Source organism: Pseudomonas putida (genome assembly GCF_002906855.1).
GTDB classification, from domain to species: domain Bacteria; phylum Pseudomonadota; class Gammaproteobacteria; order Pseudomonadales; family Pseudomonadaceae; genus Aquipseudomonas; species Aquipseudomonas putida_N.
Genome location: NZ_MINI01000048.1, coordinates 1 through 217,431, shown reverse-complemented (window position 1 = coordinate 217,431; position 217,431 = coordinate 1). Strand labels below are relative to the sequence as shown.

At 60.3% G+C, this 217,431-nt stretch carries 251 protein-coding genes, 4 tRNA genes and 5 pseudogenes (1 of these 260 only partly in view); 162 read left to right on the top strand and 98 right to left on the bottom strand.

The window, feature by feature from the left end:
• From BGP85_RS23735 to BGP85_RS23700, 7 genes are all read right to left on the bottom strand, one after another.
• Positions 1-288: the 5' portion of a phage protein NinX family protein gene (locus tag BGP85_RS23735; RefSeq protein WP_103445402.1), read on the bottom strand. Its footprint begins 111 nt before the window's first position; only the first 288 of its 399 coding nucleotides appear in the window; the start codon lies at positions 286-288; its stop codon lies off the left edge, out of view.
• A 274-nt stretch (positions 289-562) separates the two neighbouring features.
• Complete coding sequence (locus BGP85_RS23725) at positions 563-814, bottom strand: hypothetical protein (protein WP_103445400.1); 252 nt, start codon at positions 812-814, stop codon at positions 563-565.
• Positions 811-1,746, bottom strand: coding sequence for a hypothetical protein (locus BGP85_RS23720; protein ID WP_103445399.1), 936 nt, complete (start codon positions 1,744-1,746; stop codon positions 811-813). The genes BGP85_RS23725 and BGP85_RS23720 overlap by 4 nt, the downstream gene beginning before the upstream one ends.
• Positions 1,743-2,066 carry a hypothetical protein gene (locus BGP85_RS23715; RefSeq protein WP_103445398.1) on the bottom strand — a complete coding sequence of 108 codons (324 nt, stop codon included), beginning with the start codon at positions 2,064-2,066 and terminating at the stop codon, positions 1,743-1,745. The genes BGP85_RS23720 and BGP85_RS23715 overlap by 4 nt, the downstream gene beginning before the upstream one ends.
• Positions 2,067-2,150: 84 nt before the next feature.
• Positions 2,151-2,339, bottom strand: coding sequence for a hypothetical protein (locus BGP85_RS23710; RefSeq protein WP_103445397.1), 189 nt, complete (start codon positions 2,337-2,339; stop codon positions 2,151-2,153).
• Complete coding sequence (locus tag BGP85_RS23705) at positions 2,336-3,004, bottom strand: hypothetical protein (protein ID WP_146048999.1); 669 nt, start codon at positions 3,002-3,004, stop codon at positions 2,336-2,338. The genes BGP85_RS23710 and BGP85_RS23705 overlap by 4 nt, the downstream gene beginning before the upstream one ends.
• Before the next feature lie 105 nt (positions 3,005-3,109).
• Entirely contained in the window at positions 3,110-3,397 is a 288-nt protein-coding gene (locus tag BGP85_RS23700) for a hypothetical protein (RefSeq protein WP_258035826.1), read from the bottom strand.
• A 128-nt stretch (positions 3,398-3,525) separates the two neighbouring features.
• Here BGP85_RS23700 and BGP85_RS23695 point away from each other — a divergent pair, with 128 nt between their 5' ends.
• Positions 3,526-3,705 carry a hypothetical protein gene (locus BGP85_RS23695; protein WP_103445395.1) on the top strand — a complete coding sequence of 60 codons (180 nt, stop codon included), beginning with the start codon at positions 3,526-3,528 and terminating at the stop codon, positions 3,703-3,705.
• 258 nt (positions 3,706-3,963) lie between these two features.
• Here the strand turns inward: BGP85_RS23695 and BGP85_RS23690 are convergent, their stop codons facing one another.
• The 14 genes from BGP85_RS23690 to BGP85_RS29385 all read right to left on the bottom strand — a co-directional run bounded on the left by BGP85_RS23690 (position 3,964) and on the right by BGP85_RS29385 (position 10,887).
• Positions 3,964-4,509 (bottom strand): hypothetical protein, encoded by a 546-nt coding sequence (locus BGP85_RS23690; RefSeq protein WP_103445394.1) that lies wholly within the window; start codon positions 4,507-4,509, stop codon positions 3,964-3,966.
• A gap of 358 nt (positions 4,510-4,867) precedes the next feature.
• Complete coding sequence (locus BGP85_RS23685) at positions 4,868-5,437, bottom strand: hypothetical protein (RefSeq protein ID WP_103445393.1); 570 nt, start codon at positions 5,435-5,437, stop codon at positions 4,868-4,870.
• Positions 5,412-5,777, bottom strand: a complete 366-nt coding sequence (locus BGP85_RS23680) for a DUF7740 domain-containing protein (protein ID WP_103445392.1) — start codon at positions 5,775-5,777, stop codon at positions 5,412-5,414. Before BGP85_RS23680 ends, BGP85_RS23685 begins: the two co-directional genes overlap by 26 nt.
• A gap of 81 nt (positions 5,778-5,858) precedes the next feature.
• Complete coding sequence (locus BGP85_RS23675) at positions 5,859-6,047, bottom strand: hypothetical protein (protein WP_103445391.1); 189 nt, start codon at positions 6,045-6,047, stop codon at positions 5,859-5,861.
• Between the two features lie 2 nt (positions 6,048-6,049).
• Positions 6,050-6,550: a single-stranded DNA-binding protein gene (locus tag BGP85_RS23670; protein WP_103445390.1), complete on the bottom strand. Its 501-nt coding sequence runs from the start codon at positions 6,548-6,550 to the stop codon at positions 6,050-6,052.
• A complete protein-coding gene (locus BGP85_RS23665) occupies positions 6,547-7,407 on the bottom strand; it encodes an ATP-binding protein (RefSeq protein ID WP_103445389.1) in 861 nt (286 codons plus the stop codon). The genes BGP85_RS23670 and BGP85_RS23665 overlap by 4 nt, the downstream gene beginning before the upstream one ends.
• Positions 7,408-7,417: 10 nt before the next feature.
• Positions 7,418-7,564, bottom strand: coding sequence for a hypothetical protein (locus BGP85_RS29005; RefSeq protein ID WP_181004455.1), 147 nt, complete (start codon positions 7,562-7,564; stop codon positions 7,418-7,420).
• A gap of 299 nt (positions 7,565-7,863) precedes the next feature.
• Positions 7,864-8,079 (bottom strand): hypothetical protein, encoded by a 216-nt coding sequence (locus tag BGP85_RS23660; protein WP_103445388.1) that lies wholly within the window; start codon positions 8,077-8,079, stop codon positions 7,864-7,866.
• Positions 8,076-8,306: a hypothetical protein gene (locus BGP85_RS23655; RefSeq protein WP_103445387.1), complete on the bottom strand. Its 231-nt coding sequence runs from the start codon at positions 8,304-8,306 to the stop codon at positions 8,076-8,078. Before BGP85_RS23655 ends, BGP85_RS23660 begins: the two co-directional genes overlap by 4 nt.
• The gene (locus BGP85_RS23650) at positions 8,303-8,557 is read right to left on the bottom strand and encodes a hypothetical protein (RefSeq protein WP_103445386.1); all 255 of its coding nucleotides are present in this window, start codon (positions 8,555-8,557) and stop codon (positions 8,303-8,305) included. Before BGP85_RS23650 ends, BGP85_RS23655 begins: the two co-directional genes overlap by 4 nt.
• A gap of 20 nt (positions 8,558-8,577) precedes the next feature.
• Positions 8,578-8,835, bottom strand: a complete 258-nt coding sequence (locus BGP85_RS23645) for a DUF551 domain-containing protein (RefSeq protein ID WP_103445385.1) — start codon at positions 8,833-8,835, stop codon at positions 8,578-8,580.
• On the bottom strand, positions 8,832-9,200 hold the full coding sequence (locus tag BGP85_RS23640) for a hypothetical protein (RefSeq protein ID WP_146048998.1): 369 nt from the start codon (positions 9,198-9,200) through the stop codon (positions 8,832-8,834). The genes BGP85_RS23645 and BGP85_RS23640 overlap by 4 nt, the downstream gene beginning before the upstream one ends.
• Before the next feature lie 702 nt (positions 9,201-9,902).
• On the bottom strand, positions 9,903-10,685 hold the full coding sequence (locus tag BGP85_RS23635) for a hypothetical protein (protein WP_103445383.1): 783 nt from the start codon (positions 10,683-10,685) through the stop codon (positions 9,903-9,905).
• Between the two features lie 67 nt (positions 10,686-10,752).
• A complete protein-coding gene (locus BGP85_RS29385) occupies positions 10,753-10,887 on the bottom strand; it encodes a hypothetical protein (protein WP_258035825.1) in 135 nt (44 codons plus the stop codon).
• Positions 10,888-10,966: 79 nt separating this feature from the next.
• Between BGP85_RS29385 and BGP85_RS23630 the strand changes: the two genes are divergently transcribed.
• The gene (locus BGP85_RS23630; protein WP_103445382.1) at positions 10,967-11,323 is read left to right on the top strand and encodes a hypothetical protein; all 357 of its coding nucleotides are present in this window, start codon (positions 10,967-10,969) and stop codon (positions 11,321-11,323) included.
• Between the two features lie 527 nt (positions 11,324-11,850).
• Positions 11,851-12,174, top strand: a complete 324-nt coding sequence (locus BGP85_RS23625) for a DUF1654 domain-containing protein (RefSeq protein WP_103445381.1) — start codon at positions 11,851-11,853, stop codon at positions 12,172-12,174.
• A gap of 49 nt (positions 12,175-12,223) precedes the next feature.
• Here BGP85_RS23625 and BGP85_RS23620 read toward each other — a convergent pair whose 3' ends face one another.
• Positions 12,224-12,673, bottom strand: a complete 450-nt coding sequence (locus tag BGP85_RS23620; protein ID WP_103445380.1) for a hypothetical protein — start codon at positions 12,671-12,673, stop codon at positions 12,224-12,226.
• A gap of 447 nt (positions 12,674-13,120) precedes the next feature.
• Positions 13,121-13,963, bottom strand: coding sequence for a S24 family peptidase (locus BGP85_RS23610; RefSeq protein ID WP_103446223.1), 843 nt, complete (start codon positions 13,961-13,963; stop codon positions 13,121-13,123).
• A gap of 113 nt (positions 13,964-14,076) precedes the next feature.
• Here BGP85_RS23610 and BGP85_RS23605 point away from each other — a divergent pair, with 113 nt between their 5' ends.
• The 17 genes from BGP85_RS23605 (at position 14,077) to BGP85_RS23520 (ending at position 22,301) form a co-directional block, all read left to right on the top strand.
• Positions 14,077-14,313 (top strand): hypothetical protein, encoded by a 237-nt coding sequence (locus tag BGP85_RS23605; RefSeq protein WP_027919779.1) that lies wholly within the window; start codon positions 14,077-14,079, stop codon positions 14,311-14,313.
• Positions 14,314-14,344: 31 nt separating this feature from the next.
• Positions 14,345-14,545, top strand: coding sequence for a hypothetical protein (locus BGP85_RS23600; RefSeq protein ID WP_103445378.1), 201 nt, complete (start codon positions 14,345-14,347; stop codon positions 14,543-14,545).
• 289 nt (positions 14,546-14,834) lie between these two features.
• On the top strand, positions 14,835-15,041 hold the full coding sequence (locus tag BGP85_RS23590) for a hypothetical protein (RefSeq protein ID WP_103445376.1): 207 nt from the start codon (positions 14,835-14,837) through the stop codon (positions 15,039-15,041).
• A 20-nt stretch (positions 15,042-15,061) separates the two neighbouring features.
• Positions 15,062-15,274, top strand: coding sequence for a hypothetical protein (locus tag BGP85_RS23585; protein WP_103445375.1), 213 nt, complete (start codon positions 15,062-15,064; stop codon positions 15,272-15,274).
• 204 nt (positions 15,275-15,478) lie between these two features.
• On the top strand, positions 15,479-16,192 hold the full coding sequence (locus BGP85_RS23580) for a Rha family transcriptional regulator (protein ID WP_374755337.1): 714 nt from the start codon (positions 15,479-15,481) through the stop codon (positions 16,190-16,192).
• Positions 16,189-16,470, top strand: coding sequence for a hypothetical protein (locus BGP85_RS23575; protein ID WP_103445374.1), 282 nt, complete (start codon positions 16,189-16,191; stop codon positions 16,468-16,470). The genes BGP85_RS23580 and BGP85_RS23575 overlap by 4 nt, the downstream gene beginning before the upstream one ends.
• Positions 16,467-17,243, top strand: coding sequence for a hypothetical protein (locus BGP85_RS23570; RefSeq protein WP_103445373.1), 777 nt, complete (start codon positions 16,467-16,469; stop codon positions 17,241-17,243). The genes BGP85_RS23575 and BGP85_RS23570 overlap by 4 nt, the downstream gene beginning before the upstream one ends.
• On the top strand, positions 17,240-17,965 hold the full coding sequence (locus tag BGP85_RS23565) for a replication protein P (protein WP_103445372.1): 726 nt from the start codon (positions 17,240-17,242) through the stop codon (positions 17,963-17,965). Before BGP85_RS23570 ends, BGP85_RS23565 begins: the two co-directional genes overlap by 4 nt.
• A gap of 169 nt (positions 17,966-18,134) precedes the next feature.
• On the top strand, positions 18,135-18,353 hold the full coding sequence (locus tag BGP85_RS23560; RefSeq protein WP_103445371.1) for a hypothetical protein: 219 nt from the start codon (positions 18,135-18,137) through the stop codon (positions 18,351-18,353).
• Positions 18,350-18,820: a hypothetical protein gene (locus BGP85_RS23555; RefSeq protein WP_103445370.1), complete on the top strand. Its 471-nt coding sequence runs from the start codon at positions 18,350-18,352 to the stop codon at positions 18,818-18,820. The genes BGP85_RS23560 and BGP85_RS23555 overlap by 4 nt, the downstream gene beginning before the upstream one ends.
• Positions 18,817-19,422, top strand: a complete 606-nt coding sequence (locus BGP85_RS23550; protein WP_103445369.1) for a recombination protein NinG — start codon at positions 18,817-18,819, stop codon at positions 19,420-19,422. Before BGP85_RS23555 ends, BGP85_RS23550 begins: the two co-directional genes overlap by 4 nt.
• Complete coding sequence (locus tag BGP85_RS29380) at positions 19,419-19,550, top strand: hypothetical protein (RefSeq protein WP_258035824.1); 132 nt, start codon at positions 19,419-19,421, stop codon at positions 19,548-19,550. The genes BGP85_RS23550 and BGP85_RS29380 overlap by 4 nt, the downstream gene beginning before the upstream one ends.
• Entirely contained in the window at positions 19,541-20,131 is a 591-nt protein-coding gene (locus tag BGP85_RS23545; protein ID WP_103445368.1) for a hypothetical protein, read from the top strand. Before BGP85_RS29380 ends, BGP85_RS23545 begins: the two co-directional genes overlap by 10 nt.
• Before the next feature lie 1,087 nt (positions 20,132-21,218).
• The gene (locus BGP85_RS23535; RefSeq protein ID WP_054572369.1) at positions 21,219-21,530 is read left to right on the top strand and encodes a hypothetical protein; all 312 of its coding nucleotides are present in this window, start codon (positions 21,219-21,221) and stop codon (positions 21,528-21,530) included.
• Positions 21,530-21,799, top strand: a complete 270-nt coding sequence (locus BGP85_RS23530; protein WP_103445367.1) for a hypothetical protein — start codon at positions 21,530-21,532, stop codon at positions 21,797-21,799. Before BGP85_RS23535 ends, BGP85_RS23530 begins: the two co-directional genes overlap by 1 nt.
• 74 nt (positions 21,800-21,873) lie before the next feature.
• The gene (locus BGP85_RS23525; RefSeq protein WP_103445366.1) at positions 21,874-22,113 is read left to right on the top strand and encodes a hypothetical protein; all 240 of its coding nucleotides are present in this window, start codon (positions 21,874-21,876) and stop codon (positions 22,111-22,113) included.
• On the top strand, positions 22,110-22,301 hold the full coding sequence (locus BGP85_RS23520; RefSeq protein WP_103445365.1) for a hypothetical protein: 192 nt from the start codon (positions 22,110-22,112) through the stop codon (positions 22,299-22,301). The genes BGP85_RS23525 and BGP85_RS23520 overlap by 4 nt, the downstream gene beginning before the upstream one ends.
• Here the strand turns inward: BGP85_RS23520 and BGP85_RS23515 are convergent.
• Positions 22,291-22,575 carry a hypothetical protein gene (locus BGP85_RS23515; protein ID WP_103445364.1) on the bottom strand — a complete coding sequence of 95 codons (285 nt, stop codon included), beginning with the start codon at positions 22,573-22,575 and terminating at the stop codon, positions 22,291-22,293. The two genes, BGP85_RS23520 and BGP85_RS23515, sit on opposite strands and share 11 nt — an antisense overlap.
• An 80-nt stretch (positions 22,576-22,655) precedes the next feature.
• On the opposite strand from BGP85_RS23515, the gene BGP85_RS23510 reads away from it, so the two are divergent.
• The 19 genes from BGP85_RS23510 to BGP85_RS23420 all read left to right on the top strand — a co-directional run bounded on the left by BGP85_RS23510 (position 22,656) and on the right by BGP85_RS23420 (position 38,325).
• On the top strand, positions 22,656-23,264 hold the full coding sequence (locus tag BGP85_RS23510; protein ID WP_181004437.1) for a putative metallopeptidase: 609 nt from the start codon (positions 22,656-22,658) through the stop codon (positions 23,262-23,264).
• Positions 23,265-23,295: 31 nt separating this feature from the next.
• The gene (locus BGP85_RS23505) at positions 23,296-23,757 is read left to right on the top strand and encodes a DUF2280 domain-containing protein (protein ID WP_103445362.1); all 462 of its coding nucleotides are present in this window, start codon (positions 23,296-23,298) and stop codon (positions 23,755-23,757) included.
• Positions 23,744-25,042 (top strand): terminase large subunit domain-containing protein, encoded by a 1,299-nt coding sequence (locus tag BGP85_RS23500; RefSeq protein ID WP_103445361.1) that lies wholly within the window; start codon positions 23,744-23,746, stop codon positions 25,040-25,042. Before BGP85_RS23505 ends, BGP85_RS23500 begins: the two co-directional genes overlap by 14 nt.
• A gap of 2 nt (positions 25,043-25,044) precedes the next feature.
• Positions 25,045-26,424, top strand: coding sequence for a DUF4055 domain-containing protein (locus tag BGP85_RS23495; RefSeq protein WP_181004436.1), 1,380 nt, complete (start codon positions 25,045-25,047; stop codon positions 26,422-26,424).
• Complete coding sequence (locus BGP85_RS23490) at positions 26,424-27,500, top strand: hypothetical protein (protein ID WP_103445359.1); 1,077 nt, start codon at positions 26,424-26,426, stop codon at positions 27,498-27,500. The genes BGP85_RS23495 and BGP85_RS23490 overlap by 1 nt, the downstream gene beginning before the upstream one ends.
• Before the next feature lie 153 nt (positions 27,501-27,653).
• Positions 27,654-28,400 carry a DUF6651 domain-containing protein gene (locus BGP85_RS23485; protein WP_103445358.1) on the top strand — a complete coding sequence of 249 codons (747 nt, stop codon included), beginning with the start codon at positions 27,654-27,656 and terminating at the stop codon, positions 28,398-28,400.
• 9 nt (positions 28,401-28,409) lie between these two features.
• Positions 28,410-29,378 carry a major capsid protein gene (locus BGP85_RS23480; RefSeq protein ID WP_103445357.1) on the top strand — a complete coding sequence of 323 codons (969 nt, stop codon included), beginning with the start codon at positions 28,410-28,412 and terminating at the stop codon, positions 29,376-29,378.
• 42 nt (positions 29,379-29,420) lie between these two features.
• Positions 29,421-29,717, top strand: coding sequence for a hypothetical protein (locus BGP85_RS23475; protein ID WP_103445356.1), 297 nt, complete (start codon positions 29,421-29,423; stop codon positions 29,715-29,717).
• Positions 29,717-30,085 (top strand): hypothetical protein, encoded by a 369-nt coding sequence (locus tag BGP85_RS23470; protein ID WP_103445355.1) that lies wholly within the window; start codon positions 29,717-29,719, stop codon positions 30,083-30,085. The genes BGP85_RS23475 and BGP85_RS23470 overlap by 1 nt, the downstream gene beginning before the upstream one ends.
• Before the next feature lies 1 nt (position 30,086).
• On the top strand, positions 30,087-30,473 hold the full coding sequence (locus BGP85_RS23465; protein WP_103445354.1) for a hypothetical protein: 387 nt from the start codon (positions 30,087-30,089) through the stop codon (positions 30,471-30,473).
• A gap of 20 nt (positions 30,474-30,493) precedes the next feature.
• On the top strand, positions 30,494-31,147 hold the full coding sequence (locus BGP85_RS23460; RefSeq protein ID WP_258035823.1) for a hypothetical protein: 654 nt from the start codon (positions 30,494-30,496) through the stop codon (positions 31,145-31,147).
• The gene (locus tag BGP85_RS23455) at positions 31,144-31,572 is read left to right on the top strand and encodes a phage tail terminator-like protein (protein WP_103445352.1); all 429 of its coding nucleotides are present in this window, start codon (positions 31,144-31,146) and stop codon (positions 31,570-31,572) included. Before BGP85_RS23460 ends, BGP85_RS23455 begins: the two co-directional genes overlap by 4 nt.
• Positions 31,573-31,611: 39 nt before the next feature.
• On the top strand, positions 31,612-32,271 hold the full coding sequence (locus tag BGP85_RS23450; protein ID WP_103445351.1) for a phage tail protein: 660 nt from the start codon (positions 31,612-31,614) through the stop codon (positions 32,269-32,271).
• A gap of 9 nt (positions 32,272-32,280) precedes the next feature.
• On the top strand, positions 32,281-32,664 hold the full coding sequence (locus BGP85_RS23445; RefSeq protein WP_103445350.1) for a phage tail assembly chaperone: 384 nt from the start codon (positions 32,281-32,283) through the stop codon (positions 32,662-32,664).
• Positions 32,661-32,978 (top strand): DUF1799 domain-containing protein, encoded by a 318-nt coding sequence (locus BGP85_RS23440; protein ID WP_374755342.1) that lies wholly within the window; start codon positions 32,661-32,663, stop codon positions 32,976-32,978. The genes BGP85_RS23445 and BGP85_RS23440 overlap by 4 nt, the downstream gene beginning before the upstream one ends.
• A gap of 3 nt (positions 32,979-32,981) precedes the next feature.
• Positions 32,982-36,470 carry a phage tail tape measure protein gene (locus BGP85_RS23435; RefSeq protein WP_103445348.1) on the top strand — a complete coding sequence of 1,163 codons (3,489 nt, stop codon included), beginning with the start codon at positions 32,982-32,984 and terminating at the stop codon, positions 36,468-36,470.
• The gene (locus BGP85_RS23430) at positions 36,470-36,808 is read left to right on the top strand and encodes a phage tail protein (protein WP_103445347.1); all 339 of its coding nucleotides are present in this window, start codon (positions 36,470-36,472) and stop codon (positions 36,806-36,808) included. Before BGP85_RS23435 ends, BGP85_RS23430 begins: the two co-directional genes overlap by 1 nt.
• A 9-nt stretch (positions 36,809-36,817) precedes the next feature.
• Positions 36,818-37,567, top strand: a complete 750-nt coding sequence (locus BGP85_RS23425) for a phage minor tail protein L (RefSeq protein ID WP_103445346.1) — start codon at positions 36,818-36,820, stop codon at positions 37,565-37,567.
• 2 nt (positions 37,568-37,569) lie between these two features.
• Entirely contained in the window at positions 37,570-38,325 is a 756-nt protein-coding gene (locus BGP85_RS23420) for a C40 family peptidase (protein WP_103445345.1), read from the top strand.
• A gap of 186 nt (positions 38,326-38,511) precedes the next feature.
• Here BGP85_RS23420 and BGP85_RS23415 read toward each other — a convergent pair whose 3' ends face one another.
• Positions 38,512-39,009, bottom strand: a complete 498-nt coding sequence (locus BGP85_RS23415) for a retropepsin-like aspartic protease (protein ID WP_103445344.1) — start codon at positions 39,007-39,009, stop codon at positions 38,512-38,514.
• A gap of 171 nt (positions 39,010-39,180) precedes the next feature.
• On the bottom strand, positions 39,181-39,660 hold the full coding sequence (locus BGP85_RS23410) for a hypothetical protein (protein WP_146048997.1): 480 nt from the start codon (positions 39,658-39,660) through the stop codon (positions 39,181-39,183).
• 143 nt (positions 39,661-39,803) lie between these two features.
• Between BGP85_RS23410 and BGP85_RS23405 the strand changes: the two genes are divergently transcribed.
• The 6 genes from BGP85_RS23405 to BGP85_RS23380 all read left to right on the top strand — a co-directional run bounded on the left by BGP85_RS23405 (position 39,804) and on the right by BGP85_RS23380 (position 45,220).
• On the top strand, positions 39,804-40,151 hold the full coding sequence (locus BGP85_RS23405; RefSeq protein WP_103445342.1) for a hypothetical protein: 348 nt from the start codon (positions 39,804-39,806) through the stop codon (positions 40,149-40,151).
• 56 nt (positions 40,152-40,207) lie between these two features.
• Positions 40,208-40,786: a tail assembly protein gene (locus BGP85_RS23400; RefSeq protein ID WP_103445341.1), complete on the top strand. Its 579-nt coding sequence runs from the start codon at positions 40,208-40,210 to the stop codon at positions 40,784-40,786.
• A 56-nt stretch (positions 40,787-40,842) separates the two neighbouring features.
• Positions 40,843-43,959 carry a TipJ family phage tail tip protein gene (gpJ, locus tag BGP85_RS23395; RefSeq protein WP_258036121.1) on the top strand — a complete coding sequence of 1,039 codons (3,117 nt, stop codon included), beginning with the start codon at positions 40,843-40,845 and terminating at the stop codon, positions 43,957-43,959.
• A 63-nt stretch (positions 43,960-44,022) separates the two neighbouring features.
• The gene (locus BGP85_RS23390; RefSeq protein ID WP_103445340.1) at positions 44,023-44,253 is read left to right on the top strand and encodes a hypothetical protein; all 231 of its coding nucleotides are present in this window, start codon (positions 44,023-44,025) and stop codon (positions 44,251-44,253) included.
• The gene (locus BGP85_RS23385) at positions 44,250-44,696 is read left to right on the top strand and encodes a structural protein P5 (protein WP_103445339.1); all 447 of its coding nucleotides are present in this window, start codon (positions 44,250-44,252) and stop codon (positions 44,694-44,696) included. Before BGP85_RS23390 ends, BGP85_RS23385 begins: the two co-directional genes overlap by 4 nt.
• Complete coding sequence (locus BGP85_RS23380; RefSeq protein WP_103445338.1) at positions 44,693-45,220, top strand: DUF2514 domain-containing protein; 528 nt, start codon at positions 44,693-44,695, stop codon at positions 45,218-45,220. Before BGP85_RS23385 ends, BGP85_RS23380 begins: the two co-directional genes overlap by 4 nt.
• Here BGP85_RS23380 and BGP85_RS23375 read toward each other — a convergent pair.
• On the bottom strand, positions 45,198-45,479 hold the full coding sequence (locus BGP85_RS23375) for a hypothetical protein (protein WP_103445337.1): 282 nt from the start codon (positions 45,477-45,479) through the stop codon (positions 45,198-45,200). The two genes, BGP85_RS23380 and BGP85_RS23375, sit on opposite strands and share 23 nt — an antisense overlap.
• A 766-nt stretch (positions 45,480-46,245) precedes the next feature.
• On the opposite strand from BGP85_RS23375, the gene BGP85_RS23370 reads away from it, so the two are divergent.
• Entirely contained in the window at positions 46,246-47,892 is a 1,647-nt protein-coding gene (locus BGP85_RS23370) for a Na+/H+ antiporter (RefSeq protein ID WP_103445336.1), read from the top strand.
• Between the two features lie 105 nt (positions 47,893-47,997).
• Here the strand turns inward: BGP85_RS23370 and dapC are convergent, their stop codons facing one another.
• The 3 genes from dapC to map are packed head-to-tail and all read right to left on the bottom strand — an operon-like array spanning position 47,998 to position 52,749.
• A complete protein-coding gene (gene dapC, locus BGP85_RS23365; RefSeq protein ID WP_103445335.1) occupies positions 47,998-49,194 on the bottom strand; it encodes a succinyldiaminopimelate transaminase in 1,197 nt (398 codons plus the stop codon).
• A gap of 30 nt (positions 49,195-49,224) precedes the next feature.
• Positions 49,225-51,927, bottom strand: a complete 2,703-nt coding sequence (locus BGP85_RS23360) for a [protein-PII] uridylyltransferase (RefSeq protein WP_103445334.1) — start codon at positions 51,925-51,927, stop codon at positions 49,225-49,227.
• Positions 51,928-51,966: 39 nt separating this feature from the next.
• Complete coding sequence (map, locus tag BGP85_RS23355; RefSeq protein WP_025337973.1) at positions 51,967-52,749, bottom strand: type I methionyl aminopeptidase; 783 nt, start codon at positions 52,747-52,749, stop codon at positions 51,967-51,969.
• A gap of 346 nt (positions 52,750-53,095) precedes the next feature.
• Between map and rpsB the strand changes: the two genes are divergently transcribed.
• The 22 genes from rpsB to ispD all read left to right on the top strand — a co-directional run bounded on the left by rpsB (position 53,096) and on the right by ispD (position 78,266).
• Positions 53,096-53,833, top strand: a complete 738-nt coding sequence (rpsB, locus tag BGP85_RS23350; RefSeq protein WP_027920037.1) for a 30S ribosomal protein S2 — start codon at positions 53,096-53,098, stop codon at positions 53,831-53,833.
• Positions 53,834-54,017: 184 nt separating this feature from the next.
• Entirely contained in the window at positions 54,018-54,881 is an 864-nt protein-coding gene (gene tsf, locus BGP85_RS23345) for a translation elongation factor Ts (RefSeq protein WP_103445333.1), read from the top strand.
• 177 nt (positions 54,882-55,058) lie between these two features.
• Positions 55,059-55,802 (top strand): UMP kinase, encoded by a 744-nt coding sequence (pyrH, locus tag BGP85_RS23340; protein ID WP_027920035.1) that lies wholly within the window; start codon positions 55,059-55,061, stop codon positions 55,800-55,802.
• On the top strand, positions 55,799-56,356 hold the full coding sequence (frr, locus tag BGP85_RS23335) for a ribosome recycling factor (protein WP_103445332.1): 558 nt from the start codon (positions 55,799-55,801) through the stop codon (positions 56,354-56,356). The genes pyrH and frr overlap by 4 nt, the downstream gene beginning before the upstream one ends.
• A 15-nt stretch (positions 56,357-56,371) precedes the next feature.
• On the top strand, positions 56,372-57,127 hold the full coding sequence (gene uppS, locus BGP85_RS23330; RefSeq protein WP_027920033.1) for a polyprenyl diphosphate synthase: 756 nt from the start codon (positions 56,372-56,374) through the stop codon (positions 57,125-57,127).
• Complete coding sequence (locus tag BGP85_RS23325) at positions 57,127-57,942, top strand: phosphatidate cytidylyltransferase (protein ID WP_103445331.1); 816 nt, start codon at positions 57,127-57,129, stop codon at positions 57,940-57,942. Before uppS ends, BGP85_RS23325 begins: the two co-directional genes overlap by 1 nt.
• Positions 57,939-59,129, top strand: a complete 1,191-nt coding sequence (ispC, locus tag BGP85_RS23320) for a 1-deoxy-D-xylulose-5-phosphate reductoisomerase (RefSeq protein ID WP_103445330.1) — start codon at positions 57,939-57,941, stop codon at positions 59,127-59,129. Before BGP85_RS23325 ends, ispC begins: the two co-directional genes overlap by 4 nt.
• Before the next feature lie 48 nt (positions 59,130-59,177).
• Positions 59,178-60,530 (top strand): sigma E protease regulator RseP, encoded by a 1,353-nt coding sequence (gene rseP, locus BGP85_RS23315; protein ID WP_103445329.1) that lies wholly within the window; start codon positions 59,178-59,180, stop codon positions 60,528-60,530.
• 74 nt (positions 60,531-60,604) lie between these two features.
• Positions 60,605-62,965 (top strand): outer membrane protein assembly factor BamA, encoded by a 2,361-nt coding sequence (gene bamA, locus BGP85_RS23310; protein ID WP_103445328.1) that lies wholly within the window; start codon positions 60,605-60,607, stop codon positions 62,963-62,965.
• A 44-nt stretch (positions 62,966-63,009) separates the two neighbouring features.
• Entirely contained in the window at positions 63,010-63,513 is a 504-nt protein-coding gene (locus BGP85_RS23305) for an OmpH family outer membrane protein (RefSeq protein ID WP_003252311.1), read from the top strand.
• Between the two features lies 1 nt (position 63,514).
• Positions 63,515-64,570 (top strand): UDP-3-O-(3-hydroxymyristoyl)glucosamine N-acyltransferase, encoded by a 1,056-nt coding sequence (gene lpxD / locus BGP85_RS23300; RefSeq protein ID WP_103445327.1) that lies wholly within the window; start codon positions 63,515-63,517, stop codon positions 64,568-64,570.
• A gap of 113 nt (positions 64,571-64,683) precedes the next feature.
• Entirely contained in the window at positions 64,684-65,124 is a 441-nt protein-coding gene (gene fabZ / locus BGP85_RS23295; protein ID WP_003252314.1) for a 3-hydroxyacyl-ACP dehydratase FabZ, read from the top strand.
• Positions 65,121-65,897, top strand: coding sequence for an acyl-ACP--UDP-N-acetylglucosamine O-acyltransferase (lpxA, locus tag BGP85_RS23290; protein WP_085675614.1), 777 nt, complete (start codon positions 65,121-65,123; stop codon positions 65,895-65,897). Before fabZ ends, lpxA begins: the two co-directional genes overlap by 4 nt.
• A gap of 1 nt (position 65,898) precedes the next feature.
• Positions 65,899-67,026: a lipid-A-disaccharide synthase gene (gene lpxB / locus BGP85_RS23285; RefSeq protein ID WP_103445326.1), complete on the top strand. Its 1,128-nt coding sequence runs from the start codon at positions 65,899-65,901 to the stop codon at positions 67,024-67,026.
• 1 nt (position 67,027) lies between these two features.
• Positions 67,028-67,651: a ribonuclease HII gene (gene rnhB / locus BGP85_RS23280; RefSeq protein ID WP_103445325.1), complete on the top strand. Its 624-nt coding sequence runs from the start codon at positions 67,028-67,030 to the stop codon at positions 67,649-67,651.
• Between the two features lie 89 nt (positions 67,652-67,740).
• Positions 67,741-71,265 carry a DNA polymerase III subunit alpha gene (gene dnaE / locus BGP85_RS23275; protein WP_103445324.1) on the top strand — a complete coding sequence of 1,175 codons (3,525 nt, stop codon included), beginning with the start codon at positions 67,741-67,743 and terminating at the stop codon, positions 71,263-71,265.
• 105 nt (positions 71,266-71,370) lie between these two features.
• Complete coding sequence (gene accA, locus BGP85_RS23270) at positions 71,371-72,318, top strand: acetyl-CoA carboxylase carboxyl transferase subunit alpha (RefSeq protein ID WP_103445323.1); 948 nt, start codon at positions 71,371-71,373, stop codon at positions 72,316-72,318.
• Positions 72,319-72,453: 135 nt separating this feature from the next.
• Entirely contained in the window at positions 72,454-73,737 is a 1,284-nt protein-coding gene (tilS, locus tag BGP85_RS23265) for a tRNA lysidine(34) synthetase TilS (protein WP_103445322.1), read from the top strand.
• A 268-nt stretch (positions 73,738-74,005) separates the two neighbouring features.
• Positions 74,006-75,634: a CTP synthase gene (locus BGP85_RS23260; protein ID WP_079229451.1), complete on the top strand. Its 1,629-nt coding sequence runs from the start codon at positions 74,006-74,008 to the stop codon at positions 75,632-75,634.
• Between the two features lie 200 nt (positions 75,635-75,834).
• A complete protein-coding gene (gene eno / locus BGP85_RS23255) occupies positions 75,835-77,124 on the top strand; it encodes a phosphopyruvate hydratase (RefSeq protein WP_054885360.1) in 1,290 nt (429 codons plus the stop codon).
• 156 nt (positions 77,125-77,280) lie between these two features.
• Positions 77,281-77,562, top strand: coding sequence for a cell division protein FtsB (gene ftsB, locus BGP85_RS23250; protein ID WP_023534037.1), 282 nt, complete (start codon positions 77,281-77,283; stop codon positions 77,560-77,562).
• On the top strand, positions 77,559-78,266 hold the full coding sequence (gene ispD / locus BGP85_RS23245; RefSeq protein ID WP_103445321.1) for a 2-C-methyl-D-erythritol 4-phosphate cytidylyltransferase: 708 nt from the start codon (positions 77,559-77,561) through the stop codon (positions 78,264-78,266). Before ftsB ends, ispD begins: the two co-directional genes overlap by 4 nt.
• A 45-nt stretch (positions 78,267-78,311) precedes the next feature.
• Here the strand turns inward: ispD and BGP85_RS23240 are convergent, their stop codons facing one another.
• Positions 78,312-79,208 (bottom strand): LysR substrate-binding domain-containing protein, encoded by an 897-nt coding sequence (locus BGP85_RS23240; RefSeq protein WP_103445320.1) that lies wholly within the window; start codon positions 79,206-79,208, stop codon positions 78,312-78,314.
• Positions 79,209-79,316: 108 nt separating this feature from the next.
• Here BGP85_RS23240 and BGP85_RS23235 point away from each other — a divergent pair, with 108 nt between their 5' ends.
• The 8 genes from BGP85_RS23235 to rpoS all read left to right on the top strand — a co-directional run bounded on the left by BGP85_RS23235 (position 79,317) and on the right by rpoS (position 86,449).
• Positions 79,317-80,429, top strand: a complete 1,113-nt coding sequence (locus BGP85_RS23235; protein WP_103445319.1) for an S-(hydroxymethyl)glutathione dehydrogenase/class III alcohol dehydrogenase — start codon at positions 79,317-79,319, stop codon at positions 80,427-80,429.
• Between the two features lie 8 nt (positions 80,430-80,437).
• Complete coding sequence (fghA, locus tag BGP85_RS23230) at positions 80,438-81,292, top strand: S-formylglutathione hydrolase (RefSeq protein WP_103445318.1); 855 nt, start codon at positions 80,438-80,440, stop codon at positions 81,290-81,292.
• 76 nt (positions 81,293-81,368) lie between these two features.
• The gene (ispF, locus tag BGP85_RS23225; RefSeq protein WP_103445317.1) at positions 81,369-81,842 is read left to right on the top strand and encodes a 2-C-methyl-D-erythritol 2,4-cyclodiphosphate synthase; all 474 of its coding nucleotides are present in this window, start codon (positions 81,369-81,371) and stop codon (positions 81,840-81,842) included.
• Complete coding sequence (gene truD / locus BGP85_RS23220) at positions 81,839-82,897, top strand: tRNA pseudouridine(13) synthase TruD (RefSeq protein ID WP_103445316.1); 1,059 nt, start codon at positions 81,839-81,841, stop codon at positions 82,895-82,897. Before ispF ends, truD begins: the two co-directional genes overlap by 4 nt.
• On the top strand, positions 82,885-83,634 hold the full coding sequence (surE, locus tag BGP85_RS23215; protein WP_060510080.1) for a 5'/3'-nucleotidase SurE: 750 nt from the start codon (positions 82,885-82,887) through the stop codon (positions 83,632-83,634). Before truD ends, surE begins: the two co-directional genes overlap by 13 nt.
• Before the next feature lie 41 nt (positions 83,635-83,675).
• Complete coding sequence (locus tag BGP85_RS23210) at positions 83,676-84,314, top strand: protein-L-isoaspartate(D-aspartate) O-methyltransferase (RefSeq protein WP_181004448.1); 639 nt, start codon at positions 83,676-83,678, stop codon at positions 84,312-84,314.
• Between the two features lie 160 nt (positions 84,315-84,474).
• On the top strand, positions 84,475-85,332 hold the full coding sequence (locus BGP85_RS23205) for a peptidoglycan DD-metalloendopeptidase family protein (protein WP_103446220.1): 858 nt from the start codon (positions 84,475-84,477) through the stop codon (positions 85,330-85,332).
• A 109-nt stretch (positions 85,333-85,441) separates the two neighbouring features.
• The gene (gene rpoS / locus BGP85_RS23200; RefSeq protein WP_016392283.1) at positions 85,442-86,449 is read left to right on the top strand and encodes an RNA polymerase sigma factor RpoS; all 1,008 of its coding nucleotides are present in this window, start codon (positions 85,442-85,444) and stop codon (positions 86,447-86,449) included.
• A 562-nt stretch (positions 86,450-87,011) separates the two neighbouring features.
• Here rpoS and fdxA read toward each other — a convergent pair.
• Both fdxA and mutS read right to left on the bottom strand, forming a co-directional pair.
• Positions 87,012-87,335, bottom strand: a complete 324-nt coding sequence (gene fdxA, locus BGP85_RS23195; protein ID WP_051097441.1) for a ferredoxin FdxA — start codon at positions 87,333-87,335, stop codon at positions 87,012-87,014.
• A gap of 140 nt (positions 87,336-87,475) precedes the next feature.
• A complete protein-coding gene (gene mutS / locus BGP85_RS23190) occupies positions 87,476-90,049 on the bottom strand; it encodes a DNA mismatch repair protein MutS (RefSeq protein ID WP_181004447.1) in 2,574 nt (857 codons plus the stop codon).
• Positions 90,050-90,389: 340 nt separating this feature from the next.
• Here mutS and BGP85_RS23185 point away from each other — a divergent pair, with 340 nt between their 5' ends.
• Positions 90,390-91,049 carry a hypothetical protein gene (locus BGP85_RS23185; protein WP_139139512.1) on the top strand — a complete coding sequence of 220 codons (660 nt, stop codon included), beginning with the start codon at positions 90,390-90,392 and terminating at the stop codon, positions 91,047-91,049.
• Positions 91,046-91,228, top strand: a complete 183-nt coding sequence (locus tag BGP85_RS23180; protein ID WP_060495021.1) for a hypothetical protein — start codon at positions 91,046-91,048, stop codon at positions 91,226-91,228. The genes BGP85_RS23185 and BGP85_RS23180 overlap by 4 nt, the downstream gene beginning before the upstream one ends.
• Before the next feature lie 80 nt (positions 91,229-91,308).
• On the opposite strand, the gene BGP85_RS23175 is transcribed toward BGP85_RS23180, so the two are convergent.
• The gene (locus tag BGP85_RS23175; RefSeq protein ID WP_060495022.1) at positions 91,309-92,559 is read right to left on the bottom strand and encodes a site-specific integrase; all 1,251 of its coding nucleotides are present in this window, start codon (positions 92,557-92,559) and stop codon (positions 91,309-91,311) included.
• Between the two features lie 139 nt (positions 92,560-92,698).
• On the opposite strand from BGP85_RS23175, the gene BGP85_RS23170 reads away from it, so the two are divergent.
• The 5 genes from BGP85_RS23170 (at position 92,699) to BGP85_RS23150 (ending at position 99,347) form a co-directional block, all read left to right on the top strand.
• Positions 92,699-93,856 (top strand): tyrosine-type recombinase/integrase, encoded by a 1,158-nt coding sequence (locus BGP85_RS23170; protein ID WP_019818073.1) that lies wholly within the window; start codon positions 92,699-92,701, stop codon positions 93,854-93,856.
• 10 nt (positions 93,857-93,866) lie between these two features.
• Entirely contained in the window at positions 93,867-95,477 is a 1,611-nt protein-coding gene (locus tag BGP85_RS23165) for a tyrosine-type recombinase/integrase (protein WP_019818072.1), read from the top strand.
• A complete protein-coding gene (locus tag BGP85_RS29000) occupies positions 95,474-97,315 on the top strand; it encodes a tyrosine-type recombinase/integrase (RefSeq protein ID WP_227493198.1) in 1,842 nt (613 codons plus the stop codon). Before BGP85_RS23165 ends, BGP85_RS29000 begins: the two co-directional genes overlap by 4 nt.
• Complete coding sequence (locus BGP85_RS23155; protein ID WP_019818070.1) at positions 97,308-97,718, top strand: hypothetical protein; 411 nt, start codon at positions 97,308-97,310, stop codon at positions 97,716-97,718. The genes BGP85_RS29000 and BGP85_RS23155 overlap by 8 nt, the downstream gene beginning before the upstream one ends.
• A 342-nt stretch (positions 97,719-98,060) precedes the next feature.
• Complete coding sequence (locus BGP85_RS23150) at positions 98,061-99,347, top strand: OmpP1/FadL family transporter (protein WP_020302086.1); 1,287 nt, start codon at positions 98,061-98,063, stop codon at positions 99,345-99,347.
• Between the two features lie 60 nt (positions 99,348-99,407).
• Here BGP85_RS23150 and BGP85_RS23145 read toward each other — a convergent pair whose 3' ends face one another.
• Both BGP85_RS23145 and BGP85_RS23140 read right to left on the bottom strand, forming a co-directional pair.
• Positions 99,408-100,493 (bottom strand): hypothetical protein, encoded by a 1,086-nt coding sequence (locus BGP85_RS23145; protein ID WP_020302085.1) that lies wholly within the window; start codon positions 100,491-100,493, stop codon positions 99,408-99,410.
• Between the two features lie 442 nt (positions 100,494-100,935).
• On the bottom strand, positions 100,936-101,370 hold the full coding sequence (locus tag BGP85_RS23140; protein WP_020302084.1) for a MerR family transcriptional regulator: 435 nt from the start codon (positions 101,368-101,370) through the stop codon (positions 100,936-100,938).
• Positions 101,371-101,461: 91 nt separating this feature from the next.
• On the opposite strand from BGP85_RS23140, the gene BGP85_RS23135 reads away from it, so the two are divergent.
• Positions 101,462-102,424, top strand: a complete 963-nt coding sequence (locus tag BGP85_RS23135; RefSeq protein WP_020302083.1) for an arsenic resistance protein — start codon at positions 101,462-101,464, stop codon at positions 102,422-102,424.
• A 16-nt stretch (positions 102,425-102,440) separates the two neighbouring features.
• On the opposite strand, the pseudogene BGP85_RS23130 reads toward BGP85_RS23135, so the two are convergent.
• Positions 102,441-102,686 (bottom strand): annotated as a pseudogene (locus tag BGP85_RS23130) (DUF4113 domain-containing protein); the annotation flags it as partial.
• 44 nt (positions 102,687-102,730) lie between these two features.
• Between BGP85_RS23130 and BGP85_RS23125 the strand changes: the two are divergent.
• Positions 102,731-103,003, top strand: coding sequence for a hypothetical protein (locus BGP85_RS23125; protein WP_330219906.1), 273 nt, complete (start codon positions 102,731-102,733; stop codon positions 103,001-103,003).
• Positions 103,004-103,046: 43 nt separating this feature from the next.
• Here the strand turns inward: BGP85_RS23125 and BGP85_RS23120 are convergent, their stop codons facing one another.
• From BGP85_RS23120 to BGP85_RS23080, 8 genes are all read right to left on the bottom strand, one after another.
• Positions 103,047-103,205 carry an excisionase gene (locus BGP85_RS23120; protein ID WP_103445313.1) on the bottom strand — a complete coding sequence of 53 codons (159 nt, stop codon included), beginning with the start codon at positions 103,203-103,205 and terminating at the stop codon, positions 103,047-103,049.
• On the bottom strand, positions 103,202-103,774 hold the full coding sequence (locus BGP85_RS23115; protein WP_060495024.1) for a hypothetical protein: 573 nt from the start codon (positions 103,772-103,774) through the stop codon (positions 103,202-103,204). The genes BGP85_RS23120 and BGP85_RS23115 overlap by 4 nt, the downstream gene beginning before the upstream one ends.
• 178 nt (positions 103,775-103,952) lie before the next feature.
• The gene (locus BGP85_RS23105; protein WP_082412182.1) at positions 103,953-104,156 is read right to left on the bottom strand and encodes a hypothetical protein; all 204 of its coding nucleotides are present in this window, start codon (positions 104,154-104,156) and stop codon (positions 103,953-103,955) included.
• Positions 104,149-104,445, bottom strand: a complete 297-nt coding sequence (locus BGP85_RS29375; protein ID WP_256233501.1) for a hypothetical protein — start codon at positions 104,443-104,445, stop codon at positions 104,149-104,151. Before BGP85_RS29375 ends, BGP85_RS23105 begins: the two co-directional genes overlap by 8 nt.
• On the bottom strand, positions 104,442-104,942 hold the full coding sequence (locus tag BGP85_RS23095) for a hypothetical protein (RefSeq protein ID WP_060495027.1): 501 nt from the start codon (positions 104,940-104,942) through the stop codon (positions 104,442-104,444). Before BGP85_RS23095 ends, BGP85_RS29375 begins: the two co-directional genes overlap by 4 nt.
• Positions 104,943-105,026: 84 nt before the next feature.
• The gene (locus BGP85_RS23090; protein ID WP_060495028.1) at positions 105,027-105,272 is read right to left on the bottom strand and encodes a pyocin activator PrtN family protein; all 246 of its coding nucleotides are present in this window, start codon (positions 105,270-105,272) and stop codon (positions 105,027-105,029) included.
• Positions 105,269-105,778 carry a hypothetical protein gene (locus BGP85_RS23085; protein ID WP_060495029.1) on the bottom strand — a complete coding sequence of 170 codons (510 nt, stop codon included), beginning with the start codon at positions 105,776-105,778 and terminating at the stop codon, positions 105,269-105,271. The genes BGP85_RS23090 and BGP85_RS23085 overlap by 4 nt, the downstream gene beginning before the upstream one ends.
• A gap of 298 nt (positions 105,779-106,076) precedes the next feature.
• Entirely contained in the window at positions 106,077-106,778 is a 702-nt protein-coding gene (locus BGP85_RS23080; protein WP_060495030.1) for a LexA family transcriptional regulator, read from the bottom strand.
• Positions 106,779-106,875: 97 nt separating this feature from the next.
• Here BGP85_RS23080 and BGP85_RS23075 point away from each other — a divergent pair, with 97 nt between their 5' ends.
• The 36 genes and pseudogenes from BGP85_RS23075 (at position 106,876) to BGP85_RS22895 (ending at position 136,937) form a co-directional block, all read left to right on the top strand.
• Positions 106,876-107,100 (top strand): transcriptional regulator, encoded by a 225-nt coding sequence (locus tag BGP85_RS23075; protein WP_060495031.1) that lies wholly within the window; start codon positions 106,876-106,878, stop codon positions 107,098-107,100.
• 215 nt (positions 107,101-107,315) lie between these two features.
• Positions 107,316-107,804, top strand: a complete 489-nt coding sequence (locus BGP85_RS23070) for a phage regulatory CII family protein (RefSeq protein WP_060495032.1) — start codon at positions 107,316-107,318, stop codon at positions 107,802-107,804.
• Complete coding sequence (locus BGP85_RS23065) at positions 107,797-108,000, top strand: TraR/DksA C4-type zinc finger protein (protein ID WP_060495033.1); 204 nt, start codon at positions 107,797-107,799, stop codon at positions 107,998-108,000. Before BGP85_RS23070 ends, BGP85_RS23065 begins: the two co-directional genes overlap by 8 nt.
• Complete coding sequence (locus tag BGP85_RS23060; RefSeq protein ID WP_070094810.1) at positions 107,997-110,762, top strand: bifunctional DNA primase/polymerase; 2,766 nt, start codon at positions 107,997-107,999, stop codon at positions 110,760-110,762. The genes BGP85_RS23065 and BGP85_RS23060 overlap by 4 nt, the downstream gene beginning before the upstream one ends.
• A 325-nt stretch (positions 110,763-111,087) precedes the next feature.
• On the top strand, positions 111,088-111,630 hold the full coding sequence (locus tag BGP85_RS23055; protein ID WP_256233502.1) for a hypothetical protein: 543 nt from the start codon (positions 111,088-111,090) through the stop codon (positions 111,628-111,630).
• A 208-nt stretch (positions 111,631-111,838) separates the two neighbouring features.
• A complete protein-coding gene (locus BGP85_RS23050; protein ID WP_060495035.1) occupies positions 111,839-112,180 on the top strand; it encodes a phage holin family protein in 342 nt (113 codons plus the stop codon).
• On the top strand, positions 112,170-112,535 hold the full coding sequence (locus BGP85_RS23045) for an HNH endonuclease signature motif containing protein (protein WP_060495036.1): 366 nt from the start codon (positions 112,170-112,172) through the stop codon (positions 112,533-112,535). Before BGP85_RS23050 ends, BGP85_RS23045 begins: the two co-directional genes overlap by 11 nt.
• 255 nt (positions 112,536-112,790) lie before the next feature.
• On the top strand, positions 112,791-113,243 hold the full coding sequence (locus tag BGP85_RS23040) for a P27 family phage terminase small subunit (protein WP_181004435.1): 453 nt from the start codon (positions 112,791-112,793) through the stop codon (positions 113,241-113,243).
• Positions 113,206-115,038, top strand: a complete 1,833-nt coding sequence (locus BGP85_RS23035; RefSeq protein ID WP_060495038.1) for a terminase large subunit — start codon at positions 113,206-113,208, stop codon at positions 115,036-115,038. The genes BGP85_RS23040 and BGP85_RS23035 overlap by 38 nt, the downstream gene beginning before the upstream one ends.
• Complete coding sequence (locus tag BGP85_RS28995) at positions 115,035-115,208, top strand: hypothetical protein (protein ID WP_175442667.1); 174 nt, start codon at positions 115,035-115,037, stop codon at positions 115,206-115,208. The genes BGP85_RS23035 and BGP85_RS28995 overlap by 4 nt, the downstream gene beginning before the upstream one ends.
• Positions 115,209-115,210: 2 nt before the next feature.
• Positions 115,211-116,479, top strand: coding sequence for a phage portal protein (locus BGP85_RS23030; RefSeq protein ID WP_060495039.1), 1,269 nt, complete (start codon positions 115,211-115,213; stop codon positions 116,477-116,479).
• Entirely contained in the window at positions 116,476-117,423 is a 948-nt protein-coding gene (locus tag BGP85_RS23025; RefSeq protein ID WP_060495040.1) for a S49 family peptidase, read from the top strand. Before BGP85_RS23030 ends, BGP85_RS23025 begins: the two co-directional genes overlap by 4 nt.
• 60 nt (positions 117,424-117,483) lie before the next feature.
• Complete coding sequence (locus BGP85_RS23020) at positions 117,484-118,806, top strand: phage major capsid protein (protein ID WP_060495041.1); 1,323 nt, start codon at positions 117,484-117,486, stop codon at positions 118,804-118,806.
• A 46-nt stretch (positions 118,807-118,852) separates the two neighbouring features.
• Entirely contained in the window at positions 118,853-119,152 is a 300-nt protein-coding gene (locus BGP85_RS23015) for a hypothetical protein (RefSeq protein ID WP_060495042.1), read from the top strand.
• Positions 119,153-119,187: 35 nt separating this feature from the next.
• A complete protein-coding gene (locus BGP85_RS23010; RefSeq protein WP_175442666.1) occupies positions 119,188-119,706 on the top strand; it encodes a hypothetical protein in 519 nt (172 codons plus the stop codon).
• Between the two features lie 2 nt (positions 119,707-119,708).
• The gene (locus BGP85_RS23005) at positions 119,709-120,071 is read left to right on the top strand and encodes a head-tail adaptor protein (protein WP_060495044.1); all 363 of its coding nucleotides are present in this window, start codon (positions 119,709-119,711) and stop codon (positions 120,069-120,071) included.
• Positions 120,064-120,585 (top strand): hypothetical protein, encoded by a 522-nt coding sequence (locus BGP85_RS23000; protein WP_060495045.1) that lies wholly within the window; start codon positions 120,064-120,066, stop codon positions 120,583-120,585. Before BGP85_RS23005 ends, BGP85_RS23000 begins: the two co-directional genes overlap by 8 nt.
• A gap of 18 nt (positions 120,586-120,603) precedes the next feature.
• Positions 120,604-121,197, top strand: coding sequence for a phage tail terminator protein (locus tag BGP85_RS22995; RefSeq protein ID WP_060495046.1), 594 nt, complete (start codon positions 120,604-120,606; stop codon positions 121,195-121,197).
• Between the two features lie 5 nt (positions 121,198-121,202).
• A complete protein-coding gene (locus BGP85_RS22990) occupies positions 121,203-121,391 on the top strand; it encodes a DUF2635 domain-containing protein (protein WP_060495047.1) in 189 nt (62 codons plus the stop codon).
• The gene (locus tag BGP85_RS22985; protein ID WP_060495048.1) at positions 121,391-122,875 is read left to right on the top strand and encodes a phage tail sheath subtilisin-like domain-containing protein; all 1,485 of its coding nucleotides are present in this window, start codon (positions 121,391-121,393) and stop codon (positions 122,873-122,875) included. The genes BGP85_RS22990 and BGP85_RS22985 overlap by 1 nt, the downstream gene beginning before the upstream one ends.
• A 55-nt stretch (positions 122,876-122,930) precedes the next feature.
• Positions 122,931-123,278: a phage tail tube protein gene (locus BGP85_RS22980; protein WP_060495049.1), complete on the top strand. Its 348-nt coding sequence runs from the start codon at positions 122,931-122,933 to the stop codon at positions 123,276-123,278.
• Positions 123,275-123,571: a phage tail assembly protein gene (locus tag BGP85_RS22975; protein ID WP_060495050.1), complete on the top strand. Its 297-nt coding sequence runs from the start codon at positions 123,275-123,277 to the stop codon at positions 123,569-123,571. The genes BGP85_RS22980 and BGP85_RS22975 overlap by 4 nt, the downstream gene beginning before the upstream one ends.
• A 129-nt stretch (positions 123,572-123,700) precedes the next feature.
• Complete coding sequence (locus BGP85_RS22965) at positions 123,701-125,614, top strand: phage tail tape measure protein (RefSeq protein WP_060495051.1); 1,914 nt, start codon at positions 123,701-123,703, stop codon at positions 125,612-125,614.
• Positions 125,614-126,873 carry a DNA circularization protein gene (locus BGP85_RS22960; protein ID WP_070094809.1) on the top strand — a complete coding sequence of 420 codons (1,260 nt, stop codon included), beginning with the start codon at positions 125,614-125,616 and terminating at the stop codon, positions 126,871-126,873. The genes BGP85_RS22965 and BGP85_RS22960 overlap by 1 nt, the downstream gene beginning before the upstream one ends.
• A gap of 3 nt (positions 126,874-126,876) precedes the next feature.
• Positions 126,877-127,986, top strand: coding sequence for a phage baseplate assembly protein (locus BGP85_RS22955; protein WP_060495052.1), 1,110 nt, complete (start codon positions 126,877-126,879; stop codon positions 127,984-127,986).
• Positions 127,983-128,495 (top strand): phage baseplate assembly protein V, encoded by a 513-nt coding sequence (locus BGP85_RS22950; protein ID WP_060495053.1) that lies wholly within the window; start codon positions 127,983-127,985, stop codon positions 128,493-128,495. Before BGP85_RS22955 ends, BGP85_RS22950 begins: the two co-directional genes overlap by 4 nt.
• Positions 128,492-128,878 (top strand): phage GP46 family protein, encoded by a 387-nt coding sequence (locus BGP85_RS22945; protein WP_060495054.1) that lies wholly within the window; start codon positions 128,492-128,494, stop codon positions 128,876-128,878. Before BGP85_RS22950 ends, BGP85_RS22945 begins: the two co-directional genes overlap by 4 nt.
• Entirely contained in the window at positions 128,868-129,911 is a 1,044-nt protein-coding gene (locus tag BGP85_RS22940; protein ID WP_060495055.1) for a baseplate J/gp47 family protein, read from the top strand. Before BGP85_RS22945 ends, BGP85_RS22940 begins: the two co-directional genes overlap by 11 nt.
• Positions 129,902-130,543, top strand: a complete 642-nt coding sequence (locus tag BGP85_RS22935) for a putative phage tail protein (RefSeq protein WP_060495056.1) — start codon at positions 129,902-129,904, stop codon at positions 130,541-130,543. The genes BGP85_RS22940 and BGP85_RS22935 overlap by 10 nt, the downstream gene beginning before the upstream one ends.
• Before the next feature lie 2 nt (positions 130,544-130,545).
• Positions 130,546-131,466 carry a phage baseplate protein gene (locus BGP85_RS29370; RefSeq protein WP_060495057.1) on the top strand — a complete coding sequence of 307 codons (921 nt, stop codon included), beginning with the start codon at positions 130,546-130,548 and terminating at the stop codon, positions 131,464-131,466.
• A gap of 58 nt (positions 131,467-131,524) precedes the next feature.
• The gene (locus BGP85_RS22925; RefSeq protein ID WP_060495058.1) at positions 131,525-133,777 is read left to right on the top strand and encodes a hypothetical protein; all 2,253 of its coding nucleotides are present in this window, start codon (positions 131,525-131,527) and stop codon (positions 133,775-133,777) included.
• Between the two features lie 11 nt (positions 133,778-133,788).
• Positions 133,789-134,553 (top strand): LamG-like jellyroll fold domain-containing protein, encoded by a 765-nt coding sequence (locus tag BGP85_RS22920; protein WP_060495059.1) that lies wholly within the window; start codon positions 133,789-133,791, stop codon positions 134,551-134,553.
• A 60-nt stretch (positions 134,554-134,613) separates the two neighbouring features.
• A complete protein-coding gene (locus BGP85_RS22915; protein WP_060495060.1) occupies positions 134,614-135,165 on the top strand; it encodes a glycoside hydrolase family 19 protein in 552 nt (183 codons plus the stop codon).
• A complete protein-coding gene (locus BGP85_RS22910; protein ID WP_258035821.1) occupies positions 135,162-135,455 on the top strand; it encodes a hypothetical protein in 294 nt (97 codons plus the stop codon). The genes BGP85_RS22915 and BGP85_RS22910 overlap by 4 nt, the downstream gene beginning before the upstream one ends.
• A gap of 188 nt (positions 135,456-135,643) precedes the next feature.
• Positions 135,644-135,934, top strand: a pseudogene (locus tag BGP85_RS22900) (lysis protein); the annotation flags it as partial.
• Between the two features lie 148 nt (positions 135,935-136,082).
• Positions 136,083-136,937, top strand: a complete 855-nt coding sequence (locus BGP85_RS22895) for a DUF2971 domain-containing protein (RefSeq protein WP_083276563.1) — start codon at positions 136,083-136,085, stop codon at positions 136,935-136,937.
• Between the two features lie 206 nt (positions 136,938-137,143).
• Here the strand turns inward: BGP85_RS22895 and BGP85_RS22885 are convergent, their stop codons facing one another.
• A complete protein-coding gene (locus tag BGP85_RS22885; RefSeq protein ID WP_060495306.1) occupies positions 137,144-138,184 on the bottom strand; it encodes a DUF2806 domain-containing protein in 1,041 nt (346 codons plus the stop codon).
• A gap of 708 nt (positions 138,185-138,892) precedes the next feature.
• Here BGP85_RS22885 and BGP85_RS22880 point away from each other — a divergent pair.
• From BGP85_RS22880 to recX, 7 genes are all read left to right on the top strand, one after another.
• Positions 138,893-139,639 (top strand): LexA family transcriptional regulator, encoded by a 747-nt coding sequence (locus BGP85_RS22880; protein WP_103445309.1) that lies wholly within the window; start codon positions 138,893-138,895, stop codon positions 139,637-139,639.
• A 252-nt stretch (positions 139,640-139,891) separates the two neighbouring features.
• Positions 139,892-140,224 (top strand): phage holin family protein, encoded by a 333-nt coding sequence (locus BGP85_RS22875; RefSeq protein ID WP_103445308.1) that lies wholly within the window; start codon positions 139,892-139,894, stop codon positions 140,222-140,224.
• 50 nt (positions 140,225-140,274) lie between these two features.
• Complete coding sequence (locus BGP85_RS22870; protein WP_103445307.1) at positions 140,275-140,823, top strand: glycoside hydrolase family 19 protein; 549 nt, start codon at positions 140,275-140,277, stop codon at positions 140,821-140,823.
• A gap of 194 nt (positions 140,824-141,017) precedes the next feature.
• Positions 141,018-141,140 (top strand): hypothetical protein, encoded by a 123-nt coding sequence (locus BGP85_RS29365; protein WP_258035820.1) that lies wholly within the window; start codon positions 141,018-141,020, stop codon positions 141,138-141,140.
• A 54-nt stretch (positions 141,141-141,194) separates the two neighbouring features.
• Positions 141,195-141,677, top strand: a complete 483-nt coding sequence (locus tag BGP85_RS22865; RefSeq protein ID WP_103445306.1) for a CinA family protein — start codon at positions 141,195-141,197, stop codon at positions 141,675-141,677.
• 103 nt (positions 141,678-141,780) lie between these two features.
• Complete coding sequence (gene recA, locus BGP85_RS22860) at positions 141,781-142,854, top strand: recombinase RecA (protein WP_103445305.1); 1,074 nt, start codon at positions 141,781-141,783, stop codon at positions 142,852-142,854.
• 11 nt (positions 142,855-142,865) lie between these two features.
• Positions 142,866-143,336, top strand: coding sequence for a recombination regulator RecX (gene recX, locus BGP85_RS22855; protein ID WP_103445304.1), 471 nt, complete (start codon positions 142,866-142,868; stop codon positions 143,334-143,336).
• 64 nt (positions 143,337-143,400) lie between these two features.
• Here recX and BGP85_RS22850 read toward each other — a convergent pair whose 3' ends face one another.
• The gene (locus BGP85_RS22850) at positions 143,401-144,519 is read right to left on the bottom strand and encodes an LOG family protein (protein ID WP_103445303.1); all 1,119 of its coding nucleotides are present in this window, start codon (positions 144,517-144,519) and stop codon (positions 143,401-143,403) included.
• A gap of 302 nt (positions 144,520-144,821) precedes the next feature.
• Between BGP85_RS22850 and BGP85_RS22845 the strand changes: the two genes are divergently transcribed.
• A complete protein-coding gene (locus BGP85_RS22845; protein ID WP_103445302.1) occupies positions 144,822-145,025 on the top strand; it encodes a hypothetical protein in 204 nt (67 codons plus the stop codon).
• On the opposite strand, the gene BGP85_RS22840 is transcribed toward BGP85_RS22845, so the two are convergent.
• The gene (locus tag BGP85_RS22840) at positions 145,026-145,445 is read right to left on the bottom strand and encodes a quorum-sensing-regulated virulence factor family protein (RefSeq protein ID WP_085675646.1); all 420 of its coding nucleotides are present in this window, start codon (positions 145,443-145,445) and stop codon (positions 145,026-145,028) included.
• 225 nt (positions 145,446-145,670) lie between these two features.
• On the opposite strand from BGP85_RS22840, the gene BGP85_RS22835 reads away from it, so the two are divergent.
• The 3 genes from BGP85_RS22835 to BGP85_RS22825 all read left to right on the top strand — a co-directional run bounded on the left by BGP85_RS22835 (position 145,671) and on the right by BGP85_RS22825 (position 147,650).
• Positions 145,671-146,381: a tRNA-uridine aminocarboxypropyltransferase gene (locus BGP85_RS22835; RefSeq protein WP_103445301.1), complete on the top strand. Its 711-nt coding sequence runs from the start codon at positions 145,671-145,673 to the stop codon at positions 146,379-146,381.
• Between the two features lie 179 nt (positions 146,382-146,560).
• Positions 146,561-147,211, top strand: a complete 651-nt coding sequence (gene erdR / locus BGP85_RS22830; RefSeq protein ID WP_103445300.1) for a response regulator transcription factor ErdR — start codon at positions 146,561-146,563, stop codon at positions 147,209-147,211.
• 73 nt (positions 147,212-147,284) lie between these two features.
• Entirely contained in the window at positions 147,285-147,650 is a 366-nt protein-coding gene (locus BGP85_RS22825) for a diacylglycerol kinase (protein WP_010952700.1), read from the top strand.
• On the opposite strand, the gene finR is transcribed toward BGP85_RS22825, so the two are convergent.
• A complete protein-coding gene (finR, locus tag BGP85_RS22820) occupies positions 147,647-148,573 on the bottom strand; it encodes a LysR family transcriptional regulator FinR (RefSeq protein ID WP_103445299.1) in 927 nt (308 codons plus the stop codon). The two genes, BGP85_RS22825 and finR, sit on opposite strands and share 4 nt — an antisense overlap.
• Positions 148,574-148,690: 117 nt before the next feature.
• On the opposite strand from finR, the gene fpr reads away from it, so the two are divergent.
• Entirely contained in the window at positions 148,691-149,470 is a 780-nt protein-coding gene (gene fpr / locus BGP85_RS22815; RefSeq protein WP_060510139.1) for a ferredoxin-NADP reductase, read from the top strand.
• Positions 149,471-149,537: 67 nt separating this feature from the next.
• On the opposite strand, the gene tsaA is transcribed toward fpr, so the two are convergent.
• The 6 genes from tsaA to BGP85_RS29680 form a co-directional block, all read right to left on the bottom strand.
• Positions 149,538-150,233 carry a tRNA (N6-threonylcarbamoyladenosine(37)-N6)-methyltransferase TrmO gene (tsaA, locus tag BGP85_RS22810; RefSeq protein WP_103445298.1) on the bottom strand — a complete coding sequence of 232 codons (696 nt, stop codon included), beginning with the start codon at positions 150,231-150,233 and terminating at the stop codon, positions 149,538-149,540.
• Positions 150,234-150,239: 6 nt separating this feature from the next.
• Positions 150,240-150,701: a YehS family protein gene (locus BGP85_RS22805; protein ID WP_103445297.1), complete on the bottom strand. Its 462-nt coding sequence runs from the start codon at positions 150,699-150,701 to the stop codon at positions 150,240-150,242.
• A gap of 47 nt (positions 150,702-150,748) precedes the next feature.
• A complete protein-coding gene (locus tag BGP85_RS22800; protein ID WP_103445296.1) occupies positions 150,749-151,459 on the bottom strand; it encodes an rRNA pseudouridine synthase in 711 nt (236 codons plus the stop codon).
• Between the two features lie 119 nt (positions 151,460-151,578).
• Positions 151,579-152,034 carry a GNAT family N-acetyltransferase gene (locus BGP85_RS22795; protein WP_103445295.1) on the bottom strand — a complete coding sequence of 152 codons (456 nt, stop codon included), beginning with the start codon at positions 152,032-152,034 and terminating at the stop codon, positions 151,579-151,581.
• A 228-nt stretch (positions 152,035-152,262) separates the two neighbouring features.
• Positions 152,263-152,532 carry a hypothetical protein gene (locus BGP85_RS29685; RefSeq protein ID WP_181005073.1) on the bottom strand — a complete coding sequence of 90 codons (270 nt, stop codon included), beginning with the start codon at positions 152,530-152,532 and terminating at the stop codon, positions 152,263-152,265.
• Positions 152,533-152,541: 9 nt separating this feature from the next.
• Positions 152,542-152,742, bottom strand: a complete 201-nt coding sequence (locus tag BGP85_RS29680; RefSeq protein WP_103466600.1) for a hypothetical protein — start codon at positions 152,740-152,742, stop codon at positions 152,542-152,544.
• A 230-nt stretch (positions 152,743-152,972) separates the two neighbouring features.
• Here BGP85_RS29680 and BGP85_RS22780 point away from each other — a divergent pair, with 230 nt between their 5' ends.
• From BGP85_RS22780 to BGP85_RS22770, 3 genes are read left to right on the top strand one after another with little or no spacing between them, the layout of a single operon-like run.
• A complete protein-coding gene (locus BGP85_RS22780) occupies positions 152,973-153,818 on the top strand; it encodes a DUF6502 family protein (protein ID WP_103445294.1) in 846 nt (281 codons plus the stop codon).
• Complete coding sequence (locus BGP85_RS22775; protein WP_103445293.1) at positions 153,815-155,539, top strand: DUF5666 domain-containing protein; 1,725 nt, start codon at positions 153,815-153,817, stop codon at positions 155,537-155,539. The genes BGP85_RS22780 and BGP85_RS22775 overlap by 4 nt, the downstream gene beginning before the upstream one ends.
• Positions 155,540-155,592: 53 nt before the next feature.
• The gene (locus BGP85_RS22770) at positions 155,593-156,342 is read left to right on the top strand and encodes a hypothetical protein (RefSeq protein ID WP_103445292.1); all 750 of its coding nucleotides are present in this window, start codon (positions 155,593-155,595) and stop codon (positions 156,340-156,342) included.
• Positions 156,343-156,412: 70 nt separating this feature from the next.
• Here BGP85_RS22770 and rimO read toward each other — a convergent pair whose 3' ends face one another.
• Positions 156,413-157,744 carry a 30S ribosomal protein S12 methylthiotransferase RimO gene (gene rimO / locus BGP85_RS22765; protein ID WP_103445291.1) on the bottom strand — a complete coding sequence of 444 codons (1,332 nt, stop codon included), beginning with the start codon at positions 157,742-157,744 and terminating at the stop codon, positions 156,413-156,415.
• Between the two features lie 235 nt (positions 157,745-157,979).
• Here rimO and BGP85_RS22760 point away from each other — a divergent pair.
• Together BGP85_RS22760 and BGP85_RS22755 are read left to right on the top strand one after the other, a co-directional pair.
• Positions 157,980-159,311, top strand: a pseudogene (locus BGP85_RS22760) (KUP/HAK/KT family potassium transporter); the annotation flags it as partial.
• Between the two features lie 225 nt (positions 159,312-159,536).
• Positions 159,537-160,103: pseudogene (locus tag BGP85_RS22755) on the top strand (KUP/HAK/KT family potassium transporter); the annotation flags it as partial.
• A gap of 33 nt (positions 160,104-160,136) precedes the next feature.
• On the opposite strand, the gene BGP85_RS22750 reads toward BGP85_RS22755, so the two are convergent.
• The 5 genes from BGP85_RS22750 to BGP85_RS22730 form a co-directional block, all read right to left on the bottom strand.
• Positions 160,137-161,429, bottom strand: a complete 1,293-nt coding sequence (locus BGP85_RS22750; protein ID WP_103445290.1) for a virulence factor family protein — start codon at positions 161,427-161,429, stop codon at positions 160,137-160,139.
• Positions 161,429-163,987, bottom strand: coding sequence for a bifunctional lysylphosphatidylglycerol flippase/synthetase MprF (mprF, locus tag BGP85_RS22745; RefSeq protein WP_374755341.1), 2,559 nt, complete (start codon positions 163,985-163,987; stop codon positions 161,429-161,431). Before mprF ends, BGP85_RS22750 begins: the two co-directional genes overlap by 1 nt.
• 332 nt (positions 163,988-164,319) lie before the next feature.
• Positions 164,320-164,396: transfer RNA gene (locus BGP85_RS22740), tRNA-Met, on the bottom strand.
• A gap of 133 nt (positions 164,397-164,529) precedes the next feature.
• Positions 164,530-164,606: transfer RNA gene (locus BGP85_RS22735), tRNA-Met, on the bottom strand.
• A 136-nt stretch (positions 164,607-164,742) separates the two neighbouring features.
• Positions 164,743-164,819, bottom strand: a tRNA-Met gene (locus BGP85_RS22730).
• Positions 164,820-165,027: 208 nt separating this feature from the next.
• Between BGP85_RS22730 and dinB the strand changes: the two genes are divergently transcribed.
• The gene (gene dinB, locus BGP85_RS22725; protein ID WP_181004446.1) at positions 165,028-166,086 is read left to right on the top strand and encodes a DNA polymerase IV; all 1,059 of its coding nucleotides are present in this window, start codon (positions 165,028-165,030) and stop codon (positions 166,084-166,086) included.
• A 33-nt stretch (positions 166,087-166,119) separates the two neighbouring features.
• On the opposite strand, the gene BGP85_RS22720 is transcribed toward dinB, so the two are convergent.
• From BGP85_RS22720 to BGP85_RS22710, 3 genes are all read right to left on the bottom strand, one after another.
• Positions 166,120-167,073 carry a hypothetical protein gene (locus tag BGP85_RS22720; protein WP_103445287.1) on the bottom strand — a complete coding sequence of 318 codons (954 nt, stop codon included), beginning with the start codon at positions 167,071-167,073 and terminating at the stop codon, positions 166,120-166,122.
• Positions 167,074-167,093: 20 nt separating this feature from the next.
• Entirely contained in the window at positions 167,094-168,809 is a 1,716-nt protein-coding gene (locus BGP85_RS22715) for a proline--tRNA ligase (protein ID WP_103445286.1), read from the bottom strand.
• Positions 168,810-168,969: 160 nt separating this feature from the next.
• Positions 168,970-170,244 carry an OprD family porin gene (locus BGP85_RS22710; protein WP_103445285.1) on the bottom strand — a complete coding sequence of 425 codons (1,275 nt, stop codon included), beginning with the start codon at positions 170,242-170,244 and terminating at the stop codon, positions 168,970-168,972.
• A gap of 739 nt (positions 170,245-170,983) precedes the next feature.
• Here BGP85_RS22710 and BGP85_RS22705 point away from each other — a divergent pair.
• Together BGP85_RS22705 and BGP85_RS22700 are read left to right on the top strand one after the other, a co-directional pair.
• Entirely contained in the window at positions 170,984-171,403 is a 420-nt protein-coding gene (locus BGP85_RS22705) for an HIT family protein (protein ID WP_103445284.1), read from the top strand.
• A 1-nt stretch (position 171,404) separates the two neighbouring features.
• A complete protein-coding gene (locus BGP85_RS22700) occupies positions 171,405-171,611 on the top strand; it encodes a SlyX family protein (RefSeq protein WP_103445283.1) in 207 nt (68 codons plus the stop codon).
• A gap of 39 nt (positions 171,612-171,650) precedes the next feature.
• Here BGP85_RS22700 and BGP85_RS29470 read toward each other — a convergent pair whose 3' ends face one another.
• The gene (locus BGP85_RS29470; RefSeq protein WP_103445282.1) at positions 171,651-172,244 is read right to left on the bottom strand and encodes a cold-shock protein; all 594 of its coding nucleotides are present in this window, start codon (positions 172,242-172,244) and stop codon (positions 171,651-171,653) included.
• Positions 172,245-172,521: 277 nt separating this feature from the next.
• On the opposite strand from BGP85_RS29470, the gene BGP85_RS22690 reads away from it, so the two are divergent.
• The 18 genes from BGP85_RS22690 to BGP85_RS22605 all read left to right on the top strand — a co-directional run bounded on the left by BGP85_RS22690 (position 172,522) and on the right by BGP85_RS22605 (position 186,103).
• Positions 172,522-172,995, top strand: a complete 474-nt coding sequence (locus BGP85_RS22690; protein WP_103445281.1) for a Dps family protein — start codon at positions 172,522-172,524, stop codon at positions 172,993-172,995.
• 150 nt (positions 172,996-173,145) lie between these two features.
• Positions 173,146-173,472, top strand: a complete 327-nt coding sequence (locus tag BGP85_RS22685) for a ribbon-helix-helix domain-containing protein (RefSeq protein WP_103445280.1) — start codon at positions 173,146-173,148, stop codon at positions 173,470-173,472.
• Between the two features lie 92 nt (positions 173,473-173,564).
• The gene (locus BGP85_RS22680; protein ID WP_027919960.1) at positions 173,565-173,786 is read left to right on the top strand and encodes an FmdB family zinc ribbon protein; all 222 of its coding nucleotides are present in this window, start codon (positions 173,565-173,567) and stop codon (positions 173,784-173,786) included.
• A gap of 94 nt (positions 173,787-173,880) precedes the next feature.
• On the top strand, positions 173,881-175,656 hold the full coding sequence (aspS, locus tag BGP85_RS22675; RefSeq protein ID WP_027919959.1) for an aspartate--tRNA ligase: 1,776 nt from the start codon (positions 173,881-173,883) through the stop codon (positions 175,654-175,656).
• Between the two features lie 109 nt (positions 175,657-175,765).
• Positions 175,766-176,512 (top strand): YebC/PmpR family DNA-binding transcriptional regulator, encoded by a 747-nt coding sequence (locus tag BGP85_RS22670; RefSeq protein WP_103445279.1) that lies wholly within the window; start codon positions 175,766-175,768, stop codon positions 176,510-176,512.
• Positions 176,513-176,681: 169 nt separating this feature from the next.
• Positions 176,682-177,206, top strand: a complete 525-nt coding sequence (ruvC, locus tag BGP85_RS22665) for a crossover junction endodeoxyribonuclease RuvC (protein ID WP_060510186.1) — start codon at positions 176,682-176,684, stop codon at positions 177,204-177,206.
• Positions 177,207-177,315: 109 nt separating this feature from the next.
• Positions 177,316-177,933 (top strand): Holliday junction branch migration protein RuvA, encoded by a 618-nt coding sequence (ruvA, locus tag BGP85_RS22660; RefSeq protein ID WP_027919956.1) that lies wholly within the window; start codon positions 177,316-177,318, stop codon positions 177,931-177,933.
• Positions 177,930-178,976 (top strand): Holliday junction branch migration DNA helicase RuvB, encoded by a 1,047-nt coding sequence (ruvB, locus tag BGP85_RS22655; protein WP_103445278.1) that lies wholly within the window; start codon positions 177,930-177,932, stop codon positions 178,974-178,976. Before ruvA ends, ruvB begins: the two co-directional genes overlap by 4 nt.
• Positions 178,977-179,101: 125 nt before the next feature.
• Positions 179,102-179,554 (top strand): tol-pal system-associated acyl-CoA thioesterase, encoded by a 453-nt coding sequence (gene ybgC, locus BGP85_RS22650; protein WP_103445277.1) that lies wholly within the window; start codon positions 179,102-179,104, stop codon positions 179,552-179,554.
• A 2-nt stretch (positions 179,555-179,556) separates the two neighbouring features.
• Entirely contained in the window at positions 179,557-180,252 is a 696-nt protein-coding gene (gene tolQ / locus BGP85_RS22645; RefSeq protein ID WP_103445276.1) for a protein TolQ, read from the top strand.
• A 14-nt stretch (positions 180,253-180,266) separates the two neighbouring features.
• Positions 180,267-180,719 carry a protein TolR gene (gene tolR / locus BGP85_RS22640; protein ID WP_008090221.1) on the top strand — a complete coding sequence of 151 codons (453 nt, stop codon included), beginning with the start codon at positions 180,267-180,269 and terminating at the stop codon, positions 180,717-180,719.
• The gene (gene tolA / locus BGP85_RS22635; protein WP_103445275.1) at positions 180,719-181,795 is read left to right on the top strand and encodes a cell envelope integrity protein TolA; all 1,077 of its coding nucleotides are present in this window, start codon (positions 180,719-180,721) and stop codon (positions 181,793-181,795) included. Before tolR ends, tolA begins: the two co-directional genes overlap by 1 nt.
• A 17-nt stretch (positions 181,796-181,812) precedes the next feature.
• Entirely contained in the window at positions 181,813-183,093 is a 1,281-nt protein-coding gene (gene tolB / locus BGP85_RS22630) for a Tol-Pal system beta propeller repeat protein TolB (RefSeq protein WP_181004445.1), read from the top strand.
• A 55-nt stretch (positions 183,094-183,148) separates the two neighbouring features.
• Complete coding sequence (gene pal / locus BGP85_RS22625; RefSeq protein WP_023381906.1) at positions 183,149-183,646, top strand: peptidoglycan-associated lipoprotein Pal; 498 nt, start codon at positions 183,149-183,151, stop codon at positions 183,644-183,646.
• 6 nt (positions 183,647-183,652) lie between these two features.
• Entirely contained in the window at positions 183,653-184,468 is an 816-nt protein-coding gene (gene ybgF / locus BGP85_RS22620; protein WP_103445273.1) for a tol-pal system protein YbgF, read from the top strand.
• A gap of 159 nt (positions 184,469-184,627) precedes the next feature.
• Positions 184,628-185,275, top strand: coding sequence for a 7-carboxy-7-deazaguanine synthase QueE (gene queE, locus BGP85_RS22615; protein ID WP_079229347.1), 648 nt, complete (start codon positions 184,628-184,630; stop codon positions 185,273-185,275).
• A 16-nt stretch (positions 185,276-185,291) separates the two neighbouring features.
• A complete protein-coding gene (queC, locus tag BGP85_RS22610; RefSeq protein ID WP_103445272.1) occupies positions 185,292-185,966 on the top strand; it encodes a 7-cyano-7-deazaguanine synthase QueC in 675 nt (224 codons plus the stop codon).
• A 61-nt stretch (positions 185,967-186,027) separates the two neighbouring features.
• Positions 186,028-186,103, top strand: a tRNA-Lys gene (locus BGP85_RS22605).
• Between the two features lie 338 nt (positions 186,104-186,441).
• On the opposite strand, the gene BGP85_RS22600 is transcribed toward BGP85_RS22605, so the two are convergent.
• From BGP85_RS22600 to BGP85_RS22580, 5 genes are all read right to left on the bottom strand, one after another.
• Positions 186,442-187,695 (bottom strand): site-specific integrase, encoded by a 1,254-nt coding sequence (locus BGP85_RS22600; protein ID WP_023628688.1) that lies wholly within the window; start codon positions 187,693-187,695, stop codon positions 186,442-186,444.
• Positions 187,692-189,587 (bottom strand): MobH family relaxase, encoded by a 1,896-nt coding sequence (mobH, locus tag BGP85_RS22595; RefSeq protein ID WP_028690576.1) that lies wholly within the window; start codon positions 189,585-189,587, stop codon positions 187,692-187,694. Before mobH ends, BGP85_RS22600 begins: the two co-directional genes overlap by 4 nt.
• A gap of 94 nt (positions 189,588-189,681) precedes the next feature.
• A complete protein-coding gene (locus BGP85_RS22590) occupies positions 189,682-190,629 on the bottom strand; it encodes a hypothetical protein (RefSeq protein WP_023628686.1) in 948 nt (315 codons plus the stop codon).
• A 113-nt stretch (positions 190,630-190,742) separates the two neighbouring features.
• Entirely contained in the window at positions 190,743-191,087 is a 345-nt protein-coding gene (locus tag BGP85_RS22585) for a type II toxin-antitoxin system RelE/ParE family toxin (protein WP_232244444.1), read from the bottom strand.
• A 13-nt stretch (positions 191,088-191,100) separates the two neighbouring features.
• Positions 191,101-191,382 (bottom strand): type II toxin-antitoxin system ParD family antitoxin, encoded by a 282-nt coding sequence (locus tag BGP85_RS22580; RefSeq protein ID WP_070086529.1) that lies wholly within the window; start codon positions 191,380-191,382, stop codon positions 191,101-191,103.
• Between the two features lie 113 nt (positions 191,383-191,495).
• On the opposite strand from BGP85_RS22580, the gene BGP85_RS22575 reads away from it, so the two are divergent.
• Positions 191,496-191,846, top strand: a complete 351-nt coding sequence (locus tag BGP85_RS22575) for a hypothetical protein (RefSeq protein WP_023628683.1) — start codon at positions 191,496-191,498, stop codon at positions 191,844-191,846.
• A 39-nt stretch (positions 191,847-191,885) separates the two neighbouring features.
• Here BGP85_RS22575 and BGP85_RS22570 read toward each other — a convergent pair whose 3' ends face one another.
• The 5 genes from BGP85_RS22570 to BGP85_RS22550 are packed head-to-tail and all read right to left on the bottom strand — an operon-like array spanning position 191,886 to position 196,507.
• Positions 191,886-193,415 (bottom strand): conjugal transfer protein TraG N-terminal domain-containing protein, encoded by a 1,530-nt coding sequence (locus tag BGP85_RS22570; protein ID WP_023628682.1) that lies wholly within the window; start codon positions 193,413-193,415, stop codon positions 191,886-191,888.
• Positions 193,412-193,768 carry a hypothetical protein gene (locus BGP85_RS22565; protein WP_023628681.1) on the bottom strand — a complete coding sequence of 119 codons (357 nt, stop codon included), beginning with the start codon at positions 193,766-193,768 and terminating at the stop codon, positions 193,412-193,414. The genes BGP85_RS22570 and BGP85_RS22565 overlap by 4 nt, the downstream gene beginning before the upstream one ends.
• Before the next feature lie 2 nt (positions 193,769-193,770).
• Positions 193,771-195,132: an integrating conjugative element protein gene (locus BGP85_RS22560; RefSeq protein WP_023628680.1), complete on the bottom strand. Its 1,362-nt coding sequence runs from the start codon at positions 195,130-195,132 to the stop codon at positions 193,771-193,773.
• Positions 195,133-195,152: 20 nt separating this feature from the next.
• Positions 195,153-196,088, bottom strand: coding sequence for a TIGR03756 family integrating conjugative element protein (locus tag BGP85_RS22555; RefSeq protein WP_038707443.1), 936 nt, complete (start codon positions 196,086-196,088; stop codon positions 195,153-195,155).
• Entirely contained in the window at positions 196,088-196,507 is a 420-nt protein-coding gene (locus BGP85_RS22550; RefSeq protein WP_023628678.1) for a TIGR03757 family integrating conjugative element protein, read from the bottom strand. The genes BGP85_RS22555 and BGP85_RS22550 overlap by 1 nt, the downstream gene beginning before the upstream one ends.
• Before the next feature lie 192 nt (positions 196,508-196,699).
• Here BGP85_RS22550 and BGP85_RS22545 point away from each other — a divergent pair, with 192 nt between their 5' ends.
• Both BGP85_RS22545 and BGP85_RS22540 read left to right on the top strand, forming a co-directional pair.
• Positions 196,700-196,981, top strand: coding sequence for a hypothetical protein (locus tag BGP85_RS22545; RefSeq protein ID WP_023628677.1), 282 nt, complete (start codon positions 196,700-196,702; stop codon positions 196,979-196,981).
• Between the two features lie 67 nt (positions 196,982-197,048).
• The gene (locus BGP85_RS22540) at positions 197,049-197,273 is read left to right on the top strand and encodes a hypothetical protein (protein ID WP_038705586.1); all 225 of its coding nucleotides are present in this window, start codon (positions 197,049-197,051) and stop codon (positions 197,271-197,273) included.
• Between the two features lie 316 nt (positions 197,274-197,589).
• Here BGP85_RS22540 and BGP85_RS22535 read toward each other — a convergent pair whose 3' ends face one another.
• The 23 genes and pseudogenes from BGP85_RS22535 to umuC form a co-directional block, all read right to left on the bottom strand.
• Positions 197,590-197,913, bottom strand: a complete 324-nt coding sequence (locus BGP85_RS22535) for a hypothetical protein (RefSeq protein ID WP_023628675.1) — start codon at positions 197,911-197,913, stop codon at positions 197,590-197,592.
• 8 nt (positions 197,914-197,921) lie between these two features.
• Entirely contained in the window at positions 197,922-198,566 is a 645-nt protein-coding gene (locus tag BGP85_RS22530; protein ID WP_052062247.1) for a DsbA family protein, read from the bottom strand.
• Complete coding sequence (locus BGP85_RS22525) at positions 198,559-198,864, bottom strand: hypothetical protein (protein WP_023628673.1); 306 nt, start codon at positions 198,862-198,864, stop codon at positions 198,559-198,561. Before BGP85_RS22525 ends, BGP85_RS22530 begins: the two co-directional genes overlap by 8 nt.
• A complete protein-coding gene (locus BGP85_RS22520; RefSeq protein ID WP_371858383.1) occupies positions 198,861-201,854 on the bottom strand; it encodes a conjugative transfer ATPase in 2,994 nt (997 codons plus the stop codon). Before BGP85_RS22520 ends, BGP85_RS22525 begins: the two co-directional genes overlap by 4 nt.
• Positions 201,854-202,303, bottom strand: a complete 450-nt coding sequence (locus BGP85_RS22515) for a TIGR03751 family conjugal transfer lipoprotein (RefSeq protein ID WP_103445271.1) — start codon at positions 202,301-202,303, stop codon at positions 201,854-201,856. Before BGP85_RS22515 ends, BGP85_RS22520 begins: the two co-directional genes overlap by 1 nt.
• A complete protein-coding gene (locus BGP85_RS22510; protein ID WP_023628671.1) occupies positions 202,281-203,780 on the bottom strand; it encodes a TIGR03752 family integrating conjugative element protein in 1,500 nt (499 codons plus the stop codon). Before BGP85_RS22510 ends, BGP85_RS22515 begins: the two co-directional genes overlap by 23 nt.
• The gene (locus BGP85_RS22505) at positions 203,761-204,657 is read right to left on the bottom strand and encodes a TIGR03749 family integrating conjugative element protein (RefSeq protein ID WP_023628670.1); all 897 of its coding nucleotides are present in this window, start codon (positions 204,655-204,657) and stop codon (positions 203,761-203,763) included. Before BGP85_RS22505 ends, BGP85_RS22510 begins: the two co-directional genes overlap by 20 nt.
• The gene (locus BGP85_RS22500) at positions 204,654-205,304 is read right to left on the bottom strand and encodes a PFL_4703 family integrating conjugative element protein (RefSeq protein ID WP_023628669.1); all 651 of its coding nucleotides are present in this window, start codon (positions 205,302-205,304) and stop codon (positions 204,654-204,656) included. Before BGP85_RS22500 ends, BGP85_RS22505 begins: the two co-directional genes overlap by 4 nt.
• Before the next feature lie 8 nt (positions 205,305-205,312).
• Positions 205,313-205,696, bottom strand: a complete 384-nt coding sequence (locus tag BGP85_RS22495; protein WP_023628668.1) for a TIGR03750 family conjugal transfer protein — start codon at positions 205,694-205,696, stop codon at positions 205,313-205,315.
• Between the two features lie 13 nt (positions 205,697-205,709).
• Positions 205,710-206,009 carry a TIGR03745 family integrating conjugative element membrane protein gene (locus BGP85_RS22490; protein WP_230852930.1) on the bottom strand — a complete coding sequence of 100 codons (300 nt, stop codon included), beginning with the start codon at positions 206,007-206,009 and terminating at the stop codon, positions 205,710-205,712.
• A gap of 66 nt (positions 206,010-206,075) precedes the next feature.
• On the bottom strand, positions 206,076-206,309 hold the full coding sequence (locus BGP85_RS22485; protein WP_371040110.1) for a TIGR03758 family integrating conjugative element protein: 234 nt from the start codon (positions 206,307-206,309) through the stop codon (positions 206,076-206,078).
• A 2-nt stretch (positions 206,310-206,311) separates the two neighbouring features.
• Positions 206,312-206,629 carry an integrative conjugative element protein, RAQPRD family gene (locus BGP85_RS22480; RefSeq protein WP_028690570.1) on the bottom strand — a complete coding sequence of 106 codons (318 nt, stop codon included), beginning with the start codon at positions 206,627-206,629 and terminating at the stop codon, positions 206,312-206,314.
• 503 nt (positions 206,630-207,132) lie between these two features.
• Positions 207,133-207,441, bottom strand: coding sequence for a hypothetical protein (locus BGP85_RS22470; RefSeq protein ID WP_023628663.1), 309 nt, complete (start codon positions 207,439-207,441; stop codon positions 207,133-207,135).
• A gap of 18 nt (positions 207,442-207,459) precedes the next feature.
• Complete coding sequence (locus BGP85_RS22465; protein ID WP_023628662.1) at positions 207,460-208,929, bottom strand: UvrD-helicase domain-containing protein; 1,470 nt, start codon at positions 208,927-208,929, stop codon at positions 207,460-207,462.
• 11 nt (positions 208,930-208,940) lie between these two features.
• Positions 208,941-209,690, bottom strand: coding sequence for a TIGR03747 family integrating conjugative element membrane protein (locus tag BGP85_RS22460; protein WP_023628661.1), 750 nt, complete (start codon positions 209,688-209,690; stop codon positions 208,941-208,943).
• A 10-nt stretch (positions 209,691-209,700) separates the two neighbouring features.
• Positions 209,701-211,917, bottom strand: coding sequence for a type IV conjugative transfer system coupling protein TraD (gene traD / locus BGP85_RS22455; RefSeq protein WP_028690567.1), 2,217 nt, complete (start codon positions 211,915-211,917; stop codon positions 209,701-209,703).
• Between the two features lies 1 nt (position 211,918).
• Positions 211,919-212,089, bottom strand: coding sequence for a hypothetical protein (locus BGP85_RS28980; protein ID WP_152955717.1), 171 nt, complete (start codon positions 212,087-212,089; stop codon positions 211,919-211,921).
• A gap of 83 nt (positions 212,090-212,172) precedes the next feature.
• Entirely contained in the window at positions 212,173-212,703 is a 531-nt protein-coding gene (locus tag BGP85_RS22450; protein WP_051555665.1) for an integrating conjugative element protein, read from the bottom strand.
• Positions 212,700-213,260 carry a hypothetical protein gene (locus BGP85_RS22445; RefSeq protein WP_023628658.1) on the bottom strand — a complete coding sequence of 187 codons (561 nt, stop codon included), beginning with the start codon at positions 213,258-213,260 and terminating at the stop codon, positions 212,700-212,702. Before BGP85_RS22445 ends, BGP85_RS22450 begins: the two co-directional genes overlap by 4 nt.
• On the bottom strand, positions 213,245-214,003 hold the full coding sequence (locus BGP85_RS22440; protein ID WP_023628657.1) for a TIGR03759 family integrating conjugative element protein: 759 nt from the start codon (positions 214,001-214,003) through the stop codon (positions 213,245-213,247). Before BGP85_RS22440 ends, BGP85_RS22445 begins: the two co-directional genes overlap by 16 nt.
• Positions 214,004-214,013: 10 nt before the next feature.
• Positions 214,014-214,709, bottom strand: coding sequence for a hypothetical protein (locus BGP85_RS28975; RefSeq protein WP_028690565.1), 696 nt, complete (start codon positions 214,707-214,709; stop codon positions 214,014-214,016).
• 263 nt (positions 214,710-214,972) lie between these two features.
• Positions 214,973-216,079, bottom strand: a complete 1,107-nt coding sequence (locus BGP85_RS29845; RefSeq protein ID WP_023628656.1) for an SEC-C domain-containing protein — start codon at positions 216,077-216,079, stop codon at positions 214,973-214,975.
• A 133-nt stretch (positions 216,080-216,212) separates the two neighbouring features.
• Positions 216,213-217,380, bottom strand: a pseudogene (umuC, locus tag BGP85_RS22425) (translesion error-prone DNA polymerase V subunit UmuC); the annotation flags it as partial.
• Positions 217,381-217,431: the final 51 nt, after the last annotated feature.

Sequence of the window (217,431 nt, the reverse complement as noted above, 5' to 3'; positions counted from 1 at the left end):
GCTGATACGGACTCGTGCGATAGCCAGGGTTTGGTACATCTGGTTCGGAAAACCACGGACCATGGCGGCATACTTCTCGATCAGCTCGCCGCCCAGCGCCCAGTCTTCGTGCGGGTTGTAGAGCACATCCCACTCAAGTGCCTGGCCGCGCTTCTTCCAGAACACGCGCCTCGGCACGTTGTACTGAGGGCCTACCAGGAAAACCTCAAGGCCTTCAGCCTGGGCGACGGCCCAGTCGAGGGCGTGACCGACCAGGTCCGCCGTCTTCACTTCGATCAGGTCGGTCATGGCGTCACCTGCTTCGGGTAGGGCGGCTGGGTTGAGATGGAGAACGAGCCGATCAGCGGGAGTCGTGCCCAGGCCCCGAAGTGGCCTTGGCCAACTACGTACCGAGTGCCTGCAGCCATGGACGGTCCGAAGGCCGGGAGGCACAGCGCCTTCTTTGGCTTTCTCCACCAGACCGCCCAGCGCCAGTAGCCACATTTCAGCGCCCAGCTGGCGACAACGGCTTCCTCTTTGCCGCCGTAGCACCACCTCAGTCCAAGGAACAGCTTTCCAATCTTCACAGTTGATACCTCTCATCAATCCAGCGCCCAGGCGCCAGTGCGGGTGTAGGTTCGGGTTGTGTTTCGTGCGGGGAGAGCTGGCGCTGGTTGCCGGCCTGCAGCTGGCTGTCGGGGATGCAGCTGATGCCGACCCCGTTGAGCAGGTAGCAGGTGACGCCGCGCTGGATGTCGTGCTGCACGTCGATGACGTTATCGGTTGCGCTGGCGCCGGTGGCCAGCAGCAGGAGGCAGAGGGCTAGGCGGGTCATTGGTTGGCCTCGCGCAGGTGTTCGGTGTAGGCCTCTGCGTTGCACTTCGGGCAGGGGATGTCGCCGCCGCTCAGCAGTGGTCCGCCCGGCACATCGCAGCTGTCCTCATCCCACAGGAAGCCATCGACACACTGGGCGTCGGGATACGGCGCGCCGAAGTGACTGCCGTGGTAATCGCATCCCGCAGCATCCGGATCTATCGCCTTGAACTCGACGACCCAGACCCATGGGTTAGCGTCCCATGCGGATTCGCCGTTGATGGCCTTCCACAAGCTTGCGAAGGCATACTCCGCGCAGCCGTACCCGTCGCACTCGTTTTCCTGCGGCTCCCAGTGCCAGTTGGTGGTTGTGTGAGGATGACCACCCAGACGCGGGTCACCGTCGCATTCCTCGAAGGTCCAAGAGAGCATCCCCTCGGACCGCGCCTGCTCTTCGGTGATCTCCTGCAGGCGCTCGACGCGCACTGCTGTGATTTCCAGCAGGATTCGGCTGGCCCAGCGGGGCATGTGGATCGAGGGGCGGCCTCGGCCCTGCGAGACCATTGCGCATCCTGTCTGCCGTACGCTTCCGTCTGCCGGGTACATGATCGGCTCGCCCTGGCTGAGATCGCGAGGTGCAATCCCATCGAGCTGGGCGTCAGCTGCCCAGGCTTCGCGCACCCACAGGCGGTCACCCGGCTCGCCAAATGGGCAGGCACCAATTTCACCCACCTTTACAGCGCACTCCTGCTCAGTTCTGCCGTAGACGACAAAGCCGTAACGCGGGTGATGCTGGCCTACGGCAACCCAAGGTTCCGGGCTGTCCGGATACTCCAGGCGTGGGATCTGACCGCCTTTCACTGGCCGGCGTGTGACCGTCTTCCGGCCCTCCAGGATGGCGCGCACCATCGGCGCACTGAACAGGATTGGGCGCTCCTTCACTTGATTGGTCATGCTCGAACTTCTCCGGTAGCTGCGAAGCGCTGAAGGACAGGGAGGAGGGCGGCGACCTGCTCCCTACTCAAGTGCATGCGGGTGGTCAGCAACACCTGGTCGGGGATTGGGTAGGGCACCCAGCCCACGGTTTCCTTGGTTTGCACACCGAGGGCAGCGGCCTGGCTGGCCATGATCTGTGGTTCAGCGTTCTCGACGCCGAGCCAGATGGCAGCGCGCTCTGCCAAGCTGCTCAACTGGACGTTGCAGCGCGCGCCGTAAAGGTCAGAAAACTCAAGCAGGGCAAAGCCCCGCTCCGTCGTGCTCGGAACGATTTCCATGGGTTGGCCTTGGCCGCCATATCGCGGCAGTGAATAGAGGGGAGAGGGGTTACAGATGGCAGGAGTACATTTGTACTCATTGGGTCAGGATGGCTTGAGCGCTTGCTTTGCGATGACCTTCAGGCAGGTCTTGCAGGTGACTTCGGACTTGAACCGCGCTGATTCCCATTCCTCGCCATCACGGCGGCCACGGCCTACGCCGCAGGCCGAGAAGTGTTCGTGATCGTTGCCGTCGTGGTCGTAGTCGATGTGGGCGGCCCAGTGGATTTTCATGGCCGGACCTCCTGCTCGGCGCGAGCTTGCCAGCCCTCCCAAGAGTCCTGAACGCTTTGGTTCCGGTAGTAATCGGGGCAGTCTTCGTCGCGTACCAGGTCGCAGACCCGGTGGTGATGCTCGAAGGCAGCCCGCTCATCGAGATCAACAGGTGCACTCGGCTTTGTGTTTCCCTTGAGTTCATCCAGGATGTCGCGCAGGTAGCCCGTGGCCACGCTGGGCTGGGTGCCCGAGCAATCGACCAGCCTTTGGACGAAAGCGGTGGCTTTGTTCATCCGCTCGACCTCACTGGTATTGGTCATCGGCCCCAGGCCAACAATCGGCAGCCCAGTCGCTTCCGCATCCCGCTCAGCTTCTTCTTTGGTCCACCAGAAGGCAGTACCAACCATCCACGCTATCGGCTCGGCGTGGGGCTGCGGGGCTGCCATGGCCTGGATGATGTTCAGCAGATCATGGCGCTCAAGTTCGTCGCAGTCGCCCAGGCACAGGCGGTCGCCAATGTCGCGCGTGCACTGCGCATCGTCCTCGGTCAACTCTTCGGAGCTGCCAAGCCAGCCGCAGCGGCGGCATTGGGCGGGGTAATAACGACCAACCAGCGGCTCCAGGCCAATGTATGGCGGCACGCTGACCATCTCTGTGTTGCTGGATCGGTTTTCTGTGGGCATGGGATACCTCGAGTCATGCGGCTTTCGATTCAGGCTGCCAGTCGGACCAACCGATCCTTGGCATCTTGGTCTTGGGGTTCATGATGGGATTGCCCTTCGCGTCGGTCATGGCGCAGCGGGCCCGAATTCGCAGGTCGCGGCACTCGCCCGAGCGCTTGGCCAGGTCGATGAACTGCTGGGCGTACTGGGGGCGTCGAACATGTTGCTGAGCTGCTTCACCTTCTCGCCGCTCATGAGCTTGTCGACGTACTTGGCCACTGCCTCTTCCCACTGGGCTGGCGTCAGCTGAATCGATGGTCCGCCCGGCTTGCCAGGCTTGCTGGTTTTGACGCGCTTCTTGGCCTCGGCCAGGGCTACATCACGGGTCATGCCGAACACTGCGAATGTGCTCATGGTGATCTCCAGGCAGGCGCCGCCCTCGCCGGGGAGGCGTTATCGTTGAATAGGGGAAGGCGCCGCGTGGCGCTCGTGGTTCTGGTGCGCTATCACTTCTTGGTCGACTCGACCTGGTGGAGGTCGCCATGACACTGAAAAGCGATACCGAGGCCCTTGCCTCGATCGAGGAAGAAGCCCAGGCGATGCTGAAAAAGATAGGGCTGCCCGACGACCACCTGAAGAAGGACATGGTCATCTGCCTGCGCCAGATCATTGCGATTGCCCGCTACCGGAAAGGCCTGGGCGCCGACCCTGTCGTTGAATAGGGGAAGGCGTTGGCGGTCAGCACCGAGTTTTTGATGAACTTCTGAGAAGCGATTCTGCTCTGAGCTCTGTACCGCGAAACGCAATGCTTCGCGGCAGACAAGATCAACAATTGCTCGCGGAAGCTCAGGAATGTTCTCGGAAGACTTTTACGGCGTGTACCTCGTGGCTGAGGTCGTCCTGGTTGTTGCTGTTCTGGCCGTCGCTCTGCATTTCAGCCAAGACACGTAGTTCGATCGCTGGCGGGCAGCGCCGCAGGATCAGTCGGCGATCGGGAACTGCTTGGCCAGGGCCTGCTGCACTGTCGCGATGATGCGGCAGAGGTAGTCCCAGTCGGGGTTGCGCTCCATGGCATCAGCCGGCAGGTTCCACCAGTCGTCACCGAAAACGCGGTGCATGAACTCGCGGTGGGCGCCGCCGCACTCATCGAGCGAGCTGGTGTGGCGAACATCCTCGGCCTCGTCGAGCAGGCTCCGGGCGTCTTCTGCATCCAGATCCCGGTCACGCCTCATCTGCACGATGACCTTCCGTGCCTTGTCCGCCAGCGCCTCAGCACTGAACCGGCGAGAGCTCAGCGACCGATCGAAGTAGCCGATGATGTAGGCGTCGTGCAGCTTGCAGAAAAACTGGCCGATAGTCAGTCCATCCCACATGCCGCCCCAGTAGGCGTGCCAGCTTTTGTCGTAGCAGCTGACGGTGATCTTGCCTTTGCAGGGCGCGAAGTCTTCCAGGTACACGCTGATCGGGTCCAGGCCTTCGGCGCCGGTGATCAGCAGCTTGGTGACGGTCGATGTCTCGACTTTCATGTTGTGCTCCGGGCATGCGCCGCCCCCGTGCTGGCGGCGGCATGGTGGCAATTTGGTTTGGGATGGGGTATTACGAGAGGCTCTAGGTAGCCAACTGCTGAGGAAGAAGGAATGCGGGAATCCACCGTATCGGAAGACGCACTAACCGCTCACGGCATTGAGATCTGTACGAGACACGGCAAAGCATATGAGCTTGCTGAAATGTTGAATTTCTGCGTTGCGATAGCCAAAAAAGGGCTTCAATCGCGCGTCATTCGACTGTTTTATGATTCCAACAGTTGCTGCTGTACCTTTGAGCTATGCCCAAGCGTCGAGCAGCACGACGAAGTTGGCCGCGAAATCCTCGCAACAGCACTAGCTACGATTGGCCAATTCGATTGGTTCGGTTACATAGAGCATGGGGCGCCTCTGGAAGCCGACTTGGAGGAATGACTTCGTCGCCTGGGTCTTGCTGAATCATCAGCATGCTCTTCCTATCGAAGGCCAGGGCCAGGCGCGGCGATATGCTGATCTGGTGCCGCGGCGGGGTGAGGAACTTCGCCGCGTGCAGCCTGCCCAGGGCGTGGATGCCGTGAATCAGCGATTCGATCATCTGGCTGTATGTGGCATCTGCCCAGCCGCATATCGCCCGCAGGTGCTGGCCCGTTCGCTTCCTGGCTGATAGCCGCAGTGGCTCGGTCCGCGCCACGTTTCGATGAGCTTCGATTTCGTGGCGCGCGATCCTGAAAAGTGCGTGATGCCCAAGCGCCTCGATGTGATGAATCATCAGCGTCATCGCCTCGCCCTGTTCCTCGATCCCGGCCCACTCCATCAGCTCCAGAAGGGTTCGCTTTGTGCCTGAGCGAACCTTTAAATGCAGGTTTTCTTCCTGCAGTCTTGCCGCCTTTTCGCGCCGGCGCTGGTCACGCTGCTGCTGCGTCAGAGCCATCATCGCCTCCATTGCGCACAAAGCGAGTGCCCGGGGCGTACTCCAGCAGGTCGCACACCCGGTTGATGATCTTGAGCGCAGCGTCGAACACTTTGGCGTCGTCCGGCTCGCGGGCCAGGCGCTTCATGTTCGGCTGGTGCTCCAGGCAGACCTTGCCCACCAACCGCCGGGCCAGCCTGCGCAGGTGATCGGCGCTGTCGTGCAGACGCAGGCTCAGCGCGAAGGCCAGGGCCACATCATCAGGCCGGTACTGGCCGCCGCTGCGGGTGTTGTACAGCTTCTTGACCGGCCGATTCATCCAGGCCGGAAGGGTTACCACTCCAGAAGGTGCTTTCTGCATTTCGGTGCTCCGTGAGGCCGCTGGGCGGTAGGTGGAACTGTTCTTGCCGCCGGCGCCGGCGGACCATGTTGTTGATCCGCCTCATGCCGCGCGCGCCGCGTCGATCTGCTCGGTGAGTTCTAACAGCTGCTGGGTCAGGTTCTCGATGGTGGCGGCGCCGCGTACTCGTTCAGCGCGGCCCCACTGACAGCTGCGGTTGAACAGTAGCTGCAGGTGATGCTCAAGTTCCTTCCGGCGCTGGAGCATGTCGAGGATGGTTGCGAGTGGCATGGCTATGCACCTGCGAGAGGGTGGAGCGGGGCGAACGGGATGTCGTCGTCGAAGTTATCCGGCGGTGCCGCTTGCTGGTTCTGCTGGGGCGCCTGGCGATGCTGCTGGTGTGGCTGTTGCTGCTGAGGCTGGCGCCGCTGCTGCCCGGCGCCCTGGTTATCCTGCCGACCACCCAGCAGCTGCATGGTGCCGTTGATATCGACGTGCACCTCGGTGCTGTACCGCTTGATGCCGTCCTTCTCCCATTCGCGAGTCTTGAGCTTGCCCTCGATGTAGCACTGGGAACCCTTGCGCAGATACTCGCCGGCAATCTCCGCCACCTTGCCGAACAGCACCACGCGGTGCCATTCGGTCTTCTCGACCTTCTGGCCGGTCTGCTTGTCTGTCCAAGCCTCGCTGGTGGCCAGGCTCAAGCTGGTGACCGCGTTGCCATTGGGAAGGTAGCGGACCTCTGGATCCTGGCCGCAGGTTCCTACCAGGATGACTTTGTTGACGCCTCTCATGCTGCTTTCTCCGCGAGTTTTGCTTTGCGTTGGTCCTTGGCCGCATTCAGCTGCGCCAAATGGTCGGGTGACTGCTCAAGGATCCGGTACGCCGCCGAGTACACGCTCTGCAGCTCCTGCATTGTCTCGGTAACCGGGATCTTCGACAGAGCATCTTGCAGAGCTGTGGTCTGCAGGTCGGCCTGCGACTTGCCGTCGTTCAGCCAGGCCAGCAGTCGCCGCCCGGTGTCCTCGCTGATCACCTCAGGCTGGTCGAACAGCTTCGTACGGTCCTTGCTGGCGATAGCGGCGTGCCCGTCGTGGGTGATGTCTAGCACCACGGTGAACTCGTAGTCGGTGCCGTCTCGCTGCTCGGACTTCATGCCGAGCTTGAGGATCTTCTTGCCTTCGCCCTGGACCGTCTCGGTCTTGCTCCGCATGGTGCAGATTATGTGCAGCGGACTGGTCAGGATCTTGTCCGTCAGCTTGCGATGGCGCGGCGTGGTTTCGTTCCAGGCCGCCCAGGTGTTGCCCTTAAACTTCTGGTGCGCGAGCTTCTCGTTCGACTCCAGGCAGCCGCCAGAGCCGGTCCACTCATGCGAGTAGCTGTCGATGATGAGCACGCCATAGCCGGCCTGCTCCGCGGCGGTGATCGCCTCCGCGTAGCGCTCGGGCGAGTAGGGCGCGTGCAGTTCGAGCACGTCGAAGTCGGCAATGTCGGCGTACAGCGACGCGCTGCCATGCTCGGTGTCGATCACTGCGATCCGGCCGCCCAGGCCCTTGGCCATGAGCAGCGCTGACATGGTCTTTCCAGACCCGGATGGCCCAGCAAGTGCCAGCCGTAGCTTGGCCTGCTTGCGTTCGGCTTTCTTGAACATGGGGATGCCCTCAGTTCGGTTGGTTGTCCCACTGCCGCTCAATGCGAGCGGCCTCTTCTTCGTACTCTTTGCGCTCGTCGCCCTGGTACTGCTCAGGCGAGAACGATCCGACCGTCATCCAGTCGAGCTGGGCGGCCAGGCGGGGTGTTGTGTTCATGGTTGCCTCAGGAGGTGATACAGCCGGCGTAAGCGCTGGCGAGCATCCAAGCGGTGCAGAGGGATAAGGCGATGAAGCTGCCGCGCCAGGTGGCGAAGCGGCGGGCGCGCTGGTGGCTGGTCATTGCAGCTCCCTCCAGCCGAGCACGCCGCCAATGTATACGCCGTCATGAGTAGCCCACCGGGCCTCATGGGAGTGGAATCGGCATCTCCAGCGAACGCGTGATCCGTTGTCGAGTTGGCGTAGTACTTGAACTACTCGGTTACTATCAGGAACGCCTGATTTCCAGCCAACCAACTTCATGACCGCACCTCGTAGGCCAGGGTGCACATACCGCAGAGATAGGCCCGGCCCGACCATGCCGCCGGATTCTCGATGTGCGCCATGCGCGCCTGGTTCATGGCGTCTTCCAAGGTCAGGCCTTTGAACACCATGAGGATTCGGTCGTCAGGAACTGCGTGCGCAGCCTCAGCAACCTGCTCGTCAATAAGCGACATCACGATAGGCGTTGTCATGCCACCCTCCCGATCGCTACCAGCAATGCCTTGCTGTTGCGATCTATCGCCCGGTTCAAGCGCTCCGTGTAGCCGCGCTGCTTGGGAAGATCGATCGCGCCGGTAAGCCCGGCCAGGTCGATAGCCATCGTCAGCTCGCCGCGCAGCCCCTCACTGAACGAGGCGTCGATGGCCTCGAATCGCGAGTTGATGATGGCGACCACCTCCTCGCGTGTTCCTTTGTTCATGCAGTCCTCCGAGCGGCACCTGAGCCGCACATGGCTTCCATCTTGTCGAGCGCCGAGGCGATCACCCGGCGGCTTTCAATCCGCTGGCGCTCGTCGCGCTCGCTGATCATTGCGTTCCAGGCCTGGTTGTTCGCCCGGGCCTGCTTCGAGGTGAGGTGATCCGCCCAGCTGGTATCGCCAAACAGCCTGTACTGGCGATCAACCTCGCGCGCCTGGGCGCTGTCTGCGTAAAGCTCATGCTCGCGAGCCATGGTCGCCTCCAGGTGGTGGGTTACTCGGTGGGTGGAGAAGGGAGCGGCTGCCAGTGGGTGACACCGTTGCTCAGGTATATCTTCGTGTAGAGCTGGTTGCCGGCTTCATCCAGCCCTGCGGTGACATCGCCGAAGTAGTCTTGGATGTGCACCATGTCCATGCCGCCCTTTGGCCAGGCATGGCGCCCAGCGTGCAGTGAGGTGCCGTCGGCGTAAGCGAGAACAGAGTCATCCTGTAGCTCGGGCAGCCTGTCGCTGCACTTGATCCAGTTGCTCATGGCTTCACCCGGGCCTTGGCGATGGCTTCCCGGATCATGTCAGCCACAACGACTTGGCGAGCATGCCGACTTGCGCCGCCGTCCTTTGCTGTAGAGCTTGGAGCCATTCCGCACTCAACTGCAGCCTCAAGCGCAGCCAGCAATTCAGGCGCGGCGGCGATCAGCCGGGCATTGGCCTTACGCAGATTCCGGCCGAGCTCTGCCGGGACGATCTCGGTGAAGGTCACGCAGTCGCCGCAATCAGCGATCATCCAGCCGTCAGATGGGAGTGCTTTCACGCCATCGCCGCTGTCGGCGCCAAGGCCGGTGAAGACCTCGGTTTCGTTCAGGACCTCCCAAGGCCCAGGGGTGTGCTTGTTCATCATGTGAGCCTCGGTAGCCAACCGCATTGGCCAGACGCCAGGCGCGGGTGACCAAACCCACCGTGAAAGGTGGCCTGGCGCCTGCCAATGCGGTCGAATTGAAGGGAAGGGGATGCGGGTGCATCGGGAGCCACTCTCCGGGGCAAACCGGGTGTCGGGACACCTCACCAAGGGGCGAGACGCTACCCACGCTCACAATTCGCGGCGATCAACTCGCGTTCAGAGTGGCTTCCGATGAACCCCGCCAAGGGAACATCGGGCCTGCTTTTGGCCCACTGCAGGCAGGTGGTTCAGATCCGCTGGTGGAACAGCGGACGCCGTGCGCACTGTTGCAGCAGTGCTATTCCCGTTGCTGATACCCGCCGGGATTAGGGCATTAGGAGCAGGCTGCATGGACAGGCAGCCTCACTGATCAGCTCAGTGTTTTCGGGATGCATCGGGGTGTGATCTGGCCGGCGCTGATCTCCGGCTTGCGTGAGAAGTGTCAGGTTCTACCGAGCCGGTCAGCTTTCGCCCGCCGGCGCCGCGCTTGTTAGCCTGCGTCGCTGCGCATCAGCCTGCGCATTCAGATCACACTCCGATGCAGCCTCTTGCGAGGTGATCGGGCCGTCTGTTCCGGCTGTCACGCTGCCTGTGCTTTAACGTCGAACTTGCGCAGCGATTCCCGACGGCCATTTATCGTCATGCTGACGTGGCGTTGGTTGTTCAGTCGTCGAAGCCGTAGTCGAACTCGTCTTCGTCGCAATCGATGATCAAGAGGGCGCTGCCGAAATACAGAGACGCCAGCATTCGCTCCCACTTCGAGCGAACCCGCATGTTGACGGCGATCTTCTTTTCGTCGAGCTTCGCGCCAACAACATCACCGAATCGCTCTGTCGGTCTGAACCGGTCTTCGGTCGCACGCTCGCCTTGGATGTGGATGTGAAGCGAGTGCTTCAGGCTATGGATGCTGCGCTTGTCTGAGCTGTACATGAAACGGTCGCGGCTTTGTTCAGGCTCTGGGTCAAAGCCGATGTAGAGGAAGGTTGACGAGGCGATCTCGCTTTCTTCGAAGCGAATTTCTGGTCGACTCCACCGCTCCTCAGCGGCCTGATCTTTGTGATCAGCAATGAACTCATCAAGCAGGCCTTTCAATGAGATTTCACCAGTGATGAGCCCTTCGCCATCCAGGACTTCGCTGATGACCTTGTCTGCCTGCTCCAAAACGGTGGACTGCAAAGCTGCTGCCTGCCAGCGCTCGCGAAGGACATTTGCAACCAGAGCGTTGTACCGCTGAAGTTCGAAGACATCCGAGACGTTGGCCGGCAGAGCGGCTTTAACCGCCTCCTTGATGACGCCGCCGAAGTCGCCGTAGGAGCGGAACGTGTCTTTTACTACGTCCGCAAAAAGCTTTTCGATGCCCTCGTCGATCAGCTCACGAGGGCGGTCGGACTGGGCGTATGCGGCGACGCGTTCTGCGAGAAGCTCTTGCAAGGTTTGCTGGTTCATCTGGTGATTGCTCCGTGCATCCGATTGATTTCCCGGCAGCCACTCGTGGGAATGGCTGCGAGTGAAATCACCAGGAGCGCGGGCGGTGCATCAGCTCAAGGATCAGCGCCTTCTCGTAACCAGGCACGAGGCAGTTGCAGGTGTTGTTCAGGCGGTCGTACTTCACGGCGACGCGGGCTTTGCGGAATTGCTTGCGGTTCATCTCGTGTTCCTCCAGTGGATTCCCAAAGCACCCGGTCGCCCAGGTGCTTCAGTGAATACGTGGTGCTGGTGATGGCTTTATGCCGCTGGTAATCTCGGGCAAGGTGAAATCAGAGGCGAAGGCCATGGACCCGAAGAATCTCGCGGTACTGATGCAGCTCAAGCAAGCCATGGAAAAGGCGAATCCTCCCGCCATTCCTGCTCCATTCGAGCCGCCTCCACCGAGGAAGCCAAAAAGCGGCTGGATCGTCGCGAATTGCCGGTTCTGCAAGACAACCAAGTTCAGCTACAGAGCTGATTGGGTGAATCCCCCAGTGATGTGCGAGGGATGCAGGAACGAGCGAAAGACTCGATACAAGCCAGGCGAGGGTGACACTCTCTATTCGGCTACGAAGGTGTTCCACGGCGGTTCGCCAGGGTCCGGCAAAGGCAAATAGTGCTTTCCGCATACCTCTAACCAGAGGCATCTGGAGAGCATCCGGCCCGCACTCGTCGGGCCGGTAATCTCTTTTCTTGCACAGGCCAACGGTCGCTTTCCCGTCAGTGATTTTCAGCGCGACACGGGATCATGGTCCCAAGGCCAAACGCTTACTCGCCACCACGCAGCCTCTCCAGCTACGCCCTCCGAATGAGGTCTCCTATGCCCAGCGCCGACATGAGGTCGAATCGCTGCGTACCGTTGCGCGGCACGTCCGCTGGCTATGCATCGGCCAGCTCGGCGTTCATCTGGTTGTTAAAGAGCGGCGGCCGGTGAGGGCCTCGGCAGTCCCTGGTTGGTGACTGCCTGGGGTGAAATTTAGCCATGCGCTAAAGAATCGTCAATAGCTCAGAGCTAAATTATTTTCGCCGAGCGACAAAACGCCTCCAAGGCTGGAGTTCTTGAGCAGGGCCTTTACCTGAGATTTAGCACTGCGCTATGATTCTGAAATCACTGTACGAATATACAGTTTTCGGAGATGGAACTATGTCCAAGCAGAACAAAGCGGCGCCGAAGCAGCGTCAGGAAATGACCGGGCTAGAGAGGCTGAGCCTGAGGGTGTCGTCGATGATCAACCACCCGATCGCACAGACGCAGCGCTGGGTGACGATCCATCGCCTGGACACGGACGGGGAGGCAGAGTGGGAGGAGGTGATCGGGCTGATCGCTGAAGTGCCCGAGCTGGACCTGACGTTCAATGACGACGGCACGGTGACCGTCCGGTGGGAGCGAAGCGCGATTCAAGAGCGAGACGACTTCATCATCGAGGAGGACAGCGAGGTTGAGGCGGAGGAGGAGGCGCCATTTTAATCATGGTGTTTAAGCCCGCTAAACGAGCGGGCTTTCTAGCGCACTGGACTTACCGTGCGTCCATGGCGGCTTGTAAATCGTTCATAGACTGCTGAAATCGAATCTGCTCGGGTGAGGATTCGCCAGACTCGCGAGGCGTGCTTAGCCAGTCCAGGTAGCCAAGCCATGCAGAGTAGGAGTCCTGAAACTCTCTTTTGTCAGATGGCATCAAAGCTACCGCGTCCTTCAGTCTTTGCTTGCCCTTGGGCTTTACCTCATCCACGCATTTCTGGGCTGCCGCGTAGGACTTTTCGACCTGTCTTGTGAAAGACTTGCTTTTTTCACCATGTTCGCGCTTAGCCAGCAGCATATCCGTGAAGGCCGAATGGCTGTCGATGCTGCACATTGCGGCGGTGCCGGTAAGCCAGTCGTGAAAACTGGGCTCGGCATAAGAAAAGGTCGACCAAAGAACTGCACACGAAAGGGTCGCGAAAGTACGGCGCTTAAGAATCGCTAGCAAAACGTTATCCTCATGAGAGCGTGCTGGTGTAGCGTTAGCGCTTCTAGCGGCAAGCTTCTGCCCCAACGTAGTCAGCAATTGAGCCTTCAATGATTGGACCCATGCGAGGATCTGGCTTGGAGGCGTGCATCTGCTCGATCGTTTCGCCACTTCCGAGATACTTCACGGTCTTTTCTGCGCAGTTGTACAGGCGCCGAGAATAGCTCGTGCCGCTGGCCCCCTCTCGTTTAGTGGTGATTGTTCGTTCTGTTCCCGAGCTGTCGCGATCCAAGATTGTGTACGAGGCTTTTGGGTCAGACGGTATGTAGAGATTTGCTGCACTTGCTGCGAGCGGCAAGGCGGCTGCCAGCACGATTGCGATAGACTTGCCTAACATAATTCATCCTTGAAGCGCGATTGAAGTTGAAGATGCCGAATCCTCCCGGCGAAGTCTGCGGCAGCCCTTGATCAAACTAAGTGAGCATTCCAAACGAGTAGTACGCGAGCCTGGATGTAGGTCTCTTCCCGTCGGATCATCCGATCCTTGTGCTTAGGGTTGTCCGAGATCATCTCGAAGTACTCTTCGTCCGCGATCTGCAAACGCTTGATGTACTCGTGCCCACCCCAGGAGAAGTAGTAGATCCCATCGCCAGCGAAGTCGCGGATGCTGACATCCACGATCAGCGGGTCGCGGTTCTTGATCGTCGGCGCCATTGACTGGCCCCAGCCGGTGACGAGCTTCAGGTGGTAGTGCTCTTTGAACTCAACACCCAGCTCACGCAGGTGCCGAGGACTGACGCGCACGTCTTGCAGCATTTCTGGGAAGTCATGGGTTTGCTCGCCGCCGCCCATGGCACCACGCACGTCATAGTGGGCGATCCAGACCTCATCACCTACCAGGCCGGGGCGGTTGAAATCTGCCTTGACTACTCCGCTATCGGCTGGAGCGACAGCAGGAACTGGCTCCTCCGCCGCAGCCAGTAGCCTCTGGCGAGTCTCTTCAGGAATTCCTCTCCCGCTCTTCGCGAGCATCTGCTTTACCAGATCAGCAGCCGACAGCTTGCTGTCCACGGCTTCAGCCAGTGGCTGCCCGTCGTCGCCCGAGGGGATCGAGTCGAACCAGCCTCGTGGCAGCTTCTCAACTTCCTCGATCCGGCGCGCTACGTCGTCGCCCAGGTTCTTCGCCGTCTTGTCGGAGAGTATCTGGCTCAGGTGCGCAGGAGCCATCCCCCAGCGCTCCGCGCAGGACCCTTTTCTCTGGCTGCCGATCAGCTTGACCAGGTTGTGCTTGCGAATTTCGTAGATATCCATGGCGCGAAGAATGCCAGTGTTTAGCTTCGTGCTAAATGTGCGCAAAGCTAAATTATCCTTGCCCGAACATTAGCCATGAGCTAAATTTCGCCATATGTGTAAGGAGAACCCACATGAATGATCACCTCCGTGAATGGTTGGCTACCGCCACCAATGAGCGCCGGCGGGATGTAGCAGCCGCAGCGAAGACCACTGTCGGCCATCTCTGGCAGCTCGCAGGTGGTCATCGGAAGGCATCTGTAGACCTGGCTGAACGACTGCAGGACGCGTCGGACGGCGAGATCACTATTGCCGGCCTTCGTCCTGATCTCATTCCTTTTGCTCGCAAAGCGCTCAAGGGCGCCGCGTAACCCAATTTCATAAGCAAGGAGCCACACCAGCATGTACCAAGACCCCAGCCAGAAGCGCGCCATCCCGGTGAAGGTTCGGTTTGAACCAGTGCTCGACCGGATCCTCCGGAAGGCTGCGAGCAAGACGCGCATGCAGCACGCCACCTATCTGTACGAAATCATCGAATGGGCCGTAGCGAACGGCGTTATCGAGGAGCTGATGCAGGACAAGCAAGAAGATATCGCGGGCTGAAGGCCCTTTGGAGGCCTAAATGACCGTACAGCTTGATCAGCTGCCGCCAGACGTGCGGCAGCGAATAGAGGAGCTGATGAGGGCCAATAACTGGGACTTCAACACTGCGATGAACCAGGTGTTCGAAGCAGCTGTAGCCAGTGGCGCTTTATCAGTGGTTGGCCGCCGAAAGGCCAGGGTTCTGCAGTTGGTGGCCCCAATGAGGGCCTCTGCGAGGGACTCTTCAGGGTAGGGCGGAGGCCCTCTTAAATCTCAACCTCAACGACAGCACGAGTCAGGGGATCACCCGATGGCCTACGACGACAAAGCACACCGCCACGACCACCAGGTCAAGGTCCGCTTGGATGACGAGGACTTCAACGAGCTGAAGGGGTACGCCCATGAGCTCAAGGCCCAGCACAGCGTGCTGGCACGGGAAATTATCCTGGCCGCGCTGGCGTTCAAGAAAGAGCACGGCCACCTGCCGCTGATCAACGAGAAGAAGGCCAGGGCCTGAATAGGTCCAGGGGAGGACGAATGTCGCCTGCAAACGAAGCAGTACAGCAGCACGACGTGGAGATAGCCCGGTTCCGCAGGGGTGACTTCGCGGACCTGGAGGCCTGGGCAGAGGAGGTTGGTGTGAGCACCGACGAGCTGGCCGCGCAAATCCTGAAGAAGGCCACGCACTTCCTCGCCCAGCGGGGGAAGCCCAAGAGCAACAACGTGGTGCCGTTCGCGGCGCCGAGGTAACCGTCCGATCCCTAATTAGGGACCCTGGCGCCAGTCCCTCATAAGGGACACCAAATCGCAGAGACAAAAAAGCCGGGTTCGCGGCCCGGCTCTCTGCAAAACACAAAACATGTGAGGTGAATTATGCATATGCAGACCACCAGTGTACAGGCCCTCCCAAGGCCCGCGCCACAAAATGAAAGCCACGATTCTGTGGCGCGCACGATGTCTTCCCGCGAAATTGCGGAGTTGGTGGAGGCTCGCCACAACGATGTGGTCACCACCATCGAGCGCCTGTTCGCCAAAAACCTTTTGCGATCAAGTCGTAAAAGCCGCCGGGAGGCTACCGGCGGGCGACCAATCGAGGTCTACGACCTGACCGAGCGCGATACCCACTTGGTCGTGGCCGGATACAGCGATGAGCACCGGGCCAAGGTCATCGATCGCTGGCAGGAACTTGAGTCTCAGGCCAAACCTGTGCCCGCCGACCTCAGCAAGCTGGAGATCCTCCAGATGGCCCTGGAGTCGGAGAAAGCCCGCGTGCTGCTCACCGTTCAGGTCGAGGCCCAGGCCAAAAAGATCGACCACTTCGAGAACCTGTTCAAGGAGGGCATGACCCCGACCCAGTTCTGCAAGGGCCTCAATGAGGTCAACGTGATGCAGGTTGGTCACTTCCTTGAGGGCCGCAACTGGCTCTACAACGAGAGCAAGTCCGGTACCCGGTACCGCGTAGCTGCCTACGCCCGCGACAAGTACATGACTGAGCATCAGCAGGAGATCACTCCGCACGGCCGGGAGCCCTTCATCAGCTACACGCCGATCCTGCTGCGCAAGGGGGCCGTGCGCCTGTACGAGCTCTACTTGGCCGGCGAGCTACCCATGAAGAAGAACTGGGACGGCCTGCACACCCATGACAAGGCCGTGCGGGGTGCAGCATGAGCATTCACGACATGCCGGAGGGCATGAAATCCGAGTTCCTGGCGGCATTCCGCGCAGAGTTCGGCTTCGGCGAGATGACGGCTACGGCCAACGATGATGCAGCGGCAATGCTCAAGGCTGCAGCGTGGGCCTGGCATGCCTCCCGTGCAGCCGTGGTAGTCGAGCTCCCCAACACCGAATGCTTCGGCGAGTACAGCCAGGAGGCTGCCAGCAACATGCGTGACAGTTGCGCAGAAGCGATCGAAGAGCAGGGCCTGAATTACAAGGTGCTGCCATGAGCAAGCCCGTGAACGTGGAGAAGGCTACGCCAACCCTGTTTTACGCCAAGCAGGCGCCGTACAGCTCTGTCAGCAACGATGTGGTGGCCATGATCGCCAACCCCGACGCCCTGGCCATCTGGATCTACCTGCAGACCCGATCCAGCGATTGGAAGGTGATCGGCTCGTACCTGCAAGATCGGTTTTCGATCGGCCGCGACCGCTATTCGAAAGCCATGGCCTATCTCAAGGAAATTGGCCTGGTCAGCCATGAGGTTGTACGCGAGGAGGGTACCGGTAAGGTGCTCGGCCGCCGCGTGATCGTGCACTACGAACCGAACCTACAGGTTTCCGAATATTCGGTTAACCGAAGTGTGGGTTCTCCGAATGGTGGGGAAACCGACAGCTACTCAATAAAGGATTCTTCTACTGAATCAAGGAAGAAACCCGACGTCGCTGACGCTCCTGAGCTGGTCGACTTCGAGCGCTTCTGGAAGATCTATCCCCGCAAGGTGAGCAAGGCCGACGCCAAGAAGGCCTGGGCGAAGATCAAGGTCACCGCTGACCTGTTCGCCCTGATGGCCAAAGCCTTGGCTGCCTGGACCGTATCGACCGACTGGACCAAGGATGGCGGCCAGTTCATCCCGCACGCCTCCACCTGGCTGAACGGGAAGCGCTGGGAAGACGAGCTGCCCCAGCCTGCTGCAGCGAAGCCGGCTGCGCCTCGCCGCCAGAGCAACGAACCCGACTTCAACGACTCATCCTGGGCCGAAGGGCTGATGGTGCGCACATGAAATCAGCAAACCAACTGATGGCGGCCATGACCAACCTGCCTCCCGAGCTGCACGGCGGGCCGGTTGTGGTCTCCCTGGAGACGGCCGAGGTGGTCAATGGCCTGTTCCGCCGCCTGCGCGGGATCTTCCCGGCCTGGCGCCAAGCCTGGCCATCTACTGAGGCTCTGGCCGCTGCCAAGGAGGAGTGGATCAAGGAGTTCGCCGCCGAGGGCATCCGCACCATCGAGCAGATCGAGTTCGGCATCGAGAAGTGCCGCAAGCTCAAGAAGCCTTTCGCGCCGAGCGTGGGTGAGTTCATCGCCATGTGCCAGCCGACCCCTGAAGACTTCGGCATGCCGGCTCCGGCCGCTGCCTGGGTCGAGGCCCTGCTTGGCGTGTACAGCCACGAGGGCGTGAAGATCGCCGCAGTGGCCACCGGCCTGTTCGACCTTCGCGCCGCCCAGCAGAGCGACAAGGGCCTGCAGGCGCGCTTCGACCGGGCCTACGAGATCGTGCTGCGCCGGGCAAAGGAAGGCCAGCCACTGGACGGAAAGATCGCCACCGGCATCGGCCACGACAGTCAGAAGAGCCTGGCCGAGCTGGCCGACGAGTACGCGAGCCAGAAGCAGGCCCGCCTGCTGGACCTGCAGCAGATCCCATCGAGCGCCGCCGCGTGCCGTGCACACCTGCTGGCCAAGTTGAACATCAAGCGCGCCGGGCAGCCGGCCGGGGAGGGGGTGTGAAGAATGAAATCTTGATCAGGAGAACTGATCGGCCTCTCACCCGCGATGACACTTTTCCGCAAGGCTTCCGCGGGCTTGAGGCCGTTGCGCGAGATTTTATAAATCCGAAAAGTGTTGAGCAAGGGGGCAGCATGGCTGAGTTAACAGTTCGGTTTGGAGGAGGCCGTCCATGACCATCGACAAGCAAAAGCTCCAGCCCTTGCTGTGGTCGGTAGTGTCCTCCTGGCGTGCTGGCGCCCCAGAGCTGCAGCGCCACACCGATGCCCTGGATTTGTTCCTCGGCCAGGTGACTGTGGAGGACGTCGCACTGGGACTGCTCGACGAGATCAGCCAGCTGACCGCTCGGGTGCGCGCTGCCGAGAAGCAGCTGCAGGAGGTGGTGGTATGACTGAGAAGATCAGCGTCAACTGCCAGGCCAAACTGTCCGAGGCCGTCACCATGCTCACCCGCCTGTTCCGCGACAAGAAATTCGTCGTGGTCAGCATGCGCCCAGGCAAGGACCGTACCCTAGACCAGAACGCTTTGTGGTTCGCGTTCTACAAGCGCATCTCCGAGATGACCCAGATCGGCGACGCATCCGAGGCCCGCAAGTACTGCAAGCTGCACCACGGCGTGCAGATCCTGCTGAACGAAGACCAGGACTTCCAGGCGGCCTGGTACCGCGTCATGCGTCACCTCTCCTACGAGGAGAAGCTGGACATGATGGGCGACTGCAAGTTGTTCGGTCCGGATGGTATGCCGGTGACCAGTCTGTTCAATCGTGCCCAGGGCATCGCCTACACCGAGCGAGTGGTGGCGGACTTCTCAGCCCGGGGTGTGGTGTTCGGCGACCTGCTTGGGGAGGAGGCTGCGTGACATTGACCAAGGAGATCAAGCCGAAGAAGTGCAAGGCACCAGGTTGCGGCAAGCACTTCAAGCCGGCCATGTCCACGCAGAAGGTGTGCAGCATCGCCTGTGCGCTGGCCATGTCGAAGGATTCGAAGGTGCAGAAGGTGGCGGCCAAGGCCATCACCAAGCAGGCCCGCCAGGACCTGCAGGAGCGCCGGGAGAAGCTGAAAACCCGCCGCGAGCATATGAAAGAGACCCAGGACGCGTTCAACGCCTACATCCGCGAGCGTGACTCTGGCTTGCCGTGCATCAGCTGCGACTCGCTGCCGAGCGACCACGACCTCATCACCGGCAGCCGCTGGGACGCCGGCCATTACCGGTCGGTGGGCGCATGCCCAGAGCTGCGGTTCGAACCGCTGAACGTCCACCGCCAATGCGTGAAGTGCAACCGGAACCTGTCGGGTAACGCGGTCGAGTACCGCATCCGGTTGGTGAAGCGCATCGGCGCCGAAGCCGTGGAATTCCTCGAAGGGCCTCATAAGCCCCAGCGCCTGACCATCGAAGACCTGCAGGCCATCAAGGCCCTGTACAGGCAAAAACTCAAAGACCTGCGGAGGGCAGCAGCATGAACTGGACACCAATTGATACCGCACAGCTGCTCCTGCTGGGGGTGATCATCTTCGGGGGCTGGGCCCTAGTGCGTGGTATCGCCATCAAGGCCAAGCGCAAGCGCGAGGAGGGCGGCCCATGCAACTGAACAGCGCAAGGATGGCATGGCACGACGCACACTACGTCCCACGGGACAGCCAGGGCGCCGTGATGCAGGAAATGGGGCTGCTCGGCCGCATGATCCAGAAGACCGACAAGCAGAGGAAGGCCGGCCACCAGGCTCACCAGGCGGTCGCTGCCCACATCCAGCGGGCGATCGACACGCTGCCGGCCCACCTCAAGGCATTCGGCAACCACATGTACAGCCCGCTGGCCACTGCCGACGACGCAGAAGAGGCGCACGAAGCGATGTTCCGCGTGGCCTATGCCGCTGGCCCACGGATGTACGCCAAGAAGTTCGAGAAGGCCCGCCTGGTTGCGCTGGGCGTGCTCCACCGGTACCGCCGCATGCATCAGGGGGGGCAGAGCGAAGGGATTGATCCTTGCCCAACGCCGGAAGGGTTCCGCGCTTGGTTGCTGCACATGCTTGGCCTGGAGCTGGATTCGCGGAACTGGGACCGGGAGTGGCAGGACTTCGTAGAGGCATGTTTCAACGCCTGCAACGACCTGGACAAGGCCGCATTAGTGCCCGTCTCCTCGGCTATAAAAATCATGAAAACTGCCGCTTGACGGAATTGTGCGGCTGATGGCAGTATTTCGCCATCCTGATAATTTTGCCTATGGCAATAATCACTCTGAACCCGGCCAAGTGCCGGGTTTTTTGTTGCCCGAATAGGCCCTCAAGAGGCCCAGAACTGCGCCGGTCCTATTAATTGTCCCGGTGGTCCGGTATTTTACCCTATGCCAAACTTAGGGCGCATACTCGCTATAGCTCAGGTTTTCTGAGTTATTGAGAGGTACTTATGTCTAGTGACATTACCAAGCCAGATGGATCTCCGGGACTTGAATCGAAAGTTGAATCAGGTACAGAAAAGCGTGAGGGGTTAGACAAATCTAGCCCAGAGGATAGGGACGATTATATAGATCCCGACGCTACGCCTGAACAAGAGCCTGAGTACCCTGAACGTCAAAAAGCTTCAAATACGGAAAAGTTCAGTAGTCAGCAGACTGGTTGGACTTATCCTGGGCGCCGTTGGTAGAGGCGCCCAACCAAGTACAGCTCTTTCGCCACATACGCTCCTCGAAGCTGTGACCCACTGGGCTACACCCCAGATGATGACGAGCCAGGCCTTGATAAAGGTCCGGAGAGTGACCGTAGGCAGATGTGTACAAATGATGGATCACTCGCTGAGTAATTCATTTATCTGAGCTCGGATAATCGGGCTCATCAGAGGTTTATATGACAGATAAAACATCGCGCCAGGGGGAAAGAAGTTCTGGTGCAAATACATCTTCCCAAGGCTCAAGGGCGGAGGGAAGTAAGGGTGCCAACACCGAGCGGGCTTCAAAGGCAGAGCTCTATAGTCGTCACGACAAGGTTGCTGAGAAAGATGTCAAAAATGATCCGCGAAAATCGTGAAGTAGAACATTTGAGCTGATTGAAGCGCCCAATAAATTTGGAAAGCGCTAATAAATCACTAGCTAGCCGCCTTCGGGCGGTTTTTTGTTCAGGTGAATTGTCTTCCCATCAGATCAACGGATGTACGCTTACATTCTAAGCCTCGGAACTTCCGGGGCTTTCCGTTATGTGCTGCTCCGCACGTTTGCCCGGTCCCTGAATAGGGCCTCGCCGGGCCTTTTCTTCTAGGAACCACACATGGCCGAACCAGCAAGCACGACTGCCGGCGTCCTGCTGGTGAAGTACGGCGTGATCATTGGCGGCTTCGCAGGAGCGATCCTCTCGCTGACCTTCCTGCGTGGGCTCACCCGAGGCCAGGCGGTCGCCGCCTTCTTCACCGGCTTTGCTTCGGCAGTCTTCTGCACCCCGCTCGCCATCAGCTACTTCAGCCTCGGCACGAGCGGAGAAACCCAATACGGCGTGGCCTTTCTGATAGGCCTTCTGGCAATGAACATCATCCCGGTGCTGAAGTCGCTCGTGGGGTCGTTCGGAGCCAAAGGAGCTACCTGATGAGCTCGACCCTGATTTCAGTTCTGATCGGCGCCAATGCCTTCCTGAGCGTGCTGGTGGTGGTCGCTGCTTGCGACTACCTGCGCCGCATCCGCCCCATGGATCACCCGCTACTCGCCGTCGCGTTCTACCTGGTGGCCATTGGAGCGTTCGGCTCGTTCGTCCTGGCCATGGGCGGCCACGTGCCCACCCTGTACGGCGTGATCCTCAAGCTGGGGGTCGTGCTATACGCGGTTGCCAGGCGCGGCCACGTGTTCCAGCCTGGTTAGCGCACCACAAAATCGAGATGCGCCGTTTCGTGGCGCGAACACCACTCAGCCTGTGCGCAGGCCGGAGATATCCAATGAAGACCGAATACCAGGTTCGTCCCGTTACTCGCTACATCGTGAGCCGTTACGCCACCGACGCCGACAGCGCATCATCCTCAATGGTCGGTGAGTTCCCCAGCGGCCAGCAGGCCGACCTGGTTGCTGACGCGATGGTGGCAAAGGATCTGGCTGGTGGATTCGAGTCCAGCCGAACCCGACATGGGCTGAGCCTCGGAGAGGTCATATCCGGACAGCGGATCGGTGATTCGGCATGAGCAACGTCACCCGCATTCGCCACGAGCTGACGGTGAGCATGGATATCGTCCACGCGGTCGCCGAATTCGATGCCGCCCTGGTGACAGCGATTGATGCAGCCAAGGAAGCAGGACTTCCGCAGGGGCTGTTGGTTGGCCTACTGCATGGTCATGCGCACGCAGAGACACAGAGAATGGTTAGTCGTTGAAATCGCTGTAACCATTCACAGTGCCAACCTGAAGCCGGAACGCCAAACCTTGCGGGGTTTCCGCGTGTTCGCCTACAGCAAGCATCAACATGCCGAAGCCGGTATCGGCTGGCGAGATATCGACTGAATATGCAGTTTGCCAGCCGTCAAACGGCGCAGATTTCAGATTGAGGAAGCCAACCGCATCAGCCGGTTTCTCGAGGAAATCGGATTCTGCGAATTCGCGGTGGCCATTGGCCGTACGGATGATGACCTTGATTTCTGTTAGCGGCATGGTGGTGAGCTCTCTGTTGGTCGTATCGACTGTAAGCTCAATCCGACTATTTGCAAATTTGGTGACTTTAAGGCGCGCACATGAACAGACCGATGCCGCCCGCCGACCTGCTCGAATCGCCATTCCTGATCCTCACGCCGGCTCCCGAACTATGGGAGTGGATACAGCGCGAGATCCTCGCCAGCACCGGCAGCATTCACAACGAAGAGCACGCCCATCTGATCGATGCGAGCGTCGGCGTCATGTGGGCGTCGTCCAGCTTTGCGAAGAAGGGCAGGTCAGTGCTGGGGCAGGCTGAGCAGCTGATGATCCGTGCGGGCGGCTGGCAGAAGGCTCGCCAAGAGCAGCAGATGCGTGATTGGTTCGGAGAGGAGCCGGAGTTCCTCATCACTTTGGCTGGCGACTACTGCGCCCAGTGCACCGAGGCAGAGTTCTGCGCTCTGGTCGAACACGAGCTGTACCACATCGGCCACAAGCTCGATAAGTACGGCGCCCCAGCATTCGGCGATGACGGCATGCCCAAGCTTGAGATGCGCGGACACGACGTCGAAGAGTTCGTCGGTGTGGTCCGACGCTACGGTGCCAGCCACGACGTACAGCAGCTGATCGACGCTGCAAGCCGGCCGCCTGAGGTGGCCAAGATCAACATTTCGAGGGCCTGCGGAACCTGCCTACTCAAGTCGGCCTGATTTTTGACAGGTTTTGACGGATGACAAACCCATGGCAGCACTACGAAGCGAGGTCAAAGCCTACATCGTGCAGGCGCTGGCCTGTTTCGATACGCCTACTCAGGTAGCCGAGGCGGTCAAGAGGGAGTTCGGCATCGAGGTGAGTCGCCAGCAATGCGAGTCGCATGACCCCACCAAGTATGCAGGCAGGGGCCTGGCCCAAAAGTGGGCTGATCTGTTCCATGAGTGCCGAAAGCGATTTCGAGAAGAAACGGCGGACATCCCAATCGCCAACCGAGCGTTCCGTCTGCGCGGTCTTGGGCGGATGGCTGAGAAGGCCGAGAACATGCGCAACCTGGCGCTGACGGCCCAGCTGTACGAGCAGGCAGCCAAAGAGGTCGGCGACGTCTACGTGAACCGCCAGACCAAGAACGAGAACCCCCACGACAACGTGCCGCCCACCCGGGTGCAGGTCGATGTGGTGGATGCGAGGAAGCCTGATGCCGTCACTTAACGTGCCCCAGGCTAACTTCCTTCGCATGGAGAACAAGTTTCGCGGGTTCGTGGCTGGGTTCGGCTCTGGCAAGACCTGGGTAGGCTGCGCCGCGCTGTGCAAACACGTGTGGGAGTGGCCCCGGATCGACTCCGGCTACTTTGCCCCGACGTACCCGCAGATCCGCGACATCTTCTTCCCGACCATCGAGGAGGTCGCCTTCGATTGGGGCCTGAAGGTCAAGACGAAGGAGAGCGACAAGGAGGTCGAGTTCTATAGCGGCGGCCAGTACCGCAGCACGACCATCTGCCGTTCCATGGAGAAGCCGCAGACCATCGTCGGCTTCAAGATCGGGCACGCCCTGGTCGACGAACTCGACGTTCTGCCCGCGCTGAAGGCCGAGCATGCCTGGCGCAAGATCATTGCCCGGATGCGCTACAACGTGCACGGGCTGAAGAACGGCGTGGACGTGACCACGACCCCCGAGGGGTTCAAGTTCGTCTACCAGCAGTTCGTGAAGCAGCTGCGCGAGAAGCCAGCGCTGCAAGGCATGTACGGCCTGGTGCAGGCGAGCACGTTCGACAATGAGCTGAATCTACCGACCGACTATATCCCGTCGCTGATGGAGTCGTACCCGGCCCAGTTGATCTTGGCCTACCTGAATGGCCAGTTCGTCAACCTGAACTCCGGGTCGATCTACCACGCTTACGACCGGAAGCTGAATTCCTGCTTCGACACCGTCGAGCCTGGAGAGACCCTGTTTATCGGCATGGACTTCAACGTCGGCAAGATGGCGGCGATCACTCACGTCAAACGCGCTGACGGGAAGCCCAGGGCCGTGGATGAGCTGATCGACGGCTTCGATACCCCGGACATGATCCGGCGCATCAAGGAGCGGTATTGGAGGCACAACGGCCGCGACTATGAGAAGACCTGCGAGATCAGAATCTACCCGGACGCCTCAGGCGGTTCACGTAAGTCGGTAAACGCCAGTGAGACGGACATCGCCATCCTGCGCCAGGCCGGCTTCAGCGTAATCGCACCCGACGCCAACCCGCCTGTGAAGGATCGGATCAACGCCATGAACGCGATGTTCTGCAACGCGAATGGCGAGCGCCGCTATCTGATCAACCCGCTGCGCTGCCCGACCTATGCGGACGGCCTGGAGCAGCAGGTGTGGGCTCCAAACGGCGAGCCGGACAAGAAGTCTGGGGTCGACCACGCCAACGACGCCGGCGGCTACTTCATCCATCACGACTATCCGATCGTCAAGCCAATGATCGTGACCCAATCCTTGAGAATGTGACCATGAGCGATAACCCAAGCCTCACGCTTCCCGCCGTCGACGAGATGCGCGGGTACTGGGCCGTGATCACGCCGCTCATGGGTGGGACGATGGCGATGCGGGCGGTGGGCAAGAAACTGCTGCCGCAGTATCCGGCCGAGTCGGATGACGGATACCGGGAGCGTCTGCGCCTTTCGACGCTGCTGCCGGCTTACTCGGAGACAGTCGGCAACATGACGGCCAGGGTGTTTGCTGAGCCCCTGCAGCTCGGAGACGGCGTGCCCGGGGACATCGTTGCAATGGCGACGGACATCGACCGGGCCGGCAATGACTTGAATTCATGGGCTGTCGAGTTCTTTCGAGAGGGCCTCAGCCACGGCATCTGCCACGCATTCGTCGATCACCCGTCAGTTGATGGGCTGAAGACGAAGGCGGAGGAGCAGGCCGCTGGCGTCCGCCCCTATGTGGTGATGGTGAAGCCATCCCAGGTGCTGGGCTGGCGCTCCAAGGGCGGCGTGCTGACCATGGTCCGCTACCGGGAGGTGGTTGAGGAGGAGGATGGTGAGTTCGGCGCCAAGTGCGTCGAGCAGATCCGCGTACTGATCCCGGGCGGATGGCGAACCTACCGCCGCGCAACGTCCAAGGCGGTCTGGGCCCTCCATGAGCAGGGCACTACCAGCCTGGATCGCATCCCATGGGCGACCTTCTACACCGGGCGTACCGGTTTTATGACGGCTAAGCCACCGCTGCTGGAGTTGGCCCACCTGAACGTCAAGCACTGGCAGAGCCAGAGCGACCAGGACAACATCCTGCACGTAATCCGCGTGCCGATCCTGGCTCGCATCGGTGTGCAGATGCAGTTCACCGACCAGGGCGTTCCGGTACCGCCAGAGTTCAAGGTTGGAACCGGGTCGCTGACCGATCTGCCGGCCAATGGCGACCTGAAGTACGTGGAGCACACCGGCAAGGCCGTGGAGGCCGGTCGGACCGCGCTGAAGGATCTGCTCGATGAGATGCGGATGGCCGGCGGCAAGCTGCTCACGCCGGAGAAGGCCGCGACCAAGACCGCGACCCAGGCTGAGGAGGAGGCGGCGCAAGAGCTGTCACCCCTGCAGCGGATGTCGAACCATTTCGGCGACTGCCTGGCGCAGCTGCTGCAGTTCATGGCCGAGTACCGCAGCCTCGGCGACGGCGGCACAGTCGAGATGCGTGGCAACTACGACGTCGACTTCATGCCAGAAGTATCGCTGCCGACCCTGGTCTCGATGGCCAACGCCGGCATGATCTCCAAGGAGACGCTGTTCGCCGAAATGCAGCGCCGCGGCGTGATCAGCGACGAATACGACTGGGACGACGAGCGGGCGAAGATTGACGCCCAGGGCCCGGCCCTCGGTACGCTGTGATGAAGACGGCCAACGAGAAGCTGCTGAACGAGCTGATCGGTCATGAGGTCGACTTGTCCAGGCTGAGCAACAGCCAGGTTGTGACGATCATCAAGGTCCTGAACAGCAAGGATGCCGATCTGCGGGCCGCCCTGATTGAGGCAATCGAGAACCTAGGCGCGGACCTCTCGGCAGCCGCCGTGGATATCGCCCTGGCGGCGGTGCTGAGGATCAACCGGCAGACCTTCGTCGAGATCCGCCTGGCCATGGATCAGATGACCGACGGATTGGTCAGCTACGAGCTGGCGTTCCAGCAGAGCGCGCTTCGCGCCGTTCTCCCGGCCCTGGTACAGGAGGCATACCCAGTCGCTTCCCCTGCGTTCAGCGCGGTGAAGGCGATCGCCCAGGCTCGACCATTCCAGGGGCGCCTGTTGAGGGAGTGGATGGCCGGCATCGAGTCCAGCCGCGCTGCCGCAGTGCGCGATGCCGTGCGCTCGGGTGTGGTCGAGGGGCGTACCACTGCCGAGATCGTCCGCACGGTCATGGGCAGCCGGGCTCAGCAATACGCCGACGGCGCCCTCCAGAAGGCCAGGCGCGACGTTGAGGCGGTAGTGCGGTCTGCGGTTTCCCATACCGCCGAAACGGCCAGCGACGCAGCGTATGAGGCGAACAGCGACATCATCAGCCATGTTGAGTGGCTCAGTACGCTGGACAATCACACATCAAGCGACTGCCGGATACGTGACCGCCTGCCGTACACGCTGGGCACTTACAAGCCCATAGGCCACACGATCCCGTGGCTGGCCGGGCCCGGGCGCATCCACTTCTGCTGCCGATCCTCGAAGGTTCCGGCGCTCAAGAGCGCCAAGGCCCTGGGCTTTAGCGACGGCGCAACCCGGGCGAGCATGGACGGCCAAGTGCCAGAGTCGACCACCTACGCTGAATGGCTCAGCAAGCAGTCTGCAGCGCGCCAGGACGAGATCCTCGGGCCAGAGCGTGGTCGGCTGATGCGAGAAGGTGGGCTGAAGCTCAGCACGTTCTACAACGACAAGGGAAAGCTCCTCACGCTTGCGCAGCTGCAGGAGCGGCTCAAGTAACGCCGCGCCACGAATCCATCCCCTGCGATTTCGTGGTGCGCAACTTCAAGGCCTCGCCTCTGGCGGGGCTTTTTTCTGCCTGCGGTTCGGATGGACGGGGCGCAACTGGGGCCGGATGGCTCATCAACTGGCCGGATGGCCCAGAGAGACGACATGAAACTCAAGACCGTTGAAGTGGATGGCAAGCAGTACGCCGTGATTGAGGATGGCAAGCCTGTCTACGTCGAGGACGATGGCAAGGAAGTCGCCTTCGATGCCGTGGGCACCCGCAACACCATCACCCGGCTAAACGCCGAAGCCAAGTCGCACCGCGAGCGCGCCGACGGCTTCGAGAAGACCGCCAAGGCGTTCGAAGGCATCGAAGATGCTGCGGCCGCCAAGAAGGCGCTGGAAATCGTCGCCAACCTCGACGCCAAGAAGCTGGTGGATGCCGGCGAGATCGAGAAGGTGAAGGGCGAGATCAGCAAGGCCTTCCAGACCCAGCTGGACGAAGCCAACACCAAGGCGCAGGGCTTCGAGCAGCAGCTATACGCCGAGAAAATCGGTGGCAGCTTCGCCCGCTCCCAGTTCATCGCCGAGAAGATGGCGGTACCGGCTGACATGGTCCAGGCCACCTTCGGCAACAGCTTCAAGATCGAGGAAGGCAAGGTCGTCGCCTACGACGCTCAGGGCCAAAAGATCTTCAGTCGCAGCCGCCCGGGTGAGCTGGCCGACTTCAACGAAGCACTCGAAACCCTCGTCTCGCAGTACCCCCATCGCGACCACATCCTGAAGAGCTCCGGTGCCAATGGCGGCGGCGCTCCGAACGGAGGTGGTGGCACCAAAACTACAAAGGGCAACTTCGGCGGCACCAAGGCAGAGCGCCTGGAAGCCATGAAGGGCCTGATCGCAAGCGAATAAGGAGGCCCAATGGCCCTTTCGAACATGAAGGTGTTTAACGAGTACCTTCGCCACGCCACCATCGAAACCCTGACCCAGGACGTCGACAAGTTCAACGCGGCCTCGGCCGGTGCGATCCGTCTGACCACTCAGGGCATCGACGGTGACTTCCTGCAGGAATCGTTCTGGGCGGGCCTGCACGGCGCTCAGCGTCGCGTCGATCGCTACGCCGCCAACGGCAACCAGTCCGCGACCCCGCTGTCGCAGAAGCAGTACGACTCGGTGAAGATCGCCGGCGGCTTCGGCCCTATCCTGTGGGAGCCTGCACAGCTGTCCTGGGTGCAGAAAAACCCCGAGGAAGCGCTGGAGGTCATCAGCCGCAACCTGTCCGAGGCCATCGTCTCGGATCAGCTGAACACTGCCATCGCCGCCCTGGTCGCGGCCATCGGCAACCAGCCGGGCGCGCTCAACGACGTGTCGGCAACCGCTGGCGTCGACTACATCGCCATCAACGGTGCCCACGCGCTGTTCGGCGACGCCTCGGCACGACTGATCGCTCAGGTCATGACCGGCGCCCAGTACCACGCCCTGATCGGTAAGAACCTGGCCAACAACCAGCAGCTGTTCCAGGCGGGTGGTGTTCTGGTCGTCGACGTTCTGGGCAAGGCGGTGATCGTTACCGATGCCCCGGCGCTGTACGAGGCTGGCACCCCGAACAAGCAGAAGGTGCTCAGCCTGGCCGATGGCGCAGCCATGGTGATGGATGGTTCCGACCTGATCACCAACATCGAGACCTCCAACGGCAAGGAGCGTATCGAGACCACCATGCAGGCCGACTACACCTTCGGCCTGGGCCTCAAGGGCTACACCTGGGACACCGCCAACGGCGGCAAGTCGCCGACCAACTCCGAGCTTTCCACCGGCACCAACTGGGATCTGGTGGCGAATAGCATCAAGGGCTCGGCCGGCGTCATGACCATCGGCGACGCCACCAAGTAACCGGTACCGCGCCCTTCGGGGCGCCTTCCTCAGGAGATCGCCATGAGCGAGAGCATCATTTACGAGCAGCACCCGGTCTCGGCAGAGCGCAAGACCTACCTGCGTCGCAAGGGCTACAAAATCATCGACGCCAAGTTCGCGCCGGAGGGTTATGAGCATCCCGAGCCGATCAAGGAGGGCAAAGCCTCCAAGGTCAGCAAGTCCGCAGCTGAAAAGAAAGCCGCTGAAGAAGCCGAGCAGAAGGCAAAGCTGCAGGGTGCGCTGACCGAGAAGGGCGTGCAATTCGGGCCTGAAGCCACCCTGGAAGACCTGCAGAAGCTGCTGGACGGGGCCGCGTAATGACGACCTACGTCAGCATCGAGCAGGTCGACGCTCTGCTGGGCCAGACCTGGGCGCCGGATGAAAAGAAGGCGCGTGCGGTGCTGATGGCCAACACCTGGCTCACCAACCAGGGCCTGCCTGAGTTCGACAAGGTTCCCGCCGACGTCGTGCAGGCGGGCGCAGAGGTGGCAGTAGAGGCGGCGGCTGGCAACCTGTTCCAGGCGAAGGAAACCGGCGTGCTGAGCAAGTCCGTGGATGCGGACGGCGTGTCGAGCAGCAAGACCTACTCGGCTACGTCCAAGGCCATCAGCGCTGGTGAGTCCTTCGCCTTGGCCCTGCTGGCGCGGTATCTGGGCACCGGCCAGGTCAAGATCGTCAGGGGGTGACATGGGGCTTCGACGCGAGTTACAGGCCGAGCTGGCCCAGGCCTTCGATACTGATTTGGCCGACGCAGTGGCGGCGGTCGATGGTAGCCGGTCTGTACCTGGCACCTACGATCCTGAGAAGGGCGGCAGTACGCCAGCGACAACGCTGCACTATGCCGGTCGCGGTGTCTTCGGCCAGTACAATGCCCGGGAAATCGACGGTACGCGCATCCTGGCAACAGACGTGCGCCTCAAGGCGCTGCAGAACGAGCTGTTCGTTAAGGATGGCGACGCGGTCACGGAAGCCCCTGCTATCCCCGCCATCGGCGATCGTATCAGCGGCTACCGAGTCATGGACGTCGGGCAAGACGCGGCCAAGGCCACCTGGACCATTCAGCTGAGGAAGTAGACATGGCCCGCGGCTCACACATGACCAGCCGCTACGGTGGCCTGGACGGCGGCTTTGCTGCCCAGCTGGAGCAGTTCGCAGAGGCAGCCAAGGAAGCGATGGATCTGACCTTTCGCGAGGTCGTCATCATGGTCGGACGGAGGCTGGTGACCATGTCGCCGGTCGGTAATCCGGATCTCTGGAAAGTGAACGTCGAGGCCCAGGGCAGCGCGGCTGAGCAGATAGCGGCTTACAACGCCAAGGCTGCAGCCATCAATGCCGGGATCACGTCCAACCAATCCAACTACACCAAAAGCGGCAACCTGAAAGGCGGCCTGCGGCTGCGCAAACCGCTGACCAAGCGCGAGCAGCGCGAGAACTTCGGGTTCGGCGTCCGGAGGGTTGGCCAGGGCTACGTGGGCGGGCGCTTCCGCAGTAACTGGCAGCTCACCATCGGCGCTCCAGCCGCAGGCGAGATCGAGGACATCGAGAGCGCCGGCGAGACGCTGGACAGGCTTCTCGTGGCTGCCGGTGATCTTTCCGCCGGCGAGGTCGCCTACATCGTCAACAACCTGCCGTACGCCATCCCTCTGGAGTACGGCCACAGCTCACAGGCGCCTGGCGGCATGGTGCGAGTCACCGTCGCCGACTTCCAGCGCATCGTCGAAGAAGCCATCAGGACCCACCGAGCATGAGCCACGCAAGAGCACGACAGGCCATCGAGATCAGGCTGATGGCCTGGGCTGCGGCGCGCCCGATCCGGGTCGCGAACTTCGAGCAGGGGTTCGAGGCCGGGCCCGACGAAACCTACCTGCAGGCCTTTCAACTGCCGGCGGGCACCACCTGCCGCTACCTGGGCAGTGATGCCTACGAGTACACCGGCGTTTATCAGGTGAGCATCGTCTGCCCGGCGGGCCAGCCACTGGCTACCGCCGAGAGCCTGGTAGGTGAGCTTTCGAGCCTTTTCCAGCTGGACTCGGCGCTCAGCCGCAACGGCTTCGAGGGCCTGGTCACCGAACCAGTTGACCAGGGTCCAACCATCCCCGAGTCGGCGACCTACACGGTCCCGGCCAGCTTCACCTACCGCGGTGTCGCGGACCAATCGCCCGCTGGGGCATAACCATCCGCCGCCCGGCGGGCAACAACGAGGAAACACTCCATGGCCGCAAAATTCCCGCTGCCGAACGGCTCTGTGCTGGAAATCGCCAGCGTTTTCGGCGCCGCCGTCGCCTTCACCGCCCTGACCAACGCCGCGCCTCCAGTGGCCACCTCCGCTGGTCACGATCTCGAGAATGGCGATGTCCTGCTGGTCAGCTCCGGCTGGGCGCTCATTGCCGACCGCGCCGTCAGTGCCGCAAGCGTGGCTGCCGACACTTTTGCCTTGAAGGGCCTCAACACCACCAACGTTGACAAGTACACCCCCGGCGCCGGCGTAGGCTCGGTCCTCCCGGTGACTGCCTGGGCGCAGATCTCCAAGGTGACCACCTTCACCTCGGCCGGCGGTGAGCAGCAGTACCTCACCGTGGGTTACCTGGAGGATGACGACGACCGCCAGTTCCCGACCAACCGCAACCCGATCACGCTGTCGATCACCGTCGAGGACCAGCCGAGCGCCGCTTATGTCGCCCTGGTCGAGAACTACGGTGACAGCAAGGAGCTCGCGGTGGTGCGTCTCAAGCTGCCAGGGGGCGACCAGATCCTCTACCCAGGCTACGTCAGCATCACCACTACCCCGACCATGGACCGGAACAGCCTCATGACGCGCACCATCAGCATCGCGCTGTCGGGTCGTCCCGTTCGCATCCTGGCTGGCGCGTAAGGAGCACTCATGGCGAAGATCAAAATCGCGCAGAACCCGACGTTCACCGCCGTGGTGCAGGTTCCGCGCATTGGCACCGAGCCGGCGCCGGTGGAGTTCCAGTTCCGCTACATGGATCGTGTGGCCCTGTCCGCAATGTTCGACCGTTGGAACAAAGCGCGCGACGCCTGGGCTGAGAAGGCCCAGAAGGATGGGGCAACCTGGGAGGAGGTCACCACCGGCGAAATCGCCCTGCAGGCCGAGCAACTGGGCGAGATCGTCACTGGCTGGGATCTCGAGGACGAGTTCAGCGCCGAGGCCATCGCCGACCTGGTGCGCACCTGCACCGGCGCTCCGAAGGCGGTCATCGACGCCTTCCAGTCCGCCTACAGCCCGGCCCGCCTGGGAAACTGAAGGCGGCGGCACGGGCCTGCTACGAGCGCGGCCCGTCCGCCGAGCAACTGGCGGCGCTGGGGCTGACCCTCGATGACATCGAGGAGGAGGTGGTAGAGGTCTTGCCTGATGCATGGCCAGCCTTCCGCCTGTTCGATGCCATGGGCACACAGTGGCGGGTGGCTTCTGGCGGCCCGTCAGGCCTGGACTACGCCGCCATTCCTGCAGCGGCCTCAATGCTCGGCATCAAGCGCCGCGACCTCACCGACATTTTCCCCGATCTCCGCGTCATGGAGGTCGAGGCCTTGGCCGTCATGGCCGAATCCATGGAGTAGACCATGACTACCATCGCTTCTCTCGGTCTTCAGATCGACTCCGGGGATGCCGTTGAGGCCAAGGACAACCTTGACCAGCTTACTGATGCCGGCAAGCGCAGCGAGGAATCGGCCGGTCGAACCGGGCGTGCCTGGGAGACCGCCCTGGGCAGCCTGCAGGGTGATACCCGGCAGATTGTGCAGGAGCTGCAGGCGCTCAACGCCAAGCAGACCGAGTTGGCGCAGCAGATGGCCACCGTGGGGCGCGCCGTTACCAGCGCTTCCACGGCGTTCAGCAGCGCCGCCGCTAACATGGGGGCGTTCCGGAATGAGGCCGCGCAGGCGGGCAAGGTGCAGGAGGCACTCACCAGCGCCACGGATGCCGGTGCCCAGGCCGGCCGGCGCGCCGCCGAATCCGCCGACGAGCAGCAGGCCAGGATTCTGGCCGTGGCCAAGGCGTCCCTGGAGGCCAGCCAGTACGTTCAATCGCTCAACCGGGCAACCGAGCAGAGCGCCGAGGTAACCGCCCAGGCGAACGCCGTGCTGTCGGACAGTGCCAGCCGCCAGGCTGCCATCAACAGCCGGGCGCAGGCTCTGATCGCCACCGAGGAGCGCCAGGCGGAGGCGGCGAAGAAGGCTGCCGGCGCGCATCGGGAGGAAGGGCAGGCCCTTGAGGAGCTGCTGGGCAAGATCGACCCGACCGTCGCGGCCATGAGTCGGCTGGACCAGATGGAGCAGAAGCTGAAGGGCTTCCGCACGAGCGGCGCGCTCGATGCGGAGACGTTCGGCGAGTACCAGACCAAGATCGACCAGGCGCGCACTGCGCTGGGCGGCGCCGATACTGCGCTGAACAAAACCGGAATGTCGGCCAAGGCCACGGCTGCGGCATTACGCGGCGTGCCGGCACAGTTCACCGACATCGTGGTGTCCCTGCAGGGCGGCCAGGCCCCGCTCCAGGTGCTGTTGCAGCAGGGCGGGCAGCTCAAGGACATGTTCGGCGGCGTAGGTCCGGCTGCAAAGGCGATGGGTGGCTACATTGCCGGCCTGATCAGTCCGCTGACGCTCAGCGCGGCGGCGGTCACGGGGCTGGCCGTGGCAGTAGTTGCTGGGATTGGCGATCTCAATGAGTTCAATAAGGCTCTTGCTTCTACAGGTGGCGCTGCAGGGAAATCTTCATCCCAACTCGTTGACCTGCAAAACAAGCTGGCCAATGGGAAGTACTTCAGCCAGGCGAATGAGGCATTGCTCGCACTGGTTGGATCGGGAAAGCTTACGGGCGAGACATTCGACGCCGTTGCCGGAGCGGCTACCCAGCTATCCGCTGCCAGCGGTGAGAGCGCCGGTAAGTTCGCGCAAATGTTTGTCGAGGCAAAAAGCGACGTTACGGCTTTCGCGCTGGAGTTCAACTCCAAGTACCACGCAGTGACCCTGGCAACCTTCGATCAGATTCAGGCCCTTGAAGACCAGGGTCGCCACATGGATGCCTTGAAGCTGCTTGCGGGCGAAGTCTCGGAGGAAATGACCCGCCGCAATGAGGAAACATCAGAGTCCACTCGGGGTATTGCCAAGCTTTGGGATGACGCGACCAGCGCTGTGCGCAGGTACTGGAATGAGCTAAAGCAAGGGGTTGCGGCTGATCCAGATCAGTTCCGTATGCAGGTGCTGCAGCAGCAGGTTGCTGATATAGATAAGCAGTTCTGGTTCAGCGATAGCTCACGAGACGCCCTGAAAAAGCAGTACACCGACGAGATTGCTTTGATCCAGAAGCGAATCGATGCTGGCGCCAAAGAACGTCAGGATCGTGCGGACGGGGAGGCCGCGATCCAGAAGCAAGCCGACCTCCAGAAGAAGCTGAATGATCAGCTCGACCAAGCGAACCCTGAGCGCAAGAGAGCGAAGGCGCTACAGGACCTGAAGCAGCGGTTCATTGATTTGCGTGAGGCTGCAAAGGAGACAGGCAAGCAAAGCCCGTTATTGGCTGGTGTGTCTTTCGATGGTGACAAAGTATCGGGAGGCGCTTACGACACTCTGGCCAAGGGCATTGCGGATCGGAACAAGGACAAGGTCGGAAAGACTTCCCCAATCGACCTCTCCGGATTCAACGACCAGAAGAACGCGCTGAGCGCCATCCTGTCCGAGTACAAGAACCACCAGAAGGAGCTGGACGCGACACAGAAGGCCGGCCTGATCTCGCAAGAGTCGTACTCAGCCCAGCGGGCCGCAATCCTCGAGCAGCAAAAGGCCGAGGTCACGAACGCCTACGAGGCAGAGATCAAGGCGCTGGAGGATGCCAAGGGGCGGAGTAGCACCAGCGCCCAGCAGCGAATCCAGCTGGACCAGAAGATCGCCGATGCCCGCGCTTCCATGGTCGAGGCCCAGAAGGACGCCGACACCGAGCTGGCTGTACTGGCGACCAACGAGCAGGGTCGGCTGGCCAAGCAGACCGCTGCAACCCAAGCCTATGTCGACCAGCTGGAACGGCAGCGTGCCGCGCTCTCCACATCGGGCACGAGGGCAGCGAATAATATCGGTCTTGGTGATCGCCAACAGGGCTTGCAGCGCGATCTCGATGGTGTAACCGACCGATTTAACGACGAGCGTGCGAAGCTGCTTGATCGCAGGCGCACCGCTCCAGACAAGTACAGCCAGGACGACTATGAGCGCGACCTTGCCATCCTGAGCAAAGCCGAGGACGGGTACCGAGATACCGTCGTGGACAACTACGACAAGATTTCAGAAGCCCAGGGCGACTGGCGCAAAGGGGCATCGTCGGCCTTCCAGAACTACCTGGAACAGGCCCGGGATGTCGCTGGGCAGACGAGATCCCTGTTCACCAGCGCCTTCAGCTCGATGGAGGACGCGGTCGTGAACTTCGCCATGACGGGCAAGTTCTCGTTCGCCGACTTCACCAAGTCGGTGCTGGCCGATATGGCTCGCATCGCGACACAGCAGGCTGCTTCTGGCCTACTGGGTAGCTTGGTGAGCTGGGGCGCCACTGCGGCCTCTGCCTATTTCGGCGGTGGTACCGGCAACGGCATGGAGGCTGGGTCTGCAGGCGCGGTGTCGTCCAACCTGGGAGCATCCCAGGCCGGGTACTCGTCCGCGTATGGATTCTCTGACGGTGGTTACACAGGAGATGGTGGCAAGTATGAGCCTGCGGGCATTGTCCATGCCGGCGAGTTCGTACTGCGTCGCGAAGTTGTCAGCCAGCCAGGAATGCTTGATTACCTGCAAACCCTGAACATTCGCGGCTACGCAGATGGCGGGTTGGTTACGCCGACGGCGGTACCCCGCCAGATCTCCAGCGCTAGTGGAGGGGCTTCGTACAGTTTCCCGGTATCGGTTCAGGTCGATGCGTCTGGGCAGTCATCCACAGGGGTTCAGTCGCCTCAGGACCAGGCTGCATTCGGACAGGGCATCCAGGCTGCCACCAAGGCTGAAGTCGAGAAGGCCATCGCCGCTGGGCTTCGGCAGGGTGGTTCGATCTGGCGCGCAATCAACAGGAGGGGCTAATGGCCATCGAAACGTTCACTTGGCCAACACAGCGCGGAGAGACGCCAGATATCACCTACCGGGTCCGCGAATCCAAGTTTGGTGGCGGGTACCGGCAGGTGGTGGGTGACGGCCCCAACAACAAAGAGGACAGCTACCCGATCACCGTAACCGGCACGAAGGCCCAAGTCCGCAAGATCATGGAATTCTTCGACCGACACGCTGGCGCCAAGGCCTTTCTTTGGACTACCCCGCTCGGCGACCTGGGGCTATTCACCTGTGCCGACCCGAAGCCCATGCCGGTGGGCGGCGGCCGGTTCAAGGTCTCCGCAACCTTCGCGCGGGCTTTCCACCCGTAAGGAATTCGCATGTCACTGATCAAGGACATCCAGACCCTGGAGCCTGGCAGCGAGGTGCTGCTGTTTGAGCTTGACGGCTCGGACTTTGGGGCAGACACGCTGCGGTTTCATGGGCACGCAATACCGCACACTCCCGAGGAGCTCGCAGCCGCTGGCGCGAATGCGGACCAGCTGCCGGCCAAGTCGATCTGGTGGCAGGGCAATGAGTATGGCGCCTGGCCCATGCAGATCGAGGGCATCGAAGCGAACTCGGACGGTACCGCCGTGCGCCCCACGCTCACCGTGGGCAACGTCAGCGGCCGGATTACAGCCCTGTGCCTGGCCTTCGATAACCTACTCGAGTTCAAGCTGACCCTGCGCCACACGATGGCGCGGTACCTGGATGCGGTGAACTTTCCGGCAGGCAACCCAGAGGCCGACCCGACCGAGGAAGCCATCGAGGTCTGGTACATCGACCAGAAGGTGTCCGAGAACGGCACCACGGTTTCTTGGGAGCTGGCCAGCCCTGGCGACGTGGGCGGGGAGACGATCGGCCGGCAGATGACCCAGCTCTGCCACTGGGCAATGACCGCCGGGTACCGTGGTCCAAACTGCGGCTACACCGGCCCCTACTTCGACCTTGACGGTAATCCTACTGACGACCCGGCCAAGGATCAGTGCAACGGCTGCCTAGATACGGGCTGCACAGTCCGCTACGGGCAGGGCAACCAATTGCCATTTGGCGGATTCCCCGCTGTTTCCCTGATCGCACGGAGCTGACCATGCGCAAACACATTCTCGCCGCCGTGCAGGCGCACGCTGCGGCTGAGTACCCCCGCGAGTGCTGCGGACTGATTGTGGCCGTCGGCCGCGCTCACCGGTACCTGCCTTGTGAGAACACTGCGATCGAACCGGCCGAAGAGTTCCGCATCTCGCCGGAGCAGTACGCGGAAGCTGATGACCAGGGCGAGGTGATCGGCATCGTACACTCGCACCCTGACGCTACCAGCCGGCCTTCGCCGCGTGACCTTGCTATGTGCGAGGCCACTGGTCTGCCCTGGCACATCATGTCGTGGCCGGAGGGCGACTTGCGCACCATCACGCCGACCGGTCATGCGCCGCTGCTGGGCCGGCCGTTCGTGCATGGTGCCTGGGACTGCTGGCAGGTCTGTGCGGACTGGTACAAGCGCGAGTGGGGTCTGGACTTTCCGGCGTACGCGCGGGAGGAGGGGTGGTGGGAGAAGTCGGACGGACCGAGCCTGTATGAACAGGCTTACGAGGCGGCCGGCTTCTACCAGGTGAGCCAGCCGCAGCGCGGCGACATGATCGTAATGGCTGTTGGCCGCACCGCCCATCCGAACCACGCCGGCATTTACCTGGGCGATGCCGCACAGCTGCCAGAAGAGCATGCGCAGGTCTTCGGCCCAGGCCCATTCATGCTGCACCACTTGCTGGGGCGGCCTTCAGAAATCGTCGTGTTCGGCGGGCCATGGCTCGACCGGACGCGTTTTGTGTTGCGCCATCTGGACGCGAAATGAAGCGACTAGGCCGCAGAGGGAAATATGAGTGAGCAGAAAGCTGATGTGGTCGCCGTGAGCAGACTCGAGGCAAGGATCGACCCGCGAGCACAGGTTGTTCCTGTAAAGCCGCTGGTGCCCCATGAATGGGATGACTGTGAAGTCATCCCATTGAGGCAGAACGGTCCTTGGGATACCAGAGAGTTGCTATTTGTTGGCCTGAGTTGTGAATTCAAACCGGTAGGTGTGTGAGTCGAAGTCCATCACAAGCACGCCATTGCTAAGCAGCTGCATACCGAGAACTGCATCGTACTGGCGCCCGTTTTTTCGGAGTGGGACCGAGGTAAACTCCGCAAATTGCCTATAGTGCGACGAAGATTCCGGCAGCTCGAAAAGAGCTGGGTAGACCGGCTCGGTGGTAGTCGCTGCGGCCGAATAGACGGTCATGGTTTTTTCGCTGAGAAACCCATTCCGCTTCGCGAAGTCTTCGTCTATGTAGACTCCCTCAGCTCCCGTGTCGATCAATGCAGTGACTTCTAGAGGGCTTGTACCTGGGACTGCAATGTTCGGGGATGCTGGCAGAGCTGGCAGTATCGATATGCGAATCACAGGAATAATTGGAGTTCGCTCTGCGGTATCCGAAAGCCGCTCCCCTTCCTGAAGAAAATGGATGGGTGCCCCCTTAGGTGTAATTTTGGTGCTCATTCGACCTCCAAGGTCGCTTAATCCCCCAGTCCATGGGTTCTCCGGCAACGGACCGGGGCGGTTCGTTGGAGGTGCAAAGCTACTATGGCGAAATGGTGGCGCGGTACTGGCTTTCCATCCACACTGGATGTGTGCCCAGGCCTGGTGCCCTGGACACTAGGCTGGCCTGGCTCAGTAGCTCCGGAGGAACAGCGTGACCTGAGAGCCATTGCTGACGGTTTTGTACTCCTTCCCCTCCTGGAAAATCGCTTTGACGTGACCCGATTTCCTGACGTTCTTTGCTGGGTCCTGGATGGTATAAACAACATCCGCCTTAGCGTCACCAGTCGGAGAGATCGAGGTGACCACGCAGCTGACTTGATAGCCGGTAACACCCTTATCAGAGCGTCGCTCACGCTGCTCAGTGGAGACGCTGCCTACGGTAGAGAGACAGGTCCGAGAGAAGTCGTCGACCGTAATTTGCAGCGAAATCGACTTGGGCTTGGGGCCCGCCATATCCACGTCTGCTTCATAGATGACCTCACCGTTATAGGTCATTTTTTCGTGAATGATCGATGGTGTATGTGGAAAAGCTTCAGTGGCTGGTTGCTGGGCTGCAGCAGAAGTAGCTGTCAGGAGTGTGATTAGCGAAAGAGCGCTTCGAGAAATCATGCTGGAATCCTTATGGTGAAATTCACCTTTCGGCAGCAAGCACAAAATCTTTACTTTTGGATTTCACCTTAGTGGGTGTCCTTCATGCTTTTGAGCCGGGCCTAACAGATGGTAGATTCACTCCATCAACAAGGAGGGATTACATGCGAATTCTGATAGGTGCGGTGGGGCTGATGTTGCTGGCGGGATGTACGACCCCCGGGGACTTGCTGAATGGTGATCCTACGATTGTCGCGGAGACCTCGAAAACACCAAAGGCATACGCCCTGTGCGTCCTGCCTGAATGGCAAGAGCACCAAGCTGGCGTAACCATGAATGAGACCCTAACGGGCTATCGGTTGATATCCTCAGCTGAATCGATAGGCCAAACCAACGAGCTGTTGGAAATTAAGCAAATTCAACGCGGTAGCGAGGTGAAGCTTTATCAGCGGATGCCTGGCATCAGCATTGGCAGATCAAAAATTACTTCGTCCGTGCAAAACTGTCTGTAGACATTTTTGAAGCATAAAGCCGCCACTGGGCGGTTTTTTTTCGTCTGGAGAAATGCATGCCCCAAGAAATGACACTTATCGAATTCTCAGGCACCTTGCGTAAAGCTCTGGGGAAACAGCATCGGCGGCTTCTGGATACAGGCAGCGTCTGCGAGCTGCTGAAGGCGCTGACGATCACGCTTCCAGGCTTCAAAGAGGAGGTTGATCGCCTGTCTCGCTTGGGAATGAGGTTCGCAATTTACCGAAACGGTAAAAACGTTGGTGAGGCCGAGTTCGGTCGCAGTGGCGCCAAAGTGGTGAAAATTGTTCCGGTCGTTGCTGGCAGTAAGCGCGGCGGAGTCTTGCAGACAGTGATCGGTGCGATACTGATCGCTGCTTCTTTCATCCCAGTTCCTGGATTCCAGGCCCTTCTTCCAGCTGGGGTGGCAATGGTCGCCGGCGGCGTTATCCAAATGCTAAGCCCCCAGGCTAAAGGCCTCTCCCAAAGCGCAGCACCTGAAAATCTTCCAAGTTACGCATTTGGCTCAGCCAAGAACACCACAGCCAGCGGCAACCCTGTCCCGATCTGCATCGGCGAGCGCCGGTGGGGCGGTGCTGTTATCTCCGCCTCGATTCGCGCAGAAGACAAGACGTAACGTCATCACAACTAACAAGCCGCCTCCGGGCGGTTTCTTTTTGCCTGGAGAAAAGTATGGGCGTAGCAGAGCACCTCGAAATCGCTGGCGCGAAAGGCGGCAGTAGTAAGCCCAAGACGCCTGTTGAAGCACCGGACAGCCTGCAGTCGACCAACATCGCTAGCATTCTGCTGGCCGTAGGCGAAGGAGAGTTTGACGGCACGCCAACCGACCGTGACATCTACCTCGACAACACGCCGATCATGGATGCCAGCGGCAACGTGAATTTTCCCGGCGTGAAGTGGGAGTGGCGCCCAGGCTCCGTCGAGCAGGAGTACATCCAGGGCATTCCCTCTGTTGAGTACGAGACCAATGTCAATGTCGAGCTGCGCAGCGACAACCCTTTCACCCGCGCCCTGAGCAACACCCAGCTGTCGGCCGTGCGCGTGCGCATGACTTGGCCACGCCTGGCCCAGCAGGACAGCAGCGGCAACACCAATGGCTACCGCATCGAGTATGCGATCGATATCGCCACTGATGGAGGCGCCTACGTCGAGTCTCACCTAGGCGCCGTGGACGGCAAAACCACCAACGGCTACCAGCGCTCCGTGCGCGTGAACCTGCCCAAGGCGACTTCCGGTTGGATGCTGCGTGTGCGTCGGATCACGCCGAACGCAAACAGCGGCACCGTGGCCGACACGATGACCATCGCTGGCTACACCGAGATCATCGACCAGAAGCTGCGCTACCCGAACACCGCGCTGCTGTACATTGAGTTCGACGCCCAGCAGTTCCAGAACATCCCGGCCGTCACCGTGAAGTGCAAGGCCAAGCGTTGGCCGGTACCGACCAACTACGACCCGGTAGCCCGTACCTACACCGGAGTGTGGGACGGCACCTTCAAGCAGGCCTGGACCAACAACCCTGCGTTCGTGACCTACGGCCTGTGTGTCGAGGATCGTTTCGGCCTGGGCAAGCGCATCAAATCGTGGATGGTCGACAAGTGGGAGATGTACCGCATCGCCCAGTACTGCGACCAGCTGGTGCCGGATGGTGTGGGTGGTCAAGAGCCGCGCTATCTGTGCGACATGAACCTGCAGGGCCGCTCCGAGGCCTGGACGCTGCTGCGTGACTTGGCGGCCATCTACCGGGGCATGGTGTACTGGGCACACGGTTCGCTGTTCATGCAGGCGGATATGCCGCGAGCCCAGGATATCGACTACGTGTTCACCCGGGCCAACGTGATCGACGGTGACTTCGTCTACGGCGGCGCCGAGCGCAACACGCACTACAGTCGCGCCCTGGTCAGCTACGACAACCCGGCGAACAACTACGACACCGACGTCATTCCGGTCACCGACCTGGCGCTCCAGCGCCGGTACCGGGACCGTCCGGTGGAGATCTCGGCCATTGGCTGCACCCGCGCCTCTGAGGCCCAGCGCCGCGGCAAGTGGGCGCTGCTGAGCAACAGCCAGGACCGTACCGTCACCTTCAAGAGCGGCATGGAGGGCCGCATCCCGCTGCCTGGCTACGTCATTCCTGTGGCTGATGAGCTGGTGGCCGGGCGGCCGAACGGTGGCCGGATCTCGGTCGCTGCCGGTCGGGTGATCACTCTGGACCGCGATACCCCGATCAAGGCCGGCGACCGCCTGATTCTGAACCTACCGAACGGGACTGCCCAGGCGCGTACCGTGCAGTCGGTCGCTGGGCGTGCAGTTACGGTGACCACCGAGTACGGCGTGCAGCCGGAGCCCGAGCTGCAGTGGGCCATCGACTACGACGACCTGGCGGTCCAGCTGTTCCGCGTGCTGAAGACCAGTCGCACCCAGGAAGGCGAGTACGAGATCACCGCGCTGGAGTTCAATCCGAGCAAATTCGCGGCCATCGATACCGGTGCCAAGCTGGACGAGCGCCCGATCAGTGGCATCCCAGTGACGACCGTGCAGCCGCCGGCCAGCGTTACCCTGACCTCGGCGCACGCGATTGACCAAGGCATTGCGGTCAACACCATGACCATTGCCTGGCCGGCCGTGCCGGGCGCAGTTGCGTACGACGTGGAGTGGCGCAAGGACAACGGAAACTGGATCCGCCTGCAGCGCACTGGGGCCACCTCTGTCGATGTGGTCGGCATCTACGCCGGCGCCTACCTGGCGCGCGTGCGAGCAGCCAGCTCGTTTGACATCACATCGATCTGGCGTGACTCGGTTCTGACCCAGCTGAAAGGGAAGGAGGGGTTGCCGCCGGCGGTAACGCACCTGACGACCAAGCCGCAGGTGTACGCTATCGGCCTGTCGTGGGGTTTCCCCGCTGGCGCTGAAGATACCCAGCGCACAGAGATCTGGTACAGCAAGACTACCTCGCTTGATGACGCTATCAAGCTGGGCGACTTCGCGTACCCGCAGAAGGACCATTCCCTGCAGCAGGGTGCCGCGGGAGTTCAGTACTTCTTCTGGGCGCGCCTGGTCGACCGTACCGGCAACATCGGTCCCTGGTACCCGACTGGAGTCGGTGTGAGCGGTGCGACGAGCAGCGACGAGTCCGAGTATGAGGAGTATTTCAAGGACAAGATCGGCAACGGTGCCCTGTACCCTGAACTGCGCAAGGACATCGAGCTGATCACCGCGCCGCCGACCGTACCGGGCTCGGTCAATCAGCGCGTTGAGGGCGTACGCGCCGACCTGGGCGAGCAGATCGCCGAGGTGAGCAACCACGTCAACGACGTGCAGAACGAGCTGCAGCAGCAGATCGACACAATTGCCGACCTGGCCGACTCGATGCCGTACAAGCCAGACCAGGCCTACACCGCTGGGCAAGGTGTGCTGGGTGCCGATGGAAAGCTGTACCAGGCCAAGGGCGCTGTGCCGGCCGGCAACCCGCCGCCGAACACCACCTACTGGATCGACGTCGGTCAGGCGGCCGGTGTAATCGACTGGTCGCAGGTCATCACCGCCGAGGCCAAAGCCCAGGCTCAGCAGGAGCTGCTGCTGGCCGGCGTCACTGCTGAGGTCGCCCAGCGCCGTGCTGCAGCTGACCAGGCCATCGCGCCGCTGCAGGATGCAGTCGACCTGGAGGAGGCCACCGAGGCCGAGACCGACCAGCTCAAGTTATGGAAGCGCTACCGCGTGGCGCTGAGCCGTCTGCACGAGCAGGAAGGCTACCCGACCGAAATCGACTGGCCCGCGTCACCGGCCTGACCCGATCCCGCAACAAACCCCGAGACCGCCGCCTGGCGGTATTTTTTTGCCTGGAGATAACCCATGCCTTTCATCGTCATTAACCGCACCAACGCTCTCGACCCGATCCGCACCGTGGAGTACGCCACCGAAGCTGAAGCTGACGCGGCTGCCCGCAATCTGCTGAGCAGCCAGCCCGGGTCCGAAGTGCTGACCGCCAAGCTGCTCAAGCGCTACTCCGCGAAGGTCGAAGTGACTGAGCAAGAGGCGGCAGACATCGCGCCTGAGGCGCCGGCCGAGGAGACAGGCCAATGAGTACTCCTCGCGGTGTCCGCAACAACAACCCCGGCAACATCGATTTCAACCCCCGCAATGCCTGGCAAGGGCAGCTCGGGCTGGAGGATGGCGTGGCCAAGCCACGCTTCGCCCGCTTCGACGAAGCCGAGAATGGCATTCGCGCCTTGGGCAAGCTGCTGATCAACTACCGCGGCAAGGACGGCATGCCCAGCGTGGGCGGGAAGGGCATCGACACCGTGCTCGAAACCATCAACCGTTGGGCGCCGAGCAACGAGAACGACACCCAGGCCTACGCCGGCGCCGTGGCGAAGCGCCTGGGCGTGCGCACCACCGACCCGATCAACATCAAGGACGCGGCCACGCTGCGCGGCATGGTGCTCGGCATCATCGTCCACGAGAACGGCGGCAACCCGTATACGCCGGCAATCATCGATGAAGGGGTGCGGAGGGCGCTGGCATGAAGTCCTGGGTCATCAGGTCGGCGCTGCTGCTGGCGCTGCTCGCGTCCTACTGGGGTGCGTACCAGCACGGCCGGTCAGTGGAGAGGGCAGAGGCCGCCCAGGCATCAGCAGAACGAGACAGCGGCGACCGCCTGGCCGAGGTGATCGGCGAGCGCGGCGCCCGCCAGGAAGAACAACGACGCGCCCAGGCGCAGGAGGAGGCGAGAGCCCATGGTCAGGAGGAACGAACGATTGCAGATGCTGGTGCTGCTGGCGCCGATGCTGCTGGCCAGCGGCTGCGCGACGACGGCGCCAAGTTCGCCGCCGCCATCAGTTGCTCCGGCACGGATACTGCCGCTGTCGCCCGAAGCCAGGCAGCCACCCGCGCCGCCATGGTGCTCTCCGAATTGCTCGACCGGTCTGTCGGAACGAATCGAGAGCTGGCGAAAGCTTATGACCTTGCCAGAATAGCTGGCGAGCAATGCCAGAGGGAGCACGACGGACAGTTGCCGCCGGCAGAGATCAGTCGGGAAACCAGTGGGTAATGTCGATCCCATGGACGCACCTCAGGCGGTTGCCGATCTGCACCAGGCGTACGTGGGTGCCATTGGCCCGCAAGGACTCAGCAGCCACCTGCGCGTTGAGCGCCTGGTTGATATCGACCAGCTTTGTGATGTTGGCCTGGGCCTGAACGAGCTTGGCCCTGAGGTCATCATTCTCGGACATCAGGAGGTGTGATTGCTGCTCGAGCATTTCGACCTGGGTCGGCATGCCGTGCTCAAAGCCGGTGGTATCGATGTCCATGGGGTGCCTGCAAGGTTGCTGTATGGACATACAGTATATTGCTTGGCGTCGTCGGCCAAGGTCATGGCGACGAGGTGATGCATGTCGGGTGTGGATTCGTGTCGGCAGAACGCCGTAGGAGGGTGTTTCGGCTGTCTAAAACCGCGCTTCAGCTTCTCGGTTTTACTGGGCGAAACTCGCCCAAACTCGCCAATGCATATTAGACAGCTTCGATGCATAGGCCGCTAACGGCGCGGCCTGAGCGGTGATTCTCACACTACTGCTGCAGTACTGGAAGGTGCGAAATTCTTCCCCAAAATGCATCCGTAAACGCCTGATTCTATTGGGGCTGAAACGAACAAAAACGGCGCCATTCTGAGGCGCCGAAATTGCCTTAAGACATTGATTCTATTGAATTTTCGTCACTTGACTGGCGCGTCCCAGGCTTTGATGCCATAGAGCGTGTAGGTCATTGTGTGCATTGAGGCCACAGGCTGCCCCAATCTCTCCATTTCCGAATGTCAGTCGCGGGATTATGCGGGAACGATTGGGTGAGCGCCAAGGGGTGTGCATGTCTTGGGTCGTTTGGCGCTCGATGTCAGCAGCCCCACAGCATTCAATGCATGTTCCTACATGCTCGCCGGGTATCATCGTGTTACATATTCATCGGTCACCTGCGACTATCGTGCAGCGGTCTCATTTCACCAGACCCCGCTAACATATTGTTTCAATGGCGATCTCTCGCCCCCCCGCTGTCGTTTTTGGTTCACAAAGGAAGCCTTCACGGATGCAGTCCGCCTACACCGTCCTCATCCTGCTGACGCTGGTAAGCGTGTCGAAACTGGTCGGGCGCATGATCCCGTTGCCGTTGCCATTGGTGCAGATCGCCGCCGGTGCGCTGCTGGCCTGGCCGACCTTGGGCCTGCATGTGGCCCTGGACCCCGAGTTGTTCCTGTTCCTGTTCCTGCCGCCACTGTTGTTCGCCGATGGCTGGCGCATCCCCAAGCGTGAGTTATGGCGCATCCGCGGCCCGGTAGTGGCGCTGGCCGTGGGGCTGGTGCTGTTTACCGTGGTTGGCGCCGGTTACTTCATTCACTGGCTGCTGCCGAGCATTCCGCTGCCGGTGGCCTTTGCCCTGGCCGCCGTGCTGTCGCCCACCGACGCCGTGGCGGTGTCGGCCATCACCCAGGATCGCCTGCCGACCCCGCTGATGCACATGCTGCAGGGCGAGGCATTGATGAATGATGCCTCGGGCCTGGTGACCTTCAAGTTCGCCCTGGCCGCCGCGATTACCGGGGCGTTCTCGCTGGCCGATGCCAGCTTCAGCTTCGTGCTGGTCGCCCTCGGCGGCCTGGCCGTGGGTGTGGCCCTGAGCTGGCTGATCGGCCGCTTGCGCGCCTGGATGATCGCCCGTGGCTGGGATGACCCGGCCACCCACGTGGTGTTCATGCTGCTGTTGCCGTTCGCCGCCTATGTACTGGCCGAGCGCCTGGGTGTATCGGGCATCCTCTCGGCGGTGGCCGCCGGCATGATGCAGAGCTGGCTCGACCTGTTGCCGCGCCAGACCAGCACGCGCCTGCTCAACCGCAGCGTCTGGTCGTTGCTGGAGTTCGCCTTCAACGGGCTGATCTTCTTGCTGCTGGGCCTGCAGTTGCCGGACATCATCAAGGCCGTGGTCAGCCATGAACCCACGATCTGGCCGACCTTGGCCTGGCGGTGCCTCGATGTGCTGGCGATCTTCGCCGCGCTGATCCTGTTGCGGTTTGTCTGGGTGCAGAGCATCTGGCGGGCAATTGGCGTGGTGCGGCGCTGGCGCGGTAAGCCAGCGCTGGTGCTGATGCCCACGGCGCGCTCGTGCTGGCTGCTGACTCTGGGTGGGGTACGCGGCGCGGTAACCCTGGCCGGTGTGATGTCGGTGCCTTTGTTGATTGGCGCAGGCCAGGCCTTCCCCGAGCGCGACCTGCTGATATTCATCGCGGCAGGCGTCATCCTGCTGTCACTGGTCAGTGCCTGCATTGCCTTGCCATTCCTGCTGCGCGGCATCGTCAAAAGCCCTGATGAGCGCCTGCATCAGGAAGTGCAGGACGCCTGGAGGCGCACGGTGGAGGCGGCGATCCATGCGCTGGAGGCGGAGGAGGTGATCGATGCCAGTGCGCCTCAGGATGCGGCACAGGCGACCTTGGCCACCGAGCTGAAGGCGCGCCTGATGGCTGAGTATCGGGATGAGCTGGACAGCTACAACGATACGGCCGAGGCACGAGCGCTGGCCGAACAGATGGACTTGCTGGAGCGGCGCTTGCGTTTGCGGGCGCTACGGGCGCAGCGACTGGAGCTGTATAACTTGCATCGCCAGCATCTGGTGGGCGATGAGGTAGTGCGGCAGGTGCTGGGGGAGCTGGATTTGAGTGAGGCGAACCTGGGGCAGGTCAGGTAGATCTGCTTATGGCCATTCGCGGGGCAAGCCCGCTTCTACAGAAAGGCCGATCCGCTGTGGGAGCGGGTTTACCCGCGAATGGGGCGCAAAGCGCCCCCGGGCCAATCAGCGGCTTTGCAGGAAAGCGCGAATCCGCTCGGCCGCCTCGATGCACTCGGCCAGCGGTGCAACCAGCGCCATGCGCACGCGGCCGGCCCCTGGGTTCACACCGTTGACTTCACGCGACAGGTACGACCCCGGCACCACCGTCACATGCTGGGCCTCGAACAGGTCACGGGTGAACTCGGCATCACCGCCCGGTACCTTGGCCCACAGGTAGAAGCTGCCATCCGGACGCTGCACGTCGAGCACCGGTTGCAGGATGTCGAGTACGGCATCGTATTTGGCCCGGTACTGGTCACGGTTATCGCGCACATGCGCCTCGTCCTGCCAGGCGGCGATGCTGGCCAGCTGGGTCTGAACCGGCATGGCGCAGCCGTGGTAGGTGCGGTACAGCAGGAACGGCTTGATGATCTCGGCGTCGCCGGCGACGAAGCCCGAACGCAAGCCTGGCAAGTTGGAACGCTTGGACAGGCTGTGGAACACCACGCAGCGCGCAAAATCGCTGCGGCCGAGCTCGGCACAGGCGCTCAGCAGGCCCGGTGGCGGTGCGTCTTCGTCGAAGTACAGCTCGCTGTAGCATTCATCGGCGGCGATTACGAAGTCGTGCTCGTCGGCCAAGGCAATCAGTTTCTTCAGGGTGTCCATCGGCACCAGGGCGCCGGTGGGGTTGCCTGGCGAGCACAGGAACAGGATCTGGCAGCGTTTCCAGACCTCGGCCGGTACGGCATCGAAGTCCGGGTTGAAACCGTTGTCTTCCAGGCACGGCAGGTAATGCGGGGTGGCACCGGCCAGCAGGGCCGCGCCTTCGTAGATCTGGTAGAACGGGTTGGGGCTGACCACCAGGCCTTCATCGGCACGGTTGACCACGGCCTGGGTGAAGGCGAACAGCGCCTCGCGGGTACCATTGACCGGCAGGATGTGGCGGTCGGCATCCAGCCAGCCGGCCGGCACGCCGAAGCGGCGTTCGCACCACTTGCCGATGGCCTGGCGCAAGGCCGGCAGGCCGAGGGTACTTGGGTACACCGCCAGCTTGTCGAGGTTGTCGGCCATGGCCTGGGCGACGAACGCCGGCGATTCGTGCTTCGGCTCACCGATCGACAGGGCGATGGCGCGTTTGTCCGCCGCAGGCTTCACGGTGCCCAGCAGGGCGCGCAGTTTCTCGAACGGGTAAGGCTGAAGCTGGGTCAAGGCATGGTTCATCGGCGCAAGGTCTCGTCAATCGTCTAATCGTTAAAAAGTCACGCGGGTCGGGCTGGCATCGCTGGCCTGGCCGGCCTGCAACTGCTGCACGATAGCCTCCTGCAGGCGGCTGCACAGCTGCGGGTCGGACAGTGGCTGGTTGTCGGCATCGGTGATGAAGAACACGTCTTCCACCCGCTCGCCGAGGGTGGCGATCTTGGCGTTCTGCAGCGACAGGTCGAACTCCAGGAAAATCCGCCCGAGCCGTGCCAACAGGCCGGGGCGGTCCGGCGCGGTGATCTCGAGGATGGTCACCGGGCGCTGGGCATCGTTGAGGATGGTCACCTGTGGCGGGAAGTTGAAGTGCTTGAGCTGGCGCGGCACCCGGCGCTGGATGATGGTCGGGTAGTCCTCGGGGTTGCGCAGCGCTTCGGTCAGTCCGTCGCGGATCTGCTTGACCCGCTGCGGATTGTCGCCGATCGAACCGCCATCGTTGTCGAGCACGATGTAGGTGTCGAGGGTGAACTGGCTGCTCGAGGTGATGATCCGCGCATCATGGATGTTCAGGTTCAGCTGCGACATGGCGGCCACGGTCACGGCGAAGAAATCGTGCTGGTCGGGCGCGTAGATGAAGATTTGCGTGCCGCCTTCGAACTCGCGCTGGGTGGTTTCCTTGATCAGCACCAGCGGCCCGCCATCGGCCGGTTGCTGGAGGATGGCGTCGCTATGCCAGGCAACGTCGGCGGCGTTGTGCTTGAGGAAGTAGTCATCGCCCAGCTGCGACCACAGCTGCTCGACGTCGTCCGGGTCGGTGCCCTCGCGCACGAGGATGTCCAGCGCGGCCGACTGGGTCTGGCGGATCTGTTCCTCGCGGTCCAGGGGGTTCTCCAGGCCGCGGCGCAGGGCGCGCTTGGTCTCGGTGTAGAGCTGGCGCAGCAGGCTGGCGCGCCACGAGTTCCACAGGCTGGGGTTGGTGGCGTTGATGTCGGCCACGGTCAGCACGTAGAGGTAATCCAGGCGCGTCTCGTCGCCCACATGCAGGGCGAAATCGTTGATCACCTGCGGGTCGGACAGGTCCTTGCGCTGGGCGGTGGTCGACATCACCAGGTGATTCTGCACCAGCCAGACGATCAGCCGACTGTCCCAGGCCGGCAACTGGTGGCGTTCGCAGAATTTCTGCGCATCCACCGCGCCGATCTCGGAGTGATCGCCCTGACGGCCCTTGCCGATGTCGTGGTACAGGCCGGCCAGGTAGATCAGCTCGGGCTTGGGCAGGCGGCCCATGAGCTTGCTGGCCAGCGGGAATTTCTCGGACACCGGTGTGTACTGCAGCTTGCGCAGGTGCTTGATGAGGTTGAGGGTGTGGGCATCGACCGTGTAGATATGGAACAGGTCGTGCTGCATTTGCCCGACGATAAGGCCGAACTCCGGCAGGTAGCGGCCGAGGATGCCGTAGCGGTTCATCCGCCGCAGGTTGCGGTGGATGCCGATTTCGCACTTGAACAGCTCGATGAACAGGCTGGTGTTGCGGATATCCTTACGGAAAGTGTCGTCGATCAGGTGCCGGTGTTCGCGCAGCAGGCGCACGGTGTCGGCGCGTACGCCCTTGATCTCCGGGTGCTGGGCCATCAGCACGAAGATCTCCAGCATGGCGAACGGGGTGCGCTTGAACACATTCGGGCTGACCGCTTCGATATAGCCGTCGTGCAGGCGGAAGCGCGCATTCAAAGGTTGCGTGGTGCCGCTGTCGTCATCGGCGAGGATGACTTCTTCGAAGTGCTGGATGATCAGGTCGCACAACTGGCTGATGCTCATCACCACCCGGTAGTACCGCTGCATGAACTGTTCGATGGCGCGCTTGGGGTTTTCGTCGCTGTAGCCGAGCAACGCGGCGATGCTGCGCTGGTGGTCGAACAGCAGGCGGTCTTCGGCGCGGCCGGCGAGCATGTGCAGGGCGTAGCGCACCTGCCACAAAAAATCCTGGGACGAGGCCAGCAGTTCGTTCTCGCTTTCCAGCAGGAAGCCTTCGCCGGCCAGGGCGTGCAGGTTCAGCGTGCCGTACTGGCGGCGGGCCACCCAGAGCACCGTCTGGATGTCGCGCAGGCCACCGGGCGAGCCTTTGACGTTGGGCTCGAGGTTGTACTCGGTGTCGTTGTACTTGTGGTGGCGGGCCTTGAGTTCGGCGCGCTTGGCCAGGAAGAACTCCTTGCTCGGCCACAGGTGCTCGGTGCCGGTGGCGTCGAGCATGCGCTGGCGCAACGCTTCGGGGCCGGCAATGGTGCGGCTTTCCATCAGGTTGGTGATCACCGTCAGGTCGGCGCGGGCCTGCTCGACGCATTCATCGATGCTGCGCACGCTCTGGCCCACTTCCAGGCCGATGTCCCAGAGCAGGGTAAGAAAGCGCTCGATAGCGTCGCGGTACTGTTCATGCTCGGCGGCACCCAGCAGGATCAGCAGGTCGATGTCCGAGTGCGGGTGCAGTTCGCCGCGGCCATAGCCGCCAACCGCTACCAGGGCGATACCGTTCGGGTCGCCCCAGTCGAATTGGTTCCAGGCCTGTTGCAGGATATTGTCGACGAGCCAGGCGCGGGCTTCGATCAGCGGGCGGATTTCGCAGCCTGTGCGAAAACGCTTGTCGAGCACCTCGCCGGCCTGGCGGATGGCTTTCTTGAAGGCGGCGATGGGGCTCGCCTTGAGGGCCAGTTCCGCCTGGAACTGGCCGCGGTCGAACAGCTCGGGGTCCACCTGGGGCATCGCGTCGCGTTCCTGTCTGGGAGGTTGCCTTGGGTGCAATCAGGCCGAGGTGCGCGGGATGGTGTCGTCCTTGCGCAGGGTGAAGATCTCGTAGCCGGTCGCCGTCACCACCAGGGTGTGCTCCCACTGGGCCGAGAGCTTGCGGTCCTTGGTGATGGCGGTCCAGCCGTCGCCCAGCACCTTGGTGTCGGCCTTGCCCTGGTTGATCATCGGCTCGATGGTGAAGGTCATGCCTTCCTTGAGCTCCATGCCGGTGCCAGCGCGGCCGTAATGGAGGATCTGTGGCTCTTCATGGAACACCTTGCCGATGCCATGGCCGCAGAACTCGCGCACCACGGAGAAACCGTTCTTCTCGGCGTGCTTCTGGATGACTTCACCGATGTCACCCAGGCGGCAGCCCGGCTTGACCAGCTCGATGGCCTTGTACATGCATTCCTGGGTGACCTTGGACAGGCGCTCGGCCCAGACCGGTACGGTACCGACGTGGAACATGCGGCTGGTATCGCCGTGGTAGCCGTCCTTGATCACGGTGACGTCGATGTTGAGCGTGTCACCGTCCTTGAGCGGCTTGTCGTTGGGGATGCCGTGGCAGACCACATGGTTGATAGAGGTGCAGATCGACTTCGGGTAGCCCTTGTAGTTGAGGGGCGCCGGGATGGCCTGCTGGACGTTGACGATATAGTCGTGGCACAGGCGGTCGAGCTCTTCGGTGGTGACACCGGGCTTGACGTGTTCCTCGATCATTTCCAGCACGTCGGCGGCCAGGCGGCCGGCGATGCGCATCTTCTCGATGTCTTCTGCAGTCTTGATGGTGACGGTCATTACAGGCTCTCTACAGCGCCGCATGCGGCGCGAACAAACGGGAAAGGCCGGATTCTAGCAGAGCAGGGCGGCATTCTGTCGGGATAAAGGCGGCCATGCTGCTGTCTATAGGAGGCATTCTGGCCTGTTTGCCCAGGTGCTGCAAAAACGGCTGACGGACGCAACCTGATCCGGGTTCCGTTCGCTCGCGGTCTGTGGTATAAAATGCGCCGCTTTCGGGGACGACCCCGTAAGCATTAAACCCACACACGTGTCGACACGATGACCTGGGTGCCCCGATTCTCCGGAAGCGCGGGTTGGTCATTGGGATACGTGGAGGCCCAACCCGACTTATCAAGGAACTATCATGTCCCAAGTCAACATGCGCGATATGCTGAAGGCCGGTGTGCACTTCGGCCACCAGACCCGTTACTGGAACCCGAAAATGGGCAAGTACATTTTCGGCGCGCGTAACAAGATCCACATCATCAACCTGGAAAAAACCCTGCCGATGTTCAACGACGCTCTGTCGTTCGTAGAGCGCCTGGCCCAGGGCAAGAACAAGATCCTGTTCGTCGGCACCAAGCGTTCCGCAGGCAAGATCGTAGCTGAGCAAGCTGCTCGCGCTGGTTCGCCATACGTTGATCACCGTTGGTTGGGCGGCATGCTGACCAACTACAAGACCATCCGTGCTTCGATCAAGCGTCTGCGCGACCTGGAAACCCAGGCCGAAGATGGCACCTTCGCCAAGCTGACCAAGAAAGAAGCCCTGATGCGTTCGCGCGATCTGGAAAAGCTGGACCGCAGCCTGGGTGGTATCAAGGACATGGGCGGCCTGCCTGATGCCCTGTTCGTGATCGACGTTGACCACGAGCGCATTGCTATCACCGAAGCCAACAAGCTGGGCATCCCGGTTATCGGCGTTGTCGATACCAACAGCAGCCCAGAAGGCGTTGACTTCGTTATCCCAGGTAACGATGACGCCATCCGCGCTATCGAGCTGTACATGACTTCGATGGCTGACGCCGTCATCCGCGGCCGCAACAACGTTGCCGGCGGCACTGAAGTCTACGCTGAAGAAGCGGCTGCACCTGCTGCTGAGTAATAGGCGCTAGCGTCTACTTGGCACGCAAAAAGGGGGCTCTGCCCCCTTTTTGCCACCTTGAAATCCTGCTGTCAGCAACGGCCCCGCATGATGGGCGAGCTGATATAAAGGCAGCGATTTGCAGAATTTAACGCCCGCGTCGAGCGGGTGGAATGGTTGAAAAACTTTCCAAGAGGATTTTGAAATGGCAGCAATTACTGCGGCGCTGGTCAAAGAACTGCGCGAGCGTACCGGCGAAGGCATGATGGATTGCAAGAAGGCCCTGGAAAAGGCCGGCGGCGACATCGAGAAAGCCATTGACGACATGCGTGCCTCGGGCGCCATCAAGGCCGCCAAAAAGGCTGGCAACGTCGCTGCTGAAGGCGCTATCGCCGTCAAGACCGACGGCAAAGCCGCCGTCCTGCTGGAAGTGAACTCGCAGACCGACTTCCTGGCTCTGCAAGACGACTTCAAGAACTTCGTGGCCGAAAGCCTGGAAGAAGCCTTCGCTCAGAAGCTGACCGACGCAGCGCCTCTGGTTGCTTCGCGTGAAGCGGCTCGTGAAGCTCTGGTCGCCAAGTGCGGCGAGAACGTCAACATCCGTCGCCTGGTGCGCGTTGAAGGTGACGTTGTCGGTGCTTACCTGCACGGCAACAAGATCGGCGCTGCCGTTGTCCTGAAAGGTGGCGACGCCGAACTGGCCAAGCAAATCGCCATGCACGTTGCCGCTTCGAACCCAGAGTTCCTGGATTCGTCGGAAATCTCCGCCGAGGCCATCGAGCGCGAGAAGGGTGTCTTCCTGCAGCTGAACGCTGACAAGATCGCCGGCAAGCCGGAAAACATCGTTGAGAACATGGTCAACGGTCGTATCGCCAAGTTCAAGGCCGAAGCCTCGCTGAAAGAGCAAGCCTTCGTCATGAACCCGGAAGTCAAAGTTGGCGAGCTGGCCAAGAAAGCCGGCGCTGAAATCGTTTCCTTCACCTACTTCAAGGTTGGCGAAGGCATCGAGAAGCCAGTCGACGACTTCGCTGCTGAAGTTGCCGCTCAGGTAGCTGCTGCCAAGCAGTAAGACAGCCCCGTCTGTCGCCCCAAAGAGGCTGCCCGCTCACGCGCGCAGCCTCTTTGTCAAAGCGGGAACGGTTTACAAGGCCGTTGCTCGCTGACGCAGTTGCTGCGTCACGTTAGAGTTACATGCAGGCTCAAGAAGCCCGCCAGAATTTTACAAACGCCGCAGGAGAGATTCGCAATGGCTCAGCAGGGCAGTGGTCATCAGGCTCGCTATAAACGCATTCTACTCAAACTTAGCGGCGAGGCCCTGATGGGCTCGGAAGAGTTCGGGATCGACCCCAAGGTCCTGGATCGCATGGCGCTGGAAGTCGGCCAGTTGGTCGGCATCGGTGTTCAGGTAGGCTTGGTAATTGGTGGTGGCAACCTGTTCCGTGGTGCGGCGCTCAGTGCAGCTGGCATGGATCGCGTTACCGGCGACCACATGGGTATGCTGGCCACCGTGATGAATGGCCTGGCCATGCGCGATGCGCTGGAGCGGGCGAACATCACCGCTATCGTCATGTCGGCGATTTCCATGGTTGGCGTGACCGATCACTATGATCGCCGCAAAGCCATGCGCCACCTGAACGCCAAGGAAGTCGTAATCTTCGCTGCCGGTACCGGCAACCCGTTCTTCACCACCGACTCCGCCGCTTGCCTGCGCGCCATCGAAATCGATGCCGATGTAGTTTTGAAGGCAACAAAGGTCGATGGTGTATACACTGCAGACCCATTCAAGGACCCGCATGCCGAGAAGTTCGATCATCTGACCTACGATGAAGTGCTGGATCGCAAGCTGGGTGTAATGGATCTGACGGCAATTTGTCTGTGCCGCGACCACAAGATGCCGCTGCGCGTCTTCAACATGAACAAGCCCGGCGCCCTGCTGAACATCGTGCATGGCGGCGCGGAAGGAACTCTGATCGAGGAAGTTCAAAAATGATCAACGACATCAAGAAAGACGCGCAGGAGCGCATGACCAAGTCCCTGGAAGCGCTGGGCCGCAACCTGGCAGCGATCCGTACCGGTCGCGCCCACCCAAGCATTCTGGACGCCGTCAAGGTCACTGCCTGGGGTAGCGAGATGCCGCTGAACCAGGTAGCTGCGATCACCGTCGAAGATGCCCGCACCCTGAAGATCGTCGCTCACGACAAGAACCTCAGCGCTGCCATCGAGAAGGCCATCCTGACCTCCGACCTGGGCCTGAACCCGTCCAGCGCTGGTACCACCATCCGCGTCCCGATGCCGGCCCTGACCGAGGAAACCCGCAAGGGCTACACCAAGCAGGCCAGCGGCGTTGCCGAAGATGCCAAGGTAGCCGTGCGCAACGTGCGCCGTGATGCCCTGGGCGACCTGAAGAAGCTGACCAAGGACAAGGAAATCAGCGAAGACGAAGAGCGTCGTGCTGCTGATGAAATCCAGAAGCTGACCGACAAGTTCATTGCTGAAGTCGATGCCGCATACAAAGCCAAGGAAAAGGACCTGATGGCCGTTTAAGGCCGAGGTTTTTTAATGGAAAAGTCCAAGTTGGCGGCACCGTCCTCGGTGCCGCGTCATGTCGCGATCATCATGGATGGCAACAACCGCTGGGCGAAGAAGCGCCTGTTGCCCGGCGTCGCCGGGCACAAGGCCGGCGTCGATGCGGTGCGCGCAGTCATCGAGGTGTGTGCCGAGTCCGGGGTCGAGGTGCTGACCCTGTTCGCGTTCTCCAGTGAAAACTGGCAGCGCCCGGCCGAAGAGGTCGGTGCGTTGATGGAGCTGTTCTTCTCGGCCTTGCGCCGTGAGGCCCGGCGCCTCAACGAGAACAACATCAGCCTGCGCATCATTGGTGACCGTTCGCGTTTCCATCCCGAGCTGCAGGCTGCCATGCGCGAAGCCGAGGCGCTGACTGCGGGCAGTAACCGCTTCATCCTGCAGATCGCCGCCAACTACGGTGGCCAGTGGGATATCGCCCAGGCCGCCCAACGCCTGGCGCGTGAAGTTCAGGCCGGTCACCTGCGCCCGGACGACATAACCCCGGGCCTGCTGCAGACCTGCCTGGCCACAGGCGAGCTGCCATTGCCCGACCTGTGCATCCGTACCGGTGGCGAGCATCGCATCAGCAACTTCCTGTTGTGGCAGCTGGCCTACGCCGAACTGTACTTCTCCGACCTGTACTGGCCGGATTTCAAACACGAGGCCATGCGCAAAGCCCTGGCCGATTTCGCTTCGCGCCAGCGCCGCTTCGGTAAGACCAGCGAGCAGGTCGAGGCTGGAGCTCGTGCTTAATGCTTAAACAACGCATCATTACTGCGCTGATCCTGTTGCCGGTCGCGCTGGGTGGGTTTTTCCTGCTCAACGGCGGGGATTTCGCCCTGTTCATCGGCTTCGTGGTGACCCTCGGTGCCTGGGAGTGGGCGCGTCTGGCTGGGCTTGTGGCCCAGCCTTTGCGCATCGCTTACGCCGCCGTGGTCGCCGGAGCGCTGATGCTGCTCCATCTCATGCCGGACCTGGCACCCTGGGTGCTTGGAGCTTCGGTCATCTGGTGGGCGCTGGCCACCTGGCTGGTGCTGACCTATCCGCGTAGCAGCGAGCTGTGGGCCAGTGCGGCCTGCAAGCTGTTGATCGGCCTGCTGATCCTGTTGCCGGCCTGGCAAGGGCTGATTCTGCTCAAGCACTGGCAGCTGGGTAACTGGCTGATCCTGTCGGTCATGGTGCTGGTCTGGGCGGCTGATATCGGTGCCTATTTCTCCGGCCGTGCCTTTGGCAAGCGCAAGCTGGCACCACAGGTGAGCCCGGGCAAGAGCTGGGAAGGCGTCTATGGTGGCCTGGCGGTCAGCCTGGTGATCACCTTGGTGGTCGGCATCATGCGTGACTGGGGCTTCGGCCAGATTCTGCTGGGGCTATTGGGTGCTGCACTGGTGGTCATGTCGTCGGTAATCGGCGATCTGACCGAAAGCATGTTCAAGCGCCGTGCCGGCATCAAGGACAGCAGTAACCTGCTGCCTGGCCATGGTGGTGTGCTGGATCGTATCGACAGCCTGACGGCGGCGATCCCGGTCTTTGCCGTGCTGCTGTGGGCTGCCGAATGGGGTGTGATGTGAGCAGCGTGCAGCGTATTACTGTCCTGGGTGCGACCGGCTCGATCGGTCTCAGCACCCTCGATGTGATAGCGCGGCACCCCGAGCGCTACCAGGTGTTCGCGCTGAGCGGCTATTCGCGTATCGATGAGCTGCTGGCCCTGTGCGTTCGACACCGTCCGGCCTATGCAGTGGTGCCCGACGACGAAGCCGCTGCGCGCCTGCGTGGTGGTCTGCTTGGCGCCGGCTGCACTGCGCAGGTGCTGGTAGGGGAGGCGGGCCTTTGTGAGGTCGCGGCGGCCCCTGAGGTGGATGCGGTGATGGCGGCTATCGTCGGTGCCGCTGGCCTGCGCCCGACCCTGGCCGCCGTCGAGGCGGGCAAGAAGGTGTTGCTGGCCAACAAGGAAGCGCTGGTGATGTCTGGTGCGCTGTTCATGGACGCAGTGCGGCGCAGTGGTGCCGTGCTGCTGCCGATCGACAGCGAGCACAATGCGATCTTCCAGTGCCTGCCGGGCGATTATGCCCGTGGCCTCAGCCATGTCGGCGTGCGTCGTATCTTGCTGACCGCCTCGGGTGGGCCGTTCCGCGAGACGCCTCAGGCTGCCCTGGTCGATGTCACGCCGGAGCAGGCCTGCGCCCATCCCAATTGGTCCATGGGTCGGAAGATTTCGGTGGACTCGGCCAGCATGATGAACAAGGGGCTGGAGCTGATCGAAGCCTGTTGGCTGTTCGACGCGGCGCCGGCCAAGGTCGAGGTGGTGGTGCATCCGCAAAGCGTGATCCATTCGCTGGTCGACTACGTCGATGGTTCGGTGCTGGCCCAGCTGGGCAACCCGGACATGCGCACCCCTATCGCCAACGCCCTGGCCTGGCCAGAGCGCATCGATTCCGGGGTAGCCCCGCTGGACCTGTTCGCCATTGCCCGCCTGGACTTCCAGGCGCCGGACGAGCAGCGCTTTCCCTGCCTGCGCCTGGCGCGCGAGGCGGCTGAAGCGGGTAACAGTGCGCCTGCGGTGCTCAATGCGGCCAACGAGGTCGCCGTCGAGGCATTTCTCCAGCGGCGTATCCGCTTCCCGGAGATCGCGGGTATGATCGAACAGGTGCTTGATCAGGAACCTGTGGTGGCGCTGCCATCGCTGGAGGCCGTGTTTGCTGCTGACCAGCGCGCCCGCGAGCTTGCCCGTGAGTGGCTGAGGCGTCACGGCCGTTGAGGCCGGTGGCTATTCCAGGGTTCTGCTGAACGTCATTCGGAGATAGATATGACTGCGCTCTACATGATTGTCGGCACCCTGGTGGCCCTGGGTGTATTGGTCACGTTCCACGAATTTGGTCACTTCTGGGTTGCCCGGCGCTGCGGGGTCAAGGTGCTGCGCTTCTCCGTCGGCTTCGGCATGCCGCTGCTGCGCTGGCATGACCGCCAGGGCACCGAGTTCGTGGTGGCGGCGATTCCTCTGGGTGGCTACGTCAAGATGCTCGACGAGCGCGAAGGCGATGTTCCCCCGGCGCTTGCCCATCAGTCCTTCAACCGCAAGTCGGTGCGTCAGCGCATCGCGATCGTGGCCGCAGGCCCGATCGCCAACTTCCTCCTGGCCATCGTCTTCTTCTGGCTGTTGGCCATGCTCGGTACCCAGCAGATCCGTCCGGTGATCGGGGCGGTCGAATCCGGGAGCCTGGCAGCGTCGGCAGGCCTGGCCGCCGGTCAGGAAATTGTATCTATTGATGGCAAGGCGACCAGCGGTTGGTCGGCTGTTAATCTGCAGCTGGTTCGGCGCCTGGGTGAGAGTGGCACGCTGCAGGTGGGGGTGCGCGACGAAGGCGCCACTGCCGAGCGCCAGTTGCAGGTGAAGCTGGACCATTGGCTCAAGGGGGCTGACGAGCCGGACCCTATCCAGTCGCTGGGCCTGCGCCCATGGCGGCCGGCCGTGTCGCCGGTGCTGGCCGAGATCGATCCGAAGGGCCCGGCCGCTGCCGCTGGTCTGAAGGCTGGCGACAAGTTGCTCGCCCTCGACGGCGCTGCGCTGAGTGATTGGCAGCAGGTGGTGGACAGCGTTCGCGCCCGCCCGGACACCCAGGTGGTGCTGCGTGTCGAACGCGATGGCGCGGCCTTGGATGTGCCGGTCACATTGGCTCACAAAGGTGAGGGCAAGGCCGTCGGGGGTTACCTTGGTGCGGGTGTGAAGGGCGCCGAATGGCCGGCCAGCATGCTCCGCGAGGTCAGCTATGGCCCGTTGGATGCCGTGGGCGAGGGCCTTTCGCGGACCTGGAACATGAGTGTCCTGACCCTCGAGTCGCTGAAGAAAATGCTGTTCGGGGAGCTCTCGGTAAAAAACTTGAGCGGACCGATAACCATTGCTAAAGTGGCGGGCGCTTCAGCCCAGTCCGGCGTGGGGGATTTCCTGAATTTCCTGGCCTACCTGAGCATAAGCCTGGGGGTTCTTAACCTGCTGCCCATTCCAGTACTGGATGGGGGGCATTTGCTGTTTTACCTGGTCGAGTGGGCGCGCGGTCGTCCGCTGTCGGAACGGGTGCAAGGTTGGGGGGTCCAGATCGGTATCAGTTTGGTCGTAGGGGTAATGTTGCTCGCCCTGATCAACGATCTGGGTCGACTTTAAAAGCTTCGCTCAATTGCGAACCTGCCGTCTTTATGCGGCGGGTTGTTTATTGCCAGTTGGAATAAAAGGACTTCATGAAACGTCTGCTGCTAACTGCGGTCATGTCCGCACTGATGATCGCTGAAGTTCACGCCGAGTCCTTCACTATCTCCGATATTCGTGTCAACGGCCTGCAGCGGGTATCCGCTGGCAGCGTGTTCGGCGCCTTGCCGCTCAACGTTGGCGACCAGGCTGACGACCGTCGCCTGGTGGATTCCACCCGCTCGCTGTTCAAGACCGGCTTCTTCCAGGACATCCAGCTGAACCGCGATGGCAACGTTCTGATCATCAACGTGGTCGAGCGCCCGTCGGTGTCGAGCATCGAGATCGAAGGCAACAAGGCGATCAGCACCGAAGACCTGATGAAGGGCCTGAAGCAGTCCGGCCTGGCCGAAGGCGAGATCTTCCAGCGTGCCACCCTCGAAGGCGTGCGCAACGAGCTGCAGCGCCAGTACGTGGCCCAGGGCCGCTACTCGGCCGAGGTCGACGCCGAAGTGGTGCCGCAGCCGCGCAACCGTGTGGCCTTGAAGATCAAGATCAACGAAGGCACGGTCGCCGCCATCCAGCACATCAACATCGTTGGCAACACCGTGTTCGGCGATGAAGAGCTGCAGCAGCTGTTCGAGCTGAAGACCACCAACTGGCTGTCGTTCTTCAAGAACGACGACAAGTACGCCCGCGAAAAGCTCTCCGGTGACCTGGAACGCCTGCGTTCCTACTACCTGGACCGCGGCTACATCAACATGGATATCGCCTCCACCCAGGTGTCGATTACCCCGGACAAGAAGCACGTCTACATCACGGTCAACGTCAACGAAGGCGAGAAGTACACCGTTCGCGACGTGAAGCTGTCGGGTGACCTGAAGGTGCCGGAAGACCAGGTCAAGTCGCTGCTGCTGGTGCAGCCAGGCCAGGTGTTCTCGCGCAAGGTGATGACCACCACCTCCGAGCTGATCACCCGTCGCCTGGGCAACGAAGGCTACACCTTCGCCAACGTCAACGGCGTACCGCAGCCGAACGACCAGGACCACACCGTCGACATCATGTTCGTGGTCGACCCGGGCAAGCGTGCCTACGTCAACCGCATCAACTACCGCGGCAACACCAAGACCGAAGACGAAGTGCTGCGCCGTGAAATGCGCCAGATGGAAGGCGGCTGGGCCTCGACCTACCTGATCGACCAGTCCAAGACCCGCCTCGAGCGCCTGGGCTTCTTCAAGGAAGTCAACGTCGAGACCCCGGCGGTGCCAGGCACCGACGACCAGGTCGATGTCAACTACAGCGTCGAAGAGCAAGCTTCCGGCTCGATCACCGCCAGCGTCGGTTTCGCCCAGAGCGCCGGCCTGATCCTCGGCGGTTCGATCAGCCAGAGCAACTTCCTCGGTACCGGTAACAAGGTGTCCATCGGCCTGACCCGTTCGGAATACCAGACCCGTTACAACTTCGGCTTCGTTGACCCCTACTTCACTGCCGACGGCGTGAGCCTGGGCTATAACGCCTTCTACCGCAGCACCGACTACAGCGACCTTGACGTCGACGTGGCCAGCTATGCGGTGGACAGCCTGGGCGCCGGTGTCAGCCTCGGCTACCCGATCAGCGAAACCTCGCGCCTGACCTACGGCCTGAGCGTTCAGCAGGACAAGATCAAGACCGGCAAGTACACCGTCGACGAGATCTTCGACTTCCTCAAGCAGGAAGGCGACAACTTCACCAACTTCAAGGCGTCGATCGGCTGGTCCGAGTCGACCCTGAACAAAGGTGTGCTGGCGACCCGTGGTCACTCCCAGAGCCTGACGCTCGAGAGCACCATTCCGGGCAGCGACCTGTCGTTCTACAAGCTTGACTACCGCGGCCAGCTGTTCAAGCCGATTACCAACGACTACACCCTGCGCCTGCACACCGAACTGGGCTATGGTGATGGTTTCGGTAGCACTTCGGGCCTGCCGTTCTACGAGAACTACTTCGCGGGTGGCTTCAACTCGGTCCGTGGTTTCAAGGATAGCAGTCTGGGGCCACGCAGTACGCCGAGCCGCGGTGCAGCTGAAACCGGCAACGCAGGTACTGTCGCCGACCCGGATCAGGATCCACTGCCGTTCGGTGGTAACGTGCTGGTGCAAGGCGGTGTCGAGTTGCTGTTCCCGCTGCCGTTCGTCAAGGACCAGCGCTCCCTGCGCACCTCCGTGTTCTGGGATGTGGGTAACGTGTTCGACACCAACTGCGGCAGCAAGCCGGATTGCGAAAAGGTCGGCTTCTCGGGCATGGCCAGTTCGGTCGGTCTGGGTGTGACCTGGATCACGGCCCTGGGCCCGTTGAGCTTCAGCCTGGCAATGCCGGTGAAGAAGCCGAGCGATGCCGATACCCAGGTGTTCCAATTCTCTCTGGGCCAGACCTTCTAAGGTCGGCCCTTGCTTAACGACAACGGTTTTTCCAGGAGTGCATCGTGCGTAAATTGGCTCAACTGGCCGTAGTGGCCGCGGCGCTGGTCGCCACCCCGGCTTTCGCCGAAATGAAGGTCGCCGTGCTGAACTATCAGATGGCCCTGCTCGAATCCGATGCCGCCAAGAAGTACGCGGTCGATGCCGAGAAGAAGTTCGGCCCGCAACTGACCAAGCTGAAGAGCCTGGAAAGCAGCGCCAAAGGCATCCAGGATCGCCTGATCAAGGGTGGCGACAAGATGCAGCAGCAGGAGCGTGAGCGCCTGGAGCTCGAATTCAAGCAGAAAGCCCGTGACTTCCAGTTCCAGTCCAAGGAACTGAACGAGGCCAAGGCCGTTGCTGACCGCGACATGCTCAAGCAGCTCAAGCCGAAGCTGGACGGCGCTGTCGAGGAAGTGATCAAGAAGGGCGGCTACGACCTGGTTCTCGAGCGCGGCGCGGTCATTGATGTCAAACCTCAGTACGACATCACCCGCCAAGTCATCGAGCGCATGAACCAAGCGCGTTGATATGACCGTGACCATGACGCTCGGCCAGCTGGCCGAGGCCCTCGGGGCCACACTCAAAGGCCCTGAGGCGCTGCAGATCACCGGGTTGGCCACCTTGCAGGAGGCCGGCCCTGGTCAATTGAGCTTCCTCGCCAACCCGCAGTACCGCAAATACCTGGACAACTGCCAGGCCGCTGCGGTGCTGCTCAAGGCTGCGGACGCCGAAGGCTTTGCCGGCAATGCCCTGATCGTGGCTGACCCGTACCTGGCTTATGCGCGCATTTCCCACCTGTTCGACCCCAAACCCAAGGCTGTGGCGGGTATTCATCCCAGCGCCGTGGTGGCGGAGGATGCTCAGGTGGATGCCAGCGCCAGTGTCGGGCCGTTTGCGGTCATCGAAGGCGGTGCGCGCATCGGCGCCAACGTCAGCATCGGTGCACATTGCTTCATCGGTGCCCGTTGCGTGGTCGGTGAAGGCGGTTGGCTGGCACCGCGGGTCACGCTGTATCACGACGTGACCATCGGCAAGCGTGTGGTCATCCAGTCGGGCGCCGTGATCGGCGGCGAGGGCTTCGGCTTCGCCAACGAGAAGGGCATCTGGCGCAAGATCGCCCAGATTGGCGGCGTCACCATCGGTGACGACGTGGAAATCGGCGTCAACACTGCCGTCGATCGTGGCGCGCTGTCCGACACCCGGATCGGCGACGGGGTCAAGCTCGACAACCAGATCCAGATCGCCCACAACGTGCAGATCGGCGACCACACGGCCATGGCCGCCTGTGTCGGGATCTCCGGCAGTACGCGCATCGGCAAGCATTGCATGCTGGCAGGTGGCGTGGGCCTGGTGGGGCATATCGATATCTGCGATAACGTATTCGTCTCCGGGATGACCATGGTGACCCGTTCGATCACCGAACCAGGCTCCTATTCATCCGGTACGGCCATGCAGCCGCTGGCTGACTGGCGCAAGAGCGCGGCGCGAATTCGCCAGCTCGATGACATGGCCAAGCGGCTCCAGCAGCTGGAAAAACGTGTCGATACCGTGACCTCAGGTGGCCAGCCGACATCAGAAGGCTGATACCATTTCCTGAGCAAGAGTGAACAGTCGCTAGCTGGCTCCTCTTTGGACTGCAAAAGGAGCGTGTGGTCAGCACCTGCGCTCCCTATTCTTATTACAGGCTTCCCCCCGAAATGATGGACATCAACGAGATTCGCGAATACCTGCCTCACCGCTACCCGTTCCTGCTGGTAGATCGCGTGACGGATCTGGACTTCGAGGCCCAGAGCATTCGTGCCTACAAGAATGTCAGCATCAACGAGCCGTTCTTCAATGGCCATTTCCCGGCGCACCCAATCATGCCGGGCGTCCTGATCATCGAAGCCATGGCCCAGGCGGCCGGCATCCTCGGTTTCAAGATGCTCGATGCCAAGCCGGCCGATGGCACCCTGTACTACTTCGTCGGTTCCGACAAGCTGCGTTTCCGTCAGCCGGTACTGCCGGGCGACCAGCTGGTGCTGGAAGCCAAGTTCCTCAGCCGCAAGAGCATGATCTGGAAGTTCGAGTGCCGTGCCCTGGTTGATGGCAAGCCGGTGTGCTCGGCCGAGATCACCTGTGCGGAACGCTCCCTATGAGTTCGATTGATCCGCGGGCGATCATCGATCCGTCGGCCAAGCTGGCCGATGGCGTCGAGGTCGGCCCGTGGTCGATCGTCGGCCCTGACGTCGAAATCGGCGAGGGCACCGTCATTGGCCCGCACGTGGTGCTCAAGGGCCCGACCCGGATTGGCAAGCACAACCGTATCTACCAGTTTTCCTCGATTGGTGAAGACACCCCTGACCTCAAGTACAAGGGTGAGCCGACGCGCCTGGTGATCGGCGATCACAACGTGATCCGCGAAGGCGTGACCATTCACCGTGGTACGGTCCAGGACCGTGCGGAAACCACCCTGGGTGATCACAACCTTATTATGGCCTATGCCCACATCGGCCACGACAGCGTCATTGGCAACCACTGCATCCTGGTCAACAACACAGCGCTGGCCGGGCATGTGCACGTGGGCGACTGGGCGATCCTGTCCGGCTTCACCCTGGTGCATCAGTACTGCCACATCGGCGCCCACGCGTTTTCCGGCATGGGCACGGCGATCGGCAAGGACGTGCCGGCCTTTGTCACGGTCTTCGGCAGCCCTGCCGAGGCTCGCAGCATGAACTTCGAAGGCATGCGCCGCCGTGGTTTCAGCGACGAGGTCATCCACGCCTTGCGCCGTTCCTACAAGATCGTCTACCGCCAGGGTCTGACCGTGGAAGAGGCGATCAAGGAGCTGGACGAGCTGGCCGCCAAGCACGAGCAGGTCGAGCTGTTCCGCCAGTCGATCGTGAACTCCGCCCGCGGCATTACCCGCTGACATGGCGCAGCTTTGCGTAGCCCTGGTCGCGGGTGAGGCCAGCGGCGATATTCTCGGGTCCGGCCTGATGCGCGCCCTCAAGGAGCGCCATCCTGATGTCCGCTTCATCGGTGTGGGTGGCCCGTTGATGGAGGCCGAAGGCCTTCAGTCCTACTTCCCCATGGAGCGCCTTGCGGTCATGGGCCTGGTCGAAGTGCTGGGGCGCCTGCGTGAACTGCTCAAGCGACGCAAGGTACTGATCCAGACCCTGATCGATGAAAAGCCCGATGTGTTCATCGGCATCGACGCCCCCGATTTCACCCTTAATATCGAACTGAAGCTGCGTCAAGCCGGGATCAAGACCGTACATTACGTCAGCCCGTCGGTCTGGGCGTGGCGGCAGAAGCGTGTGCTGAAGATCCGCGAAGGTTGCGACCTGATGCTCACGCTGCTGCCCTTCGAAGCACGTTTCTACGAAGAGCAGGGTGTGCCGGTGCGGTTTGTCGGCCACCCGTTGGCCGATACCATACCGTTGACGGCAGACCGCCAGGCTGCGCGTAACGAACTGGGCATGGCTGATGGGCCGGTGGTGGCATTGATGCCGGGTAGCCGTGGTGGTGAGGTTGGGCGCCTGGGCGCGCTGTTCCTCGACGCCGCCCAGCGCTTGCGCGAACTGGTGCCTGGCGTGCGTTTCGTGTTGCCATGTGCCAACGCAGCGCGTCGTGCCCAGGTCGAGCAGATGCTCGAAGGCCGCGATCTGCCGTTGACCTTGCTTGATGGCCAGTCGCACCGGGCCCTGGCCGCCTGCGACGCGGTGCTGATCGCTTCCGGCACTGCCACGCTGGAGGCGCTGCTGTACAAGCGCCCGATGGTCGTGGCTTACCGCCTGGCACCGTTGACTTACTGGATTCTCAAGCGCCTGGTGAAAAGCCCCTACGTGTCGCTTCCCAACTTGCTGGCCCAGCGTGAGCTGGTGCCTGAGTTGCTGCAGGATGCCGCGACCAGTGAAGCCCTGGCACAGACCCTGGCGCCGTTGGTCACCGACGGTGCCCAGCAGACCGAACGCTTCGACGAGATTCACCGCACCCTGCGCCGCGACGCCTCCAACCAGGCGGCCGACGCGGTGCTCGCTTTGCTCAAGGACCGCTGACATGCAGATTGGACTGGACTTCAACCTGGTCGAAGACCTGGTCGCCGGTGTCGACGAAGTCGGCCGCGGCCCGCTGTGCGGTGCGGTGGTCACGGCGGCGGTGATCCTCGACCCGGCTCGGCCGATTCTGGGCCTGAACGACTCGAAGAAACTCACCGAAGCCAAGCGCGAGGCGCTTTTCGACGAGATCTGCGAAAAAGCCCTGAGCTTCTGCATCGCCCGCGCCGAAGTCGACGAGATCGATCGGCTGAATATCCTGCACGCCACCATGCTGGCCATGCAGCGAGCGGTGGAAGGGCTGCACGTGACGCCGAAGCTGGCACTGATCGATGGTAACCGTTGCCCGAAACTGGCGGTGCCAGCTGCACCGGTGGTCAAGGGCGATAGCCAGGTGCCGGCAATCGCCGCGGCATCGATCCTGGCCAAGGTGACCCGCGACCGGGAGATGAGCGCGTTCGAGCTGATCTACCCGGGATACGGGATTGGTGGGCATAAAGGCTACCCGACACCTGTGCACCTTGAAGCGCTCGCGCGCCTGGGCCCCACGCCCATTCATCGGCGTTCGTTCGGCCCGGTGCGGGCCGCCTGGGAAGCCCGCGAAGGCATTACCGACTCGTTGATCTGATGAACTGGGGCCGCTATGCGGCCCCAAATGTTTTAAGCAATTACGCTACAATCCCGCCCTTGTCGTTCAGCACTGCTACAGGACTTTCCATGTCGGTTACCTTCGTTCACCTGCGCGTCCACTCCGAATTCTCGCTGGTCGACGGCCTGGTGCGGATCAAGCCGCTGGCCAAGGCGCTGGCAGGGATGAACATGCCGGCGGTGGCGATCACCGACCAGAGCAACATGTGCTCGCTGGTCAAGTTCTACAAGACTGCCATGGGCGCCGGGATCAAGCCGATCTGCGGTGCCGACTTGTGGCTGGCCGGCGCCGACCCGGAAGCACCGCTGTCGCGCATCTGCCTTCTGGCCATGGACCCCAAGGGCTATCGCAACCTCACCGAGTTGATCTCCCGTGGCTGGACCGATGGCCAGCGCAACGGCCTGGTGATCCTCCAGCGTGAGTGGATCGCCCCCGCCAGCGAAGGGCTGATTGCCCTCTCCGCAGGCAAGGAAGGCGATATCGGCATGGCCCTGATGAATGGTCGCCAGGATGAGGCCGAAGCCCTGCTGCGCGACTGGATGGGCATGTTCCCCGAGCGTTTCTATGTCGAGGTGCAGCGCACCAACCGCGCCGGCGACGAGGAATACGTGCACGCCGCCGTGGCACTGGCCGATCAGCTTGGCGCGCCACTGGTCGCCACCAACGATGTGCGCTTCATCAAGCAGTCCGACTTCGATGCCCACGAGACTCGCGTTTGCATCGGCGAGGGCTGGACCCTCGATGATCCTCGCCGCCCGCGTGGCTACAGCGACCAGCAGTACCTGAAGTCGGCCGAGGAAATGGCCGAGCTGTTCAGCGACCTGCCCGACGCCATTGCCAACACCGTCGAGATTGCCAAGCGCTGCAACATCCAGGTGCAACTCGGCAAATACTTCCTGCCCGACTTCCCGACGCCTAATGGCATGGGCATTGATGACTACCTGCGCCACGTCTCCTACGAAGGCCTGGAAGAGCGCCTGGCGGTGCTCTGGCCGAAAGAGACCACACCGAATTACGAAGAGAAGCGCCAGGTCTATTTGGACCGCCTGAAGTTCGAACTGGACATCATCATCCAGATGGGCTTCCCCGGTTACTTCCTGATCGTTATGGACTTCATCAAGTGGGCCAAGAACAACGACGTGCCAGTGGGCCCGGGGCGGGGTTCGGGTGCGGGCTCGCTGGTGGCCTACGTGCTGAAGATCACCGACCTCGACCCGCTGGCCTACGACCTGCTGTTCGAGCGTTTCCTCAACCCTGAACGTATTTCCATGCCCGACTTCGACGTCGACTTCTGCATGGACGGCCGTGACCGGGTGATCGACTATGTGGCCGAAGCCTATGGCCGCAACGCCGTGAGCCAGATCATCACCTTCGGCACCATGGCCGCCAAGGCGGTGGTGCGCGACGTGGCGCGGGTGCAGGGCAAGTCCTATGGCCTGGCCGACCGCTTGTCGAAGATGATCCCGTTCGAAGTGGGCATGACCCTGGAGAAAGCCTACGAGCAGGAAGAGATCCTGCGCGACTTCCTCAAGGGCGACGAGGATGCCCGTGAGATCTGGGACATGGCGCTCAAGCTCGAAGGTGTCACCCGTGGTACCGGCAAGCACGCCGGTGGCGTGGTGATCGCCCCGACCAAGCTCACCGACTTCTCGCCGATCGCCTGTGACGAAGAGGGCGGCGGCCTGGTGACCCAGTTCGACAAGGACGACGTCGAGGCTGCGGGCCTTGTGAAGTTCGACTTCCTCGGCCTGCGTACCCTGACCATCATCAAGTGGGCGATGGAGATCATCAACCGCGAGCAGGCCAAGAAGAACCTGCCCGACCTCAACATCGACTTCATCCCGCTGGACGACCGCAAGACCTACGAGCTGTTGCAGAAGGCCGAAACCACGGCGGTGTTCCAGCTTGAATCCCGCGGCATGAAGGAGCTGATCAAGAAGCTCAAGCCCGACTGCCTGGAAGACCTCATCGCACTGGTGGCACTGTTCCGCCCGGGCCCGCTGCAGTCGGGCATGGTGGATGACTTCATCAACCGCAAGCACGGACGCGCCGAGCTGGCCTACCCGCACTCCGACTACCAGTACGAAGGCCTCAAACCGGTACTGGCGCCGACCTACGGCATCATTCTGTACCAGGAACAGGTGATGCAGATCGCCCAGGTTATGGCGGGCTACACCCTCGGCGGCGCTGACATGCTGCGTCGAGCCATGGGTAAGAAAAAGCCCGAGGAGATGGCCAAGCAGCGCGGTGGCTTCATCGAAGGTTGCGTTGCCAACAACATCGATGCGGACCTGGCCGGTAACATCTTCGACCTGGTAGAGAAATTCGCCGGTTACGGCTTCAACAAATCCCACTCCGCCGCCTATGGCCTGGTTTCGTACCAGACTGCCTGGCTGAAGACCCACCACCCAGCACCGTTCATGGCCGCGGTACTCTCGGCGGACATGCACAACACCGACAAGGTGGTGGTGCTGGTCGAGGAAGTGCGCAGCATGAAGCTGCGCCTCGATGCGCCGGACGTGAACTTCTCCGACTTCAAGTTCACCGTCAACAACGACGGCCGCATCGTCTACGGCCTGGGTGCGATCAAGGGTGTCGGCGAGGGCCCGGTGGAGGCCATCGTCGAGGCGCGTGCCCAGGGCGGGCCGTTCAAGGACCTGTTCGACTTCTGCGAGCGTATCGACCTCAAGCGGGTCAACAAGCGTACCCTCGATGCATTGATCCGCAGCGGGGCACTGGATCGCCTGGGCCCGCATTTCCATGATGAGATCAAGGCCTATCAGGCCAATATCGACATCAACCGTGCGACGTTGCTGTCTGCCCTGGGTGAGGCCATCAAGGCCGCCGAGCAGGCGGCCCATACCGCTGACAGTGGTCACGTCGACCTGTTCGGGGGCATGTTCGACGAGGCGGATGTCGACGTCTACGCCAACCACCGCAAGGTGCGCGAACTGACCCTCAAGGAGCGCCTGAAGGGCGAGAAGGACACCTTGGGCCTGTATCTCACCGGCCACCCGATCGATGAGTATGAGGCCGAGATTCGCCGCTTCGCCCGCCAGCGCATCATCGACCTCAAGCCGTCGCGCGAGACCCAGACCATCGCCGGGATGATCATTGCCCTACGGGTCATGAAGAACAAGAAGGGCGACAAGATGGGCTTCGTCACCCTGGATGACCGTTCCGGGCGCATCGAGGCTTCGCTGTTTGCCGATTCCTACATGGCGGCACAGTCCTTGCTGCAGAACGATGCCATGGTGGTGGTCGAGGGCGAGGTCAGCAATGACGATTTCTCCGGTGGCCTGCGCCTGCGGGTGAAGCAGGTGATGACCATGGAGGACGCGCGTACCAAGCTGGCCGAGAGCCTGCGCCTGAAAGTGGCACACGAAGCGCTCAAGGGCGACCGCCTGAAGTGGCTGGGCGAGTTGATCACCCGTCACCGCGGGGCCTGCCCGATTACCCTGGAGTACACCGGCAGCGACGCCAAGGCCATGTTGCAGTTCGGCGAACAGTGGAAAATCGACCCGGCCGATGGCCTGATTCAGGCACTGCGTGACCAGTTCGGGCGTGAGAACGTCTTCCTGCAATATCGTTGAATCGACGAAATTTAATCTCGACCTATATGCGCCTGATCCCTTAAGGTAGGGCGCCAAACGGATCAACCGGCCGGCCGCCTGGCCGTAGACCCAAGACGGATGACTATGAACCCGAATTTTCTCGATTTCGAACAGCCGATTGCCGACCTGCAAGCCAAGATCGAAGGCCTGCGCCTGGTAGGCAACGACAACTCGCTGAACATCAGCGATGAAATTGCCCGTCTGCAAGACAAGAGCAACACCCTGACCGAAAGCATCTTCGGCAACCTGACCAGCTGGCAGATCGCCCGCCTGGCCCGTCATCCGCGTCGTCCATACACCTTGGACTACCTGGATCACATCTTCACCGAGTTCGAAGAGCTGCACGGTGACCGCCACTTCTCCGACGACGCCGCCATCGTCGGTGGTACTGCGCGCCTGGACGGCAAGCCGGTCATGGTCATCGGCCACCAGAAGGGTCGCGAAGTGCGCGAAAAGGTTCGCCGCAACTTCGGCATGCCGCGCCCTGAAGGCTACCGCAAGGCTTGCCGCCTGATGGAAATGGCCGAGCGCTTCAAGATGCCGATCCTGACCTTCATCGACACCCCGGGCGCCTACCCGGGCATCGACGCCGAAGAGCGCAACCAGAGCGAAGCCATCGCCTGGAACCTGCGCGTCATGGCCCGCCTGAAGACCCCGATCATCGCCACCGTGATCGGTGAGGGTGGTTCCGGCGGTGCACTGGCCATTGGCGTGTGCGACCAGCTGAACATGCTGCAGTACTCCACCTACTCGGTGATTTCGCCGGAAGGCTGCGCCTCGATCCTGTGGAAGACCGCCGACAAGGCGGCCGATGCAGCTGAAGCCATGGGCATCACCGCTGAGCGTCTGAAGAGCCTGAACATCGTCGACAAGGTCATCCAGGAGCCGCTGGGCGGCGCCCACCGCGACCCGGCGAAGATGTCCGAAAGCATCCGTGCCGACCTGGTGCAGCAGCTGGACATGCTCGGCAAGCTCGACAATGACGCGCTGCTGGCCCGTCGTTACGACCGCCTGATGAGCTACGGCCTCTGAAAGATCCTGGGGCCGCTCTGCGGCCCATTCGCGGGACAAGCCCGCTCCTACAGGGTTTTGCGAACGCTTGTAGGAGCGGGCTTGCACCGCGAATGGGGCGCAAAGCACCCCAATCTCAAGCCAAGTGAGGCCCAGATGATCAACCTCACCCCCTGGCTCAACGCCCCCGCCTGGTACATCGCCTTCTCTGGCGGCCTCGATTCCACTGTCCTCCTGCACCTGCTGGCCAATCACGCCCGCAACCATGCATCACCTGCGCTGCGTGCCCTGCACATCCACCACGGCCTGCAATCCGCCGCCGACGCGTGGCCTGCCCATTGCCAGTCGATCTGCGACCAGCTCGGTATCGAACTGCAGGTCATTCACGTTCAGGTCACCCCTGGCGCCAGTCTCGAACAGGCCGCCCGCGACGCCCGCTATGCCGCCTTCAGGCGCGTGCTCGGTCCAGGCGACATCCTGTTCACCGCCCAGCACCGCGACGACCAGGCCGAAACCTTGCTCTACCGCCTGCTGCGCGGTGCCGGCCTGCGCGGCCTGGCAGCGATGCCTTGGCAACGGCCACTAGGGCAGGGCACCCTGGTCAGGCCATTGCTGGATGTTTCCCGACAACAGCTGCATGCCTATGCCCAGGCCCACGGCCTGATCTGGATCGAAGACCCCTCGAACAGCGACACGGTTTTTGCCCGCAATTACCTGCGCGGCGAAGTGTTCCCGGTGTTGCAGCAACGCTGGCCGCAGGCCAGCCAGAACCTGGCCCGCTGTGCGGAACACCTTGGCGAGGCGCTTGGCCTGCTCGATGAGCTGGCACAAAGTGATCTGGCTCTAGCCGGGGAGGGCGCTTCACCTGCCTGGTCGAGGCTGGGCTCGCTCGATCTGGCCGTGCTCGGCGAGCTGTCGCCTGCGCGTCAGCGCAACGCACTGCAGTACTGGCTCAGCCGCCGCACCCGTTTGCCCGATGCCCGCCATTGGGCCGGCTGGGCGGATCTGCGCGATGCGGCAGGGGATGCGCAACCGATCTGGCGTCTGGCCGACGGTCAGCTGGTGCGCAGTCACGGGCGTATCTGGTGGTTGAGTGGCGACTGGCTGAAACAACCAGCCGGCCCGTTGGCCTGGGGCGATCCTGGGGTCGCACTGGCATTGCCGGATAATGGCAATGTGCGTCTTGTGTGCACTCGGCCGATGGATGGCCTGCATGTCGCCTACCGCCAGGGCGGCGAAGTGTTGGACATCCCCGGCCGCGGCCGACGCGACCTCAAGCGCCTGCTCAACGAGCTGCAGGTCCCGCACTTCGTGCGCCCGCGCCTGCCGTTGCTGTATTGCGGCGAGCGCCTGCTGGCGGTGGCCAATCTGCCTTCGCTGGCGCAGGCCGATTGCCAGCTTCACTGGCAGTTGCCGACGAACGCGCAAGGTTTGAGCTGAAGGGTACATTCCGGTAGACTACCCTCCCTTCTTGATACAACTTCTGTGGCTTCCTCGGAAACACAGCAGTTGCCGATTACCAAGCAGTTTTTTGCTGGGCTGATTCTGGAAATGACGAGCGAGCTCCATGCCGGGGATACCCTGGTCTGTACAGACGCGGCAGTTTTTCGAGATGCACTGTGATTGACGCAGGTGATCGGGGGCTTCGGCCTTCCTTCGCTTTCTCCGGCGGCGCTGGCCGCCTTAACGCAGACTTCTAGGGTTTTTCATGACGCGCTACATATTCGTCACGGGCGGTGTTGTTTCTTCATTGGGGAAAGGCATTGCCTCGGCTTCCCTGGCGGCCATCCTGGAAGCGCGGGGCCTGAAGGTCACCATGCTCAAGCTGGATCCGTACATCAACGTCGATCCGGGCACCATGAGCCCGTTCCAGCATGGTGAAGTGTTCGTCACCCACGATGGCGCCGAGACCGACCTCGACCTGGGCCACTACGAGCGGTTCATCCGCACGACCATGACCCAGAACAACAACTTCACCACCGGCCGTATCTACGAGCACGTGCTGCGTAAAGAACGCCGTGGTGACTACCTGGGCGCGACCATCCAGGTCATCCCGCACATCACCGACGAGATCAAGCGTCGCATCATCAAGGGCGCCGGCGATGCCGACGTGGCCCTGGTGGAAATCGGCGGTACCGTGGGTGACATCGAGTCGCAGCCGTTCCTCGAGGCGATCCGTCAGCTGCGTGTCGAAGTGGGCTCCAAGCGCGCCATGCTGATGCACCTGACCCTGGTCCCGTACATCGCCACCGCCGGCGAGACCAAGACCAAGCCAACCCAGCACTCGGTCAAGGAACTGCGCTCCATCGGCCTGCAGCCTGACGTACTGATCTGCCGTTCCGACCACCCGGTCGACGCCTCGTCGCGCCGCAAGATCGCGCTGTTCACCAACGTCGAAGAGCGTGCGGTGATTTCGCTGGAAGACGTCGACACCATCTACAAGATCCCAGGTGTATTGCACGCCCAGGGCCTGGACGACTTCGTCGTCGAGCGCTTCGGCCTGCAGTGCAACAGCGCCGACCTGTCCGAGTGGGACAAGGTAGTTGATGCCAAGCTCAACCCTGAGCAGGAAGTCACCATCGCCATGGTCGGCAAGTACATGGAGCTGCTGGATGCGTACAAGTCGCTGATCGAAGCGATGAGCCACGCCGGCATCACCAACCGCACCAAGGTCAACCTGCGCTACATCGATTCCGAAGACATCGAGAACCAGGGCACCAGCCTGCTGGAAGGCGCAGACGCCATCCTGGTACCGGGCGGTTTCGGCCTGCGCGGCGTGGAAGGCAAGATCACCGCGGTGCAGTACGCCCGTGAGAACAAGGTCCCCTACCTGGGCATCTGCCTGGGCATGCAGGTGGCCGTGATCGAGTTCGCCCGTAACGTGATGGGCTGGAAAGACGCCAACTCCACCGAGTTCGACCGCAACAGCGGCCACCCGGTGGTCGGCCTGATCACCGAGTGGGCCGATGCCACCGGTGCCGTCGAGACCCGTACCGAAGCCTCCGACCTGGGCGGCACCATGCGCCTGGGCGCTCAGGACTGCCAACTGGCGGCCGGTTCCAAGGTGCACGACTGCTACGGCAAGGACATCATCACCGAGCGTCACCGTCACCGTTACGAGGTCAACAACAACCTGCTGCCACAACTGGTCGATGGCGGCCTGGTGGTTTCCGGTCGTTCCGAAGACGGCGCATTGGTCGAAGTGGTCGAGGCCAAGGATCACCCATGGTTCGTTGCCTGCCAGTTCCACCCGGAGTTCACCTCCACCCCGCGTGACGGTCACCCGCTGTTCAGCGGCTTCGTCAAGGCGGCCCTGGCCCAGAAGAACAAGGCCTGATTTTTTCAGGTCTTTGATGAGTTTTCCGACGGTTAAAGCCGCGCAAGGCTCATTTCTCGGGTAAAGTACGCCCCGATCTACCCCTGACCGTTCGGTCAGGGGTCGCTTCTGCCAGGCCTGCCTGCTGCGTCCCCGCCTGGTGCAAGGCAAGAATTCCCTAAAGTTGCGTTGTTTTCGTCAATTCTGGAGTGCTTACAACAATGGCAAAAATCGTCGACATCAAAGGTCGTGAAGTTCTCGATTCGCGTGGCAACCCCACCGTGGAAGCCGATGTACTGCTCGACAACGGCATCATCGGCAGCGCTTGCGCGCCGTCCGGTGCTTCCACCGGCTCGCGCGAAGCGCTGGAGCTGCGTGATGGCGACAAGAGCCGTTACCTGGGCAAGGGCGTGCTGAAAGCCGTCGCCAACATCAACGGCCCGATCCGTGACCTGCTGCTGGGCAAGGATCCTTCCGACCAGAAGGCCCTGGACCGCGCCATGATCGAACTGGACGGTACCGAGAACAAGGCCAAGCTGGGCGCCAACGCCATCCTGGCCGTGTCCCTGGCTGCCGCCAAGGCCGCTGCACAGGATCAGGACCTGCCGCTGTACGCGCACATCGCCAACCTGAACGGCACCCCGGGCCAGTACTCGATGCCGGTTCCGATGATGAACATCATCAACGGTGGCGAACACGCCGACAACAACGTCGACATTCAAGAGTTCATGGTTCAGCCGGTTGGCGCCAAGACCTTCTCCGACGGCCTGCGCATGGGCACCGAAATCTTCCATCACCTCAAAGCCGTGCTGAAGGCCCGTGGCCTGAACACCGCCGTAGGTGACGAGGGTGGTTTCGCCCCTAACCTGGCTTCCAACGAAGACGCACTGGCTGCCATCGCCGAAGCCGTCGAGAAAGCCGGCTACAAGCTGGGCACCGACGTGACCCTGGCCCTTGACTGCGCAGCTTCCGAATTCTACGAAGACGGCAAGTACAACCTGTCCGGTGAAGGCAAGTCGTTCGACGCCGAAGGCTTCGCCGAGTACCTGAAAGGCCTGACCGAGCGCTTCCCGATCATCTCGATCGAAGACGGCCTGGACGAGTCCGACTGGGCTGGCTGGAAGATCCTGACCGACAAGATCGGTGCCAAGGTACAGCTGGTCGGTGACGACCTGTTCGTGACCAACACCAAGATCCTCAAGGAAGGCATCGAGAAGGGCATCGGTAACTCGATCCTGATCAAGTTCAACCAGATCGGCTCGCTGACCGAAACCCTGGAAGCCATCCAGATGGCCAAGGCTGCCGGATACACTGCAGTGATCTCTCACCGTTCCGGTGAAACCGAAGACTCGACCATTGCCGACCTGGCCGTGGGTACCGCTGCTGGCCAGATCAAGACTGGCTCGCTGTGCCGCTCCGATCGCGTTTCGAAGTACAACCAGCTGCTGCGTATCGAAGAGCAACTGGGCGCGAAAGCGGTTTACCGTGGTCGTGCCGAGTTTCGCGGCTAAGCAAGAGATGGTAAAAAGACAGCAGCCGAGGCTGTCGGAAGTTTCGCTCTGAAATTTCTGACGCTTCATGCGGGTTTCTGTCGACGAAGCCTGGCCTCGGCCAGGCTTCGTGCTATATGACGCCCGTGTGCGGCGGTCTTTAACCTGGATACCTTGATGCGCAGTCCCTATTGGTTGTTCCTTGTCCTGCTCCTGCTGCTCGGTGGCCTGCAGTACCGCCTTTGGGTGGGTAACGGCAGCCTGGCGCAAGTGGCCGAGCTCAAGCAGCAGATCGACGAACAGCATGCCGAGAACGAACGGCTGCTGGAGCGTAACCGCGTGCTCGATGCTGAGGTGCTGGAGTTGAAGAAAGGTATGGAGACCGTCGAAGAACGGGCTCGTCATGAACTGGGAATGGTCAAAGAGGGCGAAACCCTCTTCCAGCTGCCGCAAAAATGATTGAAACACTACCGGCCTTCTGGGCCGTGATTCCTGCTGCGGGCGTCGGCGCCCGCATGGCTGCAGACCGCCCCAAGCAATACCTGGAGCTGGCCGGGCAGACCATCCTCGAGCACAGCCTCGACTGTTTTCTTGGCCACCCCTCGCTAAAGGGCGTGGTGGTCAGCATTGCCGAAGACGACCCTTACTGGCCAGGCCTGCGTTGCGCCAGCGACCCGCGCATTCAGCGCGCGCCGGGTGGTGACGAACGTGCCGACTCGGTGCTCAATGCCTTGCTGCTGTTGCATGCCAAAGGGGCGTCGGACAACGACTGGGTGCTGGTGCACGATGCGGCGCGGCCGAATTTGGCGCGCAGCGACCTGGACAAGTTGCTCTCGGAACTGGCTGATGACCCGGTAGGCGGGCTGCTGGCGGTGCCAGCACGCGACACCCTCAAGCGCGCCGATGCCAACGGGCGGGTGGCCGCAACGGTCGACCGCAGCGCCATCTGGCAGGCTTATACGCCGCAGATGTTCCGCCTCGGTGCGCTGCATCGGGCCCTGGCCGAGAGCCTGGTTTCCGATGTGGTGGTGACCGATGAGGCGTCGGCCATTGAATGGTCGGGTCAGTCGCCACGACTGATCGAAGGGCGTAGCGACAACATCAAGGTCACCCGGCCGGAAGACCTGGAGTGGTTGCGACAGCGCTGGGCTGGGCGGCGCTGATCGTCGTATACCTGTACCGGCCTCTTCGCGGGGCAAGCCAGCACATCAGCTGTGCCGATACTCGGGCAACCCAGCCAACCCTTCCTTCAGATAATCCACCAGCCGCCTGACCTTCGGCGACAGATGCCGCTGCTGCGGATACAGCGCCCACACCGCCGTATTCGGTGGCTGATGCCCTTCGAGCAAGGGCACTAGTGCGCCGCTGTTCAAGTGCTCAAGCACGTAATAGTCCGGCAACTGGCACAACCCCATCCCCAGCAGCGCCGCATCCAGCACCGCCTGGCCACTGTTGCAGCGCCAGTTGCCCTGCACCCGCTGGCTGATTTCGCGGCCATCCAGCTGCAAAGCCCAAAGGTCCGAACTGCCGATCAGGCAATTGTGCCGGGCCAGTTCCGACAGGCTGTGCGGCCGCCCATAGCGCTCCAGGTACGCCGGCGAAGCGCACAGGTACATCCGCCGCGGCGCAAGGCGGGTGGCCACCAGCCGCGAGTCGGCCAAGCGGCCCAGGCGGATCGCCAGGTCCATGCCTTCGTGCAGCAAGTCCAGGGTGCGGTTGCTCAGTTCCACTTCCACCCGCAGTTGCGGATACAGCGCCATGAAACGTGTCACCAGCGGCACGATGAAGCGTTCGCCATAGGCAACCGCACAGGTCATGCGCAGCAGGCCCTTGGGTTCGCTGGCCAGGTCGCCCATGGCGCGTAGCGCTTCCTCGCGGCCGTCCTGCAGGCGTTGGCAATGCTGCAAAAAGGTTTGCCCGGCTTCACTCAAGGCCACCCGGCGGGTACTGCGGTACAGCAAGCGGGTCTGCAGGCGTTCTTCCAGGCGGGCGATCTGTCGGCTGATGTGCGACGACGACACGCCCAGGCGCTCGGCTGCCGCCGTGAACTGGCCAGACTCGGCCACGGCGACGAATTCGTCGATGCCTTCCCAGCGGCTGCTCATGGATTATCCCTGTGTGGCAATAATGTTTTGGCTTTGCCTGGATTATTCATCAAAAGCGCTTGGATTACACTGCGGGACTGAACCGATCCACTGTCTGGAGACCCTGTGATGATCAAGTCCCGTGCTGCCGTTGCCTTCGAGGCCAAGAAACCCCTGGAAATCGTCGAAGTCGACGTGGCCATGCCCAAGGCCGGCGAAGTGCTGCTGCGCGTGGTCGCCAGCGGTGTCTGCCACACCGACGCCTATACCCTGTCCGGTGCCGACCCGGAAGGCATCTTCCCGTCGATCCTCGGCCATGAAGGCGGCGCGATCGTCGAAGCGATCGGCGAGGGCGTGACCTCGGTGGCGGTGGGCGATCACGTGATCCCGCTGTACACCCCGGAATGCGGCAAGTGCAAGTTCTGCCTCTCGGGCAAGACCAACCTATGCCAGGCCATCCGTGCCACCCAGGGCAAGGGCCTGATGCCGGACGGCACCACGCGCTTCTCGTACAAGGGCCAGCAGCTGTTCCACTACATGGGCACCTCGACCTTCTCCGAGTACACCGTGCTGCCGGAAATCTCCGTGGCCAAGATCCAGAAGGAAGCACCGCTGGAGAAGGTCTGCCTGCTCGGTTGCGGCGTCACCACCGGCATTGGCGCGGTGCTCAACACCGCCAAGGTCAAGCCAGGTGACACCGTGGCCATCTTCGGCCTCGGCGGCATCGGCCTGTCGGCCGTGATCGGTGCGGTCAAGGCCAAGGCCTCGCGCATCATTGCCATCGACATCAACCCGGCCAAGTTCGAGATCGCCCGCCAGCTGGGTGCCACCGACTGCATCAACCCGAAAGACTACGACCGCCCGATCCAGGAAGTGATCGTCGACCTCACTGACGGTGGCGTGGACTTCTCGTTCGAGTGCATCGGCAACGTGCAACTGATGCGCGCGGCCCTGGAATGCTGCCACAAGGGCTGGGGCGAATCGGTGATCATCGGTGTCGCCGGTGCCGGCCAGGAAATCGCCACCCGTCCATTCCAGCTGGTGACCGGCCGCGTCTGGCGTGGTTCGGCATTCGGTGGCGTACGCGGCCGCAGCGAGCTGCCAAGCTACGTGGACATGGCCGAGAAGGGCGAGATCCCGCTGGATACCTTCATCACCCACACCATGGGCCTGGAAGACATCAACAAGGCCTTCGACCTGATGCACGAAGGCAAGAGCATCCGTAGCGTGATCCACTTCTGAGGTCAGCCATGAGCCTGGATAACATCTCCTGCCAGAAGAGCTTCGGCGGCTGGCACAAGCGTTACCGGCATCACTCCAAGGTGCTGGGCTGCGACATGGTGTTCGCTGTCTACTTGCCACCGCAGGCCGAGCAGGGTGAAAAACTGCCGGTGCTGTATTGGCTCAGCGGCCTCACCTGCACCGATGAGAACTTCATGCAGAAGGCCGGCGCCCAGCGCCTGGCCGCCGAGCTCGGGCTGATCATCGTCGCCCCCGACACCAGCCCGCGGGGCGAACAGGTACCGGGCGACCCTGACGGCGCCTGGGACTTCGGCCTCGGCGCCGGGTTCTACCTCAACGCCACCCAGCAGCCCTGGGCGCAGCATTACCGCATGCACGATTATGTGGTGCGGGAGCTGCCGGCACTCATCGAGGCGCACTTCCCGGCCTCCGACCAGCGCAGCATCAGCGGCCACTCCATGGGGGGCCATGGCGCGCTGGTGTGCGCCTTGCGCAACCCGGGGCGCTATCGCTCCGTGTCGGCGTTCTCGCCGATCAGCAACCCGATGGATTGCCCTTGGGGCGAGAAGGCCTTCAGCCGCTACCTGGGTGAAGACCGTGCGCGCTGGCGTGATTGGGATGCCAGTGTGCTGCTGGCGGAAACGCCTGCAGGCGAGTGCCCGCCGTTGCTGGTGGACCAGGGTGACCGGGATGACTTCCTCGAGAAGCAGCTCAAGCCTGAAGCGCTGGAGCAGGCCGCACGCAAAGGGGGGCATGCGCTGACCCTGCGCCTGCAGCCTGGCTATGACCACAGCTACTACTTCATCGCCAGCTTCATCGATGAGCACCTGCGCCATCACGCGATGGCACTGGGACGGCTGTAACAGCCTGGTCCAAAAGCCGCCCAACCTCCTGCAAAGCAGGTAGAATCACGCCCTGACTCAATCAGGGCGTTTTTCTATGCGTATTGGCCACGGCTACGATGTGCACCGTTTCTGCGACGGTGATTTCATTACCCTGGGTGGGGTGCGTATCCCCCACAAATACGGCCTCCTGGCCCATTCCGACGGTGACGTGCTGCTGCACGCCCTGAGCGATGCCTTGCTCGGCGCCGCAGCACTGGGCGACATCGGCAAGCACTTCCCTGACACCGACCCGCAGTTCAAGGGCGCCGACAGCCGCGTACTGCTGCGTCATGTGGTCGCTATCGTCAAGGCCAAGGGCTGGAAAGTTGGCAACGTAGACGCCACCATTGTCGCCCAGGCACCGAAAATGGCCCCACATATCGAAACCATGCGCCAGTTGATCGCCGAAGACCTGCAGGTCGAACTCGACCAGGTCAACGTCAAGGCCACCACCACCGAGAAACTGGGCTTCTGCGGTCGCGAGGAGGGCATTGCCGTGCATTCGGTTGCCCTGTTGCTGCCAGCATGACCGAACTGGACCTGCTGGGCCCGCGCGCGTCGGGCGAATCGTTGGGCAGCGCTGTGCTCAAGGCCGTGGCGGAAGACTTTCAGGTCGACGAGGTGCTGGACATTCCACTGTCCGGCCAGGGCGAGCACCTGTGGCTGTGGGTCGAGAAGCGCGACCTCAACACCGAAGAAGCCGCTCGTCGCCTGGCCCGAGCCGCCGGCGTACCGGCGCGTGCCATCAGCTATGCCGGCCTCAAAGATCGCCAGGCCCTGACCCGCCAGTGGTTCAGCCTGCACCTGCCGGGAAAGGCCGACCCTGACCTGTCGCGTGCTGAAGACGAAACCCTGCGCGTGCTCAAGCAGGTGCGCCACCAGCGCAAACTGCAGCGTGGTGCCCATTCGGCAAATGGCTTCACCCTGCGCCTGACCGCCCTGGCAGCTGACCGCCAGGCCCTCGATTCCCGCCTGGAACAGCTCAAGCAACAGGGCGTGCCGAACTACTTCGGCAGCCAGCGTTTCGGGCACGGCGGTGGCAACGTCCACGATGCCCAGGACTGGGCATCGCGCAAGGCCCTGCCGGAGCAGCGCAACGTGCGTTCGCGCTTGCTTTCGGCGGCGCGCAGCTACGTGTTCAACCAGGTGCTGGCGGCGCGTGTCGCCGATGGCAGCTGGCAGCGCGCCCAGGTCGGGGATTTGTTGGCGTTCACTGACAGCCGTAGTTTCTTTCCAGCGGGCGAGCAGGAATGTTCTGATCCTCGCCTGGGAATTCTGGATTTGCATCCCACCGGCCCGATGTGGGGAGAAGGCCCTTCGCCCGCAGCTGGCGCGACCTCCGAGTTGGAGACCGCGATCGGCGAGCAGCACTTGGCACTTTGCCAATGGCTCGCGTATGCGGGCATGAGTCACGAACGGCGCATCCTGCGGCTCCCTATTGGCGGCTTGACGTGGCATTATCCTGAGCCTGATATCCTGCAACTGGAATTCGTCCTTCCGGCCGGATGCTTCGCCACCGTGGTGGTGCGCGAACTCGTCGATCTGGTGCCGGCAGGGCAGACGGACAGCCCATGCGTATTCTGATTTCGAATGACGACGGTGTTACGGCACCTGGCCTCGCCGCGCTTCACGGTGCGCTGGCGGATTATGCCGAGTGCGTGGTGATCGCCCCGGATCAAGACAAGAGCGGCGCCGGCAGTTCGCTGACGCTGGACCGGCCGCTGCACCCGCAGACCCTGGCCAACGGCTTCATCAGCCTCAACGGCACGCCGACCGACTGCGTGCACCTGGGGCTCAATGGACTGTTGCCGGAACCGGTCGACCTGGTGGTTTCGGGCATCAACCTAGGGGCCAACCTGGGCGATGACGTGATCTATTCCGGCACGGTGGCCGCCGCACTGGAGGGCCGCTTCCTGGGCGGCACCTCGCTTGCGTTCTCGCTGTTGTCGCGCCTGCCCGACAACCTGCCGACAGCCGCCCACATCGCCCGGCGCCTGGTCGAGGCACTGCCGCGCCTGCAACTGCCGCCGCGCACCGTGCTCAACGTCAACATCCCCAATCTGCCGCTGGAGCACATCCGGGGCATCCAGCTGACCCGCCTCGGTCATCGGGCGCGGGCGGCGGCGCCGACCAAGGTAGTCAACCCGCGTGGCAAGGAAGGCTACTGGATCGCCGTGGCCGGCGATGCCGAGGATGGCGGGCCGGGGACCGATTTCCATGCCGTCATGCAAGGCTACGTATCGATTACCCCGTTGCAGCTGGACCGTACGTTCAACGATGCCTTCGAACAGCTCGACGGCTGGCTGGAGGGCCTGCTCTGATGCGTGAACAGGATGATCTGCAGCGCCGTGGCGGTATCGGCATGACCTCGCAGCGAACGCGCGAGCGGCTGATCCAGCGCCTCTGCGAGGAAGGCGTGTCGAACACCAAGGTGCTTGACGTGATTCGCCGTACCCCGCGCCACCTGTTCGTCGATGAGGCGCTGGCGCACCGGGCCTACGAAGATACGGCGCTGCCGATCGGGCACAACCAGACCATCTCCCAACCGTTCATGGTGGCGCACATGAGTGAGCTGCTGCTGGAGGCGGGGCCGTTGGACAAGGTACTGGAGATCGGCACCGGCTCAGGCTACCAGACCGCCATCCTGGCCCAGCTGGTCGAGCGGGTGTTCTCGGTGGAGCGGATCAAGGTGCTGCAGGATCGGGCCAAGGAGCGCCTGGTCGAGCTCAACCTGCGCAACGTGGTATTTCGCTGGGGCGATGGCTGTGATGGCTGGCAGGCGCTGGCGCCCTACAATGGCATCATCGTCACCGCAGTGGCACCGGAAGTGCCGCAGGCGCTGCTCGACCAACTGGCGCCGGGGGGGCGCATGGTGATTCCGGTAGGCCCGGCCGGCGAGGTGCAGCAGCTGATGCTGATCGTGCGCGAAGAGGACGGCTTCTCCCGTCGCGTACTGGGCGCGGTGCGTTTCGTGCCGCTGCTCAACGGTCCGCTGGCCTGAGCCGCCAGGAATATTTACAGCAGCAACGAATTCTTGCGGCGCGGCCCTGTCTATCTGGCGGGACCTGGGCCCTGCCATTGCCGCTTGGCTTGGTTATAATTGCAACAATATTGCATTTCTTATCGTCTTATTGATTTTCGGCACCATGAGGGGAGCGCGGGTGGGGCACACAGTCATTCGGCAGCGCAAGGATCGGTCGGCTTTCAAGCTTCTGCTGATTGCACTGGCCATGGGCACCTTGCTGACAGGTTGCTCCAGCACGAGCTCCAGCGGTGCGCGCGTGGTCGATCGAAACACTACTGCGCCCAAGCGCCCGGCAGTGACTTCGGGGCAGTACGTCGTCAAGCCTGGCGATACGCTGTTCTCCATCGCATTCCGCTATGGTTGGGACTACAAGGAGCTGGCAGCGCGCAACGGCATTGCCGCCCCGTACACCATCCGCCCGGGCCAGGCCATCCGTTTCAGCAGTGGCTCCACCGGCAGCAGTACCGTGGTCTCCAGCCCGTCCTCATCGAGCCGGACAACGGTCATTCGTCGCCCTGCCGGAACACCTATCACCCCCGCTGAAAACGGCGGAAAAACGACGCCAACAACGCCCGCCACGCCTGCCCCGGCGGTTACCACGGTGCCCGCCGCAGAGCGTGCGGTGGGGAACTGGACGTGGCCGGCCAATGGCGTGCTCATTGGAAAATTTGCTTCAAACGGTAGTTTGAATAAAGGCATTGATATCGCCGGTGATTTGGGACAGCCTGTTTTTGCTGCGTCTGATGGTGCGGTGGTCTACGCCGGGAGTGGCTTGCGGGGCTACGGCGAACTGATCATCATCAAGCACAGCGACACCTACGTCAGTGCCTACGGTCACAACCGCAGGCTGTTGGTTCGGGAGGGGCAGCAGGTCAAGGCAGGGCAGTCGATTGCTGAAATGGGGTCTACGGGCACAGATCGGGTGAAGCTGCATTTCGAGATTCGCCGCCAAGGTAAACCCGTCGATCCGCTCCAGTTCCTGCCACGCCGTTGATTGTTGTACCCCGGCCTGTTCCTTGGATGTAGAGGGGACGGGCTCCTGCGTTGCCAGGGAGACAGGCGCCGCAAGAGTCTGAGTTCGAACTCAGCAAAGGACTATAACAATGGCTCTCAGTAAAGAAGCGCCGGAGTTTGACATCGACGATGACGTCCTCCTCATGGAGACGGGTATCGTTTTGGAAACGGATGTGGTGTCAGACGAACCTGCTGTACCGTCGGTTCGGACCAGAGCGAAGTCGGGCTCTTCGCTCAAGCAACACAAGTACATCGATTACAGCCGGGCGCTCGATGCCACCCAGCTGTATCTCAACGAGATCGGATTCTCGCCTCTGCTTTCGCCGGAAGAGGAAGTGCACTTTGCGCGCCTGTCGCAAAAGGGTGACCCTGCCGGCCGCAAGCGCATGATCGAAAGCAACCTGCGCCTGGTTGTGAAAATTGCCCGTCGTTACGTCAACCGTGGCCTGTCGCTGCTCGACCTGATCGAGGAGGGCAACCTGGGGTTGATCCGCGCGGTGGAGAAGTTCGACCCGGAGCGCGGTTTCCGCTTCTCGACCTACGCGACCTGGTGGATCCGCCAGACCATCGAGCGGGCGATCATGAACCAGACCCGCACCATTCGCTTGCCGATCCACGTGGTCAAGGAGCTCAACGTTTACCTGCGCGCCGCGCGGGAACTGACCCAGAAGCTCGACCACGAGCCGTCGCCTGAAGAAATCGCCACCCTGCTGGAGAAACCGGTCGCCGAGGTCAAGCGCATGCTGGGCCTGAACGAGCGTGTGTCTTCCGTTGACGTGTCGCTTGGCCCGGACTCGGACAAGACCCTGCTCGACACCCTGACCGATGACCGCCCGACCGATCCGTGCGAATTGCTGCAGGACGATGATCTGTCGCAGAGCATTGATCAGTGGCTGGGTGAGCTGACCGACAAGCAGCGTGAGGTTGTGGTTCGCCGCTTCGGCCTGCGTGGGCATGAGAGCAGCACCCTGGAAGATGTTGGCCTGGAGATCGGCCTGACCCGCGAACGTGTGCGGCAGATCCAGGTGGAAGGGCTTAAGCGCCTGCGCGAGATCCTCGAGAAGAACGGGCTTTCCAGCGAGTCGCTGTTCCAGTAAGCCTGGCTTAACGGTATCTGAAGCGCCCCGATGACCTCGGGGCGTTTTTGTTTTCGGGGCAAGCCCGCGTCTACGGGAGATCGCAATTACCTGTAGGAGCGGGCTTGTCCCGCGAAGAGGCCGGCAATGACTGGCGTAATTCTGAAGCCGAGGAATGTGTACGGCGCTACCCCTGATGCACGGCGTGTAAGCCTTTGCTTACTCTTTATGTAAGCCATCTGTGTAACTACCAGTAAATCAAAGTCGTTTTTTGATCCCGCTTTTTCTTAACTTACTGAAATTAATACGTTTTTTGGTTATGTGGAAATGTGTCCCCAGTAACATCCTGAGAGATCTCGCAGTTGCCTGCCTCAGGGAACTCGCTAGTATTCGAACTGTGCACACGGACATGCACAGGCTTTCAGGGAGAAGGCCAGGGACATCGCAAGAAGCGATTTCATCAGGATGATGTTTGGGACAAGCAGGGACTACGGAAAAAATGTGGGCGGGTCAAACCGCCCCTTTTTTTTGCCCGCAGAAAATGAAAAAAGGCCCGTTGCGGGCCTTTTTTGTGTTCGGGCGCTTAGCGCTCCAGATCGGCGATCTTGCCGGTCTTGCCGTCCCACTCTTCAGCGTCGGGCAGGGCATCCTTGCGCTCGGTGATGTTCGGCCAGATTTCCGCCAGCTCGGCGTTGAGCTCGATGAAGTTTTCCATGCCGGCAGGGATCTCGTCTTCCGAGAAGATCGCCTGGGCTGGGCACTCAGGCTCGCACAGTGCACAGTCGATGCACTCGTCCGGGTGAATCACCAGGAAGTTCGGGCCTTCGTAGAAGCAGTCCACCGGACAGACTTCCACGCAGTCGGTGTATTTGCATTTGATGCAGTTGTCGGTGACGACGAAGGTCATTTCTAGTTCTCTCCTCAGGCGACGGCGGCGGCCCTTCCTCTCAGGGCCGCGCGGTTTACAGGCATGTGGCTGCAGGCCAGGCTAATAACCTGCAGCACCAGCAAACCGCGGCGGATTCTACCAGCTTGTAGTGGGCGCCGTTATAACAGGTTCTTTAGTTGATATAGCATTTCGATAGCTTGACGCGGGGTCATGTCATCCAAGTCCAGCTTGCCCAGCTTCTCGATGGCCGGGTGTGGCAGGCTGGCGAAAAGGTCGCTCTGGTGTGGGACTTGCGGCTCGTCCTTGGCCTTCTTGGTCACCGGTGCCTCATGGGGCAGGCTGGTGGTTTCCAGCCGGCCCAGGTGCTCGCGTGCGCGCAGGATCACTGGCGCCGGCACACCCGCCAGCTGCGCCACGGCCAGGCCATAGCTCTGGCTGGCAGGGCCAGGCAGAACGTGATGCAGGAAGACGATTCGCTCGTTGTGCTCGGTGGCGTTCAGGTGCACGTTGGCCACCAGCGGTTCACTCTCCGGCAGCACGGTCAGCTCGAAGTAGTGGGTGGCGAACAGGGTGTAGGCACGCAGCTCGGCCAGGCGCTCGGCGGCGGCCCAGGCCAGCGACAGGCCGTCGAAGGTGCTGGTGCCGCGGCCGACTTCGTCCATCAGCACCAGGCTACGGTCGGTCGCGTTGTGCAGGATGTTGGCGGTTTCGCTCATCTCGACCATGAAGGTCGAACGCCCGCCGGCCAGGTCGTCGCTGGAGCCGATGCGGGTGAAGATGCGGTCGACCAGCGACAGCTCGCAGCTGGCGGCCGGGACGAAGCTGCCGATGTGCGCCATCAGCACGATCAGGGCGGTCTGGCGCATGTAGGTGGACTTACCGCCCATGTTCGGGCCGGTGATGATCAGCATGCGCGTGCTGTTGTCCAGGCCCAGGTCGTTGGCAACGAACGGCGTGGTCAGCACCTGCTCGACCACCGGGTGGCGGCCCTGCTCAATGCGCAGGCACGGCTCGTCGGTAAAGCGCGGGCAGTTCAGGTCGAGGTTCAGCGCACGCTCGGCAAGGTTGCTCAGAACGTCGATCTCGGCCAGTGCGGCAGCGCTGTCCTGCAGGGGGGCCAGGTGGCTGATGAGGGTTTCCAGCAGCGCGTCGTAGAGCATCTTCTCGCGCGCCAGGGCGCGGCTCTTGGCCGACAGCGCCTTGTCCTCGAAGGCCTTGAGCTCGGGCGTGATGAAACGCTCGGCGCCCTTGAGGGTCTGGCGGCGGATATAGTCGCCCGGTGCCTGCTCGGCCTGCTTGGTCGGCAGCTCGATGAAGTAGCCGTGCACACGGTTGTAGCCGACCTTGAGGTTGGCCAGGCCCGTGCGGGCCTTCTCGCGGGTTTCCAGGTCGATGAGGAACTGGCCGGCGTTCTCGCTGATCGCCAGCAGTTCGTCCAGCTCGCTGTCGTAGCCGGCCTTGAGCACGCCGCCGTCGCGGATGACCGCTGGCGGGTTGTCGATGATTGCGCGTTCCAGCAGGCTGGCCAGCTCCGGGTAGGTGCCGGTAATGGCGGCCAGGCGTGCCAGGTGCGGCGCTTCCAGCTCGCTCATGGCGTTCTGCAGCTCGGGCAGGGCGCCGAGGGCGTCGCGCAGGCGCGCCAGGTCACGCGGGCGGGCATTGCGCAGGCCAATACGGGCGAGGATCCGCTCGATATCGCCGATTTCCTTGAGCTGCGGCTGCAGCTTTTCGAAGCGGTAGCCGTCGAGCAGGCAGCGGATCGAGTCCTGGCGTGCCTGTAGCACCTTGAGGTCGCGCAGCGGGCGGTTCAGCCAGCGGGTCAGCAGGCGGCTGGCCATGGCGGTCTGGCAGCGGTCGATCACCGATTGCAGGGTGTTGTCGCGGCCGCCGGCCAGGTTGACGTCCAGTTCCAGGTTACGGCGGCTGGCGCCGTCGAGGATCACCGTGTCATCCAGGCGCTCGTGGCGCAGGCTGCGCAGGTGCGGCAGGGCCGTACGCTGGGTTTCCTTGGCGTAGGTCAGCAGGCAGCCAGCGGCGCCGATTGCCAGGGTCAGCTTGTCACAGCCAAAGCCCTTGAGGTCCTTGGTCGCGAATTGCTGGCACAGGGCCTTACGCGCCGAATCGCGGTCGAAGTCCCACGGCGCGCGGCGACGGGCACCCGGGCGTTTCTCGGCGGGCAGGTCGCGCGGCCAATCGTCGGGGATCAGCAGCTCTACCGGGTTCAGGCGCTCGAGCTCGGCCAGCAGGTTTTCCCAGCCTTTGATCTCCTGCACGCTGAAATTGCCGCTGGTGATGTCCAGCACCGCCAAGCCGAACAGGCGTTCGTCACCGAGCAGGGCGGCGATCAGGTTGTCTCGGCGCTCGTCGAGCAGGGCCTCGTCACTGACCGTGCCGGGGGTGATGATGCGCACCACCTGGCGTTCCACCGGGCCCTTGCTGGTGGCCGGGTCGCCGATCTGCTCGCAGATCACCACCGATTCGCCAAGCTTGACCAGCTTGGCCAGGTAGCCCTCCAGCGAATGGAATGGAATCCCGCACATGGGGATCGACTGGCCGGCCGACTGACCGCGCGCGGTCAGGGTGATGTCCAGCAGTTTCGCGGCTTTCTTCGCATCTTCGTAGAAGATTTCGTAGAAGTCGCCCATGCGGTAGAACATCAGCTGGTCCGGGTGCTGATTTTTCAGCTTCCAGTACTGCTGCATCATTGGTGTGTGTGCGGAAAAATCAGAAATTGCTTTGTTCATCAATGGCTTATAGCGCTTTTCGGTAATTCGTGGGGCAATTTTGGGGCATTGTGAAAAGCGGCTTTTCAGCCATCGCAACCCAGGCATGCTTGAGTGGCTTAAAGATTATCACGCACAGGCTGCGTCGGGCACCTTGGAAAGCAGAGGTCAGCGAGCAAACCAGCTGATCAAATAGCTGTATGCATGTACAGTGTTAGTAGTGATTCACTACCTTCATATTCCACAGGTAGTGGAATTTAGTTTCTCTTATGCTTATATTGTCTTAGGTGGTGGCGTTATGCTCCCGTAGAATCTCGGCCCAATTTTGGAATATGCCACTGGGGTGTTCATGGATGTTGTGACAGCTGCCGCAGAAGATTCATCTGAATGTGAGATCAATGCAGCTGTCACTCCAGACAGGCGTGTGATCGAGCTTCGCGGCATGGTGAGCGCTGAGACTGTTGGTCCAGTAATTCATGAGCTGCAGAACGCCCAGCCAGCAGAGCAGTTGCTAATCTATATCCGAGCCAACGGCGGCGGGGAAATTCACCAGTTGGTGAGATTGATCCAGGCCTTGTGCACAACGCAGGCGGACGTCGAGCTTGCTGTTGGGCGATTTGCGATGAGTGCTGCAGCAACCTTATGGTTCTGGTTCCTTTTGGACCCTATTCCCGGCGACGATGGCGTTGGGCGTGTAGTCTCTGTGGACCCATTGAAGCCAACGGTTCTGCTCTATCATCGTCCTCGGTGGCCCATGGCTGGCCCCGGTGGCTATTATTGCTTTGTAGAAGATTTTGAAGATCAATCAGTCCAGGAAAATCTAAGCCGGATGGTTGAAATCTTCGATCAGATGTTCGAACGTATCCTTGTCGCACAAGGAGTGGGACAGGTTCACGCCGCAACGGTCAAACATGACGGTGCGACTTACAAGCATCACCTGCAATATGCCCGGGATGCTTACTACAGCAACAACGATTACGTTATCTCCCTGAATGGAGTCTCAGCATGAAAAGTCTGGTAGCTGGCGAGCTCAGAGCAAAAATCGAGGAATCCCGGAAAAACAGCGCCAGCTGTGGGAAGGATTTTACTTTGGCGCGAGTGCGTAGTTTCCAAGAGGCGGATCAGAAGCTGCAAGAGGCTTGCGCGCGTTTGGGGATTGAGAAGCCGCACATGATTGCTGCTCACTAATTTTTTGCGTCGTATTGAAGGGGCCTTTTTAGGCCCTTTCTTCGTTTCTGGGCAAACTGGATGGGCCAGTTGCTTGCTGTTTACTGTTGTCCTCTCCTGCTGTGGCGCAGGTTTTCCCAGATCCTTTCCAGCTCAGTGGGTGATTCGTCATCCATCCACTTTGCGTACACCTCGACCAGCATTGTGAAGTCCTTGTGCCCCATCTGCTTCGCGATGAACGCAAGGTTTCCTCGGGCAGTCAGGCACCAGCAGGCATAGGTGTGTCGCGTCTGGTACGGGCGCCTAGGTCGTATCCCGGCGCGACGCTGAATCCCTGCCCATTTCGTGTTCCAGGCAGTTGAGACGAACCACTCATTGATCACCTGCTTCCTTGCCTGCGTGCTCGGGGATAGGAGCGGGGTGGCCGACTCGTCTCGCCATTCGTGCCGATTGTGGTACACGCGAATATCCCGCTTGGGGTGCTTTGCCACGATGGTGATCAGTGTTCTGCAGGCCTCGATCGCCGGCTCCATCAGCAGCACAGTGCGGGGCTTGCCCGTCTTGGGGAGCTTGAAGGTGCCGTCGGCGGTGATTGCCCTGGTTACTTCGATCTTCCCAGCCTGCAGGTCGATGTCTTCCACAGCCAGCGCGCAGAGTTCGCCGGGGCGGAGTCCGGTATATACAGCCAAGGTGATAGCTGCGGCGTCTTGCGGGTGCAGGCAGCCTTTCGAGATCAGCAGGTCAACCTCATCATGGGTAAGCGGGTCCGGCTCTTTGTCACTCATTGCGAAGCGTGTGCAGGCGGCAGCGAGACCGGCCATGCAGTAGTTGTTGCTCTCGCACCAGGTTAGGAAGCCGGCGAAAGTGGCGAGGTAGTGGTTGGCGGTCGAGGGGGCTCTGGTTTCAATCAGGCGTGCTCGAAGAACGTGGATGTCTTCAGGCAGCAGGATGCCGGCCAGTCGATCCCCGCCCACCAGGTCAACGCAAATATCGATGGCATAGGAGTATTTCTCCTCAGTCATAGGAGTGATGTCGATGGCCTTCAGCGGCTTGTATCGCTCTGCTAGGGCAGCCAGGCGTTCGTCCTTTGCATTGCTGTAGTTAGCTGCGTGCTTCGAGTTCGGGAAGTGACGCCCGTATTCGAAAGTGCCGATTTTGATCTCATGAAGAATCGCCGCCCGGAGAAGGGCGGCATGCTTGATGTTGGCCTTGGTTACCGGCAGCCCGAGAGACTCGCGGCAGCGGATGCGGCGCCACATGAAGACGACCCGCAAATTGCCACCGTGAATCTCAATGCCCGTGTGCTTAGCCAGCTCGGCCTCTAGGCCACTTGTGATGCGCTCTCGGCCCACTTGTCATACTCTGCAATGTTGATCTGAGGGGTAGAAATCGTTAGTAAATCTTGTACAGTCCGCATCACTTTCTACGCACCTCTGAAACCGCAATTAACTGGCTTTCATAGTGCTGAGTATTCTGTGGCTAGGGCTTTGTATGAGACTGCTGTTTGCAACTAAAGACCTAGCGTTGGCCGGTCGCTCATTTGAAGGATTTCCGCTGCTGATCGCGGGGGATGGTTGGCCGGTGGAACCCGCGCAATCCTTCCTTTGGCACGCACTCGTTGAGTCTGGCGAAGCGCTGAGCCGTCTGACTTGGGAGGCCTACGGTCGACGTCTTTATGATTACTTCGCGTTCCTGGAAGCCAATGGTCTGAAATGGGACGAAGAAAGCGCGGCCAACGGCCTGAGTGTGCTTTCGAGGTACCGAGACTGGTCGAGTGGCGAGCTTTCGCTTGATCCCCGCACCGTTAATAACCGCCTCGCATTGATCGTGCGTTTCTATCGCTGGGCTAAGCAGCGCAATTTGATCGCTGTGCTGCCATTCGGTGAGAGACGGGTCAGGACATCTGCCCATTCCGGATTGCTCTCTCACGTTACGCGACCGAATGCCCAAAGCACCAAGCCGTCGGTGATGGTTAGGGCCCAAAAGCGGCTAACCAAATTTTTAACAAAGGATCAGGTCAAGGAATGCCTTGGCTTAGATGCCGACCCAAGCCACCGAATACTTTTCCATCTCATGGTAAGAACTGGCCTTCGCTCATGTGAGGCTAGGTCGTTCCCACTGAAATATGTATTCAACCCAAAATTGCAGAAAGGCTTGCGTAAAGGGCAAATGATTAGCGTCGCTCTAGAACCCACAGATATGCATATCAAATATGACCGCCCTAGAACCATCGACGTACCTTGGTCGCTGATGGAGGATATGTGGTCTTACTCTCTCCATCAGAGAGAAATGCGTAAAAGATTCGGTGACGGGAATGTTAGTGCGTTGATTCTTACGAATGAAGGTAGGCACTACTCAAAAGACGCAGTTGTCGACGTAATGAAGTCTTATGAGAAGAAGTGCGGGATCTATGTTCGCGCTCATATGCTGCGACATACCTATGGCACGTATACATTACTTGCTCTTCGAAAAAGTAAAGATTTTGAGGGCGAGCCATTGTTGTATGTTAGAGATCGAATGGGCCATTCGGATGTTCAGACAACTATGATTTACCTTCATCTGATAAATCAGCTTGAGGCTCAATCCGTGCTGGCGTACGAGGATGAGATCGATATGATGTTTATGTCAGCCCCCATAACGCAGATCTGAGGGCTGCTACTTGGCCAGAATTAAGAAATACAAAGCTACTTTAGAAACCATCACTAAGGGCGTCGAGGCGGTCGATGAACAATTAAAAGTTGCGTTACCTAAAAATCCGAGAAACCACAGAAAAATCGATCACTCTCAATATATTGGCCTAGGATTTGATGCATGGGCGATCCAGAGTCTGCACGTAATTAGGATGCTTCTAGGTGGGGGGAATTACTCGGTAGCAACCTTGATTGGGTATTCTGTAAATGGGTTAAGGTTCTTTTTTGGGTTCTTAAAAAGTGAAGCTCTTAAATCGCCACCACTTACGCCGAACGGATTGACAAAGCGCCATCTAGAACGCTTTATCTCTTGGCTGAAGTTGAAGTATCCAAAAGGCTCGACCGCAAAGAATTATTACACCAGCTTCAAATCGCTGATTATTGCGTTAGCTGAATACGGCTTTATTGAATCGGACATTGACGAGCTTCTTCCTCCAAATCCATTTCCTTTCAATGACAAGACCACTAAGGATGCTGACCCTCTTTCAATGGCGGAAATGCAGAGGCTGGTTCGGGCATTGAAATCCGACCTCGTAGCTATTCATAAAAATAGGTTTTCCGGTAACAGTGCGGAAGAAATGGCTGTGTTGCTGCTGTTAACAGCTGCAAGGTCAGGAGTTAACACTACTCCGCTGCTGGAAATGACCAGAGATGCACTCAAGCCTCATCCTTTCATGCCCAATCTCAGGTTGATTACGACCGTAAAACGTCGGGGTAAAGGTGCTCAAAGCAAAACAGTTCGGCAGACAAATCTGCTAGACAAATTTAGCGCTGTACCGCTCGATGGGGTTGCGGTGTTGAATAAGGCGCTCGAAATAAGCAAGCCGCTCGTAGCGCTTGCATCTAATGAAATCAGCTCTTACATTTGGCTATATCGCTCAGGGCAGAGGGGACGCGCAAATGAGGTCGTCGCTCTTACCCCTGGTGCGCTATATGTAACAGCTAAAAGAATCTGTCAGCGGCATGGCCTTCTAGATGATGAGGGCGGCCAGCTTGTTGTAACTCTTAGTCGGCTACGAAAAACTATGGAAAGCCGACTATGGAAACTTAGTGGTGGTGATATCTTAGAAGTTTCATCTGTCATGGGGCATTCTACCGCTGTAGCAGATAATCACTATCTCAGAATCAATGATGAGATTAAAACGGAAGGCGCAATATTTATTGGTGAGGCGTTTCCTGAAAAGCTTCGTGGCATCGACATCACTCCGACCCCGCCAGGCGGTTGTAAGGATAGCCTATACGGAAACTTTGCGCCTAAAGATGGTGTGAATCACTGTTCTGAGTTCATTCACTGCCTTGGTTGTCCCAGCTACGCAATTGTAGGTTCGCTAGAAGATTTGCACCGGTTATTTAGCTATCAGCAATTTTTACATGCAGAGATTGCATATTTTCTCACGGATGAATGGGAAGCGTGGAGAGCGCGTCAGCTTCAATATATCAAGCTTATTGACGATTTTACTTCTCGGAAGTTTGATAGAGCATTAGTTGGCCGGGCCCGGATCAAGGCTGAATCCGATCCGCATCCTTTCTGGGCAAAAAAGATTGAATTCATGAACAAAAAACAGAGCGGTGTGATTTGAATATTCGTACCGCTAATGCTGTACTGAAGGCATATGACGTCCTTGTAGCTCAACCAGTTACAGCTGACGGTTTAAGTCCGATGGAACGGGATGCTATCGTCATTAGTGCTATCGTAAATGAGCGTGGCGAAACGCTCGTACTTAGTAGGTTTGGCGATGCTCAATGGGATCTTCGCCCATTCTTCGATCAAGCGAACGTTGCCAGATCCAACAAGTTTATTAGTTGGGATATGAGCCTCCCGCCGGCACTGATTGATGATAGCAAAGCTATTACCTACGCATGGTTTAAGCGAGGGCTTCCAAAATCTCGGCCTCCAATTGCAAGGGGTATAACGACATTTGCTGTTGCTAGTGTCATGCCTTTCCTGCGTTGGTTGGCCAGCGTAGGTGTCTCTAACTTTTCTGAAATGCGCCAAATTCATATTAGTAATTATATCTATCTATGCAAGGAAGAGCTGAAATTGCGACCTCTTCCGCTGTATGGGCGGTTGCGGGTTATAGACTTTCTCTGGATGTTTTCTGCGGATACATTGCACCCCATTTCAAGATACCCTTGGGGGGAGTCTTCGTTATGGCGTGTTTGCGGGATAGGCAAAGTCAAAGGGGTGGAGTCCGCGAATAGGGGCGTAGGGCGGACAGATATCATTCCTCACGCTGAGCAGTCAAAAATCTTCAACCATTGTGAAAGAATTGTTCATGAGATGAAGAACGAGTTGGCGATTAATGGAATTGCATATCACCCTAGCGACCATCGAATGATTATTCGTTGCCGGAATGCCGTTCTGTACATCGTTTCGATTACTAGCGGAATGCGCAACGATGAGGCAATTGGAATCGAGGTTGGCGCCTGGCGTAGGGAAATTAAAGATGGAGTGTTATTTTGTTGGGTTTCTACGATTGAGCATAAGACCGGTAAAGGGAAGGTTGAGTATCTTGTCCCTGAATTGACGTTGAATGCTCTGGAACTATTCGCAAAATATTCTGCTCCCTTAAGAAAGGAGCTAGAGACTGAAATTCGAAGCCTGGTAAAAAACACTGCTCCTTGTGATCCGGGTGAACACCTTCTGCGATTGCACAAGGCTCGGAAGGACTCAAATAAGTTATTTCTCGGTCGACATGCTGAGGGCGGTAATCTCAAGGATAAGCATGTTGACGCTCTTAGTGACCAGGGATCCAACGCGGCCTTCGACCGCCTAGCTAAAGCGGCTGGGAGCGAATGGCCGTTGAGGACGCATCAGTGCAGGCGAACGTATGCAAGGTGCTTTGTTGAGTCGCGTATGGGGCGTACTTCGCTGATCTATCTCAAGTGGCAGTTTAAACACACCAGTATGAGCATGACCCAACTTTATGCGTCTAACCCCCAGCAAGATCTCGCCCTATTTGATGAAATCTTGCAGCAGATGACTGAGTTTAAAATAGACTTGATTGAATCCTGGCTCGACGATCAGCCATTGGCTGGAGGTGCCGGTGAAAAGATAGTTGAGCTACGAGCAATACCAATTAAGAGTAGGGCTGCTTTGCTTGCGCAAACTGCTCCTCAAGCCAACATTCGCGCGACTGGCCATGGCTGGTGTCTGGCGACAGAGCGAGGCTGCGGTGGAGCTGGATTATATGAGGCCACTCGATGCCCTGGCTGCAAGCACTCTGTGATTGACGAGTTCTTCGCGGGTACTTGGCAGGACATTTACCTCCAGCAGGAAGAGCTAATCAAAATCGAAGACGCCGGCCCTGCGGTTAAGCAGCGCGCTGAGCGCGATTTACAGGTTGCGTTCGATGTCCTCACGAGCTTGGGACTTTCTCCACTTAACGATGCTTCTGAAGAGGCCCTGAATGGCTGATCCCACTAAGCAGCGGCCTTCAGGCCGTTCCAGGTCAAAAACTCTCGACGCTCTTGATAAGGCCGTCGATGGGATGGTCGCTGCCGACGAAAAGCTTTCTATCGCATCAGTTGCACGTGCAGCAGGTGTAACGCCTGCTCTCATTCATAACACCTATCCAGCGGTGGCTGAGAGGATCCGCACACTTGTAGGCAAATCGGTGCGGGCCCAGCGTGATTTGAAGCATCTGGCTCTGGTGAGCGAGAGAGAGAAAAATAGAGTGCTTCGTGCTGAAAACGATCAGTTGTTAGCGGAGCTGGCAAAAGTCGCTTCAGTGAATCAGCGCCTTATGTTTGAGGTTGCAGAGCTGAGGGCGCTTTCCAGCGAGAAAGTGATCCTTCTGCCTTTGACGCCCTCCATATAGTCGGGGTTTGGCAAGACACTCCTCGCCGACTTGGGAGCCTGGTTCTGCGTCACCAAGTGGGCCAGTGTAGTAAGCGAACGGGCATTACAGGTTGCGTAACGGCAGCCAGTTATGCGGCAACAACTCGGCGATCTCACTGGCGCGCTGCGTCGGCAGCCGCATCAGCACATCCACAGTAGCGAGGATCAATCTACGCCCGCGCAAGCGCTTGGGCTGGAAGACGCCGTACGAAGTGCATACAGGGGTGAGCGTTGCACTTATGTGTTGAATTCAGGCAGGCTATGGCGTTGCGAGCATTTTATTGGTAATTTCGTCGGCGCTGACCACCAAGGATTAATAATAATGAAAAAAGTGCTTCTCAAGAACACCATCGGTTTCGCTGTGGCCGTGGCATCCACTCAACTCTTCGCCGCTGGATTCGCTCTTAACGAACAAAGCATCAGCGGGATGGGCACTGGTTTTGCCGGCCGCTCTTCTTCTGCCGATGACGCCAGCACTGTATTTGGTAACCCAGCCGGTATGGCACGCCTTAAGCGGGAACAAGTGACCGTAGGCGCGGCTGCCATTCTCGCCAAGTCAGATATCAGCAGAGACGGCAGCAATTCCCCAGGCGGCAGCTTCGATGGCGACATGGTTCCCACCGTTGGCGTACCGATGGGCTATTACGTCAAGCCAATTGATGATCAATGGGCGGTCGGATTTGGTATTTACGCACCGTTCGGCCTGGCCACCGATTATGAAAACGGATTTGCCGGCCGTTACTTCGGTAGCTACAGCAAAGTTTCGGTTGTGACTCTGCAGCCGACCGTCAGCTACGCCTTCAATGACAAGATTTCGATCGGTTTCGGTCCGACCATCAACCGTATTGACGGCACATTGAAGTCTGATGTCCGCAGCAACTTTGCTGGTACGAACGACGGCGAAGTGAAAATCAGCGGGGACGACACTGCCGTTGGCTACAACATCGGCGTCATGATCCAGGCCACTGACAGCACGCGTCTAGGTCTAACCTACCACTCGATGGTTGATTACAAGCTCGACGGCAAAACAAGGATCACTGGTGCTCCGTTCAGCGTTTTCAGTGGCACCAAGTTTGATGCCTCACTGAAAATCAAGACCCCTGAGTCCGTGGATTTCTCGGTTACCCACGAGCTGACCGACGACGTGACCCTTTACGTCGGCAGCACCTGGACCCGCTGGAGCCGCCTGGAGGACATCACAGTCAACAATAGTGGCGTACCTGCGCAGTTGGGCGGCAGCTCTGGCGCAATTGGCACTATCAGTGAGCCACAGAACTGGCACGACACTTGGGCCCACGCCATCGGTGCTAGCTACAAGGTCAACAAAGAATGGACTCTGCGTACCGGCCTCTCGGTCGACCAGTCGCCTACCAACAACGAAGATCGTTCGCCACGGATCCCGACCGGCGACCGCACCGTGTTCAGCCTTGGTGCTGGCTGGAGCCCAACCGAAGACATCACTGTCGACATGGCATACTCCTACCTGATGGAGGAAGACGTTAAAGTCAGCAGCTCGAAGCCTCTTGCCCCAGGTGTAAACACCACCTACAACGCCAAGTATGAAAACAGCGCACACGGCCTCGGCCTCGGCCTGACCTATCGCTTCTAAGCGTTAGTTGGTCTAACAAAAGCCCCAGCCATGTGCTGGGGCTTTTTTTAATCCTTTGGCTTAGGCTTGAAACGAATTGGCTTCTGAACCAGGGACTAGCGGAAATTGAGTCAATTGTCCGGTCTCACCTGGTTGTGCGCTTGGCAATGCTTCCATCTTCCCGCTGGTTAAGCCCCGACTGAGCGAGAGGAAAAGGGCAGTTGGGGCGCCATTTCTTGGTCCTCGGCAAATAGGTATTCCCAGGGAGCGACGACATTGACCGACCGATCCTTTTGTAAATGCGCCGCCGAGCAAGGCCGCGACCTCTGAGTCTTTAATTTTGCCCAGTAACGCAATGCGTTCGGCCGTCCAGACCTTATGGTGCCGCTTGATCCCCAACTTCTTTCGAAGTATTGAAAGTGTGGTTGATGAGTAGCCAAACCTGGCCACCAAATCACGATCGGCTACCTTCCCAAGCAAGGACAACATTTCTTCGGGGTACTTAGGCACATTTACACTCGAAATGCCCCGGGCTTTGCGCTCTTTCTTCAGGTAGTGCAGGGTGAAACCGAACTCAGTGGATAGGTCCTGATCAGATCGCACCCCCAGCTGACTGACCAGCTCCTGCGGCAATTTTACTATCTCGCGTTTTTTTGCGTTGGGCGTTTGAGTTGGTGTGGTTGCAGGCTTAACCGTGGAGGCTATGCCCATTTTTTTTCGAAGTGCACAGACGGTTGCGATATGGTACCCAAACTGCTCACCGACCTCCCGGTCAGTAACCTTCCCCAGCAGCTGAACCATTTCTTCCGGGTATACACCACGTTTGAACTGGTCGATACCCAAGGCAAGCCGCTTCTGCTTCAAGAAGTAAGCCGAAATACCACATTCAACCGAAAGATCGCGATCCGAGCGCTTGCCGAGTTGCAGGATCACAGCTTCGGGGATCTCATTCAGTTTGTGGCTATTTGACTTGCGTTGGGCTCGTTCGCTCATAAATCGTTTCTTATTAGTCAATTCTTTCGGAAAAGCGTCGCGATTCAACACTCGTTTCAGACGGTGGTTCTTCTTGCCGGTGGCATCGACTAGGAACAGCAACTGCATGCCCCGTTCGGCCATGGCGCGAAACTGTTCTGGGGGCACCTGGTCGAGGTTGGTCGAAGAAATCATGCCGCTGATTGTGCCAGAGCAGACTCTCAGCGGCGACTAACAGATTGGCCCCAAGGCCATGGCCTAAAACATCGTGATTGAGCTACCAGCACCGATTCTTTTCCAAGGCTACCCACCCCAGCACGAGAGCTTGAAGTTGCTCGGCATCCAATCGGCTTCAGAGCCGTGTCGTGCGGGAATTGGCAAACAGATGAGCACAGTACCTACTCGCCGCACCTAACATTACAACAGCCCGCGCCATTACGGTTTCAGTGCCAATGCGCATGCCCACCTAGAATGGCTGAAAATGGTGCCCACTTAATTTGAGTGGACACCATAGCCTCAAGCGATGGCATCAGTTAGGTGTGTTTCCCGGACGCTTACCCAGTGTATCCGGACGCGGACGGTCAATACTTTTGACGAAGTTTCCATGGCGGCTTGTCCCCGACGCTTCGTTAGTCGCCTAGGAGCAGCAACCAGAGCGAGATCCAGCAGCAGGCTGGAACAGTGACTCAACAATTGTGCAGTTTGGGGTGTACGAACCCAGGCAGGTGGATTCACACGTGCCGGCCATCGATAGCAGTTCTTTTCGGATCTGTTGGAGCTTAGCTACCTTCGACTCTACTTCTGCCAAGTGCTTTCTAACGACTGACAGTGCATCAGCGCACGGACGATCAGCATCTGCCGCGAGCGCAATGAGTTCTCTGATGTCGTCGAGTGGGAAGCCCAGCTCACGATTCTGCCGGATGAAGATGAGTCTGGATCGATGCTTTTCGGTGTAGATTCGATGCCGCCCTGCCGACCGCAGGGCCGGAGGTAGAAGGCCTATCTTTTCGTAATAGCGAATTGTTTCAATGTGGCAACCCGTTGATTTCGACAGCGCCCCGATTCCTGACATGCAAATTCCCCAAGCATTTTCTTGAACCTGTAGTAGCTACAGATATTACCCTCTCTTCAGAAAATAATTTCACGCGCTTGAAGGGCATTTCGTGGACAGAGAACAGCTAGAGAAAAACCAAATTCCCGTTTACTTCGTGGCGGTCGTGGTCGCGGCCATCGGAGGCCTGCTTGCACCCAATGCGTCTCAAGCTATGGGTGCGCTGGTGACACCAGCCATCGCAGTGCTGATGTACGCCATGTTTCTACAGATTCCCTTCTTGGATCTCCGGGAGGGTCTTGCGAACAAACGATTCATGGCGGCGTTGCTGACAGCCAACTTCGTGGCCATCCCCTTGCTGGTTTGGGCATTGACGATGGGGATCACCGATCACCCAGCGATTTTGGTGGGTGCCCTGTTGGTTTTACTGACGCCATGTATCGACTACGTAGTGGTGTTTACCCATATAGGCAAAGGTGACTCCAAACTCACTCTGGCGGCCACTCCACTGCTACTTTTGCTACAGCTCGTGCTGCTGCCGCTTTACCTGGCCTTCATGCTGAGTAGCGACTCCGCAGTGGTCATTTCTATTGGGCCATTTGTTGAGGCCTTTGTGGTGCTGATCGCTTTGCCTCTGGTATTCGCGGTAGCAACAGCTGCCGGGGCAAAGAGATCGCGCGTCGTTGAGGGCTGGAACAACGCATGGGCTTGGATGCCTGTACCGGCTATGGCTGCTGTGTTGGTCGTAGTTATCGGATCTCAGATTTCAGCTGTAGTTAGAGACATGGACAAGCTGATGCCTGTTATTCCTGTCTACCTCGCTTTCATGCTCTTGGCCCCATTGGTTGGTGCCTTGGTTGCGCGCGCATTTAAATTGCCGGCCATCACTGCGAGATCAGTGGCCTTCAGCAGTTCGACACGAAATTCATTGGTGGTTCTGCCCCTCGCACTGGCCTTGCCCGGGGAAATCAGAGGGCTCGCTGCGGCAGCAGTCATTACCCAAACGCTGATTGAATTGGTCAGCGAGCTAATTTACATCCGGGCCATTCCTGCCTTGGTGTGGCGCAAAATGTAGATCCTTAGCTAAGCGTCTATTCGCAATTTACAGTCCAGAGCTGATCGAGCCGTGTCGTGTAGCAGGGACTGAGCATCTCTCACTTCATACCCCAATCTGGAGCAACCGGCACGCGGCCTGGTCGAAGCGTCCCGCGTCCCCATTTCGCATTTATCTGATCCATAACCTGCATGGTTTTTTGCGAGGCAATCGGTTGCGCTTTGGCGAAGAGATCATCGGTGAACTCACCTGGGCGGCAAATATCCAGGAGAAGGATTACTGCGATCCCTGGTCATCGACACGGCCCAGAGATCAAAGGGCTTGGGGGTGGCAGTGCTTCAGCTGATTGAAATGATCGCCGCCGAGCAAGGAATTACTCGACTCCACCTGCTCACGACTACGGCGTCAGGTTTTTTCGAGAGTTCTGGATTTGAGGTAAGGGAGCGCGGTTCCGAGCCCGAACTGATTTCGCATACGGAGCAATTCAAAGGCCTTTGCCCAGGGTCGGCTTGCTACATGAGCAAAACGTTGCCCCTCGAAAATGGGCCCAAACATGCTGTCCAAAACAGCGAAAAATCCCAAAAAAAGTTAGCGAAATAATTCGCATATAAATCAGTAGCTTAACGCTTACTAATTGTTAGAGTCATTCAGATACTCGGATGGTGATGCGGCCATCGGGCGCCTTTCGCCAGATCCGACCTTGTGCCCAGGTACCATTTTTCACCTTGTGCCTAATGGCGTCTTCGGAGTAGCCGGTCAGCTCCGCGGCGCGGTTGATCAGTACCCAGCGTGGTGTGCTCATGCGGTCACCTCACGTGCATGCTTGCGATCCAAGCGGGCGATTTCCGCTAGGATCAGAGCGCCGGCTCTGACGAGCATTTGTCTTTGATTGGTTGGCTTCCAGTGTTCGGGCTGCCATGGCCAAGATGGCGGGATGGTAGTTACCTCGTAATGGTCCATGTTGCAGGTGTAAGCCCAAAACGCATATGCACCGGCAGCGTCGGCTAGCTGGCCTCGGGTGTACTGGTCATCCCGCTCTGCTGTGTATCCCTCGCCGTCTATCTGGCGCAGCCGTTCCTCGAGAACGCGCAGAGCAGCCGTGTGGGCATTGTTGATGTCGGGCGTACCGCCCTCCGCTGGGTTGAGATCGCGTCTCACCGTAGCGTCGGCATAGGGCATACCGGATAGCAGGATGCTGCTCTCGGGCTTGCAGCCCTCCGCGTTTATCAGGCGGTGGCGCTCAATCTCTGCGATCAAGCCCAACACTGTCGCGGGCGGTAGTGCCGTACCGTAGTCATTCAGGGCTACGGAGTCGTATTGGTTCGCGGCAGCAGTGGCGAGTGCCTTCAGTCTGATGATGTCGATTGTCATGCCGTAGCCCTCCGGCTGATAATGAAACCAGCTGTTTGGCGGACCTTGGAGCACCGGTTGTGGTTGCCCTTGACGCGGGCGTTGCCGCAGATGTCGCAGATGAACGACATGGCCGGGCGAAACATCGGCTGCATGCCCTTGCGTGTGCGAGTGGCTGGGGTGTAGGTCGATGTGTCGATCACAGCGAATACCTCTCATGAACTCGGCGAGTGTTCGGGCTGAGGGCCAGGTGCTCAAGGTTTGCGGCGCTGTTGGCAGTCGTTAGCGTGCCAGTCGCGGGGTGGCTGACAGTGCGGCTGCGCTGCAACTCGGTCAGTGCGGCGATTAGCGCCAAGGCGAGCGCGAGGCTGATCAACTGCCAGGTGCGTGTTGATTTACCCACGTTGGCAGCCCTCGTTGATCTGGCTGAGTATCTGTTTGCTGGCCAGCTCGAACAGCTCGTCGACGGAAACCGGCGTGACGGACTGCTCGAAGTTGCGCACGGCGTCAAACCGAGTGCGGTACAGCCCGGCATGGCCGAGCCAAGCGACGGAGTGATGCTCTGCGTCTGACACTGGGCAGTCGTGGGCTTCGAGGCGTGGGCCTTGATGACTACGTTTGCACTTCCTGCAGTGATGCAAGCCACCGTCGTAACCCTCGGAGGTGTGCCAATCGTGCTGGTATGTGTTCATGCGGCCACCCCCGCATCGGTGGTTGGGGCTGCTGGCTCGCGCAGCTCATTGCGGACTCGCACAGCCAGCTCACGCAAACTGCGCCCTTGGTGCTCGGTGCGCGCTACCCATGCTTCCGCACCCTTAAGTTGCTTCCAGGTCCGTCCGGCTGTTTCCAGCGTCTCGGTTGCACTAATGAGTGCTTGGTAATCAGCCTTGGTCACCGCAAGCCCGGTGTACGACATGATCCGTTCTTCGAGTTCGGCGATGGTTTCTCGGCGGGCTTCCATGTGGGCAGTGAAAGCTTTCCGGGACGTGTCCAGCTCGGCCTGCTTGTCGGCCAGATCCCGTTCGAGCTGTCGAACGCGGTGGGTGTGGGCGGCTTCCTTGGCTTCTTGGCCTTCCATGAAGCCCAAGGCATGCGCTCGGCGGCGGGCGGTGGCAAATAGGAAGGGCAGAACCACCAGGGTGGCCAGCCAAAGGATGCCCAGGCCGAGAACTTGTTGATGCGGTTGCATGTGCTGTGCTCCGAAAGAGCCTGCCGCCGTTAGTGTGAGAGTCGGCGGCAGGCTTGATGCCCCTGATGGCCGGGGCCGCCTGGTTCAAACAGATTTGGTGGTGCGCTCGGCTTGGCGGTCGAGGAATTCCGCGAGGTTGCGCAGGTAGATCACGTGCTGCGCCTTCTTCGAGCTTTCGATCTTGCTCAGCTGAAGATCGATACGGCCTTTGCTGATCAGCTCTTTAAACCGACGATCTGAGCCGATGTGGGGAAAGTAGCGCTCCCTGACTTCGGTTAGCGTTGGGCAAGGTGTGGTCCACTCGCGGCGTAGTTGTTCCAGTGTGCTCATGTGCGCTCCCCGAGCCCTTGAGGGCCGGGCTGGAGCTTCGCGCGTACGGCAGCAGCTAGGTGCTCTTTGTTGGCTCCGGTGACAGCGGCGCAAATGTCGCCCAGGTCGTTGGTCACGACCGCGCCTAGAGGGAGGTTACGGTTGACAGTGGTGATGACGTAGGCGATCTGGCCGATCTGAAGAACCTCTTCGACGCTAGCCTGTGCCTCTACAAGCGCGAGCGCTTCTTCGGACTGGGTGCCGGAGTCAGCGCGGCCGTTCGCAAGGTCTTGCAGAAAATCCCGCAAGGATTGGCACTTGGTCGAAAGCGCGCGTGGAAGGCTCAGGCTGCTGCGCAGTGGCCCCAGAGTCACTTTGATACGGTGGTGCGTTGCGTCGTTTTCAATCTCGACCTTCGCGTCGACCGATGCCTCCGGCCGCTGCATTTTGCAGATGGCTGTGCCGCCTTTATCCATGGTGCTCTGCAGCAACATGATTTGGTGAAGCGGTATCTGGAACTCGCTCATGCTGCACCTCGAGAGCAAGGTACGGCGTGGGCTTTGCCATCCAAGGTGACGACCAGCTGCAAGCCAGTGCTGCGTTGGAATGCTTGTATTTTCGCAAGGCTGTTGCAGGCCGTTGGGTGTATGAGGACCGATTCCGATCCGATGTGCTGTGTTGATTTCATTCGTCCGTGTCCTTGATGTGAGAGAGGGGCACGGCGTGAAATTAGCAAAGGCTAATTGAATGGGCAATAGCAAGTGCTAAATTGCTAGGATGCGGCTGCGCTCCGGCAGATGGCCGGTAGCGCGTAAGTTGGGGGCGTTAGAGCTTTTTCGCGTTCCAGGCCAGCAGAACGCGGGCTTGGATGTGCATCCGCTCGATCATCGACTCGTCGATGGTTATCGGCGGATATATGGGGTTATCAGAGATCATGCGCAACAGCCCGCCAGTTAAGCGCTGCAGGCGTTTGATGTAGAGATCGCCGTCTAGGGTGAAGACATAGATTGCGTCTGTTCTGACCTCGGAAATCCCGCGATCCACAAGTAGCGCGTCGCCGTCGGCGAACGTTCCAGACATGCTGTCCCCATCGCCTGTGATGATCGCTAAATTCTCGACTGTCGAGAAGGTTAACCCCTGCATTCTGAGCCAGTCGAGGTGAACCGTCATATCGCGGATGACTTCAATGTGCATGTACGGGGCTGCCTTGCCATGCCCCATAGATGCCGCGATGTCCAGATGCGGAATCAGCACGAAGTTCTTGTCCTTAGACGCCCGGGTAGGCAGGCGAACAACGTTAGTTGGGGCGGTGGTGGACTCTTCCCCTGAAGGGGATGTCAGCGTCCCTGCCGCAAGTCCGATCTTGAGTTCTAGATTCAGCGCAGCCTTTTCCCCCAGCTTGCGGTGGCCATTCAGCAGCTGGGACAAATAAGACGCGTCTAGGTCGTGAGCCTCGGCGAATTCCTTTTGGCTCAGGGTGCCCATGATCTTACGTAGGGAGGCTATGCGCTTTTCGTTGATATCCATGTGGTGATGATTGCTTTCCGTTAGCAAACAGTAAATTACGAGTTGCTATTGCCTTGATAATTAGCAATTGCTAATCTCGTCACCAATGGAGGTGTCTATGACGCTAAGCGAGTACTTGAAGACGATGGACAAGGATGGGCTTGAAGCTCTCGCGCGCCGTTGCGGAACCTCGGTAGGCCAGCTGAAGCAAGTGGCATACGGAAACCGGCGCGCTAGTGCAGGACTGGCTGTAAGTCTGGATCGGGAAACGGGAGGGGAGATTTGCTGCGAATCGCTTCGACCGGACATCGACTGGGCATATCTACGGCGAGGACAAGAGTAAGAACGCTGAGCCAGGACTCTCACCTCCCGGCCCAGCTATGACAGAGCAAAGCACCATCATTCCCGTCATCCGGCTCCCTCTCACCACAAGAATGGCCGGATGACTGCAACCGCAAGTCGTGCTCCACAGCACGCAAAGCACAACATACCGGTCGTGGTCTTAGGATAGGGCTTGCCCGCTCCCATGGCCACACCGTTAATCGAGGTTTAACGGTTATGAGTCGCATGGACACCTTGCCGGACAGTGGTCCGGCCCTTTCTCTCCGGCACGCGCTCTACCGCGCTGGTCGCGAATACAAGGGTGGTCTCACCACCCTGGCCTTCAACATGGGTATGGATTTCGATGCCCTGCAGAAGAAGCTGAAACACGATGAAGAGCGCCGCTGGCTCAATCCTGACGAGCTGGAAGAGGTGCTGCAATGGACCGCTGACCGTCGTGTCCTCGACGCCTTGGGCCGGGCGGCAGGCGTTGTTTGGTACCGCCCTGCGCCGGTACCCGCAACCAATGAGCAGTTGAAAGCAGTCGGCTTGTTGCTGAAGGAAGCGGCTGAGTTCGTGAGCAGTATGCACGAGGGCGCTGCCGACAACGTGTGGGAGCTGCACGAGGTGCAGAAGCTGGAAGCATGCGGGCTGGATGTGATCCGTCAGGTGCTGGCCATCACATCGGGTGCACGCCTAGCCATGGAGGACCAGGGCAATGGCTGATGCAGTCGATTTCGCGAATGATCAAGCTGAATATTTTCTCCAACTGTCGTTGCAGCGCCTTGCGCGGCTACCTGACAGGCCTTCCGCGCAGATCTGCGAGGACTGCGATGAACCCATTCCGGAGGCCCGTCAGCTCTCGGTCGCTGGTTGCGTGACCTGCATCGACTGCCAGGATCTGCGGGAGCGTCGTCGATGACTGAGCGCCCAGCAGCAACCACGGCCGTATGGGCGCGCCGTTACATTGAAATTTTCGGCCTCGCCCTGGTGCCCATCGAGCCGGGCGAGAAAGGGCCGAAAGGTAAGGCTTGGAATGCGCCGGGGGGCTATATCACCGACGCAGACGCGGCAGAGGCGTTCTGGCTGGAGCATCCCGATCACAACCTTGGGGTTGTGCTCGGGCCAAGTCGTGTCTGTTCGCTTGACGTCGATGACGTCGAGTTTTGCCGGGTCGCTTTGCGCGAGGCCTTCGAGCTGGATCTTGACTCGATCGCAGCCGCTCACCCGACCACGGTAGGCAACCCGGCGCGCTTCCGTGTCATGTTCCGCGTTCCAGATGGGGTTGAGCTGAGCCGGCGGTCGTTGGCTTGGCCCAACCAGGCCGACCCGGATGGTTCGATCCTGAAAGCGCTCACCACTCAAATGGTTGCGGCGAAAGAGGCTGGAGACGAGATCCGCGAAGCAGCGCTCAAGGTGGCTGCAGAGCCATTTAAGAAGATCACCGTGTTCGAGCTGCGCGGCGGTGCTGTTCAAGATGTGCTGCCGCCTTCTATTCACCCGGGTACTGGGCAGCCGTACACTTGGCGCATTCCGCCTTCTGCAGGCGGGCTGCCTGAGTTGCCTGCTGAACTGCTGAAACTCTGGCAGGAATGGGATCAGGTGAAGCCTAAGGCGCTGGCTGCTTGCCCGTGGGCTCCAAAGCCCGCGGCCGTCGCTCCCCTGCCAGCAACTCGTCCGCGTCCGGTTGGCGTGCCATCAGGTAATGCGCTACCTGATGTAATCCCTGAATTCAACCGGACCTGCGACATTGCATCTTTGATCGAGTCGCATGGCTATAAGCGCATCGGGGGCAAGTGGCTGTGCCCGCACAGCAGCAGCGGTGACCCCGGGGTGACGATCAGCGAGGGCAAGCTGTATTCGCACCACAGCTCTGATCCGCTGGCCAACGGTCACAAGAATGATGCCTTTGATGTTTATTGCATTCTGGTGCACGACGGTAACCAGCGCGAGGCCACCAAAGCAGCGGCGCGAATGCTTGGCCTGGACGCTAAATCTAGGCCCCCGGCACCTCCACCCATCGGTGAGCTTCCCCGCACCCCTTCGGCAAATGAGCCGGTGGATGGTCCAGATGATGGGCAGGGAAGTGAGGTTGTGCATCGCCACATGTCGGTAGAGGAAAGTGATGCCGGCACGGCCTCCTCCTCGGCCTCCGGGGGGGAGGGGGGTGATGGTCTTGTGTTGAAAAGCGCGATGCGGCGCTTTGCCTTGGTCGAGGGCTCCACCAACGTGTGGGATCTCGACAAAGGCCAGTCGATGAAGCGTGCTGGGTTCGAGGCGCTGGTAGGCAAGCCGCTCGCCAAACAGTGGATGGAGCGAACAGACAAAAAGCTCATGTCGCTCGACCAAGTGAAAGAGCTGGAGCAGGTGAAAAGGCTGGCGGCTAAGAAGGGTGGTGCCCTGAAGCTAGATCCCATTGAGCGGTACGTCTATATCGACGGCACCAAGGATGTTTGGGATCGGGAAAAGAAGCGCCGTATCCCTGAAGGCGCGGTCAAGATGGCCTTGGGGGACGAATACAAATGGTGGCTGAACAGCCAGGATCGGCGTGTTGTCGACGTGGATCACATTGTGTTCGATCCGACCATGACCAAAGATCCGGCCATCTATATCAACACTTTCGAGGGTTTGCCGCTCGAGCCCGTGCGCGATGACGCGGCCTGCGAGAATCTGCGCTGGCTGATCTCATTCCTGTGCAACCACGACGTAGAGGCCCTGGATTGGCTGGTCAAGTGGCTGGCTTACCCGCTGCAGCACATGGGCGCGAAGATGGACACCGCGATCCTGTTCCACTCAACCATGGAAGGCTCCGGCAAAAGCCTCATGTTTGCGGATGTCATGGGTGAACTGTACGGCCAGTACGGCGCGACGGTGGGGCAGACCCAGTTGGAAGGTAGCTTCAACGCCTGGCAGAGCCGCAAGCTTTGGGCGGTGTTTGAAGAGGTAGTCAGCCGCGACCAGCGTTACAACCAGGTGGGCAAGATCAAGCACATGATCACCGGCAAGACGGTGCGCATGGAGTCGAAGTTCATCAACGGCTGGGAAGAGGCCAACCACATGAACTCCGCGTTCCTGAGCAACGAGATCATGCCGTGGCCTATCAGCGAAGACGATCGCCGGATGTTGGTGATGTGGCCGCTTGAGACATTGCCGCCTGAGCGTCAGAAGGCAATCAGCCGGGAGCTGGCGAACGGTGGCGTCGCTGCCTTGTACGGCTGGCTGCTTGCCGTCGACCTGGGCGAGTTTAACCAGCGCACGCGGCCGCCTAAGACAGAGGCTCGGCAGCGTTTGGTCGAGCTGAGCCGCACTGCTTGGCAGACGTTCTTCTATCTCTGGCGAGCCGGCGAGTTGGGGCACGGCCTGTGGGGTTGTGCGTTGACTAGCGATGTGTACGCCATGTTCGCGGAGTGGTGTTCGCACAACCGAGAGAGCGTGATGAGCCAGACGAAGTTCTCGCTGATGCTCAGCGCGAAGGTGGAAAAGACCCGGGCGATCCCTTGGGCCGATGGCAACAACCGTCGATTCGCCGCGTTTTTCTTTCCTGATGATGGTGATCCTTCCCTGCCCCCATCCATGAAGTCGGCCGAGCTGGGCAAGAACGTCGTCGAGTGGCGCGCCCGGGCGAAGCTGGCTGGGTGGAACGTTGATGGCTGGGACCACGTGAAGAGGGTGCTTGCGGCATGACTACCTCTATTTGTGTGTTGGGTGTGTTGGGTTTGTGTCGGGTTTGTTTGGTCTACCCAACACAAGCGGAGCGCCCGAAATCATTGGTCTGCAAGGGGGGTGTGTTGGGTGTGTTGGGTTTGGCTTCGCGCACGCGCGTGCGCGCGATCTTTTGCGCTGGCATCAGGCAAAGGAAAAATCTCTATGCGAGAACAAATAAACTCAACAAACCCAACACACCCAACACATATTCAGTTAATCAATTGATTTTATTGGGTTTTCTGTGTGTTGGGTCTGTGTCGGGTTATTCAAATGTGTGTTGGGTGCTGATTTTGGGGGAGATGCGATGACCATGGATAAGGAATTGGGGCTCCTGATGCGTGTCACGCAGCACCAGGTCGATATGGCGGAGCTTATTGATCCTGCCGAGCGCCTGCGCCTGGTTGGTGAGCTGATGCGTCACTGGGGTGAACAGCGCCGGCTGGTTGGCTTAAAAGCCAGCCTTGGCAGCCAGATGGGTACGATCATGGAATGGAAGGGGGCAGCGCCTCGCGGTGGCATATCGGGCCATCGCATTCTGGTTGCCGGGGCTGGCCTGGATCACTCGGCGGCAGAAGTTGATGCTGCTGTAGTGCAGCTGGGGCGCCGCGACAAGCGGGGGGAAACGTTGGCCAAGCTGGCGGAGATGCGTTACTTCCTGGGCTTCACTATCCGGGAACAGATGAGGGGGGTTGGGTTAGCGGAGGATGCTGATCGCACCTATCGCAACTGGGTCAAAGCCCTGCATTCTCAGGTGTTTGCGATCTTGGCAGCGAGGACTGGCCGCGCGCGACAACATACCGTTCGTCGGGTTGGGATGCGACTTGCGTGCAGCATTAAATCAACATGAGCGCTACATTGCGACGTACCGAAAATTACCCCTTTTCGGTTTTTCCGATCAGGGGTACAAAGTCGTCACGATATGAAAAGTGCGCTTAGGCGCTGACTCCACAAGCACTGTGCTGTGCAACCCGCCCCGCTCTGTCGGTGCATTGAGAACCCTGCCAATTGGCGGGGTTTTCTTTTTCCGGCGCCGTGCCTTTGCCAATGAGGCCTGCATGAACAGCGAGCAACAAGCATTAGTCGAGATGCCAATCTGGTTGGTGATTTTCCTGTCCCTGGTCGGCGGGGTGTCGGGTGAGATGTGGCGGGCCGACATGGCCGGCGTTAGCGGCTGGTTCATTTTCCGCCAGGTGCTTTTGCGCTCCGGCGCCTGTGTCGTATGTGGGCTGTCGACCATCATGCTGTTGTACTCGGCCGGTATGTCCATGTGGTCGGCAAGCGCCATTGGTTGCCTGACTGCCACTGCCGGTGCGGATGTCGCCATCGGGTTGTACAAGCGTTGGGTGGCCAAGCGCCTGGGTGTCTGCGAGGTGCAGAAGGCCAACCATGACGGCTGATGACCGCCGGGGCAACAGTGCCTCTCGGGGTTACGGTCACCGCTGGCGTCAGTCGCGTGATGCGTTTCTGGCGGAAAACCCATTCTGCAGCATGTGCTCGACGGATCGCCGCCCGGTGGCCGCCACTGTTGTAGACCACAAGATCGCCCCCCGCTTGGGCGAAGCCAAGGCGAGCTCTGATCCCGAGAAGATCAAGGCGGCGTGGAAGTTGTTCTGGGATCAGGGCAACTGGCAGTCGCTCTGCAAGTTGTGTCACGACTCGGTGAAGCAGCGCCTGGAGCGCAGCGGCCGCATCGCCGGGTGCAACGCCTCGGGCGTGCCGCTCGACCCGAACCACCATTGGAACCGCCGATAGGCCTCGCCCGCGCGGGCGACCCTCGGCTGCCCCGCAGGCCGCGAAATATCGGCATTTGCCGAGGTAGGGGGGGTGAAAAACTCTCGGCGGATCCGCTTATTGACCGCTCGCCCCTCTCTCTGTGCAAAACCGGGAAAAATGAGGGAGGGGGGGTATCAGACAGGGAGGTTTCCCATGGCGGGAAACGGTAACTCGGGGCGGCCAAGTGTGCCAGCCTCGGTGCATGTTCTCAACGGTAATCGTAGCAAACGCTCAATGGCTGAGCTGATGGGCGATGTTCAGAACCCAGCAGTACCAGTGGCGGCGCCGCCGGTACCAGACTTCCTCACGCCCGAAGCCGTTACCGAATGGCACCGTGCGGTCGAGGCCCTGACTGCACTGGGCTGGATATCCACGCTCGACACCATGGCGCTTGCCACCTACTGCCAAGCCTTCGCGGACTGGCAGCGCTTCCAGCGAATGATCGTTGAGCGAAATTCCAACTCGCTCGATGGCTTGGGCGGTGAAGTCCAGACCTTCAAGACAGGTGCGCAGCAAACCAGCGTGCTGCGGCAGCTGGCCAACGATGCCGAGAAGCGTGCCAACGCTGCTGCGGCTCAATTCGGGATGTCCCCTTTGGCGCGCCGGAACATGAAAGCCGCGCCGGCGGCACAAGGAGACCTCTTCCCAAATGCCGAACGAGACGCTGCCGCAAGTTATTTCAGCTGACTGCCGGGTAAAGGCTTTCGCTGACCAGGTACTCGCCGGAGCGATCGTTGCGGGGCCGGATGTTCGCAATGCTGCCCGCCGTCATCTGTCTGACCTGGACGCAGGCCATGAGCGTGGGCTGATCTGGAACGCCGAAGCGGCCCTGCGCGCGATCGGCTTTTTCGAAGACGTGCTGTGCTTGAACGGCGGCGACTTTGAGGGGCTTCCGTTCCGCTTGGCGCCCTGGCAGGCATTTGTCGTCGGCAGTCTGTTTGGCTGGTATACCGACGATGGCTATCGCAGGTTCCGTCAGGCCTACATCGAGACGGGCAAGGGCTCTGGCAAGTCGCCCCTTGTCGGCGGTATCGGCTTGTACGGATTGGTTGCAGATGGCGAGCAGCGTGCCGAGGTGTATGCTGCGGCGACCAAAAAGGACCAGGCGCAGATCCTCTTCCGCGACGCGGTGAGCATGGTCAACATGTCGCCCCACCTGATGCAGCGACTGGTGCAGTCGGGGCGGGACGAGAAGGTCTGGAACCTGTTCTACCCGCGAACTAACAGTTTCTTTCGTCCCATCAGTTCGGACGAAGGCCAGTCCGGCCCCCGGCCTCATGTAGCGCTGATCGATGAACTGCATGAGCACAAAACCCCCAGCGCCGTGAACATGATGCGTGCCGGTACCAAGTTCCGGCGTCGGGCGTTGATCGTGATGATCACCAACAGCGGGTCTGACAAGACGTCGGTCTGCGGCCAATACCATGACCTGGGCGTGCGGATCTGCGAGGGCAAGGAGCACAACGATGGTTTCTTTGCCTTCATCTGCTCGCTGGATGAGGGCGACGATCCGTTCGAGAGCGAGGCCTGCTGGGCCAAGGTAAACCCGTCGCTGGACTTCATTCTTGAGGGCCAGACCGACGGCATCCCAGGGCGCAAGTACCTGCGTGAGCAGGTGCTGGAAGCCAAGGGCTTGCCGGCCAAAGAGGCCGTAGTCCGGCGCCTCAATTTCTGCGAGTGGACCCAGGCGGACTCGCCCTGGTTGTCGTGGGATATCTGGCGGCAGGCGGCGGACCGCGCACCAATGCGTCTGCTCCGCGATCGGCCGTGTGTTGGTGGCCTGGACCTGTCCAGTACAACTGACCTTACGGCCTTTGTGCTGGTGTTCAGCCCCGTTGAGCACGATCCCCACTGGCGTTGCCTGTCGTACTTCTGGATACCGGATGACGATATTGCGGGCCGCGAGAAGCGGGATCGGGTGCCTTACCTGCAATGGATCAAGGAAAAGCACCTGGAGACAACGCCGGGCAGGGCGATCAGCAAGCTGCATGTCCTACGGCGCCTGCAAACCATTTGCGCGTACTTCGATGTTAGGCGGATCGCCTATGACCGTTGGCGCGTGGAAGACCTCCTGCAGTTGATGAACGAGCACAGCATTGAGCTGCCGCCGCTGGAGAAATTCGGTCAGGGTTTCCAGTCCATGGGGCCTGCGGTCGATGAGTTCGAGCGCCGTTTGTTGGGCCAGCGGCCCGAACAGCAGGCAGTGATCGATCTCGACGAAGCTGACTTTGAGGTCGTCGCCGAGGTTTTTGAGGCCGATCAGTTGGTCGAAACTTTCCTGCATGACGACAACCCGGTGTTGACCTGGTGCGCAGGTAACGCGGTGACCGTCTCCGATCCAGCGAACAACCGCAAGGTCGACAAGACCAAGTCCATTGGCCGCATCGACGGCATTGTCGCTGCCGTTATGGCTGTCGGCATCAGCGGCGACATTGCAGCTGTCTCGGGCAAGTCTGTCTATGACGAAGGGGTAGGAATATGAGGTTGGACATTCTGTCCTGGGTGGCTGGTCTGCTCGGGTTCGCGCTGTTGGTAGCGGGTATGTGGCAGATCTACCAGCCAGCAGCATTCATTGTTGCCGGTGTGGGGCTGCTGGTTTGGGCCAAGCTGGCCGACCAGGCGGCGGGAGTAGTTGAGCGGGGAGGTGGCTGATCATGTTCTTTTCCAGCCTGCGTGCCTCTGGTGCTGGCACTCTGACCAATCCCGACAGCGGCTTTTGGCGGGGGCTGCTCGGAGGCGGCGGTAACTCTGCGGGTGTGGCCGTAACGCCAGAATCGGCGCTGGGGCTGCCCATCCTGCAGAACTGCGTCACGCTGCTCGCCGAGACGGTGGCGCAACTGCCGCTTGAGATGTACCACCGCAAGGGTGAGGGTCAGCGAGAGCCGGCCATTCACCACCCGCTGTACGACGTACTGCGCTATCAGCCAAACCCTTTCCAGACACCGTTTGAGTATCTGGAGCGTCACCAAGGCGCTGCTGGCCTGCGTGGCAACGCCTACAGCTTCATTGATCGCCGGGAAGACGGCAACGTTACGGCGTTGTGGTCGCTCAAAAATGACCAGGTGCAGGTGCTCAAGGGCTCCGATCTGCTGCCGTGCTACCAAGTTGCGGGTGGCGAGCCGCTGCCGATGCGGATGATTCACCATGTGCGCTGGTTCGGGACCAACCCCTACGTGGGAATGTCCCCGCTTGAGCTGCACGCTGAATCAGTTGGCCTGGCCCAGGCGGTCAGGAAGTACACCGGCAAGAGCTTCGCCAACGGTGTGGCGGTGTCCGGCGTGATCGAGCGGCCCCGTGAGGCGCCGGCGATCAAGGACCAAGGCATCATCGACCGAATCGTCGGGCAGTGGGGCGAGAAGTTTGGCGGCATGGACAACGCTAAAAAGGTCGCGCTCTTGCAAGAGGGCATGACGTTCAAGCCGGTGTCCATGACCAACGTGGATGCAGAGATCGTGGGGATCATGAAGGTGACGGGAGTTGATGTCGCCCGGATCTACAAGATCCCTTTGCCCATGGTCAACGATCTGGATAAGTCCAACTACAACACGCTTGAGCAGCTGATGATTCAGTTTGTGATGTTCGCGTTGTTGCCGTGGGTCAAGCGCCATGAGCAGGCGATGATGCGGGACTTCCTGCTGCCGAAGGATCGGCGGGACTACTTCATTGAGTTCAACCTGTCCGGCCTGCTGCGCGGCGACCAGAAGAGCCGCTACGAGTCGTACGCCATTGGTCGCCAGTGGGGCTGGCTGAGCGTGAATGATATCCGGCGTCTGGAGAACATGCCGCCTGTGAAGGGGGGGGACATCTACCTTCAACCTTTGAACATGGTCGACGCCGGAAAGAAGCCCGACCTAACCAACCCGACCGTGCGTGCGCAGCTTGAAATGCAGCAGGCCGAGATCACGAGGATGCTTGCCCAATGACGCGCCAATACATGCGGGCCACCAGCCTGCTATTTAACCAGCCGCTGCTGGTCACTCCAGAAATGCTCGACCAGGGCGTGCGCTGGGCGAACCAGGCAATGAACCTGAACATCGTGAACCTCGGCCTTGGCTCGGCCCAGATGTGGCACGACGACGATCCGATTGATCGGGTTGCCTTGGCTGACGAGCAGCGCCGTAGTGCCATCGCGCAAAGCGGTATCGAGGTGGTCCAGGTCAGCGGGCTGCTGGTCAGTCGCGGCAGTCACGTCAACATGTGCGAGACGATGACCAGCTACGAATCGCTGCGTACCCAGCTGCAGCGTGCTGTGGCCGACCCCATGGTCGAGCGCATCGTTCTGGACATCGACAGCCCGGGCGGCGCGGCGGTGGGCGCGTTTGAGCTGGCAGAAGACATCCGTGCCATGACCGTGCAGAAGCCAATTACCGGTCTGGTCAACTTCATGGCCTACAGCGGTGGCTACCTGCTGGGCTCTGCGTGCAGCGAGCTGGTGGTGAGCCGAACCAGCGGTGTCGGCTCTATCGGAGTCATCGCCAGTCACCTGGATCGTTCCAAGGCACAGGAAAATGCCGGTGTGAAGGTCACCACGGTGTTCGCTGGTGCGCACAAGAATGACCTCTCTCCGCATGAACCGATCACCGAGCAGTCGCTCGCGTTCCTCAATGACCTGGTGCAGGAGAGCTACCAGATGTTCGTGAATGCAGTCGCAGATTTCCGTGGTCTGCCCGTGGCCAAGGTCATTGCTACCGAGGCCGGGTTGTACCGCGGGCAAGGGGCGATCGATGTTGGGTTGGCGGATCGTCTGCAGAGCCCGCAGCACGCAGTAGATGAGCTGTCCCGCGCAGTTGCGCAAAACCGAGCCAATCGCCAGTCGGCGCGCGTGAGCGTGCGAGCCTCGGCCTTGGCGATGCAAGCAATGATCTGACCGCGCGAGCGGTTGCAGTTGACCCGCCAAGTGCGGGTTTTTTTATGCCCAGGAGGCAGCATGTCCCAAGTTCTTCAAATGCGTAACGAGCGCGCCGGGCTGATCACCCAGGTGCAGGCCTTGGCCAAGATCGAGGCCGATGGTGGCAGCTTGAGCGCTGAGCAGTTGGAGCAGTTCACCAGCCTCGAAGCGCAGATCACCGATCTGACCGCGAAAATCAGCCGGGCCGAAGCTGCAGAGCGGCTGGCGGCCAGCGGTGCGGTGCCTGTCACGGAGTCGGCGCAAGGCAATAACAGCCCGCCTGGCGGCACGATCTCTGGTCCGTTCACTGAAAAGCCGAAGCCTGGTACCCAGATGGCCCAGATGGCCCGCTTGTTGGGCGCTGCGCAGGGCAACCAACAGTTGGCCGCCCAGATGGCGCAGCAGGGCGGTTACTCGCCTGATGTGGCGATGGCGCTGAACGTTGTGACGCCAGGTGCTGGCGGGGTGCTGGTGCCGCAGAACTTCGCGGCTGACATCATCGAGTCGCTGCGTCCGGTGTCGATCGTCCGCAAGATGGGCGTCACCAGCCTGCCGCTGAACAATGGCAACTTGACCATGCCGCGAATCACCGGCAACACGGTGGTGAGCTACATCGGTAGCGATACCGATATCCCGATCACCGGGATGACCTTCGCGGATACCAAACTGACCGCGAAGACTGCGGCCGCGATCGTGCCGATCTCCAACGACCTTCTGGCAATGAGTGGTGTCAACCCGCGCGTCGACAGCATCGTTGCGAACGATCTGACCGTGAGCATGGGGCTTTCCGAAGATCTGCACTTCATTCGTGCCGATGGTTCGGGCGTGCTCCCTAAAGGCCTGCGCCACTGGGCTCCAGCCTTCAACGTCCTGACAGCTCCGATCATGACCGGCATCACTCTGGAAAAGATCGACCTGTTCCTGGGCGGCATGATGCTGCGCCTTGAAACGGCAAACGTGATGATGAAGTCGTGCGGCTGGCTGATGGCTCCGCGTGTCCTGCGCTGGCTGCAATCCCTGCGCGATGGCAATGGCAACAAGGCCTACCCCGAGATCGATCAGGGCATGCTGAAAGGCTACCCGGTCGGTCTGAGCAACCAGATCCCGGTCAACCTGGGCGCTGACGGTGATGAGACCGAAATCTACTTCGTGAACTTCGCCGACTGCATGATCGGTGAGGACATGAACCTGACCCTGGCATTCAGCAACGAGGCTTCCTACAAGGACGCCGAGGGCAACATGGTCAGCTCGTTCCAGCGCAACCAGACGCTGATCCGCGTGATAGCCAAGCACGACTTCGGCCCACGCCACGTTGAAAGCATCGTGGTGGCCATTGCCGTCAAGTGGGGCGCAGGCATGTAAACCCTGGCCCCAGCATGGGCTGGGGCCGATTTTTGAGGATGTGCTGATGGCACGAGTAATTGTGAAGTTCACCGGGTCTTGGCGTGGTTACAGCAAGGGCGAGGTTGCCGGGTTCGAAGAAGATGTGGCGCAGTCGCTGATCGATGGCGAGCGAGCTGAGCTGGTCGATGCGAAGAAGGCCAAGGCTGGCTCCAAGCCGAAGACTCCGGTCGGTAAGGCGGGTGGCGGCGAAGGGCAGCCCGGCCCGGCCGCTACAGATCCAAGTGCCGGTGGTGGTGCCGGGGGTGAGCCTAGTCCCGACGACGACGCCAATTCTGGTGGCGGCGACGATGACGACAAGCCCTGATCGTGGCACGTCGCATCGCCTACACGGGGGCGCCCGTGCTGACGCTGGAGCAGGTCGCGTTTCAATGCCGGGCTGAGCCCGAGGATCTGCAGCCTGAACTCATCAACGACATCATCATCCCCGGCGTGACGAGTCAAGGGGAGTCAAGGACGGGGGCTGGTATTCGTGAAGCACAGTACGAAGAGGACTGGCCGGCGTCGTATCCGTCGGGCCATGCGCTGGATGTTGGCCAGGTGGTCGCAATCGAATCCGTCTTGGTCCTGGGTGAATCGGGCGTAGGGGAGCCCTACGCCGGAGCCGTGGAGCTTCGTCAAGGTGGTAAGGAAAGCTATCTAGAGTTCCCGGCCGGTCGCCCTGCAGGGCGCTTGCGGATTCGCTACCGCGCAGGTGTGGATCTGGAGGCGCACCCAGGTGTGCGCAGTTGGTTGCTTATGGCTGCGGACACCGCCTTTACGCACCGTGGAGTGTTGGTGGTGGGGCAGGCGCTCTCTGAGTTGCCTGGCTCTTTCCTTGATCACCTGCTGGCGGATATCACAGTCCCGCCGAGGTTCTAGCCATGGCGATCAGGGAGCCCGCTTCGGGCGAACTTAATCGCCGGGTTTTGATCAGGCTGCGCACTGATCGCCCTGCTGGTGAGGCTGGGGTCGATTCCGCGTTTTCGGGTGAAGTTTGGCGCTGGGCGAAGATCGAGCCGGTAGGTACCGCCGTGTTTGTCGGTGGGATACAGACGGACATTAAAGTCACCCACCGCATCACCTTTCGCATACTCGACGGTATGACCGAGGATCATGAGGTAGTGCATGGTCGCAAGGTCTACCGCGCTAAGCGCGTGGCTGACCTCAACGGTTCTGGCCGTTTCACGATGCTTGAGGTGGAGCTGCTTGGAGCGATCGCCTCGGGCGGAGGTATCTATGTCTAACAGCGCATCAATCGAAACGTACGTGCACTTCGACGGCTTCGACAGTTTCGGGCGAGATGCCTTCAACATGTCGAAGGTTCGGGCGACGATGCGTAAAGTCGGGCGCCTGGTGGCCCAGCGGGCGCAGATGAACTTGGCGCTTGGAAAGGAGCAGGATGGGTACCCAGTCAATCGAACAGGCGCAACGCTTGAGTCAATTGGCTTCAAGGTGTCCCGGGCTGGTTTTCTGGTGCGTGTCGCGCCACGTAAAACCGGTGCGATGAAGGAGTTCTACCCGGCTTATCTGCATTACGGGGTTAAGCAGGGTCGGCGGCTCGGGAAGCTGGCACCGGGCGAGGGCAGAGGTAAGGCGAATCGGAGGCGTAAGGGCGAGCGTGCACTCGCGCTGGCGGCTCGGCGGTCCCTCGGTTGGCGTATTACCCCGCGCGGAAACTACATGGTCGACGCCCTGGAAGACTCCAAGTCGCAGGTTCAGGCCATTCTCGCAGCAGGTTTTGCCGCTGCACTGAAATAACCCCATCCGGTACCCAAAATGAAACTGTCAGTGATCGTCGCGCACATGCGCACGTACTGCCCTGCCTTCGGCGGGCGAATTGCGGCTGGGATCGACTGGGACGCTGTAGCCAGCAGTTCAAAGCTGCAGCACCCGTCAGCCTACGTGATCGCATCGGGAGATGATGCGGAGCCGAACCAGCAGCAGAACGTCATCCGGCAGGTAATCGCGGATGGCTTTGATGTCGTCGTCGTGCTTGATTCGAGCGATGAGCGAGGGCAGGAAGCCAATGATGCGCTGCACGAAGTTCGCGCCGAGATCTGGCGCGCTCTGGTTGGCTGGGAGCCCGGCAGCGAATACGACCCCATTACCTATGACGGCGGCTCGCTGGTGCACATCAGTCGAGCGAGGGTGGTCTACCGGTTCAGCTTTGTTTCTGAGTTCCAGCTGGGTCGAAGCCGGCGCGATGACCCTGCTGAGACCTGGCAGGAACTAGAACTGGATGGCCTGCCTGCATTCCGCGCGGCTGATGTCGATATGGACCCCATCGACCCGAAAGACTCAAGCCATTCTGAGCCTGGCCCTGATGGCCGGGTTGATGTGCGCTTTTCCATCGATCCCTCTCAAGAGTGAACCCAATGACTCAAATAACCGTGTATCCGGTAGCGGGCCGCGTTGCGCCCGATCCGGCCATGGGCGATACGGTGCCGGCCGAAGGGCGCGCTGTGACGCTCGATATCTACTGGCAGCGGCGCCTGAACGACGGCGACGTGACGAAAGAAAAACCTGCCAAGGCGAAGGCAGCTACCACTGGGAGCGCTGAATAATGTCCGTGAGTTTCAACAGCATCCCCAGTGACCTCAAGGTGCCGCTGTTCTACGCCGAAGTAGACAACAGCCAGGCCAACACCGCGACCAGTGCCATGCCGCGCCTGATCGTCGGTCAGGTCAACGATGACTCCGTGGCCCCGGAAATCGGCAAGCTGACGCTGGTCCCCAGCCTGAGCCTGGCCAAAAGCGTTGGCGGCGTCGGCTCGATGCTGGCCGAGATGTACGAGACCTGGCGCGGCATTGACTCCGCCGGGGAGGTGTGGTGCCTGCCGGTCAAGGCCACAGGCACCAAAGCGACCGGCAAGGTGGCCTTTGTTGGTACCGCCACGGCTGGCGGCCAGATCAACCTGTACGTGGCTGGCCAGCGCGTGCGGGCCACTATCAGCAGTGGCGCTACGGCGGCGGCCGCCGCGACAGCGCTTGCAGCGGCGGTCAATGCGGCGGGGCTGTCGGTGTCGGCCGTGGCGGCGGCGGGTGAAGTCACTCTGTCCTGTCGCTGGTCTGGCCTGAGCGGTAACGACATTCAGCTGCAGCTGAACCGTCAAGGCCGGGTCAATGGTGAGTTCACCCCGGATGGTCTGACCGTTACCGTAACGGCCATGGCTAGCGGTGTGGGTACACCTGATCTGGCAGCCGCTATCGCTGTGCTGGGTGATGAGCCGTTCGAGTTCCTGTGTGGGGCGTGGGCTGATGCTACCTCACTGGATGCCTGGAAGGCCCTGATGAATGACAGCACTGGGCGCTGGAGCTGGTCGCGGCAGCTGTATGGCCATGTCTACACGGCTTCGCGCGGCACGCTGGGCGAACTGGTGGCCTTGGGCGACACCCGCAACGACGCGCACGTCACCGTGTACGGCTTTGAGAAGCCCAGCCCGGACCCGGTGTGGCGGCAGGCGGCGGCCTACACGGCGCGGCAGGCGGTGTTTATCTCGGCGGACCCGGCGCGACCGACGCAGACCGGCGAGCTGAACAGCATCACCCCGGCGCCGGCCGGCGAGCGCTTCATGCTGCTGGAGCGCCAATCGCTGCTGAGCCACGGCATTGCCACGGCGTACTGCTCCAGCGGCACTCAGCGCATCGAGCGCGCGGTAACCACCTACCAGAAGAACGACTACGGGCAGACGGACAACTCCTATCTGGATAGCGAAACGCTGCACCAGTCGGCCTACATCATCCGCTTCCTCAAGGGGCGCATTACCAGCAAGTACGGCCGCCATAAGCTGGCCAACGACGGTACGCGCTTTGGCGCTGGCCAGGCCATCGTCACCCCGGCGGTGATCCGTGCCGAGCTGATTGCCGGGTACTACATCCTTGAGCAAATGGGCATCGTGGAGAACGCCGAGGCTTTCGCTCAGAACCTGGTGGTGGAGCGCTCGCTGACCGATCCCACCCGCGTCAACGTGCTGTATCCGCCGGATCTGGTGAACCAGCTGCGGGTGTTCGCCCTGCAGTACCAGTTCCGCCTGCAGTATCAGGTGTAAATAAAACCATCCACCGAAGCCCGCCACTGTGCGGGCTTTTTTGTAGGAGCTGCCCATGGGCAAGAAAGTTGCGGGAACCTGCTACGTCAAGGCTGACGGCGTGCAGTTCACCATCACCGGTGGGGTAGAGGCCCCGCTTAGTGACAAAAAGCGCGAGTCGGTTGCGCCGGGGTACTTCAAGGAAGAAGACCTGGTGCCCTTCACCGCCGCCACGGTGGTCGATGACCCTGACCTGCCAATCGCGCAGTTGATGGGAGCCACGGATGCGACTGTGACCACCGAGTTTGCCAATGGCCGCGTCTACGTGCTGTCCGGCGCGTACGTGGTGGAAGAGCCCTCGGCCAAGGGCGAAGACGGCACCATCGACATTCGCTGGGAAGGTAGCAAGGGAGTATGGCAATGAAAGAAAAAATTGAACTGGCCGCGCCGATCCAAGCGCACGGCGAAGAGGTGCGCGTGCTGGAGCTGCGTCGGCCGACCGTTGCCGAGGTGCGCAAGCTCAAGGCGTTGCCCTACAAGATCGATGCTGAGGATGCTGTCTCGCTGGATATGGACGTGGCGGCCAAGTACATCGCCTTGTGCGCTCACATCCCGCCTTCGTCGGTGGATCAGTTGGATATCGCGGACCTGAACCAGGCCGCGTGGGTTGTGGCACGTTTTTTCTTGATGCCGGCGTCAGCGACGTTGACGGCCTGATTGCCGTTGCCTACGACCTGTCGTGGATCTGGAAGACCGATCCCGAGCAGATGATGCGGCGGCCTTTGGACGTGCTTATGGAGGCCGTCATGCACAGCCAGCGGATAGCGGAAACGCTGAGGGGGGAGGATGGCTGACAAGTTCCAGTTGAAGGCGTTGATCACCGGCGTCGACAAGCTGTCGCCAACCTTGGCGGGCGTGCGCAAGAACATTGCCGGGTTCCGCAAGAACCTGGAAAAAACCGGCCTCGGCAAGATTGGCTGGAGCGATATCGTCACTGGCGGGGCCATGGCGGCCCCATTCATTGCCGGCGCCCGAGCGGCCATCGACTTTGAGTCGCAGATGGCCGACGTGCGCAAGGTGGTGAACTTCGATACACCTGGTCAGTTCAAGGAAATGGGCGATGACATTGGCCGGATGTCAGAGCGATTGCCCATGGCTGCGACGGATATTGCGAAGATCGTCGCGGCCGGGGGGCAATCGGGCATCGCCCGGGACGAGCTGCTGGGCTTTGCCGAGGCCGCGGTAAAGATGGGCATTGCCTTTGACCAGACCGCCGATGAATCCGGCGACATGATGGCCAAGTGGCGTACCGCGTTTCGCATGAACCAGGCCGAGGTGGTCGGCCTGGCCGACCGTATCAACTTCCTCGGCAACACCGGCCCGGCCAACACCAAGCAGATTTCCGCCATCGTCACTGAGGTGGGTGCGCTGGGTGAAGTGGCGGGCATGTCGTCGGCGCAGGTCGCGGCCATTGGCGCGACCATGGCCGGGGTGGGCGTCAAGCAGGACGTGGCCGCCACGGGCATCAAGAACTTCATGCTGGCCATGACCAAGGGCACGGCGGCCACCAAGGCGCAGGCGGACGCCTACAAGTCGTTGCGGCTTGACTCCAAGGCCGTGGCCGAGAACATGCAGAAAGATGCACAGGGCACCATGCTGGATCTGCTCAAGCGCATTGGTCAGGTGGATGCGGCGAAGCGTCCTGCGGTTCTCTCTCAGCTGTTCGGTACCGAGTCCATCGGGGCTATCACCCCACTGCTGACCAACCTAGAGCTGCTGCGCGGCAACCTGGATAAGGTCAGTGATGCTCAGCAGTTCGCCGGCTCAATGGAGCAGGAATACGCGTCACGGGCTGCGACCACGGCGAATAACCTGCAGCTGCTGCGCAATAGCGTGATAGGTGTGGCGCGAGAAGTCGGCAACGCCTTGTTGCCTGGCATCAACGCGGTGGTCGAGCAACTGCGCCCGTGGATCTCCCAGGCGGCGCAGCTGGTGCGCAACAACCCGCAGCTGGTGCGCGGCATCGTCATAGCGGGCGCTGCCTTCACGGCGCTACGGACGGCGGTGTTTGCGGCCACGGTGGCCACGCGGTTGCTGGGTGTGGCCTTTGCGGCGACCCCGATAGGCCTGATCGCGGTAGGTATCGCGGCAGCGGCCGGCCTGATCGTGGCCAACTGGGAAAAGATTGGGCCGTTCTTCTCGGCGCTTTGGGAACTGATCAAGGCTTACAGCGTGCCGTTCATGGACTTTATGAAAAAGCTGCTGGACTGGTCACCGCTCGGGCTGATCACCCGTAACTGGGAGCCGATCGTGAAATTCTTCAAAGGCCTGTGGGATCGGGTCAGCCCCTATCTGCAGCCGATTCTCAAGCTGTTTGGCGGCGATGAAGGCGAGAGCCTGACTTCCCGTGTGCAGCAGGCGGCGGCCGCACAGCGTGAGCGTAACGCCGGGGCGGGTGGCGGTACCGGTGAGATGGTGATGGCCGGTGCGGGTGTGGTCGCGCGCAATCGTCAGGCCTACAACGAGCAGACGTTCGGCATCAATCCGGGCGCCCTGCTGCAGGCACCGGGCTTGATGCCCGAGCCGGGTTCACTGCTGCGGCAGTCCCCGGCGGCCGGCAAGACCCAGCTGGATGGGGAGTTGCGTGTGCTGTTTGAGGGCGCACCGCCGGGGACGAGACTGGAGGGGGCCAAAAGTAGTCAGCCGGGCGTTACGGTAACGACGCAGAACGTCGGCCGCCGGAGCATTGGAGAGTCGTAATGAGTGAATGGCGTGACTTGCGCCGCGAGGCGTCGTTTCGCGGCGTGCCCTTTTGGGTCGACAGCGACAGCGTGCCGGTTGGCCGGCGCACCCAGCTGCATGAGTACCCGAAGCGCGATCAGCCCATGGTCGAAGACATGGGCCGTCAAACTCGGGAATACAAGTTTGAAGGCTTCATTGTCGGCAGCGACTTCATAGCCCAGCGGGATAACCTGTTGAAAGCCTTGGATACCCCGGGGCCGGGGGAATTGATTCACCCTTGGTTCGGCCGGCTGAGCGTGACAGCGGGTAAGTGCGAAATCTCGCATTCCCGCAATGAGCTGGGCATGGTGCGGTTCAACCTGTCGTTTATCGACGGCATGTTGACCTTCCCCGTGCAGCGAGTGAACACCCGTCGCCAGCTGGTGGCCCATGTGCCGTCACTGCTGGAGCGCATCAAGGCGCGGTTTGACGCGGTAATGGCCAAGGTCAACTGGGCGCGGCAGCAGGTCAACAAGGTGCGCCGGGCCATTTCCAGTGCCTATGCCTTTGCCATCAACTTCCTCAAGCCGATCACTACGTTGGCGGCCGACCTGGGCGCCTTCGTGCAGTCGGTGATCAATGCGCCTGGTGCGCTGGCAGCCAGCCTGCTGAGCGACCTGGCCAGCGTAGAACGCTGGTTCAGTGGCTACGGTTCCAGCGGTTCGCTGCATTCGTCAAAGAGCAAGGCGCAGGCCATCGTGGCGTTGTCGTCCGAGCGACCGGTGACGGATGATCCTGACATTGCCCTGATCCAGGCAGCGGTCATTGGTCTGGTGCAGGACGCGGCCATCGTTGACCTGCTGTTGGATATGGCCGAAGTGCCGGTGGCCAGCGTGCAGAGTGTCGCGCAGCCGGCCGCGCTGAGTGTTCAGTTGGAGCAGCAGGGGGCCACAATCGAGGCCGGCAGTGTGATGGATAACGGGGTTCCGGTGGCGGACGACATTCTGGCGGCGAGGGACGCCATCAGTGAGGCGATGTGGGTTGTGGCTGGGGAAAGCACGCCGGAGTACTTCGGCGTGCTCAGTGACGCCAGGTTGGCCTTGGATCGGCACTTGACCGATGTGGCGCGTAGCGGGGTGTGGTTGCGCCCGTATCGGTCACGCAGCACGGTGTCGTCGCTGGTGTTAGCCCATCAGCTATACGGCGACGCCCTGCGCGGCGCTGAAATCGTCTCCCGCAATGCGATTCGTCACCCGGGCTTCGTGCCTGCCGTAGAACTTCAAGTCGCCAAGAGTTAAGCCATGGAGCCAAATAACACCGTCACCCTGAGCGCTGGCGGGCACGACTACGCCGGTTGGAAAGACGTGAACATCAGCGCTGGCCTGGAGCGGCAAGCGCGTGATTTCACCGTTTCGATCACCTGGAAGTGGCCGAATGGTGGTGATGTGCCGGTGCGTATTCGTCAGGGTGAGGAAGTCGAAGTGCGCATTGGAGAAGACCTGCTGCTGACCGGCTACGTGTTCAGCACGCCGATCCGCTATGACGGCACGTCCATTACCCTGAGCATTTCGGGGCGTTCGAAAACTGCCGACCTGGTGGACTGCGCGGCGATCAACTCGCCGGGCCAGTGGCGAGGCCAGAGCGTACAGAAGATCGTTGAAGCCTTGGCCGGCGAATACGGCATCAAAGTAGTCAACGAGGCCACGGTAACGCTTGGGTTGGATGATCACACCATCGAGCCCGGCGAAACCGCATTCGAGAGTATCGACCGGTTGCTGACGCTTTCCCGACTGTTCAGTACTGACGACGGCCGTGGCCGTCTGGTGATCGCCACCCCGGGCACGGCCGGACGTGCGGTCGATGCGCTGGAGCTGGGTAAGAACATCCTCACTAGTGATGCTGCCCTGGATTTCTCCAACGTATTTTCCGAATACATCACCCGGGGTCAGCGCAGCGGTACCGACATTTCATTCGGTATCGCGGCATCCGAGGTGGAGGCGCGTCTAGCAGATGATCGCGTGACCCGTCGCCGGGTCAAGGTCATTCACCAGTCCGGGCAAATGACCACCAAGATGGCGCGTGACCGCGTGCAGTGGGAGCGGGCCAATGCCCTAAGCAAGGCCATGGCAATCAACTACACGGTCCAGGGTTGGCGGCAGAGCAGTGGTGAATTGTGGCGGCACAACATGATCGTGCGGGTCATTGATCCGCTGATCGGGCTGGACCGCGACATGCTGATCAGTGAAATCACCTACGAGCTGGGCGAGCCGGGCACCTTTACCCGGATGACCGTTGCCCCGCCGGATGGCTTCCTACCCGAGCCGAACGACGCCTACGAGAGCCGCAAGCTCAAGAAGGGCAAGAAGACCGACAACTTCGAATACCTCATTCCTGCGGACTACAAGCCATGAGAACCCCCCTAGCGAGCGTGTTGGCTCGCGGCGTGGTCGTGCTGGCCAACTCGGCGCGCAAGCTACAGAGCCTGCAGCTGCGCATCACGGCCGGGGAAGTCAAAGACGACATCGAGCACTTGGAGCCCTATGGCTACACATCCTGCCCCAAGGACGGCGCCGAAGCCCTGGTGGGCTTTTTCGGTGATCGAAGCCACGGCGTGGTGATCATGGTGGCCGACCGGCGCTTTCGCCTGCAGGCGCTCAAGCCTGGCGAAGTGGCCCTGTACACCGATGAAGGCGACTACCTGCAGTTTAAGCGCGGTCGCGTGATCGAGGTCAAAACCGCGACGTTCAAGGTCGAGGCGAGCGAGTCGGTCGACTTCAACACCCCGGTCATCCGCACCACCGGCCGGATTGAATCGGCTGGCGACCAGGTGGCCGCCGGCATCAGCCAGATCGAGCATGTGCACGATGGCGTGCTGAACGGCGAAGGCAGCACCAACAAGCCGGTAGGGGGTGGGGCATGAGTCGTGAAGCACTGCTGCGCCGGGCAGTGACCATCAGTCTGTTCACTTGGCGCCGCGCCGGTGCCGACGACGTGCTGGACGATGGCGACCGTAAGGGGTGGTGGGGCGACAGCGTTCCCACGACGCCGGGCGATCAGATCGGCTCGTGGCTCTGGCTGCTGCAGCGGCGAACCATCACCCCGGACACCCTGCGGGATGCGCAGGGGTATGCAGAAGAGGCGCTGCGCTGGATGACTGACGATGAAATCGTTACGGCGGTTACGGTCGCAGTCGAGCGGCAAGACATTAATCGGGTCAACCTGCAGGTGCTCCTTACCGAGTCGAACGGCGAAACCTTGCAGCTGGCCTTTGAGGACATTTGGAGCCTGATCAATGCCGTATGAAATTCCAACGTTGCCGGCGCTGATCACCCGGACAGAGGCCGACTTTGAGCGCAACGCGCCCGATGCCTTGCGCCGATCCGATGCCAAGGTGGCTGCCCGAGCGCTCAGTGGTGCAGCGTTCCAGTTGTTCGGCTACCAGAGCTGGGTGGCACACCAGGCGCACCCGGCAACATGCGATGAAGACATGCTATTGCTGTGGGCTGACTGGCGGCTGGAGGGTGGCCGCAAGAGCGCCGTAGCCGCCAGCGGTCTAGCGGGCGCCACAGGGGCCAGTGGCGCGCTGATCGACGCCGATACCGTGTATCAGGCTGATGACGGGCGCCGCTATCTCGTACGCGAGGCAGCAACGCTGGTGTCGGGCGTGGCCCAGGTGCAGCTGGTCGCCGAGTTGGTCGGTACTGCTGGCAACATTGAGGGCGGCACCCTGACGGCAGTGGTGCCAGTGCTGGGTGTCAATGCGACGCTGAGCATCGGCGCCGATGGGATCAGCGGTGGCACCGAGCAAGAAAGCATTGATTCGCTGCGTGCTAGGGTCCGTGCTGCATTTAAAAACCCCAGTAAGGTCGGTAATGCCGAGGACTTCGAAGAGTGGGCGCTTGAAGTGCCGGGGGTGACCCGTGCCTGGGGGCTGTCGCGATGGATGGGGCCGGGCACCTTTGGATTGGCATTTGTGCGTGACGGCGACGCCGATATCATTCCGAGCGATGCGCAGGTGGCATTGGTGCAAGCCTATCTGGATCGCAAACGGCCGGTTACCAGTGAAATCTACGTCTTCGCCCCGCAGCGCCTGGCGCTGGATGTGCAGCTCAAGGTGGTGCCGGATACCACGGTGGTGCGCCAAGCCGTACAGAAAGCGCTGGTCGACCTGATCGCGGACCAGGGTGGGGCTGATTCGGTGATACCTATTAGCCACATTCGTGCAGCCATCAGTAATGCCCCTGGCGAAATTGACCACCACCTGGAGTCGCCAACGGTGGACGTGGTGGTCGCCAAGAATCAGGTGGCCGAGCTTGGGGGCATCACATGGCTATGACCGTTGACGATTACCGCGAGCAGTTACGGCAGTTGCTGCCGGCAGGGCCGGCCTTCGATCCGGAGTTGCAGCCGGATTGGGCGCAGATGCTGGCCAGCCTTGCTCCGGAGCTGGCTCGGGTGGACGAAGCGCTGGATGGTCTGCAGCGAGAAATGAACCCGGCCACCGTCGTGGCCTTGCTGCCCGACTGGGAAAACTACCTGGGGTTACCCGACGCCTGCGTGGTGCCAGGGTCGCAGAGTTTTGAGCAGCGCGGCCAAGCTGTGCTGGATAAGTTGACTGCCACGGGTGCCCCGCAGTTGGGCTATTACCGCAAGCTGGGCGAGCAGTCCGGCTTGCCGATCTTCATTGAAGAGTTCCGACCGGCGCGCGTGGGGCCAATCTGCGTGGGTGACTTTCTCTACGGGCCTGATTGGCTGTGGGCCTGGCGGGCGGCGGCACCTGTGGACGGCTACGGCACCGATGAGGCTGCCGAGTTGGACTGCCGTCTGCAGCATCAGGCCCCGGCCTACACCGATGTGGTGCTGAGTTTCGGGCGTGACCAAGTAGAAACCCTGGCCACGCAGGTGGACCAGATATTCAACGCCGTTCATTACGTTTTGCCCGCTGCGATGGGTGGGTTTGAGGTCTAGGCATGCAGAGAATTTCCAGTTGGACAGACCTGGTGGCGACGCTGGGGCGCTTCCGCTATGGCGCCGTGCGCGACGGTGTCGCGCCTACACCGCTCAAGGCTGAGTGGTTGAATATGGTTCAGGAGGAAATCGCCAACGTCATCGAGGGGGCCGGGGTAGAGCTGAGCAAAGACAAAGATGATCAATTGTGGCAAGTGTTAAGGGGGCTGTTTGATCGTTATCTGCCGCTAACGGGCGGCGTCCTGACCGGGCCGCTGGTCACGACAAAGGGCATACGTTCGGCTAAGGGGCTCCCCTCAGGCCAGGACGCTGGACGAGTGGGGTATGCCTTTTCGAGTGATGGCGACACTGGGCTTTTCACCGATGGTGGTGATGAAATCGCCGGCTCTGACCTCGTGCTTATGATCGATAACATTGAAGTGGCGCGATTCAGCGCTGCCCAAGGGTTATCACTGCGCGGCGGGCTGGACGTGGGCGGGGGGGTGTCTTTCAACGCCGTCAGCATGTTGGATGTGATTTACCCGGTGGGATCTATCTACATGAACGCCACCAACGGTGCGAACCCTGCGCTGATCTTCGGCGTCGGCACTTGGGAAGCCCTGGCACCCGGGCGCATCCTGCTGGGCGTCGGTTCAGGTACTGACGCCCGTGGTCAGGTGGTGAATTACGCAGCAATGGAAACGGGCGGTGAGTACTCGCATCTCTTGACCCTCGATGAAGTGCCGGAGCACAACCACACGACTCCGCAGGGGCATGCCAGCCAGGGCGTTATCTCTACCGGGTCGTATGCATCGGGTGATGACATGACCAATTCAACGGCCACCACAACGCCGGTGCCGCTCTCGGGCAGCGCGGGCGGTGGGCAGGCGCACAACAACATGCCGCCCTATTTGGCGGTGCACATGTGGCGACGCATCGAATGACCATACCAACTGAAGTACAACCCGCTGAGGCGGGTTTTTTTGTGCCCGGAGAAACTGAATGACTGATATCCAATCGCTTGAACAGTACGGAGGCCAGCTGTCCGAAGCGGCAGCAAAATCCAAGAGTGCGTCGGAGCTGCAGCATGTCTATGTCAACGGCGGTGTCGATACGGACGTGTTGACGGAATCGGGGCCTGTGCCCTGCATAGCCAAGCAGGCGCGGCTCTACCTGGATACGTTGCCCGATGCGGCGGCTGATTTGAGTAAGGCAGTTGCCAATGGCCGGGTTTACACCACCGTAGCTGAGGGGCTGGCATCACCCACTGTCGCTAACGGTGCTCAGTTCTGGGTGCGGCAGACCGCGCCCCTCACAGGACAAGACCTATACAGGCGCTCAGGTTCCATCGCGGTCTTCGAGGGCGTCAGCATTGCTGGCTCTGGCGAGGTTAAATCCGTGGATGCGCGCTTGACCGCGACCGGTATTACCCAGGTGCCAAAGGGGCCGTTGCGCAACCTGTGGGGCTTGCAACTTGGGGCGCGTATGCCTCTACGGGTGGACGAGTACGGCAACAGCCACTTGAGTCTGTCCGTCGGTGACATGCAGCGTAAGGTGCCGTCATCGCCGAACAGCCCGCGTGCCGCAGGCGAAATGGGCCTGACCATCGGCGACAAGCTATTGGCTAATCCGGCGCACATTGCCCGAGCCATGAAACGCCCTCGCGGCCCGCAGCTGGATGTGCCGTTATTAATAACTGCAGGACAGCGGGTCATCCTACAAATGGGCCAGGCCGTTACCGGTTCAGACACGGCAGTGGCAAGCAAGGCGCAAGTGCGGGAGGCACAGCAAGAGTTCCGCGCCTGGGATGATGTTTCGTGGATGACCCGTGAGGTTGTCAGTGACGGCAAGACTCGCGTGCAGGTGCACGACGGGCTAGTGTGGCGCGACCTGTTTCCTGGTGGCGATGGGTTTAACGACGCAGCGCCCGCGGCGACAGGCAGTACCGTGCGCTTCTTGAGCGACCGTACGACGGGTGCTGGTGGCGCCCTGACCCCGCATGCCAAGTTGAAGTCGGGCGAGCTGATTGCTGAAGCTCCGGTGCTGTGGCACCGTCAAGGCACCGGCCAATCGCTGTCACTGGGCAGTCGTGGCTTCATGATCGGCGCCAATGGCCTGCCGCTGTTTGAAGAAGGTGTTTTCGGCGAAGTATTCAGCAAGGCGCCATCGCCGTTTAAGAATCGTTGCTTGGCGTTCAAGGGGTATGGCGCTCGCGGCTATTACGGTGTCGGCGGGGCGGTCCCAGTCAGTGCCTACACCGATTTCGAACCGCTGCAAGAACGCTTCGAAGGTGGCCTGCTGGGTGAAACGCCCATGTCGGGCTTTGCCAATGGCATGAACCGCTACCTGAACGAGCGCGGCACCGGCATACGCTACTTGTGCTCCATCGCCGGCGTGGGCGGCCAGCCCTATTCGAGCTTGAAAAAGGGCACCGCCACTTTCACCACCCTGGTCAATATGATGACAGCGGCCCGGCAGATCGCGCAGGCGCGCGGCATGATCTACCGTGTGGCGCCACTGAGCATCACCCACGGTGAATCTGAGCCGGTTGGTACCACGCAGGCGGCCTATGCAGCATCGATGCGCGAATGGGTCAGCGACTATCAGGCAGCGGTTACCGCTATGGATGCTGGGATCCCATTGCCTTGGTGCTACCTGTCGCAGATGAACCGTGGGGCCGCCTCGATGAACTTCGTGTCGCTGGCCCAACTGCAGATGCACGAAACCGATCCGCAGTTCGTTCTGGTAGCCCCGAAGTACCAGTACCGCTACCACGACACCTGGCACCCGTACGCCGAAGCGTACGTGAAGATTGGCGAATACGAGTACCGCGCCGAACGCTTCCGTCTACGCGGCCAAAAGCTGGACTGCCTACGGCCTCTGTCGGTGGTATGTAGCGGGTCGACGTTGACCGTGACATTCAGCAATACCCCGGCCGGCGATGAGCTGACTGCAGGGCCGGTGGGCGCGCTACAGATCAACGCGGCGGCCGCTAACCCAGGCAACTACGGGTTTGCCCTGACCGATACGGCGGTGTTGATCAACTCGGTGATGCTGCTGGCCACCGGCAACCAGATTCAATTCAACCTCAGTGCCACGCCGGCGGTCGGCTCTTCGCTGAACTATGCGCTGGCAAACACCACCGCCAGCCGTGGCTGCATCACCGACACCGACAACCGTGACATTTCTGCTTTCGATGGCAAGCCATTGCATAACTGGCTCGTTGCATTCAGCAAACCTATCTCTTTCGTTTAAGGACAATCACCATGACCGTACGTCAAATTATTCAGCTGGCCGGTACCCTCGACATTCCCGGTCTGCCACAGCTCGATGTCACCCAGGATGAAATCAGCATCGCCAACCTGACCCCGTTGAAGCTGTGGGCGGCAACTGCTGGCTGGGGCGCAAGCGCCGATGATCTCGGTTTCGAAGATCGCGTTACGGGTAACAAAATCCCCTTGAATGGCTCGGCCACCTCGTCGCGTTTGGTTGGCGCGTTCGACGGCTCGCAGGCGCTGTCCCAGGGTACTGCCGGCGCTGTACTCAAAGATGACAGTTTCAGCACGGCCGGGTCTTTCACTATCGCCATGAACCTCTGCGCGATCAACGATGAACTGACCTGTGCGCCTGCCAGCAGTTCGGTGTTGCCTGGATCTGGGCAAAGCTACTGGTTCCTGGCGTCCTCGGCTGGCAAGTTCCGCATTGGTACCACCAGCCTGTCCACCCAGTTTGCCGACTACCTTGGCCCTCTGTTGAGCCGCACCGCATGGCTGCGCTTGATCCTCAAGTACGACCGCGCGGTCGGTACCATGACGCTGTACGTCAATGGGGTGCAGCAAGCCAAGCTGACCAATGATGCGTTGAAGACTCTAAGCCTTGCTCCAGGCCTGGTTATGGGGGGCCTGGTCACTACCACTGCAACGCCTACTTCGCCGCCTTGCTTGATGCGTTCGCCGATGGGCTTCAACAGCGCGCTGTCTGACAGCGAGCTGGCCTTGGTCGACCGCTACTTGTCCAAAACTCTCTACTAACCCTGCCAATAGGTTTCAAGCCCGCCTAGTGCGGGCTTTTTTGTACCTGGAGAAAACCGAATGCCGATTACAGAGCAGCAGCTGCTGCGCATCCTCCCCAGCGCCGGCCGTAAAGCCGGCGTTTTTGTTCCTGGCCTCAACGCAACCATGGGCAAGTACGCCATCATCACGCGCCTGCGCATGGCCGCGTTCCTTGCCCAGGTGGGGCATGAGTCGGGCCAACTGCAGTACGTGCGTGAGCTTGGCAATGACAAGTACCTGTCGAAGTACGATACCGGCCGTCTGGCCCAGCGCTTGGGCAATACGCCTGCTGCAGACGGCGATGGCCAATTCTATCGGGGCCGTGGGCTCATTCAGGTCACGGGTCGGTTCAACTACGAAGCCTGTAGCGAGGCCCTGTTCGGTGACAGCCGGCTACTCAACACCCCGGATCTGCTCGAGCAGCCTGTCTATGCATCCCTGTCGGCCGGCTGGTACTGGCAGAAGGAAGGCCTGAACAGCTTGGCCGACAAGGGTGACATCTTGGCCATCACGAAGCGTATCAACGGCGGTACCAACGGCCTGGAAGAACGCAAGGCCTTCTATGAACGAGCGCTTGAGGTGCTGCAGTGAATGCATGGGCCACCCGCCTGGTCGCCGTAGCGCTGCTGTTGGTCGCCAGCGCTGGCGGCGCCCGGGCAGCCTGGGTGTGGCAGGCCAACGCCTACAAGGCGCAGCTCGCTGATCAGGCCGGTGACTTCGGCAAGCAGTTGGCGGAGAAGGATCGCGCACACGGCCTGGAGCGGGAGAAGGCGGCGGCAGCAGCGCTTGATCAACTGGCTGAACAACAAGAGGCGCGGCGCGCCCTGGAAGCCCGCCTGCAGGGCCAGGCACAAACGCATTGGAAGGAGTGCGATCCATGAACCCCACCTTCTAAAAGATAGGGCCTCAGCTTACCGTGGTATCTCTGGCGAGCAGTTCCATGGCAGCAAGGCTTCGTAGTCTGAGAGCTGTCGGGGCGCATCATGCAGGGCTGGCTCCAGAAGGAAATCGGGAGCACAGCATCGGGCATCAGGTAAGCGCTTTGAATGTGGGGTTCATGGAGCACTTACATTGGAAGGAGATGGAAGATGCTCAACAAACTCAAGCTCGCCTGCGTGACCGGCTTGCTACCTCTGATCTGCGGCTGTCAGTCCTTGTCGACGCCGGAGCGTTCGCCGCCTCGGGTTGTGACAGTGGGGTGCGAGAAGCCACCGGCACCGGAAGCGTGGTTCATGGCGCCGTACGCGCCCAGCTTGACCAGGCGCATTCTCGACGAATTATCGCCATCACCGATGAAGGAGACAGAGGATTAATCGCCCTCAGGGCTTGCCAAGCGTATATCCGCGAGAGCCGATTTTAGACCGTTTGCTAAAAGCTTATATTGATGAGTTTTTCTAGCAATGAGGCGGTAATTCGTGTGGCCGGTCTAGTGCTGGTCGGAGCTGCTGCTCATGAGGTAGCATTCTCCGTCTACGCCTCAGGGCTTTATCGCGAAAGGGATTTGATTCATGCACTTGTTCAAATATTTGCGGCCGGAAAGAGTCGATGTGCTCGAGGCTAGAGTTCTAGCATATTCTAAGCCTTCTCGATTTAATGATCCCTTCGATTGTTTGCCTAGCTTCATTGATAGTAATGAATTAAATCCGGTGGGGGCCCGTAAATATTTTGTTCAGGCTAGGCCGCAAGATTTGCATCTTCCGCATTTGAAGGAGGCCTTTTTGGATCATGTGCGGCGTTCGATCGCTGCAGACCCGTCCTTTACCCTGAGTTCAATCTCACTAATTGATCCAGATCCTAATGGTCATTACATAGAGCATGCAAGAGGGTATCGCGCAGCCTTAGAGTCACATTTGCAGGACTCAGTTGTGGCTCTATCGCTTTCCGAAGAAGTTAATAGCCTTTTGATGTGGGCTCATTACGCTGCAGATCATACTGGGTTTGTGGTCGGATTTGACGCTGGTCATACGTTCTTTAATACTGTCGCTGTCAATTCCTATGGGCCGGGTTCGCTTAATAAGATAGTGTATTCTGAGTGCCGCCCGTCCGGAATTGCTGGGGCTATGAGCGTCGAAAGCGCCTATCTCACTAAAGGAATAGAATGGGGGTATGAGAAGGAGTGGCGTATCTTGCAGAAGGCGAACAATGCTAGTTCTGTAATAGAAACACCGATCGGCGATGTCCATCTTTTTGAGTTTCCCTCGGATGCCGTAACTGCGGTTGTCATAGGTGCACGGGCTACTGAAAGTACGCGGTCACGTATAGAGAGTGTTCTAAGTGATAAATGCAGCTGGCCAAGAGTCAAAATCTTCCAGGCTCGAGCGGATTCGAGCTACTATCGGATAAATTATGAGCCGATATTTTAATTTCTAATCAAGGTGTTGGAATTCATACTGGTATGCTTCGCTTGCGAAGAGGGCGATCAAAATTTCTCGATCGCCTTTTCTTGTCTTCAAAGCAGCGTAATCGAGGTTGTAATGCCTCTGGTTACTAAGCCCTGTAGTGCGGGCAGCGATGCTAAATGAATCTAACGCATTGCCCAGCGGCATTCTAAAACGTTACCTTCGAGTTTTTAATAAATTGATACCATATTGATTCCCTTGAAATGTGTTGGCATGTCATTTTCATAGACTACCTCAAAGTCTCCAAGCAGGGCAGTGAAATTTTGCTCTTTGTACAGCAGTGCGTATTCCGCCATAAAATCATCCTTTGCAACGGTGTGTTCTAGTTTGATAACTTGCTTCCCAATGCTGGTAAGTCGTATGGCGGGCATTGTAAGTCGTTGTTTGGGGTCTGCATGTTGGAAGGCTAGCATCCTGTTATGACATTTTATGGTGAACAAATACTTATCGGAAAATACACTTTCGAAATACATCGAGACATTTTCGGAGTCTACGCCCATGAGAATTCCTAGGGCTTGAAGGTCAAGTAGGGATTCATATGATACCCCATGCTGTTCAAGAACATTGAGATTGCGCCATATAAAGCCATTTTCCCAGACATATGGTGCTACAGACTGTATGATATTTGCCTCTTCACGAGTAATTCCTTTCAAGAATTCAAGCGTCCTAAATGAGTAGCTTCCAGGGGACTTTATTTCTCCAGCTAGGACGCTGCCCCAAAGTCTTTGGATATCTTCATTGGAGGTTTTCCCGGCGTTTTCTCTCCACAGAAAGAGCCACTCATCGTCAATTGGTTTACTGTTGACAGGCTCGTCGGTGGAGGTGTTGGTTAATATTTCTTCGGCGAAAATTATGGCCTTTGTTTCGTTGATCTCTTTTCGAAGAATGTCAGCATCTGCCTTGAGCTTAATAGGGGTAAAATCAAAGCTCAATGATGGCTCTATGCGCCCATTTGAATCTCGCTCGGTCTCATCCGTGTCAAGAGATCCAAGGTATTTGAGCTTTCCATCTTGCTGGTAGGTTGCGAGCCCCGCTTTGATTTCTTCTGCGTATTTTTCTGCCTGAGCCAAACTGAGGAGGTTATGAACTTTACCTTCGGTTCTGGCACGTTCCTCTCGGCGTATTTGCGAAGGCCTTAACAGGGAGCCCATGCCTTTATCTGCTAATGTGTCCCACAGTTTGCCTAGTATTTCTTCGCCAGGTGCTTTCATGGAGTCTCCAACGCGTCCGCACTTATAAGAAAATTTCGGTGGTCACGTAACGAAAATGTATTGATTACAGGGGGTATGCTGAGCTAGTAGAGCGTGCTCAGTGTAGTCGTGTGATTCGGAAAAATCTTAACGTGAAGGTCAATTGAGCGAAGGTCGAAGCATTCATCAGGGGGTTCATGTCGGTCTCTTATGTAGGGGAGGGGATTTTTAGGGCAAATTTAGGGCAAATTTAGGGTCGGATTAGGCCGCATCAGGTCTGCCAATGCGGACGCTTGGGCACCGTTTTCGGGCCCTGTACGGCCTCTGGTGTGAGCTGGGCGGGTTCAAATCCCTATCCCTTGTTTAGGCAGGATCAGTGCAAGGCCGGTTCGGCCTACGTGGACGAAGTCGGGTCTATCCTTGGGGCAATAATGGGGCAAACCATGCGCCATTCAATGCCAATCTATGCCCATGCATAGGTTTATGCCTGGATGAAAAAAAGCGCCCAAGCCCTAATACTGTGGGGCTTGGGCGCCTTTTCCTGTTCCTACTGCAGCACAATTGGTGTGTGTGCGGAAAGATCAGACATTCAGGGCCTTACAGCGGGTGATCTGGTTGGCGATTGTGAAACCGGCAATGGTACAGGCTTTTTCAACCAGATGCAGGCGCCGGCCATGGGGCATGCGTGTGCAGTCAGGTGCATTGCATTTGCCGGCGCATGCCTGCATTATGCATGTTATGCAAAAACGCAACGTAGCCACCGTACTCAGAGAACTGCTCGACCGCCACGGCCTGTCCCCGACGGAGCTGTACCGGCGCACGGGTGTCCCTCAATCCACTTTGTCGCGGATTCTCGGCGGCAAGATCGTCGACCCTTCCGACAAGCACGTGTCGAAGATCGCCGACTACTTCGGCGTGAGCACCGAGCAGTTGCGCGGCCGTGCCGAGCTCGGCGAGTCACGCGAAACCGCGTTGCCGGCCCACGGCCATGCGGACCTCAGCGACATCAGCCTGTGGGACGATGAAACCCCCGTCGAGGATGACGAGGTGTCGGTACCTTTCCTTCGCGAGGTCGAATTGGCAGCAGGATCAGGAAGATTCGTCATCGAAGAGAGCGAGCGTGCGCGGCTGCGATTCGGCAAGCGCAGCTTGCGTCACAATGGTGTGCAATTCGACCAGGCCAAGTGCGTGACCGTGCGCGGCAACAGCATGCTGCCGGTGCTGCGCGATGGTGCGACGGTTGGCGTGAACACCGGCAAATGCTCGATCGGCGACATCATCGATGGCGACCTCTACGCCATCAATCATAACGGCCAGCTGCGGGTGAAGCAGGTCTATCGCCTGCCTACCGGCATCCGCCTGCGCAGTTTCAACCGCGATGAACACCCCGACGAGGACTACAGCTTCCAGCAGATGCAGGACGAGCAGATCAGCCTGCTTGGGCATGTGTTCTGGTGGGGCATGTACGCTCGCTGACAAGCCCGCTTCCAAGAACCCGCTTCGGCGGGTTTTTTTTCGTCTGCAGAAAATCCCTACACATCAGGCCGTGCATGGCCTGCATGCATTTCAGCAAAATCCAGTGCATATAAATGTGAGCGAATGCATTGACAGCATATGCATTAATGCATAGCCTGTATCTCAAGCCGGGCGGAAACCGGTTGTTACACAGGCGCCGATGGGCAGGCTTCGATTGCTCAGAGGTTTGGCAACTACACAGGAGGCAGAGCAGTGACGATCGAGCATCAAGCGTTACTGGACATGCCGCTCTGGCTGGTAATTGGCCTGGCATTGCTGGGCGGCTTGTGCGGCGAGATGTGGCGGGCCGACAAGGCCGGTGCCACGGGGTGGGCGCTGCTGCGACGGCTGGTGCTGCGTTCCGGAGCGTGCATGGTTTGTGGCGTGTCGGCGGTAATGCTGTTGTATGCCGGTGGTCTGTCGATCTGGGCGGCCAGTGCATTTGGCTGCATGACTGCGGTGGGGGGGGCCGATGTCGCCATGCGGCTGTATGAGCGCTGGGCAATCCGGCGCCTGGGCTTGCGCGACAGCACTCGAGCCGACTAGCGCCAAGAGGGATATGCATGAATGAACACTATCAAAAAGGAGCGACAGACATGCTCACTGAATCGCAATTACTACAGATCTTGCCAAACGCCCGTCCCGTCGCAGATATTTTTCTTGCTGCGCTGAATGTTGCCTTGCCTCGCTGGGAAATTGACAAACCCAGGCGTATGGCGGCGTTCATCGCCCAGGTCGGCCATGAGTCCGGCGAGTTGCGCTATGTGACCGAGCTGGGTAGTGACCACTATCTGGCCCGCTACGACACTGGCAGCTTGGCACTGCGCCTGGGTAATACGTTGCAGGCAGACGGCGATGGCCAGTTCTATTGTGGGCGTGGCCTGATCCAGATTACCGGGCGCAACAACTACGAGGCCTGCAGCCGTGCGCTGTTCGGCGACGAGCGTTTGCTGGTGCAGCCGCAGCTGCTCGAACTGCCGCGCTGGGCCTGCGAGTCGGCGGGATGGTATTGGTATTCACATGGGCTCAATGCCTTGGCTGATCGGGGCGAGTTCAACCGCATCACGCGCCATATCAATGGTGGGCTGAATGGTTTGGAAAGCCGCCTGAAGCTCTGGGCGCGGGCGCGAAAGGTGTTGTGTTGAACCGTTTGGCAGCGGGTCGTGACGCGCGCTCGTCCCGTCGCTCTGCGAAGCGTTCGACCCGCTTGATTTTCAAGGGCAGGTTTTTAGAAGAACATGGCGCTTACCTGGGGCGGCCTGCGCCCTGAACTTGCCGCAGGGAGTGAGCGATACGGTATGCCGATAAGCCCAAATACCGCATATTTGGTGAAAGCCGTGTGCTCTTTCCGGTCTTTGCGGCCCTGTTCATGGTGATGCTCGAGTATCTGCTGCTGGCGGTCTATCTGGTGTTCATTCACTACCCGTTGTGGTTGTTGGTGCAGCATCGCGCCAACAATTGATCGTGCATTCAGGGGCCTGATAGGGTGATGGCCAGTTTCTACGAGGAGCCTGTCATGGACCCGATCACCGTTCTCGCCACCCGTCTCGGCGAACACCTGCGCCGCTTTAACTCCCAGGTGACCACCGCCGAATCCTGCACTGGCGGTGGCATCGCCGAGGCCATCACCCGGGTGCCCGGCAGCTCGGCCTGGTTCGAGGCCGGTTACGTGACCTATTCCAATGCCCAGAAAACCCGCCAGCTGAACGTGCCCCATGCGCTGTTCGCCGAGGTTGGTGCGGTCAGCCAGGAGGTAGTCGAGGCCATGGTTCGGGGCGCCCGGGCCGCCAGTGGTGCACGGTTTGCCGTGGCCGTCAGTGGCGTGGCCGGGCCCGACGGTGGTTCGCCGGCCAAGCCGGTGGGGACCGTTTGGCTAGCCTGGGCCGATGGCGAGCAGGTAACCAGCGAACGTCGGCACTTCGACGGTGACCGCGAAGCCGTGCGCCGACAAACGGTGATCGCCGCGTTAGACGGCTTGTTACAGCTTGGCGCCGAGTAAATCGACGACAGGGGTTTGCGCGCGCGCCAGCCTGTGGAATAATACTGGCTACTTATACAGGTATTCCGGCCGTCAGGGCCAAGTCGAACACGTGAGGATTTCAATGGACGACAACAAGAAGCGCGCCTTGGCTGCGGCCCTGGGTCAAATCGAACGCCAATTCGGCAAAGGCGCGGTCATGCGCATGGGCGATCACGAGCGCCAGGGCATCCCGGCCATTTCCACCGGTTCCCTGGGCCTGGACATCGCGCTCGGCATCGGCGGTCTGCCAAAAGGCCGTATCGTCGAAATCTACGGCCCGGAATCCTCGGGTAAAACCACGCTGACCCTGTCGGTCATCGCCGAAGCTCAGAAGAACGGTGCAACTTGCGCCTTCGTCGACGCCGAACACGCCCTCGACCCTGAATACGCCGGCAAGCTGGGCGTCAACGTCGACGACCTGCTGGTCTCGCAGCCGGACACCGGCGAACAGGCCCTGGAAATCACCGACATGCTGGTGCGCTCCAACGCCGTTGACGTAATCATCGTCGACTCCGTGGCTGCACTGGTGCCAAAGGCCGAGATCGAAGGCGAAATGGGCGACATGCACGTCGGCCTGCAGGCCCGTCTGATGTCTCAGGCACTGCGCAAGATCACCGGTAACATCAAGAACGCCAACTGCCTGGTCATCTTCATCAACCAGATCCGCATGAAGATCGGTGTGATGTTCGGTAGCCCGGAAACCACCACCGGTGGTAACGCCCTGAAGTTCTACGCCTCGGTGCGCCTGGACATCCGCCGTACCGGCGCGGTCAAGGAAGGCGACGAAGTGGTCGGCAGCGAAACCCGCGTCAAGATCGTCAAGAACAAGGTCTCGCCTCCGTTCCGTCAGGCCGAGTTCCAGATCCTTTACGGCAAGGGCATCTACCGCAACGGCGAAATCATCGACCTGGGTGTTTCTCAAGGCCTGGTAGAGAAGTCCGGTGCCTGGTACGCCTACCAAGGCAACAAGATCGGCCAGGGCAAGGCCAACGCAGCCAAGTACCTGGCGGAGAACCCGGCCATTGGTGCCGAGATCGAGAAGCAGATTCGCGAGAAACTGCTCAAGGCCGGTGCTGTTGCTGAAGCCGGCAAGGCCGCTGCCGCTGCCGCTGAAGCCGATGCCGACGACATGGCTGACGCCGACGCCGGTTATTGATAGCAGCTGGTATGTCCGCCGTACTCGACACCCCCGTCGCCGTCAGGCGGACAGCCATGGACCTGCTCGCGCGCCGCGAGCATGGTCGCGTCGAGCTGACGCGCAAGTTGCGTCAGCGCGGTGCCCCGGATGAACTGATCGAGCCAGCGCTCGATCGGCTCGCCGATGAAGGGCTGCTTAGCGAAGCCCGTTATCTCGAGAGTTTCATCCGGTACCGTTCCGGTTCCGGCTATGGTCCTGCGCGTATTCGCGAGGAGCTTGGCCAGCGCGGGCTGAATCGAAGTGATATCGAGCAGGCCCTGCGTGACAGCGAAGTGGATTGGGCAGCGCTGCTGCAAGATACCTGGCATCGCAAGTTCGCAGGGCTTCGCCCTCAGGACCCTCGAAGTCGCGCCCAGCAGACCCGGTTTCTTGCCTACCGCGGTTTCCCCATGGACATGATCGGTAGGTTGCTCAGCGGCCGGGATCTGGATGATTACTAGTCAAATGGCCTCATCGCTGGCACGCCAGCGATGAGGCCATTTGCTTTATCACGAAAATTACCCTTCAGCTGACCTTCAACGCCTCCCGAGCCCGCTGGGTCGTATGCATTGGCTCCGGTTTGGCCCAGTTTTCCGGCAAGTTGATGAAATCGACCAATTCCCGCAGTCGCCCCTGGTCACGACCATTGAAGGCAAACGTCAGCCGCGTCAGATGGCTGAAGTTGCCCACCTCGTGTTCGGCACCGCTGTCGGCGTGTTGGTGATACCGGCCACTCAGGCGCAAGTCGGCAAACCCCTCCTGAATATCATGCAGTGCGGCCTCGCTGAGCCGATGGTGCATGCGGATCACGAACTGATTCTTCAGCCAGCGGCTGGAGTGGTAGTTGCTGTAGAACTGGTTGATTTCCTCGACGGCCTCATCGGCGCTATGCACCAGGCGCAGCAGCTTCAGGTCGCTGGGCAGGATGTAGCGATTTTCTTCGAGCTGGCGGCTGATGAACGCCAGGCAGTCGCGCCAGAACGTGCCGCCCGGTGAGTCCAGCAGTACCACCGGTACCAGTGGGCTTTTGCCGGTCTGGATAAGCGTCAATACTTCAAGTGCTTCATCCAGGGTGCCGAAACCGCCCGGGCAGAGCACCAGTGCATCGGCTTCCTTGACGAAGAACAGCTTGCGAATGAAGAAGAAGTGGAAGGGCAGCAGCTTGTCGGTGCCATCCACCGTGGCATTGGCATGTTGCTCGAAGGGCAGGGTGATGTTGAAACCCAAGCTGTGGTCACTGCCTGCCCCTTCGTGGGCCGCCGCCATAATGCCGCCGCCGGCCCCGGTAATGACCATCAGTTCGGAGCGGGCGAGGGTCGCCCCCAGCTCGCGAGCCAGGGCATACATCGGGTGTTCCATGGGGGTGCGTGCCGAGCCGAATACGGTGACTTTGCGTCGCCCCCGGTATTGTTGGAGCATGCGGAACGAGTGATCCAGTTCGCGTAGGGCCTGCAGGGTGATCTTGGCGCTCCAGCGATCGCTGTCGTCATGGGCCATGCGCAAGACCGTGAGCATCATGTCGCGATACAGCGGCAGGTTGGGGCTGCCCGGCGCGACCAGTTGCAGCTGCTGGTCGATCTTGCTCAGGTCGATGCCGTGGTCCCTGAAGTGATTGAACAGGTGTTCATTCGATTGGTAAGGCATTCAACGTCTCCTTCTGCAGCAAAACCTCTGACCGGGCCAATGCTGTGGCTCGGCCGCGACACTACGTGTGTCGCTGGCTGCCGTGACTCGAGCGTGCATTTCGAGCATTGCAGTAGGCCTTCAAGACCGTGGTGCAGGAGTGTCTGTCCGGCGTGTCGTTTTCGGGCCTTCGCTATCAATCTAGACCGTTGCACCTGATCGTGCAGGCGTGAATACGGTGGCCACTCGTCGGCCTGTGACCAGCCCTGACGAGGGTTTGGTTAACTGGAGAAGCGAAACGTGTCGATGCAGGAGGTGGCGGTATGCATCGCTTGGTCATCGAGGTAGACCGGCAGCTCTATCAGCAGCTGGAACATGCAGCCCAGGATCACCATGTGAGCCTGGAAGCCGAGTGCCGTCGCAGGTTGGCAGCGCTTGAATGCCAGTCACGCTACCTGCAGGCACTGCTGGCAGAGATGCGCGCCGACGAAGAGCCGCGGCGCGCCGAGGGGGAGCGGGTTACCTAGTCACTTCTTCTTGTTGCCAGCGGTGCAGCTGGCAGCATCGAAGGCCTGGTCCATGACCGGCTGGTTGGTCTTGTATACGCTGAAGCGATAGACCATCACCGCACCTTTGGACATCAGGTTACGGAAACCACTGTTGCGGCACACGCTGTCGCCCAGCTGGCTGCGAACTTGCGCCGGGTTCTGCTGCATGCGTGCGGCATGCTCGGCACGTACGCTGAGGTGGTTGACCAGCGCCTTGCCTTCAACGGTATAGCCCTGATCGAGAATGTCTTCGTTGATGGCGCGAGGGGTGCCGACACTGCTTTCCGTGGCGACCTTCTGCAGCAGCTTGTTGAGCTCGAACTCCTGCTTGGAGGCAGCCTGGGCTGCCAGTGGCAGGGTGAGCAGCAGGCTCAGGGTCGGGACGATAAGACGCAGCATGAATCTCTCCTGGTTCGATGACTGGCGCTTTGACATGCGCCGGTGGCGGGCGTTCCATGAAACCCGCAGCAGCGCAGGCAAATTCACGGTGGCCAATGGCGTCGATTATAAAGTACCGGTTGGTTGCGCTGCACGGCCAAATGGCGCCTGCTCTGATAGACTGGCGTTTTGCACCTTCCGAGTCCTTGCAGTGTCCAGTCACAACCCGTCCACAGGCTTGCCAGCATGAGCCACGCGGTAGCACGCCTGCGTGCCGAGCGCCTGGCACGCAGCATCAAACCTTTCATTGCCCGTGGTTCACGCGCCGAGCGTTGCCCCGATTGCCGGGTGATTGCCACCCATTGCCTGTGTGCGTGGAAGCCCAAGGTGCAAGCCGACTCCGGCGTGTGCCTGATCATGCATGACACCGAGCCATTGAAGCCGACCAACACCGGCTGGCTGATCGCCGACCTGATCGAAGACACAAGCGCCTTTGGCTGGCTGCGCACCTCGGTGGACGAAGGCCTGCTGGCGTTGCTCGACGACCCGCGGTGGCAGCCCTACATCGTTTTCCCCGGCGAATTCGTCGCCGAGGAGCGGGTGGTCAGCGAGGTCGTCCGGGAACCCGGCAAGCGCCCGTTGTTCATCCTGCTCGACGCCACCTGGACCGAAGCCCGCAAGATGTTCCGCAAGAGCCCGTATCTCGATCGCTTCCCGGTGCTGAGCCTGCAAGCCGAGCAGATGTCGCGCTATCGCCTGCGCCGGTCCAAGCGCGACGATCATTTCTGCACCGCCGAAGTCGCTGCCATGTGCCTGGACCTGGCGGGTGACAACCAGGCTTCCCAGGCGCTGGATGCTTATCTCGATGTGTTCAGCCTGCATTATCTCAGTGGCAAGCGTCGCCTGCCGCTGGATGATCAGGACGACACCCACCAGCGTTTGCATACCTTCCTATAGTCCAAGGGGCATACGTCTCACTTTGGTTCATAATGACGGGGCTGGCAGCCAGGGCGGGCGAGGCGGCAGGGTAGTTGGCTTGACCACCTCCGGCCGTGCTCGGCATCCTTGGCGCCGATTCCCCGCCAGGCGTTTCACTACCCCGCATGCGCCTGGCACAGAACAGGATCCATAGATCGATGGCCACATACGAAATCCTGATAGCCGATGACCACCCGCTGTTTCGCAGCGCTCTGCGCCAGGCCGTTACCCTCGGCCTGGGCGCCGACGTGCGCTTGGTTGAAGTGGCGAGCATCGCCGAACTGGAAACCCGCCTGAGCGAAAAAGCCGACTGGGACCTGGTCCTGCTGGACCTGAACATGCCGGGTGCCTATGGCTTCTCCGGGCTGGTCCTGCTACGCGGCCAGTACCCGCAAATTCCGGTGGTAATGGTCTCGGCGCAGGAAGAGGCCGCCGTGGTGGTCAAGTCCCGCGAGTTCGGTGCCAGCGGCTTCATTCCGAAGTCCAGCGGCCTTGAAGTCATTCAGGATGCCGTGAGAAAAGTGCTCGACGGCGATGTCTGGTGGCCACCGCAAGCCTTCGAGAAGGTCGATGTCTCGGCCGAGGCCAAGGCAGCCAGCGAAGGCCTGGCCAGCCTCACCCCACAGCAGTTCCGCGTGTTGACCATGGTCTGCGAAGGTTTGCTGAACAAGCAGATCGCCTATGAACTGAGTGTTTCGGAAGCGACCATCAAGGCCCATGTAACCGCTATCTTCCGCAAGCTGGGCGTGCGCACCCGCACCCAGGCGGCGCTGTTGCTGCAACAACTTGAATCGGTTGCCAGCAACTGACAACGCCTGGATTCACGCTTTTTTGACCCGTGCCGCACTAGTCTGCTGGCCTTTCTGTTGTGAAGTGACTCACATGACATCGCCATTCAAAGGCCAGACCGGCCTGAAACGCATCTTCAACGCCGCCGGCTATTCGCTGGACGGCCTGCGCGCCGCCTTCAAGGGTGAGGCCGCATTCCGCCAGCTGGTACTGCTCAACGTGCTGCTGATCCCGATCGCCTTCTGGCTGCCGGTCAGCCGTGCCGAGCGGGCAATCATGATCGCCGTCTGCCTGCTCGGCCTGATCGTCGAGCTGTTCAACTCGGCAGTGGAAGCAGCCATCGACCGCATCTCGCTGGAGCGCCACCCGTTGTCGAAGAACGCCAAGGACATGGGCAGCGCCGCGCAACTGGTAGCGTTGACCATGGTCGCGCTGGTGTGGGGTGTGATTCTGCTTTAAGCGATCGGCGGCAAGACGATCTCGTCACTGCGGGTAAAGCCCGCAGTGAAGTTGCGGCACAGCTCCAGGAATTCACGCATAGCCGAGGTCTGGTACTTCTGCTTGTGCCAGATGAAGTAGAACTGGCGCATCAGGTCCAGCTCCGGCGTCTCCACCGGTACCAGGCTGCCGCGGCGGAAGGCATCGCGCAGGGCCAGGCGGGAAATACAGCCGATACCCAGGCCCGACTCCACGGCACGCTTGATCGCCTCGGTGTGCTCCAGCTCCAGGCGGATGTTCAGGCTGGTGCGGTGATGGCGCATGGCCTGGTCGAAGGTCAGGCGTGTGCCGGAACCCTGTTCGCGCAAGATCCAGGCCTCCTGCGACAGAGCTTCGACATCGGCGCGTCCGGCCTTGGCCAGTGGGTGTTGCGGTGCACAGAACACCACCAGCTCGTCTTCGACCCATGGCTGCACCTCCAGGTCCGGGTGGTTGCAGTCACCTTCGATCAGACCCAGATCAATTTCGTATTGCGCAACCTGGTGCACGATATGCGCGGTGTTCTGCACATGCAGCTTGACCTGGCTCTCCGGGTGTACCTGCATGAAGCTGCCGATCAGCAGAGTGGCCAGGTAATTGCCGATGGTCAGCGTGGCACCGACCGCCAGCGAACCGAAGCCGGACTTGCCGTTGAGCAGGTCTTCGATTTCCTTGGCCTGGTCGAGCAGGGCGACGGCTTGGGGCAGCAACTGATGGCCCAGGGCATTGAGCGCCAGGCGCTTGCCGGCGCGGTCAAACAGCTGGCAGCTCGATTGCCGCTCAAGTTCAGTAATGGAGGTGCTCGCCGCCGACTGTGAAAGCGCGAGCACGCTGGCAGCCCGCGACACACTCTGGTGCTGGGCCACGGCGACGAATACCTGGAGCTGACGAAGTGTAAATCGCATATCTATATAACCGATAACACATATCTTGATAATTCAGTTAACAGATATTCTCGCTGCCCCTAAACTATCGCGCAACTGCGCGTCTTGCGCGCTGCGTTTTCTTCAGGAGCCCCATCGATGAGCAACATGAACCACGAACGTGTCCTCAGTGTGCACCACTGGAACGACACCCTGTTCAGCTTCAAGTGCACCCGCGACCCGGGTCTGCGCTTCGAGAACGGTCAGTTCGTGATGATCGGCCTGCAGCAGGAAAGCGGCCGTCCGCTCATGCGCGCCTATTCCATCGCTTCGCCGAACTGGGAAGAGCACCTGGAGTTCTTCAGCATCAAGGTCCCGGATGGCCCGCTGACCTCGCAGCTGCAGCACCTGAAGGAAGGCGACGAGATCATCATCAGCAAGAAGCCAACCGGTACCCTGGTCCTCGATGATCTGAAACCGGGCAAGCACCTGTACCTGCTGAGCACAGGTACCGGCCTGGCGCCGTTCATGAGCGTCATCCAGGACCCGGAAACCTACGAGCGCTTTGAAAAAGTGATCCTGGTTCACGGTGTGCGTTACGTCAACGAAGTGGCCTACCGCGAGTTTATTACCGAGCACCTGCCGCAGAACGAGTTCTTCGGTGAGTCGGTCCGTGACAAGCTGATCTACTACCCGACCGTGACCCGCGAGCCGTTCGAGAACCAGGGCCGCCTGACCGACCTGATGCGCAGCGGCAAGCTGTTCAGCGATATCGGCCTGCCACCGATCAACCCGGAAGACGACCGCGCGATGATCTGCGGCAGCCCGAGCATGCTCGACGAAACCAGCGAAGTGCTCGACAGCTTCGGCCTGAAGGTCTCCCCGCGCATGCGCGAGCCGGGTGACTACCTGATCGAGCGTGCATTCGTCGAGAAATAAGACGAATGCAGCAACAAAAAACGCAGACCTGGGTCTGCGTTTTTTTATGCCTGCAAGGAGGTGATTTTCAGCCTTCCCGTACGACTTCCAGCACTTGGATCTGATCCGGTTGCGGGTAATGCCAGCGGACCTGCACATCCCAGAACTTCACCCCGTACACCCGCTCCGGTGGTGGCACCTGATAGGCTGGGCGCGGGTCCTGCGCCAGGCATTGCTCGATCAGTTCCACCAGCGGCTCGCCAAGGCGCAGCCCATGTGCGTGGGCCTGGGGCAAGGCAGTGTCGCTCCAGCCAACGGCAATAGCGAGCGGCGCATCACTGGCCATCAGGTTGCTTGCCCCGGCAACGCTGTCGGCGTAGGGGACGTAGGGTTTGATGTCCAGGACCGGCGTACCGTCCAGCAGGTCAATCCCGGACAGCAACAGGCGCCCTGGCTCCACACCCTCCAGGCGTACCACCGATTGGCCGATGCCGTTGGGGCGATGGGTGGCGCGGGTGGCGAACACGCCCATGCTCTTGTTGCCGCCCAGGCGTGGCGGGCGCACTTTCAGGCGCGGTTTGTCTTCCAGGGCCTGGTGGAACAGGAACAGCAACCAGACATGGCTGACCTGCTCCAGCCCGGCCACCGCATCGCCCTGATCGAACGGCGGCAGCAGTTCCAGCACCCCGCGGGCAGCTGGCGCCAGCTGCGGCTGGCGCGGGATGGCAAACTTCTCCTTGAAGCAGGAGCGGACTATGCCGACCGGTGCAACCGTATGCTGCATGGCCACTCAGCCGCGCACGCGCAGGGTCAGGCCCTTGAGGAAGTTGCGCAGCAGCTGGTCGCCACACGGGCGATAGTTGTCATGCCCGACCTTGCGGAACAGCGCGCTGAGTTCAGGCTTGGACACCGGGAAATTTACCGTCTTGAGGATGGCGTGCAGGTCTTCTTCCTTGAGCTCGAAGGCCACCCGCAGTTTTTTCAGGATGGTGTTGTTGGTCACCGGCAGTTCGACCGGCTGTGGTGGGCGGCTATCGTCCTTGCCGCGGCGGTGGATCACCAGGCCGTCAAGGAAGTGCGCCATGACCCGCTCCGGGCAACGCACGAAACCGGCTTCGTCTTCCTTCTTCAAGTAGGTGGCGAGCACGATCGGGTTAACTTCGAGGCCGGACAGCGCGATGATTTCGGCCATCTTGGCGTCGTTCACCTTGAGCATGTAGCGCAAGCTGCGCAGGACATCGTTGTGGTTCATTGCTGCAAAATCCTGTTCAGTAGCCACGCCGGAGCGTGGCGTATTGCTTAGAAACGTTCGGTGGCTGCCAGGTAACGCCACTGCCCCACGGGCAGCTTGCCCATCGATACACCGCCCAGGCGAATGCGGCGCATGCCTAGCACTTCCAGGCGCAGGTAGGCACACAGCTCGCTGATGTGCCCGGGTTGCGGGTTTTTCACGACCAGGCGCAAGTGGGTCTCGTTCTGCCAGCTGGCCTTGGCCTTGGGTAGTTCCCGGTCATTGCGCGTCGCACCGCGCGCCAGGCGCTCCAAGGCCTGAGGCGTGGTCTCACCGCGCACTTCGATGATGTATTCCTGCTCCAGGCGGCGCAGGTCGGCGTCGATCTTGCGGGTGACGCGCCAGTCCTGGGTGAACACCTGTAGGCCGGTGGCACCACGTTCCAGCGGCGCCAGGCAGGTCAGGCGGGCAAAGTGCCCGTGCAGGGGCCGTACGCCTTCGCGGTGGGCCTCGCTGAGGTTGCCCATGTTCATGCTGGCGCGGGCGGTTTCGCTGTCGACACCGGCCGCTTGGTGCATCAGCAGGGTGACGGGGTCCAGTGCCTCGGTGCGTGCTCCCGGCAGCAGTTCGACGCGCTGGTCGTCGACTTTGAACTGAGGTTGCTCGACTACCACCCCATCGACCGTGACCCAGCCTCCTTCGATGTACTGCTCGGCCTCGCGGCGGGAGCAACCAAGCTGCTCGATGAGGCGTTTGGACAGGCGGACGGGTTCGGACATGGGGCAATTCGCAAGGCAGGGAAAGACCTACATTGTACCTGCCTGTGCGCGGTTGATGATGGGAATCTGTGTCAAATGCGCCGTTTTGGACGCAGACCACGGCATATTCGGACGCCGCCTTAAGACGCTGTAGGAATCAGCCTCATGTGCAGAAGGGGATAGGGCTGCCCCAAGCCATCCGTTTCTGAGCGGCCGACTACTTCGAAGCCTTCGTGCAAGTAGAAGCCCAGGGCTTGCGGGTTCTGTTCGTTGACGTCCAGGCGTTCGGCATTCAATTCATCGATCGCACAACGCAGCAGGCGCCTGCCAACACCCTTGCCGCGATAGTCCGGTGCGACGAACAGCATGTGCACGTAGCCGTTGGCGACTCCGGCAAAGCCACAGATGCGCTGGCGATCCTTGCAGCAGATCAGCATCACTGCGTCGAGGTAGCGGCGCAGCACCTGCTCGCGCAGCAACACGATGTAGGCCTCGGGCAGGAAGTCATGAGTCGCCCGCACCGAGTCTTCCCAGATCTGCACCAGCTCGCCGTAGTCGCTGTAGCGCGGGGTTTGCAGTGTGAGAGCCGAATGCATGCTGGTGTTCCTCCATGGCGATAGAGAAAACATAGCAGGCCAACCACTGGTCGGCTTTTCCGTGCGCGCCTTGAAGGCTGAGGCGTAGAGGTCTATTAATTAGGCGTGGGAAAAATTCCCACGCCAAGAAAAGAAATAACTTACAACAGATTCCCGGCTTGATTTGGCGTTCTCATGGCGAAGACCTGGAGACGGAAAATGCAAATCCACATGCTGTTCAAAAGGGCTCTACTGGCAGTTGCCGTTGCAGGCGTGCTGTCGACGGCCATCGTATTGGTTCCAGACGCGATTTCTCATGGCTCCAGCGCCTATGCCAAGGATGGCGGCGGCGGTGGTGGTGGCGGCGGTCACGGTGGCGGCGGTGGAAGCGGTGGCGGTGGTGGTGGCCACGGCGGTGGTGGCGGTGGAAGCGGCAGCGGTGGCGGCCACGGCGGTAGTGGCAGCGGCGGCCATGCCGGCAACAGTGGCAGCGGCCATGGTGAAGCAGGCCAGGGTCACGATGGCACCTCAAACTCCGGACGCAGCAGCAACCATGCTGAAAGGGGTGATGACCATGGCAATCACGTTGGCGGTGAGCCCGGTGATGATCATGGCAATCATGTTGGCGGTGAACCTGGCGACGATCATGGCAATCACGTTGGTGGTGAACCTGGTGACGATAATGGCAACCATCTGGGTCGCGAACAGGGTGATGACCGCGGTGCTCATGCCGCCGGCGAAGTCGGCGATGACAACAGCAGGAGCTGATTGGCAGTGAACAGCCCATACAAGGCCCAGGGAACGGGTTTTGTATGAGCGAGTCTCGGGCGGTGCAGCCTTATCACGCGTTTGCAGTGTGCGCTGACAGCTTTTTCTCATTCTGGTGGGAAGTAGTTACAGTTGGTGCGGGATGTTTTCCCGCGCCGTATGCTGGGTTCAACTGTCAAGGAATGCGCTCCATGCAATCGCCCTCTATCCCCCCTTCCATGTTGAGCGCACTGCGCAGGGTCATGCGCCCCCTGGTGCGCCTGATGCTGCGCAAAGGGGTGACCTACACGATGTTCACCGACGTACTAAAGGAAGTCTTCGTCGATGTGGCTCTTCGCGAGTTTCGCCTGGGCGACAAGGTGCCGACAGACAGCCGCATCAGCCTGCTTACCGGCGTGCATCGCAAGGATGTCCGGCGGCTGCGAAGTGAAAATGACGCAACTGACGCTGAGCTGCCGGAAAACATTACCTTGGGTGCGCAGCTGGTGAATGTATGGACCACCAGCCCACCGTTCTGCTCCGAGGCCGGGCAGGCGTTGGCGCTGCCAAGGCTGGCCAGCGTTGGCGGCGATTGCTCATTCGATGCCCTGGTGGCGAAAATCAGCACCGACATCCGCGGGCGGGTGGTACTGGATGAGTGGCTGCGCCTGGGTATCGTTCGCCTCGATGATCAGGATTGCGTTCACCTCGAAGCCCAGGCATTCGTGCCGCAGAAGGGCTTCGAAGAGAAAGCCGCGTATTTTGGCCACAACCTACATGACCACGCCTGCGCAGCGGTGCACAACCTCAGCGGCGAAGGCCTGCCGTTTTTCGAACGCAGCGTGCACTACGATGCCCTGACCTCGGCCAGCGTCGGCACGCTGCGTGAAGCGGTCTCCAAGGACGGCATGCAAACCTTGCTGGAATTCAGCCGGTTGGCCGCCGAGCTGGAAAACACCGACGTGCCACGCCACGAGGAACGCCAGCGCATTACCGTGGGGCTGTATTTCTACACTGAAGCCACCGACCCCGATTCGTCGAAGACTGCCGACTCATGACCCCCCTCGCGCGCTGCCTCAGCCTCGTCGCACTCGCCCTGGGTTTCGGGCTGAGCCTGGTGGCGCCTGCCGAGGTGGTTGCAGCACCGGTTTGTGTCAGCCGTGATGAAGTGGGTATGGCTGGGGCTGCGGGCTTGCAGTTCCCGGGCGGCACCGGTGGTACAGGCGCCAGAACCGGCGGTGTTGGCGGAACCGGCGTGCGTAGTGACAACGGCGGGGTGGGTGGCACGGGGGCGCCGCTCCAGCAGCGCCCTGGCGGAACGGGTGGTACCGGCGCGGTGGCAGAGGGGGTAGACGGTACTTTCATCGATCGCGGCCACGGTGGCGTGGGCGGCAGCGGAGCCCCGATCCAGCGCCCAGGCGGTACCGGGGGCACGGGGATCGTCGGCACCATCACCGGATTTGCTTCAATCTGCGTCAATGGCCAGGAAGTGCACTACGGCAAGGATGTACCGGTGAGTGAAAATGGTGCCCCTGCCAGCACCGCTCATCTGGCGATCGGCCAGGTTGTCGCGGTGGAGGCCTATGGCACACAGCGTGGCCTGCAAGCCGGGCGCATCGCGATTCTCAACGTTTACGAGGGGCCGCTGACGGCACTGCCGAATGCTGCGGGGCCACTGCGGGTCATGGGTCAACCTGTGCGCCTTGCCGCCGGGGCGCGCGTGGCTGAAGGGCTGCGCCCAGGCGAACCGGTCAGGGTCAGCGGCCTGCGCGATGCGGCAGGTGAAGTGGTGGCTAGCCGTATCGAGCGGGCGCCAGGGCTCAGGGAGGCCAGCGCCATCGGTACTGTCGATCGCCCCGGCAGCCTGCAGGGGCTGAAGCTGGGGACCCGCGTGGCGCCGGCGCGGGAAATGCTGGTGCGCGGCCAATGGACCGGGAACCAGCTGGAAGTCGCACAAACCCGCCCTGACCCGAGCCTGCCGTTTGCTGGCAGGGTGCAGACTGCGGTGATCGAGGGGCTGGTGCAGCGCACCCAGGCGCGCCAGCTGGTCGTCGGCGGCATCAACGTGACGCTGGGGCAGGATACCGTGATCGTCGGTAACCAGCCTGCTGCAATTGCACTTGACCAACGGGTGCGAGTAAGCGGGGTATTCAGTGCCACGCACGAGCTACGGGCCTCCCGCATCGAGTTCGATGATGACCGCGACGACCGTTCGGACAGAGGGCATTCCGGGCGTCAGAGCGAGCACGGTACCAGCGGTTCGGGCAGCTCGAGCAGCAGTGACCAAGGTGAGCGTGGGGCCTCCAGCAGCCGCCGCGAAGACAGTGAGGATCACAGTGGACGGAGTTCGACCAGCGACTCCAGTGGCCATGACACCTTTGAAAGTGAAGACAGGTCTGGGAAGTCACGGCATGTCGACAACGTGGAGCAACGCGAGACCAGCAACAGTGGCAGCTCCGATCGGGTGGAGAAGGTCGAGCATGTTGAAAAAGTAGAGCTCGAAAAAGTCCAGAAGGTGGAAAAGGTCGAGAAAGTAGAGAAAGTCGAAAAGCCCGAGAAAGTCGAAAAGGTGGAGAAAGTAGAGAAGGTCGAAAGGCCTGAGAAAGTCGAGAAGGTGGAAAAAGTCGAAAAGGTCGAAAAGGTCGAAAAGCCTGAAAAAGTCGAGAAAGTGGAAAAAGTGGAAAAAGTTGAAAAGGTAGAGAGAGTCGAAAAGCCCGAAACGGTAGAAAAAGTCGAGAAGGTCGAAAAAGTAGAGCATCCGGAGCGGTCCGGGCATTAGGCAACTAGGCTGGGTAAGTCCGATCACGCTTCCCGACGGAACCCGAGGTGCAGATGAGACCTACGCTCCCTCTTTTCGCCTGTTTGCTGTCCTGTACCGGTGCGTCTGTCCAGGCCGATACTTTCAGCGCTTCCATTGGCATGGACTATTCGAGTGGCGACTATGGCACGGGTACCACTTCGGAAATCTGGTACGTCCCCGTGGTCGGCAAGTATGAAACCGGCCCCATGACCTACAAGGTCACTGTGCCCTGGCTGCGTATCACCAACCCTGAAGTAGGCCCCAATGGCGATCCCTTGCCCGGCGGATGCCATGCGGTGGAGAGCGGGCTGGGCGACACGGTTGCCAGCGCCGACTATGCACTGCTCGACGGCAGTGACGGCGGCCTGATGCTCGACCTCATCGGCAAGGTCAAATTCCCCACTGCAGATGAAAAACAGTGCCTGGGCACCGGCGAGTACGACTATACCGGCCAGGTCGATATCGCTCAGGCATTCGGCCCGGTGACCGGCTTCGTAACCCTGGGCTGGAAGAAATACGGAGATCCGCCCGACAGCGACTTCAGGGATCCGATCTTTACCAGCCTGGGTTTTGCCATTCCTGTGGCGAAAGGTACCTCGGCGGGCGCCTCGTACGACTGGCGGCAGAAAGTCGTTTCGACAGGCTCAGAAATCCAGGAGCTGACCCTTTTCCTGACCCATAAGCTTAACCGGGAATGGAAGATCCAACTGTATGCGGTCAAGGGCTTTTCCGATGCCAGCCCTGATGCAGAAGGCGGGTTGATGGTTTTTCACACCTTCTGACAAAAAAGCCCCCGCCCGGGTATTCCTCGTTGGGAATACCGGGCAGGGGCTTTTTCACGTGCAGGCTGCCTTAAACGGGCTCGGCCCACATATCGTATTCGTCGGCATCCACCACTCGGCAACGCACTTTGTCGCCCGGCTTGAAGCCGTGGTTACCGTCGATGAACACGCTGCCGTCGATTTCCGGGGCATCGAAGAAGCTGCGGCCAACCGAACCTTGCTCCTCGACTTCGTCGATCAGCACTTCGATTTCCTTGCCGATGCGCATTTGCAGGCGGGCGGCGCTGATGGCCTGCTGGTGCGCCATGAAGCGGTCCCAGCGGTCCTGCTTGACGTCATCCGGTACTTCTTCCAGTCCCAGGTCATTGGCCGGAGCGCCTTCGACTGGCGAATACTGGAAGCAGCCGACGCGGTCGAGCTGGGCTTCGGTGAGCCAGTCCAGCAGGTACTGGAAGTCTTCCTCGGTCTCGCCAGGGAAGCCGACGATGAAGGTCGAGCGGATCACCAGCTCAGGGCATTGCTCGCGCCAGTTCTTGATGCGTGCCAGGGTACGGTCTTCGAAGGCTGGGCGCTTCATCGACTTGAGTACCTTGGGGCTGGCGTGCTGGAACGGGATGTCCAGGTACGGCAGGATCTTGCCAGCGGCCATCAGCGGGATCACGTCGTCGACGTTCGGGTACGGGTAGACGTAGTGCAGGCGCACCCAGGCACCCAGGCTGCTCAGCGCTTCGCACAGTTCGAGCATGCGGGTCTTGACCGGGCGGCCATTCCAGAAGTCGGTCTTGTACTTGACGTCGACGCCATAGGCGCTGGTGTCCTGGGAAATGACCAGGATTTCCTTGACGCCGGCCTTGACCAGGCGCTCGGCCTCGCTCAGCACTTCACCAACCGGGCGGCTGACCAGCTTGCCACGCATCGACGGGATGATGCAGAAGCTGCAGCTGTGGTTGCAGCCTTCGGAAATCTTCAGGTAGGCGTAGTGGCGCGGGGTCAGCTTGACGCCCTGAGGCGGCACCAGGTCGATCAGCGGGTTGTGGTCCTGGCGCGGTGGCACCACTTCGTGCACGGCGTTGACCACCTGCTCGTACTGCTGCGGGCCGGTCACCGACAGCACGCTCGGGTGCACGTCACGGATATTGCCTTCGTCGACACCCATGCAGCCAGTGACGATGACCTTGCCGTTTTCCTTGATCGCTTCACCGATGACTTCGAGCGACTCGGCCTTGGCGCTGTCGATGAAGCCGCAGGTATTGACCACCACTACATCGGCGTCCTCGTAGGTGGGCACGACTTCATAGCCTTCCATGCGCAGTTGGGTCAGGATGCGCTCGGAATCGACCAGGGCCTTGGGGCAACCCAGGCTTACGAAACCAACCTTGGGGGTGGCGGGAGTGGTGGACATGACTAACCTCGGTATTGAATGCCGTTCGCCCTGCCGCAGTCGGGGGCGATCTTGACGGGCGCTTTCGGCGCCTCTGATCAAAAAGTGCGCAATTCTAGCGAGCGCAAGGTCGCTTGACCAGCAGAAAAGCGACGAACGCTGCGCTATGCTTCGCGCCATTGCGCCGGGGTTTATGCATGCCCCTGACGCAGGCGTGAATTCTACCGGCCTTCAAGGCCAACTGCGGGAGTGTTCGATGGTTCAGGCAAGCAGTCACGCCGAAGGCGGGCACGCGGGGAAGCAGGGTGCGACACGGTCGCTGGGGCTGCTCGTGGCAGCGGTCGGGGTAGTGTATGGCGATATCGGTACCAGCCCCTTGTATACCCTCAAAGAAGTCTTTACCGGCGGTTACGGGGTGCCGGTCAACCATGATGGTGTGCTGGGGATCCTCTCGCTGATCCTCTGGTCACTGCTGTGGGTGGTGTCGTTCAAGTACGTGATGTTCATCCTGCGCGCCGACAACCAGGGCGAGGGCGGTACGATGGCATTGACCGCGCTGGCGCGGCGGGCCACGGCGGCTTACCCGCGCCTGCGTTCGCTGATGGTTGTCTGCGGTCTGATCGGCGCCTCGCTGTTCTATGGCGACAGCATGATCACCCCTGCGGTCTCGGTGTTGTCCGCCGTAGAGGGCATGGGCCTGGCCTTCGAAGGGATCGACCACTGGGTGGTACCCATTTCGCTGGTGGTACTGGTGGGCTTGTTCCTGGTGCAGAAGCACGGCACCGACAAGATCGGCAAGCTGTTCGGCCCGATCATGGTGGTCTGGTTCCTCGCGCTCGCCGCGCTGGGGGCGCATGGCATTTCCCAGAGCCCGGAAGTGCTCAAGGCGTTCAACCCTGGTTGGGCGGTGAACTTCTTCATCGTCCACCCCGGCATGGGCGTGGCCATTCTCGGCGCCGTGGTGCTGGCGCTGACCGGTGCCGAGGCGCTGTATGCCGACATGGGCCACTTCGGACGCAAACCGATCGCCCGCGCCTGGTTCGCCCTGGTGCTGCCAGCACTGGTGCTCAATTACTTCGGCCAGGGCGCGATATTGCTGCAGAACCCTGATGCCGCCCGCAACCCGTTCTACCTGCTGGCGCCAGGCTGGGCGCTGTTGCCAATGGTCGGGCTGGCGACCATGGCCACGGTCATTGCCTCGCAGGCGGTGATTTCCGGGGCCTTCTCCCTGACCCGCCAGGCCATCCAGTTGGGCTATATCCCGCGCATGCAGATCCAGCACACCTCCAGCGACGAGCAGGGGCAGATCTACATCGGTGCGGTGAACTGGACGCTGATGGTCGGTGTGGTGCTGCTGGTGATCGGCTTCGAGTCCTCCGGCGCCCTGGCGGCAGCTTACGGTGTGGCTGTGACTGGGACCATGCTGATGACTACCATCCTGGTGTCGTCGGTGATGCTGCTGCTGTGGAAATGGCCACCGGTACTGATGGTGCCGATCCTGGTCGGTTTCCTCTTCGTTGATGGGCTGTTCTTCGCTGCCAACGTGCCGAAGATCGTCCAGGGCGGTGCCTTCCCGGTGCTGGCAGGCGGTGTGCTGTACCGTAACCGGCCAGCAAACACACCTTTCTGACCCCACCGCCAAAGGCGATGGTGTCCACCTATTTAAGTGGACACCACTTCTAGCCTTTTAAGAGGGTCTTTCATGATGTGCTGATGCGGCTGCCGACGCAGCGCGCCAGTGAGATCGCCGAGTTGTTGCCGCATAACTGGCTGCCGTTACGCAACCTGTAATGCCCGTTCGCTTACGCTGTACCTGCTGATGAGCACCTGGAAGCGCGGCAAGCAGATCCTGGTGGAGCGTATCGATGAAGGTGGGCTGCCACTGCCGGTGTTCATCAGCAGCATCCGCGTGCAGCCGCCGCATCGGGTCGAGGGCACGGCGGTGTTCCTGACGGCGCGGGCAGATGCGGTGCCTCATGCGCTGTTGCACAACATGCTGCATAACCAGGTGCTGCACAGCCAGGTGGTGCTGCTGACGGTGGTCAGTGAAGACCGCCCCCGGGTGCCAGAGCAGGAGCGTTTCGAGGTTGAGGCCTATGGCGATGGTTTCTTCCGCGTGTTGCTGCACTTTGGCTTCATGGATGAGCCGGATGTGCCAGCGGCGTTGCGGCTGTGTCACCTGGACGAACTGGATTTCAGCCCGATGCGTACCACCTACTTCCTGAGCCGGGAAACGGTGATTGCGTCGCGTCTGGAGGGGATGTCGCGCTGGCGGGGCAACCTGTTCGCGTTCTTGCTGAAGAATGCCAACGGTAACTTGCGCTTCTTCAACCTGCCGTTGAACAGAGTGATCGAGCTGGGGACTCAGGTCGAGATCTGAGTAATCGGGGCCGCAAAGCGGCCCCAATCATTTTCAGTTCTGTGCAGCGACGCTGGACTTGCCCTGGCGGGTCTCGATCTCGTCGATCAGGCGCTTGGCCAGCGCCGGGTAGTTCTCGTCGAAGTGGTGGCCGCCTGGCAGCTTCATGCGTTCGCCCACTGCAGTCTTGTCGGTGCAACCGCTTTCGTCGGTCTCTTCGATACCGTACACGCAGACCACCTTGGACGCCGGCAGCCTGGCCATTTCCGGCCCGGTAGGCGCTTCCTGGCCTTCCTTGCCCAACCAGCCCTCAACCTCGATCTCGAAGCTGCCGCTACGGGCGAACGCCAGCAGTACGACCGCGTCGATACGCTGTTGGTCTTCGGCCGGCAGGCGGTTGTAGATGGCCGGTAGCACGTCGGCGCCGAACGAATAGCCGGTCAGCACGAAACGCTTGGTGCCCCACTTCTGACGGTAGTGCTGCATCAGTTCGGACAGGTCGGCGGCGCTTTGCTCCGGGGTCTTGTGCTGCCAGTAGTAGCGTAGGGTGTCGATACCGACCACCGGGTAGCCGAGCTTGGCCATTTCACCGGCCACATCGCGGTCCAGGTCGCGCCAGCCGCCGTCACCGGAAAGGAACAGGGTGACGGTGTCGGTGGTCTGCCCGGCCGGGACTTCTACCACCGGGATGGCCAGGGCGTTGCCGTCGCGGCCGACCAGGGCCTGGGTCAGCTGGGCCTTGAGCACCTGTGGCAGGTGGATGTCATAGTCGCTGATACTGGTTTCGGCGTTGGCCTGGTCGCGCACGAAGGCAGCACTGGCATCGTCCGGGTTGTCGTTCCAGGCGACGTTCCAGTGGCCGTGGGCGGCCGACTTCGGCAGCTCGGCCTTGCAACCTGGTTGTTCCAGGGTGAAGTCGACGGAAATGGCCCGGGCCTTGTCGTCATTCTGGGTGGCCAGCCAGCGCCATGCCTGGGCTGCGCCAGGGCCGATGCCGGCGACCAGGGTTGGTTTGTCGGACAGCTGGGTCAGCGCCTGATCCATGGCCTGTTGCTGCTTGGTGCAGTCGTTCGGCGGCAGGATCACCTGCACCAGCTGCGCCTCGCCAGCCTGGCTCAGGTCCAGCAGCTGCTTGTCGGTCAGGGCCTGGTCCTGGGGCACGCCGATGGCGACCCGGGCCTTGGCGTGCACGCCCGGGGTGACGCGGATGATGCTGGTGTCATTCAGGGTCAACTGCTCCAGCCGTGCCTCGGGGGCAGGGCGTGCCCACAGCCAAAAGCCCGCAGCGCCGGCCAGGGCGGCCAGCAGCAGGGGAATAAGTACGTACAGCCAATAGCGTCGGATCATCAACGTTTCACCAATCCAGTCAGGCCGCCGGCAATCAGGGCGGCAGTATCGGCCAATGCCACCAGCGGGTCGAGCCCGGCCGGCACGGCCATGTAACGAGGTTCCCAGTCCGGCTGGAACTTGTCCTTGAAGCGCCGCAGGCCTTGGAAGTTGTAGAGCTGCTCGCCACGGCGGAACACCATCGAGCCCAGGCGCTGGGTCAAGGGGGCGCCGCGGCGTGGCTGCAGGCCGGAAAGCGGCACCATGCCCAGGCTGAAGCGGCCGTAGTCATGGCTTTTGTAATGCAGGATCAAGCCGATCATCATGAATTCCATGGTCAGCTTCGGCGCTTCTGGGTGCGCGCGCATCAGGTCGAGGCTGGCCAGTTCGTTGCTGTGGGTTTCCAGCAGGTTGGCGAAGGCCACCGGCCGGCCCTGGAAACGAATCAGGGCGATACGGAAGTGCTGCAGGTACTCAGGGCTGAAGCGCCCCAACGAGAAGCCTTTCTCGCGTACGTTCTTGCCGCCAAGCCAGGCGTCGGAGATTTCCTTGAGCTCGGCCAATGGCGCCTGGCCGGGTTCGTGGATCTCCAGGCTCAGGCCATCCCGGCCGCCACGGTTCCAGGTGTAGCGCAGGTCCTTCATTTCCTTGCCCTTGGCTTCGAGGTCGAAGCGGCGCAGGTCGACCCGCGCTTCCTCGCCCAGCTTCAGGGCGGTCAGACCAATGTCCATGTAGAACGGCAGGTTCTCCGCGCGCACCTGGTAGAACACCGGGCGGGCGTGGTGCAGGTCACACAGGTCACGGAACTGCCAGATCATCTCGGCGCGTTCCAGGGCCGGGCCGATCGGGTCATACAGCGCCACCAGGCTACGGCCGCGACGGGCGTACATGAGGAAGGCATTGTCGCTGGGGTGGAACAGCAATGCCTTGTCGCCGGTCAGTGCGAGGCCGCCGTCGGGCTGGTCGGAGGCAAGCAGGATACGGTTGGCGCGCTGCAGCTCGACGTCGTCAGGCAGGTGAATGACCGGGCGGGCGGTGCGCAGCAGCCAGGTCAGGGCGACGATCACCAGCAGCACCGCGCTGCCCAAGGCAGCGCGCAGGCCGCGCGGGGCGTCGGCGTCGAGGGTGAACTGCCACCACAGCTTGTGGGTATAGGGTACATCCTGGTAGGCGAACAGCAGCAGCCACACTGAAGCGCCGACCACGCAGGCGCTGGCCACCAGGTACACCGGTGAGAACGGCAGTTCGAGTAGCCGGCTCGGCCGGTAGAACGAGCGGCGGAAAATGGCCAGCAGGGCAGCGGTCAGGGTCAGCAGGCTGGCTTCTTCCCAGTCGAAGCCTTTGAGGATCGACAGCAGCGCGCCGACCAGCAGCAACACAGTGGTCAGCAGCCAGGCTGCCGAAAGGCGCCGACGCAGGCCCTGGGCCAGCAGCAGGCAGAGCACGCCGATCAGGCTGGCGCCGAAGTGTGAGGCATCGATCAACCGGTGTGGCACAAGGAAGCCCATGTGCTCCAGGCGCGTGTCGATTTCCGGGGTGGCGCCGGAGAACAGCAGCACCACGCCCGACAGGAACACCAGAATCGCCAGGATCGGTGCGCCGAGGCCCGAGGCCGCCTTGATAGCTTGCTGGGCGAACAGCAGGCGGCGTGCTTCGTTGGCCAGCAGCAGCACGCAGGCCAGCAGCAGCGGCAGCACCACGTAGATCAGCCGGTACAGGAGCAGGGCGGCGGCCAGTGGCGCGGCGCCAAGCTGGTCGGCGAAGGCGGCCAGGAGGATCGCTTCGAACACCCCGACGCCACCTGGTACATGGCTGAGCACACCAGCGGCCAAGGCCAGCAGGTAGACCAGCACGAAGGCACCGAAAGGAGGCGCTTGCGGCAGCAGCAGGTAAAGCACGGTGGCTGCGGCGGCCACGTCCAGCGCGGTGATCAGCAGCTGTAGGGCCGCCAGGCGGCCACCGGGCAGGCGCAGGGTGCGACGGCCCAGCTGGACCAGCAGGTTGTCGGCCAGCGGTTGTTCCGGCAGGCGACGGCGATACAGCCCGATCACCAGCAGGGCGGTGATGGCCAGAACGGCGATGGCGATGCCGGCCAGCACTGTCGAAGGCAAGCGCAGGGCGGTTGCTGCTGCCGGCAGGTTGCTCAAGGTGGCCAGCGCCGCCAGTGGTGGCAGTGCGCACCCCAGGGACAGGCTGGCAAACACGGTCATGCGTGCCACTTCGGCGGCACCAAGGCCCTGACGAGCATACAAACGGTAGCGCACCGAGCCACCCGAGAGCATCGACAGGCCGATCGCGTTACCAATGGCAAAGGCGCTGAAACCGCCCATCACCAAGGTTTGCGGGGGCAGTTTGACGGCCGCGTAACGGCTGGCCGACCACTCATAGCCCAGCAGGATCACGAAGCCTGCCACTGTCGCCAGAAGGGCACCGATCAACGATTTTGCCGGGACGTCGAGCATGGCATCGTGCAGGGCATAGATGTCCAGTTCGCTCAGCAGATGCCGACACGCGATCAGCGCCATGGCAAACAGCAGCAAGGTCACGGCCAGGCCAATCGGCTGGCGGTAACGGCTCATTCGTTCCAGCCAAGGCAAGCGCTGGGCGGCAGTCGGCAGTGCCGAGGCGAGTGGCACCTGGGGTTCGGGGGTGTGCGATGTCATGAGATGCCTCGGGCGTGGTGCGCGAGGAGGGGAAGAGCTGCGGCCAAGTGAAAGTCCCTTTGGTGAACGTATCCAGATATTACTCCGGGCAACGTTACTTTCAGTCGTCCGGCAGTGTTAAAGATAGTTCATCCTCAAGACGACACCTCAAACGAGCGGGTTTGGGTGTAGTACGAGGATTTATCAGGCGACGAAATGCAACAAACCCCGCACTGCTGTTACGCAGGCGGGGTTTGTTCTGACGAATATGGTTGCGGGAGCCGGATTTGAACCGACGACCTTCGGGTTATGAGCCCGACGAGCTACCAGGCTGCTCCATCCCGCGTCAGAGGGGCGTATTCTATAGATTCGGACGGCCAAGTCAAGAACTAACTGCACAATGGATAACAATTGTTTCAGGTCTTGAATTCCAGGCAAAGAAAAAGGCCACTGCGTTAACAGTGGCCTTTTCTCGAATCTGGTTGCGGGAGCCGGATTTGAACCGACGACCTTCGGGTTATGAGCCCGACGAGCTACCAGGCTGCTCCATCCCGCGCCTGTGGGATCGAATTCTACAGCTTAAGCACTGAGTGTCAAGCTTTACTTGTTGATTTGTTTGATTTTTCTTTCGCCGATTAAAATCGAAGCAAAAGAAAAAGGCCACTGTGTTAACAGTGGCCTTTTCTCGAATCTGGTTGCGGGAGCCGGATTTGAACCGACGACCTTCGGGTTATGAGCCCGACGAGCTACCAGGCTGCTCCATCCCGCGCCTGTGAGATCGAATTCTACGGATTTCCGTGCTCATGTCAAGCGATATTGTAGAAAACCCTTTTTCGTTCAATCCCTTAGCGACCATGCCTGGCTGCGGATCAGGCGCGACGGGGCTTGCAAGCCGATTATCGAAGCAGGCTGTCTCAGCGTTAGCGGCATGCGCTACTATCTGTATGAATTTACAGTGGTGTCCATCATCAGTGTCTCTGCGCAAGATCATCCACATCGACTGCGATTGCTTTTACGCCTCTATCGAGATGCGTGACGACCCGCGCCTGGCCGGTCGCCCCATGGCGGTCGGTGGTTCCCCGGACCGGCGCGGGGTAATTGCCACCTGCAATTATGAAGCGCGTGCCTATGGAGTGCGTTCCGCCATGTCGTCGCGGCATGCCCTCAAGCTTTGCCCGGACCTGGAAATCGTCAAGCCGCGCTTTGAGGCTTACCGGGAAGCGTCGCGCGAGATTCACGCCATTTTTCGTGACTACACCGATTTGATCGAGCCGTTGTCGCTGGATGAGGCGTACCTGGATGTCAGTGAAAGCCAGTGGTATGCCGGCAGTGCCACGCGAATCGCCGAGGACATTCGCCGACGGGTAGCCCGTACCCTGCATATCACGGTATCTGCGGGGGTGGCCCCGAACAAGTTCCTGGCCAAGATCGCTAGCGACTGGCGTAAGCCTAACGGCATCTTCGTGATTACCCCGGAGCAGGTCGAGGCCTTTGTGGCTGCCTTGCCTGTGGCCAAGCTGCATGGTGTGGGCAAGGTGACTGCAGACAAGTTGAACCGCCTGGGTATCGACACCTGTCTTGACTTGCGTGAATGGTCGCGGCTGGCGCTGGCACGTGAATTCGGCAGTTTTGGCGAGCGGCTCTGGGGGTTGGCTCGGGGGATCGATGAGCGTGCGGTTCACAACGATAGCCGCAGGCAGTCGGTCAGTGTGGAGAACACCTATGACAACGACCTGCCAGATCTGGACAGCTGCCTCGAACGTTTGCCTGAGCTGCTGGCCAGCCTTAATGAGCGGATTGAACGGATGGACAGCAGTTACCGGCCCGACAAGCCCTTCGTAAAGGTAAAGTTTCATGACTTCAGCCAGACCACCCTGGAGCAAGCGGGGGCGGGTAGGGACCTGGAAAGCTACCGTCAGTTGCTGCGCCAGGCGTTCGCCCGGGGTGGCAAGCCGGTGCGCTTGCTGGGGGTAGGGGTGAGGCTACGGGATTTGCGCGGGGCGCATGAGCAGTTGGAGCTGTTCCCAGGCAATTGAAAAGGGGCCGTAAAAACGGCCCCTTCTTTATAGTTACTGCACGCCGGGATCAGCGACCAACCGGCCAGTGGCCTTGGTCAGTGCCGACAGGAATTCCTGCTGAAGCTCCGGATCGTTGCGTGTCAGCTCGATCAGGCTTTGCTCCATTTCGCTGGCTTCCTCTTCCAGGCCCAGCTCGGACAAGCGCTTGACCCGGTGTACCCACTGGCCGACATCGTCATCCTCGAGGTCATCGAAGATCAGCTCATGAGCCTCACGCAGCTTGTTGCGCAAGGTGGCGCTGACCAGCAAGCTGGCATCGCCACGGATCGCGTTGTCCTCATCAACCACCTGCAGGTGCAAGGTGCCGACGTGGTTCAGGTGCTGTTCCGAGAACGGGCTGTCCAGCAGGTTCAGGCGCAGCACGCCGTTCCTGTCGGTGGTCAGTTCGTGGGTCATCTTGCCCGCCTTGACCTCGACCAGGCGTTCGCTCCAGGGCACGCTGGTGAACTCTTCGCGCTTGTCCTTCTGCACTTCGCTGATGCCCGCCAGGTTTTGCTGGGCGCGGCCATTGGACGGCGTGTTCATGAACGGGTTGAGGCCGTCCACGCCGTAGCTGAGCCAGTCGTGGGTCATGCTCTGCGGCAGGTTGCCGAGGGCGAACACGTTGACCACGTTGGCGCCAATGCCAGCGACCACGGCTACCGCGCCGAGCGGGATCTCGTAGATCTCCCGCCACGGTTGGTAAGGTGTGTAGCGGTCGTAGCGGCGGGTGACCTCGTATTCGGTGACCTCGAAACGCTTCTGCTCATGGATGCGCACACGCCGTTGCGGAAGCTCCATCACCTTCGGCTCGCCGACATCGATCTGCAAGGTATGTTCGAGCAGCTTTCGCTCGACACGCTCCTCATGATCGCTGCGCTGGGACATCTGGTTGGCGCAACCGCTGGCGAGCAGGGCGCCGCACAGTGCGGCGCCCCCCAGGGTATAGGTACTTCGCTTGGACATGATTACTCGTGCATTGATTATCAGCGGCGAACGCGGGCCTGCAGGAAGGTCAGCACTTCATTGAGCGGCAGCTGTTGGGCTTCCGACTCGGTGCGGTGCTTGTACTCCAGGTTGCCGTCGGCCAGGCCGCGGTCGCTGACGACGATGCGGTGTGGAATGCCGATCAGCTCCATGTCGGCGAACTTGATGCCGGGGCTGGTCTTCTTGTCGCGGTCGTCCAGCAGCACCTCGTAGCCGGCTGCGGTCAGTTCGGCGTACAGCTTGTCGGTTGCCTCGCGGACTACCTCGGTTTCGTAACGCAGCGGTACCAGAGCGATCTGGAACGGTGCCAGGGCGTCGTTCCAGATGATGCCCTTGTCGTCGTAGCTCTGCTCGATGGCGGCGGCGACTACGCGGGATACGCCAATGCCGTAGCAGCCCATGGACAGTATGACCGGCTTGCCGTTCTCACCCAGGACCTGGCACTTGAGAGCCTCGCTGTACTTGGTGCCGAGCTGGAAGATATGGCCGACTTCGATGCCGCGCTTGATCACCAGGGTGCCCTGGCCATCCGGGCTTGGGTCGCCTTCGACGACATTGCGCAGGTCGGCAACCTGTGGAACGGGCAGGTCACGTTCCCAGTTCACGCCGAAGTAGTGCTTGTCGTCGATGTTGGCACCGATGGCGAAGTCGCTCATCAGGGCGACCGAGCGGTCGATCACGATTTCCAGTGGCAGGTTCAGCGGGCCGAGCGAACCGGCACCGGCACCAATGGCCTCGCGCAGTTCGGCGTCGGTGGCCATGACCAGCGGGTCGGCAACCTGTTCCAGCTTGGCGGCCTTGATTTCGTTGAGCTCATGGTCGCCACGGACGATCAGGGCGACCAGCTTGCCTTCTTCGGCGCCGCGCACGATCAGGGTCTTGACGGTCTTTTCGATCGCCAGGCCGTGGTTTTCCACCAGTTGGGCGATGGTCTTGGCTTCCGGCGTGTCGACCAGGCGCAGTTCCTCGGTAGGAGCAGGGCGCACGGTTTCACGCGGGATGGCTTCGGCCTTCTCGATGTTGGCGGCGTAGTCGGAGCTGTCGCTGAAGATCACGTCGTCTTCGCCCGACTCGGCCAGGACGTGGAATTCGTGGGAGTAGCTGCCACCGATGGAGCCGGTGTCGGCCTGCACTGGGCGGAAGTCCAGGCCCAGGCGGGTAAAGACGTTGGTGTACGCCTGGTGCATGCGGTCGTAGGTTTCCTGCAGGGAAGCCTGGTCGGCATGGAATGAGTAGGCGTCCTTCATGATGAATTCGCGGCCGCGCATCAGGCCGAAGCGTGGGCGAATCTCGTCACGGAACTTGGTCTGGATCTGGTACATGTTGAGCGGCAGCTGTTTATAGCTGGACAGCTCGTTGCGGGCCAGGTCGGTAATCACTTCTTCGTGGGTCGGGCCGACGCAAAAATCACGCTGGTGGCGGTCTTTCAGGCGCAGCAGCTCAGGACCGTACTGTTCCCAGCGGCCGGATTCCTGCCACAGCTCGGCAGGCTGGATGCTTGGCATCAGCACTTCCAGGGCGCCGGCGGCGTTCATTTCCTCGCGCACAACGTTTTCGACCTTGCGCATCACCCGCAGGCCCATCGGCAGCCAGGTGTACAGGCCGGAGGCCAGTTTGCGGATCATGCCGGCACGCAGCATGAGCTGATGGCTGATGACCACTGCGTCGGCAGGGGTTTCTTTCTGGGTGGCGAGCAAATATTGACTGGTGCGCATGGTTAGCCGTGTCGATTGCCTAAGACGTTGAAATAGCCCCGCATTGTACGGGGGCGAAACGAAGGCGTACAGAATGCCCCAGGGCGTGGCAGTTGTCAGCCAAGAAAAAGCCCGGCAAGTGTGCCGGGCTTTTTCAGGTGCGGGGCACTATAAGCCAGGCTTACAGGATGCTCAGCGGGTACTCGACGATCAGGCGCAGTTCGTCGATCGAGCTGGAACCGTAGTAGACGCCGTCGCTGGAGCGGTAGGTAGCCTGGCGAACGCGGAAGCTCAGGTCTTTAGCCGGGCCTTCCTGCAGTACGTACTTGACGTCTACGTCGCGTTCCCATTCCTTGCCATTGCTGGTGGAACCGGTGTTGGCATCGCTACCACGCACGTAACGGGTCATGAAGGTCAGGCCTGGTACGCCGAACTCGGCGAAGTTCAGGTCGTAGCGAGCCTGCCAGGATTTTTCGTCTTCAGCGTTGAAGTCGGAACGGGCCACGGAGTTGGCCAGGAAGATGGTACCACCACCGTCCACGCCGTAACCGTAGTCACCGTCACCGTGGACCTTCTGGTAGGCCAGGGTGAAGGTGTGAGCGCCGATGTTGTAGGCGCCCGACAGGCTGTAGGCCTGGTTGTCGAGCTTGGTCACGCCATCTTTCTCGGCGCGCTGCAGGCCTTGGCCATCGCTCTTGGTGTCATAGATGTTGAAGTCGAACACCAGGCCCTGTTTGTCCGAGAGCGGCAGCGCCCAGTTCAGGTTGGCGTAGTACTTGCGCCAGTAGTCTTCAACCTTGGAGTAGTACAGGCTGGTGGACAGGTTGTCGGTGAAGGCGTAGGTGCCACCGAGAACGTCGGCCTGCTTCAAGTGCAGGCTGTCATGGAACGTCTGGGACTGGGCGTTCAGCGCGGTAAAGTGACCGGCGTTCAGGGTCAGGCCCTTGATTTCGTTGCTGGTGATCAGTGCGCCTTGAGCCACTTCTGGCAGCAGGCGGCTGTCATCGGTCGCGAGCACTGGCAGGGCAGTGAACTGGTCGCCGACTTTCAGTACGGTATCGGAGATGCGCAGCTTGACCGCAGCGCCGCCTTCGGAGAACTCGTCCTGCGCACGGCCGTCGGCGTCAGTCGGGAACTGACCGGTGCTGTGGCGACCCTTGCCGCTGTCCAGTTTCACGCCGAGCATGCCGATGGCATCGACGCCCACGCCGATAACGCCTTGGGTGAAGCCCGACTCGTAAGTGCCGAGGAAGCCGAGGCCGGTTTCTTCAACGCGGCTCTGGGTGCCTGGCTCGTTGTTACGGAAGTCGCGGCTGAAGTACAGCATGCGAGTCTTGACGTTCAGCTTGCTGTCTTCGAGGAAACCCTTGGAATCGTCCTGGGACGAGGCAACGGCCATCTGCGAGGTCCCTGCCGCAACGGCCAGGGCGATCATGCTCCACTTCATCACGCGCATCGTGATTTGCTCCTTTGGTTTTTAGGAAGAGTACCGCTGCGCCCAAGTCTTTTAGTTATATGGGGCAGCTCTTTCTTGTTATGTCGGCGGAAATGTATAGCACGCTGACTGTTGTTGGCGATATGGCAAAAATCATCCTTTCGGGAACTTTATTGCCGTGTCGCTTTTAAGTATCTCCATGTCGCAAATCACGTCCCGATTAACCGGGCCGTACAACGCCAGCGCTGTTCCTTAGCCGTAACGATTCTGTAACTTCAGATTCTGGCTGGGGAAACTCCCTGGTGTACCCAATTTCGCTGTTGTTATTTGTCGCGTCACCCGGTCAATGCAGGTGTCGTGCCGACTTGGCGTGGAGAGAATGCAACAAGCGTGCTCAAAATTAACAACGGTTCATGAAATTTTCACAGTAACCGCTGCCAAAGGTCGGAAAGTACCGAAAACACGGGGCGGGATTTGTCTGATGGTGTGCCAGCTTCAATGTGCAGGGTAAAAGAAAAAGCTGTCATAAAAGTCAATGTGTTACCGACAACTGTTGATCCTGAGTCATTGATGTGGGTAGAAGCGTAGTGGCGCACACTTTTGTGGCCTCATTTTGGTGCGAAAAGTAGCGCTGTGTTACCGCCGTTGTGCAAGTCGTGGAGATTCATGAGCTTAAAGCGTGCAGCCGTGCGTCTGGCGCATGCTGGCGCGGGCGAAGCAGAGTATCCTTGGCGCATATGATTATTGTTGGAGATTGATCGTGTTTGATATGGATTCGCGTTTGCAGCAGGACTCCCTGGTGCTGGGTGACTTTCCGCTGTGCCGTCTGCTGCTCAGCAAGGATGCCAATTACCCATGGTTCATCCTGGTGCCCAAGCGTGCAGGTGTGAGCGAACTGTTCGACCTGAGTCAGGAAGACCAGGCGCAACTGTGGAAGGAAACCACCTACCTGGCCGAAGCGCTCAAGCGCGAATTCGCAGCAGACAAGATGAACGTTGCCACCCTGGGTAACGTGGTCAGCCAATTGCACATGCATGTCATCGTCCGCCACCACGGCGACGCAGCCTGGCCAGCGCCGGTTTGGGGCAAGGTGCCGGCCGTCGGGTATGCGCCGGAGCAGGTAGATGCCATTCGTCAGCGTCTGCGGGCGTTGCTGACCCACGATTACCAGGGGGCCTGACATGTCGGCAGAGTTGCGCATCATCGAGCTGGAAACCCGTCAGGCATTCCAGGACGACACGATCCAGGCGCTGAATGATGTGGTGGTCGAGCAGGGGCGGGTCATCGAACGCCTGCAGCTGCAGGTGGCCGAACTGATCAAGCGTTATGAAGAGATGGTCGGGCAGTACGGCAGTGAAGGGGAAGAGGCGCCGCCACCTCATTACTGACAAGTCGCCGCCCTGGGCTTGCCCCAGGGCGGCGCAGGGTCAGCGGCGGTTCACCGCGACCACGTCTTCGGCCTGCAGGCCTTTGTCGCGGTGCATCACCGAGAACTCCACGCGCTGGCCTTCGACCAGAATGCGGTGGCCCTCGCCGCGGATGGCGCGGAAGTGGACAAAGATGTCATCGCCCGAATCTCGGGAAATGAAACCGAAGCCCTTGGAGGTGTTGAACCACTTCACGGTGCCGGTATCACGCTTGCCGGCTTCCAGTGATGCCCCTTGGCTGGCGCGGGCCTTCTTGCCGCTGCGGGCGAAACCGGCTACCAGGTGCAGGGCGACGGCCAGTGTGGCGCAGACCAGCGCCGCCAGGTTGCCCATTTCCGGGCGCGCCAGCAGGGTCAGGGTCTGCAGGACCACGGCCACCACCAGCAGGGCGCAGGCCAGGTATTGCAGTTGTTGCCGCGCACCGCGGTAATACAGGGGCACGACCGGGGCCAGCAGTAGGTTGAGCAGGCCGAGCAGGGTCAGATGGACCGCGTCGGGTTGCTGCAGGAAGGGTGTTGCGTCGGGTTTGAGGCTGGGCATGAGCGATAGCAGCAAAGCCGCAACGCCCGTCACCAGATGGACGATCTTGAACATGGGTTGGCTCACAGTTGATAAGGCCGATCACAGGAAGAGCTGGCGGCACGGTGCGCATGAGGTGTAAAGCGCGAACACGTGGAGGCCAGCCTATGCACCCGGCAATGACAGTCCGCACGGGTGGCACAGTGCCTATTTAACAGCAAAGGCGGGGGCTTCTCAAACCGCAGGCGGCAGGTGCCGATGGCTTGCCTTGGGTCATGGGCAGATTGCGCCAAGTATTGATACAGTGTGTCGGGCCCGCTTGATCATCAAGCCTTATGGAAAGGGGAACTTCATGGCAATCGATATCGGTATCAGTGAAGAAGATCGCAAGTCCATCGTCGAAGGGCTTTCCCGCCTGTTGTCGGATACCTATGTGCTGTATCTGAAAACCCATAACTTCCACTGGAACGTCACCGGTCCGTCGTTCCGCACCCTGCACCTGATGTTCGAGGAACAGTACAACGAACTGGCGCTGGCGGTTGATTCGATCGCCGAACGGATTCGCGCGCTGGGCTTCCCGGCACCAGGCTCGTACGCCTTTTATGCGCGACACTCCTCGATCAAGGAAGAAGAGGGTGTTCCGCCCGCAGACGAGATGATCCGCCAGCTGGTGCAGGGGCAAGAGGCCGTGGTGCGTACTGCCCGCAGCATCTTCCCGGTGGTCGACAAGGTTAGCGACGAGCCGACCGCTGATCTGCTGACCCAGCGCATGCAGGTGCATGAAAAGACGGCCTGGATGCTGCGGGTGCTGCTCGACGGTAAGTAATCAGTTAATACTGTAGGACTTGTCCGTAGGCCCGACTGAATCCGCTTCAGTCGGGCCCTTTCGTTTGTGCGGGAAGACTTTGCCGCTGCTTTGGGCGCCTCGCTCAGCGCTTCATTGAGCCCCAGTTGAATGAACTGAGGAAGTGGCGCGATGCAAGCAATCAAGCGTGCGGTGAGGGCGGGGCACTGGCCTGGCAAGCAGTGCATCGACCCATTCAAGACCGACTTCGACATGTTGCAGACTCAACCTGTCTCGCGTTCGGTGCGATTGAATGGTTTTTCCACCTGCTTGCGCCTGGAGGCGGTGTATTGGGGTATCCTCGAGCAGATCGCTGCAGCGAACCAGTGCTCGGTCAGTGCCGTGCTCTCCTATGTCGATCGCGAAGTGCACTTGCGTCAGGGTGGGGTGCGCAACTTCAGCGGGCTGATCCGGGTGATCTGTGTCGCCTGGTTGCGTGATCCGCCGAGTGCACGCTGATCGCCCGGCGGGCTGCGCAGTGTCGGTTAACCATATATAATCCCGCTTTTTGCTGCCCCGGCAGCCAGCGTTGTGGTTGACGAGAGACGTTCATGCCCCTTTATGACTATCAATGTGCTTCCTGCGATCACCGGATGGAGGCGCTGCAGAAGATCAGCGCCGCGCCGCTGACCGACTGCCCGGCCTGTCAGGCGCCGGCATTGAAAAAATTGCTGTCGGTCCCCGGTTTTCGCCTGAGTGGCAATGGCTGGTACGAAACCGACTTCAAGACCGGGGCGAAAAAGAACCTGGCAGGCGGCGACAAGGCCGACTGAGTTGAATTGCAGTAGCCGGGTCTTGCAGTATTAGCCCTCCGGGCGGCCAAGGCCTCCAACGAATACACGAATCACGAGAAGCGAAACCACCATCATGATGCGCAGCCATTATTGCGGCCAACTGAACGAGAGCCTGGACGGCCAGGAAGTCACCCTTTGCGGCTGGGTCCATCGTCGCCGCGACCACGGCGGGGTGATCTTCCTCGACATCCGTGACCGCGAAGGCATGGCCCAGGTCGTGTTCGATCCGGATCGCGCCGAAACCTTCGCCGCCGCTGACCGCGTGCGCAGCGAGTACGTCGTGCAGATCACCGGCAAGGTGCGCAAGCGCCCGGACGGCGCAGTGAACGCCAACATGGCGTCCGGTGCCATCGAGATCCTCGGCTACCAGCTGAACGTGCTGAACGAAGCGGAAACCCCACCGTTCCCGCTGAACGAGTACTCCGATGTCGGCGAGGAAACCCGCCTGCGCTACCGCTTCATCGACCTGCGTCGCCCAGAAATGGCCGACAAGCTGCGCCTGCGTTCGCGCATCACCAGCAGCATCCGTCGTTTCCTCGATGAAAACGGCTTCCTTGACGTCGAAACCCCGATCCTCACCCGTGCCACTCCAGAAGGCGCGCGTGACTACCTGGTGCCGAGCCGTACCCACGCGGGCAGCTTCTTCGCCTTGCCGCAGTCGCCTCAGCTGTTCAAGCAGCTGCTGATGGTTGCCGGTTTCGACCGCTACTACCAGATCGCCAAGTGCTTCCGCGATGAAGACCTGCGTGCTGACCGCCAGCCGGAATTCACCCAGATCGACATCGAGACCAGCTTCCTCGACGAAGCCGAGATCATGGGCCTCACCGAGAGCATGATCCGCAAGCTGTTCAAGGAAGTGCTGGACCTGGAATTCGGCGAATTCCCGCACATGACCTTCGAAGAGGCCATGCGCCGCTACGGCTCCGACAAGCCTGACCTGCGTATCCCCCTGGAACTGGTCGACGTTGCCGACCAGCTGAAGGATGTTGACTTCAAGGTCTTCGCCGGCCCGGCCAACGATCCGAAGTGCCGCGTCACCGCCCTGCGCCTGCCAGGCGGCGCCAGCATGCCACGCAGCAAGATCGACGAGTACACCAAGTTCGTCGGCATCTACGGTGCCAAGGGCCTGGCCTACATCAAGGTCAACGAGCGCGCCAAAGGCGTCGAAGGCCTGCAGTCGCCGATCGTCAAGAACATCCCTGAGGCCAACCTCAACAACATCCTCGACCGCGTTGGCGCTGTCGATGGTGACATCGTGTTCTTCGGTGCCGACAAGTTCAAGGTCGTCAGTGAGGCCCTGGGCGCGCTACGTATCCGTCTGGGTCACGACTTCGAGCTGCTGACCTGCGAGTGGGCGCCGATGTGGGTCGTCGACTTCCCGATGTTCGAAGAAAACGAAGACGGCAGCTTCACCGCGCTGCACCACCCGTTCACCGCGCCGAAGTGCACCCCGGAAGAGCTCGAGGCCAACCCGGCCACCGCGCTGTCCCGTGCCTACGACATGGTCCTGAACGGTACCGAACTGGGTGGCGGTTCGATTCGTATCCACCGCAAAGAGATGCAGCAAGCGGTATTCCGTCTGCTGGGCATCGAGGCAGAAGAACAGGAAGAGAAGTTCGGCTTCCTGCTCGACGCCCTGAAGTTCGGTGCACCGCCTCACGGTGGCCTGGCCTTCGGCCTGGACCGTCTGGTCATGCTGATGACCGGCGCCCAGTCGATCCGTGAAGTGATCGCTTTCCCGAAAACCCAGAGCGCCGCGTGCGTCATGACCCAGGCCCCTGGCATGGTCGATGCCAAGGCCCTGCGCGAGCTGCACATCCGTCTGCGCGAGCAGACCAAGGTCGAGTAATCGGCCCCGGGCGCATCCTGGCGGGTGCGCCTCGGCGCTTCGGCGCAGTATTCCCACGTTCCGCCCTTCGGGGCGGAACCTGTTTCTGTTTCAAGGATTCGGAGTCGTTATGGCTGGTCATTCCAAGTGGGCGAACATCAAGCACCGCAAAGAGCGCCAGGATGCCAAGAGAGGCAAGATCTTCACCAAGTGGATCCGTGAGCTGACTGTCGCGGCCAAGCAGGGTGGTGCCGACCCAGGCTCCAACCCGCGCCTGCGCCTGGCGTTGGACAAGGCCCTGGGCGCTAACATGAGCCGTGACATCATCGATCGCGCCGTGGCCCGTGGTGCTGGCACCAACGAAAGCGACAACGTCGAAGAGCTCAGCTACGAAGGCTATGGCCCGGGTGGCGTGGCGATCATGGTCGAGGCCATGACCGACAACCGCAACCGGACCGCCGCCGCCGTGCGCCATGCCTTCACCAAGTGTGGCGGCAACCTCGGCACCGACGGCTCGGTGGCCTATCTGTTCGAACGCAAGGGCCAGATCAGCTTCGCCCCGGGCGTCGATGAAGATGCCTTGATGGAAGCTGCGATGGAGGCCGATGCCGACGACGTGGTGGCCAACGACGATGGTTCGTTCGAGGTGTTCACCTCGTTCAATAGCTTCTACGCCGTGCGTAACGCGCTGGAAGAGGCGGGCTTCAAGGCCGCCGACGCGGAAATCGTCATGCAGCCGACCACCAGCGCCGAACTGGACCAGGAGGGCGCCGAGAAGGTGCTCAAGCTGATCGACATGCTCGAAGACCTGGACGACGTGCAGAACGTCTACTCCAATGCGCAGATCTCCGACGAGATCATGGAAAAACTCGGCTAAGGTCTTCTGATCAATTTTGTCGGGGCTTTGAGTTTTGCTGTGCATGTGCCGGCCCCTTCGCGGGACAAGACCGCTCCTACAGGATGTGTGCAATACCTGTAGGAGCGGGCTTGTCCCGCGAAGGGGCCGGTACTGCTTGCACAAATGCTACTTCTAATTAACGGGCGCTATGACTCTGATTCTTGGTATCGACCCCGGCTCTCGTATCACCGGCTACGGTGTGGTCCGCCAGACCGCCCGTGGTTGCGAGTACGTGGCGTCGGGCTGCATCCGTACCGGCAGCGGCGAGCTGCCTGAGCGGTTGCAGATTGTTTTTCGCGGCGTCAGCGAGATCATCGCCCAGCACGGTCCGGTGACCATGGGCATCGAGCGGGTGTTCATGGCACGCAACGCCGATTCTGCGCTCAAGCTGGGCCAGGCTCGCGGTGCAGCTATCGTTGCTGCCGCTGAAGCCGGCCTGGAAATCGCCGAATACAGCGCCAGTCAGGTCAAGCAGGCCGTCGCCGGCAGCGGCGGGGCAAATAAAGAACAGGTGATGCTGATGGTCATGCATCTGCTCAAGCTGACCCAGAAGCCGCAAATCGACGCCTCCGACGCCCTGGCCATCGCCCTGTGCCATGCCCATACCCGCTCCAGTTTGGTGCCTCACGGCCTGGCCACGGCGCGGCGACGCGGCGGGCGCTTGCGTCTTTAAGCGCTTCATGCGCTGATACACATTTTGTTCGGGTGAAACGTTCACCCGGTGCATTTGCTGATAGGGTTGAGCGGTCTTCGACCGGCTCCCCGAGAGAAAGGATCGGAACGTGATTGGACGTTTGCGCGGCACCCTGGCGGAAAAACAGCCGCCGCACCTGATTATCGACGTCAACGGCGTGGGCTACGAGCTGGAGGTGCCGATGACTACCCTGTACCGCCTGCCCAAGGTTGGCGAGCCGGTGACCGTGCATACCCACCTGGTGGTGCGCGAAGACGCTCACCTGCTCTACGGGTTTGCTGAAAAGCGCGAGCGTGAGCTGTTCCGCGAACTGATCCGCCTGAATGGCGTGGGCCCCAAGCTGGCGCTGGCGCTGATGTCCGGCCTGGAAGTGGACGAACTGGTGCGCTGCGTGCAGGCGCAGGATGCCTCGGTGCTGGTGCGCGTGCCTGGTGTCGGCAAGAAAACCGCCGAGCGCCTGCTGGTCGAGCTGAAGGACCGCTTCAAGGCCTGGGAAACCTCACCGGCCATGTTCACCCTGGTCTCCGATGGCCCGCTGCCGGTGGCCAGCGAGTCGTCTGCCGAGGCCGACGCAGTCAGCGCCCTGGTGTCCCTGGGCTACAAGCCGCAGGAAGCGAGCAAGGCCATCGCCGCTATCAAGGACAAGGCCGGCCTGAGCAGCGAAGAACTCATTCGTCGCAGCCTTAAAGGGATGATTACCAAGTGATCGAAGCCGACCGCCTGATTGCCGCCAGTGGCCGCGACCGAGAAGAAGTCCAGGACCGTGCGATCCGCCCGCTGCGCCTGGACGAGTACATCGGCCAGCCGGTAGTGCGCGAGCAGATGGCGCTGTTCATCCAGGCGGCACGCGGGCGCGGCGAGTCGCTCGATCACACGCTGATCTTCGGTCCTCCCGGGCTGGGCAAGACCACCCTGGCCAATATCATCGCCCAGGAGATGGGCGTGTCGGTCAAGAGCACCTCGGGCCCGATCCTCGAACGGCCGGGCGACCTGGCGGCGATGCTGACCAACCTCGAACCGCACGATGTGCTGTTCATCGATGAAATTCACCGCCTGTCACCGGTGGTCGAGGAAGTGCTGTATCCGGCGATGGAGGACTTCCAGCTCGACATCATGATCGGCGAAGGCCCCGCAGCCCGTTCGATCAAGCTCGACCTGCCGCCGTTCACCCTGGTTGGCGCCACCACCCGCGCCGGCATGCTCACCAACCCGTTGCGTGACCGCTTCGGTATCGTCCAGCGCCTGGAGTTCTACAGCGACAAGGACCTGGCGACCATCGTCAGCCGCTCGGCCAACATTCTTGGCCTGGCCATCGAGGATCACGGCGCTTACGAGATCGCCCGGCGCGCCCGCGGCACGCCACGTATTGCCAACCGCCTGCTGCGCCGCGTGCGCGACTATGCCGAGGTGCGTGGCAAGGGCCAGATCACCAAGGCCGTGGCCGACATGGCGCTGAACCTGCTGGACGTCGACGAGCGCGGTTTCGACCATTCCGACCGCCGCCTGCTGCTGACCATGATCGAAAAGTTCGACGGTGGCCCGGTGGGCGTGGACAACCTGGCTGCAGCCATCAGTGAGGAGCGCCACACCATCGAGGATGTGCTCGAGCCCTACCTGATTCAGCAGGGGTACATAATGCGCACGCCTCGCGGCCGTGTGGTGACCCGGCACGCCTACCTGCACTTTGGCTTGAATGTGCCTGGCAGCCTGGGAGGCGCAGGGGAATTTTCCGAACCAGGCGATGAATGACAGATCAAAACCGGCTTTTCGTGGTCCTACCGCTGGCATGCCGATGGCGCGCTGGCAATTCGACATTAATGAAGAAAAAACAGTTGCCGCAGCGGATTGGCAAGCTGAGGAGTAAGCACTAGAGTATGCGCGCGCAAAATGGCCTGGAACCGTTCGCACACCGTTGTCGCGTCTATTACGAGGATACCGATGCCGGTGGCGTGGTGTATTACGTCAATTACCTGAAATTCATGGAGCGCGCGCGCACCGAGCGCCTGCGGCATCTGGGTTTTTCCCAGGCGCAGTTGGCCGAGGACAACCTGCTGTTCGTGGTTCATTCCAGCGAAGCCCGCTATCACGCGCCGGCACGCCTGGACGACGAGCTGAGGGTCACAGCGCAAGTACTTGAACTCAATCGCGCCAGCCTGCGCTTCGTGCAGCAGGTCTGGCGGGAAAAAGATGAAACGCTGCTCTGCGAAGGGCAGTTCCTGGTGGCCGCCGTGCGCGCCGACACTTTCAAACCCCGAGCCATACCCCCCCAGCTGCGCGACGCCTTTGTGGCGGACGGCTCGGGTAATCAATCGAACGCAGGAGAATAAGCGTGGAAGCTAACGTCGTCGACCATACCTCCATGTGGAGTCTGGTCAGCAATGCCAGCGTGGTGGTACAGCTGGTAATGCTGACCCTGGTGGCCGCCTCGGTCACCTCATGGATCATGATCTTCCAGCGCAGCACCATGCTGCGCGCCGGTCGTCGTGCGCTGGATGCCTTCGAGGAGCGCTTCTGGTCGGGCATCGACCTGTCCAAGCTGTATCGTCAGGCAGGCAGCAACCCGGACCCGGATTCCGGTGTGGAGCAGGTCTTCCGTGCCGGCTTCAAGGAGTTCTCGCGTCTGCGCCAGCAGCAGGGCGTTGACCCGGACGCGGTGATGGAAGGCGTTTCGCGTGCCATGCGCGTGGCCATCTCCCGTGAAGAAGAAAAGCTCGAGCAGAGTCTGCCGTTCCTCGCCACCGTCGGTTCGACCAGCCCGTACATCGGCCTGTTCGGCACCGTGTGGGGCATCATGAACTCGTTCCGCGGCCTGGCCAGTGCCCAGCAGGCCACCCTGGCCACCGTGGCCCCGGGTATCGCCGAAGCGCTGGTCGCCACTGCCATCGGCCTGTTCGCGGCCATTCCGGCGGTCATCGCCTACAACCGTTTCGCGGCGCGCAGCGAAGTGCTGATCGGCCGTTACTACACCTTCGCCGACGAGTTCCAGGCGATCCTGCACCGCAAAGTGCACACCAGCGAAGAGTAATCAGGTAGAAGCCCATGGCCCGAGTTCGCCACAAACGCAAGCCCGTCGCCGAGATGAACGTGGTGCCCTACATCGACGTGATGCTGGTGCTGCTGGTCATCTTCATGGTGACGGCGCCCATGCTCAACCAGGGCGTGAAGGTCGACCTGCCCAAGGTTTCCAGCGAAGCCTTGCCGCAGGACAACAACGTCCAGATCCTCACCATCTCCATCAAGGCCGACAAGACCTACTACTGGAACCTCGGCAGCGAAGTCGACACCGACAAGCAGATGGACAAGGCCATGACCTTGCCGGACATGACCAGCGCAGTGACCAAGATCATTGCCGCCGGTCGCGACCAGGGCAAGCAGACCCAGGTCTTCATTCGTGGCGACAAGGCTGTCGACTACGGCGCCGTCATGGGCGCCATGGGCGGGTTGCAGAAGGCCGGTGTCGGTAACGTTGGCCTGATTACCGAGGCGCCCTGATGCAACAGCGAGAGCCATCCGCCTCGGAAAGCTACTTCTGGCCCAGTGTCTGGGCCATCGGCCTGCATGTGCTGGTGTTCGCCCTGCTGTTCGTCAGCTTTGCCATGACGCCTGAACTGCCGCCTTCCAAGCCGATCGTTCAGGCTACCCTGTATCAGCTCAAGTCCAAGAGCCAGGCGACGACCCAGACCAATCAGAAGATTGCCGGGGAAGCGAAGAAAACCGCCTCGCGCCAGACCGAAGTCGAGCAGTTGGAGCAGAAAAAGGTCGAGCAGGAGGCCATCAAGGCCGCGGAACAAAAGAAAGCCGACGCCGCTCAAAAGGCTGAAGAAGCACGCGAAGCCGCCGAAGCCAAGAAGGCCGAGGAAGCTGCGAAAGCTGCCGAAGCCAAGAAAGCCGCCGAGTCCAAGAAAGCCGAAGAGGCGAAGAAGGCCGCCGAGAAGCAGCAGGCTGACATCGCCAAGAAGAAGGCCGAGGAAGAGGCGAAGAAGCAGGCTGAGGAAGAAGCCAAGAAAAAAGCAGCCGAGGAGGCCAAAAAGCAGGCCGCCGAGGACGCGAAGAAGAAAGCAGCCGAGGACGCCAAGAAGAAAGCGGCGGCCGAGGACGCGAATAAGAAGGCAGCTGAAGAGGCCAAGAAAAAAGCCGCTGCAGATGCTCAGAAGAAGAAGGCACAGGAAGCGGCCCGCAAGTCGGCGGAAGACAAGAAAGCACAGGCCCTGGCCGAGCTGTTGTCCGACACCACCGAGCGGCAGCAGGCTCTGGCTGATGAGCAGGGTGACCAGGTGGCCGGCGACTTCGACGACCTGATCCGCATGCGCGCGGCCGAGGGCTGGGCACGTCCGCCTTCCGCGCGTAAGGGCATGACGGTGACCCTGCAGGTCAACATGTTGCCGGACGGCACCGTTACCGGTGTCAGCGTGATCAAGTCCAGTGGCGATGGTCCGTTCGACAGTTCGGCGGTGGCGGCAGTGAAGAATATCGGTCGTCTGACCGAGATGCAGGGTATGAAGCCGAGCGATTTCAATCGTTATCGTTCGTTCAAGATGACATTTACTCCTGAGGATCTAGCGTTGTGATTAAACTCCTTCGAGGAATGCTGGTCATGCTCTGCTGCGTGGCTGGCATGGCCATGGCAGAGGAAAAGAACATCCTGGTCACCAGCGGCAGCGATCGGGCCACGCCCATCGCGGTAGTGCCGTTCGGTCTGCAGGGTGGCAGTGTGCTGCCAGAAGACATGGCCGACATCATCGGCAACGACCTGCGCAACTCGGGCTACTACTCGCCGATTCCGCGTCAGAACATGATCAGCCAGCCTACCCAGGCCAGCGAAGTCATCTTCCGTGACTGGAAAGCGCTGGGTGCCCAGTACGTGATGGTAGGCAGCATCGTGCCATCGGGCGGTCGCCTGCAGGTGCAGTACGCGCTGTTCAACGTCGCCACCGAGCAGCAAGTGCTGACCGGTAGCGTGGCGGGCAGCACCGACCAGCTGCGTGACATGGCGCACTACATTGCCGACCAGTCGTTCGAGAAGCTCACCGGTATCAAGGGTGCGTTCTCTACCCGCATGCTGTACGTGACTGCTGAGCGCTTCTCGGTCAACAACACCCGCTACACCCTGCAGCGTTCGGACTACGACGGCGCCCGTGCGGTGACCCTGTTGCAGTCGCGTGAGCCGATCCTGTCGCCACGCTTCGCGCCGGATGGCAAGCGTATCGCCTATGTTTCGTTCGAGCAGAAGCGCCCGCGAATCTTCATCCAGAACATCGATACTGGCCGCCGCGAGCAGGTGACCAACTTCGAAGGCCTGAATGGCGCACCAGCCTGGTCGCCTGATGGTTCGCGCCTGGCGTTCGTGCTGTCCAAGGACGGCAACCCGGACATCTACGTGATGAACGTGGCTTCGCGCCAGATCAGCCGTGTTACCGCCGGCCCCGGCATCAACACCGAACCGTTCTGGGGCAAGGATGGCAACACCCTGTACTTCACCTCTGACCGTGGCGGCAAGCCGCAGATCTACAAGCAGTCGGTCAGTGGTGGTGGTGCCGAGCGGGTGACATTCGTGGGTAACTACAACGCCAACCCGAAACTGTCGGCGGACGAAAAGACCCTGGTCATGATCCATCGTCAGCAGGGCTTCACCAACTTCAAGGTGGCGGCACAGGACTTGCAACGCGGAAGTGTAAAGATTCTCTCGGAAACGAGTCTTGATGAGTCGCCCACTGTTGCGCCTAACGGCACCATGCTAATCTACGCCACCCGCCAGCAGGGCCGGGGAGTCTTGATGCTCGTGTCGCTTAACGGCCGTGTGAGGCTCCCACTTCCTACCGCTCAAGGCGAAGTCAGAGAACCGTCCTGGTCCCCTTACCTGAACTGATTGCGGCGTAATACGTTTTTGCTTAACACACTGGGGTTTCATTAGGAGTTTCACGATGGAAATGCTGAAGTTTGGTAAATTTGCTGCGCTGGCTCTGGCCATGGCCGTAGCTGTAGGTTGCTCCTCGAAAGGCGGTGACAACGCTGGTGAAGGCGCTGTTGACCCGAACGCTGGCTACGGTGCCAACACTGGCGCTGTTGACGGTTCCCTGAGCGAAGAAGCCGCCCTGCGCGCAATCACCACCTTCTACTTCGAATACGACAGCTCGGACCTGAAGCCAGAAGCCATGCGCGCTCTGGACGTTCACGCCAAGGACCTGAAAGCCAACGGCAACCGCGTTGTCCTGGAAGGTAACACCGACGAGCGCGGCACCCGCGAGTACAACATGGCTCTGGGTGAGCGTCGTGCGAAAGCCGTTCAGCGCTACCTGGTTCTGCAGGGCGTTTCCCCTGCTCAGCTGGAACTGGTCTCCTACGGCGAAGAGCGTCCAGTTGCCACTGGCAACGACGAGCAGTCCTGGGCTCAGAACCGTCGCGTAGAACTGCGTAAGTAAGTTCTTATGCGTATGTGCCGTCGTGCTGTAACCGTCCTCGCACTCAGCCTGCCGCTTTCGGCGTGGGCTGCGGTTCCTGTAGTTGATGACAATGGGGGTGCTTACCCACCTTCCGGTTATGGCACGAGCGGCGCCTATGCCGGCGCAGGGGCTTCGACCCCTGCCTCGGCACAGGGCCAGCTGTTCATGCAGCTGCAACAGATGCAGGATCAACTTTCCCGTCAGCAAGGCATCATCGAAGAGCTGCAGAACGATGTGTCGCGCATGAAGCAGGAAAACCTGGAGCGTTACCAGGATCTTGATCGTCGCATCAACAGCGGTGGCGCGCCTGCCGCGACCCCCGATAATTCTTCCACCGGTGGTGCATCCAATGCCGCCGTCGGTGCAGCAGCAGGCGCCGCTGGTGCCGCTGCACAGCAACCGGCCGCCAGCAGCGAGCCCGGTGATCCGGCGAAAGAAAAGCTCTACTACGACGCCGCTTTCGACCAGATCAAGCAAAAGGACTTCGACAAGGCCAGCCAGGCGTTCAACGCCTTTCTGCGCAAGTATCCGAACAGCCAGTACGCCGGCAACGCCCAGTACTGGTTGGGTGAGGTGAACCTGGCCAAGGGCGACCTGCCAGCGGCCAGCCAGGCCTTCGCCCAGGTCAGCCAGAAGTACCCCAAGCACAGCAAGGTGCCAGATTCGCTGTACAAACTGGCTGACGTCGAGCGCCGCATGGGCCACACCGACAAGGTCAAGGGCATCCTGCAGCAGGTCATCACCCAGTACCCCGGCACTTCCGCCGCGCAACTGGCGCAACGCGACCTGCAGAAGCTCTAAGTTGCACCTTTGCAAGAAACCCGCGCCTGTCGCGGGTTTTTTCGTTAGAATCACTGCCCTTTTTTTATAAACACGCTGTAGCGGATAACGCCATGTCGAGTCCGCGACAGTGCCTGACGGAGGCGGACAGCCTGTTTAGCTGTCACGCCCGTGGCGAGCATGCAAGACACATTACGCATCACCGAAGTCTTTTACTCTTTGCAGGGTGAAACACGAACGGCTGGGCTGCCCACGGTATTCGTGCGCCTGACCGGTTGCCCCTTGCGCTGCCAGTACTGCGACAGTGCCTACGCCTTCACTGGCGGCACCATTCGCACCCTCGATTCGATCCTTGAGCAGGTGGCCGGCTTCAAGCCCCGTTACGTCTGCGTCACCGGCGGCGAGCCGTTGGCCCAGCCGAACGCCTTGCCGCTGTTGCAGCGCCTGTGCGATGCCGGTTACGAGGTCTCGCTGGAAACCAGCGGCGCCCTCGATATCTCGGGCACCGATGTGCGCGTCAGCCGTGTGGTCGACCTCAAGACCCCGGGGTCGGAAGAGTCGCACCGCAATCGCTACGAGAACATCGAGCAGCTGACCCGCAACGACCAGGTCAAGTTTGTCATCTGTTCCCGCGAGGACTACGACTGGGCGGTGTCCAAGCTGATCCAGTACAACCTGGCCGAACGTGCGGGCGAAGTGTTGTTCTCGCCCAGCCACCACCAGGTAAGCGCTACTGACCTGGCCGACTGGATCGTCGCCGACAACCTGCCCGTACGCTTCCAGATGCAGCTGCACAAGCTGCTGTGGAACGACGAACCCGGACGTTGATTGAGGAGTAAAAGAGATGACTGAGAAACGCGCAGTAATCCTGCTGTCTGGCGGCCTCGATTCGGCCACGGTCGTGGCCATGGCCAAGGCCGAAGGCTACAGCTGCTACACCATGAGCTTCGACTATGGCCAGCGCCATCGCGCCGAGCTGAATGCCGCCGCCCGCGTCGCCCGTGACCTGGGCGTGGTCGAGCACAAGGTCATTGGCCTCAACCTCGATGGTATCGGCGGCTCGGCCCTGACCGACAGCAGCATCGATGTGCCAGAGACCCCGGGCGAGGGCATTCCGGTGACCTACGTGCCCGCCCGCAACACCGTGTTCCTGTCGCTGGCGCTGGGATGGGCGGAAGTGCTGGAAGCGCGCGACATCTTCATTGGCGTCAATGCCGTGGATTATTCCGGTTACCCGGATTGCCGCCCGGAGTTCGTCGAGGCGTTCGAGCGCATGGCCAACCTGGCCACCAAGGCGGGTGTCGAAGGGCAGGGTTTCCGGATCCAGGCGCCGCTGCAGAACATGAGCAAGGCGCAGATCGTGCGAGCGGGTATTGCCCGTGGCGTGGACTACAGCCTGACGGTGTCCTGCTATCAGGCCAACGATGAAGGCCAGGCCTGTGGCAAATGCGACAGTTGCCGCCTGCGTGCCGATGGTTTCAAGGCGGCCGGTGTAGAAGACCCGACTCGCTACTTCTGACAAAAGGTTGCCTCAGGTGTTGATTTCCCGTTAGAAATCAGTATTATACGCGCCATCCAACGGGTCGTTAGCTCAGTTGGTAGAGCAGTTGGCTTTTAACCAATTGGTCGTAGGTTCGAATCCTACACGACCCACCATTATTCACAGCGGTTCGTGAGTGCTAGAGAGGGGGGCTTGCCACAGCCATGTCTAGTCTTGCAGCCGTCTGGAGCGAACCTTAGGCTCGCTTCGGCGTGATGTCAATATGGAATAGCCCGCCACTTATGGCGGGCTTTTTCGTTCCTGGGCCAAAAAACTCAATGACTTAGGGGATTTGCGGGCTGCTCACCTCCGCGAAACCTCGCTTCGCGACGTCTCCAAAACACGCGCAGCCAAAGGCATGGCGCCAGTTTCCTAGCACCAGTGACCTGGAACAGTTATGTGCTATCTGCCCTGCTTCAGCTAACCATGTAGTGGCTCATTGCCATTCGTCGGTTCAGAACTTCGGGGAGGCACGGGCGTTGTACACAGTGCCTGCGACAGCAGAATGAGATCGAGCAAAAGGTGTAGACCCTGTTGTCGATGCCATCAGGCTGAACAGAAGGCTTGGTTGAAAGAGATCTTCGGGCGGTAGCAAAGCACTGGCACAGCTCTGCCTGAACTCAATCAGCAGACGTTCTGGTGCCGAGCAGCCACCTCCTTGATCATCTTCTTCGATCGTTATTCGTCGACCAGGCTCTGTGCGGGTACCGCTTTCACCAGGACGCGAATTTGGTGCACTACATTCATCCACCCGACGTACAAGCCTCAATGCCCCCTGCTGCATGCTGCGCTCGTGCAGTACGTCTCGCATGTGGTCATAGTCGGCTTCGATGTAGCTCATAGTGGTTGCGATGTTCGAATGGTTCAGCAGGTTCTTGGTCAGGTGGATGTTTCTTTCCGGCTGCTTCATCAGATCGGTTGCAAGCGTGTGCCTGAACCGGTGCGGAGTCATCCGCACCCCGAGCCTGATGATCAGCTTCTTGTACATCGCCTCGACCTGGTCCGAGTTCATTTCATGCCGCTTGTAATGGCGGGAGAAACGATTGACGTTGAACAGCTGGTCATCGGCGGCAAAGCCCGCTCGACGAGCTTCATCGACGAGGCGCTGAATGTGCGGCGCTAGCCCATCCATGATGGGAATGCGAAACTCGCGGTGTGTTTTTTCGGTTTCGCCGCGGACGAGAACCAGCCGTCGATCCCAGTCCACATCCTTGAGCCGGATGCATAGCAGTGCATTCAGCCGTATGCCGGTGTAGTAGAACATCTCGAAAGTTGCCAGCCAGAACCACGCTGGTGTGATTCTGGCCCGGTCCCCAGTCGACTCCTCCTGGTCAGCAAGACTTCTGAGCCACCGCCTTGCACGGACGATCGCTTCGCCGGCAATGATTTTGCTCTGTCGCTTCGGTGCAATTACCGTCGTCTTCTTGAATGGGTTCACATCGGTGTTGGGAAGAATCCCGTACTCGATGCCGTACCCCCATATTGTTCGGAGGTGATTGGAGTAAGTGTTCCAGCTGCGCTTCGACAGACCTCCTTCAATCAGCTTGTTCCTTAAGGCAAGGACGTCCCGTCGATCGATGGTCTCCACATCAACAGCGTTACCGAAGTTCTTTTCCAGCTTCTTCATTGCCGCGCCGTAGATTTTCGCGCTGGCAGGCCGGAGGTCGTGATCGACGAGGTATTCCCGGAGCAATTTCTGGGGCGTCATTCAGCGGCCCCTTCCGTCACTCGTCGCAAGCTTGGGTTGTTCAGGGGCTGCTCAGCAAAGATCAGCTTCGGATCAAGAAGCAAGTAGCCCCTCAGCTGCGTGGTCTTCCGTGGGCCTACTACATCGTAGGTCCAGATGTTCAGCTGCTTGCTGGTTTTCTGGTGGCTCTTCTCTTTCTCAAATGCGCGTTGTACATGCTGCCAGGCCGCTGTCCCCGGTTTACCGACGATCCTCTCAAGCTCCGGGTGCTCAAGCACATATCGCTTGAAGATCCCAGGGGTAACGAGCATTGCTGTGTCGTCGACGGTGTGAATCAGGGCCTTGGTATCGTTGATGATCAATTTGTGGGAGGCGACCCCGGCTTTGAGCCAGGCGATGAAAGCTCCTCCCAGCGAACTACTCGTAGGCATGGTGGTGACATCTTTTATTGCAGCATTCCTTGCTGTGGCTGCTAGAGAATCGTCAGCCGGCTCTACCTCTTCGAGTCCTTGCTGAGGAGGGGAGGCGGCTGCTGAGCCTGGGCTAGCACTTAGCTCTTCTGATGGCGCAGTGATATTACTATACAGTGACAGTAATTCTTCGCGCTCAGATGATCGGATCCCTTCGGTTGGAGTTGGCTGGACTAGGGCTCGAGGTCGTGCCGGCGGTTGAGTTGCATCGCCCGAGGGGGCGACTGGCTCATCCGGTACCGCACAGACGGTTTCCGCACTGGTGCCCGCCTGCGCGACTGTCTCCGGTTCCTGGTCCAGGGTGAGGCTGCCACCGTATAGAGGGGGGCGTTCGTCCGGATTCGGCCAGACGAGTACCGGCGAGACCTTTAAGAAGGTGAAGCTGTTCTTCCAACCGCGGCCGTTATCGATGGTGGCTTTCCAGATCGCCTTATCCTGGGCATTGGTCTGGATGATTGCCTGGTCCTGCAGCATGTTGAAGAACGGAGCATTGGAGGTTGGCACTCCCTCAATACCCTGGGTCAGCAAGTATGCCCGGAGCTGGTCTGCTGCTGGCTTACTCACCAGCCAAAGCGCATCTTGCGTCAGCCAACCATCTGCCGGTCCATCTGGCTGATTGAGCTTGAGTTTTTCTCGCACCAGGAATCGCAGACCGTCGGCCAGTTGTCGCTGCAGCGATTGCTTTGGGGCCGCCAGCGCGCGTTCAGGATTGCCTCCCAGTTGCTGGGCAACGGAAGCTTTATCCGCCTGGATCACCATTTCGCCGAGGATGCCGGCGTGCTCGTACTGGCCGGCGAGAAGGTAGATCAGTTGCTTCCATAATTCAGGGAAACCGCTGAGCCAGTCCAGGATTCCGGTGTCCAGGACTTGCATGTACACAAGAGCTGAAGCAGCCCCGTGCAGTTGGTACTCCCTACCTTTCACATACTTGAACCGGTAGGGGCGGTTGATCGGGCCGTGCCATGGGTGCCATGCGCGGCCATCTTCGAGCTCGACGCGGAGGTCAACAGCGATCTTCCCCAAGTCGTGTAGCAACGCGCCGTAGGCGGCCGCTGCAGTCCAGGCTTCTGCTTGAGCGGATTGGGACTCCGGTGGAGCGCCTATTGGCAGAAGGTGCGTCTGCCGGATCTTTAGGGCATAGGCCACGATCTCCAGGCCGTGGTCCAGGAGTCCGCCAAGGTGGGCATGGTGATGGTTTTCAGAGGCAGGGAGCAGCTGCACCAGCTCAGCGTAGCGCTCGAGCGGTTTAAGGTAGAGGGTATTGAACTGAGCTCGTGAGAGCGAAGCCCGGCGCCAGATGTTCTCCAGGAGCTGCTGACGGAGTGGGCTCTGCAGGAGAGCAGTAGCCTTCGCCGGCAGATGGAAGCCCTGTGGTGAGGCTTCTGGTGTTGGTTTAGCCGGTTTGCGGCTCAACCAGGAGAGGAGTTGCATAGGGTGCTCCATGGGGTGTGCATGGAGCGGGCTTTTCTCTTAATGCCAAGATGGCATCAACGGTAAAGCGAATTCCGAGGGGAACGGATTTCTTGGCAGATGGCCATCATTCGGGAGGGTAGAGGGTCACGTTGTCCCCCTCTACGACGATGGTGTGCCCGGAGCTACCCAGCCCAAATTCGTTTCTTGAGCCATTAAACGTTCCAGATGGTGTGTTAAAAGTGAAATTTTCAAATATTACGTATTGATAGACGTTGAAGCCCGAACCGTAAAGGCCATCCTTTCCTCTTGGATACTCTTTGAATTGAACATTGTTGTACTCGGGTTTCAGTAGGCTAACAAATGCTTTTTCGGCATCTGCTATAGTGCGCGAGCTATTAATATCCAAAACCATGTCATCCATTTCATCCTCAGGCGCCCATGTCTGAATAATAAGTGGATCAATGTCGAAGAAGAATAATACGATTTCGTCTGAAACTCGATTCGATGGGGTTGGGTAGCGAATCTGTTCTTCTGTAAGGATCTCAACACGACCTTGATGAGCTTTATTTAGCAGTCGCTCGAAACTATCCTGCTTGTTTGCTATCCCAACATAAAGTAGGTCGTAGTTGCAAACAATGGCGTGATTGTTGAATCCTTGTAAGTTTGGGTTCCCCCTAGATTTTTCCCAGTATACTGAATCGGGGGTATACCAGGTGTGTGAGTGCATCTTCTCACCAGGACCTGGACGGTTGTGTCCGATCTGAATTATTTGGTCGTCCCAGGCCGCATGTACCGCTCCCCCAAGGGGTACATTTGCTTGCAGATTAATATAGCCCCAGTCAACTGTCTCTCCTGCTAACTTAATTTCTATCCGGGCAATGTCATTTACTGTGTCGACGATTCGTACATCGCCAAACTCTGTCCGTGGCCTAGCCCCGATCATGTATAACTTGCTACGTTTAAGCTTTGCGGCGAAAGCTGCATTTGCTTCGTCTCTAAAGTCCTTGCTCATGCTGTTTATGAACGGGGGGTGTACCGTCGCAAGGCGGACCATTTTCCCTAAGAAACTCATCGACTAACTCCTTGACGCCCTTTCAGTTTTTGGGCCCTTTCAGGTAAGGCTTTTACCCTTGTGATCCATTCCATTATCCATTCAAGCCCATTTTCTGTTGAGCCATTTACCCTTTACTGCTGATGCAGGTGTTTCAAATTCTGTGCGACCTCCATAGCATCGTGGAGGACTCGTAGTATCTCAACGATTTGATCTGTCCCAGCTCGGTAGAACACGATATGTCGAGGTCTAATCACGCGGCCGTCAGTCATCTGCAGCACGTTGAATGACAGATGCAGGCTACGAAGGCCCGGGGAAAGCTCATCACGCATTTTGCTGTCTACCGGCGTCGGCTGTTCAGCTAGGGCGAGGAACGTCTGCTGTAGCAGGTCTTGATACCGACTCCTGACGGACTGACCGAGCCTCACCTCAGTGAAGCGAAGCGTATCGGCGATGTCGATGCATGCCTGGGGGGACATGCGAACCATGGCCCTACTCATGCTTTTCGCCCGCCAGTCTTCCAAGATTATTGAGGTAGGCTGCCAGATTGGCCGGATCGATTTCATCGTATTGGCCTGCTTCGACCTGCATGATGCCCACTGATGTTGCGTTGCGCAGCGCTTCGAGTCTGGCTGCCTCAGCTGCTTCATGCTCAAGCAGCATCCGGATGCCTGCACGCACGACCTCGCTGAAGTTCTGGTAACGACCCGTGCTGACTAGGTCATCAATGGACTGCTCCATTGGCTGTGGAACGACGACATTGTGGGTGGCCATGGATGTGAACCTGATGAGTGGTGATGGCGTTTTATGCCATACCCCTTGCGAAAATGCCAAAGCTGTCGTATATCTGATGGCAAGATGCTCTCATAGGGCAAGGAGATTGAATCATGACTGCAGCCGCCAAACACTCGATTGCCTTCCGCTTAGGCCGGGCCCTGGGAGGTGTGGCGCGCTTCTGCATGCATGACTTGAATCCGACAGTCCGTTGGGTTAAGCGGGTAGTCCTCGCCATGGTAATTGCGCTCATTTTAGCCAACTCGATAAGCTGGCTTATGTCGGTGCTGCTGACGGTCATTTCACTTGCTCTCGGCCTGTACGCACTTTCCAAAGCTGACCTGGATAAGGTTGATATGTTCTCCGAGGATAAAGAAGCCCCCTATGGTCGGGACGGAGTTATGGGCTGCCCTCTCAATATGTGGGGCGAGCGTACTGACGGTCTTGATCGGGATCTTCCTTGAAAAGCTTGGTCTCAGTAAAGGACCAAGCTTTTATCAACGCTACTGCCCACCGATTGACTTCACTGCCTTCTGAGCCATTTGTCCCCCTTCGCTGCCAGCTTTTCCTACAGCGTCGGTTCCTTTGGTTAGACCGTTAAGGATCGTCCCTGTTTGCACTCCAGCCCAGCCGAGAGCAACTATCCAGAAGGTCGGGAGGATGATGAACATCGAACCCATGACGAAGTTCAGAATCGCGTCTTGAGTGGTGGTGTTCAAGCCCATCACTGGATCAAAGGATAGGTGTGGTGAGCCCGAACCATACAAAACGTCGATGATTGTGCTGTCGACCCATCTTGCCAGTTGGAACCAAAAGTCTACAAATATTAACGCGAACATTGTTACTGACATGGTCATGGCAACTTTCAGTTGATACGCACCGATTATCAGCACCAGTGGAATGCTGATGACCATGGCCATCTTGAGGAAGGCCACTACCATCGGTAAGGCTTGGCGCACCATGTCCATCGCCGGGAAGAAGGCCAGCGACCCGACGGCGACCCCCAATGTTCCGCCTGCACGTGCAAGGCCGTTCCAGACGGTTCCATCGACCTGTCCACCATAATCGGTGTAGACGTCGCCGTTGACCTGGCTAGAAGGCGACACGAGCTGGCGAATCATCGAGTCGGTGACTTCCTCCTGGGACAGCCACTTTGCCCACCCGAGGAACTGGTTCAGCAAACTAGGATCGACTTGGGCTTTCAGTCGGTCCCGCAGGCCGATGTTCCCGTCAGACCACCACTGTTTGCAAGTGGGATACCCACCACCACCGGTAACCTGGGGCATGCCATCATCTCGTTTCGTGTCATACGGCCAGGATGTACGGGGTGTTCTGGAGTAATCCGTGTCGTAGTAACCAGCCGTGTTCAGCAGGTAGTGGGACCCGATCCAGTTCAGGTCCTGTAGGGCCTTCTGGTCTTTGGCGATCGACCCAATGTCGGGCTGACGCATGAACAGGCGCGCGCGGGAAGGGCCGAAGCAATCATGGGTGAAGTCTGCCACCTCCTGCGCGAGCAGAGGATTGCCGATCCTCATCGCGTCGACCTCCATGCGCATTTGCCTGAGATCTGTACCGCAGGGGATTGCTGCAACAGCGCCGCTATTCAACCCCTTGGACAGCGCGTGTACGAGCGCCCACCACACCGGCACCTTCGCGCTCTTGCCGGCCAACGAGCTGAAGGTGGTGTTCCAGCCTGTCTCCGAGGGCGCCGGCGTCAGTACCTGGCACTGCTTCCCTCGCGCCTGGTCGAACTGCAGAGTGTCAAATCCCACGGAGATGGCTGGCACAGCACACAGTGAAACAACCACATACCCAACGTACAGCTGGGTTTCAATGCGAGCCAGGGACAGCACCCCCTTGTTGCCCTCGTCAGCGCCTTCTCCTCGGACTTTGATCCACTCACGGGCCACGATGATGATAAAGGGCAGGGCGAAAAGGCCCGTGTCCGAAATCATGTCCCAGATCCCGTTGTTGATGATCCACCCTACCAGGGTGAGGTAATACTCGAGGTAGTCGTTCGTATAGAGCGTCATAGGACCTCCGACCAGGTGATTGGCGCCTTCGAGATCTCGATGATCACGAACAACAGGAGTACCAGGAACTCGATCCGCTGAACCCCCTTGGACGACTGATCTTCGTCGCTCCCAGGCAGACGCGCCTTGAGCTTCACCCACGCGAAGACGATGCTGCCATAGAGGGCGAGTCGCCATAGCAACAGTGGCAGGTAATTGCCCTCACGCCACTTCAACCAGGTGTCGAACACGCCCAGATGATTGACCGCGATGACGCCGAGCAACACGCTCAGCAACAGCATCACCACGCTCAATAACACGCCTCCCAGGAGGACTTTGAGGGGGTGGGCTTTTTTCTCGACATCTTCCGCCATGGTCACTCCTTGCCGGCAGGCTTCTGCAGCTGAATCAGGCGATCCTGTTCAGGCGCCGCTTCGTAGATCGAGCGGGAACTTTCGGCGCGCGACTTGCTGCGCTCGATGATCTTCATCGGAGAGTTGTTGGCGAGCTGCTGCCGCATGTCGAGCTCGGTCTTGAGGTTGGTGATGAGTTGCTGAAGCGTGTCGACCTGGCCGAGTGTGGCCTCAACGGCGAGCTTGTTCGCATTCACGTTGGGTTCCTTGCTGCCTGTAATCAGCATGCGCTGCAGCAGCAGACCTTTCTCCAGGACATCAGCCAAGGCGACCTCGGATGCCAGGCGGGAGGCCAACACCGCCTGATCCCGCTCGTCACGAAGGGCAGTAACTACGCCGCGGGTAATGGGGAGGGAGTCACTGCTTGCTTCACGCAGCTTCTCGGAGGTGATCTGGGTCCCGGGCTTCAAGAGCTCCTGCAGGGCCGCGAGCTTCTTGTCGTATGTTTCCTGGATCAGCGGGGTCAAGCCCACACCCGGAGTCGATGTAGTCGTGCATCCTTCACAGGTCTGTAGCTGCTGTTCACCCAGGACCCGGTTTGCGAACTGGGCGGCTTCGGCCGGAGACTCCCAACTGCCGCATACCAGTCCATTGGAGCAGCTGGACTGCGGGATGCTCGAGGTGTCCTGAGCTGCGCGATTGTTGAGGAGGTTGTAGCCTGCTTTGGCAACATCCCCAACCACTTTGATGGGCTGCTGCCCATTGCCACCGGCCTGTTTACCGCCGACCCAAGTCACGCCGTTCGATCCTGGTGCTTGCTCGACCTTGTCGACCACTGCCACGGCATCGTTGCTCGATGCCAGGGCTTGCCCCATCTTCTGACCTTCGGCAACCTTGCCCCACCCCATCTGGCCGCCGGCAATGTCGGCCATCCGTTCGGCCATCGCCCTGCAGGTTCCCTTCGATCGGTCGTAGTCGAGGCGCGCCTGCAGGATCCCGTTGGTCAGCAGGTTGTAGAGGGCGGGATTTGCCCGCTGCAGGATCAGTGCCGGCAACGACGTGACAGCGCCGGTCGCGTTCTGGATGACGCTGCCCATGATCTGTTGGAAGCCCTGTGTTGCGCCGTTCAGCTGGTTCTGCAGGGTGTTGCTGAGGTCCATGTTTCCGCAGACCAGGTTGTTCTGCCAGCCGGCGCCGACGGTGATGCTTTCCATCTGGCCAGCGCTGCCCATCTGGACAGCGCTGCCGCCGCCGATACTGTAGAGCACGTCGTCCCCGATCACGCTGCCCTGGGACTCCACCTTGATTGGGTCGGCGGCCTCAGCCATACACCAGGTACTGCCCATGCCAGTAGCGAGAATGATGGCGATGGTAAATTTGTTCATATAGCTCTCCAGGTCTTATCTCATTGGAAGTCAGTGCTTCCCAGGAAGGTCTGGCCTTTGCGCTGGCAGCATGAATAGGGCCGCCACAGGGCCCAGGCATAGGCTTCGTCGACTGCATCGGCATTCGGGCCAGGGGAGGGGAACACGGCGCAGGTAGGGCTGATGGTTGGCGTCAGCTCCTGCCACTTGCCTGTGCTGGCATCACCTTCTTTCAGTTCCCCGGCAGGCCAGTAGCCAGGCTCCGGCAGGGAGCGCATAGGCAGGTATACGTGGGGTTGTCCTACCCGCGTCGTGATGTCACCGGCACGCTGGGCGATGACTGCACCGGCCTTGAAGTCGTCGACCTGGTGGATGAACCCGCTCCGTGGGTAGACGCTCCCCCACATGTCGGCCGAGAGAAGTCCACCGACCTCCCGCATGCCGGGGATCAGGGCCTCTGGATAGACGGATTCGGGAACCCCGTACCGCCATGCGAGGGTGTCCAGGGTGCTGAGCATGTAGGGCACGTAGGGGGTCGTCGCGCCGTGGCAGGAATAGCCAAAAGAGCTTACAAATCGGCTGAATACCGCAGCTCCAGGGTGGCCGATGACGTCAGCCTCCTTGAACTTGGTGATGTTGTTCTCGGCGTTGTGGTTGGTAGTCCCATCATTACCGGCTTGCGCCGTCGCATTCGGCGCCCCCATGGGGCTTACCTCTGTCCACGGATTCCCCCCTGTGTTGGCATAGGCGGATACCACTGCGTCCGGAATGTAGTGCCGGACTTTGGTTGAGGTTTTGACCGTGCAGCCAACGGGTGTGCAGAGCAGCCAGTAGCAGATGCCGACTACTTTGTATTCCAAGCAGGTAGGCGAGGTGGTGGAGGCGAGAATCGCCGCTGAGCTGATGGCCGCGTAGGCTGAGAAAGGTAGCGCCGAGGTTAGAAGCCCAGCCAAGGTGAGTCGCGAGATTCGTCTCATCATCGTCCCCTTGCCTGGTTGATTGCCTGAATGGCAGCAGCCACGTCGGGTTGGCCGTAGATCACAAACCGGCGATCGACAACGACTGCCGGCACCTTCGAGACCCCAACACTCCAGGCATCGGCATTGCCCTGCTGAGCGGCAGCTAGCTGTTGCATAAGGGCAGCTCCGGCCGGCGTGCCCATTAGTTGCCTAGCGGCGAGCGCGGCTTGGTGCGGGTTGGGTGGTAGCTTCCTGGACAACTGCTCCTCGATGCGCTGTTGATCATCGAGCTTGATGACACGCACATCTGCCGGTACGGAGGTGAGTGGGTGCGCCGCGTCTGTGATGGCCCAGGTCTCGGCATGCGCGGTACCGGTGGCCAGCGCGGCGACGAACAACGGGATCACTCGCGATGAAGGCGGGGGGATATTGAACATGAGGCTGCACCTGAAGTGGGGACGGGTACAGGAAAACGGATCGGCCCGCCAGGCGCAGTAGGAAATAGATATCTGACGGTACTTGGATTTCTCGGTGAATCCCCACACGGGCGTAAGCGAGGCGTTTTCGGTCTGGCAGACTCGTTGAGGTGACTCCATACTGCCCGGATCAGCACTTACACTGGAACGGACATGCGCAAAAGAGGACAAGTATTCTGGGAGTGGGCGGATCCCGATCTGCACTTCAGGAACTTCGATGAGCGGATGGCCGACGGCTCCCTCATTAACATTCAGGTGCGGGTCTCTCGCGAGCACCTGACTCAGCTATTTCTCGGTATCTATGCTCTGGATGGAAAGCTTTTGCTCGAAGAGGGCCATATGGACTGCAAAGGGCAGACTATGACGGCTGCGATGACCTGGGCCCTTAAACGCGCTCATTCTTGGATTGAGAGCGATAAACTCGCCAACCGATAAGCGGTTGATGGCGCTCAGGTGGCACTGGAGTATTTTCTATACCGGTTTGACGCAAGGAGGCAGGCTGGTGAAGGACGCCATACCCACCAACCAAGAAGTGGCGGCCATTCTTGGGATTGATGAGGCATCGGTTGAGAAGTTTCGGCAGGAGACCCATCGCCTGCAGGATGGCGCGTGGCTGGTGCAGTTTGCCTATTGGATGCCTCAGGAACTGCGTCAGGGTCTCACCGGTAGTTTCACGCTGACCATCACACTTCCTCCAGATCCTCATGATCGTCGAGAGCGTGAGTGAGTTGTGGGTATCCGGTCGCTGATGCCCAAGTCACTGCGGCGGATGATCGGTTTCGAAGTATTACTGCCTCCATGACATCCCGCTGCAGTTCACAAATATCGTTGTTGAGTTGCGTCACGGAGGCCGACAAGCCGACGGCATCGTGTGAGTCGGATAGCTGCTGATAGAGCTTTTCAAGTTGAACACTCAAAAAGCTGTGTCTACTGGCGAAACCTTGTAGTTCCATCATCCCGTTCACCTCCACAATCACACCGACAGAGACTGGGCGAAGGGAAGTCCGTTCCCCTCGGATCTCAGGTCGTTACAAGAATGTGAACTAGTCGAACCATTCCTCGTCACCTGGATCAAGTTCTTCCAGGTTCATATCGAGCTGCAGCTCGATCACGGTCCCGGGCGCTGGGGCATACCAGTCGACTATTACGAACCGACCTTTGCCTGTGGTCGCGTCATAGTCCATGAGCACGCAGTCGTCGTTCCACTCCTGGAGAGCCCAGCTCAGCTCATCGTGTGAGGGGAATTCTTCCCCGGTCGACTCAAGCTGAAACCATCCATGGCCAGAGCCTGCGCTTGGGAAGAACCTGCTTGGTAGATTGCTTTCTTCGTCATTATTGTCGATGCGGGAGACCGTGATCTTGATCATTACCCTGGCTACTCCTTGCTCGCAGTGGCCTGGGCTGCGAGGTCATCCACGACCGACAGCAGTGTGGCGCTATCCACGGGACCTTCCAGGCGCATGCTGTGCCCCGTCAAACTGTCGGTGACCTCGATCGTAGGGGTAGCGGCAATGCCCCGGCCCTTGGCCACAGCCAATTGCTGTTCAATGGCTGCTCGGATATCCAGTCTTGTCCTCGCGCAAGTGGAAAGACCTTCTGCAGAGATGCCAGGTACCTCCAACTCATCAGCGAGCCCCTGGCCATTGCCACGTGTGCGCAGCAGGACCTGGTCGATCGCTTCCCAGAACGCCGAAGCCCCGCCCAATGAACCCGCGCATTGAACGAGCCTTGCCTCTGATACTGCTGCAGGGCCATGACTATCGAGAGGGAAGTGATGCCAAGCGAGCTTCACGTTCTCTTGCTCGCTCACCCATCGCTTCAGTTGTGGCGTGTATGCCCTGCAGTATGGGCATTCCAGATCGGCGTACTCCGTGATCACCCAGCGGGCACTGGACGGACCGAAATACCAGGTCTCATCGGCGGGGCGTGCGCTGTTGTTCTTTGCCAGCAGCCAGCCAGCGCCGAGGCCAGTGATCGCGATGATGCCGACCACGATGAGTTTGAGCCTGTTCTTACGCATGCTCATCCCCCCGAGCATGAGGGGGGACCTCAGGCTGGCCGAGCTTCTGCAGGGCGGCCTGTAGATCGTGAATGGCTCCGTCAGGCTGAGGGTGCTCCTTCAGCCACTCATCCAACACGGACTGAACCAGCGGAATGATGTCGCGACGATCGAGGGCGTTATTTTTGATCTGTTGCAGCTCGTCAATGAGCACTGGTGCGCAAACCGACAATGACTGGAGTGTGTCGTGCCCGGGCTCTTTGAGCAGCTGGGTCAGGCTATCAATGATGTTCTGGGTCAGGGTATTCATGACTCTCATGCCACGCGCTCCACGGCCTTCTTTGATTCGGGTAAGGTGATGGGATAGGGAGTGATACCGCGTTTGTGGTCCAGGTCCGCGGCCACCTGCAGTGCTGCGTGTAGCTCATCGCAGCCGAGCGCCTGCATGGTTTCGTAACGCTGCCGCTTTTCTTCTGGCTCGGTCATGGCCAGAGCAAGGCACAGGCTGGGTGGCACCACACGGAACAGCATCTCGATCCGCTTGGCCAGGACGATGCCCTCGGTGAACTTGCCGTTTTCCTTTCGTGCCGAGAGCATCATCGTCTTCTGCGCCGGCGTGAGCTCACGAAAACGCGCGATTTTCTCCACCTCGTCAGGCGGCATGTTCAAGCAGATCCACCACTCGATCATGTTCAGCAGGGCGGATGCTTCTGGAGGGATGTCGTCAACGTTCTGGGTTGCCATCCAGTACCAGGCACCTAGTTTTCGCCACATCTTGGTGATCTTCACCGAATACGGGGAGAGCAGTGGCACCTTCAATGGGATGTGGCCTTCGTCGGTGAAGGCAATGAGTGGTCGGCCTTTGAACTGGTCCCGCTCTGCGATGTTGTTGATGGTGTTCAGCAGGGAGATGTAGGCGATGGCCATCTGGGCTTGATAGCCCTCACGAGCGTAGGTGGCCAAGTCGACGATTGTGATGTCAGCTTCCGGCCAGGCGGTACCAGGACGGTTGAACATCTCAGCCTCGGTGCCCATGGTGAACATCCCCATGGCCTCGGCCATCTCCATGAACCGGTTGCGCCGGCTTTCAGGGAGCTTGTCGTCGCTGGCCATCGCCTGCAGCGCTGCGCTGATGTCTTCAGTCAACACCGGACGGTTTTTACTTACGCACAGCTCGGCGGCGTTGATGATGCACTGCCGGATGGCACTGCGGTCGGCCCGAGTGAGTCGCGCATCCTCCTTCGATTCGCCGCCAGTGATCATCAGGCGGGCTGTGATCTCCAGCTCGCCCAGGATGTCCCTCTGTTCGTCCTCCATCCCCGCCAGTGCGTCGGTCAGGTGCTGGTCCGATGCATCCACGTCCGAGGCATCCAAGACCTTGACCTGGTCCTTGTTTTTTACGAGCTGCACGGCGTCGACGAACGGGGCGAGGCTCACGCCGCTACCCGGAGCGAGCCGTACCCGGTTGACGGTCAGGCCAAGCCGCTTGGCGAAATCGCCCAGCAGGCCGAAGCTGTTGCCGGCCTCGATGATGAAGAGTCGAGGGCGGTAGAGCGCAATGGCCTGCATGATCAGGTAGTTGGCTGTGGCAGATTTACCCGCGCCGGTGGGGCCGAACAAGAACAAGTGCGCGTTCATTTGTCGGTCGAGCTTGTTCAGCGGATCGAAGGTCAGCGCTGCCCCCCCTCGATTGGAAAGGGTGAAGCCCGGGTTACCTGTGCCAGTGGAGCGCCCCCAGACTGGAGCCAGATTGGCGATGTGCTGGGTGAACATAAGCTGGGTGTACCAATCCAAGGCGCGGTTTTCATTCGGGTCGAAGTTGCATGGCAACCAGCGCAGGTAGCTGTTTAGAGGAGCTACCTCGTCCTGTGACTGGACTGGTTGCATGCCGGCGCCGAGGAGCACGTTGCACAAGCTAGTCGTGCGCTCCTCGAGCACGGCTTTATTCTGACCACGGAGGAAAAACGCGACACTTCCCCGGTAGAGCTTGTGCTTTCGTCCGAGAAGGGACCGCGCCGTTTCAACGTCATCCCGGGTGTGACTGGACGCCTGGGTATCCCCGATAGCCTTCCTGGATAGCTGTTCGAGATGCCCTTCCAGCAGATCCTGCGGGGTCGGCACCATGGTGATGCACAACACGGTATCCTCCGGCAGCCGGTCGAACAGCGAGTTCAATGAGTCGGCCTGCTTGGTCTCACCGGTCAGATGCCCAGTGAGGGGGGCATTTTTCAGGCGATCCAGCATCACAACCCGGTGCGGCATGCCGTCGAACGACCAGAGACCGCTGTCGATATCCGAGCGCGGTTCTCTGTAGAACAAGTTCTCCGAGAAGTCGGTGCCGCTCGCCACCGGCAGCTCACCCTCTTGCAACTCGCGGGCTGGCTGGCACACCTCTTCGTAGAAACGTCGGATATCGCGCTCAGTCGACCCCAGGTGATCTGGGTGTGGATTGAACCAGCCTACGAGCCAACGCTTGATCGCATGGCCATCCATGCGTTTGGTTGTCACGCCGGCGTTGGCCAGGGATCCTTTAAGACGGTCGCAGATCGCTTTGAGGTAGGCGGCAGGCTCCTGGCCGCGCACCACGACGTCCTGTTTCTTTACTCGGCGATACACCACCAGGCGGACTTTCCGTGTCTGACCACGCCACGGGAGGTTGCTGACTGCCGTGTCGACGAACAATCCACCTGGCTTGGAGATAGACTCGAGGTGGTGGCGGAACAGCGCGAGGTAGAGCTTGGTGAAATCCGTGTTCTCAGCCCGGGGCTGGACGTAGGCCTGGAGTTTTTGCAGGTAGTCGGTCCAGTCCGTTTCGTCCTGGGCATAAAGCTGCACTACCCAGTGAGAGCTCTCGAGTTCGTCGAAACTGTCCTGCAGGACACCTTGCAACGCATCGCGAGCTTGTTGAAGCCAGTCGTCGGAGCGTCCCTCGGTCCCGATCGGGATCAACTCGAAAAACGCCGCCCTGGAAATGCCATCCTCGAGGAGCATGGCCTCTTCCTCGGGCAGGTATTCTGCCCATGGCAGCATGTCCACGAACGACGGGTTGACCTCGTATATCCTCGCCACGTCAGTTTTTGTCGCCGGCCGACGTTTAGGGTTTTGCCAGTCGATGGGTGAAGGGATGCCCATGGACTCCAGGCGAGCTATGTACCGGTCATTCGCAGCCTGGCGGTCTTCTTCGTTGATGACAGTACTGGCTGTTGCGGGATAGTCGTCGACAAGGTCGGTATCGGTTGTCGGCTGGCCGAGCACGGGCTCGATAGGCGTTGCAGGGCCTTTGCCCAGCAATTTGCTTATGAACTGCATCAGTACTCCTCCGTCCGCTCGCCTGGCATGGCGTACTGCACGCGTTGATACATCGGGAACACCGTGGTGTACCCCGGGACTGGGACTGGATCCGTACCAGCCAGGTGTGGGAACACGTACATCACCAGATCAGGGTTCGGGAGGCGCTTGAACTGGCTGTAAATTTCGTTCTGGGGCGTGTGGTTGAAGGCGTCAGCACTTGCCTGTTGGCGGGCCACCTGAGCCTCATCGAGCGGTCGGCGCAGCTCTTGGCGCGCATCCAGCAACATTCTGCTGTTGGAACTGCCAGAGCTCCCGCCAGACGTGCCGTGTTGCCACACGTCCATCATGTTGGCTTCCCCGTGGGGGAGCAGCTCGTCTTTGTCAGTCGTGCATCCGCCTAGAATGAGGGCGAGCACGAGCCAGGCGCCGGCCTGCAGGCGGGGCTTAGTCAAGGTTTGCGGATACATGGTTGGCTCCGGCGTTGTAATCGACCTTGCGGCCTTTGATCTCGTAGTCGATGGCGAGCTGCTGGTCCAAGTGGACGGCGACCTTCGCCCCGGGCTGTACGTACACGGCGGCGAAAGCTTCGCCGTAGAGCTTGTTCATCCAGGAGCGGATGTCGCTGACCCCACCGGTCAGAATCGCGCCCATGGCGGAGTTCCCCGAGGAGCCCGTGGTCCCGAATGAAGTTCCTCCGCTGCTGAAGGTAGTGGAGCTATTTTGCTCATCAGCCTTCAACAGTTTGGCGATGCCGGCGCCCGCGGCCGTCACCAGGGACTGGTTGGTCAAGTACTCCTTGGCGTTGGATCGGCGCTCGCCGGAGATGCAAGGAATGCCGTAGGAGTCGCTGATCCAGCCGAGTCCGCCCTGGATCGCTGGCTGCCCGTTACCGTTGCTGCTGTTCTGGTTGTTGTTCTGGCTGCCGTTGGCCTCTTCTGCCGGGGCAGGGAACGATCGGACCGTGCCATCTGCGAAGACGAACGTCAGGCTCCGGACTTGCCCGCGCACGCAGGACAATGTCCAGTCGCCTGATGCGGTACCGCTGGCAACAGCACCGACGACGTCAGGTATCTCGATGCCGTTTGCGGTGAGGTTGTCCGGACCGATCAGGACCTTGAAAGGGAAGGGATCATTGACTGTTCCATCGATCGGTACGCGGCCAATGAGCGCCGACATGGCCACCGACCCCATCAAGGTCGAGTTCTGGGGCAAGGTATAGGCTTTGCGTACTTGCTTGCGGGCATCCTGGGGAGACAAATCAGCGCCGACGTTCTGGGCCGTCGCGCTGAGAACTGTTTGGCCTTTGTCCAGGGTGCTCCCAAAGCTGGTGGGAAAATTGAAGCTACTGGCCGTCTGGGCGGAGCCGGGCTGAAGGGGTTTACCGCTAGCGTCCAAGGCAGTGGCATCGGTGGGTTCAACCCATACGAGTCCATTGGACTTCGTCCCTTTGTCGAAACCCGCGCCGTCACCTGGCATCACTCCGAGCCCAATGGGGAGGTCCTGCCCAGCGGCATTTGGGTTCTGCGATAGGTTATCCAACTGACGCTGGAACTGGTCCAACAGGCCCACGCTTTGGTTCTTCACCTGCTCCTGCAGCTCGCCCTTCGCATCATTCAGCTTGTTGTCGACATTCTGATCTATGCGCGAAAGCCGGAGCTGGAGCTCTGCATTCTGGTCCTTCAGTTCCTTGTTGTCGGTCAGCACCTTCGCGATCTGGTCTTTCACCTCCCGACTTTCAGCGACCACCGTGCGGAGGGTGTCGGCCGGAGTATCACCGTCCACCCCTAGCTTGCGTGCGGTGTCGCCTCCGATGATGATCGGTTTATCTTCAGGAGCCTTCGGCTCCTCTTTTTTACTCCCCCCCTTGAACACGATGATGAGCGCGCCGATCAGCACGGGGATGAGCAGGTACTTGAGGAGTGGATTACTTTTCAGACTGCCCACGGCGCCCTCCTGCTTTCGGATCAATTTGGCTGACCGAAGACGGCAGCAGGGCCTCTTTCAGCCCCTTTCCTTGTGTGACCAGGTAAAGCGTGGTGGTATCGCTGGCATTTCCACGAGCTCCGAGGTACGGGTGCTGGAATGTCGCCGTGGAGAAGTTGCCCATCAGCTCTGTTGCATTCATCGTCAACTGCTGGGCACTCAGGTTTCTGAGTTTGACTGCCGTGACATAGCTGTTGTCGAGGCGCCAAGCCCCCAGCACCGATGCTTCCACCGGTAATACCGGCAACAAGGTGCTGAGGTCCAGGGCTCGATCAACACGCACCTGGCTGATGCCGGCGACAGGCTCAACGGTCCGGAGTGGGGCGTACAGCATTTGCGCCGCATAGCGGGTCAGGGCCACCGGCGCAGGTGTCTCATGTCGCGGTGCCGGCGGAACATCCTCCTCCTCCTCCTCCGACGTCGCGGATCGCTTCGTCGGAGCTCGCGTCGAGGTGGTATCGCCGTAGTAGGTAGAAGGGGCCGCGCCGGCGACGATCTTCGCGGGTTCGAGCTTGGCTTGGCCCTCTGCCGCTGGTGTCGCGGCAATATCCACCAGCATGATCTCGCCAGTGGCCACATTCTGCAGTTGCAGCCTGGTCGGTGGAATTTCTTGGCTGGCCAGCAGGTAGACGGCGCCGCCAGTGCTCTGGACCCGCAGTTGGCCAACAAGCTGCGGAGGCATGCCTACCCGCACGTTCTGGTCGACGAACACAATGCGCTCTTGACCGACAATTAGCGGGATTGCCATGGGGATACGGTCCCACAGCAGCAGCTCTACCGCTTTCACATTGGCAACTGCAGAGAGGCCCAGAACAAGGAGGCACGCGCGCAGATTCATGGTTTCACCCCGGCTGCTTGCAGATCAACCTCGATGCGCTGCGGGTTGGACGCATAGCAGTTCCACATCAACCCGAACGGATTTTTCTCTGGATTGACGTCGGCCCGGACGATGGACAGTGGATAACGCGTCATTGCACGCTTGACCCGCTCGCCGTTCACCGACTCGTCAGCGAGTAGATCCAGATTGACTGTCCAATCGTTGATTCCGATTTCTTCCACGCGTAGCACGCCAGGGTCGGTCAACCCGTGGCCCGGGATTTCTGAGACATTCCGTTCACGGCGGCGCAGCTCACCGGCGTTACGGCGCATCTCGTAGTCTTTCTGCAGGTACTCCTTGCAGCCAGGGGTCACGTAGGACGCCAGACGCTCGATGTTGTCTTGGTAGTCGTCGTCCCCGTTCTTCTCCCAGCGCTGCATCTGCTGGAAGATATAGAACCCGAAGGCATACACGTTTTCTGGTGGCACCTCCCACCATTTGCGAGTACTGCCGGAGCGGAGGTCCGGCGGCACATGCACGGTCAGGTCTTCGGGGGCTTTGTGCCAGCCGTAAAACGCGAACAGGCTGACTGCGCCCAGCACAATTACCGCGATTCGCAAGCTGAGAATGTGTGCTTGCTGAGCATCCACTCGTTTTCGAAAACTCATGAAGATTCCTACTTTCCTGTACGACGGCATGTCCACGCTCCCTTCCGGATGACCAACTGGGGGCCACCGAGGAAGGGGAGGTGTTGAGCCTTGTAGAACTGGAGCTGGCGGTAAAACCATGTATCCGGGCGGCCGCGTTTCATCTTCCGGAGGATCCGGCTTGCCACGGTCAAGCCCAGAGCTCCACCTACAAGAGCGCAAGCGATGAAGAGAGCTGGGTTGCCGAACAAGAACGACACGGGGATGCCCAGAATCACGCCGGCCCCTCCACAAGCACCGACCGTTCCCCACATTTCATCCGCAGTGAGACCTCCCATGACGATGGGCTGCCTATTAAGGTTGTGGGGAAGGAAATCGAGCGTTCCATCCTTCAGGTAAGTGGTCTCAGCCATATCGCATCACCAGTTAGAGGACGCCAGTAGCTTTGGTGACCATGAAGATGCCGACGCCGATCAGGCAGATCCCGACCACAGCGGTGAGCCCCAGGTCTCGCCACTTTTTCTTGCCCTCATGGATATCGTGGTAAACGCCGTAGGCATGGGAGGCGACCCCCACCATCATGGCTCCGAGCAGGAAGAGACCGATCAGCATGAAACCGTCGTAACCGTAGTTCTGGATGGTTTGCAGCCAGCTGGTTCCCTCGCCGCGTGTTGGGGCTTGTGCTCCTGGTAATGCGGCAGCGGCAATGATTGGGTGCAGGCCCATAATCAATGCGGCGGCGCCGGTGAGTGACTTGGTGATGGTGCGGATAGACATCGGTTAGCTCCTTGGCTAGCTGAGAACGAGTGTGGCGAGGATCAGCAGCAGGACGATGACCTTGACGGTCGACGCGGCTGCAATGTTTCTGTCGATGTTCTGAGTCGCCCAGCCCCGGTAGATGCTGTACAGCGCCCAGGCACCCCACAGGGTCGACAGTGCGATGACGGTGCCTACGAACAGCACGGTGCTGGCCTGGGGGGTGACCCCGCTTGCAGCGTTGAAAGCTGCGACTTGAGTGCCGCTCATGCTCATGGCATCCGCCCGCCGGTGAGGGTGTATTTCCCAGCCAGCTCTGCCGGATCTCGCGGCTGTGCGCGACTTGGGGTCAGGTATTCTTGCAGGCCCTGGCGAACGCGCTGGATGTCGCCAGCCAGACGTTCATAGTCGAAGTAGTAGCGCTGGCCAGGTTCGCTGGCGATCGTGGCGCTGCGCCGCGCCGAGTCCTCCAGCGCGTTCAGCTGCCGGATCATCACCTCGATGTTGGCCTGTTCTGATGCACCGGCCGCCTGAGCGCTCGGTATTAGTGAAAAGCCGCCGCTGACGCTGATCAGCGCGCCAAGCAGGATTCGGCGAGGAGATACAAGGAGGAGGGATGGCTTGTTCACGGCTGGGCTCTGGGGCAACTGACTGTGGGCGTCAGAATGCCGAGACCAGGTGGAGGGGCGCCTCAAGAAATACTTATCTGAGGTCCGTAGAATTTTTTCTCTAAGCCGGTCACGCTTTGGTGAAGTGGATTGATCCACTTTGGTAGGGCGATTGAACGGCCCAGACCGATTACAATGAGCCGAAGTTAAGCCAAGGAGTAGGCATACGGGAAAAACTGATCTGTGGGGGAGTCTTATGCCGCGGAAAACCACCAACTCGCCGGTGTTTGAAGCTTGGGTATCGGACTTTCTGGGTGCCCGTTTCCGAGATGAAGGTTGCTACGACAAAGCGGTTTTGGCCGCCGAGATGCTTCAGCACCGACGAGAGGTGAGCTCAGTGGAGCTGGTCGAGATGGTCAGGAGGGCCAACGCCATGTTGGCCCTCCTTCCAGGGCATGATCATGAAGCCTAAAGCGCCTGATTGGTCAGGCTACTGACTCGCGCTTGAAAAAGAGCAGATATCCGACCGGCATTGGGAACCCGTAGGACCAGGCCTGGGCATTTTGATTGCCCACTTTGATCTCGCCCCGGCACACTGGCTGGGTGCTGACGAGTTCCCAGCCTTGGGCTCCGAGCTCGAGCATCTTCTTCTGCAGTTGCTCCTCTTCTGCCAAAAGAGACGCAACATCGGGCTCAAGCGTCTGTTCTGTGCTCTTAAATATCCAAGCGCCGCTAGTCGCGTTTTTGAATGGAATAGCGACATAGTCAGCGCGGTGTTCGAATTTCTTGCTCATAGTGACTCCTTTATTTAATCAGCCGCGCGCTTGACGCGCTCCTGGGGCGAGAGCGTCCACGTAGCGTTCCATGATGGACAGCACCAGACTGTTGATGGCGAGGATCTTCATCGCCCGGGTGACGGCAACGTACAGGAGGTTCAACTCATCATCTCGTCGACCTGGATCGATGTCAGGTGAGAGCGGGTCCGACGTGAAGTCGTCGAAGAGCCCGACGAAGTCCCACTCCAGGCCTTTCGACTTGTGGGCAGAGGTGAGGGTGATAGTTGCATCCAGCTCTTGGTCCACGGTGCATGAGCGCAGGGCCAAGATTCGCTGAGGCAGATCCGGATACATGTTGATGATCTTGATGGACCGGATCATCTCGCTGTCCTGGCTAACCTCGGCGATTTCCACGTACTGGCCATAGTCTCGGTAGTCACGGAGCAGCTTTTTGTTCTGGACCAGATCGCGCTGTTGGCGACTGAAATAGAACAGATCCTCGAGGTCGCGTACTGAATAGCTGTCAATGCCGCCAACCCAGTAGATTTTGGGCTTCTCGGTGACCAGGCACAGTGCGTTTTCAATCACCCCGATAACGGTCCGATGAATGTATGTCCTGTGCGGCAGCCCGGCCGGCAACGCCTTCTTCACCAATGTCTTCTCGCCCAGTCCCTGCAGCTTCCTGGTTTCTCCCTTGTAGGACAGGATGATGTTGGCGACATGGGCGACTGCAGGCCCAAATCTGAAGCTCTGGGTCAGGTAGTGCTTCTCCGCCCCGGCCATCCAGCTGGCATTTAGAGCGTCTTCCGCCCCTCGAAAGCGATAGATCTGCTGATGACGATCACCCACGGCCACCTTGCGAATACGCTGAATGCGCACAATGTCAGCGATGACGGGGTTTACGTCCTGTCCCTCATCGAGCAGGACACAGTCGAAGCGCTGGCTCAGGTCGGGTTTGCTCAACTGGTACAGCTTCAGGTATCCGTCATGCGTGATCTGCACCGCTGTGTCCTGCAGGTCAGTCATGCGCTTCCAGATGCTCATCGCTGCTACCAGCGCCTGGTTCAGGTAGCGCTCCTGGGCGGAGGTAAGCATCGGGCGGTCACGGAACCGTGGAAAGTGGCAGCGCTCGATCAGGTCGTCGGCGCTGGCCATATAGTTGTTGAGGGTGGTTAGCACGTCCCTGACCAGCTCCCAGTCCTGCGTATCAAGCGCTCGGGCGATATCGGTCAGTCGCAAGTTGTTGGTCTGCTTATGGCTGAACTGTGTGCCATAGACGGCGTAGGCCAGGCCGTGCGCAGTTTTGTTCACCACGTTGCGCGGAAATCGGCCACGCGCGGCGATCTCGACCGACTTGTTGTAACAGAGATAGAGAATCCGCAGACGGGTGTGGTGTTGCGCGTAGCCCACCAGCGTTGTGGTCTTGCCACTGCCAGCGCCGGCCTGGATAAGGAGTTTCGGGGCTTCCGACTGGATGATTGGCGACTGCTCGTGTGTCCATTGCATCGTTCTCTTCCTCACAAATACTTCTTGAAGCTCGCGGCCGTAATGCTCACGGACACCCCGAGTAAGGCAGCGCAGGGGAGTAGTACCAGCAGTGGGCTGATGCTGATCGGGAGCGCCAAGTAGAAAGTCCAGGGGAAAATGGCCAACGGCAACATCGTTGCCCGGGCCTTGTGGTACAGGTAGCTGGACTCTCGGCCGGCACCAAATTTACGGAGGTCTCGCCGCACCAGCCCGTCGACCAGGCCTGTGAGTGCAGCCATGGCAAAAAGCGGTACCGTCATCAGCAGCACGACCAGGCGGACGCAAAACACCAGGACGGTAAAGAGGGCAGCCAGGGCATAGTTCTGTACCGTTGTGACGCTCTGCGCGGCCCAATAGCGCATGTCCAGCTCGTTACGGGGACCGGCTTGAGCGATCGACTCCATGCTCTGGACCCAGCTAAGCATCCCGGTCTTCACGACCAGCCAGTCGTAAGCTTCAGTGACCAGCCAGGTCGCGGTGCGCCCGGGTTCTTGGACGACAGCGCTATGGACCAGCCCCTTGGACAACCAGCCGACCTCGCTGACCAGCATTTGCTGACCGTGCCGCCACCCGGCCTCTGGCCAGAAGAAGTACAGGCATACCCAGTCGACCACGATGGCGAGGAACAGCGAGCTGAACATTACGCCGATGAAGGTAATCGGGAACCAGAAGATCTTGCTGAACAGCGATTCCTGTCGCTCTTGCTGCTGTTCGGCCTTCTTTGATACGTCATCTGCCATTGGCTACACCTCAAGCTGCATCATCGGTGGCCACCTGGCGGAAATCTTCAACCAGGTCTTCGGGCAAAGCTGATTTCAGCTCTTGATAGCCAGGGGCTTCCCACCAATCGTTCGAGGACGCTGCCGATCGCCGCATGCCGGCGGCCAGCTCCTGCAGGTTGCCGGGCATGACCTCATCTGGGTCGTTCGCGGGGAGCGGCATGCGGATTTTCCACAGATTCCCACCTTCGATGAGCGCGAAGGCCTGTCCCTTCGGCAGTCCCACCACGTGGGCCGGCTCAATCATCGGCACACTCGCCAGCTGCACCTGGTCGTGCGAGCTTGAGGTGAACGCGGTTTTGCCGTTGACCGAGTCGTTCGCGCTGCTCGCCGGCGTGCTGTTGTAGATCTGCACTTTTGGTAGCTGGTTGGTCAGCAGCTCAGCGGTCGCGGTTTCTCGAACACGCAACATGAATAGGTTGTTGAAGTTACCGATCACCTGGCCGGCTTTCGCCTTCGAGCCGATCTTCGCTTCGATGTCACTCATCGTCTGGGTGTAGGCGGTGACCTGGATGCCGGCACCACCGGCCTTATTCACCATCGGGATGAATTCGTCCCCGATGAGCTCGTTGAACTCGTCAGCGTGGAGGTTGATGCGTACCTTGCCCCCAGCCATATGCCCCGGCAGGCCGTCGTCGATGCCGTGCTTGTAAATGTGGCCTGCAACAGAGACCAAGTCACTGAACATCGAGTTGCCCACGGCCGCACTGACTTCGGTGTCGGATAGTGCATCGAGGCCAACATATACCACGGCGCGTTTTCGGATCACTTGCATCCAGTCGAAGATGGGACGCTCATCGGCGAGGTCCAGGTAGTCGGGGGCAAGCAGTTCAGCGATACGCCCAGTGGTGAGCTTTTCCAGGAGTGGCAGCAACGATGCGACGATCTTGTCGAAATAGGTCTTGTCGTAGCGGACAGCGCTGCGCAGGCCATCCATAACCGAATCGTTGATGCGCTTCTGGGTCAGGTACATGTCGATGGCCACCACGCGCAGCGGGCGGTCTTTCATGGCGAAAGACAGGTTCTTGCGATCGATCTTGCCTTCAAGCTCGACAATGGTTTGCCAGGCCTTCGGATCATGTTCAGCGAAGTACTTCTGTGCGTACTCAATGAACAGCTCGTCGATATTGATGACGTGCCGGCGGATCTGCTCGTAGTCAGGGCGACGGCCGAGCGCGACAAGCGACTGGGCGATGATATTGACGAACCGCCAAGCGAACTCCCGAAATGCTGCAGAGTTACCCTCGCCGGAGAGCTGACCAGCGATGCGAGTGGCCACCTCGCTGATTCGGCCGAAGCGGCCGATGGCGTTGTAGCGAGCGGAGATATCCGGCCATCCCAGATGAAACACGTAGAACTCGTCGAGGCGCCCGGCGCGCTTGCACTCGACGTACATGCGCTTGAGCAGGTCGGCATCGCCCTTCGGATCGAAAACGATCACGACCTCGTGGTCGGCCTGTTCCTCTACTCGCCGGCGCCGGCTCCATCGATGGGAGGTTTGGCTCCGTCGCCCCATGCGGACTCGCGGCCCGCGGCGATGCGTTCGGCGAATGTCCTGGGTGATGAACACTTCCGCCAGGCGAGTCTTGCCTACCCGTGTGGTGCCCAGGACCAGTGTGTGGCCCACGCGCTCACCCAGAGGGAGACTGACATTCTGCTCATCTGGTTCGATCCCGTGCAATCTGGGCAGGCCACCCACTGGTGGGAGAGGCCGAGCGGGGTTCCAGTTGGAATCCCAACCAGTGAGTTTTGTGATCAGTTTCAGTGGGAAGGGGGCGAACTCTAGGCGTTCCTCCAGCCAGCGCGCCCGTTCATAAAGGTTCGTCGGTTCGACGTATGCCGCGAACTGAGGGAGGTAGGTGTCGGCCAGGCGCTGTGTGTGCTTCTGAGTCCACCGGAACCCGCGTCCGATGAACAGGCGCTCGTTGCTGATCGGCATTTCAGCGCTGGTCATGGTGTAGTGGGGAAGTCGCCTGAGGTTCGCCTGATACCTTAGGACCCTCCGCGCCTGCAGCAGCCGAATGGTGCCCAGGTAGATAAAACCCAGCGCGGCGACAATTCCAAATAGTGGGGTCAGCGCAAAAGCCCAGGGCGCGCAAATGCAAAGCGAAGCTGCCACATAGCAGACCGCAGTAGTGAAAAGCTCTACCGGCGGCCGGAGCAGAGATTCAAGGGTGTATGTCGCCATCTCAGGTCCTCGCGGTGTATGTCATGGCGTCGACTTCCGCACGCGCTTGCTCAACCTGGTCCGGTGTCAGCCGTTCGGCCAGGCGCTGGGCGAATGCGTGTTCGTTGAGCTCGGAGATTCCTGTCAAGCGAGCACCGTACAGCTCGCTCACATGGCGAACCTGCTCAATCATTTGCTCCCGGCCGGGCCGGTGTAGGGGATGGCTGATGATCAGTGTGAACACTGGCGATAGTCGTGTTGGGCGCATCCCGGTTCTCACTGCTGAAGGGTTGTAGCTGTGATCAGCACCGGGTAGTGCTGCAGCCCCAGGCGACCAGCAATATCGCTGGCAGGTACAGGCATCACCTGCAACCCAGGTGCCCAGCGGCGGATCTCTTGCAGTCGTGCAGCGTTGCTGACATTCACAGCAAGGCCTACTGCCTGCAGGCCTTGAAGTGCCGACAGCTTCTGCTTGAGCCAGGCCTGCGACGTTGGATCATCCCCAACGATGAACATCGGCTGCAGACCTGCTGCGTTGATCACTCGTCCATGTACTGGGCCGGGGCTCAGTTCTGGAGTCGACACCGGAAATGCCCCGCCCGCCCGGACGCCAGTCACAACTGGGGTGGTGTGCGTAGGCTCGGGATCAATGTCTTGGTAGTAGGACAGTGCGGATGAGCCGCCACGGTCCTCCACCACGGTGAGCACCGCTTGCTGATCAGCATTGCAGGGCAGAGCCAGGCTGCTCACGATCGCGAGGGCCAGGGCCTGCACGGCGTGTGATCGCCGGGCGTGGGGATATGTCATGGGGTCACTACCTCGAATTTGATGCCGGTGACCCGGCTAAGATGTTTCGTGAAATAGCTACGGTACTTCGCGGCCGGCGCCCCCCCGGCAGGGCGGTGATACCGCCCCGCAGCATCGATCCAGGTTCCACCCTTAGCCTTTTGTTCAGCCAGGATCTGAGCGGTCACCGCCAGGTTCTTGTATGGATCCAGGCCTTCGCAGGGATAGCGGTAGCGATGCCCGTTGAAGCGAATATTTGTTTGTCCCAGCCCCACGTCGACTCGAGCGGGTCCAGCCTTAACAATCGCTATCATCAGAGCTTGGCAAGCGTCTGCTCGTGTGGCGAAGCGGTAGCCGGTTCCGGCAACATTCAACGTCCAGGGCCACGGCACAAGCTGCCCGCGCAATCGCGTCCCGCTTTCCTGCAGTGCCACCGAATAGAGCACAACGGGCGGGACCCCGTGTCTGATGCCGATCGCCTTGTAAGCTGCTGGCGGATCTTCTACACCCCATGCGTTGCCGGCGAGCAGAACCACCGACAGAACGTAGAGCCGCCACCCGCTCACTGACGACGCCATGATCCATTCACCTGTGTTACGGCGGCTGGCAGCGAGCCACCGAGCCCGAGGCGAACCCAGCGGCCCTGGTCATGATTCAGTGTGATCAGACGGCTTTTAACGCTGGACGGGTCAATACCCGCGAGAATTGCCCAGCGGCGGATCCTTTCATCGTCTTGCTGGCTGCCGACGAAATACAGATCAAACGGCGTCTGTGACGCCTGCAGCCGTTTGACCTGGTTGATACAGGGTAGGCAGTCGTCTTTGACGAAGAGTGCCATGCGCCCGTTGCCCTCCAGAGCTGGGCCGCTCCCGGATCCGGCCTGGCCCGAAGGGGTGGTCGAAATCTCAATGGCTTTGATGCCTGGGAACATGCGCTGGTACGCCTCGTCGTAGGCTCGCTGGTAGGCGAGCTCCCGATCGACTCGTTGGCGCTCTGCTTGGACCTGCAGCTCGGCGAACCGGCGTCGTTCGCTCTCTGATCGGGCCTCGATTCCCAGCGCGGTGAGAGGGTCAAGCCCTGGCGAATACACCCCCCGGGGTCCCTGCATTACCTCTTGATATCGTTCGTACTCCTTGGGGGTCAGTCCCCACTCCTGCGCGGCTCTATCATCGAGCTTGTTCTGGGACAGGGTGCTTTCGCTGGTGAGCTGTTGAACACTGGAGGCGGCCCCTCCAGCGGCGGAAGGAAGCGGCGCGGCCTCAATGCCAATTGCGGTAAACGCGCAGGCGCAGGCGATGGCTCGAACGATCGGTAGATTCATGGTGCTTTACTCATGGCTGGATGCTCAGGGTTCGGGTTGTTCCGCCGGCGTCGAAGGTTGCGGTCCGTTCATCTACAGCCCTGAGGCGCCAGTTGCTGCCGCTGACCACTTCGCCAGGCCGAATCAGGTAGATCTGGCTCAGCCGCGTGCTACCAGTGGGGGCAACAGACAGGAAACGCTCTCCGCCTCGGTATTCGAGGCCGACCATCTGAAAGGGCGGAGGATCTTGCGGGATTGGTGGGGCTTTAACCGGTGCGGGCTTCGCCTTCGGTTTGGAGGAGGTTTTGGGGGCTGGTGCAGTCGCCTGAGCCTGAGGCTTGCTCATTTTCTGCAGTTTGCCGTCGAGCGACTCAAGGTCGGCTTTCAGTACTAGGAGATCGCCCGCAGTCGCGGAAGAGCGAGTGGCTTCAGCTGCAGCCTCGTGGGCCTGCGATGCTGTGGCCTGCACAGCATCGATCCGGCTCGAGAGCGCTTGCTGGCTTATACGGAAGTCTTCCATCGTGACCAGGGGTTTGCCTGACACATTGTCGAGCCGATCGTCGATCGCGCTCACCCTGTTCTGGAGTGCATCGATCGAGACTTTTTCTGCTGCTCCATTCACGGCGCGAGACAGAGTCGACAGCTGGTACTGCTGGAACGCGATGATGGCGCCCAGGATGAGCAGGCCCATAGCAAGGGGCAGGTGTTTTCGGATCGGCAGTTTCATGGGTGTCCTCTCGAAGCCGAGTACACCCTCGCGCAACCATGATCCTGATTCAGCAGAAAATACTTAGCCCGCCGGCGTGGAATTTCTCGATCGATGTCGAAGGGCAAACCCTCTGTTGGCGAGCGCCGGGACTGAAAAGCCCCTCGTACAGTCCAGCGCCCTCTGCCGCCCTCGTGCGCTCACAATGAGCATCATGGAATACGCCGATCCTTCAAAGTCCTGGCAGCCGCGGGTTCCATCTGCTCAGTTTATGATGGCTGGATCTAAAGCGTGGGGTTCATTGATACATTTATTATTGCAGGGAAGTGCAGTGGGCGGTCGATGTTTATCGAGTTGCCATCGGTGTGGGTTTCTACACCTTGCGAGTACATATTTTTTATCAGGGCTTGTGTGCCGTTATCCAGTGATTCCCACCAGCTTGGTGAAATGTAGAAGTTCTCTATTAGTAACACCATAAAGGCCGCCAGGCTGTCGGCTGTTAGTTTCTTGTCCAAGAATTGTCTTATCAGTTTGTTGCAGGTCAAAGAGTGTTCTGAAAGCCAGGATAAAACAATGAAGCCTTTGCCGTCACTAGCGAATGAATTAATGGTCATGTAGTCCGGCATGTCGCCAGGAATGCTTGTTATCTTCTGGGCTTCATATCCATCAAAGTCGAATGTCGGGCCAACTATAGCACTTCCCATTATCGGTGGTGGGGATTCAAGTGTGAATACGGCGTAGTTTAAGTCGCTGTAGTCGCCCGTGACTAACATAGTGTCTAGCTTTGATTTTATGTGTTTTAGGTCGCTTGTTGTTAAGGAGTTATTATTCCCGAGTAAGGCTGATGCATTCTGGATTACGACCTGTTCAGCCAGGCTCTTTCCCCTGTCTAGGATCCTCATGAAATCAAAGGTTTTTGAGGCGTACTCTTTGCTGAAGATCTCTCTGGAAATGCCTCTGTACATAATCAGGAAGCAGTGTGATGGTACAGGCTTGAACGGTTGGTCTTCGATTGTTGAGAATAATTTTTTATCATGGCTGGCACAGAAGCCTGTAAAAGTCGAGGCGCTATTTATACCCACCTCGCTCAATTTTATTTTTGGCGGGATATTAACTTTTAGTTCTATCGATATTTTTAATACGTGCCCGTTTCTAGCTATCGCCTTCAGAGATGAGCTTTTTGAGACGGTGTGGGCATTTATTATCCCGCCTGAGCACTCGTGCTGCAATGATTGCGGTACGCTACATTTTTTATTTTTCTTGAAAGAGCCAAGGGTTTGCAAGACAGTGTGTGCTGCTACAGGTGGTTGGCGATCAATGTCTAGGTGGCAGTGTTTAAACTTCTTCCCAGATTTGCACCAGCAACGTTCATTTCGCCCTGGAAGTTTCATGGAGTTCCTTATTGATCTAGTATGCCGTGTTGGTGATGAATTTTTTGAGAGCATATACACTGGATGCTAATTTATCCAGTTGGCAATGCCAATTAAGTATGCGCGTGTGCTCTCCCAGACCTTAACTAGTTATTCACTTACAGTAAACCCGCCACAGCTCATCCAACCTTGTTGTGAACGACTGGCTCAAGAGCTCTCGACGCATACCCCACTCTGGGCTTCGGGGGACGTTGGCAGACCTCAGTGTGCCTTTGCCGTACCGAAGGTTTATGCCATCCATAACCGACATCAGGCGATCGCAGGCAACTGGCTGCGTTGACGCGAACAGATCGTCAGTGAATTCACCTGGTTGCCGTAGATCGAGCAGCAGCACCTCGGCTTTGCTGTAGCGGTACCCGTCCTGGTAGACCTTCTCCACAGCCTCAGTCGCTGCCCGCGTGAGCAATAGAGTGTCGCTCGTGGGGTAAGGCAGTTCAACCAGCGCCCCTTTCGCCAAATGCAGTTCGTTGGGATTGAACATGCCTGTGCGGATCGACACTCGCATGCGCTTGCACACCGATCCCTGGGCGCGCAGCTTTTCGGCTGCTCGCGCTGCATAGGTCGCTACCGCCTGCTTGATTGGTGTCAGTTCGGTCATTTTCTTACCGAACATCCGGCTGCAGCAGATCTCCTTCTTCGGCGGATCAGCCTCATCCAGTTCGAGGCACGGCGTGCCGGCGAGCTCGCGCGCTGTCTTTTCCACCACCACGCTGAACTTGTCACGCAGCATCCGCGGATCTGCCTTCGCTAGGTCCATGGCCCTGCAGATGCCCATCGCCTCGAGGTGTGCCGTCATCCGCCGGCCAATGCCCCAGACCTCTTTCACCTCAGTGTTGCGCAGTACCCAGTCGCGCTTGAAATCATCAGTGATGTCGACCACCCCACCCGTATGCGCCTGCAGCCGCTTCGCGGTGTGGTTGGCGAGCTTCGCCAGAGTCTTGGTTCGGGCGATCCCCACACCGACAGGGATGCCAGTGCAGCGCAGCACCTTGGCGCGTACCTCCCGGCCGAATTGGGTCAGACTCCCCTGCACGCCAGTGAGATCAGCGAAGCATTTTATCGATCGAGTAGACCTCGGCCGCAGGCACCATCGATTCGATCAGCGACATAACCCGCTCGCTCATGTCGCCATACAGCGCATAGTTGGACGAAAATGCCACGATGCCATGCCGCCGCAACTTCTCCTTGGCCTGGAAATAGGGCTCGCCCATCTTCACGTACGGCTTGGCGTCGTATGACCTGGCGATTACACAGCCGTCGTTATATCTGAATGACCCTAACAGTTAGTTGAGTGTAAGATATTGATTTATAAG

Bases quoted from the DNA above. Each gene is read 5' to 3' on its own strand.
- BGP85_RS23725 (WP_103445400.1), bottom strand. From the start codon at position 814: ATGACCCGCCTAGCCCTCTGCCTCCTGCTGCTGGCCACCGGCGCCAGC.
- BGP85_RS23720 (WP_103445399.1), bottom strand. From the start codon at position 1,746: ATGACCAATCAAGTGAAGGAGCGCCCAATCCTGTTCAGTGCGCCGATG.
- BGP85_RS23715 (WP_103445398.1), bottom strand. From the start codon at position 2,066: ATGGAAATCGTTCCGAGCACGACGGAGCGGGGCTTTGCCCTGCTTGAG.
- BGP85_RS23710 (WP_103445397.1), bottom strand. From the start codon at position 2,339: ATGAAAATCCACTGGGCCGCCCACATCGACTACGACCACGACGGCAAC.
- BGP85_RS23705 (WP_146048999.1), bottom strand. From the start codon at position 3,004: ATGCCCACAGAAAACCGATCCAGCAACACAGAGATGGTCAGCGTGCCG.
- BGP85_RS23700 (WP_258035826.1), bottom strand. From the start codon at position 3,397: ATGAGCACATTCGCAGTGTTCGGCATGACCCGTGATGTAGCCCTGGCC.
- BGP85_RS23695 (WP_103445395.1), top strand. From the start codon at position 3,526: ATGACACTGAAAAGCGATACCGAGGCCCTTGCCTCGATCGAGGAAGAA.
- BGP85_RS23690 (WP_103445394.1), bottom strand. From the start codon at position 4,509: ATGAAAGTCGAGACATCGACCGTCACCAAGCTGCTGATCACCGGCGCC.
- BGP85_RS23685 (WP_103445393.1), bottom strand. From the start codon at position 5,437: ATGGCTCTGACGCAGCAGCAGCGTGACCAGCGCCGGCGCGAAAAGGCG.
- BGP85_RS23680 (WP_103445392.1), bottom strand. From the start codon at position 5,777: ATGCAGAAAGCACCTTCTGGAGTGGTAACCCTTCCGGCCTGGATGAAT.
- BGP85_RS23675 (WP_103445391.1), bottom strand. From the start codon at position 6,047: ATGCCACTCGCAACCATCCTCGACATGCTCCAGCGCCGGAAGGAACTT.
- BGP85_RS23670 (WP_103445390.1), bottom strand. From the start codon at position 6,550: ATGAGAGGCGTCAACAAAGTCATCCTGGTAGGAACCTGCGGCCAGGAT.
- BGP85_RS23665 (WP_103445389.1), bottom strand. From the start codon at position 7,407: ATGTTCAAGAAAGCCGAACGCAAGCAGGCCAAGCTACGGCTGGCACTT.
- BGP85_RS29005 (WP_181004455.1), bottom strand. From the start codon at position 7,564: ATGAACACAACACCCCGCCTGGCCGCCCAGCTCGACTGGATGACGGTC.
- BGP85_RS23660 (WP_103445388.1), bottom strand. From the start codon at position 8,079: ATGACAACGCCTATCGTGATGTCGCTTATTGACGAGCAGGTTGCTGAG.
- BGP85_RS23655 (WP_103445387.1), bottom strand. From the start codon at position 8,306: ATGAACAAAGGAACACGCGAGGAGGTGGTCGCCATCATCAACTCGCGA.
- BGP85_RS23650 (WP_103445386.1), bottom strand. From the start codon at position 8,557: ATGGCTCGCGAGCATGAGCTTTACGCAGACAGCGCCCAGGCGCGCGAG.
- BGP85_RS23645 (WP_103445385.1), bottom strand. From the start codon at position 8,835: ATGAGCAACTGGATCAAGTGCAGCGACAGGCTGCCCGAGCTACAGGAT.
- BGP85_RS23640 (WP_146048998.1), bottom strand. From the start codon at position 9,200: ATGATGAACAAGCACACCCCTGGGCCTTGGGAGGTCCTGAACGAAACC.
- BGP85_RS23635 (WP_103445383.1), bottom strand. From the start codon at position 10,685: ATGAACCAGCAAACCTTGCAAGAGCTTCTCGCAGAACGCGTCGCCGCA.
- BGP85_RS29385 (WP_258035825.1), bottom strand. From the start codon at position 10,887: ATGAACCGCAAGCAATTCCGCAAAGCCCGCGTCGCCGTGAAGTACGAC.
- BGP85_RS23630 (WP_103445382.1), top strand. From the start codon at position 10,967: ATGCCGCTGGTAATCTCGGGCAAGGTGAAATCAGAGGCGAAGGCCATG.
- BGP85_RS23625 (WP_103445381.1), top strand. From the start codon at position 11,851: ATGTCCAAGCAGAACAAAGCGGCGCCGAAGCAGCGTCAGGAAATGACC.
- BGP85_RS23610 (WP_103446223.1), bottom strand. From the start codon at position 13,963: ATGGATATCTACGAAATTCGCAAGCACAACCTGGTCAAGCTGATCGGC.
- BGP85_RS23605 (WP_027919779.1), top strand. From the start codon at position 14,077: ATGAATGATCACCTCCGTGAATGGTTGGCTACCGCCACCAATGAGCGC.
- BGP85_RS23600 (WP_103445378.1), top strand. From the start codon at position 14,345: ATGTACCAAGACCCCAGCCAGAAGCGCGCCATCCCGGTGAAGGTTCGG.
- BGP85_RS23590 (WP_103445376.1), top strand. From the start codon at position 14,835: ATGGCCTACGACGACAAAGCACACCGCCACGACCACCAGGTCAAGGTC.
- BGP85_RS23585 (WP_103445375.1), top strand. From the start codon at position 15,062: ATGTCGCCTGCAAACGAAGCAGTACAGCAGCACGACGTGGAGATAGCC.
- BGP85_RS23580 (WP_374755337.1), top strand. From the start codon at position 15,479: ATGTCTTCCCGCGAAATTGCGGAGTTGGTGGAGGCTCGCCACAACGAT.
- BGP85_RS23575 (WP_103445374.1), top strand. From the start codon at position 16,189: ATGAGCATTCACGACATGCCGGAGGGCATGAAATCCGAGTTCCTGGCG.
- BGP85_RS23570 (WP_103445373.1), top strand. From the start codon at position 16,467: ATGAGCAAGCCCGTGAACGTGGAGAAGGCTACGCCAACCCTGTTTTAC.
- BGP85_RS23565 (WP_103445372.1), top strand. From the start codon at position 17,240: ATGAAATCAGCAAACCAACTGATGGCGGCCATGACCAACCTGCCTCCC.
- BGP85_RS23560 (WP_103445371.1), top strand. From the start codon at position 18,135: ATGACCATCGACAAGCAAAAGCTCCAGCCCTTGCTGTGGTCGGTAGTG.
- BGP85_RS23555 (WP_103445370.1), top strand. From the start codon at position 18,350: ATGACTGAGAAGATCAGCGTCAACTGCCAGGCCAAACTGTCCGAGGCC.
- BGP85_RS29380 (WP_258035824.1), top strand. From the start codon at position 19,419: ATGAACTGGACACCAATTGATACCGCACAGCTGCTCCTGCTGGGGGTG.
- BGP85_RS23545 (WP_103445368.1), top strand. From the start codon at position 19,541: ATGCAACTGAACAGCGCAAGGATGGCATGGCACGACGCACACTACGTC.
- BGP85_RS23535 (WP_054572369.1), top strand. From the start codon at position 21,219: ATGGCCGAACCAGCAAGCACGACTGCCGGCGTCCTGCTGGTGAAGTAC.
- BGP85_RS23530 (WP_103445367.1), top strand. From the start codon at position 21,530: ATGAGCTCGACCCTGATTTCAGTTCTGATCGGCGCCAATGCCTTCCTG.
- BGP85_RS23525 (WP_103445366.1), top strand. From the start codon at position 21,874: ATGAAGACCGAATACCAGGTTCGTCCCGTTACTCGCTACATCGTGAGC.
- BGP85_RS23520 (WP_103445365.1), top strand. From the start codon at position 22,110: ATGAGCAACGTCACCCGCATTCGCCACGAGCTGACGGTGAGCATGGAT.
- BGP85_RS23515 (WP_103445364.1), bottom strand. From the start codon at position 22,575: ATGCCGCTAACAGAAATCAAGGTCATCATCCGTACGGCCAATGGCCAC.
- BGP85_RS23510 (WP_181004437.1), top strand. From the start codon at position 22,656: ATGAACAGACCGATGCCGCCCGCCGACCTGCTCGAATCGCCATTCCTG.
- BGP85_RS23505 (WP_103445362.1), top strand. From the start codon at position 23,296: ATGGCAGCACTACGAAGCGAGGTCAAAGCCTACATCGTGCAGGCGCTG.
- BGP85_RS23500 (WP_103445361.1), top strand. From the start codon at position 23,744: ATGCCGTCACTTAACGTGCCCCAGGCTAACTTCCTTCGCATGGAGAAC.
- BGP85_RS23495 (WP_181004436.1), top strand. From the start codon at position 25,045: ATGAGCGATAACCCAAGCCTCACGCTTCCCGCCGTCGACGAGATGCGC.
- BGP85_RS23490 (WP_103445359.1), top strand. From the start codon at position 26,424: ATGAAGACGGCCAACGAGAAGCTGCTGAACGAGCTGATCGGTCATGAG.
- BGP85_RS23485 (WP_103445358.1), top strand. From the start codon at position 27,654: ATGAAACTCAAGACCGTTGAAGTGGATGGCAAGCAGTACGCCGTGATT.
- BGP85_RS23480 (WP_103445357.1), top strand. From the start codon at position 28,410: ATGGCCCTTTCGAACATGAAGGTGTTTAACGAGTACCTTCGCCACGCC.
- BGP85_RS23475 (WP_103445356.1), top strand. From the start codon at position 29,421: ATGAGCGAGAGCATCATTTACGAGCAGCACCCGGTCTCGGCAGAGCGC.
- BGP85_RS23470 (WP_103445355.1), top strand. From the start codon at position 29,717: ATGACGACCTACGTCAGCATCGAGCAGGTCGACGCTCTGCTGGGCCAG.
- BGP85_RS23465 (WP_103445354.1), top strand. From the start codon at position 30,087: ATGGGGCTTCGACGCGAGTTACAGGCCGAGCTGGCCCAGGCCTTCGAT.
- BGP85_RS23460 (WP_258035823.1), top strand. From the start codon at position 30,494: ATGACCAGCCGCTACGGTGGCCTGGACGGCGGCTTTGCTGCCCAGCTG.
- BGP85_RS23455 (WP_103445352.1), top strand. From the start codon at position 31,144: ATGAGCCACGCAAGAGCACGACAGGCCATCGAGATCAGGCTGATGGCC.
- BGP85_RS23450 (WP_103445351.1), top strand. From the start codon at position 31,612: ATGGCCGCAAAATTCCCGCTGCCGAACGGCTCTGTGCTGGAAATCGCC.
- BGP85_RS23445 (WP_103445350.1), top strand. From the start codon at position 32,281: ATGGCGAAGATCAAAATCGCGCAGAACCCGACGTTCACCGCCGTGGTG.
- BGP85_RS23435 (WP_103445348.1), top strand. From the start codon at position 32,982: ATGACTACCATCGCTTCTCTCGGTCTTCAGATCGACTCCGGGGATGCC.
- BGP85_RS23430 (WP_103445347.1), top strand. From the start codon at position 36,470: ATGGCCATCGAAACGTTCACTTGGCCAACACAGCGCGGAGAGACGCCA.
- BGP85_RS23425 (WP_103445346.1), top strand. From the start codon at position 36,818: ATGTCACTGATCAAGGACATCCAGACCCTGGAGCCTGGCAGCGAGGTG.
- BGP85_RS23420 (WP_103445345.1), top strand. From the start codon at position 37,570: ATGCGCAAACACATTCTCGCCGCCGTGCAGGCGCACGCTGCGGCTGAG.
- BGP85_RS23415 (WP_103445344.1), bottom strand. From the start codon at position 39,009: ATGAGCACCAAAATTACACCTAAGGGGGCACCCATCCATTTTCTTCAG.
- BGP85_RS23410 (WP_146048997.1), bottom strand. From the start codon at position 39,660: ATGATTTCTCGAAGCGCTCTTTCGCTAATCACACTCCTGACAGCTACT.
- BGP85_RS23405 (WP_103445342.1), top strand. From the start codon at position 39,804: ATGCGAATTCTGATAGGTGCGGTGGGGCTGATGTTGCTGGCGGGATGT.
- BGP85_RS23400 (WP_103445341.1), top strand. From the start codon at position 40,208: ATGCCCCAAGAAATGACACTTATCGAATTCTCAGGCACCTTGCGTAAA.
- gpJ (WP_258036121.1), top strand. From the start codon at position 40,843: ATGGGCGTAGCAGAGCACCTCGAAATCGCTGGCGCGAAAGGCGGCAGT.
- BGP85_RS23390 (WP_103445340.1), top strand. From the start codon at position 44,023: ATGCCTTTCATCGTCATTAACCGCACCAACGCTCTCGACCCGATCCGC.
- BGP85_RS23385 (WP_103445339.1), top strand. From the start codon at position 44,250: ATGAGTACTCCTCGCGGTGTCCGCAACAACAACCCCGGCAACATCGAT.
- BGP85_RS23380 (WP_103445338.1), top strand. From the start codon at position 44,693: ATGAAGTCCTGGGTCATCAGGTCGGCGCTGCTGCTGGCGCTGCTCGCG.
- BGP85_RS23375 (WP_103445337.1), bottom strand. From the start codon at position 45,479: ATGGACATCGATACCACCGGCTTTGAGCACGGCATGCCGACCCAGGTC.
- BGP85_RS23370 (WP_103445336.1), top strand. From the start codon at position 46,246: ATGCAGTCCGCCTACACCGTCCTCATCCTGCTGACGCTGGTAAGCGTG.
- dapC (WP_103445335.1), bottom strand. From the start codon at position 49,194: ATGAACCATGCCTTGACCCAGCTTCAGCCTTACCCGTTCGAGAAACTG.
- BGP85_RS23360 (WP_103445334.1), bottom strand. From the start codon at position 51,927: ATGCCCCAGGTGGACCCCGAGCTGTTCGACCGCGGCCAGTTCCAGGCG.
- map (WP_025337973.1), bottom strand. From the start codon at position 52,749: ATGACCGTCACCATCAAGACTGCAGAAGACATCGAGAAGATGCGCATC.
- rpsB (WP_027920037.1), top strand. From the start codon at position 53,096: ATGTCCCAAGTCAACATGCGCGATATGCTGAAGGCCGGTGTGCACTTC.
- tsf (WP_103445333.1), top strand. From the start codon at position 54,018: ATGGCAGCAATTACTGCGGCGCTGGTCAAAGAACTGCGCGAGCGTACC.
- pyrH (WP_027920035.1), top strand. From the start codon at position 55,059: ATGGCTCAGCAGGGCAGTGGTCATCAGGCTCGCTATAAACGCATTCTA.
- frr (WP_103445332.1), top strand. From the start codon at position 55,799: ATGATCAACGACATCAAGAAAGACGCGCAGGAGCGCATGACCAAGTCC.
- uppS (WP_027920033.1), top strand. From the start codon at position 56,372: ATGGAAAAGTCCAAGTTGGCGGCACCGTCCTCGGTGCCGCGTCATGTC.
- BGP85_RS23325 (WP_103445331.1), top strand. From the start codon at position 57,127: ATGCTTAAACAACGCATCATTACTGCGCTGATCCTGTTGCCGGTCGCG.
- rseP (WP_103445329.1), top strand. From the start codon at position 59,178: ATGACTGCGCTCTACATGATTGTCGGCACCCTGGTGGCCCTGGGTGTA.
- bamA (WP_103445328.1), top strand. From the start codon at position 60,605: ATGAAACGTCTGCTGCTAACTGCGGTCATGTCCGCACTGATGATCGCT.
- lpxD (WP_103445327.1), top strand. From the start codon at position 63,515: ATGACCGTGACCATGACGCTCGGCCAGCTGGCCGAGGCCCTCGGGGCC.
- fabZ (WP_003252314.1), top strand. From the start codon at position 64,684: ATGATGGACATCAACGAGATTCGCGAATACCTGCCTCACCGCTACCCG.
- lpxA (WP_085675614.1), top strand. From the start codon at position 65,121: ATGAGTTCGATTGATCCGCGGGCGATCATCGATCCGTCGGCCAAGCTG.
- lpxB (WP_103445326.1), top strand. From the start codon at position 65,899: ATGGCGCAGCTTTGCGTAGCCCTGGTCGCGGGTGAGGCCAGCGGCGAT.
- rnhB (WP_103445325.1), top strand. From the start codon at position 67,028: ATGCAGATTGGACTGGACTTCAACCTGGTCGAAGACCTGGTCGCCGGT.
- dnaE (WP_103445324.1), top strand. From the start codon at position 67,741: ATGTCGGTTACCTTCGTTCACCTGCGCGTCCACTCCGAATTCTCGCTG.
- accA (WP_103445323.1), top strand. From the start codon at position 71,371: ATGAACCCGAATTTTCTCGATTTCGAACAGCCGATTGCCGACCTGCAA.
- tilS (WP_103445322.1), top strand. From the start codon at position 72,454: ATGATCAACCTCACCCCCTGGCTCAACGCCCCCGCCTGGTACATCGCC.
- BGP85_RS23260 (WP_079229451.1), top strand. From the start codon at position 74,006: ATGACGCGCTACATATTCGTCACGGGCGGTGTTGTTTCTTCATTGGGG.
- eno (WP_054885360.1), top strand. From the start codon at position 75,835: ATGGCAAAAATCGTCGACATCAAAGGTCGTGAAGTTCTCGATTCGCGT.
- ftsB (WP_023534037.1), top strand. From the start codon at position 77,281: ATGCGCAGTCCCTATTGGTTGTTCCTTGTCCTGCTCCTGCTGCTCGGT.
- ispD (WP_103445321.1), top strand. From the start codon at position 77,559: ATGATTGAAACACTACCGGCCTTCTGGGCCGTGATTCCTGCTGCGGGC.
- BGP85_RS23240 (WP_103445320.1), bottom strand. From the start codon at position 79,208: ATGAGCAGCCGCTGGGAAGGCATCGACGAATTCGTCGCCGTGGCCGAG.
- BGP85_RS23235 (WP_103445319.1), top strand. From the start codon at position 79,317: ATGATCAAGTCCCGTGCTGCCGTTGCCTTCGAGGCCAAGAAACCCCTG.
- fghA (WP_103445318.1), top strand. From the start codon at position 80,438: ATGAGCCTGGATAACATCTCCTGCCAGAAGAGCTTCGGCGGCTGGCAC.
- ispF (WP_103445317.1), top strand. From the start codon at position 81,369: ATGCGTATTGGCCACGGCTACGATGTGCACCGTTTCTGCGACGGTGAT.
- truD (WP_103445316.1), top strand. From the start codon at position 81,839: ATGACCGAACTGGACCTGCTGGGCCCGCGCGCGTCGGGCGAATCGTTG.
- surE (WP_060510080.1), top strand. From the start codon at position 82,885: ATGCGTATTCTGATTTCGAATGACGACGGTGTTACGGCACCTGGCCTC.
- BGP85_RS23210 (WP_181004448.1), top strand. From the start codon at position 83,676: ATGACCTCGCAGCGAACGCGCGAGCGGCTGATCCAGCGCCTCTGCGAG.
- rpoS (WP_016392283.1), top strand. From the start codon at position 85,442: ATGGCTCTCAGTAAAGAAGCGCCGGAGTTTGACATCGACGATGACGTC.
- fdxA (WP_051097441.1), bottom strand. From the start codon at position 87,335: ATGACCTTCGTCGTCACCGACAACTGCATCAAATGCAAATACACCGAC.
- BGP85_RS23185 (WP_139139512.1), top strand. From the start codon at position 90,390: ATGGATGTTGTGACAGCTGCCGCAGAAGATTCATCTGAATGTGAGATC.
- BGP85_RS23180 (WP_060495021.1), top strand. From the start codon at position 91,046: ATGAAAAGTCTGGTAGCTGGCGAGCTCAGAGCAAAAATCGAGGAATCC.
- BGP85_RS23170 (WP_019818073.1), top strand. From the start codon at position 92,699: ATGAGACTGCTGTTTGCAACTAAAGACCTAGCGTTGGCCGGTCGCTCA.
- BGP85_RS23155 (WP_019818070.1), top strand. From the start codon at position 97,308: ATGGCTGATCCCACTAAGCAGCGGCCTTCAGGCCGTTCCAGGTCAAAA.
- BGP85_RS23150 (WP_020302086.1), top strand. From the start codon at position 98,061: ATGAAAAAAGTGCTTCTCAAGAACACCATCGGTTTCGCTGTGGCCGTG.
- BGP85_RS23145 (WP_020302085.1), bottom strand. From the start codon at position 100,493: ATGATTTCTTCGACCAACCTCGACCAGGTGCCCCCAGAACAGTTTCGC.
- BGP85_RS23140 (WP_020302084.1), bottom strand. From the start codon at position 101,370: ATGTCAGGAATCGGGGCGCTGTCGAAATCAACGGGTTGCCACATTGAA.
- BGP85_RS23120 (WP_103445313.1), bottom strand. From the start codon at position 103,205: ATGAGCACACCACGCTGGGTACTGATCAACCGCGCCGCGGAGCTGACC.
- BGP85_RS23115 (WP_060495024.1), bottom strand. From the start codon at position 103,774: ATGACAATCGACATCATCAGACTGAAGGCACTCGCCACTGCTGCCGCG.
- BGP85_RS29375 (WP_256233501.1), bottom strand. From the start codon at position 104,445: ATGAACACATACCAGCACGATTGGCACACCTCCGAGGGTTACGACGGT.
- BGP85_RS23095 (WP_060495027.1), bottom strand. From the start codon at position 104,942: ATGCAACCGCATCAACAAGTTCTCGGCCTGGGCATCCTTTGGCTGGCC.
- BGP85_RS23090 (WP_060495028.1), bottom strand. From the start codon at position 105,272: ATGAGCACACTGGAACAACTACGCCGCGAGTGGACCACACCTTGCCCA.
- BGP85_RS23085 (WP_060495029.1), bottom strand. From the start codon at position 105,778: ATGAGCGAGTTCCAGATACCGCTTCACCAAATCATGTTGCTGCAGAGC.
- BGP85_RS23080 (WP_060495030.1), bottom strand. From the start codon at position 106,778: ATGGATATCAACGAAAAGCGCATAGCCTCCCTACGTAAGATCATGGGC.
- BGP85_RS23075 (WP_060495031.1), top strand. From the start codon at position 106,876: ATGACGCTAAGCGAGTACTTGAAGACGATGGACAAGGATGGGCTTGAA.
- BGP85_RS23070 (WP_060495032.1), top strand. From the start codon at position 107,316: ATGAGTCGCATGGACACCTTGCCGGACAGTGGTCCGGCCCTTTCTCTC.
- BGP85_RS23065 (WP_060495033.1), top strand. From the start codon at position 107,797: ATGGCTGATGCAGTCGATTTCGCGAATGATCAAGCTGAATATTTTCTC.
- BGP85_RS23060 (WP_070094810.1), top strand. From the start codon at position 107,997: ATGACTGAGCGCCCAGCAGCAACCACGGCCGTATGGGCGCGCCGTTAC.
- BGP85_RS23055 (WP_256233502.1), top strand. From the start codon at position 111,088: ATGACCATGGATAAGGAATTGGGGCTCCTGATGCGTGTCACGCAGCAC.
- BGP85_RS23050 (WP_060495035.1), top strand. From the start codon at position 111,839: ATGAACAGCGAGCAACAAGCATTAGTCGAGATGCCAATCTGGTTGGTG.
- BGP85_RS23045 (WP_060495036.1), top strand. From the start codon at position 112,170: ATGACGGCTGATGACCGCCGGGGCAACAGTGCCTCTCGGGGTTACGGT.
- BGP85_RS23040 (WP_181004435.1), top strand. From the start codon at position 112,791: ATGGCTGAGCTGATGGGCGATGTTCAGAACCCAGCAGTACCAGTGGCG.
- BGP85_RS23035 (WP_060495038.1), top strand. From the start codon at position 113,206: ATGCCGAACGAGACGCTGCCGCAAGTTATTTCAGCTGACTGCCGGGTA.
- BGP85_RS28995 (WP_175442667.1), top strand. From the start codon at position 115,035: ATGAGGTTGGACATTCTGTCCTGGGTGGCTGGTCTGCTCGGGTTCGCG.
- BGP85_RS23030 (WP_060495039.1), top strand. From the start codon at position 115,211: ATGTTCTTTTCCAGCCTGCGTGCCTCTGGTGCTGGCACTCTGACCAAT.
- BGP85_RS23025 (WP_060495040.1), top strand. From the start codon at position 116,476: ATGACGCGCCAATACATGCGGGCCACCAGCCTGCTATTTAACCAGCCG.
- BGP85_RS23020 (WP_060495041.1), top strand. From the start codon at position 117,484: ATGTCCCAAGTTCTTCAAATGCGTAACGAGCGCGCCGGGCTGATCACC.
- BGP85_RS23015 (WP_060495042.1), top strand. From the start codon at position 118,853: ATGGCACGAGTAATTGTGAAGTTCACCGGGTCTTGGCGTGGTTACAGC.
- BGP85_RS23005 (WP_060495044.1), top strand. From the start codon at position 119,709: ATGGCGATCAGGGAGCCCGCTTCGGGCGAACTTAATCGCCGGGTTTTG.
- BGP85_RS23000 (WP_060495045.1), top strand. From the start codon at position 120,064: ATGTCTAACAGCGCATCAATCGAAACGTACGTGCACTTCGACGGCTTC.
- BGP85_RS22995 (WP_060495046.1), top strand. From the start codon at position 120,604: ATGAAACTGTCAGTGATCGTCGCGCACATGCGCACGTACTGCCCTGCC.
- BGP85_RS22990 (WP_060495047.1), top strand. From the start codon at position 121,203: ATGACTCAAATAACCGTGTATCCGGTAGCGGGCCGCGTTGCGCCCGAT.
- BGP85_RS22985 (WP_060495048.1), top strand. From the start codon at position 121,391: ATGTCCGTGAGTTTCAACAGCATCCCCAGTGACCTCAAGGTGCCGCTG.
- BGP85_RS22980 (WP_060495049.1), top strand. From the start codon at position 122,931: ATGGGCAAGAAAGTTGCGGGAACCTGCTACGTCAAGGCTGACGGCGTG.
- BGP85_RS22975 (WP_060495050.1), top strand. From the start codon at position 123,275: ATGAAAGAAAAAATTGAACTGGCCGCGCCGATCCAAGCGCACGGCGAA.
- BGP85_RS22965 (WP_060495051.1), top strand. From the start codon at position 123,701: ATGGCTGACAAGTTCCAGTTGAAGGCGTTGATCACCGGCGTCGACAAG.
- BGP85_RS22960 (WP_070094809.1), top strand. From the start codon at position 125,614: ATGAGTGAATGGCGTGACTTGCGCCGCGAGGCGTCGTTTCGCGGCGTG.
- BGP85_RS22955 (WP_060495052.1), top strand. From the start codon at position 126,877: ATGGAGCCAAATAACACCGTCACCCTGAGCGCTGGCGGGCACGACTAC.
- BGP85_RS22950 (WP_060495053.1), top strand. From the start codon at position 127,983: ATGAGAACCCCCCTAGCGAGCGTGTTGGCTCGCGGCGTGGTCGTGCTG.
- BGP85_RS22945 (WP_060495054.1), top strand. From the start codon at position 128,492: ATGAGTCGTGAAGCACTGCTGCGCCGGGCAGTGACCATCAGTCTGTTC.
- BGP85_RS22940 (WP_060495055.1), top strand. From the start codon at position 128,868: ATGCCGTATGAAATTCCAACGTTGCCGGCGCTGATCACCCGGACAGAG.
- BGP85_RS22935 (WP_060495056.1), top strand. From the start codon at position 129,902: ATGGCTATGACCGTTGACGATTACCGCGAGCAGTTACGGCAGTTGCTG.
- BGP85_RS29370 (WP_060495057.1), top strand. From the start codon at position 130,546: ATGCAGAGAATTTCCAGTTGGACAGACCTGGTGGCGACGCTGGGGCGC.
- BGP85_RS22925 (WP_060495058.1), top strand. From the start codon at position 131,525: ATGACTGATATCCAATCGCTTGAACAGTACGGAGGCCAGCTGTCCGAA.
- BGP85_RS22920 (WP_060495059.1), top strand. From the start codon at position 133,789: ATGACCGTACGTCAAATTATTCAGCTGGCCGGTACCCTCGACATTCCC.
- BGP85_RS22915 (WP_060495060.1), top strand. From the start codon at position 134,614: ATGCCGATTACAGAGCAGCAGCTGCTGCGCATCCTCCCCAGCGCCGGC.
- BGP85_RS22895 (WP_083276563.1), top strand. From the start codon at position 136,083: ATGCACTTGTTCAAATATTTGCGGCCGGAAAGAGTCGATGTGCTCGAG.
- BGP85_RS22885 (WP_060495306.1), bottom strand. From the start codon at position 138,184: ATGAAAGCACCTGGCGAAGAAATACTAGGCAAACTGTGGGACACATTA.
- BGP85_RS22880 (WP_103445309.1), top strand. From the start codon at position 138,893: ATGCATGTTATGCAAAAACGCAACGTAGCCACCGTACTCAGAGAACTG.
- BGP85_RS22870 (WP_103445307.1), top strand. From the start codon at position 140,275: ATGCTCACTGAATCGCAATTACTACAGATCTTGCCAAACGCCCGTCCC.
- BGP85_RS22865 (WP_103445306.1), top strand. From the start codon at position 141,195: ATGGACCCGATCACCGTTCTCGCCACCCGTCTCGGCGAACACCTGCGC.
- recA (WP_103445305.1), top strand. From the start codon at position 141,781: ATGGACGACAACAAGAAGCGCGCCTTGGCTGCGGCCCTGGGTCAAATC.
- recX (WP_103445304.1), top strand. From the start codon at position 142,866: ATGTCCGCCGTACTCGACACCCCCGTCGCCGTCAGGCGGACAGCCATG.
- BGP85_RS22850 (WP_103445303.1), bottom strand. From the start codon at position 144,519: ATGCCTTACCAATCGAATGAACACCTGTTCAATCACTTCAGGGACCAC.
- BGP85_RS22845 (WP_103445302.1), top strand. From the start codon at position 144,822: ATGCATCGCTTGGTCATCGAGGTAGACCGGCAGCTCTATCAGCAGCTG.
- BGP85_RS22840 (WP_085675646.1), bottom strand. From the start codon at position 145,445: ATGCTGCGTCTTATCGTCCCGACCCTGAGCCTGCTGCTCACCCTGCCA.
- BGP85_RS22835 (WP_103445301.1), top strand. From the start codon at position 145,671: ATGAGCCACGCGGTAGCACGCCTGCGTGCCGAGCGCCTGGCACGCAGC.
- erdR (WP_103445300.1), top strand. From the start codon at position 146,561: ATGGCCACATACGAAATCCTGATAGCCGATGACCACCCGCTGTTTCGC.
- BGP85_RS22825 (WP_010952700.1), top strand. From the start codon at position 147,285: ATGACATCGCCATTCAAAGGCCAGACCGGCCTGAAACGCATCTTCAAC.
- finR (WP_103445299.1), bottom strand. From the start codon at position 148,573: ATGCGATTTACACTTCGTCAGCTCCAGGTATTCGTCGCCGTGGCCCAG.
- fpr (WP_060510139.1), top strand. From the start codon at position 148,691: ATGAGCAACATGAACCACGAACGTGTCCTCAGTGTGCACCACTGGAAC.
- tsaA (WP_103445298.1), bottom strand. From the start codon at position 150,233: ATGCAGCATACGGTTGCACCGGTCGGCATAGTCCGCTCCTGCTTCAAG.
- BGP85_RS22805 (WP_103445297.1), bottom strand. From the start codon at position 150,701: ATGAACCACAACGATGTCCTGCGCAGCTTGCGCTACATGCTCAAGGTG.
- BGP85_RS22800 (WP_103445296.1), bottom strand. From the start codon at position 151,459: ATGTCCGAACCCGTCCGCCTGTCCAAACGCCTCATCGAGCAGCTTGGT.
- BGP85_RS22795 (WP_103445295.1), bottom strand. From the start codon at position 152,034: ATGCATTCGGCTCTCACACTGCAAACCCCGCGCTACAGCGACTACGGC.
- BGP85_RS29680 (WP_103466600.1), bottom strand. From the start codon at position 152,742: ATGAGCACCGCGGTCATCACCCTGTTCGCGACCCAGATGGTTGCCATT.
- BGP85_RS22780 (WP_103445294.1), top strand. From the start codon at position 152,973: ATGCAATCGCCCTCTATCCCCCCTTCCATGTTGAGCGCACTGCGCAGG.
- BGP85_RS22775 (WP_103445293.1), top strand. From the start codon at position 153,815: ATGACCCCCCTCGCGCGCTGCCTCAGCCTCGTCGCACTCGCCCTGGGT.
- BGP85_RS22770 (WP_103445292.1), top strand. From the start codon at position 155,593: ATGAGACCTACGCTCCCTCTTTTCGCCTGTTTGCTGTCCTGTACCGGT.
- rimO (WP_103445291.1), bottom strand. From the start codon at position 157,744: ATGTCCACCACTCCCGCCACCCCCAAGGTTGGTTTCGTAAGCCTGGGT.
- BGP85_RS22750 (WP_103445290.1), bottom strand. From the start codon at position 161,429: ATGATCCGACGCTATTGGCTGTACGTACTTATTCCCCTGCTGCTGGCC.
- mprF (WP_374755341.1), bottom strand. From the start codon at position 163,987: ATGAGCCGTTACCGCCAGCCGATTGGCCTGGCCGTGACCTTGCTGCTG.
- BGP85_RS22720 (WP_103445287.1), bottom strand. From the start codon at position 167,073: ATGTCCAAGCGAAGTACCTATACCCTGGGGGGCGCCGCACTGTGCGGC.
- BGP85_RS22715 (WP_103445286.1), bottom strand. From the start codon at position 168,809: ATGCGCACCAGTCAATATTTGCTCGCCACCCAGAAAGAAACCCCTGCC.
- BGP85_RS22710 (WP_103445285.1), bottom strand. From the start codon at position 170,244: ATGCGCGTGATGAAGTGGAGCATGATCGCCCTGGCCGTTGCGGCAGGG.
- BGP85_RS22700 (WP_103445283.1), top strand. From the start codon at position 171,405: ATGTCGGCAGAGTTGCGCATCATCGAGCTGGAAACCCGTCAGGCATTC.
- BGP85_RS29470 (WP_103445282.1), bottom strand. From the start codon at position 172,244: ATGTTCAAGATCGTCCATCTGGTGACGGGCGTTGCGGCTTTGCTGCTA.
- BGP85_RS22690 (WP_103445281.1), top strand. From the start codon at position 172,522: ATGGCAATCGATATCGGTATCAGTGAAGAAGATCGCAAGTCCATCGTC.
- BGP85_RS22685 (WP_103445280.1), top strand. From the start codon at position 173,146: ATGCAAGCAATCAAGCGTGCGGTGAGGGCGGGGCACTGGCCTGGCAAG.
- BGP85_RS22680 (WP_027919960.1), top strand. From the start codon at position 173,565: ATGCCCCTTTATGACTATCAATGTGCTTCCTGCGATCACCGGATGGAG.
- aspS (WP_027919959.1), top strand. From the start codon at position 173,881: ATGATGCGCAGCCATTATTGCGGCCAACTGAACGAGAGCCTGGACGGC.
- BGP85_RS22670 (WP_103445279.1), top strand. From the start codon at position 175,766: ATGGCTGGTCATTCCAAGTGGGCGAACATCAAGCACCGCAAAGAGCGC.
- ruvC (WP_060510186.1), top strand. From the start codon at position 176,682: ATGACTCTGATTCTTGGTATCGACCCCGGCTCTCGTATCACCGGCTAC.
- ybgC (WP_103445277.1), top strand. From the start codon at position 179,102: ATGCGCGCGCAAAATGGCCTGGAACCGTTCGCACACCGTTGTCGCGTC.
- tolR (WP_008090221.1), top strand. From the start codon at position 180,267: ATGGCCCGAGTTCGCCACAAACGCAAGCCCGTCGCCGAGATGAACGTG.
- tolA (WP_103445275.1), top strand. From the start codon at position 180,719: ATGCAACAGCGAGAGCCATCCGCCTCGGAAAGCTACTTCTGGCCCAGT.
- tolB (WP_181004445.1), top strand. From the start codon at position 181,813: ATGCTGGTCATGCTCTGCTGCGTGGCTGGCATGGCCATGGCAGAGGAA.
- pal (WP_023381906.1), top strand. From the start codon at position 183,149: ATGGAAATGCTGAAGTTTGGTAAATTTGCTGCGCTGGCTCTGGCCATG.
- ybgF (WP_103445273.1), top strand. From the start codon at position 183,653: ATGCGTATGTGCCGTCGTGCTGTAACCGTCCTCGCACTCAGCCTGCCG.
- queE (WP_079229347.1), top strand. From the start codon at position 184,628: ATGCAAGACACATTACGCATCACCGAAGTCTTTTACTCTTTGCAGGGT.
- queC (WP_103445272.1), top strand. From the start codon at position 185,292: ATGACTGAGAAACGCGCAGTAATCCTGCTGTCTGGCGGCCTCGATTCG.
- BGP85_RS22600 (WP_023628688.1), bottom strand. From the start codon at position 187,695: ATGACGCCCCAGAAATTGCTCCGGGAATACCTCGTCGATCACGACCTC.
- mobH (WP_028690576.1), bottom strand. From the start codon at position 189,587: ATGGAGCACCCTATGCAACTCCTCTCCTGGTTGAGCCGCAAACCGGCT.
- BGP85_RS22590 (WP_023628686.1), bottom strand. From the start codon at position 190,629: ATGAGTTTCTTAGGGAAAATGGTCCGCCTTGCGACGGTACACCCCCCG.
- BGP85_RS22585 (WP_232244444.1), bottom strand. From the start codon at position 191,087: ATGTCCCCCCAGGCATGCATCGACATCGCCGATACGCTTCGCTTCACT.
- BGP85_RS22580 (WP_070086529.1), bottom strand. From the start codon at position 191,382: ATGGCCACCCACAATGTCGTCGTTCCACAGCCAATGGAGCAGTCCATT.
- BGP85_RS22575 (WP_023628683.1), top strand. From the start codon at position 191,496: ATGACTGCAGCCGCCAAACACTCGATTGCCTTCCGCTTAGGCCGGGCC.
- BGP85_RS22570 (WP_023628682.1), bottom strand. From the start codon at position 193,415: ATGACGCTCTATACGAACGACTACCTCGAGTATTACCTCACCCTGGTA.
- BGP85_RS22565 (WP_023628681.1), bottom strand. From the start codon at position 193,768: ATGGCGGAAGATGTCGAGAAAAAAGCCCACCCCCTCAAAGTCCTCCTG.
- BGP85_RS22560 (WP_023628680.1), bottom strand. From the start codon at position 195,132: ATGAACAAATTTACCATCGCCATCATTCTCGCTACTGGCATGGGCAGT.
- BGP85_RS22555 (WP_038707443.1), bottom strand. From the start codon at position 196,088: ATGAGACGAATCTCGCGACTCACCTTGGCTGGGCTTCTAACCTCGGCG.
- BGP85_RS22550 (WP_023628678.1), bottom strand. From the start codon at position 196,507: ATGTTCAATATCCCCCCGCCTTCATCGCGAGTGATCCCGTTGTTCGTC.
- BGP85_RS22545 (WP_023628677.1), top strand. From the start codon at position 196,700: ATGCGCAAAAGAGGACAAGTATTCTGGGAGTGGGCGGATCCCGATCTG.
- BGP85_RS22535 (WP_023628675.1), bottom strand. From the start codon at position 197,913: ATGATCAAGATCACGGTCTCCCGCATCGACAATAATGACGAAGAAAGC.
- BGP85_RS22530 (WP_052062247.1), bottom strand. From the start codon at position 198,566: ATGCGTAAGAACAGGCTCAAACTCATCGTGGTCGGCATCATCGCGATC.
- BGP85_RS22525 (WP_023628673.1), bottom strand. From the start codon at position 198,864: ATGAGAGTCATGAATACCCTGACCCAGAACATCATTGATAGCCTGACC.
- BGP85_RS22520 (WP_371858383.1), bottom strand. From the start codon at position 201,854: ATGCAGTTCATAAGCAAATTGCTGGGCAAAGGCCCTGCAACGCCTATC.
- BGP85_RS22515 (WP_103445271.1), bottom strand. From the start codon at position 202,303: ATGTATCCGCAAACCTTGACTAAGCCCCGCCTGCAGGCCGGCGCCTGG.
- BGP85_RS22505 (WP_023628670.1), bottom strand. From the start codon at position 204,657: ATGAATCTGCGCGCGTGCCTCCTTGTTCTGGGCCTCTCTGCAGTTGCC.
- BGP85_RS22500 (WP_023628669.1), bottom strand. From the start codon at position 205,304: ATGAGTTTTCGAAAACGAGTGGATGCTCAGCAAGCACACATTCTCAGC.
- BGP85_RS22495 (WP_023628668.1), bottom strand. From the start codon at position 205,696: ATGGCTGAGACCACTTACCTGAAGGATGGAACGCTCGATTTCCTTCCC.
- BGP85_RS22490 (WP_230852930.1), bottom strand. From the start codon at position 206,009: ATGGGCCTGCACCCAATCATTGCCGCTGCCGCATTACCAGGAGCACAA.
- BGP85_RS22485 (WP_371040110.1), bottom strand. From the start codon at position 206,309: ATGAGCGGCACTCAAGTCGCAGCTTTCAACGCTGCAAGCGGGGTCACC.
- BGP85_RS22470 (WP_023628663.1), bottom strand. From the start codon at position 207,441: ATGAGCAAGAAATTCGAACACCGCGCTGACTATGTCGCTATTCCATTC.
- BGP85_RS22465 (WP_023628662.1), bottom strand. From the start codon at position 208,929: ATGCAATGGACACACGAGCAGTCGCCAATCATCCAGTCGGAAGCCCCG.
- BGP85_RS22460 (WP_023628661.1), bottom strand. From the start codon at position 209,690: ATGGCAGATGACGTATCAAAGAAGGCCGAACAGCAGCAAGAGCGACAG.
- traD (WP_028690567.1), bottom strand. From the start codon at position 211,917: ATGGCGACATACACCCTTGAATCTCTGCTCCGGCCGCCGGTAGAGCTT.
- BGP85_RS28980 (WP_152955717.1), bottom strand. From the start codon at position 212,089: ATGATTGAGCAGGTTCGCCATGTGAGCGAGCTGTACGGTGCTCGCTTG.
- BGP85_RS22450 (WP_051555665.1), bottom strand. From the start codon at position 212,703: ATGACATATCCCCACGCCCGGCGATCACACGCCGTGCAGGCCCTGGCC.
- BGP85_RS22445 (WP_023628658.1), bottom strand. From the start codon at position 213,260: ATGGCGTCGTCAGTGAGCGGGTGGCGGCTCTACGTTCTGTCGGTGGTT.
- BGP85_RS22440 (WP_023628657.1), bottom strand. From the start codon at position 214,003: ATGAATCTACCGATCGTTCGAGCCATCGCCTGCGCCTGCGCGTTTACC.
- BGP85_RS28975 (WP_028690565.1), bottom strand. From the start codon at position 214,709: ATGAAACTGCCGATCCGAAAACACCTGCCCCTTGCTATGGGCCTGCTC.
- BGP85_RS29845 (WP_023628656.1), bottom strand. From the start codon at position 216,079: ATGAAACTTCCAGGGCGAAATGAACGTTGCTGGTGCAAATCTGGGAAG.